Origin of the sequence: Ilumatobacter sp., from assembly GCF_046290335.1 — a bacterium.
Classification (GTDB): Bacteria; Actinomycetota; Acidimicrobiia; order Acidimicrobiales; family Ilumatobacteraceae; genus Ilumatobacter_A.
Genome location: NZ_JBKAGH010000001.1, coordinates 863,672 through 1,094,357 on the forward strand (window position 1 = coordinate 863,672; position 230,686 = coordinate 1,094,357).

A 230,686-nucleotide genomic window follows, 5' to 3' on the forward strand; every position below is an offset into this window, starting at 1 on the left:
GCTCTGCCTCGAAGCCGGACGTACCGCTCCCGGCGGATGACGGGACAGCGACCCGGTCAGTTGCCGAGTTCGCCGACGCGGAAGTGGTGGCGGCAGAGCAGCTCGTAGCGCACGTTGTCACCGAACAACGGCTGGTCGTGATCGGAGGTGTCGCCGACGACGACGGTCTCACCGATGTAGACCACCACGCCGTTGACCACGCGAGCGTTGTGGGTGGCTCTCGCCCCGCACCAACAGCGCGCCTCGACTTGCAGCGGTATGTGCTCATCGGCGAGTTCGAGCAGCCGTTGCGTTCCCGTGAACAGCTGACCACGGAAGTCGGTGAGGAGGCCGAACGCGAACACGTCGACTTCCAGGTCATCGACCACACGAGCGAGTTGGTCGCACTGCTCGGGCGTGTAGAACTGCGCCTCATCACACACGATGTAGTGGATCGGCCATTTCGACGCGGCGAGCGCGTAGAGGTCGAGGTCGGGCGTGACCTCGACCGCTGGCGCCGCGACGCCGAGCCGACTGGTGACCTGTCGACCTTCGCGATCGAGTGTCGTGAGGAGCAGCCCGAACAACTGGCGATTGGCGAGGTTGTGATGGATCTGCAGCGCGAGCGTGCTCTTGCCCGAACCCATCGTGCCGAAGTTGAACCGCAGGACTGCCATGCCGAGTCCGAACCTACTCGGCCGCGCCGTCGTCGCTCACAACTCCCGCGCCGCCATCGTCCTCGACGACCGCCGGCCCGTCGATCCGAGTGATCCGATCGGGCTCGCTGTCGCCGTCCGAACAGCTGGCAGCGACGGCGGCGGTCGCAAGCGCCGCCAACGAGACGAGGAACACACGGTGACGCACGAGAGCGAATCTACGTCGCCACCCGACTCGGATCGCGCCAGCCGCCACCGTGGACGACGCAGTGGGCGACAGAGTGGGTCTGACCCACTCTGTCGTTTTCCGGTTCCGGATGACTGGTTTGGGGGTGGTGGTTGGCTACGGTGAGACCAACGAGCCCCGGCAACGGAGCCGGGGCAGCTGGCGGCATCGGGGGATGGCGCCCGCCACACACATTCCCTGGGGGATTCATCAATGACCGACATGATCGAACGGTCGGAGGCGGCCGACGACCACGTGCTCGATCACCTCGTCGTGAGGTTCGCCGGCGACTCCGGCGACGGCATGCAGTTGACCGGTGATCGCTTCACTTCGGTCAGTGCATCGTTCGGCAACGACCTGTCGACGTTTCCCGACTTTCCCGCCGAGATCCGTGCCCCTGCCGGCACGGTCAACGGCGTGTCGGCGTTCCAGGTCAAGATCGCCGACCACGACATCACCACACCCGGTGACGAACCCAACGTGTTGGTCGCGATGAACCCGGCCGCGCTCAAGGCCGATCTGCATCGACTCCAACCCGGCGGAACCCTCATCATCAACGAGGACGCATTCGGCGATCGCGACCTCGTCAAGGCCGGCTACATCGACGAGGCCGGCGAGGCGGTCAACCCGCTCGACGACGACTCGCTCAGCACGTACCGCGTGATCCTCGTACCGATGACCAGCCTCACCCGCACGGTGTGCGAGCCACTCGGGGTCAAGCCACGAGACGCCGAGCGATCGAAGAACTTCTTTGCGCTCGGGCTCGTGTCGTGGATGTACACCCGCCCGACCGAGCCGACCGAAGCCTGGATCGAGGAGAAGTTCGCCAAGAACGAACAGGTCGTCGCCGCCAACAAGGCGGCGTTCCAGGCCGGCTTCAACTTCGGCGAAACGACCGAGGCCGTCGGCCACCGCTACGAAGTGCGGCCCGCTCAGCTCCCACCCGGCGAGTACACCAGCATCACCGGCAACACCGCCCTCGCGTGGGGCCTCGTCGCCGCCGGTCAACTCTCCAAGTTGCCACTCACGCTCGGCTCGTACCCGATCACCCCGGCGAGCGACATCTTGCACGAACTCTCGAAGCACAAGCACTTCGGCATCCGGACCGTGCAGGCCGAAGACGAGATCGCCGCCGTCGGAGTCGCGCTCGGCGCGGCATTCGCCGGACACCTGGGCGTCACGACGACGAGCGGTCCGGGTGTCGCGTTGAAGAGCGAGACGATCTCGCTCGGCGTCGCGATCGAACTGCCGATGCTGATCATCGACATCCAGCGAGGCGGCCCCTCGACGGGCTTGCCGACCAAGACCGAAGCGTCCGACCTGAACCTCGCGCTCCATGGTCGACACGGTGAAGCCCCGCTCCCGATCGTCGCGTCGTACAGCCCGGCACAGTGCTTCCACGCAGCGATCGAAGCGGCGCGTATCGCCCTCAAATACCGCACGCCGGTGATCTTGCTCTCCGACGGCTACCTCGCCAATGGCTCCGAGCCGTGGAACCTGCCCGACGTCGATTCCCTCCCTGACATCTCGGTGCCGTTCGCAACGGAGCCGAACCATGTCGACAACGAGGGCAACCCCGAGTTCTGGCCGTACCTGCGTGACGAGAACCTCGCTCGACCGTGGGCGATTCCCGGCACGCCCGGGCTCATGCACCGCGTCGGCGGACTCGAGAAGAAGGACGGCACCGGCAACATCGACTACACCCCGGAGAACCACGAACGGATGACGCACCTTCGTGCCGCGAAGGTTGCCGCGGTTGCGAACGACATCCCACCGATCGAGGTCGAGGGCGATACCGATGCCGACGTCCTCGTCCTCGGATGGGGTTCGACCTGGGCCGCGATCGACGCAGCGGTCCAGCGAACCCGACGGACAGGAGTGAAGGTGGCCAAAGCCCATCTGACGCACCTCAACCCGCTGCCGTCCGATCTCGGCGACCTGTTGCGCCGATACCGACGGGTGATCATGCCCGAGCTGAACAGCGGCCAGCTCGCGCATCACCTGCGAGGACTCTTCCTCGTCGACATCATCTCGTTGTCGAAGGTGCAGGGCCTCCCGTTCAAGTCCCGCGAGATCGAAGTCGCGATCGCGGACGCGGTCGCCTCCATCACCACCGAGAATTCCAGCCAGCCCAGCCACGCAGCTACCCAAGCCACCACCCACGAGAACGGAGCCACGTCATGAGCACCGCACAGGTCGCCGTCACCTCGAAGAAGGACTGGTCGAGCGACCAGGAGGTCCGCTGGTGCCCCGGCTGCGGCGACTACGGCATTCTCCTCGCCGTCCAGCAACTCATGCCCGAGCTCGGCGTCGCGCCCGAGAACACGGTGTTCGTGTCGGGCATCGGCTGCTCGAGCCGGTTCCCGTACTACATGAACACGTACGGGATGCACTCGATCCACGGTCGAGCACCAGCCATCGCGACCGGTGTCGCCACCGCTCGCCCCGACCTCGACGTGTGGGTCATCACCGGCGACGGCGACGGCCTGTCCATCGGCGGCAATCACCTGATCCACGCGCTGCGCCGAAACGTCAACCTCAACATCTTGCTGTTCAACAACCGCATCTACGGGTTGACGAAAGGGCAGTATTCGCCGACATCGGAAGTGGGCAAAGTCACCAAGTCGACACCGATGGGCTCGATCGACCCACCGTTCAACCCGCTGTCGGTCGCGCTCGGTGCCGAAGCCTCTTTCGTCGCCCGCACCCACGACCTCGACCGCAAGCACATGCAGGAGATCTTTCGCGCCGCGCACCAGCACAACGGTGCGTCGTTCGTCGAGATCTACCAGAACTGCAACGTGTTCAACGACGGCCAGTTCGACGGAGTCACCAAGAAGCAGAGCCGTGACGAGATGATGATCGATCTCGTGCACGGCGAGCCGATCCTGTTCGGCGCCGAGCGCCAACGCGGCGTGATGCAGGGCAGCGATGGCTTCCTTCGTCTCGTCGAGGTGGCCGACGTCGGGCTCGACGCGATCCTGGTGCACGACGAGACCAACGTCGACCCCTCGCTCGCCTTCGCGCTCGCCCGGCTCAACTCCGACGACCACTCCCCCACGCCGTTCGGGGTGTTCCGCAACATCGAGCGCCCGGAGTATTCCGCCGCAGTGAGTGAACAGGTGATGCAGGCGAGCGAGCGAAAGGGCCCCGGCGATCTCGCCGACCTGCTCCGCTCGAACGGCACCTGGACGGTCTGAAGACTCCTCAGCCTGGCCCAGTCGAGTCGACTGATGGAGTCGTCTGATGGAGTCGACTGATGGAGTCGTCTGATGGAGTCGACCGATGGACTCGACCGACCGCGCCGTCGGGCTGCGCCGTCAGACGAGGCGTCGGCCGGTGCGGCGATCGAACACGAAGTAGGCACCGATCGCCAGGCTGACCTGTCGGCCGACCGCCAGCGATGCGACGCCTCGTCGACCGGAACCGGCATACACCGAGGCACCACCGACATTGCACAGGATCGGCTCGGACGATCCGGGCACGATCCGGGTGATCGTCGCGGGCAGCACGCCGCGCTCGTCGACCACGAGCGCTCCGGGTCGACACCCGACGACGACACGAGCGCCCACGTGGCTCGACAGCGAGGGCGACCATGCACGAATCGCGCGAGTCCCGCCAGGGCCGAGCCAGAACCCGTCGGTGTCGGCAGCCACCGTGCAGTCGAACGTCCAGAGCGGCCCCACCGCCGCAGCTACATCGAGTGAGGTCGGATCATCCGCCACGGCCGCTGGTGGCCCTGACTGCACGACCGTGTGCGGGCCCACGGAGCCGAGCCCCGCTCGTTCGTCGTCGACGACGGCCGGACCGAGCACGATCACGTGCGACGCCAGCGCCGCCACGTCCTGCGGGTCGTTGGTGGCCATCAGCGTCGTGACCCCGTACCCCTCCTGCAACAGCTTGATCTCGGCCCGTAGCTGCTGTCGAAGATGAGCGTCGAGCGGCGCGAACGGCTCGTCGAGCAGCAGGACGCGAGGGGCTCGGACCATCGTTCGCGCGATCTGCACCAGTTGCTGCTCGCCGCGCGACAACTCGTCGGGGTGACGCAGCACCAGGTGTTCGAGATGCATCGCCCGCGTTTCCGCGTCGACACGTTGGCGGATGGACTCAACCGTCTCACGCCGCAGCTCGAGCGGGAACGACACGTTGCGACGCACGTTGCGGTTCGAGAACAACGCCGGGGATTGGAAGACCATGCCGATGTCGCGCATCCCAGGAGCCGTCTCGGTCACGTCGACCGATCCGAACCACACCCGACCCTGCGATGGCTCGAGGAGGCCGGCCACGACTCGCAGCACCGTCGACTTGCCGCTCCCCGACGGGCCGATCACCGCGCCGAACGCTCCGTCGGGGAGCGTCGTCGTGATGTCGTGCAGGATCGGTGATCGATCGAGCTGCACGCTGACACCCTCCAACTGCACCGACACCATGCGCCAAGTCTCTCACCGACTCGCTGGCCACGCGCCCGCGCCGAGTACCCAACCTTCCTCGGCGACGACCACCTCCGCTACGTTCGCAGGCGCGCTCGCGACCGCGTCCCCAACGATCTCGGGGACGAGGAGATCCGCCAACCTGCCGTCGAGATTCGCCTCCCACAGCAGGTTCCCCAGTGCGATCACCTGCGCCTCGTCACGAACACGGGTCGCGCCAAGCGCCGGACGCTCCCACTCGATCATCGACGGCCAGATCTCGGCGACGACCACGGCGTCGTTGACCGCCGTTGCATGAGGCAACGCGAAGCCGGTCGTGAACGGCCACACGTCCCACTCGATCTCGGGATCGAGTCGACGACGCAGTCGTTCGAGCGCGGCAATGCCGAGCAGGCTCTGGCCGCCGACGGCTCCGGCGCCGAGCAACTGCCATGAAGAGAAGGGCCGCGAGCCGGTGCTGCGCAACAATGCTTCGACGTGACGCCACTCGCCAAGCGGTGACGCCGCGACCTTCGTCGACGTCAGATTCGGCGTCGGGCGAGTACGAGGGCACCCCCAGAAGGGACCCGCTCGTCGGCCAGGATCGAGCTCCATCATCCGACGATTGAGTTCCCCGGCGACGGCGAATCGGTTGTTCGCGTTGCGCTCGTCATCCACGACGAGTTCGCAGAGCAAGCGCCACATCGACTCCCACGGCACGCCGCCGAGGCCGAGCGCACGGGCGGTGCCCGACGGATAGCCGAGCGAGAAGTCGACTGCGAGCAGCGTGCGCCGCCGGTGTGGGGCACCGACGATCGCCGCGTGGATCGAGTCGAGACCGGCCGACCTCGTTGCGACATTCGACGCGTTCGCAGGCGACACCGCATCGAAGACGGCGATCCAGATCGAATCGCGCCCGAGCTTCGGTGCGGCGTTGGCACTCCAGTCGACGACGATCAGTCGATCGAACAGGGCCTGCGCATTCGAGATCGAGATCGACACCGCCCGGAAAGTACCGTCGTCGCATGGACGTCCGCACACTCATGCGGCGCTCGGCAAGCTTCCACGCCGACTTGCCCGCCGTCATCGAATCCGATCGTCGCCTCACCTACGGCGAGGCCTGGTCACGCGGGCTGCGGATGGCCAATGCACTGCTCGAACTCGGGTTGCAGCCCGGCGATCGGATCGGTGTGCTCGAAGACAACACGCTCGAGTCGGTCGACTTCTTCTGTGCCGCGACCGCTGCCAACCTGGTCCGTGTGCCGTTGTACCCGCGCAACGCTCCCAGTGCGCATCGACACATGCTGGCGCACACCGGCTGCCGGGCCGTCGTCGTCAGCGAGAGCCACGCCGACGCGCTCGCTGGGGCCACCGAGGAGGTCCCCTCGCTGGAGCACGTGATCGTGCGCGACGACCACTACGAAGACTGGCTCGCCCGACAGCCCGACAGTGACCCTGACGTCCCCGTTCGCGAAGACGACTGGTTCATCATCCGCCACACCGGAGGCACGACCGGTGCGGCGAAGGGCGTCGGCTACACCCACAAGACGTGGCTCGACGCCGGCCGCGACTGGTTCTACGCCTTCCCGCCGGTCCAAGTCGGCGATGTCTGCCAACACGCAGGGCCGATCTCGCACGGATCCGGCTACTTCTTCACCCCGATCTGGTTGTCGGGTGGCGTGAACCTGCTACTCCCGACGTTCGACCCACCCAAGGTCGTCGAGGCGATGGAACGAGAGCGAGTCGCGTACGGATTCCTGGTCCCGGCGATGCTCAATGCGCTCGCTCGAGAACCGAGTGCGATCGGGCGCGACTGGTCGGCGCTCAAGGTCCTCCAGATCGGCGGAGCCCCGATCACCGACGAGACCGCCCGCCTCGGTCGTGAGGTGTTCGGCAACGTGCTCTATCAGGGATACGGCCAGACCGAGGCCGTCCCGATCACGATGATGGGGCCCGACGAATGGTTCAGCACCGTCGCCGGATCCGATCCGCTTCGTTCCGCTGGTCGGCCGCTCCCGTTCGGCGATCTCGAGATCCGTGACCCAGAAACGGCCGCGACGCTCCCGATCGGCGACGAGGGCGAGATCGCGATTCGTTGCGACGGTCAGATGATCGAGTTCTGGGACGATCCGGCCGCCACCGCCGAGCGCATGGTCGACGGCTGGGTCCTCACCGGCGATATCGGCCGACTCGACCACAACGGCTACCTGTACGTCCTCGACCGCAAGGACGACATGATCATCTCGGGCGGGTTCAACATCTGGCCAGCTGAGTTGGAGAACGTCCTCACCGAGCATCCGGCGGTGATCGAAGCTGCGGTCTTCGGTGTACCGAGCGACCGGTGGGGCGAGAGTCCCTTCGCCGTCGTGTGCGTGGGAGCCGACGCCGTCGTCAGCGAACAGGAGCTGATCGACCTGTGCGCCGAACGGCTCGGCGGATACAAGAAGCCGACCGGAGTCGAGATCGGCCACGACGAGCTGCCGAAGTCGCCGGTCGGCAAGCTCGCACGCAAGGTGCTGCGCGAGCCGCACTGGGCGGGACACGAGCGTCGCGTCGCTGGCAACTGAGCGGACGTCGCCGAAACGGCATGTGCACGTCGCCCCGTTCCAGTCGGCGCGGTCAGCCCTCGTTGAGCAGCTCGATCACTGCGTCGCCGAACTTGTCGAGCTTGGCCGGGCCGACACCTGCGATGCGGGCGAGTTGCTGCTTGGTCGTCGGCGCCGTGCGAGCGATCGCCGCCAAGGTCTTGTTGTCGAACACGACATAAGCGGGCTTGCCCTCCGCAAGGGTCGCTCGGAGCACACGTAAGCGCTCGAAGCGAGCGGCGGCCTCCGAGTCGAGATCGGCAGTCGGATCCTTCGACGAGGCGGGCTTCGATGCGGTCGGTCTGGATGCCGACGCAGCCGGCTCGGGGCGATTCGACGAGACGATCCGTCGCAGTGACGGCTCGGTCGTGAGTTCGTCGACGAACGGACTCGGATTCGGGCCGGTCACGATCGTCGCGTGCTCGCTCGCCCGCGTGATCGCCACATGGAACAACCGTCGCTCCTCTTCGACATCGTCGGCAAGGCGATGCGGGTACTGCTCGGCATCGACGTGGTGAACGACGACGTGGCGCCACTCCTGCCCCTTGACCCGATGCACGGTGGCGAGCACCACGCCGTCGGCCGAGCGCGTCGCAGCGAGCTTCGAGCGCAACCACGACTCGAAGGTCGACGCGTCGTCGTGGAGCGCAGCGAGATGCTTCACCGCGGTCAGGTCGTCGCCTTGCGCCGATCGGTTCATACCGCGACGACTGGCATCGAGCCCCGAGACCGATCCGGCCAGACCGACTTCATCGACGAGTTGGAGCACGATGTCGGACGTCGGGGCGCCCCGCTTGACCGACTGCTGCAGCGTCTGGATGTCGGCGGCGAATTCGGTCAACCGATCTGCGTCGCGCTCGTTGTTCAGGCGACCGGCGAGAGCGTAGAGATCGACGACGCTCCCCTGCTCGGCTATCCACTCCGTGATCCTCGGATGAAACGAACGAGACGGACGCCGCAGCGCCTCGTTGACATCGTCCGGCAGGAAACGGCCACGTTCGGCGGCCGTCGCCAGTCGAAGCCATGCGAGTACGGCACGCACCGAGGTGCGGTCGGCGAACTCGAGCCCCACACCGCCCGACACCGGGATGCCTTCGCTCACCAGTGCCACCTGGACTGGCGCGAGCACGGCGTTGACCCGCGCCAGCACGGCAATGTCCGACGGCGCCGCTCCTCGAGCCAGCGCGCCTCGCACCGCGTCGGCGCAGGCCGCCACCGGATCGACACTGTCGGCGATCGTCCAACCACCGGGGTCGGCAGATGCCGCTCGAATGGTCTTCGGCACTCGCCGCTGGTTGTGGCGAAGCAGCCGATCGGCGACCTCGACGACGCCTCCAGGGCACCGGTAGTTGACCTCGAGCGGGTGATCTCCGGCCCCGGGGAACAGTGTCTCGAAGTCGATCAACCACCCGGGATCGGCCCCGTTGTATCCGTAGATCGTCTGGTCGTCGTCACCGACGCCGAACACGGCGCCGCCCGGGGCCGACAGCAGACGGATGAGGAGCAGGTGTGCGGGCGTGAGGTCTTGGAACTCGTCGACCAGCATCATCCGACACGCTCGCTGCGCCGTGCGACGAGCAACGGGATCGGAGAGCAAGACGAGCAGCGCTCGGTAGATCTGGTCGTCGAAGTCGACCGCGCCTCGGCGTTCGAGCGCGTCGCGATACCGAGGCCAGAAGTCGGCGAAACCGTCGACGTCGCCTCCATAGCGAGCTTCGGCGTCGGCGGGGTCGACCAGCCCGAGCCGAACCAGGCTGAGTGCTTCGATCCACGGGGCGATCGGATCGCTGTTGCGTCGACGAGGGAACGACACGAGGTCACCGATGATTCGCCGGACGTCGGGCTCGTTGATCGTCCTCCAGGACGTCGGCTGCGGGGCGAACGGCGGCGAGCCGTTGACGATCGCCAGCCCGATCGCGTTGAGGGTACGGACGTGCAGGCCCGCGAGATCGGGCGTGCGTTCTTGCATCTCGACCTGCGCTCGCTTGTTGAACGCCACGAGACTCACCGCGCTCGGCGGCATCCGCCAGTTGATCAGCAGGTGCCGAGCGCGTTCGGTGAGCACACGGGTCTTGCCCGAGCCAGCTGGTGCGATGATGCGTGCGGCGCCGCCGCCATGCGTGACCGCGTCGAGCTGGTCGGGCGCCAGGTCAGCCCTGACCTCGTTGGTGACCGGTGGCACGAACGAGCCGTGCTCGATGGCCGTCGCGTGCAGCACTGCGACATCGTCGATCGTCGCCATGAAGCGAACGGGCCCGCCGTCGATCCACACCGGCGTACCGTCGGGCAACACCACATCGCCGGCTCGGTTCGCGTCACCCTCGACCGCTTGGAGACCAGCCGCGATCGCTCGGTCGAGGGCCAGCCACTGTGGTCGCTCGGAACGAACATCGATCGAGTTCGACCAGACCAGGTGGTACAACTCGTCGCCGCCGAATGCGAACGATGCCCCGACCTGGAACGGCGACGCGGTGGTCATCAGCCTCGGTGCTCGATCGAGATCGATGGCGAGTTCGATCACCAAGCGTCGCCGCTCCACGCCGGCGAGACGCAGCGCGGCGAGCAACAGGTTCAGTGCCTCACCGGTGACCGACGCGTCGACGCGGACGCGTTCACATCGCGTCCACGGCGCTGGCGCCTCCTGGTCGGGAGCGACGACGGCATGTCGCCCCAACGCGTCCGGCCCGGCCACGGCAAGCGCGACGCCCCGCTCGACGTCGGGTTCGGCTTCCGGCGCCCGAGACGTGCCGCCAGGTCGACCGTGACGAGACGCGCCTCCAGGCTGCGTGCGGCGCGACGTGTCCGGATCCGGTGACGACGAGCCAGTCGATCGTCGAGGCGCCGAACGACGGGATGCCCCCGGATCGAACTCGCCCGGACCGAACGGGTCCGGATCGTCGGATGTGTACTCGCTGGGCAACGGCACACTGCCGGTCGGGTCGAGCGCCACCTCGCCGTGGTCGACCCAGCAGCGACGCACCTCGGCGGGCTGGTCGTGCTCACCCCCGCAATACGCACACGCAATCGCCATGGCGCAGACCTTACCGACTCCCACCCGATGACCGCACACATGTTCGATCCACGATCGGTGCCCGCGCGTGAAGGCGCTGACCGACGGTCTCGCCTACCAGGCGATCTCGGGGAACCCGTACGTCACGCACAGGCCGACCCCGTTCACCAGCAGCAACGCTGCCACGATGCCGCCGACGACGAGCGAGCGACCGCGGCGCGTGCGACCGAAGGCGTCGGCGCGCAGCGTGCTCGGCATGTACCACTCGGGCAGCAGCGCGGCGCCCGGATCCCCCAGCCGCAGGGGTATCGCGTCGGGATCGAGCGGCGCGTCCGGATCGGCCGCCATCGCCAGCTCGGCGAGTTCGTCATCCGTCATCCCCCCGGGCATCATCACGGACATCACATCGGTAGCCGCGTCGTTCGACGCCTCGTTCGTGACATCGCCCGCCGACGGGGGGCGCTCCGCGCTCATGTCGAGAGTGTAGTTGCGAGGCGTCACTCGCCGGCCGCGGTGTGTGCATCACAGGTACAGGGATACGTCCCCAAGCGTCGCGAGGAGCCCCGAGGCTCTTCACGACGCCGTCTTGCCGTGTGCTCCACCGCGGCCGGCAACGAATGCCACGGTAGACGTGAACGCCTGTGCAACGGAAGGGGACAACCATGTGAATTCGCATCAATTCGGTCGGACAACCCTGTGGACGAACTGTGGGAGTGACACATCTCGACGCGGTCGAATCAGCACCCTGAGCGCGGTGGTCGGCCCCGTTCGCTCTGCTGCGGAAGCGGGCGATGCAGCCCGCCGAATCAGGCCGGCGCAAGCTCGACCGGAATACCGTTGAGCACGGCGGTGCCCGAGAGCGGATCGAGCGCGGCGTGGTCGGCGAGCACGTTCGAATTGACCCCCGCATGCTCGGCCGCGACCCGCAGCTTCGACCCGGGTAGGTCGTGTCCCCAGCCATGCGGCAAGCTCACGACACCCGGACGGATCGAATCGGTGACCTCGACGGGCGCTGTCACCCGCCCGACCCGAGACGTGATCGACACCGCCCCGCCATCGGTCAGACCGAGCGAGCTGGCGTCGTCCGGATGGACCTGCAGCGTGCAGCGTGGCTTACCCTTCACCAACACGTTGATGTTGTGCATCCACGAGTTGTTGCTGCGCAAGTGGCGGCGTCCGACCAGCAGGTAGCCGCTCTCGGCGAGCGTCGGGATCGCCCCTGCCAAGCGAGCGAGGTCGTCGAGGAAGGCCGGCGGTGCGAGCTCGACCTTGCCGGACGGGGTGCGCAGGATCTCGGGAATCCGCGGGACGAGCGCTCCGAAGTCACGGCCGTGCGGGTGCGCGAGCAGATCGTCGAGGGACGTGCCGTCCGGATCGGCGCCGAAGCCGTCACCGAACGGACCGGTACGCAGCATGAAGTCGAGCATCCGTTCCGGTCCACGGCGCCCCGAGGCAGACAGTTCGACCAGCAACTCGTCGGCATCACGCCCGAACACCGGCGAGTACTCGTCGTTGACGGCGCTGCGAACGATCCCGGCGATCGACATGTCGTCGACCACCGACGGATCGGCATCGAGCCCGGCACCCTGGGCGATCATCGTGAACTTGGAGATGACCTCCCACTCGTCGGGCTGGCCCTCGTCGAGCGGCAGCACCGGCTCGGAGTAGTTCGCCACGTTGCGGACACCGAACTGCAACAGCAGCAGGTCATAGTGACTCCGCTGGAGTTGCGAGGGCGACGGCAGGATCACGTCGGCATGCCGGGTCGTCTCGTTGAGGTACAGATCGATCGACACCATGAAGTCGAGCTGATCGAACGCCTCGGCGAGTTGTTCGCTGTTGGGCGTCGACAGGATCGGGTTGCCAGCGAGGGTGACGAGGGCGCGGATCTGACCCTCGCCTGGCGTCATGATCTCCTCCGCGATCGCGCCGACCGGATACTCCCCCATCACTTCGGGATACCCGCTCACACGTGTGTGTCCGCGGCCGATCTTGAAGCCCTTGCCACTTCCGCGCTTCCCGCGCGTCGTCGCACCGCCCGCCACCGGCGTCGCGAACATCGCGCCTCCGGGTCGATCGAGATTGCCCGACAGCGTGTTGACGACGTCGATCAGCCACGACGCGGTCGAGCCGAACTCGGTGGTCGTCGTCCCGATGCGCCCGTAGACCGTGGCGGAGGGCGCGGCAGCGAGTTCGTGCGCCATCGTCCGGATCGTGTCGGCGGCGACGCCACACGCATCGGCGACGGCCTCAGGCGTGAACGGGGCGAGCGCTGGGCCGAGATCGTCGATACCCACGACGTGCTCGCCGACGTGTGGCCCCACGTCGGCGAGTCCGTCGACGAGCAACACGTTGGCGATCGCGGCGAGCAGCAGCGCATCAGCGCCGGGCCGGATGCTCACCCATTGGTCGGCCTGCTCGGCCGTTCGTGACCGGCGCGGGTCGACCACGACCACCTTGCCACCGCGAGCCTGGATCGCTTCGATCCGACCGGGGAAGTCGGGGGCCGTGCACACCGAGCCGTTCGACGCGTACGGATTGGCGCCGAGGATGACGAGGTGGTCGGTGCGGTCGAGATCCGGGACCGCAATGGCAACCGGCGAACCGAACACGTGACCCGACGCCACGTGACGCGGCATCTGATCGACCGTCGACGCACTGAACCGCAGTCGCGTGCCGAGCCCGACGAGCAACGACCGCGAGAACGTCATCGCCGACAGGCTGTGCGCCGTCGGGTTGCCGACATAGACCGCCGTCGACTCGCGCCCGTGGGTCTCGATCACGCGCCCGAGGCCCCGCTCGATCTCGGCCCACGCTTCGTCCCAGGAGACCTCGACGTGGACGCCATCCCGCTTGACGAGCGGCGCACGCAGCCGATCTGGGTCGTCGTGCAACTGCTTGAGCGTCGAGCCTTTCGGGCACAGGAACCCGCGGGAGAACACGTCGTCCATGTCGCCGCGGATGCGCTGCACCTCCTCGGATCCGTCGTCGTTGCGTCGCACGGTGATCTCGAGACCGCAGCCGGCCTCGCACAGCGGACAGGTTCGAAAGGCGGTGCGTGTCGTCATCATCCGATGCTCGCAGATCCGGGGGCCATCCCGCGAGCCGGCACGCTGCCATCGGGCCGTGGAGGACGACGGTGTCGCGCCATCCACCACCGTCGCCCCCTACCGACCGCCATCGAGCCGCGGGTTCGAAAACGGCCTGACCGTGGCATCATCGACCCATGCTGCGCAGTCTGCTCCTTCCGCCTCCCTCCCCGGCTCAGCACGACGGTCACACATCCTCACACGACGACGGCCGTGTCGCGGCCCAGCCGATGCCCGACATGACAGTCGAGCAGGCATACACGGCTCCGCTCGGGAGACACGACGACCGGCCCTGGGTCGAGCTCTGCATGGTGTCGTCGCTCGACGGATCGACCTCGCTCGAGGGAACGTCGGCAGGTCTGTCGAGCCCGACCGACACCGCCGTGTTGGGACGGCTCCGAGCGCTCGCCGATGTGGTTCTCGTCGGGGCGGGCACGGTTCGAGACGAGGGCTACGGCGTGCCGAAGAAGCGCGGGCAACGTCTGGGCGTGGTGACGGCGTCCGGCTCGGTCGACACCACCAGCGAATTGTTCGCCAGCGGTGCAGGTTTCGTCATCACACACGAGCAGGCGTCATTCGATGAACACGGCGTCGACGTCATTCGCGCCGGTCGGGACGAGGTCGACTTGGCGGGCGCCCTTCGCCGCATCTCCGACGTCTGCGGTGCGGTGTCGATCGTCCACGCAGAGGGTGGCCCGACGCTCAACGGGGCGTTGGCGGCCGCCGATCTCATCGACGAGTTGAACCTCACGACGTCGCCATCGATCGTCGGCGGCGACGCCGCCCGCCTCACCGCCGGCGTCGACCCGCTCACACGGCGTTTCGAACTCCGACAACTCGCCATCGACGACCAGTCGTTCATGTTCTCCCGCTGGCTCCGCGTCAGAACCTGACGAGGAATCGGTCACGCTCAAGACCCGGCCGACACGGCCATGACATCGACTCGATGTCACATCGCCATGACCTACGCCGAGACCGCGTTCGTCCGGCGGTCGCGCCGTCGTCAGCGGCGGCTCAGGGCGCGGCTGGCGACGCTTGTTCGGCGCGCGAGGTCTTCTCGAGGAGCTCGATCTCGCGATGGAAGTCGCCGGCACCGTTGAAGTTCTTGTAGACGCTGGCGAAGCGTAGGTAGGCGACGTCATCGACCGACCGGAGTTCGTCGAGCACGAGTAGCCCCACGTCGGAACTCGTCACCTCGCTGCCTCGAAGTCGCGAGGCGTCTTCGACACGGGTCGCCATCGCCTCCAGGTCGGCATCGCTCACGTCTCGACCTTTGGTCGCAGCGCCGAGTCCGGCAACGACTTTGTCTCGCTCGAATCGTTCGACGCAACCGGTCGACTTGATCACCATCAACGGCACGTGGTCGACGCGCTCGAAGGTGGTGAAGCGATGGGAGCACCCGCTACACCGTCGGCGGCGACGGATCGCACCGCCTTCCTCGGCCAGACGCGAGTCGACGACCTTGGTGTCGTCGGCTTGGCAAGACGGGCAACGCATCCGGTCAGCGTATCCACGGCTCCTGTCAGCGGACGGGGCAACTCTTGCCCCGGATCAGACTCGCCGACGACGGCTCACGGCAGCAGGACGGACTGGCCAGCTTGTACCGACGCGCCTCCATTGAGACGGATGAGCGCACGAACGTACGTGTCGTGTTCGATGTCGCCGCGGTAGGCGTGGGCGATCGACCAGAGCGTGTCGCCAGCGCGAGCTACGTGTGACACCGGAGCCTCTTCGGCCGAGATGAACGCTGGCGACGCCTCGGCTGCCGAGGCAGGTTCGGCACCGAGGCTCGCCAGCAGACTGTTGGCCGACATCACGATGATCACGGCTGCCAACGCGAGCAGCAGCAACGCACCGACACGTCGAACGAAATAGTTGGGCCGACGCTCCGGACTGCCCGAGCGGACGCTCGGGGCGCAACGGCGTGCCTCGCGAGCACGACGCGACCCGTCGCGACGATCGCACGGGCTCGCCGAGGCTGCGCTTCGCCGATAGACCCCGATCGACGGCTCCAGGGGTGACCACGTCGACCGTGCGCTCTGACACGACGCTGCACGCATGCTCGCCCCGGCGGCGTGGGCGACCGAGCCCGGAGCGGTGATCAAGGTGCGTGCGGTGGTGGTCATGGTGTCTCCCCAACAGAGCGTCCAGTGAAGTTCGTACACGGGCTCGAGCCGTGTTCGTTCGATATTGCTTCGGTGTTCGTTGTTGCTTTGGTGTTCGTTCGGTGTTCGTTCGGTGTTCGTTCGGTGTTCGAGAGATGCCACTCTGCGCAACACCTGTTCGATCGCCGAGCGATCAGTGAATCACCTCGCGGCCGAACCGTCAACCCCTTTCCGTGACATTTTCGAACAGGCGTTTGTCGTACGGATGTTTGACTCATTCGCGGCACATCCCTAGGATGTTCGTATGGCTCCCAAGATCAGCAAGCGCCAGCTCGACATCCTGACGTTCATCGAACAGCAGATGCGAGATCGCGGCTTCCCCCCGTCGGTGCGCGAGATCGGCGAAGCCGTCGGCCTCACGTCACCCTCCACGGTGCACAGCCACCTCAACACGCTCCAGCGCCTCGGGTACCTGCGGCGTGACCCCACCAAGCCCCGCGCGATCGAAGTGCGCTACGACCCGAACAGTGGTGTGGCGATGGAGCGTCGACCGGTTCGCCACGTCCCGCTCGTGGGTGACGTCGCAGCTGGCACCGACGTGCTCGCCGAGGAGAACGTCGAAGAGCTCCTCCCCGTCCCGGTCGACTTCACCGGCGAAGGCGAACTCTTCATGCTGCGCGTCCGCGGCGATTCGATGATCGAGATCGGCATCCTCGACCGCGACTACGTCGTGGCAACCCAGGTCGATCACCCGAACAACGGTGACATCGTCGTGGCCGGCATTCCCGGTGGCGAGGCGACGGTCAAGACCTACCAGCGTTCCGGCGCCGAGGTCACGCTGACGCCCGCCAACTCGACGATGGAGCCGATGAAGTTCCACGCTGACGAAGTGCAGATCTACGGCAAGGTCGTCACCGTCATGCGTCGCTACTGACCGTTCGTCGAGCACGGCGGACCTGCCCGACAGCGGAACGTCTGAGCCAGTCGCCCGAGCCAGCCGTCCGAGGCTGGCGCTGCGGCTCAGTCGTCGCGAGCCGTGTCCCAGCGGCGCTCCGACAGCGTCGGCGGGGCCTCGTCGGCCGACTGCGGCGCCCACGACGTGTCGTCTGAACCAACCGAGTCCGCCGTGTCCGTCACCGCACTGCTCGTGTCGGCCTGCTCGGTGTCAGCCTGACCGATGTCCGCTGGCTCGGTGTCAGCCGGCTCCTTTCCGGCGACGTCGACGTCAGCCGGGGTGGGCGGGAGATCGATGGTCGCCGGCTGCGCCGCAGCAGCGCCCGCAGCGCGGTCGGGCATGGCGCTGGGCTGTCCCTGAGGTGGGGCGAAGGGCGATGCGGGCGGCGGCGCCTGCTGGCCCCACGGTCCGCCTGGCGACGGTGGCGCGGCGTTGGCGCCCGCCGAGTCGGTCGGCGTCCACGCCGGAGGCGTCGAGCCCCCACCGGCGGCGGCGTCGGGGCTCCAGCCGCTCGGGCCGTACTGCGGCGCGGTCGGGTTCGAGCCGTAGGGCGGCGGCGACTGCGGGCTCGCCGGACCCTGGTGCGGTCCGGGCGCCGGCGCTCCGCCGAAGGGAACGGGCGGTCCCGGGGGGCCGGGCTGTACGTAGGGCGGCTGCGTCGGGGCACGATAGGGCGGCTGACCTGGATGCTGCACCCAGGTCGGAGACGTCGGTTGTGCGGCCGTCCACGGCCCGACGGCGACCGGTTCGCGACGACCACCCTTGATGATCAACACCAGCCCGACGGCGAGCCCGACCAACGCGGTCATGATGGCGAGGATGCGAAGGAGCGTCACGCCACGGTTCGGGTCGCGTCCCACGACGACGGCGAAGGTGCCCGACTCCGAACTCTCGGCGCGCAACACGTGATCGGCTGCTTCGGCGACCTCGACCGACAGGATCGATCGACCCGCGAACCCGGCGCTGGAATAGGTGACGTCGTCGCGACGGCTCTCGAACTCGAGCGGCTCGCCGTCGGGGTCGATCAGCGTGATCTCGACCGGTGGACGCTCACTGGAGATGGCGAACTCGCCAGTGGCGTCACAGTCGCCGCGTACGTCGTCGAGCCGGCCGGTCGTCTCGACGAAGATCAGGTACTCGCCGGGCTGGGCGAAGTCGAGCGTCGTGTCACAGCCGATCGGGGCACGAGCGAGGTTCTCGATCGCCGCGTCACGCCGAGCACCGGCGACGAACCACAAGATGCCGGCCGCCAGCAGACCCACCACCAAGACGATCACACCCAGCGGGCGGGTGTTTCGTGGTGTTCGCAGCTGGTCGGACATCGTGGCTCCGCGGGTTCGAATCGTCAACGGGCGCTGAGGCGCTCGGCGACAACGGCGATCTTCTCGTCAGGTTGTACCACGGCCACACGGACGAAACCGCTCCCATCAGGTCCGTAGAACTCGCCGGGGCTGACGAGTGCGCCACCGTCGAGCGCGAGCTGCGTGGCGAACTCCCAGCCGTCTGCGACCGGAATCCACAGATAGAAGCCTCCCTCCGGGCGCGTCACCGGCTGTCCGGACCATGCCTCGATCACGTCGGCGAGCAACTCCAGTCGCCCGCGGTAACGGTTGCGTTGCGTCTCGACGTGATCGTCGTCGTCGAGGGCGGCGACGGCTGCTGCCTGTGCAGGGCCCGGCACCATCATCCCGGCGTGCTTGCGGATCTCGCGCAGGTAGTCGACGAGTTCTGCGTCGCCGGCGTAGAAGCCCACGCGCACCCCGGCGAGATTGGATCGCTTGGAGAGTGAATGCACCGCGACGACGCCGTCGGTTCCGTGCTCGAGGATCGTTCGTCCCCGACCGTTCCACGTGAACTCGATGTAGCACTCGTCGGAGAAGACGGGCACGCCGGCGGCACGACCCCACTGGGCGGCCGCACCCAGGTCGTCGAGCTGCCCAGTCGGGTTGCCCGGACTGTTGACCCACAGGAGAAGCGCACGGCGAGCATCGTCGGGGTCGATCGACGCCAGGTCGAGACGGCCGTCGGGCCCGAACGGCACCGGCACCGCACGCGCCCCGGCGAGCGTCGCCCCCATCTCGTAGCTCGGATACGAGATCGACGGGTACAGCACCGTGTCGCGGTCAGGTCGACGGAGCCGGAGGAAATGGGGCAGCGACGCGACCATCTCCTTCGAGCCGATGGTCGCGCCGATCTGTGCTGTCGGGACGTCGACGTTCCACCGCCGCAGCATCCAGGCTCGAGCAGCCGCGAGCAAGGGTGGCGTGCCGACGCTGGGCGGATACGACCGCTCGGTGCCGCTCGTCGACAACGCGGCGATCACCGCGGGCGGCGGCGGATCGAAGGGGGTGCCGATCGAGAGGTCGACGACTTCGTCGTGCCGCTCGAGGATCAGCGCACTCAGGTCCTTGAGCCGATCGTAGGGATACGGCGGTGGCACGAAGCCGCCGGTCACCGCACCACTGGTCACCGCACCACTGTTCACCGCATCACTGGTCACGGCATCACCTGCTCGGAGTCGATCGCTGTGCGCACCACGGAGTCGTCGTCGACCACGAACTCCCCCAGGCGGCCGGCCGAGGCGTCGGACAGGCGGGCGCGGATGGTCCACTCGCTGGCACCGTCGGTCGTAGAGACCACCTCGCCTTCGCGGTGGATCGAGGCCAGGACGTCGCCGCGGTCGTACGGGACGACGAGTTCATAGACGGTGCTCATCGCCCGCAGCCGATCGCTGAGCGTGCGCAGGAACTCGTCGGTGCCCTCGCCGGTGACCGCGCTGACGGCGACCGAACCCGGATGATCGTGCACCAACTGCTTGGCGGCGTCGACGGCGAGATCGGCCTTGTTGAACACGAGGAGCTCGGGAACCTCTGCCGCCGCGATCTCACGCAACACCGTGTGCACCGCAGCGATCTGACCCTCCGGATCCGACGCGCTCGCATCGACGACGTGCACCAGGTAGTCGGCGAGCGCAGCCACCTCGAGGGTGCCCTTGAACGACTCGACCAGACCGTGCGGGAGGCGTCGGATGAAGCCGACGGTGTCGGTGAGGAGCACGGGCTCGCCGCCGGGCAGCGCGAGACGGCGCGTGGTCGGGTCGAGCGTGGCGAACAGCCGGTCTTCGGTGAGCACGCCCGACTGGGTGAGTCGGTTGAGCAGGGTCGACTTCCCGGCGTTGGTGTACCCGACGATCGCGACCGAGGCCAGACCGCTGCGCCGACGGCCCTGTCGCTGCAAGGCGCGCGTCTCGGCGAGGTCGGCGAGCTCGCGTTCGAGCTTGTTGATGCGTCGCATGATGCGACGTCGGTCGACTTCGATCTTGGTCTCGCCGCCACCGAAGCGAGCGCCGACGCCGCCTCGCTGCTGGGAGAGTTTGGCCTTGGCACCACGGCGCAAACGAGGTAGCCGATAGCGAAGCAGCGCGAGTTCGACCTGCGCTTTTCCTTCCATCGTGTGCGCGTTCTGGCCGAAGATGTCGAGGATCACCGCGGTCCGGTCGATGGCGGTACGCCCGAGCAGCTTCTCCAGGTTGAACTGCTGCGCCGGGCTCAGCTCGTTGTCGAACACGACCGTGTCGGCATCGAGGGCCAGGCACAGTTCCTTGAGCTCCTCCGCCTTGCCCTTGCCGATGTACCACGTGTGGTCGGGGGAATCTCGGCGCTGGATCATCCGGGCCACCTCGTCGGCGCCCGCCGTGTCGACGAGCAGCGAGAGTTCGTCGAGGCTCGCTTCGACGTCGTCGTCGGTGTCGCCTTGCATCGCGACGCTCACGAGCACGATCTTCTCCCGGATCGTGCGGTCGATCAGCGTGTTGGCCAGGGCCTCGCTGTAGGGCGTGTTGTCGGGGGAATTCACGGTCGTTCGACCTCGATCGTCGCGATGTAGGTGGCCGGCCCGGTCAGGATGGCGAGGCTCGGGTCGTCGTCGTCGAAGCGCACCGTGGCGCTCCCACCGTCCATGTGCACCAGCACGTCGGGCTCCGCCGACGCGACCAAGCCCCACGCTCGGGCCGCGAACGCCGACGCGCAGGCACCGGTCCCGCAGGCCTCGGTGATCCCGGCGCCCCGCTCGTGCACCCGCATGGTGATCGCGTGCGGTTCCGGGCCCGGCTCGATGATCTCGAGGTTGACCTGCGGCACCCGGCTGCCGAGCTCGGCCAGGTCGACCGCGGCCACCTCGTCGACACCGACCACGGAATGCGGATTTCCGAGGCTCAGGTGCGCGACCGGACGATCGGGGTGACACTCGAGACGAGCCCACCCGTCGGGCTGGCGGAGTTCGGTGACCGGCCCCATGGCCACGGTCGCCATGAGCGTGTCGCCAGACGACGAGCCGAGCGTGACTCGCCGCTCCCCCGCGTCGGTCAGCACGAGTTGAGGCTCGAGGTCGCCACGGCGCATCGCGAGCGCCTGCGAGAAGCAACGGATCCCGTTGCCGCTCATCTCGGCCCGCGACCCGTCGGCGTTGAACAGCGTCATGCGCGCGGCATAGCCGTCGGCCGACTCGGCGACCAGCAGGCCGTCGGCTCCGATGCCGCGCCGGCGATCGCACAACTCGCGGGCGAGCTGCGCCAGGTCGTCGACGAGCGGGTGGAAGACCACGAGGAAGTCGTTGCCGAGTCCGTGATGCTTCGTGAGGGTGAGCGTGGTCATGCGAGAGCGGTGGTGAGGGCGGTGGTCACGGCCGGTGCGGCCTCGGCAACCGGATCGTGCTCGACATCGATCCAGCGTACGCGTGGATCACGGCGGAACCAGCGCTCCTGGCGGACGGCGAATTGGCGAGTGCGGGTGATGATGGTCTCGATGGCTTCATCCTGCCCGATCTCACCCTCGAGATAGCTGACGATTTCCTTGTAGCCGAGCCCCTGGGCGGCGGTCGACGACAGACCCACGTCGTGGAGGGCCCGCACCTCCTCGACCAGACCGGACTCGATCATCGAGTGGACTCGCTCGGCGATGCGTCGACCCAATACCTCGCGCGGTCGCCTCAGGGCGATCTGCACGACCGGGGAGTCGGGATAGACGTCGACGCCGGGGCCGAACGAGCTGAACCGTCGTCCGCTGCCGAGGGTGACCTCGAGTGCTCGCACGACGCGGCGCCGGTTCTCTGGCTCCATCTTCTCCGCGGCTTCAGGGTCGAGCTCGACCAGGCGTCGGTGGAGTGCCGCGGTGTCGTCGGTGCGCTCGAGTTCGGCCCGTACGTCCGGAAAGCGACGCGGCAGGTCGAACTCGTCGATGACGACTCGGTGATACAGCCCGGTACCTCCCACGAGCAGCGCTCGCTGACCGCGGGCGTGGATCTCGGAGAGCGCACGCTGAACAGCGTGCTTGAAGTCGGCAACCGTGAACTCCTCGGTCGCATCGACCAGGTCGATGCAGTGGTGCCGAATGCGTTGGCGCTCCTCGGCCGTCGGCTTGGCCGTACCGATGTCCATCCCTCGATAGACCTGCATGCTGTCGACGGAGATCAGCTCTACGTCGCCGAGTTGCTCAGCCGCAGCCATGGCCACCGCCGACTTACCAGATGCAGTCGCACCAATGATCGCGACGCGAGGCGGCCCGTGGAATGCGGCCGAGGGCACGGGCGCTTCGGGTGCACCGATCAGAGACGCTCGCCCTCCGCGATCCGCTGATGGTGATGGATCACCTCGGCGACGATGAAGCGCAGGAACTTCTCGGTGAAGACCGGGTCGAGCCCGGACGCTTCGGCAAGCGCACGCAAGCGGGTCAGTTGGATCTCCTCCCGACCCGGGTCAGCCGGAGCGAGCTGGGCTTGCTTCTTGTACCGACCAACCGCCTTGGTGATCTTGAACCGCTCGGCGAGCAGGTGCACCAACGCGGCGTCGATGTTGTCGATACTCGCCCGATACTCGGCGAGCCGCTCGTCATGTTGCACTTCAGCCATTGGCGTCGACAGTACCCGGTCGCCTGCTCACAGCGAGGCGACGGGGATCCGAACTCGATGGGTCGGCTCCGACAGTTGCTCGATGAACTCACCGAAGAGGTGGTGTGGCGCCGCCCGGGTGACCTCGACGGTCGCGTAGCTGCCGACCCGCATCGGCGTCGGCGACGAGAAGTGCACGAGCTTGTTCTGGCGCGTGCGACCCGATATCACGGTCGGGTCTTTTTTCGAGGGGCCCTCGACGAGCACCTCTTCGGTGCGTCCGACACGATCCTCGTGCTTGCGCATCGCCGAGCGTTCGACGACGACTCGGAGCTTCTCGAATCGCTCCGCCACGACGGCGGGGTCGACGAAGTGCGCCTCCATGGCCGCGGCCTCGGTACCTTCGCGCGGCGAGAAGATGAATGTGTACGCATAGTCGTATTCGGCGGCGGCGGCCACCTCGAGCGTGCGATCGAAGTCGTCGTCGGTCTCCCCCGGGAAACCGACGATGATGTCGGTCGACACGGCGAGATCTGTGACGATCCGGCGAGCCTCGGCGAGCTTGTCGAGATAGCGCGACGCGGTGTAACCACGGTGCATGAGTGCGAGCACTCGATCGCTGCCGGCCTGCAGCGGGTAGTGCAGGTGCTCGCACACCGCCGGTGTCTCGGCCATCGCCGCGAACGTCTCGGGCCGCATGTCCTTCGGGTGCGGGCTCGTGAAGCGGACCCGACGGATGCCCTCGACACCGCCGACGTCGCGGAGCAGATCGGCGAACAACGGCCGAAGTCGCGCGGTGGCGTCGCCAGCCTGGCGTGAGGCGAGCTGCAGATCTCGGCCATAGCTGTTGACGTTCTGACCCAGCAGCGTGACCTCGGTGACGCCGTCGGCGGCGAGTTCGCGAACCTCGGCGACGATGTCGTCGTACGGACGGCTCATCTCGTCGCCGCGCACGGCCGGGACGATGCAGAACGCGCAGTTGTTGTCACAGCCGATCTGGATCGTGACCCACGAGTTGTACGAAGTCTCCCGCCGTGCCGGCAATGCCGAGGGGAACATGGCGTGGTCGTCGACGACGGCCGCCTCGAGGATCTCGGTGAGCGGGCCGTCGACGCTGCTCGATTCGGCAAGGAGTTCCGCGGCTCGATGCACGTTGTGCGTGCCCATCACCACGTCGACGTGGCCAGCACGCTGGGCGACGAGATCCTGGTCCTTCTGCGCCAGGCAGCCCGACACGACGATCTGTCGTCCGTCCTTCTTGGACTTCCAGGTCTTGAGGTGCCCGAGGTTGCCGTACAGCTTGTTGTCGGCGTTCTCGCGAATGCAGCAGGTGTTGAGCACCACCACATCGGCGTCGGATTCGGACTCGGCCCGTACGAGGCCGTCGGCCTCGAGGAGGCCGGAAATCCGCTCCGAGTCGTGCTCGTTCATCTGGCAGCCGTACGTGCGCACGATGTAGCGCCGTGGCTCGGCGAGCGCCTCCTGGTCCGACATAGCGGCCCAGGCTAGCGACGGACGAGCTCGCCTCGGCGAGTGCGTCCGTCCGCTGGCACCGCACCGAACAAATCCGGGGTGTGGATAGCCTTCCGGCCGTGATCGCCATCTTCCTCAACGAGAATCAGACACTGGTCCGGATCCTGTACTTGATCCATATCGTCACGGTCGTGGGCGCCTTCGGGCCGCTCTTTCTGTATCCGAGGATGCAACGCGCCGGCGAGACGACGGCCATGGCCGCACTCCACATGAAGCTGGCCTTCCCCTCGATGGTGATCCTGTGGGTCGCCGGGATGGGCATGGCGGGCATCAACAAGTTCAACCTCGCCGAGACCTACTGGATCACCGCGACGATCGTGCTCTGGGCCATCGCGCTGGCCGTGAGCTGGTTTCTGATCCGCCCGGCCGTGAGCGACGCTTCGGCCGAGGCCAGGAAGAAGATGTCGATGGGTATCGGCATCACCCACCTGATCTTCGTCGTCAGCCTCTGGCTGATGATCTTCAAGCCCTTCGTCGACGGCACCTACGTCCTCAACGACTGACGCACTCGTTTGCGTCCGCAGGTCGGACGTCTGAACGCTCCGAATTCACACACGGGCCCGGCTCGGCTCGCGCGAGCCGGGCCGTGTGTTCACAGCGAAACGGTGATCACTCGATCTCGATGGGGACCTCATCTGCGTCGGTGAACGTCTCCGTGGCCTCGTCGGCCGCGTTCGGGTCGTCTTTCAGGCCGGAGGCGATCAGCACCTTGTCGCTGATCTCCATCATCACCTGCGGATTGGTCCGCAGGTACTCCTTGGCCTTCTCGCGGCCTTGACCGAGCTGTTCGCCTTCGTAGGTGAACCAGGCGCCCGACTTCTTCACGATGGCGAGGTCGACCGACAGGTCGATGAGCGAGCCTTCACGGCTGATGCCCTTGCCGTACATGATGTCGAACTCGGCTTGACGGAATGGCGGTGACACCTTGTTCTTGACGACCTTGACGCGAGTGCGGTTGCCCACGACCTCGGTGCCGTCTTTCAACGACTCGATGCGGCGAATGTCGAGCCGAACCGACGAGTAGAACTTCAGCGCTCGCCCACCCGGCGTGGTCTCGGGCGAACCGAACATGACGCCGATCTTCTCGCGCAGCTGGTTGATGAAGATCGCGATCGTGTTGGTCTTGCTCAGGTTGCCGGTGAGCTTGCGCAGCGCCTGGCTCATCAGACGTGCCTGCAGGCCGACGTGCGTGTCGCCCATCTCGCCTTCGATCTCGGCTCGCGGCGTGAGCGCCGCCACCGAGTCGATGACCAGGACGTCGATCGCCCCGGACCGAGTCAGCATGTCGGCGATCTCGAGCGCCTGCTCCCCTGTGTCGGGCTGGGAGATCAGCAACTGGTCGACGTCGACGCCGATCGCCGCGGCGTACACCGGGTCCATCGCGTGTTCGGCGTCGATGTACGCGCACACGCCACCGTTGCGCTGCGCTTCGGCGACGACGTGCATCGCGAGCGTCGACTTGCCCGACGACTCCGGGCCGTAGATCTCGGTGATGCGACCGCGGGGCAGTCCGCCGACACCGAGGGCGAGGTCGAGTGCCAACGCTCCAGTCGGGACGACCTCGATCGCCATGTTGGTGCGATCGCCCATCTTCATGACCGCGCCGGAGCCGAACTGCTTGTCGATCTGCTGCAACGCGATGTCGAGCGCCTTGTCACGATCGTTGCCTGGGTTACCTGCCATGTGTTTCTGCTTTCGTTCCGATGTTCGGCGGGATGCGGGCTCCGAGGAGCCGAGTTGGTTGAGCGGTTTCAGTATGACGATGCCCTGTCACAGAGTTGGGAACACAGCACTCGTTCGACGAGTTGCACCTGTGTCATTCGCACTCTAGGTGACGAACGACTGTTCGGGCAAGCATTGCAGAACCGAACGATGACAGAACAGCCAGCTGCCCGGCGCGGCTCCGACGGTGAACGTCGGAGAACCCGACGCCTTCTCGACGCCGGGCGGTGTCGTCAGTGTCGTGAGCGTCGTCAGCGTCGTCAGCGTCGTCAGTGTCGTCAGTGTCGTCAGTGTCGTCAGCGTCGTCACCCGTGCCGCTCGTGATCTGCGCCGGGTGCGACCACATCGGGAGTCGCTCCGGTGCCGTCGCTGACGCCGGACAGCCGGAGACCGTTGCCCAGGTTGCCATCGTGGCAGTCGAGTTCGCCGGCGATGCAGCCGTCGACGATCATCTGCATGACCTCGGGATGCCAGCCGTTCATCCAGTCGGCGTGAGCCGATGCCCCTCCAGGGTTGTTCTCGTCCACGACGTACCGGTCCGACGAGAGCTGCCAACCGACCGAGGAGCGGGTGGAGGGATCCCACACGTCCGGCTTGACCCCGAACGCCATGTGATAGGAGACCCGGACGACCGCAACGGGGTGGGTGTCGGGGCAGCTGCTGATCCGGCCCTCCGTCACCGGGTAGGCCATGTGGGAGGCATGGTCGGCGGAGTCGAGATGTTCACCGTCCCAGCAACTGGGGAAGAACAGGTCGAGGCGCACCCGGTCGGGTGCCGTGCAGTCCGGGGTGGTCGCGGAGAACCGCGGGTTGGAGGCATCGTCGGACTGCCAGCTCTGACAGTGCCATCGAACGACGCCGGTGTCCTGTGGGTCGTCGGGGGTCGCCGACGCGTCGCCGGCGACCATCACCAGGCCCTCGGGAATCGGCTGGACGCTGGACACGTCGGTGATGCCGGCGGAGTAGTAGAAGACCTCGTGCGCCTCGTCGTCCCCGCCGACCACGGCCGGGACGACGTCCCAGCTCTCACCTGTACCGGTCGGAGTGAGGAGGGCCGGCATCCAGTATGACGACAGGTTGAGCGCGCCGCCCTGACAGGTCGATCCGTCGGCTTCGACCAGTGATGCAGGCGTGGTGGTGTGATCTACATCGGGGTTGCCGTAGAAGCGGTGCAGATGGGCCGCTCCCTGCTCGCCAGGAAAGACCACCGGATCATCGTAGGAAGTGTGCGACAAGTCGCAGTTGATCCGCAGGATCCCGTTCCACGAGTTCGGCGCCACGGACGACGGTTGCATCTGTGTGGCGATCAGGCCGGGATGGCCATCGAGAGATGACCACTCGTGATCCGGGCCAGTCGCCACCTCGTTCGCCTCGAGCGGGTCCGCCGTCGCATGGGGCGGGTCCGCCGTCGCCTCGAGCGGGTCCGCCGTCGCATGGGGCGGGTCCGCCGTCGCATGGGGCGGGTCCGCCGTGAGCGTCTCGTCGGCGGGCGAGGTTCGGCTGTCCTCGGGCCCAGATGCTGGTGTCGAGTCCGCCGAGGTGGAGCAGCCGACGAGCAGGGCCGCGACAACAGCAGTGGCAACGACGCTCGTCATCCGGATCCTCGGCACGGGAACTCCCGCCGAACGCGCCGACGAGAGCACGCTCCGCGCGCCGGGCGCAGAGCGAGGCCCGCAAGATGACGCTCTCCCCATGCTCGTCGACGAACTGTTCGTGGTCATGACGGTTGCCTCTCGTCCATGACGGCCACGGAAGGCGACCGACAGGGACGATCGTGCACAGTGTCGGTGAGAACACTCCGTGAAGCGGTTGAGAGCCTGGTGAGATCTCGGGCGGCGTGACGAACCGGCCAGACCAGGCGAGTCGGCGCCTCGCTATGACGGGTCGGAGTCGGCGGACTCCGCCGCATCGGTGATCTCGATGTGATCGAGGTCGAAGTGCTCGGGTTCGACCGGGCGCATCATCAGGTCGATCGCCTGCCACATCGTGTACGACACCGGATACAGGATCATCGGCAGGATCAGGCCGCCGGCGATGAACACGATCATCATCGGCACCACTTCGATCTCCGGCCAGGTGATCGCCACGACCACGCCCATCGCCAGCACCAGCGGGCCCATCACGATGATGGCGGCGATGGCGGCCGCACCGAGTTCGAACCCCACGTCGTCGCGTCGCCACCGAAGGCCGCACGTCCGGCACGATTCGGCCTTTCCGAACCACGACGTGAAGAACGCACCTCGTCCACCACACCACGGGCAGCGCCGCCCGGCGCCGCGAACCAGCATCTTCGGCAGACTCGATCGCTCCACAGTCGCAGGCTAGGCACGAAATTTGGCAGACTCTCGCGGTGCGGCGATCTCTCGGTGGACTTCTGTTGTTGATTGCCGCAGGGCTCTTCGCGGTGTCGATCGGCGCGTTCTGGCTCGAGCGGGTGGCGTTCTCCCCGTCGGCCGACACCGACTCGACCTTCGAGATCCTGCGCGACGAGGACATCCGCAAACAGATCGCGACCCTCGTGGCCACGATCGACGGGCCGGTCCTCGGCATGTCACCGGTGCTGCTCAGCGAGACGATCGAAGGGCTCACGGAGCGGCGGGCGATGGCGACCGAGATGCGCCGCTTCGTGGCCGAAGCCCACGGCCGGGTGATCGGTGATCACGACGACCAGGTCGTGATCACGGCCGCCGAACAAGTCCAGATCGTGCGCAACGAGGGCGTTGCGTTGATGGACCCGATCGTGTTGCCGGTCGAGGAGGTCGGGTCGCTCTCGCTGTTGTCGACGATCACACGATGGCTCTGGCTGATCGGTGGTCCGCTCGCGATCGTGCTGACGTTGTTCGGTCTCGCGATTCGACCCGAGCGCGGCGAGTTCTCGCTCGCGTTCAGTCTCGGCTGCGCGGCAACCGGGCTCATGCTCCTCGTCATGGGCTACGTGGTCCCGGTGGCGCTGCTGCCGGCGCTGTCCGACGACGTGTGGGTCGGGGTGTTCCCGCGCCTCGCCGCAAACGACTTGACCTTCACCTTCGTCGGCGCGGTGATGTTCGTCGCCATCGGCGCGCTCGCGATGTTCGGCACCTCCGGGCTTCGACAACGGCGTCAACGCTCGACCCCGCTCGCGTCGGCCAGGTACCGCGAACAGCAACGCTGGAGCGGCCGCTGACCCATGTGGCCGGGGCCCCTACGGCTGGCCCATGTGGCTGGCCCCTACGGCTGGCCCGTGCGGCGTGGTGAGCAGTACTCGCAGGCGTCGAACGCTGTTGGCAGTCGTGACACGCTCCGAGCGCGGACACGTCGCAATGGCCCCAGGCGAACGAAAAATGACGCAGGGCCTGCTCGAACGAGCAGGCCCTGCGTGGTGCTTCCCCTGGGACTCGAACCCAGAACCAATGGATTAAGAGTCCACTGCTCTGCCAATTGAGCTAGAGAAGCGAGGCGGCTCGGCAGGGTATCGCCGGATTGCTCCGCCGACTCCCTGCCGAGTCTCGCATCTTGGGGTGGCCAAGGGGACTTGAACCCCCAACCGCCAGGATCACAACCTGGTGCTCTACCTATTGAGCTATGACCACCATGTGCCCTCCGGTCAGCAGCCGCGTCTCGGAGAGGGCGCACATTCTGCCAGGACCATCGCCGATCCACACCCACGTTTCGCACCACGTGTCCGCGGTGGGCGAATCTCACCCGTCGACGCCACCCCGCCGCCACCCGCCGCGATCCGTCGCGACCCGGCGCCAACACGGCCTCGCGGCGTCGAGCACGGGCTCTCACTCCCTCGGTGGGCGCCGTGTGACGGGTCGCCGGTCAGTTCGGCGACCACAGGATCTCGTCGGGCGGACCGTCGGGCACGCCCTGCTCCTCGAGGTCGATCTCGAAGAAGGCATCGACCCCGGGCCGAAGTCGTTCGACGTCGAAGGTGACCGCGGCGATCACCTCACCGCTCCCGCCGTTCTCCGACGATGCCTGCTCGCTGGGTTCGCGCCAGAGCAGCACCATCGCCACGTCGGTGAGTTCCGCCGGTGCGGTCGAGCGGATGCGACCTCGGATCACGTCGTCGATCCGCTCGACGGCACGGGTGCTGAGCACCGCGTCGAGAGCGAGATCGCTCGACGGAACGCCGACGGTGATGTCGAACTCGAGGCGAACGGGGGCCGGTGAAGGATCGACGAGCTGGCCCGCCACCGTCGAGTGCAACACGGCGTTGACACCGTCGAGCTGGTGCTCGGCACGGTGCGTCACCTGACCGTCCGCCGACAACAGCCGCACCGTGACGTCGACACCGCTGCGGGTCGGACCGTCGTCGGGGACCACGACGGTGAGGCCCCAGTCGAAGATCCCGTCACCGCGGTCGAGCAACCAGACCTCGTCGACGGCGACGAGACGCTCCGGTGGCACCGTCGGGTCCGGAGCCGCCAGCGATGTCGGCGGTGTCGGCGAGGAGACCTCGCTCCCCGTGTCGGCTTCTGCGTCAGCACCCGTGTTCGCGCCAGCGTTCGCTCCGGGGGCGGCGGACGGCGGCGGATCCGACGCGACCGACGACGAGTCGCCATCGCCTCGCAGCAGGAGGACGGCGCCGGCCACCGCACCGGCGACGAACGCTGCGACGAGCACCACGATCGCCGACCTGCGCAGGAAGCGGCGACGACGATCACGCCGAGCGAGGCGATGCGCAGCTTCGCGACGACGCTGTTCGGCCCACGGGTCGAAGGTCGACGCGGGCTCGCCGGACGGCCTCGGCAGCTCCGTCACCGGGACCCTCCGAGCGACGCTGCGACCGACACCGGGCGCGCGGGCACCGAGCGTGGGGACGCCGTCGGCGAGACGAGGGTGTGCGGCGCAAGTGACGGAAGTGACGGAGTGGACACGGCAATGGGGAACGAGACGAACGCGGCGAGGCCGAGACGACGAGTGCGGCCAGCATCGATCGAGACGCTCCGGCCTCGGCCGACCCTGTCAGCGACGCCGATCCTGCCAGATCGGCACCTCACGACGGTGTCGTCGAGGGCCCGACGGTGCGCAGTCACCCCATCCGAGCGGCCCAATCCTGCGGCTTGAGTCCGAGGGTCACCATTCGCTCGGCGGCGAACACAGGCGGCTCTGGCATCTCGCCGTCGCGGATCCGTGCGACGACATCGGAGTCCTCCGCCCACACGTGGCACGTGTTGAGGTTCATCTTCCACAGCTCCGAGCGGTCTTGGGCGGCCGAGCCCTCGGCATCCCCGGCAGCGGGTTCACTCGATGGCTCGCCCGCTCGGGATGCTCGCAGCCGATTGGCGGTCGACGCCCGCATCGACCACACGCACTGCATCGCGACGGGCGCCATCGCCTGCAGCAGCGCCGTGGTGTGCGTACAGCCCCGCGGACCGCCGAAGAGTTCGCGGACTCGGTGGGTGAACCCCCGCGCAATCGACAAGCCGACGAGCGAGTCGTAGTGATCGACGATGCGGGTGCACTCGGCATTCGGGTGCACCTCGATGCCGACGCGCGCGGCGATGATCTCCATCGTCGGATACCGGACCTCGATGTCGATCTGCATGTGGTGGACGGTCAGCGGATCGGGATCGTTCTCGAAATAGAGACCCGGCGGCTTCTGGTCGCGCACGGCTCCGCGGATCAACACGACGTCGTCGCCTGCTCGAAATGCTCTGATCCGGTATTCGCGATCGTGCAGAACCTCGAGCGGCTCACCCGACTCGTCGACCGGGTCGGTCGGGAGGATGCCGTCGTGGGCGAAGAGATCGGCGCTGGTCGCCTCGTGCATGCTCATCGCCGTCACGGTAGCCAACCGCCCGGCGAGCGCCCCAGGCGCAGCGCCCGCTGCTCCAGGTCGCCCGTCAGATCGCGACGGGCATGTCGTCGGAGAACAACGGCGTGATGCCCTCCGCGAACACGTCGGCGCGCATCTCGTCGTCGCTCGGCGCGTCGAGTGACCCGGACGCCGCGTCGACGATCATCGGCAGCAGTCGAGCGTCACTCGTCGAGTTGAGGAACAGCTGCGGATTCGACAGGACGTAACGAACCGCCCGGTCGATCGGCTCGGGATCGGTCAACGGGTCGTACCAGCTGAACCGGTTGGTGTCGCCGTCGGCCCAGCGCCCTCGCGCGATCGATTTGATCGTCTGCACGGCGACGTTGCGCTCGGCGCACACGCCGAGCAGACGTTCGACATCGGCGCGGTAGCCGGGGTTGTCGAGCAGGATGAAGTTGACCGGGAGCAGCACCGAGTCGAAGTCGAAGCGCTCGAGGCTGCGCAGGTGCATCCCGGCGACGGGCAGGCCGTGGCCGGTCACGCCGATGTGCGACACCAACCCGTCGTCTCTCGCCGCCGCCAACGCCTCCACGGCACCGCCCGGCCCGAACGCCGTCTCCCACTCCCCGTCGTCGACGAGGTTGTGCAACTGGATCAGGTCGACGTGCTCGACGCCCATGCGCTCCAACGAGCGCTCCAGCTCGGCGCGGGCATCGGAGCCTCGCCGCTCACCGGTCTTGGTGGCGAGGAACACCGAGTCGCGATGCGTGACGAGCCACGGAGCGAGCCGGTCCTCTGACGCGCCGTACGACGCGGCGGTGTCGATGTGGTTGATCCCCCACCGAGCCACGTCGGCCAGGGTCGCGTCCGCGCGTTCCTGACTCATGCCACCGAGCGCAGCAGCGCCGAAGATGACGCGCGTCGAGTGGTGACCGGTACGACCGAACGGAGCAAGCGGGAGCATGCGCCCGACCGTAGCGCTCGACTCCCACCGCCGGCGGCTCGACCCAGACCGCCTCGTGTCAGCGGTTCGTGTCAGCAGTCTGGGTCAGCCGTCTGTCGTGTAGCCGACGACGTCGACCGTGAGATCGGTGTCGGCCGACGAGTAGACGCAGATCCAGCCGTCGGGATCGCTCAACGCCACGAACACGGCATTGGACACGACCGACCCGGCTGCGTAGTTGACGCTGGCGGTGTTCGGGAGCTCCCCGCACGGGTACACGGTCACGAACCCGGAGGCCGATGGGCGGATCGCCGCGACGTTCAGCATCACCCCTCGGGCCTCGGCGGGCACCGAGCTGCGCCCAGCGATGCTGACGAAGTTGAAGCTGCCGTCGACCCCGGTCCGGCGACCGAACTGGTCGCGGCCGTCGACCGTCTCCTGGCCGGGCCGGGTCTCGATGAAGCGTTCGGGGTTGATCGAGACGAGCGAGCCCACCTCCGGAGCGAACGCCGACACGTCGACCACCAGATCGGTCTCGGCGCTCGCGAAGATACAGACCTTGCCGTTCTCGCCGATCCGTGCCAGCGCGAGGTTGTTGACCACGCCACCGGCCGGAGCGTTCAGGTTCGCCGCCGTCGGCTGGGCGGAGCCGCAGGGGAACACCGTGATGAACAGACCCGACGACGGTCGGATCGCCGTGATGTTGACCATGACCGCCGTCGCGCCGTCGTCGACGCTTCCGCGACCGGCGACCGGCAACTCGGTCACCCCAGCGGGAATCCGACCGCCACCGAACTCGGCACCGTCGACCGTCCCCGTCGCGGCGTCGGCGCGAGTCTCGAGGAACCGTTCGGGCACGATCGACTCGATCGATGCATCCGCCGGCACGAAGCCGTTCACGTCGATGATGAGCTCGACGGTCGTCGACACGAACAGACATGCCCGCCCGTCGCCGGAGAGCGCCACGAACCCACCCGCGGACGCAGCGGCGCCGGCCGCGAAGTTGAGGTTCGACGTGGTCGGTCGCTCGGAGTCGCATGGGTAGGCGGTCACGAAGCCGTTGCGGGTCGCGCCCGCCGCAGCGACGTTGAGCATCGCGGCGGTGGCATCGGCCGGCACCCCGGCGCGTCCGCCGACCTGGAGCACGAGTTCGGTGCCACCGGCCACGGCACCGATCTTCTCGAACGCCCCGTCGACGGTCACGGCGGTCTCGGAGCGGCGGGTGTCGGCGATCCGCGCCGGAGCCAGGGGCAGCACCGCCGGCGGCACAGCCACGAGCTCCGCGGCGATGGCGTTGCTGTTGCCGACCCGGTTCGCCCCCGTCGCCAGGAAGCGGGCTCCGTCGCCATGCGTGAGGTCGCTGAGGTCGGGCACGTCGGCCGCGACCGTGTACGTCGACACCGTCTCGCCGCGGAGGTCGAGCTGGATCACCCGTCCTGTCCCCCTGGTCGAGCCGACGAACACACCGTCACCGACCGCCTCGAGGTCGTCGACGGCGTCGGTGAACCGGATCGCCGCCGGGACGTCGATGGAACCGTCGGCGTCGAGGATCATCGTCTGCGATCGCTGCGAGCCACGGGCGATCGCCATCCACTTGCCGCTCGTCGGGTCGACCGCGACATGGACGTAGGTCGGGAAGCTGAACGGTTCGGCGTTGCGCACGTCGATGCTCTGCGACGCCTCGACGTCGAAGTCGGCATCGACGAGGGTGAAGGTGCCACCGTCGGTGTCGAGGCGCCCGACGAGGTAGTCGCCGGTCGAGGGATGACGTTCGATGGCCGTCCAGCTGTTGTTCCCGTTCTCGAACCTGCCGGGCAGGTCGGTGCGTGGCCCCACGGCGAGCGTGGGCGAGATGCGGGCCATCGTGGTCTTGTGCCGGTTCGAGAGGTCCTCGCAGGGGTCGGCGGTCGCGAAGAACATGCCGACCGCGTAGGCGAGCACGTAGTCGCCGGTGGCGGTGTCGACGACGACGTCGTGGTGATTCGCCGTACACCGGAAGTCGGCGGAGTTGATCTGCGAGAGTTGCGTGGGCCCGCCGATCGGTGCGCCTCCAGGGCTCATCCGCTGCCCGAAGATCCGATTCGCCTTCACGTACGTCACCAGGAACTCGTCGACGAGCGGGTTGTAGTCGATGTCGAGCCGGGTCGTGATCGGGCTGCCGAGGCTGTCGGGCGACGCGTCGGTGTGGATCACCACCGGTTCGGTCACCACGGCTCCGTCGCCGTCGACCACCCCCACGTACAGTCGTCGGACGCCTGACGCCGAATGCGTGACCACCATGTAGCGGTCACGCGTGGGGTCGTACGCCGACGCGATGTCGGTCGGGTTGGCGACGTCGGGTAGCGGATTGAACGCGTCGCCCGTCGTGCCGGGGGCGGGCTGAACCGCCGCGTCGGTCGGCGCACTCGTCAAACCGCCGACGGTGACAGCGAGGACGGAGGCGAGCAGGAGGGCACGGAGTCCGGATCGTTGACGTCGCAGCATCGACTCACCACAACACACGATCGGTAACACATCGGTAACAGAACCGCTCGGCTCCCCGGTCACCGCGAACCGGCCGTGGACGTCGTGGGCGAGTTCGGCGCTTCGGTACCCTGGGCCGCACCATGGCGCACGAATTCATCTACCAGGCCTACAAGCTCAAGCGGGTCTACCCGCCGGACAAGACGGTCCTCGAGAACATCTCGCTGTCGTTCTACCCCGGCGCCAAGATCGGCGTGCTCGGCTCCAACGGTGCCGGCAAGTCGTCGCTGCTCAAGATCATGGCGGGGCTCGACGACGGGTTCCAGGGCGAGGCGCGCCTGACCCCCGGGTTCACCGTCGGCTACCTGGCCCAGGAGCCGCAGCTCGATCCGGACAAGGACGTCAAGGGCAACGTCATGGACGGCGTGGCCGAAGTGCAGTCGATCATCGACGAATACAACGAGGTCATGGCGAAGTGGGCCGACCCCGACGCCGACTACGACAAGATCGGCAAGCAGCAAGCCGCCCTCGAAGACAAGATCGCCGCGACCGATGCGTGGTCGCTCGAACGCAACGTCGAGATCGCGATGGACGCGCTGCGCTGCCCGCCCGACGACGCCGACGTGTCGGTGCTGTCCGGCGGTGAGCGACGCCGGGTCGCGCTGTGCCGGCTGCTGCTGTCACGCCCCGACCTGTTGCTCCTCGACGAGCCGACCAACCACCTCGACGCCGAATCCGTCGACTGGCTCGAACGCTTCCTCGGTGACTACTCGGGCACGGTCGTCGCCATCACCCACGATCGTTACTTCCTCGACAACGTCGCCAAGTGGATCCTCGAACTCGAACGCGGCAAGGGGTTGCCCTTCGAAGGGAATTACTCATCCTGGCTCGAGCAGAAGCAGGACCGTCTCGAGCGCGAGGAGCGCGGCAACGAGGCGCGGAAACGGACGCTCGCCCGCGAGCTCGAATGGGTGCGGATGGGAGCCAAAGCCCGACAGGCCAAGGGCAAAGCGCGGCTCAACGCATACGAGAAGCTGCACGCCGAAGCCAAGGCCGCCGAGCAGCAGGTGTCGGAGCTGCAGATCACGATCCCGGCGGGCCGCCGATTGGGCGACCAGGTGATCGAGGTCGAGAACCTCCGGAAGGGCTTCGGCGACAAGCTGCTGATCGACGATCTCTCGTTCACGCTGCCCCCAGCTGGCATCGTGGGCATCATCGGCCCCAACGGCGCCGGCAAGTCGACGCTGTTCAAGATGCTCGCAGGCCGAGAGCAACCGGATTCGGGCTCGATCAAGATCGGCGAGACGGTCGATCTCAGCTACGTCGACCAGGATCGCGATGACCTCGACCCCGACGCGACCGTGTACGACGAGATCACCGGCGGCGGCGAAGTACTCGAAGTCGGTGGCCGCGAGATCCACGGACGCGCCTACGTGTCGAGCTTCAACTTCAAGGGCACCGATCACGGCAAGCGAGTCGGCGACCTGTCGGGCGGCGAACGCAACCGCGTCCACCTCGCCAAGTTGCTGAAGTCGGGCGGCAACGTGCTGCTGCTCGACGAGCCGACCAACGACCTCGACGTCGACACGCTTCGCGCGCTCGAGGCCGGCCTCGAATCATTCCCGGGTTGCGCCGTGGTGATCTCCCACGACCGCTGGTTCCTGGATCGGATCGCGACCCACGTGCTCGCCTTCGAAGGCGACAGTCAGGTGCGCTGGTTCGAAGGCAATTTCAGCGAGTACGAGGAACGCCGCAAGCAGGAACTCGGTTCCGCCGCCGACACGCCACACCGGATCAAGTACAAGAAGCTCGCCTGAACGGTCGGCTCACCTCACCGAGGGCCGGTCGTCAGGCCGAGGCACCGTCGTCAGACGTCTCGACCAGCATCGAGCCGATCACTGCTCGTACGCAATGCCGTGAGCGACTCGACCGTGAGCCGATTCTGCTTGTTGCGGTACAGGACCTGATCGGCGGTGGCGAGCACCGAGTCGATGCCACCGTCGAGTCGACTGCAGACTCGGCCGACGGTCACCTCGACATCGATGCCGTCGAGGTCGAAGTGCATGCGGTCGGGGACCCCGACGGATGCCAACGGAACGACGTACGTGAACTCGTCGCCGCCGATGCGTCCGACCACGCCTGCGTCGCCGATCGTCGATCGAAGCCAACGCGCCACGAGCACGAGCGCGTCATCGCCACGAGCATGCCCGAACCGGTCGTTGAGGGACTTGAAGCGGTCGAGATCGAGCATTCCGACTTCGAAGGTGGTGCCTTGCGGAGTCGACTCGACCAGCTCGGCAACCCCATCGAAGAACCCTCGACGGTTCGCGATGCCGGTGAGGACGTCGGTCGACGCCCAACTCCGGAGGATCGTTCGGGTGCGATCGAGATGTTCGACCAATCGAGCGGTGAAGTGCAGCGCCAGTGGCGCAACCAGCAATGGGATCAGGCCGCTCCACAGCAGAGCCTGCTGCCAGAACTCGGGCTGGGAGAAGCCGTCGGTGAGCAACAGCACCGCAATCATGAGCGTTTCGGACCCGAGGACGACCATCGCGGTGCACCAGACGACGTAGCCCATGACACCTCGCTTGCGAACCAAGCTGAGCATCGACTGCTCCAGACGCGAGAGTTCACCGACATCGGCGGGCGTCACCAGCGTGGCCGCGTTCCCGGTCCCGGATCGAGGCGCACGGGTCGCAGGCAGCGCTCCACGTTCTCGTCCGGACATGAAAGTTCTTTCGGCAGCATCGGCTCGACAGCTGAACATCCTTGACGGAATCGAGAGGGTTCGTCGCCAGGTGTTCGTCGTCGCCGATCGAGGACGGACGGAGAGAAACGGCTTGCGTCGTCCATTCGTTGACGGCGCCCCACGTCGTCGCGCCCAGCGCGACCTGATCGGTGAGACTCGACGGCGACATGAGCCCGAGTGGGCGCCGAAGGTCTCGCACGGAGACGGGATCTTCGTCGCGCGGTCGGCCTGAACATGCCTGGACAGCTGCAAGACCGGCTGGATGGACAGCGGCATGATCGGCTGCATGATCGGCTGCATGATCGGCTGCATGATGGGCTGCATGATGGCGTGACGGTGCTGCCATGATGAGGCGATGGCAGCAGACGGGGCGTCGACCGAAACCGACGCGCAGCTCGCCACCCGCCTCGCTGTCGAGACCGGCCAGATCCTGGTCCGCTTGCGGGCGCAGCTGTTCACCGAACGCACGAGCACCTGGGACGTGAAAGACGCCGGCGATGCCGCTGCGCAGGCGTTTCTTGCCCGCGAACTCGCCCAGCACCGTCCGAGCGACGCGGTGCTGTCCGAGGAAGGCAACGAGGACCGACGTCGCTTCGACGACGATCGTGTGTGGATCATCGATCCGCTCGACGGCACCCGAGAGTTCAGCGAACCCGGTCGCATGGACTGGGCGGTGCACGTCGCACTCTGGGATCGTGACCGCTTCGGAGCTGGTGCCGTCAGCCTTCCGGCGATCAACGCGGTGTTCTGCACCGATCCGGCTCCGCCGATTCCGCCGTCGGAGCGCGATCGGCCTCGCCTCGTGACCTCACGAAACCGTGCCCCGTACTCGGCGGTGTTGGTCGCCGAGGGGCTCGACTGCGATGCCGTTCGCCTCGGTTCGGCCGGCGCCAAAGCGATGTCGGTCGTGATGGGTGAGGCTGACATCTACGTCCATGACGGCGGCATGTACCAGTGGGACTCCGCGGCGCCCGCGGCCGTCGCGCTCGCTGCGGGATTCCACGTCTCTCGACTCGACGGTTCGCCGATCGTCTACAACGAGCGCGACCCGTGGCTCCCCGACTTCATCGTGTGTCGCCCCGAATTCGCCGAGCCGGTGCTCAAGGCGATCTGGGGCTGAACGGGACTCGATCGTGACATCGATGCCGCCAGCCCCGACGGATCTCCGAGCGGTCCGCTTCGAGGTCGACGACCGGGTCGCCACCGTGTGGCTCGATCGACCGCACCGGAGCAACGCGTGGACCGGAACGATGCACGCCGAGTACCGCGCCGTCATGGCACACCTCGAGCACCGGGACGACGTCCGGGCGGTAGTCGTCACCGGGACCGGGGCTGCGTTCTGTGTCGGCGGAGACAGCACCGCGCTCGAGGCCCACGTCGAGCGCGGCAGCTACGACACCGGACTGCCACCCGATCCGGCCCGACCCGGCGGCGGCGACCGCCTCGACGCCGACTTCGCCTGGCAGCTCGGCTACCGACTGCCGATCATCGCTGCCGTGAACGGAGCGTGCGCCGGCGTCGGCCTCGCCTTGGCGTTGTTCTGCGATCTTCGTTTCGCGGCCGGACCTGCGAAACTGACGACGGCTGCGCCAAAGCTCGGTCTTCCGGCCGAGTACGGCATGTCGTGGATCCTGCCCCGTCTCGTCGGAGCGACGCGAGCGGCCGACCTGCTGCTCTCCGGTCGCATCGTGACGGCGGCGGAGACCGCGGACTGGGGGCTGTGGAACGAGGTGACCCCGAACGGAGTGAGCGCCATCGCAGCGGCGACCGCGTGGGCTCGGAACCTGGCGGCGACCACCGGCCCCGCTGCCGTCGCGACGACGAAGCAGCAGCTCGCCGCCGATCTGCTCCGCCACGACCCCGCCGCATCGGTCGACGACTCGCTCCATCTGATGAACGAGGCGATGGGCACCGAGGAGTACCGCGAGGGCATCGCGGCCTTCGTCGAGCGCCGCCCGCCTCGATTCTGACACGCCGTCGACGCTGACGGCCCCCGATCGCTGCCGGCCCTGATTCCCGAAACACCGATTCCCGGAGCGAGCGGGTCAGGTCGCCGTGATCGCCCCGGTCGACGGGTTGCGAACACAGTCGACCCGCGTGTCGCCGCCGCCCGCGGCGACCGCGGCAGCCAGGCACTGGGCGAGCACCCCGTGGCCGGCCGCGTTGGGATGCCACGACTCCTGACACGTCTGGAACCACTCGGTGCACACGCCTTGGATCCGGGCGATGTCGAGCTTGTCGGTGCCGTTCAGGCTCGTCAGGTGCACGCCCGTCGGCACTCCGCCCGAAGTGTCCATCAGACGAACCGGCGTCGCCAGCACCCCGGTCGGGCTGTTCGAACGTTCACAGAGCCGCGCCCCGTCGAAGGCCCGTTGGACGTTCAGGTAGACGAGGTTCGTCGCGGGGAACTCCGCCGACAGCGAGGTGTGGACGCCCTGCACCAGGTTGCCGAGGCCCTGCGAGAACTGGTGCGCCGGCCCGAGGCTCGCCCGATGCGCCGGACACCCGGCCGCATACCGCTCGCGCACGAGGTCACGGAACTTGTCACGCGTGTCGCTACGTCGGCTCTCGGTGTGGAACCGCGAGTCGAAGTCGAACGGCAGCGGGTTGGTGTAGTCCTGCAGGACGATCGTGTGCTCGCCGTCGGCGTCGACCTGCTCGAGCGTCTGAACGACCTGGCGCACGGCGGCGAGCGTCTCGGCTTGCGCGGCGCTCATCTGAGCCGGGGTCGCGAGGTCGTCAGCGCTGCACGGATCCTGCGGGCTGGACGAGCCCGTGATCCAGTTGATGATCGGCACCCAGAACTCCCACCAGCCGATGTACCCGTCGGCGACGAACCGGCCGGCGCAGTCGGCGGCGACCGAGCCGAAGGTGAAACTGGAGTTGTTCGAGCCGAGGCCGATCAGCACCACGTCGATGTCGTGGGTCTGCGACACCGCCACGAGTTGATCGAGTTGTGCCTGCACCGTGCGGCCGCTCGCACGGTCGATGGAGTCGTTCGCGATGTCGTGCGGTTGGCCTCCCGAGCAGGCGAGATTGAATCGAGCGCTGATCCCGGGCAGGTTGGCCTGCTGGATCGAGGCGTTGGCCGACCGGTGGCAGAAGAACGCGTTCGAATTGCTCGCCGACCAGCCCGGGAAACCCTGCGCGACGCCGTTCACGTCGACGACCGGTTGGTACGCACCTGCGCCTTCGCCGGAGATGAAACTGTCCCCCATCGCCACCGCCGCGGTGGGAAGGGCGACCGGAGCGGCGACGGGCGCCGCGATGCGCACCGACTCCTGCTCGACCGGCGCGGTGCGCGCCGACGCTCCCGGCGCCGGCACCACCGCCGTCGCAGCGAGCAGTGCGGCGATCCAGCCGATCGACCGGCGTCGCCGCCGGCGCGTTCGCGCGGTGCGGTTGACCACTACGTCGTTCATTCGATCCCCCGATCGGTACGTCGCCCGGCCAGATTCTCCACCGTCTCCGGCGTGCGTGTCAATGAACGAGCTGGACTCGCACGGCGTGAACGATCATCAGCGCTCACGTCGCGAGCATCAGTACCCAGACCGCTCCACTGGCGACTCCACTGGCGACTCCACCGGCGACTCCACCGACACGGCGATGGCCGAGCGTCGCGGACCGGGGCCGAGAGCGGCTCGGTCGACGACCGCACTCGCCGGAGCGTGTCGCCGTCAGCCGCCTGCGACCGCGAGGTAGTGGTCGAACGCCGGCCGGGTCGTTCCGTCACCACGGACGAGACCCGACGTCAGGAGCCAGCTGCGGAATCGCTCGACGAAGTCGCCTCCGACCTCGGATTCCAAGAGTTCGGTCACGGCGCCGTAGTCCAGTTCGAACGTCTCCTCGGACCAGTCGAGAAACTCGAACACGAACGCCGCACGGATCTGCTCGATCGACGAGATGTGCTCCAGTGCCACCTCGAACCAGGCAAGCTGGTCCTCGTCGGAGGAGCCGTTGAGCGCGCCGGCCGGACAGCCGAACTCGTGGAACACGATCGGTCGGCCGTCAGCGATCTCGACGTATCGATCGATTTGTTCGGTCGCCTGCGCCAGCGGTCGAATGACCAGCCCTTCGTCGAGGCAGTAGTGATTGACGCTCAATGCGTCGACTGCCGTGCGCATTCGATCGATCGCTGGGTCGTCGATGAACGGATCACCACCAGCGAACGTGAACGTCACCGGCACGTCGGGCGCCAACTCGTCCATCGCTGCGGTCACTCGTTCGACAAGCGTGGCGAAGTCGCCACGATCCAGTTCCTCGTCGTCGGCGAACGGTGGTTCGTTGGCGATCGACACCAACCAGACGTCGTGAGCGCGCAGCGTCGGGAGCGCTGCCTCGAGCATGGCAACGTAGGCATCTCCCGCGGCCACGGGTTCGAATTCGCCGAGCCAGGCCGGAAACTCCGTGCCCGACACGTCGACGGCGGCGATGGTGACCATCGGCGCAAGGCCGGCGTCGACGATGTCGCCGAGCGCCTCGTCGAGCTCATCGAATCGATAGCTGCCCTTCTCGGGCTCGACGTCGATCCAGTCGACGAGGACTCGACCCACGCTCGACGCCGCCTCCGCTTCGCTCCAACGTGGTCCGATCGCCGCCAGCGAGTCCGGTGCGGGCGGGCTGAACCACGTCAACCCGAGGTGCGTCGTCGCATCAGGCGTCAGCACACGCGACGACGGCAACGCTTCCGCGGGCGCAGTCGACGCACTGGTCGACGCATTGGTCGACGGCAGCGTCGAGGCAGCGAGTTCGGCATCGCCGTCACTCGAACACGCTCCAGACAGCAGCGCGGTCGCTGCGACGGCGGCAGCGATTCGAGGAACGATCGACGCGGAGGCGACAAGGCGGTGTTTCGTGGTCATACCGGTCCTGTCGTGCCGACGATCTCGATCGGTTCAGTCGCCGAGCGCACCTCGACGCGGCGGCGCGCACTGCGTCCCCAGACGGTCACCGGAAACGGGGTACACGCCCGCGCCGTGGTGCCGATCCCGATGGGTGCCGCTGGCCTGCGAGCAGCGTTGCGCCGGTTCGAGGGGCGCGTTCGTTCAGAGGATCGTCACGGTGCCGGCGGCGCCGTCGACACGCACGATCGCGCCATCGGGAATGCGCTTCGTGCAATCGGTCACGCTCACGACGCAGGGAATACCCATCTCACGGCTCACGATCACCGCATGGGAGTTCATCGCTCCGACGCCGACGACGACGCCCCCGGCGGCGATGAACAACGGCGTCCACGATGGGTCGGTGTTCGGCGCGACGAGGATGTCACCGGGCTCCAGCGCGGACGGATCGGACGGATCGTTGATCACCCTGGCACGCCCTTCGACGACGCCGACGCACCCGGCTGCACCGGTGAGCACTCCCCCCGACGATGCCACGTCGGCCGACACCGAACTCTTGGCGTGCAGGTCGACGAGGTCGGGAATGCCCTTGTCGGACTCCACGAAGTAGGGCGGCTCGAGCGTCCAGAGTTGTTGCCAGGCCACCTTGCGGGTCGCGATCGTCTCGAGCATCGAGTCCGGGTCCGCCACGAACTGATCGAGTTCGGCGTCGAGCAACATGAACACGTCACGCGGTTCGTCGAGGTGACGACGGCCGAGTTCGCGCATCGCCACGCGCTGTTCGTTGATCACCCGGACGCAATTCGTCTTCGAGCGCTCCCGCCACGAGTTGAAGCGCAGCGCGGACGCTTGCGCGGCGATGATCGTCCCGGTCGCCTCGGCATCGCCCTTCACGCGCTCGAGCGCTTCCTTCGTGGCTTCCTCGCGATCGACGACGACGCGGGCGTAGCGAGCAGCGGGTGATTGCTCTGCGGGAGCCTGGCGCATCGAATCGATCAGCGCATGAGCGAGTTGCGGCTTGGTCTCCCACGAGTCGCTGTAGGGATCCCACTCGTTGGGTCCACGACATCCGTAGTTCTCGAGGAACTCCGTGAAGCGCTCCTCGTACTCGGCGCTCCCACGCTCGAGTCGTGACAGCGCCCACATCGCGTGGCTCGGGCCTGCCGAATCGACGTCACCGGCACCGGCGATCAACCGCAGCATCAGATCGGGCACGATCTGACCGAGGATGGTCGGACCGATCGCCGTGTTGGACGACGTGATCACGTGGTCGTTGAAGTTCACCCGGACGAGACCGGCCAACGACCGTGCGTACTCGACGAGTTCGGTATCGGAGAGCGACGACAGATCCGGGCGATCGGCGCGCAGTTGCAACGCCTGATCGCGGTGCGCATCGAGTTCGGGATACGACGATGTGCTCAGCACCCAACCCACCTTCTGCACCACACGCTCCCCCGCCGCCTCGTTGACGTCGTCAGGGTGCGCCACGTAGGGGGGCGTGTCGGGACGATTTCCGAAGAATGCTGCATCGACGCCGTCGGCGCCCGCACCGCTGCGCTCACCGAACACTCGCACGACGGACGCGTTGACGTAGAAGAACCCGTTGAAGAACCCGCAGGTCGGGTTGATGCCCTCGCTGGTCAACTCCGACATCTCGAACGCGCCGTTGTCGACGTTGCCATCACGCCACCCTTCGATGACGCCGGGCACCCACGACAGGGTCGCGCCCAGTGGGCTGATCGGATCGGGAAGGACGTCGCTCGCGTTCGAACGCGTGTACACCGGAAAGCGCGTGCTCGCCGGCGTGTCGGTGATCCAACCCGTCATGGTGTTCCCCTTGCTGTGTGGTGAGGCGCGATCGCACATCGACCCGCCAGCGCTCAGGATAGAACGCTGGCACGAGCAGCACGAGGCGTGGCGATGACGATCCGGGTCGCGCAGGCTTCCGGATCGTGCGGGGTCAGGACAACGCGGCGATCACGTCGGCGGGTGCCTGCACCAGTTCGATGAGCACCCCTTCGCCGCTACGCGGGGATGCCTCGTTGCCCTTGGGATGCAAGAAGCACACATCGTGGCCGGCAGCGCCCTTGCGTATGCCGCCCGGCGTGAAGCGCATGCCCTGTTCGGTGAGCCAGTCGACTGCTGTCGCGAGGTCGTCGATCCAGAGCCCGATGTGGTTCAACGTCGGCGAATGCACTTTCGGTGCGACCTCAGGGTCGATGGGTTCCATCAGGTCGATCTCCACCGCGTGCGGACCGTGGCCGAGTCGCAAGATGTCCTCGTCGACGTTCTCGGACTCGGCGCGGTAGTCGCCGACCTTGTCGACCCCGAGCAGACCGGTCCACAAGTCGGTCAGCGCCGATTTGTCGAGGCCGCCGATCGCCACCTGTTGGATTCCGAGCACCTTGAACGGTCGATCACTCATCGCGAGATGATCGCGCACGGACCCTCACCGCTCACAGACCGGCGGGCGGAGTCACCCGGCTCAGTGCACGGTGACGGTGCCCGCGTTGCCGTCGACGGTGATCGTCGCTCCGTCGGGAATCGACTGCGTCGCTCCCGTCACGCTCACGACGCAGGGAATGCCGAGCTCACGGCTCACGATGATCGCGTGGCTGACCTGTGCCCCGACGTCGACGACCACACCAGCCGCTGGCACGAACAGCGGGGTCCACGCCGGATCGGTGTGCGGCGCGACGAGGATGTCGCCCGGTTCGAGCGCCAACGGGTCCGACGCATCGAGAATCACCCGTGCCGTTCCGGTGACCACCCCGGGGCATCCGGGAATGCCGGTGAGCACCGACCCCGCCGTGCTGGTCGCGACGCGAGCCGAACCCCGCGTCGGCCACGTCGAGACCGACGGCAACGCTCCGTGGATGATGAACGGTGGTTCGAGCGCGAAGAGCTGCCGGTACTCCGACTCGCGCTGGCCGAGTCGTCCACGGAAATCGTCGGGAGCATTGACGAACGCGTCGAGTTCGTCGTCGAGCAGCATGTGGAACTCACCGACCGGGTAGTCGTGGCGCGCCGCCAGCTCGCGAAACGCCATGCGGACCTCGTGGATCACCTTGATGATGTTGGTCTTGGCCCGCTCTCGGCCTGCGAGATAGGCGTGCGCCGAAGCGAGTCCGGCCTGGAACTGTCCCAGCGTCTCCGGGTCACCCGCCAACGCTGCGGTGATCTGCTCGGTGATCGCCTCGCGTTCGGCAGCGCCCGCGGCCGCTCGCAGCGACGGGTCGCCGTCGTCGCGCTGCTTGCGCATCACCTCGATCAGGTCGAGCGCGAGCCTCGGCTTGGTCTCCCAGACGTCGCTGATCAAGTCCCATTCGTTCGGACCACGGCTGCCGTAGCGGTCGAGGAAGTCGTCGAAACCGGAGGCGAACTCGGTCGACGTGGGATCGAGTCGCGACAGCGCCCACATCGCGTGGCTGGGCAGGGCGGAATCCACGTCGCCGACCGACGTGATCAGCTTCAACGCGAGCGTCGGGTCGCCGATCGCCTCGGCGACGGCGGTGAGGATGCCGGGCCCGATCGAGGCTCCCGCGGTCACGGTCAGGTGGCGTTCGAAGAGCCGACGGACGAGCGGCAACATGGCTCTCGCCCGCTCGATGAGTTCGTGATCCTCGAGCCGGTCGAGTGCGGGCCGATCAGCACGGACAGCATCGGCTTCGGCCTGATCGTCGAGCAGCACCGACAGGTCACCGGTGAGCACATGACCCATCCAGGCACCGATTCGTTCACTGTTCGCCGGGCTTTCGTGCCACGGTTCGGGTACGTAGGCCGGCACATCAGGGTGATCACCGAAGTACGTGAGATCGATCATCTCCACAGTGAGGCCCGGCCCTCGAACCCCGAACAGCCTCGAGAGCGCCGCGTTGATGTACAGATAGCCGCCGAAGAACCCGATCACCTCGTCGGCGCGCACCTCGTCGGGTTCGCAGGTCCCGACCGAGAAGTACGAGTCTCTCCATCCCTGCATGACGCCCTGGGTCCACACGGTCGTCGCGCCGAGCGGACTCGCTGGGTCGGGCAACACTTCGCCCGCGTTCGCCCGCGTGTAGAACGGGTGACGCTCTGAGAACTCGAGATCGGTGATCCAACGATCGATCTGCATGCTTGGCCCCTTGTCCACCTCGCGCACACGCACGAGCTACGCCGAGCGTCGCCTCCCCTGGCGACACGGTGTGGAAACCGTAGTCGATCGGTGGCGCGAGGGCATGGCGAGGTCCGCGTGCGTCGAGCGACGTGCGAACGGCTGTTCAGCGTGGCGATGAGACTCAGCGGCGGACGCGAGCCGGCTGCAACGCAGCGTGCACCTGCGTCTGGTGCGCCCGCTTCCACACGAGACCACCGAGCGCGCTCGTGAGGACGAGCAGTTGCGCGGCGGTGAAGATGATGACGGACATGCTCGGTCATCGGCCGGTCCCACCGACGACTTGATTCAGGTTTTCGTCACGACGACTGTCAGCGACGAAGTTCACAGGGCTCCGTCGCCGCACCCGGTCCACGATGGGACATCATGGTGGCGGTATGACCACCACGCAGGCCGAAGCCGACAGCGACACGTCTGGTGGCCCGTCGCCGGATCGATCTTGGGCGGCCTTCACCGAGCGCGGGCCGTGGGTGGTCGAGCGCGACGAGGTTCGTTGGACCAACCTGGCCACGACGCTGCGCCGTCAAGCCCAGGGCGAGGTACCGGTACTGACCAAGCCGACTCGCCTGCCGCCCGGCGTGCACGTGATCACCGTGGCCACGCGACTCGCACGAGCGATCGTGCCATGGATGGTCCGCAAGAAGCGCCGCAAGCACGCCGACTCGGCGGCGAGTCGGGCCGACGTGTCGTTGCGGCTCCGTCGTGCCGCCGAAGACCTCGGACCGACCTACATCAAGCTCGGCCAGATCATTTCGTCCGGCGAGGGCCTGTTCCCGCCCGAACTGGTCGAGGAGTTCAAGAAGTGCCGTGATCAGGTTCCGGCCGAGCCGTTCTCGGTCGTCAAACAGACGATCGAGGAAGACCTCGGAGCTCGCTTGGAGGACGTGTTCGAGTCGTTCGAGGAGACCGCGATCGCCGCGGCCTCGATTGCCCAGGTGCACGCAGCACGACTGCGAACGGGCGAGCACGTCGTGGTCAAGGTGCAGCGTCCTGCCGTGTCGCAACTGGTGCGCAAGGACCTGCGCGTCATGGCCTGGCTCGCACCGCATCTCGTCGGGCGAATTCCCGTCGCCGCGCTGGCGAACCCGCCGGCGCTCGTCGAGTTGTTCGCCGAGACGATCGTCGAGGAACTCGACTTCCGTATGGAGGCCGCGAACATGCTCGATGTCGCGACGATGCTCCACGACCTGGAACAGGACCGCTACGTCGTACCACGGCCTCACCCATCGCTCGTCACCCGCCGGGTGCTCGTGATGGAGCGCGTGTACGGCTTCAACTTCGACGACGTCGCCGGGATGAAGGACGCCGGCATCGACACCGTCGACGTCGTCCGCACCGCGATGATCGCGTTCATGGAAGGCGCGATCGTCGAGGGCATCTTCCACGGTGACCTTCATGGTGGCAATCTGCTGGTGCTCGACGACGGTCGCACCGCGCTGCTCGACTACGGCATCGTCGGTCGGCTCTCGGGATCTCGCCGCAACGCGTTCCTGCGCTTGATGCTCGGAGCGACCACCAACGACGTCAAGGGCCAGATGGCAGCGTTCCGCGATCTGGGCGCGCTTCCCGCCGACACCGATCTCGACGCCGTCATCGCCGATCTCCGACTCGACCAGGAACCGATCGATCCGACGTCGCTCACCGGGGAGGAAATGGTCGCCGAGGTGCAGCGCGTCGTCAAGGCGCTTCTCGGATACGGGGCCAAGTTGCCGAAGGAGCTGATGCTGTACGTGAAGAACCTCGTGTTCCTCGACGGCGCAATCGCCCGGCTCGCACCCGACCTCGACCTGATCGGTGAGGTGTCGAACATCTCGATGCTGTTCGCAATGAAGCACGGCGAACGACTCGGTCGCGAACTCGGCGTCAACCCCGACGAGGTCGAGTTCGACATGGACGGGGTCAAGGCCAGCATGGGGCTCGATTCCAGCGTCAACTCGCTCACCTACCGCGAGTTGCAGGAACGGCGTGCGCTCATCCAAAAACGCATGCAGGATCACGTCGAGGCCGAGGGCGGCCGGCTGGGCCGCCGGTGATGCCGCCAGTCGCGCCACCCTGCGCTGGGTCTCGCGCCGCGAGCCCCATGCCAGCGACCGACCGGCGGTAGCGTCTCGAATCGTGCGCTTGGTGATCGCTCGCTGTTCCGTCGACTATGCCGGGCGTCTCGACGCGCACCTTCCCGAAGCCAACCGACTGATCATGGTCAAGGCCGACGGGTGCGTCGCGATCCACGCCGACGGCGGCGCCTACAAGCCGCTGAACTGGATGAACGCCCCGAACACGCTCGTCGAGATCGACGACGGCGACGGCCATCGATGGGTCATCTCCAACCCGAAGAAAGAAACGCTCACGATCAGGTTGCACGAGGTGCTGACCGACGTCTCCGAGGAACTCGGCGACGACCCCGGCCTGCAGAAAGACGGCGTGGAAGCACACCTGCAGGAACTGCTCGCTGCGAGCCCGCAGTCGATCGAGGCCGGACTCCGCCTCGTGAGGCGGGAGTATCCGACGGCGATCGGTCCGGTCGACCTGTTGTGTCGCGACGAGGACGACCGCGTCGTGGCCGTGGAAGTCAAGCGACGCGGTGAGATCGACGGTGTCGAGCAGCTTGCCCGCTATATCGAACGCCTCCATCTGGACTCGTCGCTCGGCGAGGTCCGAGGCGTGTATGTCGCCCAGTCGATCAAGCCGCAAGCCAAGGTGCTCGCCGAGTCGCGAGGCTTCCGCTGGGTCGAGGTCGACTACGACGAGCTCCGGGGCCTGCAGTCCGACGAACTCAAGCTCTTCTGACCCAACACCTGGGGTCAGACCCCAGCGGATCAACACCTGGGGTCAGACCCCAGGTGTTGGACGCTCGGGCTCAGCAGGACCGGCCGGGGAATGCGGGCCGAGGTACGACCTGGTACGTCGCGTCGCCCTCGGCGAAGAAGGTGAGCTCGGTCGAGGTCTCGAACAGGTCGCCGACCGCGACCCGATCGATCTCCACGCACTCGTTCACGTCGGAGAGCGAGACGCCCGTGTCTGCGGGCCACTCGACGACCGTCGGTTCGACCTCGTAGCCATCGAGGTCGTCGATGGGAAAGACGATCATCTCGTAGGCGTCGGGCTGATAGATCTCCTGCTCCCCCAGGTTGGCCTCGCCGACGACACCCGGAAGGTCGCGCAGGGTCTCGATGAAGCTGGCGAACCTCGCTCGATCGTCGTCCATCTCGCCATCGACCCCCAGCCCGCTGGTCACATCGAGCGCGTACGCCTCGTGCAAGTAGGTGGTGCCGTCGACCGTCACCCGAAGCGTGGCGGTGCCCGCGTCGGCGATGTTGGCGTCGGTCTCATACGACTCCTCGGCGAGCATCCCCGCCTCGCGAGCCGCATCGATGAGACGATCGAGGCCCTCCGGCGTGATCGACTGCACGCTCATGGGCGGAACCAACGGACCGGGGTAGACCGCAGCCGTGGCGGCTGGGGTGAGAACCCGACCGTCGGAGAGCACGAGCAGTTCCGGCTGCATCCGAAACGCCACCTCGCGCATCACGAAACCGCCGTAGTAGCCGAACTCGAGCACAGCGGTCACCTCATCCGCCTCGTCACCGTTGTCGTCGTCACCGTTGTCGTCGTCACCGTTGTCGTCGTCACCGGCAGGAGTGGAGCCGTCGCCCGGGACGGTCGGCGCCGTCACCGGAGGCAACGACGCATCGGAACCGCTGGACGAGTCGTCGGACCCGCACGAGGCCAACAGCGCGAGCGCCGGCATCACGGCGATGAGCGACAGCAGCGAACGACGACGGGACTGCGAGAGGCCGGTGACCGGTGACAGAGAGAAGCGTGACAGAGAGAAGCGTGACATAGAGATGAGACGACCTGAGCATGTCCGGAGTTCCCGAAGCACAAACCTTTCCGGCAAAATCTCACACGACCGCACTGCGCACTAACGTCAGCGTCCATGAGCCAAGAAGTACGCGGCGTGGTTGCGCTGTCCAAGGGAGCCCCGGTGTCGATCGAGACGATCATCATCCCCGATCCGGGTCCCGGCGAAGCGGTGGTCGTGATCCAAGCGTGCGGTGTCTGCCACACCGACCTCCACTACCGAGAGGGCGGCATCAACGACGAGTTCCCGTTCCTGCTGGGCCACGAGGCGGCCGGTCTGGTCGAGTCGGTCGGAGAAGGCGTCACGAACGTCGCCCCCGGTGACTACGTCATCTTGAATTGGCGAGCCGTGTGCGGGAACTGCCGCGCCTGCAAGCGTGGCCAACCCCAGTACTGCTTCGACACGCACAATGCTGGCCAGAAGATGACGCTGGCCGATGGCACCGAGCTCTCGCCAGCTCTCGGCATCGGTGCGTTCTGCGACAAGACGCTCGTTCACTCCGGGCAGTGCACCAAGGTCGACCCGAAGGCACCAGCGACGGCCGCAGGGCTCCTCGGCTGCGGCGTGATGGCCGGTATCGGGGCCGCCATCAACACCGGCCAAGTCACCCGCGGCCAGTCGGTCGCCGTGTTCGGCTGCGGCGGCGTCGGCGACGCAGCCATCGTCGGGGCCAAGCTCGCCGGAGCCTCGACGATCATCGCCGTCGACATCGACGACCGCAAGCTCGACTGGGCGAAGGGCTTCGGGGCAACACACGTGTGCAACTCCAGGAACACCGACCCAGTGGCATTCATCCAGACGGTCACCGACGGCAACGGCGCCGACGTGTGTATCGAGGCCATCGGACACCCCGAGGTCTACAAGCAGTGCTTCGAAGCACGCGACCTCGCCGGCACCGTCGTCCTCGTCGGCGTGCCGAATCCCGAGATGACCATCGAGCTCCCGTTCATCGAGGTGTTCGGTCGGGGCGGTGCCCTCAAATCGTCGTGGTACGGCGATTGCCTCCCCGAACGCGACTTCCCGATGCTGATCGATCTGTATCTGCAGGGCCGCCTCGATCTCGACGGTTTCGTGTCGGAAGAGATCGGTCTCGACGACGTCGAGACCGCGTTCCACAAGATGGAGAACGGCGAAGTCCTTCGCAGCGTGGTGGTGTTGTGACGATCGAACTCGTCACCACCGACGGCATCTTCGCGCTCGACGGTGGCGAGTGGGAGGTGACCAACAACATCTGGATCGTCGGCGACGACCGGGAGGTCCTGATCTTCGACGCGGCGCACGATCATCGTCCGATCGTCGATGCGGTCAACGGACGCCGTGTCGCCGGCATCGTGCTCACGCATGGCCACAACGACCACATCAACGCAGCCGTCGCCCTTCGCGACGCCGTCGACGCTCCCATTCTGCTCCACGACGCCGATCGGATGCTGTGGGACGTCGTGTACCCCGCCGACACGCCCGATCGATCGATCGAACCCGGCACCACCTTGTCAGCCGGCGGGCATCAGCTCGGGGTGCTCCACACTCCTGGCCACTCGCCGGGGTGCTGCTGCTTCCACGACGTGGCCAGCGGTGCGGTGATCAGCGGTGACACGCTGTTCTGCGGCGGGCCCGGGGCGACGGGACGCAGCTACTCCGACGAGCCGACCATCCTGGCCTCGATCCGAGACGTGCTGCTGGCCCTGCCAGACCACACGGTCGTACACACCGGCCACGGCGACACGACCACGATCGGCGCCGAACGACCCGGCGTTCTCCTCCGCGCCGCCGAACTCGGCCTCGCCTGACCCGCACCGGTTCGGTGTCGGGCTCCACCTCGACGCGCCCGTTGATGCGTACGCTCTCGCCATGCCGGTTCGGGTGATCGAGGGGTGTGTCCAGCACTACGCGTGGGGGGATCGCGAGTTCTTGCCGCGTCTGCTCGGGCTACCGGGGCGCGGCGAGCCGTGGGCGGAACTCTGGCTCGGCACGCATCCCAACGGACCCGCGACGCTGGCCGACGACGGCAGCCCGCTGGCTGACCTCACTGGGCCCCTCCCCTATCTGCTCAAGATCCTGTCCGCCGCCGAACCGCTGTCGCTGCAAGCCCACCCGACGCCAGCGCAAGCGGCAGCCGGATTCGAACGCGGCGTGTTCGGCGACCCGTTCGCGAAACCCGAGTTGCTCGTTGCGTTGACACCCTTCGACGCGCTCTGCGGGTTCCGACCCGCCGACACGACGATCGAGATCCTCGACGACATCGGCGCCGACGACCTGGCCCGACGAATGCGATCAGACGGTCTCCCTGCGGTCTTCCACGGCCTGTATCGGGGCGAGATCGACCCGCAGGACACGATCGGCGCGTGCGCAGGATCGGGTCGCACCGAAGCCGCCCTCGTCCGCCAACTGAACGAGCGATATCCCGGTGAGCCGAGCGTGGTCGCGACGCTGCTCCTCAATCTCGTCCACCTCGAACCCGGCCAGGCGATACACCTCACGGCCGGCAACCTGCACGCGTACCTACGCGGGTCCGGTATCGAGCTGATGGGAGCCAGCGACAACGTCGTCCGGGGCGGCCTGACGGTGAAGGAGGTCGACGTCGATCTGTTGCTCGACATCGTCGACACGACACCGCTCGACCGACCGGTGATGGAACAGAGAGCCGGCCGCTACGACCTGCCAGAGGCTGGCGTCGCGCTGCTCGCGCTCGCTCCCGGCGACAGCCACCGGGCGGTGGGTCACGAACTCGCGATCACCGGCGACGGGACCACCCTCTATCTGTCGCCGGGCACGCCGATCTTCGCCGCCGACACCACGTACGTCGTCACGCCGATCTGACCAGTCACCCCGGCTTCGAGGGCGTATCGGTTTGTGTCTGACACAAACCGTTACGCCCTGCGGGTGACGTCAGGCCTTCTTGCGGATCTCGACGATCTTCTCGTTTGCTGCGTTGGCGTCGTCACCCTGGTCGACGAGGAGTTTGGCACGGTCCTTTTCGGCCTCGCGGCGGGCCTTGTCGAGATCGGCGCGCTCGAGCGCAGCGTCGATGCCGTGCTCGTTGATGAACTCGGCCCACTCGACGAGTTGTTCGACCATCTCGTCTTCCGGCACGACCGCCACGTTCTGCCCCTTGATGAACAGGTGTCCTCGCTTGTTCCCGGCGGCGATGCCGATGTCGGCGTCGCGCGCCTCACCGGGGCCGTTGACGACGCAGCCCATGACGGCGACCTGCAGCGGGATCTTCCGGTCGCCGAACGCGGCCATCGCATCGTTGGCGACCTTGATGACATCGACCTCGGCGCGCCCACACGACGGACATGCGATCAAGTCGATGTTCTTGCGTTCCCGCAGCCCCAGCGCTTCGAGCAGTTGCCGACCGGCCTTGGCTTCCTCGACCGGATCAGCGGTCAAGGAGTAGCGGATCGTGTCGCCGATGCCCTCCATCAGCAGCGTGGCGATCCCCGCCGTGGCCTTGATCAGCCCCGCCGGGGGCGGACCCGCCTCGGTGACGCCGAGATGCAACGGATGATCGGTCACCTCCGACAAGGCCCGATACGACTCGACCATCAGCGGCACCGACGACGCCTTCACCGAGATCTTGATCAAGTCGAAGCCGACCTCGTCGAAGTAGCGCATCTCGGTCTGCGCCGACTCGACCATCGCTTCCGGGGTCGCTCCCCCGTACTTGTCGTACAGCTTCGGGTCGAGCGAGCCCGCATTGACGCCGATGCGGATCGGCAGGTTGCGATCCTTCGCTTCCCGAGCCACCGCCTTGATGTGCTCCGGCTTGCGGATGTTGCCCGGGTTGAGTCGCAGGCCATCGACACCGGCCTCCATGGCCGCCATCGCCATCTTGTACTGGTGATGGATGTCGGCGATGATCGGCACCGGCGAGCGCGGCACGATCTGAGCGAGCCCTTCGGCCGCCTCGATCTCGTTGCAGGTGCACCGCACGATGTCGGCCCCGGCGGCCGCGAGCGCGTAGATCTGCTGCAACGTGCCCTCGACGTCCGCGGTCTTGGTGATCGTCATGGACTGGACGGTGATCGGCGCGTCACCACCAACGGCAACATCCCCCACGGTGATCTGGCGGGTCGGCCGACGCTCAGCAGCGGAAATGACTTCCATGAGGCTCAGTCAATCACCAATCACCGAGCATCGCCGTGTGCAGCCGGCGCGGTGCGACGAGCAGAACGGCGCGGTGCTCAGAGCGGGTCGGTGATGTCGAGATACAGGGCGGCCGTGAACAGCCCCAAGAGGAGCACCATCACTCCCATGGCGAACGGCATCAAGCGTTCGACGTCCGCGAAGTAGCGCTGTCTGCCGCCTCGCATCGCTTCACGTACCCGCTCGTACACCGCGATGGCCGCGTGGCCACCGTCGAGCGGAAGCAACGGGAACATGTTGAACACGCCGACGAAGACGTTGAGGACCGCCAGCAACCACAAGACCCCGTAGATGCCCTCGATGTCACCGATGTCGTCGGCGACGCCGGTGACGCCGACGACGCTGGTCGGACGTGTCTGGAGATCCTCGTTGGTGCCTGCCAGGTGCGTGAAGATGTTGACCGGGTTCAGCGCGCGAACCACGCCCTGCACCGATTCCCACGACACCGGAACGATGTCGGTCACGGCGTTGTAGGCCGCAGCCGGGACTCCGTGCTGGGTGTAGATCCGCTCCTGACCGGACACGACTCCGAGGAGGGCGCGGCCCTCCGGCGTGGCACCGAGTCCGATGTCGAACGTCAGCGGTTCGCCGTCGCGCACCACGACGACTTCGACGAACTCCTGGGGCTCGAACGTGCCGATCACGTCGAACACGTCGCGGGTCTGGGCGACGTCGACACCGCCGACCGTGATGAACTCGTCACCGACACGAAGTCCCGCCTCCTGCGCCGGACCATTGACCGAGAGCGCGGCGATCGACACGCCGGGCTCGAAGGTATCCGTCCGCTCGCCCTGCCCGAGGTAGACCACGAACAACAGCAGCACCGCGATGATCATGTGCATGATCGAGCCGGCCGAGATCACCAGCAAACGGCGGGGGAAGCTCTTCTGCCGGTAGGTGCGGTCTTCGTCGCCAGGCTCGACGTCGTCCATCCGGTTCATGCCGACGATGCGGACGAACGCTCCGGCCGGAATCGCCCGAACTCCGTACTCGGTCTCGCCACGTCGGAAGCTCCACAGTCGCGGCCCGAAGAACAAGAAGAACTGCGTTGCCTTCATCCCGGTCCATTTCGCGGTGACGAAGTGTCCGACCTCGTGCAGGAAGATCGAGATCACGAGTCCGACCACGAACACGAACCACCAGATGTTGATCGTGGCAAGCCAGACGAACAGGGCAGCGATTCCCGCCATCGCGAGCGCACCCCGCCAGCCTCCGGCGAGTTCGTCGTCGCCGTTCTCGTTGACAGCACCGCCGGCCATCAGCTCGCTCTTCATCTTGTCGGAGCGCGACAAGCCCAACGGAGCAGGAAGCGGCGAACCGGGCGGCAGCGGTGGCGGGGAGCCGGGTTCGTTGCGGGGGGAGGTGAGTTGGTCGGTCATGTCGTTGTCAGGATCTCCGTCGCATACCGTCGCGCACTGCGATCGGCTTCGATGACTTCATCGACAGATTTTGGAATTTCTCCATCATGCATCTGCATGACCGCAACGCACACGTCAGGGATGGCATTCCACGGAACCCTTCCCGCGAGAAATCCGTCGACGGCGATCTCGTTCGCCGCGCTCAGCCAGGCCGGTGCCGAACCCCCGACACGACCCGCTTCGTACGCCAGATCGAGGCATCGGAACGTGGCACGGTCGGGCGGCTCGAAATCGAGTCGTGACAACGTGGTCCAGTCGATCGCCCCGAACGGCGTCGCCAGGCGGTGCGGATAGCCGAGCGCGTAGCCGATCGGGAGCTTCATGTCGGGCATCGAGAGCTGCGCCATCGTCGTGCCATCGGTGAACTCGACCATGGAGTGCACGATCGACTGGGGGTGCACCACCACGTCGATCTGGTCGTACGGCGTGCCGAACAGTTCGTGCGCTTCGATCACCTCGAGGCCCTTGTTCATCAGCGTGCTGGAGTCCACGGTGATCTTCGGACCCATCGCCCACGTCGGATGGGCCAACGCCGACTCGACGGTGACCTCGGACAACTCTGCGGCACTACGACCACGAAACGGGCCACCGCTCGCGGTCAACAGCAGCCGAGCGACTTCACGGCCCGCATCGAACGACGCTCGCAAGCACATGTGGAGCGCACAGTGCTCGCTGTCGACGGGCACCAACTCGGCACCAGGCGTCGCCCGCAGCGGCTGCACCACCGGGCCGGCGGCGATCAAGCTCTCCTTGTTCGCCAACGCGAGCCGCTTACCGGATCGGAGCGTCTCGACCGTGACGGCGAGACCGGCGAAGCCGACGACGCCGTTGACCACGACGTCGCTGCCGGCGACGAGGTCGGCCAGATCGGCCACGACCTCGGTCGGCGAGGAGCCGAGGGCTGCGGCCACCTTCGACCGTGCGGTCTCGTCGGCGACAGCGACGATCGGCGGTCTGAATTCATCGACCTGCGCGAGCAGCGTCTCGACCGACGCCGACGCGCCGAGCCCGACGATCTCGTAGCTGCCGGGGCGACGCTCGTTCTCGGCACGCACGACATCGAGCGTCTGCGTACCGATCGACCCGGTGCATCCTGCGATGGCAACTCGCTGCGTCATCCGCTCGCTCATCGGCCGCTCGCTCGACGCTCGTTCATCGGCGCAACCGCCGATCTTGCTGAGTCGGAATCCATGCGCGAGATCCCTGCGCGAGCCGTCGGGCTGGTCGTCACGACACGCCGTGTCAGGCCGGAGCGAACGGCTCGACGACGCGGAAGAGGTAGTACACCGCCGGCAGCGTGAACAAGAACCCGTCGAAGCGGTCGAGCACTCCCCCGTGACCGCGGATGATGGTGCCGAAGTCCTTGACGTCGAGGTTGCGCTTGAACATCGACTCGGTGAGATCCCCGAGCGGAGCGAAGATCGAGATCACGATGCCGAGCATCAGCAGGTGGCTCATCTCACTCCACGTGCTGCTGAGATCCTGCAGCCCGACGATGACCATCACGATGAGGGTGAGCACGGTGCCGCCGAGGAAGCCCTCGACCGACTTGGCCGGGCTGATCCATCCCCGCAGCGGGGTGCGCCCGAACGCACTCCCGACGAAGTACGCGCCGACGTCGTTGGCGACGACACCCACCGCGAGCAGGACCAGCGTGTCGGTGCCCCAGTCGGTACCGCCACCGAATCCGTTCGACCAATCGAGCAACATGCCTGCGTACGAGCCCATCATGCCGATCCACACCACGCCGAGCATGGTGATCGCCATGTTCGGCATCGGACCGGAATCGATCGATGTCGCACCGATGAAGCCGACGGAGCCGGCCATGAACGCGAACACGATCACGAGCGGCAAGCCGAGTTCGGCGAGCCAGTAGCCGGCGAGCGGCGCGGCGACGATCGCGACCACGCCGGGCGCAACCGCAGGTCGATATCCCTTCTCGGCGACGCGTCCGAAGTACTCGATGCCGGCCAGGCCGAGCGCGACCACCACGAAGATCAGCGAGCCGAGTGGGCCCACGAACATCGTGAGGCCGAGGAACACCGCTGCGAGCAGCAAGCCGCTGACGATGGCGACCGGAAGGTTGCGCTGATCGGATCCACCCGGAGCGCCGTTCGACGGCGGTCGCTGCTGGTTGCCGCCACGACGCGCCGGTTCGGGCCGACGCGGCATGCCGGACGGGTCGGTTCCGATCGTGATCCGAGCCGGTTCGCGAGGCGCGGCGGGAGCGTCGCCGACCCGAGTGGTGGAGACCGCAGCCGTCGCGGCCGCGGCCGCGGCCGCCGAGGCAGCAGATGCTGCGGCCACATCAGGCGTCACCTGCTCCTCGCTCGGGTCGTCCTCCCAGCTCAGCTCGCCGGTCGGATCGACGGGGAACTCGGCGACCGGCTTCGAAACGGTTCCCGACGGAGCGTCGACGCTGTCGCCCTCCTTCCACACGGGCGATTCCGACGTGAACGTCGACCAGACGTCGAGCTCATCGTCATGGCCGGTCTCGCGAGATGCCGATTCGATACGCGGCATGTCGCCTGTCGGCGGCTCGGTCCAGTGCGGCAACGGCCCGGTGCCGTCGTCGTCGAGGCTCAGCCCTGGCCCCGACGGGTCACCCGACACTCGCTCGTTGTCGCCCGATGCGGTGTTGGCGGGAGTGTCGGACACACCGCCAGAATCGTCACCGAACAGCGGGCCGCCGAACTCCTCGTCGTTGAATTCGTCCATCCGAGATTCGAATGGGCCGGGTCGACGGCCGTCGGGGGCGTCGTCGTGTCTCCAGATGTCGTCGCTCATAGTGCTTCTCCGCTTTCAGGTCTGAACGCTCGGTCAGACTTCCAGGAGTTCCTGTTCTTTGCGGCTCAGGGCCTGATCGATGTGATCGACGTGCTCGCTGGTCACCTTGTCCAGCTCTTTTTCAGCGCGTTCGAGGTCGTCGGCGGAAATCTCGCCGTCCTTCTCGAACGCTTCGAGCGTCTTGCGGGCATCGCGGCGAAGGTTGCGAATGGCGATCTTTCCGTCTTCGGCCATGTTCCGAGCGACCTTCACGTACTCCTTGCGGCGCTCCTCGGTGAGCTGCGGCAGCGACAGGCGAATCGAGATGCCGTCGTTGTTCGGATTGGCGCCGAGATCGCTGTCACGGATGGCCTTTTCGATCGACTCCAACGCACCCCGGTCGTGCGGCTTGATCAGCAACTGACGCGCCTCGGGCACCGAGATCGATGCGAGCTGCTGCAACGGCACCGGGGCACCGTAGTAATCGACCGTGATCCGCTCGACGAGCGCAGGGGACGCCCGGCCGGTGCGCACCGTGGAGAACTGCACCTGCGTGTGCTCGACGGCCTTGTCCATCTTCTCCATGGCCTCGAGCAGTGTGTCTTCGATCACGGTTCGCAGGCTAGCGGGTCAGGTCTGATCGACCCGGCACACCGTGTGTCCCGTCCCGATCGCCGCCAGGGCGCCACGCCATGCCTCGACCGCGACCGGCGTCGTTCGAGGCGGTCAACGCACCAGCGTGCCCTCGTTGCCACCTTGCACGATGCTCCGCAGAGAGCCAGGTTTCGACATGTCGAACACCACGATCGGAATGTCGTTGTCTCGGCAGAACGCGATGGCTGTCGCGTCCATCACCTTGAGATCCTTGGTCATCACTTCCATGTAGCTGACCTCGTCGTACTTCGTCGCTGCGGCATCCGTGCGGGGGTCGGCGCTGTAGACACCGTCGACGCCCGAATGGGTGCCCTTGATGAGGACTTCCGCCTCGATCTCCGCTGCTCGCAACGCGGCCGCCGTGTCGGTGGTGAAGAACGGATTGCCGGTGCCGGCGGCGAAGATGACGACGCGACCCTTCTCGAGGTGCCGGACCGCTCGACGGCGGATGTACGCCTCGGCGATTCGCGGCATCTCGATCGCCGACTGTACGCGGGTCTCCTGGCCCTGTCGTTCGAGCGCGTCCTGGAGTGCCAACGCGTTCATGACGGTGCCGAGCATGCCGATGTGGTCGGACTGCGTGGCGTCCATGCCCGTCAGTGAGCCCGTGCGGCCGCGCCAGAAATTGCCACCGCCGACCACGACTGCGACGTCGACACCGAGGTTCTGGCGAAGGTCGATGATCTCCTCGGCGGTCGCCTTCAATGTCGCACCGTCGAGTCCCGATCCGGATGCTCCCGCCAACGCCTCGCCGGATGGCTTGAAGACGATCCGCTTGTAGGCGGGGCGCGGTGTATCGGTCATGTACTCCTCCGAGTCTGAAGTTCGAGCCGGGAAACGGCCGTGGTGACCGTACACGACGACCCTCGACGCGCGTCAATGGCGACTCGCGCTGGTTCGTGTGGGCACGGGAGGCCCCGCACCGAACGCGTGATCAGCCGATCTCGACCTGCGCGAACGACACGATCGTCGCGCCGCCGATGAACTGCGCCACCGACTGCTTGTCGTCCTTCGCGTAGGGCTGGTCGAGCAGCGCGACGTCCTTGAAGAACCCCTCGATGCGGCCGTCGACGATCTTGGCGATCGCCTGCTCCGGCTTGCCCTCGTTACGGGTGATGGTCTCCAGCGTCTCGCGCTCGGCGGCCACCACATCAGCGGGAACGTCGTCACGGCTCAGGTACTTGGGGCGAGCGAAGGCGATGTGCACGGCGATGTCGTGCGCCAGTTCGGGCGAACCGCCGGCGACCTCGACGAGCACGCCGTTGACGCCGCGCCCACCCTGCATGTGCTGGTAGTGGCCGAGTTCGTTGCCCTCGGCTGCCTCGATGCGCTCCACGCGGCCGAGGCCGATGTTCTCCTTGAGCGTCACCTTGAGCTCTTCGAGTTCGGGGGTGCGCTCGGCAACGGCGTCGACGCTCTTGCTGGCCACGAGCGCTGCGAGTGCGTCGCCTTCGGCCTTGAACTGATCGGATCCGGCGACGAAGTCGGTCTCGCTCTTCAGTTCGACGATCGAACCGACGCTACCGTCGACGACCATCGACACGATGCCCTGGGACGCCTCGCGATCCTCACGCTTGGCGCTGGCGGCGAGGCCCTTCTCACGGAGCCACTTCTTGGCGGCTTCCATGTCGCCGTCGTTCTCCTGGAGTGCCTTCTTGCAATCCATCATCCCAGCGCCGGAGGACTCGCGGAGCGCCTTGACGTCTTGTGCGGTGAATGACATCGAACTTCAGCTTTCGGTTTCGGCGGGGGTGTCGGACGAATCGGCGGCAGCTTCGACCGCCGGGCCGGCGGCTTCGGCCGGGGCAGCTTCGACGGCAGTCGCGGCCTCGACGGCAGCATCTTGCGTCGCAGCATCTTCGGTCACCGGTGAGGCTTCGACCGGCGCGTCCTTGGCGGCGGCCAGTCGCGCATCGCGATCGGCCTGCGCCTGAGCAGCAGCATCACGCGCCGCGCGCTGCGCAGCTTCGAACGCGGCGACCTCTTCGGGGGTCTTTTCGACCACCGGCGCCGGGGCCGGGTTGCGCTTCTGTGCGATGTAGCGACCTTCGGCCACCGCGTCGGCGATCACGCGAGAGAACAGGCTGTTCGCGCGGATGGCATCGTCGTTGCCCGGGATCGGGTAGGTGACGACCTCGGGGTTCACGTTGGTGTCGACCACGGCCACGACCGGGATGCCGAGCTTCTGGGCTTCGGTGACGGCGATGTGCTCTTTGTTGGTGTCGAGCACGAAGATCGCGTCGGGAGCCTTCTTCAGGCTGCGCAGACCACCGAGGTTGCGCTGCAACTTGGTCAGGTCACGATCCAGGAGAAGCGCTTCTTTCTTGATCATGACGTCGAACTCGCCAGATGCCTTCATGCGCTCGTACTCGAGCATCTTCGAGACGCGCTTGGAGATGGTCTCGAAGTTGGTGAGCATGCCACCGAGCCAACGCTCGTTGACGTAGGGCATGCCGCACTTCTCGGCGTAGCTCTTCACCGGATCCTGCGCCTGCTTCTTCGTGCCGACGAACAAGATGGTGCCGCCGCCGGCGACCAGGTCACGCACGAAGGCGTAGGCGGTGTCGACTCGAGTCAGCGTCTGCTGCAGGTCGATGATGTAGATGCCGTTGCGCTCGCCGAAGATGAAGCGCTTCATCTTCGGGTTCCAACGGCGGGTCTGGTGTCCGAAGTGGGCACCGGCGTCGAGCATTTGACGCATCGAGATGACGGCCATGAGTGATTCTCCAGTGTGCGGTTGCTCCCGACGACAGGCGCCTCGTTCGAAGCGACCGCGAATGGTCGGCGGGACAGGGTGATGATGACGACGAACCGGTCGATTCGCCAATCGTCCAGGCTATCGGCGCCGCTGGCCGCGCACTACCGCTGCTGCCCAGACGCTCCGGCACCGTCGTCGTCGGCACCGTCGTCACCGGCACCGTACGGTCGTCGACCTCGTCGGCCTCGGTGCCGTTGCGTCGGTCGGCACCAGGCGAGGCTCGCCGACGAGCCGACCGAGGAACGGCGCCGGGTCGACGTAGTGCTCCCCGACCCGCACACCGAAGAACACGAGGCCACTCGCCGAACCGATTCGTACCCCGGCGACCACGCGATCCCCCGCCGACAGCGATGACGAGTCGAGTCGACCATAGGTGGTTCGCCAACCGCCACCGACGTCGACGACCACGTACCTCGTGCCCGCCACCAAGCCAGCGAACGTGACCGATCCCGACGCGACGGAACGTACGACCGTCGCGTCGCGCACCCGGTACTCGATGCCCCGATTGCCCGCGCAGAACGGACACGGCGGTGATCGAAACGGATCGGCGACCTTGCCGACGACCGGCGGGAGCCAACACCGCGACGCGCTCACCACGTCGGCCGGGACGGCGAGCAGCAGCGCCGCCGCGAGCAGCACGCCGCCAAGCCATCGAACGGGTCGCGCTCGGGAACGGGCGGACGGGCAAACGGATGTCGGCTGCGTCGTCAACGTCGACCTCCACGAGACTCCACGCCCCAGCAAGAGCGAGGCGTTCTTCGGTGGGAGGGCACCACGGTGCCGATGGAGGCCGGCGGCTGCGGTCGGCGGCGCGACTCGCAGCGAGGTGCGGCGTACGGCGCCGCGTCGTGGGCCCGGCTCAGCCGACGCCGGCAGCGGCCAGCCGCGAACGCAGGTGCAGCACCGACTTGGTGTGGATCTGCGACACGCGGCTCTCCGTCACTCCGAGCACCTGGCCGATCTCGGCGAGCGTGAGGCCCTCGTCGTAGTACAGCGACAGCACGAGTTTCTCCCGCTCGGGCAACCGCTTGATCTCCGTGCGCATCAACATGCTGAGCTCGCGGTCCTCCACCACAGCGGACGGTGAATGATGAGCGGCATCGTCGGCCGATGCCGGCTCGGCTCCGGCGGCGATCGCTCGGTCGAGCGGACCGATCGTCGTGCTGGCGATCGACGACAACCACTTCGCGAGTTCTTTCTCGGTGATGCGAAGTTGTTCGGCGAGTTCTTCGTCGCTCGGCGCGCGACCCAACTTGTGTTCGAGTTCGGAGAACGCCCGCTCGACATCGCGCGCCCGACTGCGCACCGAGCGCGGCACCCAATCGAGTTGGCGCAGTCCGTCGTAGATGGCGCCACGAATACGCGGCACCGCGAACGTCTCGAACTTGACCCCGCGGTCGGGTTCGAAGCGATCGATCGCGTCCATCAAGCCGAACACGCCCGAGCCGATGAGGTCGCCGACATCGACGCTCGACGGCAACCCCGCACCGACACGACCGGCTACGAACTTGACGAGTGGCGAGTAATGCACGATCAAGTGATCTCGCGCCGCGGTGTTCTTGCGCTTCAACCACCGATTCCACTGCATCTGCAGGTCGGCGTCTTCGGGAACGATGCTCATGCTCTGGGGTGTGCCTCGCGATAGGCGGCCGAAAGGCGCTCTCGACTGACGTGAGTGTAACGCTGGGTGGTCGCCACATCGGAGTGGCCAAGCAGTTCCTGCACGGCACGCAGATCGGCTCCCCCATCGAGGAGGTGGGTGGCGAAGCTGTGGCGCAAAGCGTGGGGGTGAGTCGGTACCGTCGAGCGTCGGTCGACGATGCGACGAACGTCACGCGGCGTGAGGGCACGCCCGCGTTCGTTGGCGAACAACACGTCACCGCTGTCGGGAGCGACTGCGTCGTGACGAACCGCCAGCCAAGCGCGCAACGCAGCAACGGCCGGTTCGCTGAGCGGGACTCGACGCTCTTTGGAGCCCTTCCCCCACACTGTCGCTGCGCGATGATCGAGCGCCACGGCCGAAACGGTGAGACCGCACAATTCACCGACACGCAACCCGGATCCGTAGAGCACCTCGAGCACGGCGTCGTCGCGTCGACGACGCCACACCGGTTCATCGTCGACATCGGGGGCCCCGAACATCGCCGCCAACTCGCGTCCGTCGAGCACTCGAGGCAGCCGCCCCTCCCCAGCCGACACCGAGACGCCAGCCGTCGGGTCGGAGGTGGCGTATCCGTTGCTGACCAGCCAGCGGCTGTAGCGGCGAATCGACGCGGTCTTGCGGGCGATGGTCCGCCGTGCGAACCCACGGGTCGTCAAGAAGGCGAGATACCGCCGGATCGTGGGTCGTGTCAGCGACGCCGGATCGAGGATCTCGCTGCGGTCGCACCACTCGGCGAACGATCGGAGATCGGACGTGTAACTGGTCACCGTGTTCTCCGACAACGACGTGAGCGCGTCGGCGAACTGGTCGATCCGCCACAGGTCCATGAGAGCGATGGTAGGAGCACGACCGCAGCGATGGGGGGATGGAGCCCATCGTCGTGCTCGAATTCACGCGAGGACCCGATCGGCGGCGGGATCCGTGGCTGGATCGGTGGCTGGATCGGTGGCTGGATCGGCGGCTGGATCGGTGGCTGGATCGGCGGCTCTGGCGGTGATTCAACACAGATCGCCCCATTCGTCGAGTGCTTCGAACCATCCTCCGGTTTCGCACACCCATCCGCTTCGTTCGAGCCGCGCAAGGGCGAGCGCGGCCTCGGCCAGTGACCAGTCGCCGCGCAGCGCGACCGACTCCACGGTTTGCGGGGTCCGCCGACATGCAGCGAGCGCCTCGGCCTCCACGCCTCGTGGCAGCGGTCGAGCGTCGTAGCGCCGTCGCCCCGCTCGCCGGCCGTCCAGCCCGAGGGCCACGAGCACGACCGTCGGATCGGTGGCGATGGCAGCTCCGTCTCCGATCAGCTGATTGGTGCCGATCGATGACCTCGACGACACGTCGCCCGGCACGGCGTACACGTCGACTCCGCGCTCTGCCGCCAACTGCGCGGTGATGAGGCTGCCACCGCGCTCTCGGCTCTCCACGACGACCACGACTTCCGACAGCGCCGCCAGAATCCGATTTCGCTGAGGAAACCGAAAGGCATCGGGCGGGGTACCGGGCGGCCATTCCGACACGACGGCGCCGCGATCTGCGACCTCGCGCCAGAGTTGCTCGTGTCGCTTCGGGTACGGCTGGTCGTGCCCGTTCGCAACGATCGCGACCGTCGAGCCGTCATCGGCGAGGAGCGCTCCGCGGTGCGCGGAACCGTCGATGCCCTTGGCCAGCCCCGAGACGACGGCGACTCCTGCCGCAGCGAGATCGTGCCCGAATCGGGCCGCGGTCTGCAAGCCGCGCTGGGTCGGGTTGCGCGTGCCGACGATCCCGACGCGGCGCCGATCGAGCGCGCACAGGTCACCCTGCACGAACAAGACCGCGGGACGCTGCGGATCACCGGCGAGCGCCGCGGGGAACGAGGGATCATCCGGCAGCACGACGCTGACGCCGAGTTCGCGACACTGCTGCGCCACGTCGTCCGGCTGGTGGCGCGACGCCGAGGTACTCCAGCGTTGTCGTAGCTCTGGGGCCCGCTCGAACATGGCGGCGATCGCACCCGTCGGTGCAGCGTCGCCGACGGCGAGCGCGTACGCGTCGGCGGCGGATCGACCGCGCAGCAGCGAGTTGAGCCGAGCCGTGGTCATGTGGTCGAGGCCAGCCAACGCAGCAACGTACGCCCACGGTTCGGTCATGCCACCGACCTCCGCTCCCGGTCGGAGCGCAGCGACATCCGCATCCCCAACGCCAACGCCAACGTCGCCTCGCCGATCACCCCGCCAGCCGCCTCCCCGGTGTAGGCGGACGGGTCGGCGGACGGATCGGTGGGAAGGTGAGCGGAGAGGTCGGCGATCGTCCGGGCGACGCGGCGCACTCGGTGATACCCGCGACCACTCAGGCGGTCGGACTCGACTTCGTCGCGGAGCAGCTGTCGAGCGGCGTCGTCGAGCGGTGCCATCTCGTCGAGCAACCGTGGTGGGAGCTGCGCGTTGAGACAGCCCTGCCGATCGATCGATCGCCGCCGAGCGGCGGCGACGCGCTCGGCGATCGCCGCGGTGGACTCCCCCACCTCGGTCGACAACAGGTCGTCGACGGCGGGACGCGTGACTCGCACCCGCAGATCGAACCGGTCGAGCAGCGCACCGGAGACACGCTGCAGGTACTTGGCGGTTCGAGCCTCCCCGCACTCGCACGAGCCGGGCGCGCCGCCTCCGCACGGGCACGGATTCATCGCGGCAACGAGTTGGAAATGTGCGGGCATCACCGCGCTCACCGCCGCTCGCGCCACGTGCACCGATCCGTCTTCGAGCGGTTGCCGCAGCGTCTCGATGACGCTCGGTGCGAACTCCGGCAGTTCGTCGAGGAACAAGACCCCACCCGTCGCGATGCTGATCTCACCGGGACGCAGACTGTGCGAGCCGCCCCCGATGATCGAGATCTGCGAACTGGTGTGGTGGGGCGCCCGGAACGGAGGGCGCGTGACGAGACCCGACGGCGGGAGGGCGACACCGGCCGCCGAGTGCACCATCGTCGTCTCCAAAGCCTGGTCGATCTCGAGATCGGGCAGCAGGCCCGGCAGACGCGACGCGAGCATCGTCTTGCCAGCCCCCGGCGGGCCGACGAAGAGCAGATGATGCCCACCAGCTGCGGCCAACTCGAGCGCTCGGCGCGCCATCGGCTGTCCGCGAACCTCCGACATGTCAGGCTCCGACGCTGCCAAGACGACGGCTGGCGGCGGATCGTGGTCGGGCCACGGAGCGTCGTGTTCGAGGGTGGCGCGGAGTTCCGCGAGGTGCGCGACCGGACGCACTCGGCCTCGTGCGGCGACCTCGGCCTCGGGAGCGCTGGCGACCGGCACGACCAGATCGAGGTCGCCGAGCACACCGGCCATCGGTGCCACACCGGCGATGGCGCGCAACGACCCGTCGAGACCGAGCTCGCCGAGGAAAGCGAGCCCGCGCAGCGATTCGGACGGAATGTGACCGTCGGCGACGAGCACGCCGACGGCGATCGCGAGATCGAGTCCGGAGCCCGACTTTCGCTGCTGCGACGGCGCGAGGTTGACGATGACCTTGCTCTCGGGAAACTGCACTCCGGCGGCGACCACCGCGGCGCGCACTCGATCACGGGCCTCGCGCACCGTCGCGTCGGGCAGGCCGACGATGTGGAATCCGGGGAGGCCGTCACCGACGTACACCTCGACGGTGACCGCATGCCCTTCGGCGCCGAAGAGCACGGCAGAGGAAATGGAAGCGAACACGTGCTCCTCCTGTCGTTTGCCGTCACCGTCGACGTCGACGGTGACCGGCTGCTGTGCGGCCAGGCCGCTCGGAACGAGGAGGGGTGGATCGCGCACCCGACGACACGGCCGCACCACGACGGCAACGCCACGCTAGGGCCGATCCACCCGACCGCGGACACTCGCGCGGACGCCCACCGTCGTCTGTCGTCGACCCCTTGCTGCGGACGGCGTGCGCGGTATCTTGACGCGATGCCGGGCGACGACACAGCCACTTCCCTTCATCGCTCCGCGGATCCGATCACCGGCCCCGAACTCGACCCGATCGCCAGCGCCGACATCGAGCCTCGCTCGTCGGTCGACTACGCGTTCCGCAGCCTCCACCAGAGCCTGATCCAGCTCAGCGGCATGGCGGATCAGAAGGCCAACATCGTTCTCGGTGCCTCGCTCATCATGATCACCATCATCGTCGGCATCGCGTCGAGCAGCGGTATCACGGCGAGCCTGGGTGTGCTCGGTGCGTTCGCCGTCGCCTCGTCGGTCTGCGCGCTCCTCGCGGTGATGCCCTCGACCGGCGCCAACCCTCATCGCCGACTCAACCCCTTCTACTTCGGCGACATCGCCTACCTCGACGAAGACGAGTATCGACATCTCGCCGAGGTGGCGATGCGCGACGACGGCGCGCTCTACAGCGAGATGCTGCGCGACATCGGCCAACAAGCTCGCGTGCTCCAGCACTCCAAATTCCGCTACCTCCGCTGGTCGTACGGGTTGTTCATCGTCGGCCTGCTCGCCACCAGTGTCGCCGTCGCCGTCGAGTGGATCGTCGACTGACACCGCACTCGTCTCGTCGGCTGCGATGATCGGGGTCATGATCCGACCGATCACGATCCGCCGGGCGCGCACCGCATCCGCGGCCGTTGCCGCGGTTGGGCTCCTGGCAGCATGTGGCGGCGACAGCGGTGGCAGCGCCGAGCGATTCTGCGGAGAGATCGACGTCAATCGCGCCGCCCTGACGAGTCCGGATCTGCGCTTCACCGACGACGTCGAGGAGTTGCTCGTGTTGTACCGGTCGATCGGCGAACTCGCCCCGCTAGCGATCGAAGAGGAATGGAGTCAGCTGATCGTCAACTACGAAACGGCGAGCACGGTGGTTCCCGGCGATCCGGCGTCGATGCAACTGGTCGTCGTGACGGCGCTCGAGTCCGAGGCCGCCGCCGCTCGCGTCGGCGAGTGGCTCATGCAGAACTGCGGAGTCGACCTCGGTCCACTCGCAACGCTCGTCGACCACAGCTCCTGATCGCAGCGACGCTCCCGCAGGGCGAGAGACGACAACGATCGGCAGCGCCCAGGTGCCTACGTCAGACGATCTCGCCGCGACGCAGAATGACCGAGTCGCACAAGCCGTACTCCTTGGCCTCCTCGGCGGTGAACCAACGGTCACGCTCGGAGTCGGCCTGGATCTGCTCGTACTCCTTGCCGGAGTGGAACGCGATCAGCTCGGCCATACGCCGCTTGGTGTAGCGGAGCTGCTCGGCCTGGATGGCGATATCCGACGCTTGACCGCGCAGCCCGGCGAGCGGCTGATGCATCATCACGCGAGCGTTGGGCAACACGTAGCGCTTGCCGGCGGCGCCAGCGGTGAGCAGGAACTGACCCATCGACGCAGCGAGGCCGAGACACACCGTCGCGACGTCGCAGCCGACGAACTGCATCGTGTCGTAGATCGCCATGCCCGCCGTGACCGAGCCACCCGGGCTGTTGATGTACAGCCAGATGTCGGCGTTGGGATCTTCGCCCTCGAGATAGAGGAGTTGCGCACAGATCTGGTTGGCGATGTCGTCGTTCACGTCGGAGCCGAGCATCACGACGCGGTTCTTCAGCAAGCGGTCGAACACCGCAGACCTCGGGTCGAAACCGGCTTCGAGAGCTTGAGGGAAGGTCGAGTCGCCTGACATGTCCGTCATGCTATCGGTACCGCCTCTGACCACGGTCGTGACGAGCGCCGTCCCCAATGCGGCGGCGAGCGGCTACGGTTCGCAACGATGTCCGTGACTGCGATCTTCCTGCCTGACCGCATTTCCGCTGCGCCGGGCGAAACAGCGGCGCTGACGCTGCAGCTTCGCAATCCCACCGATGGCGAACGGGTCGTCAAGTTGCGTGCCGGGGGTGGGCTCGCCGAGCAGACGGTGTTGCAGACCGAGACCATCTACCTCGACCCCAACGAACAGTTCGAGGTCCCGGTGATCGTCGATGCCAACAGCAACCTCCCGGCCGGGCTGCACAGCTGTGTGATCGAGATCGACGACGGCGGGCAGACGTCGAACGCTGCGGCAACCGTCGAGATCATCGAGACCGCCGCGTACGCAGCGCGACTCGAGCCGCCGACATCGCGCTCGGCGGCAGCGGGACGCCACAAGATCGCCATCGAGAACGGCGGCAACGTGACGCTGATGGTCGAACTCGACGTCACGACGTCCGACGACGTCGCAGCCGAACTCGCCGCGCCTGCCGTGACGATCGAACCCGGCAAGACCGCGAAGGTCGAACTCCGGATCGCGCCGCGGGTCAAGTACTGGAACGGCACCGATCAGGAGCATCCGTTCACGATCGGCGTGAGCGGCAGCAACGGCGAGTCCGCCGTGCTCGACGGCGCATACGTGCAGGGGCCGCGGGTGCGCCCCTGGTTCCTGCCCGCGCTCGCGGGCATGGCAGGATCGTTCCTGCTGTTCGTGTTGGCCTGGTTCCTCGTGCTGCAGCCCCGCATCGAGACGATCGCCGACGATCGGGCCGCGGCCCTCGACGAGGCTCAGTCCACCGAGTTGCAGACCCAGGTCGACGCCATCGAAGCAGCTGCCGCCGAAGCTGCCGAACTCCCGTTGGGCGAGCCCGTCGACCTCCGCCTCGAGGTCACCTCCGGTGCCGCCGCATCGCAGACCACCTCGTTCGTCTTCGACGAGCAGGGCAACAACCGGGTGCTGTCGATCACCGACATCATCTTCCAGAACCCGACCGGCGCGATCGGTACCGTCGAATTGCTGCGAGACGACCAGATCCTCCAGCAGTCGAACATGGCGAACTTCCGCGACCTCGACTTCCACCTGGTGGCCCCGTTCCGAGTCAACAGTCGCAGTGAGATCTCGCTGCGCGTCGCGTGCGAAACCCCCGGCCCGGGCACCGACCAGTGTGTCGTCGCGGCGACCATTCTCGGCTTCGTCGACGACAACTGACGCGCCGGTTCGTTCGACAGCGAGGCCGTTCGCGGCGCAGGTTCGGGGGACCCGGCTCGCGGCCCAGTTTCGGGGATCAGGGCCCGAGGTTGGCGCCGAGGCTGCCGATCAAGCCGGGGGACGACCGGCCCGTGCGGGTGACCAGCAACTCCCCCGTCACGTCGGCGAAGGTCTCGGGTTGCCCCGCCACCGTGATCGTCATCGGACCGTTCGGCGAGTTCGGCATGATGACGACCGGCACGTTGAACACACCACTGTCGTTCACGACGACCTCACGAGAGTCGGTGGGCCCGAAACGCAGTTCGACGGTCGAGCCAGCGGGGAACCCGGCGCCTTGTATCGTGACGACCTGGCCGGACGCGGCGACGCCTGGAATCGCCGAAACGGTGGGCGGCGGCGCTCCGAAGCCAGTGACGGTGGCACGGACCGGCTCGCCGGAACCGAACGTGGCGACGAGTTCAGCGGCCAGCGAGCCCTCCGTCGTGGGCGCGAACTCGACGTCGACACCGCAGCGCCCGCCGACCGTGATGGTTCCGCACGTGGTCGACGTGACGCTGAAGCCGGCGCTGACGGGTTCGAACGCGGCCGCGGTCAGCACGACCGACGAGCCGCCCTCGTTCACGATCTCGAAGCTCGCGGTCCGACGGCCAGCGTCGACGATCGTCGGAGCGAACTCGAACGATCCCGGGGACAACACGGGAGGCAGAACGATGCTCGGCAACGTCGTGGTCGTGGTCGGTCGGGTCGCGGGCGGCGTGGTGGGTCGTGTCGTGGGACGCGTGGTGTTGACCGGAGGCCGAGTGGTGACGGTCGTGTTGGACGGCGTCGTGTTCGGCGGTGTCGTCGACGGGGGCACCGTGCTCGAGGTCGTCGACGGCGCGCCGATACCGGACACCTCGAAGCTCCACGATGATCCCTCGAGCGCCGTGACCGTGACCGATCCGAAGACGTCCTCGAGTTCGCTCACGGGCAGGCTCACCTGCACCTCGCACGTCGAGCGCGGCCGGATCTCGCCGAGACACGACGTGGCCGACACCAGGAACGGCGACTCGGCGACGGCCGCGCCCTCGGCGAAGACGAAGCTCGACGGCCCCTGATTGAGGAACGTCGCCGTCGCCGTCAGGATCTCGCCGACGTCGCCGACCCCGAGGTCGTACGACTCGGCGGAGAATTCTCCCGTCGCTGGCAGCGTCCGCACCGAGACGACCCGTTCGGTGACCTCGCCGAGCGCATCGAGTGCGTCGAACGCGACGACGGCACCATTGCGACTCACGACCGGCCCGGATGCAGCCGCCGTGGTGGCTGGCACACCGTTGGCGGCTGCCGACAGATCGATGATGTCGACGGTCGAGAAGGGATCGGTTCCGTCTCCGACCCATGACACCATCGCCATCGTCGGAGGCGCCTGCGGTTCGATCACGTTGAAGACGACGTGGTTGCCTCCGCCTGCCAGATCGGGCCTCGTCCCTCGAGCATCGATCGAGATGTTGACGGCGGGCGACTCCCCCGTACCGGAGGTCTGCAGCACCACGCCGACGTAGCCAGCATCGGAACCGGCCGAGGCGTGGAAGGCGATCAGCGAGCCATCGTCGGAGATCGACGGCCAACTCGACGCCGACGCCACTCGGCGTACCGTTGCGTCCGCGGCGGTCACGTCGCTGGACCAGAGGTGGACCGACGCCGGGGTCGCTCCGTCGGTGGCGACGGTCTCGAACACGATCCGGCGCCCGTCGGACGACATGTCGACACGGTCGCCGGCCGTCTGTCCAGCGACCGGTGGTATCGCGGCGCCGAATCGAGCGTCGCGGAGGTAGCCGGTGCCCACCCGACGGGCGCGAACGACCGCATCCCCGACGCTATAGGCGACGAAGGTGCCGTCGGCGGAGATGGCAGCCGCAGGCAGTGCAGCGGTGCGCCCCGCGAAGTTCTCGCTGGCCTCGAACGCTGCGGGCGCCTCGGCGCACCGGTCGTACGCCCAGAGCTGTGAGGTTCCGACCGTCGGTTCCGCCTGCTGGAGCAATCCGGCCGGATCGAGCTGGTCGGCTGCACCGTCGGCCGGTGACTCGACGTCGGCGGCCTCGTCGTCTGCCGCGTCGGCGTCTGCGTCCGGAGCTGGGTCGGCGCCCGGCGCGGGGTCCTCGTCAGCCGCGGGGTCGGCGCCCGGCGCGGGGTCCTCGTCAGCCGCGGGGTCGGCGCCCGGCGCGGGGTCCTCGTCAGCCGCGGGGTCGGCGACGAACGTGGAATACGTGACAATGCAGCCGTTGGCGCTGATCGCCGGATTCGCTGCGTTGTCGATCACGACATCCGACGCGGCGCCGGTGACGCGGTCGTGGATCCGAACCGACGTCGACGCAACACCGGCGTCGGACTGTGCGGATTCGAAGACGATCACGTTGCCGTCGGCCGAGAGCCGTTGCTCGCCATTCACTCCGGGCGCGGCGATGGGGAGCACCGACGAAACGGCTTCTTGGGCTCCACCGGGCGCGCCGAACACGCCGACTGCCGCGATGGCAGCGACGGTCACGACTCCGGCTACGGCGGCTCGGGTCGTCCGGGAGTTCAGGCGCACGTACGTACGAAGAATGGTACTCGCTCACCGAGGGTGACGTCCGACGCCCAACACCCTTTCGCCCACCGCGTCGAGATCTTGACGCGGCCTTGACGAAGCGTTCCCGCCAGCCATGCCTCGCCTGCGTCGATCTGGCATCAATCTGGTGTCAGACACCAACTGGCACCAACTGGAGACCAACTGGACACCAACTCGACGCCCGGTGGGCGCATGGTTGACGACGGGCTACCGGAGACGTGTTGAACTACGGGGTGATCACGATGTTCGCTCGGAACTCCGACGGAGAGGCGACACGCGCACCGCACCCGACACCGCGTCACCTACCGCATTTCAGGCACCAGACATCAGGAGAACGAGATGGGCTCGACCCGACCCGCCACCCGCACCTTGATCGCTGCGACCGTCGCCGTCGCCGCACTGACGATCGGCACCGTCATCACCACACGCGCCACCAGCACCAGCGAACCCACATCCGCCTTCGTCCCGATCGTCCCCTGCCGACTCGCCGACACCCGACCCGGCGACAACCAAGTCGGCACCAACACCACCTTCGGACCCGCACAAACCGCCACCTTCCCCACCACCGGCGACAACGGGCGATGCAACGACATCCCCACCACCGCCACAGCGGTCTCGCTCAACATCACCGCGCTCGGAGCCACCGCCAACAGCTTCCTCACCATCTGGCCCAACGGCACCCAACCCGTCGCCGCCAGCCTCAACCCCGCACCCGGCCAACCACCCACCCCCAACGCCGTCACCGTCGCCCTCTCCCCCAACGGCACCTTCAACATCTACAACAACGCCGGCAACGTCAACCTCGTCATCGACGTCAACGGCTACTACCTCCCCACCACCACCACACCCGGCCCCCAAGGCCCACCCGGACCCCAAGGACCCACCGGCGCCAACGGACAAGACGGAACACCCGGACAAGACGGAACACCCGGACAAGACGGAGCCGACGGGGACGAGTTGTTCGAACGCACGATCGTGGTCAACTCGAATGGCTCGCCCACCGAGAACGGCGATGCCCTGCTCGCCGCCGTCGCCGCATCGGCCGACGCCACCTCGACCGATCCGCGGACCGTCTTGCTCGAGCCAGGAACCTACGCCCTCGGTTCGGACGAACTGCTGCTCCCGGACGACGTCTCCGTACGAGGGAGCGGCCGCACCAACACCACGATCACCTCATCGGGCCTGAACACGCTCCATCCCGGCGCCCGCAGCACCATCGCCGACGTCCACGTCGACAACACCGCCACCAGTGGAGGGGCCGTACGGTCGATCCGAGTCGTCGACGCGCCGGACGTCGAGTTGTCATCGATTCGAGTCACCGCCAGCTGGGTCAACGCGGAGGGCATCATGGTTCAGAACTCGTCCGACTCGATCCGAATCGTCGACGCCGTCATCGAGGTGCCCGACGCCGGTCTCCGGATCGCGTCGCCGGGTGCGATCATCCGCGACAGCGAGGTCGTGTCCACCGGGAACGTCGCCGTGCAGCTCGACTCCGGCTCGGGCGGGACGGTGGTGACACACAGCCATCTCGCAAACAGCGGAGCCGACGACCACGGCGTCGTCGGGTTCACAGGCACGGGCTCGATCGACATCCGACACAGCACGATCACCTCCACGAATGGCGCGACGCTCGACCCTGCCTCGGACGGCGCCGGTCGGACGTTCCGGATGTACCACTCACACGTCGACGTGGAGCTGTCGTTCCCGACGCTGTCCAACGCCAGCGCCCACTGCGCCATCCTCACGTCCCCCGCCGGGGCCCACAACGTCTGCGTCTGAACGCGCCACCGCACCGCACTGGACAGCACTGGACAGCACTGGACAGCGCGGGCGTCTCGCCGTCGTTCAGCGATCAGTGGTCAGCGGGTGATGCCGCTCATGACGACCGCAACCTGGTCATCGGGCCCGATCGCGTCGCTGCGGGCGCCGCCGATCTCGACCAACCCCGCGAGACCGGCCGTGCCGGTGGCGCTGGCGTCGAAACCGGCATCGTGGGCGAGCCGGTGAGCCGCGGCGATGCTGTCCTCTGACGCCACGATCACGTCGCCGCCCGATCGCCGCACGACGTCGACGACACCGAGCCAGTCGTAGGTCTCGTCGTCGAGGATGCCGTCGGCGAGTGACGACGGATCCGGCCACGGCACCATCAACTCGTCCCAGCGTCGACCGGGCTCGGTATCACCGATCGATCCGTCGACGGCTCGGTCGAGTGGTGCACATCCCGCTGCCTGCACCGCGTGCAACGGCACGCGGTGGCCGGCGCCGAGGAGGCCGGCGCCGAGCGATGCAGCGAACGCGCCGCCGCCGACCTGCACGAACACGTGGTCGAGATGACCCGGCCCATCGGGTGACTCGATCTGTTCGGCGAGTTCCCAGCCGATCGTGCGACCGCCGTCGAGGCACAACGCGTTCTCCGGACCCTGCACCGTGAACGGAACCGACCCGGCTTCGACCGCCTCGCGGAATCGAAGCATGGCGGGATCGCCTGGCGGATCGTCGGCGCGCCGTTCGCAGCGGTGCACGTGGGCACCCAACTCGTCGAGCCGTCGTCCGAAGCCGTCGCTCATCCAGACCGGCACGAAGACGTCGATCGGCCAGTCGGCGGCCGCGGCCAGTGTGGCTGCTGCCAACGCGGCGTTGCCGCACGATGCGATGGCCAGCCGCGGTCGTCCCGACCACAACCGGGCCATCTCGCCGGTGACCTCGAGCGCTCGCAGGTGCAGCAGGATCGACATCAGGTGGCGCGCCTTCTGGCTGCCTCCGACACCGCCGGTCTCGTCTTTGATCCAGACGCCGCCGTCGCCGAAGCCCAGTTCGTCGGACAGATGCGTCGACCGAGCGAACGGCGTCGTCACGAACCCGACGCCGTCGACGTCGCGGATCGCCTCGTCGAGTTCGACGACGAGCGCGTTGCGAGCAGCGGTCGTCAGCCCGCGAGCCGCGGCTGCGGCAGCCCACGCGAGACGATGGTCGTGACGCACGAACGGATGAGGGTGATCGACTGGCGAGGCGGGCGAGCCGAACCCCGCCGGCGCGGTGATCGCGTGCAGGACGTGGTGCCGGTCGGTGATCGTCGAACGCGGGCATCGCCACGGCGTCGGCTTCGTGAGGTCGACGTGCACACCGCACACCTCGCATCGCCAACCGACCACCTCGTGCATGACCCCTGCCATCGCGCTAGCCAACCCAGCCGACAGGCGTATCGGTTTGTGTCAGACACAAACCGATACGGGTCGTCGATGGCGTGGTCACGGCAGGGCGTCAGCTTCCTGCGGCGACCTGTTCGTTGAACTCGTCGATCATCGAGTCCCACACACCGACGTAGCGGCGCAGACCGCGCCAGAAGTCCTGATTCCGACGAGCCTCGAACAACTCGAACGGTGTGCCCTGCTGTTCGACCCACGTGTAGTAGCCGAGGTTGAAGATCCGACGCCGGTCGGCTTCGGTCATCTCGATCATGTGGTCGGTGTCGACGCTGGCGAGATGCTCGCCGAACGCTTCGGCGGCGTCGGCCGGCGTGAAGTCGCCGCCGAAGCGGGTGCTCAGCAACTTGGCGCGCTCGCTCGGGTAGAGCGCTGCGCCGTCGGTGGCGACGGTGATCAGCGCGTCGTCCGGGCCGAGGTCGAGCAACTTCGCCGTCTTGATCGCGGCGAGCACGTTGCAGATCGCCGAGAAGCCGAAGTGCTCGAGCTGTGCGACGACCGACTCCGGAACTCCCTTGCGGGCGAGATGGGCGCGACCGGCTTCGGAGTTGAACACCAGGTCGAGTTCGTCGGTCGCCTTGTCGGAGATCGCCACCACGACATCGGTGTTGGTGACGTTGTGAATCAGCGGGATGTGCTTGTCGCCGATGCCCTGGATGTTGTGCTCGCCGTAGCCGTTCTCCAGCATCGTCGGACACTCCAGCGCCTCGACGGCGACCGTCTTGGAGCCGTACTCCTCCTTGAGTCGGTCGCCGGCTGCGATGGTGCCCGCCGAGCCCGTCGCACTCGTGAACGCAGCGAGCCGCAGGTCGCGTCCGTCGGCGGCGTGCACATCGGCGCGCACCTGCTCGAAGACGTGCCCGAGCGCCCGGCCCGTGACCGTGTAGTGCCCGAGATGATTACCGAACTCGGAGAACTGGTTGAGGATGAAGTTGCCCGGATCCCTCGCCAACTCGTTACAGGCGTCGTAGATCTCCTTCACATTCGACTCGGTGCCGAAGGTCTTGATCACGTCGTCGGCCGGATTCGCGCACCATTCGTCGAGCCAGTCGAAGCGTTCCTGGCTCATGCCTTCAGGAAGGATCGCGACGCCACGACTCGCCATGATCTTGCTGATCGCGATGCCGCCTCGGGCATAGTTGCCCGTCGATGGCCACACGGCCCGGTGCACGGTCGGATCGAACTGTCCGGTCACGATCCGAGGCGCCAGACACGAGTACGCAGCAAGCACCTTGTGGGCCGTGATCATCGGGAAGCGGTCGCCGCACACGACGATGATCGGCGAGGCGACACCGGTCAACTCAGGTGGGAGGACGACGTGGTCGGGTACCTGCACCCGATTGCCGCTCAGGTCGTTGTACCAGTGCACCCGCCACAGGTTGCGGGCGTCCGGGCCCTGCGGATCCGCGTCGCCGACCCTGGCGTGATGGTCGAACGTGGTCGGGTCGGCCAACTGGGCGAAACGGGGCAGGGTGATGCCCTGCTCCCGGAACCGTTGCACGCTGTTGGCGATCGCCGCTGCGTCGACCACCCGATCCGCCAAACCGAACTGGTTCTCCAACGCCTCCCTGGAGGCGGCGGTCGCGCTGACGGTCGAAACGTGGGCGGAGTCATCGATCACGGTCACCTTGACATTCTGTCAAAGGATCCGAACGATCGCTCGCTGTGACCCGATGTGATGTCGGCCGTCTCGACGCCGGCACGGTGGCGCACGCGACACTGGCACCCATGTCCGACGCGTCCCCATTCTCCTCCGACCTCCTCGCTGGCCGAAGCGCTCTGGTCACGGGCGGAGGCACCGGGATCGGCAAGGCAATCGCGACCGGGTTGACGCTCGCTGGCGCCGACGTGGTGATCGCCGCTCGACGGATCGAGGTCTTGCAGGCAACCGCCGCCGAGATCGAGTCGGCGACGGGCCGATCCGTCGCCGTGGATCTGGTCGACATCCGCAGCGTCGACAGCGTGAACGAACTCGCCGAACGCCACGCCGCAGTCAGCGTGCTGGTCAACAACGCGGGCGGACAGTTTCCACAGAAGGCCCGTGACTTCTCCCCCAACGGCTGGCGCTCGGTGATCGACCTCAACCTCAACGGGACGTGGACGATGGTGCAGGCGTTCGGCAATCGCATGCTCGACGCCGACGGTGGATCGATCTGCAACATCGTCGCGACCGTCGGCCGAGGCATCCCGGGCATCGCCCACTCCGCCTCGGCGCGCGCTGGCGTCGTCGAATTGAGCAAGACACTGGCCTATGAGTGGGGCCCGAAGATACGGATCAATTGCGTAGCGCCCGGCCAGTTCCGGACCGACGCCTACGAACACACCTACGAGGACGGCGTCGGTGACGGCTACGTCGAACAGCCGCTCCCCCACGTCGGCCATGTCTCCGACATCGCCAACGCGGCCGTGTTCCTCGTCTCACCTGCGGCTCGGTTCATCACCGGCGAAACACTCTACGTCGATGGCGGCTTGACGGTGCAGGGTCCGATGTCGGCCCTCCCGCCCGGCGGCTACCCCGAACGAGACGAACCCTCACCCCATCGTTGATCGTCAGAAGGGGCGGTCGCCGGGGGGTTCGGTGCTGGGTCCGACGTGGGCGTCGAGCCAGTCACAGACGGGTCGGGCGCCGTCCCAGCAGTCTCGGATGCGACGCTCGGCCTGCTTGGTGTGCAGCCACGCCGGAACCCCGAAGCTCTTGGAGAGCATGAGGCCCTTCCGCCGGATCAGACCGATGCGGGGGTGCGCCTTGTCGTAGCCCCGCGGCGCCGTCTTCAGTTCGTCGATGGCGCCGACCTCGTACTTCGCAGCGACGGCGTCGGCGACCAGGCGCTCGAGTTCGGTCCCGGTCGCGTCGGCGACGACCGCATCACGGAATCGCCGAAGCTGGTCCTTGCCCATCGCGTAGTAGCCAGCCGCGACCATCAACCCCTCCGCCGACAGTTGCAGGTAGAAGCCGCTTCCGCCCTCCAGTTCGCCATACGCCCCCTGGTGGGTCTTGTACGGCGGCTTGTTCTTCGAGAACCGCAGATCGTTGTGGGGACGGAACATGTGGAACGGCCCGTACTCCCCCAGCGCCTCGGTCAGCTCGGTCATGGGCGTCTTGACCGCGTCGAGGTAGTCACCGCGGTGTTCGTGCCAGAACGACTTGGCATTGTCAGCACCCAGTCGCTCGTAGAACTGGATCGCTTCCGGCGGAAAACCCCTGAACGCCATGAGCCCGCAAACTACTCCCTCCACTACTGTCCCCGACCATGGCTGATCTTTTCCTCGGCGGTGCCATCGATCCCGCGAGCCACGAACGTACGACCGACGACGCGGCGAGTCACGTCTCGGTGGCGACCGACAAGCTGACCACGCACGGCGTGATCGTCGGCATGACCGGCTCCGGCAAGACGGGTCTCGGGGTGATCGTGATCGAGGAGGCGCTCGCTGCAGGGCTCCCGGTGATCGCGATCGACCCGAAGGGCGACCTCACCAACCTCTGCCTCACGTTCCCCGACCTCGCAGCCAGCGATTTCCGACCGTGGATCGATGAAGCGCAGGCGAAAAACGCGGACAAGACCCCCGACCAGTTCGCCGCCGATCAGGCCGCGTTGTGGACGAAGGGGCTCGCCGGATGGGGCCTGTCGGGCGACGACATCGGGGCCCTGCGGTCGACCACCGACTTCACGATCTACACACCGGGCTCACAATCGGGGGTCCCCGTCAACATCGTCGGTTCGCTCCAGGTGCCGGCCGACATGACCGACGCTGAGGTCGTCAGCGACGAGATCGAGGGCTACGTCTCGGGTTTGCTCGGACTGGTGGGCATCGAGGCCGACCCGCTGTCGAGCCGCGAGCACATCCTGCTCTCCAACTTGATCCATCACTCGTGGACCGAGGGTCGCGAACTCGACCTGATGACGCTCGTGGGGATGGTCGGGACCCCACCGATCCGCAAACTGGGCGTGTTCGAACTCGACCAGTTCTTCCCGCCCGCCGACCGCATGAAGCTGGCGATGCAGCTCAACGGACTGCTCGCGTCGCCATCGTTCGCGTCGTGGGCGGCCGGCCCGCCGATCGACATCGACGCGATGCTGTTCCGCCCGGACGGGTCGGCGCGCTGCGCCATCATCACCACGGCGCACCTGTCCGACGACGAGCGACAGTTCGTCACGTCGCTCGTGCTGTCGAAACTCGTCACCTGGATGCGACGCCAGTCGGGCACGACCGACCTGCGGGCGATGCTCTACATGGACGAAGTGGCCGGTTACCTCCCGCCCACCGCCAACCCGCCGACGAAGAAGCCGATCATGCTGCTGATGAAGCAAGCACGAGCCTTCGGCGTCGGCGTGGTGCTCTCCACCCAGAACCCGGTCGACATCGACTACAAGGCCATCTCCAATGCTGGCACGTGGATGATCGGCCGTCTCCAGACCGAACGTGACAAAGCGCGCCTCCTCGACGGGATGTCGGCCGCGGCGGGTGGCGTCGACATCGCTGCCGTCAGCGACTCGATCGCGGGGCTCGGCAAGCGCGAGTTCCTGCTTCGACGGGCTGGCAAGGACGAACCGGAGATCTTCACGACCCGCTGGGCGATGTCATACCTGCGCGGCCCGATGACGCGGGACCAGATCGAACTGCTGATGTCGACCGAGCGCGTGGAAGCCGAGACGCAAGCGGCGCCGACCGCGAGCAGCGGTGTTCCGGCGCAACCGACACCGGTACCCGGCGCGGTGACCCCCGTTCCCGAACTCGCTGCCGACGAGAGCGCCGTGATGCCCCAGATCGCCGACGGTGTCGCCGTCCGATACGTCGACGTCGCGGCCCCGTGGCTCTCTGAAGTCGGCGGTGATGCTCGCGGTCAGCGCCTCGAGATCGCGGCGGTCGCCCGCGTCGCTCTGCGCTACGACGAGACCAAGGCCGACCTCGTCCACGATGAGGAATTCGAATGCGTCATCCATCCACTGAGCGACCACATCGACCTCGAGCGGACACTCCAGGTCGACTACGACGATCGTGATCTGCGCACCGACGCGCCGAGCGGGGTCGCCTTCGTGCTTCCTGATGCCAAGACCGCGAACAAGACGTTCTGGTCCGGCCTCGAACGCGACCTGCGCGATCACCTCGTGCGCACGTTGTCCATCGAGGTCCCGAGCAACGCGTCGCTGAAGACCTACGGACGCCCCGGCGAGTCGTCCGACGAGTTCGAGACACGCTGCTTGAGAATCGCCAACGAGCGCGCCGACAAAGAGATCGCGGCCTTGCGCGACAAGTACGAATCGAAGGCGAAGCGACTACGCGACCAGATCGAGACCGCCGAGGATCGCCTCGATGTGCTCGAAGAACAGTCGAAGAGCACTCGGAACTCCGAGCTGTTGTCGACCGCCGGCTCGGTGCTCGGCGGCCTGCTCGGTGGCCGAAAGTCGGGGGGCAGTCTCCTCGGTGGCCTGCTCGGCAAAGCCGGCACCGCAGCGAGGCGGCGAGGGTCGACCAACGCGGCCGGCGAACGGGTCGAAGCGCAGGAGAACAAGGTCGCTCGTCTCGTCGAGGAACTCGACGAGCTCGAGGTCGAACTCGCCGAGGAGGTCACGGAGATCGACGCCCGGTGGATGGCGACGGCGAAAGAGATCGAGACCTTGACCGTCGGCCTGGAGAAGTCCGACGTACAGATCGCTCAGCTCGCCGCAGCGTGGTTCCCGACGGCCTGAACACCGCCACCGCGGACACTGCGACGTGGGTCAGCGGTGGTCACGGGCGTCGACGCCGACACGAACCGCTCCAGCGTCGAACAATGGCACACCGAAGATCAACTCCTCGGCGACATCGACGGGAACGGGACGTGCGAGCAGAAAGCCCTGACCACGCGTGACGCCAGCCCCGATCGCGAACGCCAACTGATCCGACGTCTCGATTCCTTCGGCCACGATCTCGAGCGCCAACGCCCGACCGAGCGTCACCACCGATTCGACGATCGTCGAATCGAAGTGGTTCGCCGTCGCCGTCGCAATGAAGCTGCGGTCGATCTTGACCACGTCGACGGGCAGCTTCTGCAGATAGGTCATCGAGGAGTAGCCGGTACCGAAATCGTCGATGGCGACGGTCACCCCGCGACCACGCACTGCGGCGAGTACCGAGCTCGCGCGTTCCACGTCGTCGAGCAGGTGCGACTCGGTGAGCTCGATCTCCAGCATGCGCGGGTCCGCACCCGTCGATGACAACGCGTGATCGAGGTCGGCCAGCAGATCTCCCTCGATGAGATGGTGGCCGGAGATGTTGACCGCCAAACGCATGCGGAGGCCGCGGCCCTCCCGACGCCATCGGGCCAGCAGGCTGCACGTCGCACGCAGGACCCAGCGCTCCAAGTCAAAGATCAGGCCCGAGCGTTCGGCGATGGGGATGAACTCGCCCGGTTGCACCAGACCGACACCCGGGCGCTCCCAGCGGACGAGTACTTCGGCCCCGGTCGGCAGCCCCGTCGACATGTCGGCGATCGGTTGGAGGTGGATCCTCAGTTCGTCGTGCTGGATCGCCTGCCGTAGCGCGAGTTCGAGTTCTGCCTGATGCTCGATCGATCGCTGCATCGTCGCGTCGAACATCTCGACTCGGCGACGCCCGCGATGCTTCGCTTGATACACGGCGGCATCGGCTCGCTCCACCGCTCCCATCGCGCTGCCACCCGGCTCGAGGACGGTGGCGCCGATACTGGCCGACACCGAAAAGAGCCTGTCGCCGACCGAATAGGGCTGCTCGATCTCGTCGATGAGCCGCGACCCGAACGCAGCCAGCGTCTCGGAGCCGCTCACGTGGTCGACGACCACGAGGAACTCGTCGCCGCCCAGCCGAGCCACGAAGTCGACATCACGAATGGCGCCGCTCAAGCGACGTGCGATCTCGCGCAAGACGATGTCGCCGACGGCGTGACCGTGCATGTCGTTGACGCTCTTGAAGCCGTCGATGTCGACGAACATCACGCCGGTGACGTTCGAGTGTTCGTCCTGCGACGCTGCGTGTTGTGCCTGTTCGAGGTACTCGACGACGGCGAAACGGTTCGGGAGGCCGGTGAGCATGTCGATGCGAGCTTCCTCGGCCAGACGAGCTTCGCTGGCGCGCAGACGCTCGGTGAGCGCGGTGACGCGCTCCATCGACGTGCGCATCGAGGCGCCGACGTGGCCCGGGAGTTCGCGGAGATCCGCCTGATCGACGCGGTCGCTTCGAGCGAGCTCGTGCATGTGTTCCTGGACCAGCGACAACGTGCTGGCCATCTCGTTCATGGCCGAGGTCACCTTGCGCACGTCGCTCGGACCTGCAAGCGAGAGCTGTTGCGACGAGAGTTCGCCTCTGCTGATGCGCTCCGCATGGGTGCGCAGACGATTGAGCGGAGAAGCGAACGATCTGATCATGACGAAACCGAAGACCAGCGACGCCAGTGCGAGCGCGGCGATCGTGAGCATCGTGGTGTGGTTGCGCGATTCCGCTTCATCGGCGTAGCGATCGACCGATGCCGTGATCTCACTCGCCCGATCGATCGAGTATGCGGAGACCACGTCGAGGTATTCCGCTCGATTCACGAGCGCATCGGCGAGTCGGCTGACGACGGTCGGATCGAGTGCCAACGACGGATTCACCTCGTACATCCACGGTTCGATCGGCACCATCGCGTCGTAGTACGAACGCACGACACCGATACCGGCCGGATCGTCGTCCGAAGCCTCGTGCAGGGCGGCGAGGTGGAGGACCGACACACCGATGACGGTCGATTCGTCGATCGTGCCCGGCGAGAACGCCAAGCTGGCCAACGCGTCGGCTTCGTTGCGGGCGCTGATCACCACATCGACGAGTCGGTTGAGTTCGTCGGCGAGTCCCGACGCCGTACTCGAATCGGTCGCCGCGAGTTCCAGCGGCTCCGCCGACCACATCAGCAGGTCGTCCACGAGCTGCGAGGCCGCATCGAAGCGACGTTCGACGGAGGCCCTGGTGGCCTGCATCTCGCTCACTGCGGACCGCTCGTCGAACACGCCCTGACGAACGTTCTCCAGATCGGAGTCACCGAGCCACGCCGAACCAGCGGGCAGCAGCGCAGCGAGCGACTCGAAGGAGTTCTCGAGACGCTCGGCGTTGGCCAGCGAGATCGCCCCGAAGTCGACGCCCGTCAGCACCGTGACGAGCGAGCGTTCGAGGCCGAGTTCATCGATGCTGACGAGTCCGATCGACACGATCCGCTCGACCTCGAGCGGGACCAGCAGCGTCGCAGCGGCGGCGTGGACCGCTGCAGCATCGGCGACGGCGGCGGCGGCTGCTGCTTGATCGTCATTGCGGTCGATCTCGCGCAGCGTGAGCGCTCCGAGCCCGATCAACGGTATGACGAGGAGCGCGAGGACATACACCGCCAAGGGAAGTCCGCCGATTCTTTGCGCCGCACGCATCAGGACGTCATCGACCGAAATGACCCCCACCTTGAACATGCGGGCGGCAAACTCGCGAGCGTGCCGACGGTGGGACTCGAACCCACACTGCCGGCCACCTAAAGACCGTGCCTCTGCCAATTGGGCTACGCCGGCCACTCGCTCGACATCAATCTAGAGCCCCGAGCTGTCGACCCGGCATCGAAGTGTTCCCCGTAGCCTGCCTCGGGTGACAGCGCCAGGCCGGTGGGAGCGAGTCGGTGCCCTCGGCACCTGGTTGGCCGTCGCCGCCGTGGGTCTCGTGATGCTGAGCCAGGCGGTCGGCTGGGACGGGGCAACGCCGGTCGCTGCGGCCCACGCGCTCACGCCGTACCTCGTCGTCGTCGTCGTCGTCGGTGCGGGCCTCTCGCTGTGGCGGAAGTGGCACGAGCTCGGCGTCGTGAGCAGCCTCGTGGGAGTCGCGATGCTGCTCCTCGCCGCCCCGATCGTGTTCCCGCCCGCGCAGGCGCGTGCCGATCCCGATGCCGCCAGCTTGCGAGTCGGTGCCGTCAACCTGCTCTATCGCAACGACCGAACCCTGGACGTCGCCGATGACCTCGCCACGCGCGATCTCGACGTGATCGTGTTCAGCGAGTACACCGCCGAGCATCAGGCGGTCCTCCTGTCCCACGAGCTGGCGACGATGCTCCCCCACCGCGAGGACCGCGACGGGCTGTTCGCCGGCGGCGTCGCCGTCTGGTCCCGCTTTCCCGTCCGTCCCGATGTTCCGCCCGACACCATCAACTACTCCGTCGACCTGACCGTCGACGGACCCGACGGCCCGGTTCGGGTCTTCGCCGTCCACCCACCGACCCCGGTGTTCGACTTCGACGACTGGCGACGCGACCTCGATCTGATCGGGGAGGTCGCCGATCGTCCGGGGCCACCGACGCTGGTGATCGGCGACTTCAACGCGTCGTATTGGCACCCGGTGTTCCGGCGACTCCTGCATCGAGGGCTCACCGACGCTCACATGGCACTGGGAGCCGGCTGGTCGACGTCGTGGCCGACCGATCGATGGTTCCCGCCGTTCGTGCGACTCGACCATGCGCTCACCGGCAACGGGCTCGTCTCGACCGACATCGAGGACTTTCAGGTGCCCGGCAGCGACCATGCCGGGCTGGTCGTCACCGTGTCGCCAACTCGCTGAGCAACGCCCGGAACGCGCGGCCCCGATGGGAGATCGCGTGCTTGTCGTCGGCACTCATCTCGGCGAACGTGCGTCCTCCGGCTTCGACCGGAGCGAAGATCGCGTCGTATCCGAAGCCGGCGTCGCCGCGCTCCTCGGTGGTGATCGACCCTCGACAGACGCCTTCCACGGCGACCTCGGACCCGTCCGGCCACATCACGATGGCGACCGTCTTGAACGCCGCACCGCGGTCGTCGACCCCGTCGAGTTCGGCCAGCATCTTGCGGCGGTTGTCCGCGTAGGAGCACCCCTCACCGGCATAGCGGGCTGTGTAGACCCCGGGAGCACCGTCGAAGGCATCGACTTCGAGGCCGGTGTCGTCGGCGACGGCAGGGAGGCCGGTCGCCGCGACGATCGCCGCAGCCTTCAGCCTCGCGTTGCCGAGCAGGGTGTCGGCGTCCTCGATCACGTCGGGAACCTCGCCAGGTCGTGGCAGCAACTCCACGGCATCGACGAGCAATGCCTGGATCTCGGCGACCTTGTCGGGATTGGCCGACGCGCAGACGACGGTCAGCCGCTCGATGCCGCCCGACATCAGCGGCGGGCGGGACGCGCCGTCGGCGGCTCGGCGATCAAGGAGGCCTGCATGTCGGCGATCGTGGCGAGACCACCCTCCGCGAGCCCGAGCAGCGAATCGAGCTGCGAACGGCTGAACGACGTCCCCTCCGCAGTGCCCTGCACCTCGACGAAGCTCGGCTCGCCATCGGGGCGGCCCGCGTCACCGATGGCCTGCAGCATGACGACGTTCATGTCGACGTCGGCGGTCGAATCCTCCACGTACGGGAGATCGAGCACGGGCACCCCGTCGACGATGCCGACGCTGATCGCCGTGCAGAACGAGTGCAACGGGTTCTTCGCCAACTGACCGGCGACGACGAGTCGCTGCAGCGCGTCGTGCAGCGCAACGAAGCCACCGCAGATGCTGGCCGTGCGAGTGCCGCCGTCGGCTTGCAGGACGTCGCAGTCCACCGTGACCTGGCGCTCGCCGAGCACTCGCATGTCGCACGCTGCGCGAAGCGAACGTCCGATGAGGCGCTGGATCTCGACGGTGCGCCCGCTCTGCTTACCCTTGGCCGCCTCACGGCCGATCCGCTCCGGCGACGCCCCCGGCAACATCGAGTACTCGGCGGTGACCCATCCCTTGCCCGAGTTGCGCATCCAGCGAGGAACGTCCTCGTCGATGCTGGCCGTGCACAACACACGGGTTTGGCCGAAGCTGACGAGGACGGATCCGTCGGCCATCTCGGTGAAGTCGCGATCGAAGCGGACGGGTCGGAGTTCGTCGGCTGCGCGGCCGTCTGGTCGGGTCATTGGGGTCTCCTGGTCAGGGCGCGGCCGGCGGCCACGGTTCGGTCTGGTCGAGCTCTGGTCCGAGCAGTCTGCCTCCGAGGTCGCGGAACACCTCGATGTCGCCGCTCGATGCGAACCGGTGGCGGCCGCGAGGAACCGACGATGCGCCAGCGACGGCGCGAAGCAGCCCGGACTCGTCGAGACGATCACGTACTGCGAACGCGGTCTCGTCGGCCGAACTGACCAGCGTCACGTTCGGGCCCATCACGTCGCCGATCGTGCGGGCGAGAAACGGATAGTGCGTGCAGCCGAGCAACAGCGAGTCGACGTCGGCGTCGACGATCGGGGCGAGCAGGCGCTCGGCCAGCACCATGACCTCGTCGCCGGTGGTCTGGCCACGCTCGACGAACTCCACGAAACCGGGGCACGCCGCGCTCGCCAGCGAGACCGGCACGCCCATCTCCGCAACCGCTCGAATGTAGGCGCCCGACGAGACGGTGCCGACGGTGCCGATCACGCCGACGCGACCCGTCGTGGTGGTGGCGACCAGCGCCCGCGCGCCTGGCCGGATCACGTCGACCACGGGCACCGGCAACTCGGCGCGAAGTTCGTCGAGACCGGCTGCGGTCGCTGTGTTGCAAGCGACGACGACCGCTTTCGCGTCGTAGTCGTCGACGAGGCTCCAGGCCAGTTCTCGGGCATAGTCGCGCACGTCGTCCAACGGCTTGGAGCCGTAGGGGTAGCGGCCGGTGTCGCCGATGTACACGAGGTCCTCGGCGGGCAGTAGGTCGATCAACGCTCGGGCGACGGTGAGTCCGCCGAACCCTGAGTCGAACATTCCGATCGGCCGCTCCATCGATGCCGGAGCGTACTGCCGCCCGCAAGCCGACCTGGTCAGGCTCGTCACACCGGCTGTGCCGACGGGCTCGTCACACCGATCGACCTCCGGCCTGATCGATCTCGACCCGGTTCTACGCCAGGTGCTGGCGCAGAACCGGGTCGAGATCGAAAATCGGTGGCACAGAACCGGGTCGAAATCTCGAAAGGGCGAGGTATTCGTCGGCGACGTAGATCATGCGTGCGCCAACGGGAGGCTCACCGGTGTCGACCGCTTTGGCACGACCCCGACCAGGACATCAGAAGTAGATGATGCCTTCGGCGTTGGCTTCGGCGACATCGAGGTCGTCGGTGTAGGCACCGGTCGACAGGTACTTCCAGCCGCCGTCGCACACGATGAACACGATCGTCCCATGGTCGATCTGGCTGGCCACTTTCGCGGCGCCGGCGAGCGCGGCGCCCGCCGAGATGCCGGCGAAGATTCCGCACTCGTGGACGAGGCGCCGGGTCCACTCGATGGATTCGCGAGGTCGCACGACGCGCTTGCGGTCGAGGATGTCGTAGCCGTTCCAGTTCTCGAACACCGGCGGGATGTAGCCCTCGCCGATGTTTCGCAGGCCCTCGACGCGCTCGCCGAGCGGCGGCTCCACGGCGATGATCTGGATGCTCGGGTCGTGTTCCTTGAGGTACGTGCCGGTTCCCATGAGCGTTCCGCTGGTGCCGAGTCCGGCGACGAAGTGCGTGATCTCGGGGACGTCACGGACGATCTCCGGCCCGGTGCCCTCGTAGTGTGCACGAGGGTTGGAGTCGTTCGCGTACTGGTACGGGAAGAACCACTCGGGATGCTGTGCAGCGAGTTCCTTGGCCCGAGCGACCGCTCCGTTCGAGCCTTCCTCGCCAGGAGTGAGGATGATCTCGGCGCCGAAGATCTCGAGCATCTGGCGACGTTCGATCGACACCGAGGTCGGCATCATGATCTTGATCGGATAGCCCTTGATCCGTGCGATCGCCGCCAGGGCGATGCCGGTGTTGCCCGACGACGGCTCGAGGATGGTCTGGCCCGGCAAGAGGCGGCCGTCGGCTTCGGCCGTCTCGATCATGTTCTTGGCGATGCGGTCCTTCACCGAGCCGAACGGGTTCTGCATCTCCATCTTCGCCAGGATGCGAACGTTGGGGTTGGGCGACAGGTTGGAGACGTCGACGATCGGCGTGTTGCCGATCATGTCGAGCACGCTGGCGTGCTGGAGCCCGAGCGGGTTGGGTGCGGTCATCGTCATGGGGGTCATCTCCTCGTCCAACGTGCCGTCCTTGCCGATCATTCCGACAATTCCGATCCGAGTCGTCAGGAATCGTACCCGGGAAGCGTCCCGACCGCCTCGTCGAGCACCGTGATGGTTCGAAACGCCGTACTTTCGGGGCGCCGAGACGCTCCCGCGCTCGCTTCCCCCGGCGCTGTGGCGCGATCCGGAACCCGGCTCGAGGTCAGACGACGACGAGTGGCTCGGCGACGATCTCGCCGTCGACGATCCGGTAGCTGCGGACTTCCGGCGCTTCCCGCTTGAGGCTGACGATCACGTAGTGCCAGTCGGCCGACACGGCGGCGGCGACGTCGGTGGGGCTCGGGTACGGCTCGGAATGGGTGTGGGAGTGGACGACCCCGTTGATCTCGAAGTCGAGATCGTCGGCAGCCTGTTCCGCTCGCATGTGATCCCGAGGGTTCACCGTGTAGACCCGAGCCGATCGGTCGTCGTTGTGGCAGGGATAGAACTCGATCGCTCGATTCCCCGGCCGGCCATCGGAAGCAGGGCCGGCCAGCAGCCCGCACATCTCGAGGGGGTATTCGTCGAGGGCATGGCCGACGAGTCGGGCGTACGCGTTGCGGGCGATCTCCAGCACGTCGAGGAGCGTAGGCACCGGATCGAGATGCATCCACACCTCGCGCTGATTGACGTGACCGACTCGAGGGTCGATTCAAGTGCCACCGCAGTTCAACCGATCCGACGACATGGAGTCCACGCCGTTGCACTTCGGGCCCACCGTGTCGAACTCCTTCGCGCCGCCGACGACTCCCCCGCTGCCGCCGCCAGCGCCTTCCAGCGGCACAGCGCCGCCGTCGTTGCCGTCGTTGCCGTCGTTACCGTCGTTGCCGTCACCTGCAGCGACGTCACTGCTGACGCTGCCACCGGTGCACGCCCCCGAGGTGCAGCCCGATCCGGGGCCGACGACGAATCTGCCGCTCGGCGCGGCGTCCGACGTCCCCGAGTGGAAGCGGCGCCGTCAGCGCCCGATCCGCATCGCTGCTCGCGCGCTCATCCGGCTGGCACTGTTCGCGGCGACGATCTGGGCTGCCTGGTTCGGCTGGAACTGGGTGATCGGCGACACCTTCGATGCCGACCCTGCCACCGCCCCGAACGCCTACGAAGCCCTCGACGTCCGCTTCACCGTGCGCGATCCCGGATCGGGTGAACTGATCGAGGTCCACGCCGACCTCGCGAGCCGACAGGCGCTCGCCACCTCGGGCGACGTGTCGCTGGCGCGCCGAGACGATGGCCTCTTCGCCCGCACCGGCAGCACAGACTGGCGAACCCTCGCACCCGGCGAGGAGGCCACACTCGAGCCCCTTCTCGCTGCGATCGACTCCGCCGGAATCGCCACGATCGCTGATGTCGTGACCCCGGATCGATGGCCGGCGATCGACGTGATCGAACACTCCTCGACGGCCGTTGCGAGCGGCACGTTCATCGCACGACGGTCGTTCGATCCGACGACGTTGGGCGAGCGGCCCGACAGCGACGAGCGGTTCCCGATTCCCCGCCTCGTCGTCGACGCACCGGCCGGCCAGGCGCCCGCCACTGCGATCACGGTCGATGCGCCAGTCGACTCGGTCGGTGCTCGGTTCGTCGGCCCGCTCGGCCTCGACCCGTCGAACCACATCGGCGGGAACGTCCGTCTCGAACTCGTGGTGGACGGCGTTGGCGTGGTCCACGCCGTCGAGATCGTCGATCCGGACGGTCGGACCCGAACCCCGGTGTACCGACTCGTCGATGCCGCGATCGATCGACCGCAGCCGTTCGTCGACACCGGGCTCGACCTCGTGGAGCGTTTGGTTCCGCCGACCGGACAGGTCGATCTCGAGATGGCCAGCCGAGAAGCGATCGGGCCGATTCGGTTCCAACGCATCGTCGATCACACCGGCGTCACGATGCGCTGGGGCGACCCCAACCGCCGCAACTTCGATGCCGTGGCGACATGGGTGGACAACGGGTCGTCGATCACGATGGGCATCGTCGTGGCCGGGTTCCGCCAAGGCGGTCGCGACGACCTGCTCGCTCACGAACTCGGCCACGTTGCAGCGTTCGGGATCGGCATCTTCGACGGGTCACACGAATGCCTCGCCGACATCGTGGCGAGTCACTGGCTCGGCCGCAAGGTCAGCATGGGCGCCTACGACTATCAGCGCTGCGAGTCGCACGGTGATGCCCGGCGCGTGCTCGACGCGTACGAGTGAGCGGACCGACCCGACAAGGTGTCACGTCTCCGGCCCCGAGCCCGTGTCGTGGCGCCCGGGCGCGGGCCACACCACCGATAGCGTGCGCTCAGCGCGTGTGAACACGGCACGAGATGAGCCGAAGGAGGTGCCATGGCGAAGAAGGGCAAGAAGACCAAGAAGAGCAAAGGCGCGGACGACGGCCTCACGCTGATCGCGAGCTACAAGCGTGCCTACCGCGACTACGAGATCCTCGACACCTACGAGGCAGGCATGGTCCTGACCGGCAGCGAGGTGAAAAGCCTGCGTGAGGGCAACGCGCAGATCGCCGAGGGGTACGCCCGGGTCCGCAAGGGCGAGATGTGGATCGACGGTGTGCACATCCCGCCGTACACGAACGCAATCGGCTTCGGCGCGCACGATCCCGACCGGGAACGCAAGCTGCTGCTCAACCGCGCCGAGATCGACAAGCTCGACATGCGCACCGCCCAGGGCGGGCTCACGATCGTCCCCCTTCGGCTCTATTGGAAGGGTGGCCGGGCGAAGATGGAACTCGGGCTCGCCAAGGGGCGCAGCAAGAGCGACAAACGCCAGAACCTCGCCGAACGGGACGCCGATCGCGAGATGACCACCGCGCTCAACCTCCGCAACAAGTACGGCCACCTCGACTGAGCGCCCGACCGCCGCTCCGGCCGGGCGCTCGACGCAGGCTCAGGCCGGCGTGGCGTCGCAGGTGACGTTTCGTTGACCCAGTCCTTCCCACTCCACGCGCGTCGGGATCGTCCCCGACACCGTCGACTCGTCGACCGACAGCGTCGTTTCGCCGAGCAACGCGCGGCAGCGTTCGCCACGCACGACCCGCAGTTCGTCCTCGCCGGGGTACGGACCGTCGTCGGCTTCGAACGAGCCGATGGCCATCAACGCGTCCGGCGTGTCGCACGAGACCACGGTGCCGAACTCGAACGTACCTGCCGCGAAGACGAAGCAGGTGCCTGGCTCGAGGCTGGCCAGGATCACGTCGTCCGATCGCGCTGCGTCGAGCCCGACGTCGGCGATCGACGCGATCAGGCCCTCGACTGCCGACACCGTCGCATAGCAGTCGATCGGATCGACGAGCTCGTCGCCGAGTCCGAGGTCGACCGAGAACGCCGTCCCGAGGCCGGGCTCGCTCGGACTCGCGCCAGCGAACTCCGCGACGACCGGGGCGCAGAGCCGCGTGAGGAAGATGTCTGCTTCGATCGGATCCGTGGGCAGCGTTCCCGGTGGCGGTTCGACGGCACCGGCGAACTCTGCGTTGTGCGGCTCGCCGCAGGAGCGCTCCTCGAACCCACCGTCTGCGATCGTGGCGCACAACGTGGCATCCGCTGCCTCGTCGCCGGCGAGCACGAGGGCGACACAGTACGCGGACCGCTCACCGTTCACTTGCCAGGTGGGCTCGAGCGGCGTGATGACGGCCAGGTCGTCACTCAGTGGTTGGACGACGAGGTCGGCAGCAGCGACGTCGCACAGTGGGAACGCTTCGTCGGCGAGTCCGTCGGTCCCCGGGAACTGACGGTCGGCGAGTTCGACGACGCCCACGAGCTGTTCGGCGGTGACGTCGCCGGTGGCCTCGCTGCACGCGATCACCTCGATGACCTCGAAGGAGTCGGCCTCGGGGTCGCCGTACCGGAAGCAGGTGCCGGGATCGACATCGAACAAGAGCACCCGGTCTCCCAGGACAGCTTGCAGACCGACCCCTTGCATCGATCCGATCAACGTCTCCTCGGCTTGGACCAGCGCCCAACACTCGATCTCGCCGGCGTAGGCCTCACCAGGTTCAGCGCTCGACACGTAGCCGACTCCGACGCCACCGTCGGGCCCCGACCGCCCGGTGAGCTGCTCGGCCGATTCGAGACAGGTCCGATGGAGTTCCAGGTCGGGGAACACGTTGGGCGGTTCGCCTTCGGTCGGGGCGGGAGGCTCGGGCGCCGTCCCACTGGGGGCGGTCACGAGGCCGGCGAACTCGGCGTCGTGCGGCTCGGCACAGTCGATGTCGAGGAACGAACCGTCGTCCTGCGTGATCGCGCAGCGAGGAGCTGCCTCCTGTGGGACCTCCGTGACGTCCGTTTCGCTGGGCTCCAGACCGGTGCCATCCGGCTCGCTGGGCGTGTCATCCACCGTGTCGGCGGGTGGCTCGGGCGATGCGGACTCGCTGGCGTCACCGCCCGACGAAGCGCCACACGCGACCGCAAGGGCCGAGAAGGCGACGAGGAAACTGGCACGGCGGATCAACCCGAATCTGTTCATCTGCTGAGCCTGGCCCTCCGCTGTTGCCCACTCGTGAACGACGCGCCGGCGACAGCGGTAGACTCAACCTCTACATATCGAAGACATGGGGCTGACTGGTTTCGACGTCAGTAACGCTGTTCGAGTTTGCGACCCGAGTTCCTCAGACTCGCTAAACGGGGGAACACAAAGAATTGCCGATGAGCAGTTCGCTCTCGCCGCCTGATCTCAGGTGAGCGAAGAGTCATCGTGAGCAGAAATGTCGCACGGGGCCAATCCATCACAGCCCGGCAACAGAAGTGAGGGATGACGGTGGGAAAGACCACTGACGGCGTGAAAGACCGCTGACTTGCAGGAAAGACTGTGCGTGGTCCGCCTCGAGCGGACAGCCGACCCGTCGGTGTCTCAGCGTCAGAGGCAATGCCGGGAATGGTCGTAGCAAGCACGTTCACCGGCTGATGGACGGGGGTTCGATTCCCCCCAGCTCCACACCTGGGAACCGCGGCGACGCGAGTCTCCCCTTCTGGAGATCCGGCCTTCCCGCGCCGGACCGACCGGTCGGCCGGGCCAGCGAGGTCCGTCCGGGACCTGGTCGCGGATGGCCATGGCGCCGCACCGATGGACCATCTCCGCCGCCTCCACGACTGTCCCGAGTTTCAGCCGTGCGTGATGCTGCGCGCACGGCACGCGACGACGGCGGACACCACGAATGAAGCGGCTCAGCGGCTGGCGCGGAACCGGACGGTGCCGAAATCGATCTCGGGCACCTCGCTGGTCACCGCGGTCGCAGTGGTCATGACGTTGATGAACACGGGCGACCCTTGCGATCGGTCGCACACGATCCGGTCGTCGAAAAGGTCCGCGACCTCGCAGAAACCGGTGTCGATGCTCACGCCGTCTTCGACGAGCGCGAGGTCGGCCGACTCGGACGCAGCGGTGGCGAGGTCGTACCGGCGGGTACGCAGGGTCGGGTCGAAGTCATCGCCGACGAAAGCGGGCTCGAGCACCCAGACCGACTCACCGACATCCAAGAGACTCAGGTTGGTATCGGACGGCAGCTCCACGTCGTGGCGCGGTGTCCCGTCGAGGTCGAGGATCTCCAGGAAGTTCCTGGTGGTCTCGGAGGCGAGTACCGAGATGGCATCGTCACCGAACCGAGCCTGGCGAACGCCCGACTCGAACGCATCGACGTCGAGGATCGTGGTGCGCTCGCCCGAATCGATGTCGAGCAGCACGAGCTCCTCGGTCGAGTCGGAGCCGGGCCTCAGCGGTCGAGAACCAGCCAGGATCACGGCATTGCCCTCGACGTGTCCGACGTCGAACACGGTGACCGCGCGCCCGGATTCCCCGTAGAGATCGACGCCCTCGTCGTCGATGATGGCGAATCCGGCTGCTGGCGTCCCGATGTCGTCGGGTTCGGCCGGCTGATACACGATCGTGCCGTCGACCAACAGCGCGAGACCACGCGCCGACGTGTCGTCGAAGGCAAGGGCGGACCACGAATTCGTGCCGTCGTCGATCAACACTCCACGGCTGGTGGCCGCCACTGCGTCAGCGTCCACGATGGTGAGCGCACCCTCGTCGTCAGGTGCGACCGAGGACGATGGTGCGATCGTCGTGGCGGGCCTGGTCGTCGTGGACGGTGCGGTCGTGGTGGGGTTGGTCGTGGTGGGGTTGGTCGAGCTGGTCGTGCTGCTGGGACTCGTCGTGCTGGTCGAACTCGTCGTTGCGGTGCTCGTCGATGTTGCAGCGCTCGTCGTGGGGGCACCGATCGTGTTCGTGGACACAGTGGAATTCGGCGCTGCGCTCTCGCTGGGTCGTGACCCGCCGGGGTTCGTCACCGGGCCGACGGCGGTCGTGGGGGATGATGACGCGCCGATGACGCTGCCATCTTCGGTGTCGACCGAGTTGTCGGAGCCACAGCCGGCCACCACCACCGCCACCGCCACCACCAGCTGCAGCAGGGCTGCCACAGCGAGCGATACCGACGTCCGACGACCCCGATCCAGATGCAGCTGCCCCTGCGTCCACAGCGCATCCGCCACCGTCATGGCGGGTTCCGTCTCCCCTTCCCGCGTTCGTCGTGGTTGCCGATCGTCGATACCCGCGGTCGTTCCCGGAGCGAGTGGCACCGGAACGTGGTCGACCCGCTGCTCGACGCTGGCGACCCAGCATCGTGTTGATTCTCCATGTCGATGCGTTGCTAATCGAATATGTGTTCGCTCGCATGACTGCATGTCCGACGAGTTGATCAGCGGATTGGTGAATGCCACCGATGCCGAGCTCGACGAGTTCATTCACGCCCAGGAGTCGGCACGCCGCTCGACCGAGACCGGTCTCGCGGCCGCCATCGCGGTGGCCGACGCTCGGGCACTCGGAGAAGGCAACGGGCATCGCTCGACCAAGACGTACCTGAAGGCGACGCTGAACTGGTCCGACGGCGAATGCGCTCGCTTTCGAGGCGCCGCTCGAACGATCGACGCGCACCCGGAGATCGGGGCTGCCTGGCTCGAGGCCCGTCTTCGCAGGCGCCGCCCGCGATGCGGCGCGATTGTTGACCGTGTCATGCGATCATCCCGGCTGCGACATGCCCGTCGCATCGTGCCAAGTCGATCACTCGACCGAGTGGCATCAGGGCGGGACGACCGACCGAGACAACGCGGCAATCCAGTGCCGAGCCCACAACACCGACAAACATCGGCACCGACGACGAACCGAGCGAGCGACCAACGGGCGGATCTCCACGTTCAGCCCCAACGGCACCATCATGCTCCCGGTGGGCTGCCGTCCACCCCGTTTCGATCATCCCGACGATCCCGACGATCCCGACGATCTCGACTCGCTTCCGGACGCAGAGCACTTCCTCGTGGAGGCCGCCCGCTACCGCGTCGCGGTGCTTGCGAACCGGTGAACGGTCACGAGCCCCGGTCGCCATTCCCTGCATGCGAACGCGCCCAGCCCTCCCGGCGGCCCCCTCAGGCTCGACGCAACGGCTCGACGCAACATCAGGGGTTGCCAACATCATCACCGTTCGATGATACTGACAGCATGGCAACCACGACCGATCACATCGACCTGGCTGTTGCCGCCCGGCTGTTTCACGGGCTCGGCGATCCGACAAGGCTCCGGATCCTGTTGGCATTGCTCGATGGCGAGCGACGGGTCACCGATCTCGTCGCTGCGGTCGGAACGTCCCAACCGAACGTCTCGAACCATCTGGCGTGTCTGCGCGACTGCGGGCTCGTGGTCGACCGGCCCGCCGAGCGACGGCAAGTGTTCTATTCGATCGCCCGACCAGAGTTGCACGATCTCCTGCGAGCGTCGGATCGGCTGCTGGCCGAAGCCGGCCACGAGGTCCGTCTCTGCTCCAACCCGTTGATGGACGCCACCTGCGAGAGCGATGGCGATGGTTGACGCGTGCTGCGGCGCGCCGCCGCTCGACCCGTCAGGCGACAGCGAATCGGCCGGATCCGCGAGCCGCTGGCGCGTGCAGGCGGCCACCGCATCTGCCGCAGCGTGGCTGGCAGGCTTCGCCCTCGGGTTGACCGATGCCGACGCGGCGGCGCGGGTCCTGTTCATCGCGGCGATCCTCTGTGGAGGCGCCACGTTCGTACCGGGCGCTGTCCGCAACCTCCGACACCGCCGGTTGGGTGTTGCGTTGCTGATGTCGATCGCCCTGGTCGGAGCGGTCGTGCTGGGTCAGTGGGCTGAGGCAGCCTCGCTCGCCTTCTTGTTCTCGGTCTCCGAGGCGTTGGAGGAGTGGGCCGTCACCAGGTCGCGTCACGGTCTCCGGGCAGTGTTGTCGCTGGTCCCCGACACGACACGCGTGCGGCAGGGCACCGACGTGGTGGAGGTTCCGTCGTCCGACGTCGTCATCGGAGACCAGATGGTCGTGTGGGCCGGCGAGCGCATCACGACCGACGGCGTCGTCGTCGAGGGCTACTCCGATGTCGACGTCTCGGCCGTGACCGGGGAATCGATGCACGTCGACGTCGGCGTCGGCAGCACGGTGGTGGCCGGAACGATCAACGGTGGCGGGGTGCTCGAGATCGAAGCGACCGCACCAGCGAGCGACAGCACGCTCGCTCGAGTCGTGCGTGCCGTCGAGGAGGCGCAGGATCGCAAAGGCCGTGCACAACGCCTCGCCGACCGGATCGCTCGACCGATGGTGCCCGGCATTCTCGTGGTCGCCGCGTCGATCGCGGTCATCGGTTCGCTCTTCGGCGACCCGGGCGTGTGGCTCGAACGTGCGCTCGTCGTCTTGGTCGCAGCGTCTCCATGCGCGTTCGCGATCTCGGTGCCGGTCACCGTATTCGCATCGATCGGCTCGGCCACACAAGCCGGTCTGGTCATCAAGGGTGGCGCTGCGCTCGAGGCCCTCGGCACGATCCGGGCGGTCGCACTCGACAAGACCGGCACGCTCACGCGCAACCGGCCGACCGTGGTCGAGGTGGTCACCGCTGCAGGCACCACCGACGACCGTGCGCTCGCACTCGCCGCGGCGGTGGAATCGTCGAGCGATCATCCCCTTGCACGCGCGATCGTCGACGCTGCACCCCGATCCGCCTCGGCCACGGAGGTACGCACCGTGGCTGGCCACGGCATCACCGGCATCGTCGACGGATCCGCCGTTCGAGTCGGCAAGCCCGGCTACGTCGATCCGGGCGACCTCGCAGCCGACGTCAGCCGCCTGCAGGGGAATGGCTCGACAGTGATCGTCGTCGAAATCGACGGCGCCGCAGTGGCAGCGATCGCCGTGCGCGACGAACTGCGTCCCGAGGCAGCCGACGTCGTCGACCAACTCCGACGACGCGGGCTCCGCGTCGCGATGCTGACCGGAGACAACGCCGCCACCGCCAGCACCCTCGCCGCCCAGGTCGGCATCGACGACGTACGCGCTGAACTCCTGCCCGCCGACAAGTCGGCGGCGGTCGCGCAACTCGCCGCATTCGGCCCCGTGGCGATGGTCGGCGACGGCATCAACGACGCACCTGCGCTCGCCAGTGCTCGGGTCGGCATCGCGATGGGCGCCGCCGGGAGTGATGTCGCGATCGAAGCGGCCGACATCGCGATCATGGGCGACCGGCTCACCCATCTCCCCGACGCGATCGACCACGCGGTACGCACCCGACGGATCATGCTCCAGAACCTGATCGTGTCGGGCCTCATCATCGCCGTGTTGATTCCCGTCGCAGGGCTCGGATGGCTCGGACTCGGAGCGGTCGTCGCCACGCACGAGTTGGCCGAGATCGTCGTCATCGGCAACGGCCTGCGAGCCCGCCGACGGCTCCACCGCCCCGACGCGCCCGCCGCGACACCGAGCCGCCACGTCGTCAACGCCTGACATCGAAGCACTCACGCACTCCAACCAAACCATCGCCGGTCGACGCCCTACGATGCGACGCATCGCCAGTCGTCTCCTTCTTCGTTTCGCGCTCGTTGCCGCGTCGATCGCCTGGGCGACGTTCGTGTTCACCAACACCATCGGGGACCCGGGTCGAGGCGAACGAGTGGCACGGGCCGTCCTCGATGATCCCGACGCACGAGCCGAGATCATCGCCCCGATCTCCGATGCCGTCGTCTCGACGACGGGCCTTCGAACCGACCAGCTTCCCGGTGGGCCAGCGACGGTCGACGCCGTCGTCGATCAGGTGCTGCGTGATCCCGCCGGCGCCCAGGCGTTCATCGATCCCTTTGCTGGCTCGTGGGCGCGCCTGCTCGGTGAGGATGACCCGCGTCCGGCCGAGTTCGACCTCGCGTCGATCCTCGACGACCTGGACGAACTGCTCGCTCCGCTCGGTGCGAGCACGGCAACTGCCAATGGCGCTGGGTCCGAGGCTGGGTCCGAGGCTGAGGCTGAGATCGTGGTGCCCTCGGTGCCACTCCCCCGGGCGCAACTCGATTGGATGCGCGGTGTGCGTCGCACGGTGTCGGCCTCGACCGTGCCGATGGCGCTCCTCGCCGTCGGACTCGCAGCCGGGGCGTTCGCGATCGGCGATCGTCGCCGGGTGACACGGCGGGTCGCCATCTGGGCGATCACCGCCGGCGCGTTGTGGGCGGTGATCCCGCCACTCCTCGTGTGGGCTGCGAGGTCCTGGGCACCGGGGGCGGACGCGGTGGTGGCTGTCACCATCGACGAAGCGACCAGCGGACTGCGAGCGACCGCACTGGCCCTGGTGGTTGCTGGCGGCGCGGCGGTCGCCGCGTCGTGGCTGGTGCCGTCGCGCCGGCGAGCCGCGGAACCTTCGGCGGCTGCGCGTACCGCCGAGCCTCGAGCGCAGGGCGCGACTCCGCCCGCACCGCGACCCCCCGAGCAGACCGCAGTTCTGCCGACTCAACAGCCCCCTGCCCAGCCACCTCCCCCTCACACGCCGCACCAAGCGGCACACCAAACACCACACCAAGCACCACACGGGGCAACTCCCTCGTCGACGGCCCCTGAGCCGCCGACCGATCCCGACAGCGACGCGCTGTGGGACTTCTACTCATCTCGATGACCAAGGTGCGACCCAGGAAGACGACACGGCGCTGTTCGATTCTTGGACACAGTACAAAATCAGTGCTATCCTGATCCCCGATGACCACCAATCCTGTGGAGACGCTCCGTGAACACGGCCTGCAAGTCACCGCACAGCGGCTTGCCGTGTTGCGTTCGGTCATCGCACATCCTCACGGCACTGCCAACGACATCGCCGACGACGTGCGTCACGAGATCGGCGCCATTTCTCGCCAATCGGTCTACGACACCCTCACCTTGCTCACCGAGCGCAACATCTTGCGTCGAATCCAGCCCGCTGGATCCTCGGCACGCTTCGAGGACCGTGTCGGCGACAACCACCATCACCTGATGTGTCGCACCTGCGACCGCCTCGTCGACGTCGATTGCGCTGTCGGAGAGATGCCGTGCCTCGTGCCGGTCGAGTCCGGCGACTTCATCGTCGACGAAGCCGAAGTGACGTACTGGGGAACCTGTCCGCAGTGCCGAGCGACATCGGAGTGAACACTGCACCACTGGTTGGCACCCCGACCGCTCGCCAGCCATCATCCATCGAACCCACGATCTGCCAACCCACGATCTGCCAACCCACGATCTGCCAACCCACGATCTGCCAACCCACGATCTGCCAACACAGCCACAACAACAAGGAGTACCGATGACCGACCAGAAAGCAAAAACCGCGGAGTGGGGGTCCCTCACCTCGTCGGAGTTCCAGTCCAACGAGAAGTGGTGGCCCAACGCCCTCAACCTTCGGATTCTCCACCAGAACCACCCGGACTCCACCCCGTTCGACGGTGGCTACGACTACCGCACGGCCATCCAGGGCGTCGACATCGACGCGCTCACGCAGGACGTCGACGCCTTGATGACCGACTCCAAGGAGTGGTGGCCGGCCGACTGGGGTCACTACGGCGGATTCTTCATCCGCATGAGCTGGCACGCCGCCGGCACCTACCGGGTGAATGACGGCCGTGGAGGCGGCGGCACCGGCGCACAGCGCTACGCCCCGCTCAACTCGTGGCCCGACAACGGCAACCTCGACAAGGCGCGTCGCCTACTTCTGCCGATCAAGCAGAAGTACGGCAAGCAGATCTCCTGGGCCGACCTGTTCGTCTTCGCCGGCAACCGTGCGCTCGAGACGATGGGCTTCACCACCGCTGGCTTCGCGTTCGGCCGCGCCGACATTTGGGCGCCCGAAGACGACATCTACTGGGGCCCGGAGAACGAATGGCTCGGCGCCGACACCGAGCGCTACACCGGCTCGTTCGAAGACGGCAACCGGACCCTCGACAACCCCCTGGCCGCCGTGCAGATGGGTCTCATCTACGTCAACCCGGAAGGCCCGAACGGCGTTGCCGATGCACTGAAGTCCGCGCAAGACATCCGCGAAACCTTCGGCCGTATGGCCATGAACGACGAAGAGACCGTTGCGCTCACCGTCGGCGGCCACACGTTCGGCAAGATGCACGGCGCCACGACGCCTGACAAGCACGGCCCCGAGCCCGAAGCTGCGAGCCTCGCGGACCAGGGCTTCGGTTGGGCGAACTCCCACGAGACCGGCTTCGGCGAGTACACCCTCACCTCCGGCCTCGAAGGCGCCTGGACCCCGACGCCGACGAAGTGGGACAACAAGTACCTCGAGACCATCTTCTCCCACGAGTGGGAACTGGTGCACTCCCCCGCCGGCGCACAGCAGTGGCAGCCCAAAGAGGTCAAGGACGGCTTCATGGTGCCGCCGGTTCAGCCAGGCGCACCCGAAACCAAGCCGACGATGTCGACCGCCGACATGGCGATGATCACCGATCCGGCCTACCTCGAGATCTCGAAGCGTTTCTACGAGAACCCCGACCAGCTCGCCGATGCCTTCGCCAAGGCATGGTTCAAGCTGCTCCATCGCGACATGGGACCCGCGAACCGCTACCTCGGCCCCCAGGTCCCCAGCGAGGAGTTCCTGTGGCAGGACAACGTTCCGGCTCACGAGGGCGCGCTGATCGGTGACGCCGAGATCGCCGAGCTGAAGTCCACGATCCTGGGCTCCGGCCTCGGCGCGGACGAACTCGTCAAGACCGCTTGGGCATCGGCGTCGACCTACCGTCGCACCGATTTCCGCGGCGGCGCGAACGGCGCCCGAATTCGCCTCTCGCCGATGAGCGACTGGGACGTCAACGTGCAGTCCGGCGTCGGCTCGGTCATCTCGAAGCTCGAGGGGATCCAGTCCGACTTCAACGCCAAGGGCGGCGCGCAGGTGTCGCTCGCCGACCTCATCGTGCTCGGCGGCACCGCAGCGGTCGAGGCCGCCGCGAAGGCTGCCGGCCACGACGTCTCGGTGCCGTTCACGCCGGGCCGCACCGATGCGACGCAGGAGAATACCGACGTCGACTCGTTCCAGTGGCTCGAGCCGAAGGCTGACGGCTTCCGCAACTACGTGCAGAAGCTCGGGGCCATCCCCACGGAGCACCTGCTGGTCGACAAGGCGTTCATGCTGAACCTCACCGCTCCGCAGATGACGGCGCTGGTCGGTGGCCTGCGGGTTCTCGGCGCCAACGTCGGCAACGAGGGGTACGGCGAGCTCACCGACCGCAAGGGTCAGCTCACCAACGACTTCTTCGTCAACCTCCTCGACATGGGCACCAAGTGGGCCCCCGTTGGCGAGGCCGAAGACGTCTACGAGGGCCGTGACCGCTCGTCGGGTGACCTGAAGTGGACGGCGACGCGAGTCGACCTGATCTTCGGCGCCAACAGCCAACTGCGAGCCCTCGCCGAGGAGTTCGCAGCCGACGGTGGCGAAGCCGACTTGGTTCGTCACTTCGTCGCCGGCTGGGTCAAGGTCATGAACAACGACCGCTTCGACCTCGACTGACGTCCAACAAGCGCCTCCACGTCGTTCACGACGTTCAAAGCGATTCCGTCGCCCGGTGGGGCGCCGCACACCAGCGGCGCCCCACCGGCGCGTTCGGGCACGCACGCGACCAGGACGCCCACCAAGACGATGGGTACGCTGCAACATCATGCGGACCACCACACTCGGCGTCGTGATCGTCGCTGCGCTGACCGTCGTGTCCTGCGGCAGCGACAGCGACGGAGCCAACACGGCACCTCCGACGGCCTCGTCGACGACACTCCCGACTGCGACGAACACCACGAACACCACGAACACCACGAACACCACGAACACCACGAACAGCACGAACAGCACGACCAGCACGACGTTGCCTGATCGGCCTGTCGCCATCGACGCAGTGGTCGCGCCGGAAGCGAGCACGGTTGCCGAACTGCTCGCCCTCGACCGCCCGCTCGTCATCGCCCACGCCGGCGGCGACTTCGAGGCGCCGCACTCCACGATGTACGCCTTCACCCAGACCGCACTCGCTGGCACCGATGTCCTCGAGATGGACGTGATGCTGACCGCTGACGACGTTCTCGTCGTCCACCACGACGAGACGATCGATCGCACCACCGAGACGACCGGGACCGTTCGAGACCTCCCCTACGACGAGCTCGCCGCACTGGACAACGCCTATTGGTTCGTGGCCGGCGCCTGGTCCGATCAATCACAACCGGCCGAGGCCTACGAACTGCGCGGGATCCGCACCGGCGACCGCCCCGCCCCGTCCGGATTCAGCGCTGACGACTTCCGGATCGAGACGTTCCGTTCGGTCGCCAACGCGTTCCCCGATCACGTGCTCGACGTCGAGATCAAGGTCCAGCGCGACGCTCGAGGCGAGCCCGACCTCGCACGTGCCGAGCAGACCGCACGTGTACTCGCCGACGAGATCGACGAACTGGGCCGCACCGACTCCACGATCGTCGTGTCGTTCGACGCAGCGACGATCGCCACCTTCCGCGAGTTCGCGCCCGACGTCGCGACGAGCCCCGCGCTCGACACCCTCGTCGCGTGGTACGTCGGCGAACCGGTCGAGTTCGCTCCCAACGACCTCGTGTTCCAGGTTCCGCCCTTCTACGAAGGTGTCGAAGTCCTCACGCCCGACGTCATCGCACGCGCCCAGAGCGAAGGCTTCGAGGTCTGGGTCTGGATGGACGACACCTCGATCCAGGAAAACGCCGACTTCTACCGCGATCTCATCGCCCGCGGCGCCGACGGCCTGCTCGTGTCCCGCCCCACCGTGGCCATCGACGTGCTCGAGGAGGTGAGCCGATGAACGGCCACGCGATTCCCGATCTACTTCGCGAGTTCGATCGCGCCGTCGCCTACTCCGATTCGCTGTGGCACGACCTCACCCTCGACGAAGTGCGCTGGCGACCGTCCTCCGACTTCAGCCCGATCGGCTGGCATCTCGGCCACCAAGCCGCCGTGGCGCACTATCTCGTGCGCAACCTCGTCGCTGCCGAACCGTCGCTCGATCCCGACCTCGACGCGCTGATGGACAGCATCACGCCCGAGCCGGGCCGAGGAGCGCTCCCGACGTTGGAGCGGCTCCGCGACTACCGCCATGCGTCCGCCGAACGGGTGCGGATCCGCGTCGAGCAGATCCGCTCGGGTGACGTCGGCGCCCCGGCGCAGTTGGCCCACATCGCTGTCGGAATGATCACGGCGATCATCAACCACGAGTACCAACACGGTCAGTGGATCGGCGAGGTCCGAGCACACCACCTCGGCAAAGCGCTTCCCGATCGCCCCACCTCCGATGTCCTCATCGAGATCGACGGTTACCTCGTCGTGAGCTGAGTCCCAGCGGGATCCGTGACTCCGGAGACCTGCGATCAGGACCTCCGGCCCTTCCCGCCCGTTGCTCCCGCTGCCACGATGGGGATCGAAGGGGCGTTCGATCCCGCCGAAGCGCCCCTCGCGACACTGGCAGTCACCGAGAAGGAGAGCGACATCATGGTCCAACGTCTGATCGTCCCTGCGGACGGCTCCCCGGAGTCGTGCCGCGCCATCGACGTCGCTGCGTCGATGGCTCGCGCCATCGGCGTGGAGATCGATGTCGTCACCGTCGTCTACTCCCCGCATGACGTCTCGTTCGCGCGCGGCGACCTCGACGCCTGCCTCCGCAGCTGCGACATCGCGGGCGTCGACATCAACCTCGACATCCGGCTGTCTCGCGGATCGGTCGCCGACGAGATCGAGGCCGCGCTCGTCCGGCACCCGGGCTCGGCCGTGGTCATGTCGTCGCTCGGCCGCGGTCGGAGCGCGGCGATCGTCGGGAGCGTCACCGAGGAAGTGCTGACGCGGACCTCCGGGCCGGTCATGCTGGTCGGCCCGAAGGTCACCCCTCCGACGTTCGACGGCCCGGTCGTCGTCTCGGTCGACGGTTCGAACGATTCGGAGATCGCGCTGCCCCTCGCTGCGTCGTGGTCCGCGCTGTTGGGCGCGACGCCCTGGGTCGTCCACGTGGTCGGCGAACGCGACCTCGGCACCACCGACGGTGACGTCATCGACTCGGCCTATCCCGCTCGACTCGCACGCGACATAGCAGATCGGTCAGGTCGCGACGCGGCCTTCGAAGAACTGCACGATGCACATCCGGCAGCGGCGCTCGCGTCGTTCGCCGAGCGCATGCACGCGTCGCTGATCGTCGCCTCGTCGCACGGGCGGACGGGTCTGTCACGCTTGGCGTTGGGAAGCGTGACCTCGGGTATGGTCCGCGAGGCCACCTGCCCCGTCCTCGTGACACGCGTACCGCAGCAGACCGACTCCTGAAAGCAATGGTCCGACCATGACCACATCAACCGGAACATCAACCGGAACATCGACCGGAACATCGACCGGGAACCCGGCGACGCCCACCCGCGACTGGATCGTCGGTGTCGACGGCTCGGACGGATCTCGCCATGCTGCGCTGTGGGCGACTGCGCACGCTCGTGATCGCGCCGAGCGGCTGCGGTTCGTCAGCGCCTGGCACATCCCGTCCGCGCCGGCGCTCCCACCGATCGGGCCAATGCACAAGTACTGGAACATCGAGGCCTACGAAGCGGACGCTCGCTCGGCCGTTGAGCAGCTCGCCGGCGACCTCCGCTCGAGTTCGTCCGTCCCGATCGAAACGAGTCTCGTGAAGGGCCCGGTCGCCGACGTACTGATCGGCGCTGCACGGCACGGCTCGCTCCTGGTGGTGGGCAGCCGGGGTCTCGGCGGGTTCTCGCGCTTGGTGCTCGGCTCGACGAGCACACAGTGCGCCACGCACGCTCCCGTGCCGGTCGCGGTGATTCCAGACGTGGCGCCGCCCGACTCCACCGACCACATCGTGGTCGCCTTCGACGGTTCACAGAACTCGATCGACGCGCTGGCGTGGACCCTCGACTACGCGGCGCCCGGCACCGACATCGAATGCGTCGGCGTGTGGGACATCGCCCCCGTCGCCATCGGAATCAACCAGTACTACATCCCCGAGTCCAACGAAGCAGCGCAGGACGAGTTCGAAGGTCTCGTCGATCGTTGCCTCGACGATCTCGGCGTCGAACGCTCCGCAATCCGCCGTTCGTTCGTCGAGGGACGCACTCGCCAGGAGTTGGCGACCGCCGCACGAGACGCCGACATGCTCGTGATGGGAGCTCGCGGCCACGGTGCCGTGGCATCCCATCTTCTCGGGTCGGTGTCGACCTGGTTGCTCCACCACGTCGAACGCCCGATGGTGGTCGTCCCCCATCGCTCCGCCACCAGCTGAAACAGTCAAGTTCGTCCGTCGTTGTGCCGATGCCACATCGTGGCAGCGGAGGACGACCAGAGCGCGCTGAATGGCCGCGAGTCCAACGACGCCGAACGTCGCGTCAGGCTCGAACTAGCGGCCAACTCCGTCGAACAGGTCGACCGCTCACTGATCCCGCAATTGTTCGCGATCGTCATGATCGTGATGCTGTTCCGATCGCGCCTCGACACCGACCTGATCTGGTGGTGGGCGGCAGCCGCCGTGCTCAACGTCATCCGAGCGTTCGCGGTCAACGTGATCGACAAGCGGCGACTGGCGAACGGGCGGCCACCGGCGATGTCACCGTTCGTCAACGTGGCCAACAGCGTGTTCTTCGGAGCGATGTGGGGATCACTGATCTCGATCGCCGAGATCGACGGCGACGCCACCGACCAGGCGATGGCGATCGTGATCAACCTGGCCGCCCTGAGCATGACCGCAGTCGTCTCTGCCGGCTCGCGCAGCACATATTTCTCGGTGCTCGTAGGAAGCCTCGCAGCGCTCGTCGTCGGCTGGTCGATCAGCGAGGATCTCGAACCGGTCTTCGTCGGCTTGTGCGTCATGTACTTCTTCGTCGCCGGCTACCTCCACGACACCGTGCACCGGATGCTGCGCAGCAACACAGCAGGGATGTTCCGCAACGAGGAACTCGCCAACCAACTCGCCGAAGCGCTCGCCAATCGCGACCCGCTCACCGGTCTCCTCAACCGCTCAGGCCTCGCCGCGTGGACTGCCGACACGCTCCGCCACACCTCCGGGCAAAGGATCGCTGTCGCCGTCGGCAACGTCGACCGACTGAGCTCGGTCAACGAACTGTTCGGTGCTCGCCATGGCGACCGACTCCTCGCCGACCTCGGGGCACGCCTCGACACGTCGTCGGGAACGCACACCGCAGTGGCCCGCGTCGCCGGCGACGAGTTCGCGGTCGTACAGATCATCGTGGACCATGTCGATGGTGAGCGGACGCGAGCGGTGCTCGAACGAGCGACCGCCGAGTCGTTCGAGATCGACGGAGACCTCGTCGACGTCTCGATCACGACAGCGACCGCTCTCGGCGCGCACGACGACCTCGACAACCTCATCACGTCGGCGTCGGCACTGGTTCGCGACGAGCGATCCAAGCGAGGTCCGTCACTCCTCAGCTCGGGCGGCCCACTCCACGAACGACGAGCGCTGATCGACGAACTCCGCGCCGGCCTGGTCGACGGCTCGGTCACCCCGTGGTTCCAACCGATCGTCTCGTGCCACGACGGCCGCATCGTCGGGTGGGAAGCGCTCGCCCGCTGGAAGCACCCAGAACGCGGTCTCATCCCGCCACTGTCTTTTCTCGGGCTGGTCGAACTGGGTCAGCTCAGCGAGGCGTTCACCGACCGGATGCTCGACGAGAGCATCCGATTCGCTGCCACGCTGACCTCGCTCGGCCGACGCGACGCGGCACTGGTCCACGTGAACCTGTCGGCGCCACAGGCGCGCCGTGCCGACCTCGACCGCACGATCTCCACGATGCTCGATGCCTGGAGCGTCGATCCTTCGACGTTGACCATCGAGATGACCGAACAGGACATCCCCAACGTCGACCTCGGTCTCGTCACCAACTTGAAGGCAGTCGAACGGCTCGGTGTCGGGCTCGCCATCGACGACTTCGGAACCGGATACTCCAGCCTCAGCCACCTTCTCGACATCAGAGCCACCGAACTGAAGGTCGACAAACGGTTCGTCGATGGCCTACCGAACGATCGGACCAGCACCGAATTGGTGCGCGGCGTCCTCGGCCTGGCAAAAGGTATGGGCATGATCACCGTTGCCGAGGGTGTCGAAACCGCCGCCCAAGCCGCCTTTCTGCGTGACAATGGCTGCGATCTGTTCCAGGGCTACCTCGTGTCGCCAGCGCTGTGCGAGCACGACGCCATCGACCTCCTGACCGCTCACACCGGCGCGTCGGTGCCAACGATCGCATCGGCGCTCATCGACACCACCAACGCCTCGTGACCTCGGTCGACATCGACCCAACGCCACACGGTGCCGGGCGGCAACGCGACACTCGCGCGCTCCGGCAAGGGCACCGGACCGTGCCCGTGCACCTCGAGCGTCGCTGCACCGCGGACACCGACGCACAGCACGAACTCCTCGTCGTGGCGCATCCAGCCTGACGACGCGGGCGACGCTGCGTCACCTGACACCACGACCGCCCCGGCGAGCCCATCGGTGGCCGAACCGACACCGGTCTCGCGGGCTCGCAGTCCGCTGACGATCCAGGCGGTCGTCGACGCGTCGCGCGCCACGTGTCGAACGAATCGCTGACCCCCGAAATCCCGATCGGGTCGCAGGAGGGCCGTCGGAAGCGCGAGATCGTGGTCGGCGATCGTGTCGTGCTCGGCGGGGCACCCGACTTCGATCACTTCGAGGCCAGCAGAGCTGCGCAACACTCGGTGTCGAATCTCCGGAGGCTGCACGACGCAGTCGCCTGCTTCCATCCGAAACGGCGAACCCTGGTCTTCGTAGACCACATCCACCCATCCGGCGGCGACGAAGATCATCTGGAAGCGGATCCGGTGGAAGTGCACCCAATCCGCGACGTCGCCACCATCGGTGATCGCGATGTGGCTGGCGATGAATCGACCTCCCCAGCGATCGGGCAGCAGATCGCGGTACTCCATACCGGCACGGCCCACGCCGAACCCGCCGTCGGCTGCACCGACGACCGAGAGCGTCGGCTGAGACTCGGGGAGATCGAGTTCGGCAATGGGTCCGTTCGATCCGGACGTCGACCGCAACGTCAGCGTGGAGCCATTCGGGGTACGCAGAGTCCAGCCGCCCTCGCTCGGCTCATCCATCGGCCCCTCGATCTCGAGGTGGACCGGCACGTCGCGTTCGGATCGCACGAGGACGACACGCACCCCGTGACCGTCGAGCACGATGCGACGCGGGTCGTCGGCGGGCGTGATCACGTGGACGCGGAACCCGCCGTCGGCAACGAAGGCGTCGAGATTGGCGCCCAGGTCGACGCACTCGACGACGATCATCGCCGTCGTCTCCGTCGTGCTCGCTGCGCGAACCGTCTCCATCTTCGAAGTCTTGCACCCGGCGTTGCGTCACTCCGGATCGTCGCCGCCCGGTGTCGTTCCCTATCGTGCCTGCATGGCACGTATTCCAGTGGACGACGGCGTGATCACGTCGGTCGACGACCCACGACTCATCGGAAGTCGTTGCGACGACTGCGGCAACCACATGTTCCCCACGCAGAGCAGCTGCCCCAAGTGCGCCGGGACCTCGACCACCCCCGTCGAACTGGAAACGCACGGCACGCTGTGGACCTGGACCGTGCAGGGCTACCCGCCCAAGGCTCCGCCGTATCTCGGCAACGCGGACCCCAAGACCTTCGAGGCGTTCGGCGTCGGCTACGTCGAACTCCCCGGCCAGGTCAAGGTCGAGACACGTCTCACCGAGGCCGACCCCGAGAAGCTGAAGATCGGCATGGAGATGGAGCTCACGCTCGTCCCGCTGTACACGAACGACGATGGCGATGACGTGGTCACGTTCGCCTTCGCCCCCATCAATCAGAACGGAGACCAGTCATGAGCCAAGACGTCGCGATCGTCGGCATCGGCATGCACCCCTTCGGACGCACCGAAGGCGTGTCCGGCATGGAGCAGGGCGCGTTCGCCGTCCGCCAGGCGTGCGCAGACGCCGGTGTCGACTGGAAAGACATCGAGTTCGCGTTCGGCGGCTCCGCTGCAGCGGGGGCACCCGACACGATGGTGTCGCAACTCGGCCTGACCGGCGTGCAGTTCATCAACGTGGCCAACGGCTGCGCGACCGGTGGTTCCGCCCTCTTCTCGGCGGTCAACACGATCAAGGCCGGTGTCGCCGAACTCGGCATCGCGATCGGCTTCGACAAGCACGAACGCGGCGCATTCCGCGTCAACACCAAGGGCGCGGGTCTCTCCGACTGGTACGGCGCGTCGGGCATGGCGCTCACCACCCAGTTCTTCGGGATGAAGATCAACCGCTACATGCACGAGCACGGCATCAGCCACGACTCGCTCGCCCGAGTGTCGGCGAAGGCGTTCCGCAACGGCGCGAAGAACCCGATGGCCTGGCGCCGACAAGAGCTCAGCGAAGCGCAGATCCTCGAATCGGCGATGCTCTCCTACCCGCTGACGCAGTACATGTTCTGCTCCCCCGGCGAAGGCGGCGTCGCGATGATCCTCGCGCCCGCCGAATCGGCCCACAAGTACACCGACAAGCCGGTCTTCTTGAAGTCGGCCGTCGTTCGTTCACGCCGCTTCGGTTCGTTCGAAGTGATGGCGCCGCACATCGCGCTCGAGCACAACTCCGGGCCGACGGTCGATGCCTCCACGGCGGCGTTCGAGATGGCCGGGATGGGTCCCGACGACATCGACATCGCCCAGCTCCAAGACACCGAGGCCGGCGCCGAGATCATGCACATGGCCGAGAACGGCTTCTGCGAGCACGGTGAGCAAGAACGGATGCTGGCGATGGGCGAGACCGAGATCGGTGGACGACTCCCCGTCAACACCGACGGCGGCTGCCTCGCCAACGGCGAACCGATCGGTGCCTCCGGCCTGCGCCAGGTGTACGAGAACGTCCTCCAGCTGCGCGGCGAAGCCGGCAATCGTCAGGTGCCCAACGACCCCAAGACCGCCTACACCCACGTGTACGGCGCACCGGGAATCTCCGGGGTCACGATCCTTTCGCGCTGAGCCGCACCGCTAGCCTCGGCGGCGTGCATCGCTACGTCGTCGCGTTCGCGCTGGTGCTCGCGTCGTGCGGCACCAGCGACCAGACGATCGACGCCGGCTTCGGCGCGGCGAGCCCCAGCCCCACCTCCGAGGTGCCGTCCACGATCGTGTTCTCGCCGGTCGAGACCGACGTGCCCGTCACCTCACCGTCGACCTCGACGACCACCAGCACCGTGACCGCGACCAGCACGACGACCACGAGCACCACCACGTCGAGCGTGCCGGTTGCCGTCCAGCCGATCCCTGCATCGGCCGACGACCTGCCACCGCTGGCCGATCCGTGGCTGAGTCGGACAAACGAAGCGTTCGAATCGTTGGCTCGAAACAACGTCGGCGCTTCGGTCTCGGTGAGTCGCGGCGGCACCTTGATCTTCGGTCGCGCCTCGGGCACCACGGTCGGGGGGTGCTCCGGCAACGTCCGACACCCCGATGGTGGTGGCCAGCGTCAGCAAGCTCGTCGTGGCCATGGCGATCGCTCGCCTCGATCAGCGGGGAGCGATCGACGTCGACGGTCCCGTTCCGTGGGCCGAGATCGGCATCCTCGCGAATCCAGGATGGGCCGACGTGACCCTGCGCGAACTCCTCCATCACACGTCCGGCTTCCCGGAAGCTCGGAGTTCGTGGTTCACCCCCGGCGCCGATTGCCGGGGACACGCGCAATCGCTGGTCGCCAACGGGCCGCTCGCGAGCCGTGGCGAACGCACGTACTCGAACGGCAACTACTGCCTACTCGGACTGGTCGTCGAAGCGACGACGGGTGAAGCGCTCGACGTCGCCGCGCAACGACTGGTCTTCGACCCCGTCGGTGTCGACGGTGTCCACCTCAGCGGTGACGCGCTCCTCGCCGACGACATGCCCCACCCGCATGGCGCCGGCGTCGCGCGACTGTCACGGCTCGGCGGTGCGGGGACGCTCGTCGTGTCGACGGACGACCTCGCCATCGCAGTGGGCCGATTGTTGCCAGCGGACCTCGATGTCGTCCGCTTCCCTGCGGTCTTCACCGATCAGTACGGGTTCGGGCACACCGGCACGATCGACGGAGCCAAATCGTGTGTCTGGGTGATCGAAGCAGGACGGACCGTCGTCTCGGCGACGATCGCCGGCAACGCACTCGGTACCGGCGGCGCAGTGTGCGACGCCGTGCTCCCCGCTGTGGCCCGTGACCTGGGGACCTCCGGCGACGGACGCCCGACTCGCGAACCCTGACGCTCGATCCGGTGCGTCCCGTCGTCAGAGATCCCAGCGTTGCTTGGCAGCAGTGATCGTCGGTACGCCGATCTCGCCCGACGACGTCGACTCAGGTCGGTAGTCGCCGCCGACCAGTGCACTCAACGTCGCCCCGGTCGACATGCTCAGCGCATCGAAGTCATAGCCGCCTTCGAGCGCCACGACGGTGCGACGGGCGGGCACGAGTTGCTGCAGACGCTGAGCCAGGTCGGCGTAATCCGCCGACGTGAGCTCGAGGCCAGCCAATGGATCATTGCGATGCGCATCGAAACCGGCCGAGATGATCAACCACGTCGGCGCGAATCGCTCGATGACCGGAGCGATCACCTCGTCGACCGCCCGACGGAACACATCGCCGCGGGTACCGGCAGGAAACGGCAGATTCAGATTCGAATACGGAGCAGCCTCCGATCCGGTCTCGTAGGCATGACCCGTCCCGGGATACATCGGCGACTCGTGCGTCGACACATAGAGCACTCGCGGGTCGTCGTAGAACAGGTCTTGCGTTCCGTTGCCGTGGTGGACATCCCAATCGACGATCGCGACCCGCTCTCCTTGGTCGGCCAACGCTGCCGCCGCAACGGCGACGTTGTTGACGAGACAGAAGCCCATCGCCCGTTCGGCGACCGCGTGGTGACCGGGAGGCCGACTCGCAGCAAACGCCACGTCGCACTCGTCGTTGCGTAGCGCATCAACCGCGTCGAGCACCGCTCCAGCGGCGCGCTGTGCGGTCACCCACGAGCCCGGCGCTGCAAACGTGTCGGGGTCGAGTTGGCCGCCTCCGGTCGTGCAGAAGGTCTCGAGTCGGGCGATGTAGTCGGGGTTGTGGACCCGGACCATCTCGTCGACCGTGGCGAGTCGAGGCTCGACGAATCGAACCGCATCGTCGAGGCCTGCTGCCGGAATTCCGGCGAGCGATGCGTCGAGCCGACCTCGGCGCTCGGGGTGCCCCGGGGGCGTCGCGTGCTCATCCAGATCGGCTGCGGCAAAGACGGCGATCGGACGTTCCACGACTCCACGTTACTTTCGACCTCCCGGAGTGCCATGCTTGAGGCCGTGCCGACCGACGATGCGAACGCCGACGTGAACGCCGGACAAGCCGTCGATACTGCTGTGACATCGCGCTGGGCGACGTCGGTCGTGCTGGGCGACGGGGAGTCCGCATACATCCGTCCGCTCGTTCCTGCCGACCAGGATGCACTCCTCGCCTTCCATCACCGCCAGTCTCGCGAGAGCGTCTACCGTCGCTTCTTCTCGCCGAAGTCCACGCTCACTCCCGCTGAACTCGAACGCTTCACGACCGTCGACATGGTCGACCGCGTCGCACTTGCCGTGGAGGTCCACGACGAGTTCGTCGGTTGGGCCAGCTACGAACGTTGGCCCGGCCGCAACGAGGCCGAGGCCGCATTCATGGTCGACGACCAGCACCATGGCCGTGGGATCGCGACGCTGCTGCTGGAGCACCTCGCTGCCATCGCGGAGTCGAACGGCATCGAGCGTTTCACCGCCGAAGTCCTCGCCGACAATCGGGGCATGCTCGCCGTGTTCGGCAAGGCAGGTTGGCCGCTCGGTCGGCGGTTCGAATCGGGTGTGGTCGACCTCGACTGGGAACTCGCGACGACCGAGCAGTTCCTCGACAGCGTCGAACGTCGCGAACAGCGCGCCGACTCCCGAGCGGTCGCTCGCATCCTTCTGCCGCGTGCGGTCGCGGTGATCGGTGCATCCGACAAGCCCGACTCCGTCGGCCGCGTGCTGTGGCAACACGTGTGCAACAGCGTCTCGGTGCCGGTGTATCCGGTCAACCCCCGCATCGACGACCTCGACGGAAAGCGCTGCTTCGGATCCGTGGCCGAACTGCCCGACGAGACCTCGCTCGCCATCATCGCCGTCCCCGCCGCGGCGCTCGAGTCGACGATCGACGCATGTATCGCCAAACGGATGCGTGGTGCCGTGGTCGTCACCTCGCTCGTTGGCTCGGGCGTCGACATCGAGGTGCTCGTCGCGAGAGCGCGTCGAAACGGACTCCGTCTCATCGGCCCGTCGAGCATGGGCATCGCGTCGCTCCACGAGGGCTCGGTCATCCAGGCAGCGCTGGTCGACGTCCGACTGCCGGCCGGAGGCGTGGCGATCTCGATGCAGTCCGGCACGCTCGGCGCCTCCCTGCTCCGTCGAGCACGCGACCTCGACCTCGGCGTGTCGTGGTTCGTGTCACTCGGCGACAAGTCCGACGTGTCCGCCAACGACCTGTTGCAGTTCTGGGAGGACGACGAGAACACGCGCGTCATCGCGCTGTACACCGAGACCTTCGGCAACCCGCGCAAGTTCGCGCGCATCGCGCGACGGGTGAGCCGTACCCGACCGATCGTCGCCGTGCGCACCGGATCCGCCGCCACGGGCACGATGGGCAGCGCGCTCTATCAACAAGCCGGTCTGATCGAAGTCCCGTCGGTCAGCGAACTGCTCGACACGTGCCGACTGTTGAGCACGCAGCCCATCATGCGAGGGCCCCGAGTCGCCATCGTGAGCAACTCCCCCAGCCCGACCACGCTGGCCGCAGCAGCGCTCGAGTCAGCGGGCCTGACGCCGCTGCGAGTGCCCTCGCAACTCGACTGGACGTCGCAACCCGACGCGTTCGAAACCGCGATCGCAGCAGCGCTGGGCGATTCGGGCATCGACGGCGTGCTGGCGATCTACGCGCCGCCGGTCCCCGCCGACGAGCGGCTGATGGCGGACGCGATCAATCGGGCCGGAGCGGGCGCGAGCAAGCCGCTGGTGGCGGTGATGATCGGATCCGGCGACGGCCCGATCCGGAAGGGTTCGGGCGTTCCGGGCTATGCCTTCCCGGAGCAGGCGGCGGTCGCGCTCGGCCGGTCGTTCGCCTACGGCAAGTGGCTCGCCACCGAGTCGGTGGCCGCTCCCGCACCGACTCGACCGGTCGACCCGGCTCGCGCCAAAGCGATCGTCGGAGACGCGCTGGGCGCCGGGACGACCGAACTCGACGTCGAGGCCGCGGCGACGTTGCTGTCCACCTACGGCATCACCATGGCAGCATCGCGCACGGCCACGCCCGACACCGCTGCGACCATCGCCGACGAGGTCGGCTACCCGGTCGCCGTGAAGTCGACGCATCGACGCCCCGGACGCTCGGTTCGCTCCGGCGTCGCCCTCGACCTCAACCATCGCGACGACGTGGTGGAAGCGGTGGAGGTGATGGTCGAGTCTCTCGGCTCGGACGCCGACCACTTGATCGTTCAGGAGATGACCGAGCCGGGGATCACCGTTCGGATCCGATGCCAGCACGACGAACGTCTCGGCACGATCGTGTCGGTCGGCTACGGCGGCATCGACGCCGAGATCATCGGCGATCACGCCGACCGTCTCGCGCCGCTCTCCCCGTCGGCGGCGGCGGCGATGCTGACCGACACCCGCGTCGGTGCTGCCCTCGTCGAGGCCGAGTTCGATCCGTCGCCGCTCGTCGACACGCTCGTTCAGGCGTCGCAACTGTGCGCCGATCACGTCGACATCGACCTGCTGGACCTCAACCCGGTCATCGTCTCGGCGAAGGGTGCCGTCATTGCCGACGCGGTCGTCCGCCTCGTCGATCGACCCGATCACGACGGCCCGATCCGCCGGCTGGGCTGAGTTCTCGCGACGGGCGGGGATCCGCCTCCACCATCGACGGAGGTGATGAACTGGGGTCGTCATGTTCCTGCGAATCATCGTCCCGACGGTCCTCGTGCTCGCTGTCATGGCGTCGTTCTACGCGTGGTACCGACGCAAGCTCTCCGATCTCGACCCGTCCGACGAGGTGCGCTCACTTCCCGGCGCGCGGCTGACCGCAGAGCGGTTGCGTGTGCTGTCGAGTCCGCCGTGGCGGGTGGTGTACGAGATCGGCCCGAAGCACTTCGGCGACGTCGATCATGTGGTGATCGGACCAGGCGGGCCGATCGCCATCGAGACGAGCATGGTCGATCGACCGGTGCTCGATCCTGCAGCCGACCGCTCCGATGCGCACGTCGTGGCCGCTGCGGCCATCGCCCGCGGCGGGGTCGACGACGTCACGCGCTCGGTGGGCGTGCCGTGCAGCCTGCTCGCGCGCGTCTACTGGGGCACGCCGCAACCCGATCGTCCGGCCGCGGTGCAGCTCGCACCGGGTTTGGTCGCGGTCGAAGGGCAACGACTCAACGACTGGCTCGTCTCGATGCCGCCCGGCCAACTCACGCCGGCCCAGGTCGATCAGGTCTGGCAGGCGATCATCACGGGCATCGGACGCCCCGACCCGCTCACATAGCACCACCGTTCAACAGCTGGGGTCAGACCCCACGTGTTGAACAGCTGGGGTCAGACCCCACGTGTTGAACAGCTGGGGTCAGACCCCACGTGTTGAACAGCTGGGGTCAGACCCCACGTGTTGAACAGCTGGGGTCAGACCCCACGTGTTGAGGGTAGGTTCTGACGATGGCGTCCGCTGAGGAGTTCGAAGGACCGACCACCGAGTTGTTGCAGACCCTGATCCGCAACGAGTGCGTCAACGACGGCACCCCCGACTCGGGGTTCGAGACACGATCGTCCGACACGCTCGTGCAGTACCTCGAGGGTTCGGGCGTCGACGTGCAGACCTTCACCCCCCATCCCGGTCGCGACTCGATGGTCGCCCGCATCGAAGGATCGGATCCCGGTGCCCCGTCACTGTGTCTGATGGGCCATACCGACGTCGTCCCCGTCACCCCCTCCGGCTGGGAACGCGATCCGTTCGGCGGCGAGTTGGTGGACGGCGAAGTCTGGGGTCGCGGCGCGATCGACATGCTCAACCTCACGTCGTCCATGGCCGTCGCGTTCCGACGCCTCGCCGACGAGGGTTTCACCCCCAAGGGCGACCTCATCTTCTTCGGGGTCGGCGACGAGGAGGCTGGCGGCGTGCACGGAGCCGAATGGATGGCCGAGCATCACTGGGATGTCATCGATGCCGACTACGTGCTCACTGAACTCGGCGGGTGGTCGACCGAGTCCGCCGATGGGGTGCGCCATGTCACCGTCAACGTCAACGAGAAGGGACTGTCGTGGCGGAGGTTGCGTGTACGCGGGACACCGGGCCACGGATCGATGCCGTTCGGTGCCGACAACGCGCTCGTCAAGTCCGCCGAGATCGTGCGGCGACTCACCGAGTACCGGCCGAGCCCACTGATCGACGAGATCTGGCGCGCACAGGTCGCGACGATGAACGTGCCCGACGACATCCGAGCCGGGCTGCTCGACCCGGCCCGCATCTGGGACACCATCGCCACCCTGCCGACCCCGGTCGCTCGGACCTGCCACGCGCACACCCACACCACCTTTTCGCCGAACGTGGTGCACGGCGGCGCCAAGACGAACATCATCCCCGATGTCGTCGACCTGCATGTCGACATTCGCACGGTGCCTGGCACCACACAGGACGACGTGATGGGTCACCTTCGCGACGCGCTCGGTGACCTGTTCGGTCACGTCGAGGTCGACGTGCTCCAGAACAGCAACCCGACGAGCTCGCCCTTCGGTGCCGGCACGCCTCTGTGGGATGCGATGGAGCGCCACACTCAGACCGCGTACCCGAACGCGCAGCTCGTCCCTGGGCTCGTCGTCGGTGGCACCGACGCACGCTTCTACCGTGAGCGGGGCCGCACCGCATACGGCGCGGGGCTGTACTCACGCAACGTCGACTTCGCGACGTTCGGGTCGCGCTTCCACGGCCACAACGAACGCATCGACGTCGAGTCACTCGGGTTGTCGGCGAACTTCTGGTATCACATCGCCCGCGACCTGCTCACCTGAACAGGTCGCGCTCGGAATCGCGCAGCACGGGCGCCATCGACGCATCGTCGTCGCGTTCCCACTCGAAGCCGCGGACGACTGCCACCGGGACGCGGCTCGTGTTTCCCTTGACGAGTTCACCGGCGCCGGCGAGTTCGTCGGCCGTGCAGATCTCCTGCACGTGGAACTCGTGACCGTGCGGATCCTTCTGGCCGATGTAGCTGAGCAGCGGGTTGATCCCGGCTACACCGATCGCGATGTCGGTCTGGCCCTCGCGCCACGGACGACCGAACGTGTCAGACATGATCACGGCCACGTCGACGCCGAGGTCGGCGAACACCACCCGCTGCTGACGGCACGAGGCGTCGGGATCCTTCGGCAGCGTGAGGATGCGCCCCGCCGCCCCACTCGACGATTGATCGACGCCGCTGTTGGCACAGCAGAACCCGTGATGCGTCTCGGTGATCAAGACGGGGCCGATCTGGCGGATGACTCGCTTCGACTCGCGCAGCACGACCTCGACGACGCGTGGATCCTTGTCCCACTTCGCGGCCCAGGTCGCAGCGAACGGCGACGGTTCCACGTCGACCAGTTCGACCGTGCAGCCCTCGGCTTTCGACACGATCTTCGACGTGACGATCACGATGTCGCCGTCGAGCAGCGGATCGCCCTGCTCCGCTGCAGCGGCGTGGATCATCGTGGCGAGATCGTCGCCGGGGGTGACCTCGGGAAGACCCGTGACACCGAAGATCGAGAGCGATGGCATTCCTGCAACGTAGTGGGCGACGGTGCCCCTGACGCCAGACTGGAGCCATGACGACAGGCAAGACCACCGCCAACGCCACCAGCACCACGAGCGGGACCACGAGCGGGACGGTGTCCGAGATCTTCGACCCGGAGCTGTGGAACGAGGTTCCCGGTTTCGACTTCACCGACATCACGTATCACCGTGCGGTCGATGCCGGGGTCGTGCGCATCGCATTCGATCGCCCCGAGGTCCGCAACGCCTTTCGCCCTCACACGGTCGACGAGTTGTACCGAGCGCTCGACCACGCCCGCATGTCGACCGACGTCGGCTGTGTGCTGCTCACCGGCAACGGTCCGTCGGAGAAGGATGGCGGCTGGGCGTTCTGCTCCGGAGGTGATCAGCGCATCCGCGGCAAGGACGGCTACAAGTACGCAGACGGCACCACGGCCGACTCGATCGAGCCCGGCAAGGCGGGGCGCCTCCACATCCTCGAAGTGCAACGGCTGATCCGGTTCATGCCCAAGGTCGTCATCTGCCTGGTCAACGGTTGGGCGGCCGGCGGTGGCCATTCGCTGCACGTCGTGTGTGACCTGACGTTGGCGAGCAAGGAGCACGCTCGCTTCAAGCAGACCGACTCCGATGTGGCCAGCTTCGACGGCGGGTTCGGTTCGGCGTACCTGGCTCGCCAGGTGGGTCAGAAGTTCGCTCGCGAGATCTTCTTTCTCGGCGAGACCTACTCGGCCGACGAGATGTTCCAGATGGGCGCGGTCAATCGTTCGGTGCCGCACGCCGACCTCGAACGCACGGGGCTCGAGTGGGGCCGTGCGATCTGCTCCAAGAGCCCGACGGCGCAACGGATGTTGAAGTTCTCGTTCAACCTGATCGACGACGGCCTCGTCGGCCAGCAGGTCTTCGCCGGCGAAGCGACCCGTCTCGCCTATGGCACCGACGAGGCAGCCGAGGGCCGCGACAGCTTCCTGCAAAAGCGTGACCCCGACTGGTCCGACGTCCCGTACCACTTCTGATCGTACGAGCATCACCGTGACGCCGATCAGCATCGACGATCCGGACGACCCTCGCTTCCGGCAGTTCCGGCTGAACGAGCGTGGACTCGCCAGCCGCGCCGACAAGCGCAACGACGCCGGCGCCGGGCTGTTCCTCGCCGAAGGCGACCTGGTCGTCGAGCGGGCACTCGACGCTGGGTGTGTGCCGGTCGCCGCGCTCGTCGATCCCGATCGCATCCCCGACGTGTCCGCTGGCCTCGAATGTCCGGTCTACTGCGGCGGCGACCAGGTTCGACGCATCGTGTCGGGCCTCGGCATGCCGCAGGCGATCATCGCGCTGTTCGAACGGCCCCCACGGCCGACGGTTACCGAGTTGGCCGCAACAGCGAGACGCATCGTCGTCCTCGAGGCCGTCGACAATCCCGCCAACGTCGGCGCGATCATCCGAAACGCCGCCGGACTGGGCTGGGATGCACTCATCCTCGACCACACCTGCGCCGATCCTCTCGCTCGGCGGTCGTTGCGCGTGGCCATGGGCACGGCATTCGCGCTCCCCCATGCCCGTACCACCGATCTCCCCGGCGCCCTCGCCGACCTCGGTGACGTGACCTTGTATGCGATGACACCGGACCCCGGCGCGCCCGATCTCGCCGACATCCAGGCGACAGAGCGCGCCGCCGTGCTGATCGGATCCGAGCGAGCCGGCTTGAGCGATGCGCTCATGTCAATGGCGACGCCAGTGCGCATTCCGATGGCAGCGGGCGTCGACTCGCTCAACGCCGCCGCGGCGTCCGCCATCGCCTGCTGGGCCCTCCGCTGAACCACCACCCCACAGCGATGAGAACCGGCGCGAGGGGGTGGCTCAGGTTCTCATCGCTTGGGGAGTGATCCTCGAGGCGATGAGAACCGGCGCGCGGGGGTGGCTCAGGTTCTCATCGCTTGGGGAGTGATCGGTGCGGGTGGGTGGGTGATTCCCAGATAGAACGGCGGCCATGTCGAGCGTGCTCCTCCTGTCGTGTCCCGACCAACCGGGCGTGGTGGCTGCCACAGCGCAGTTCATCGCTGATCACGGTGGCACCATCATCCACGCCGAACAACACGTCGACGGTGTGGTGGGCTCCGCAGGGGCGGTGTTCTTCCAACGTCTCGTGTTCGATCTCTTCGGGGACACCGCGCATGGCGACCTCCTCGACGCCTTCGCGCCGACCGCAGCAGCGTTCGACATGGCGGTCGAACTCCACGACGACACCACGCCGATTCCGACCGCGATCATGGCGTCGAAACAGCCGCATTGCCTCTACGACCTCCTCGGACGTTGGAAGTCGGGGGAACTGCCGATGGATCTGCGCGTGGTCATCTCGAACCATCCGGATCACGCCGGCCTCGTCGACCACATGGGGGTGCCGTTCGTGCACCTGCCGGTCACACCGGAGACCAAGCCCGATCAGGAGGCGCAGGTCCTCGCTGCGCTCGCCGAGCACGGCGTCGAACTCGTCGTGATGGCCCGCTACATGCAGATCCTCTCCGACCATTTCATCTCGCACTACCCGATGCGGATCATCAACATCCACCACTCGTTCCTCCCCGCGTTCATCGGCGCCAACCCCTACCGGCAGGCACACGAGCGGGGTGTCAAGCTGATCGGGGCGACCGCGCACTACGCCACCGCCGATCTCGACGAGGGGCCGATCATCGCGCAAGACACCGACCACGTGAGCCACCGTGAGAACGTCTCGCAACTCACCGCACGAGGACGCGACCTCGAAACCGTGGTGCTGGCTCGAGCGGTGCGCGCACATCTCGAACACCGTGTGGCCGTCCACGGCCACAAGACGATCGTCTACAACTGACGCTCTGAACTGGGTCACCGCCACCGGTGACGGTCGGCCGGACGCCGAAGCCGAAGGGCCCTACTCGTGTTCGACCTTGCGGGCCCGGCGACCGCGAGGTCCGGCACCGCTCGGCTCCCAACTGAATCGGGTGAGTGCGACCATGAGCCCAGCGGCTCCCCAAGCCGACACGAACGCAAGGCTCCCCCAATCGAACGCAGGAGCGTCGACGAACGGTGTGAAGCAATCCTGGAACGCGTTGACGAACGGCTTGAGCGGGAAGATCTCACCCAGGATCTCGGTCCAACGTGGGGAGTCCTCGGTGACGATGAAGACGTCCGACACGAACGCGAGCGGCAAGATCGTGGCGTTGGCGACGGCTGACGCCGACGACGCCGACTTGATCAGTGCGGCGATCGCCATACCGAGGGCAGCGAACGCTACGACGCCGACGACGAAGGTCACCACGGCCGCTGGCATCTTGGCAGCGTCGATGTCAAGGTCATAGATCAGCACACCCATCGTGAGCATGATCCCCACGCCGACGGCTGCGATGACGACGGCCGAGCAAATGAACCCGGCGATGTAGATCCACGTCGGCAGCGGCGTTCCCCGCCAGCGCTTCAACACGCCTTCGTCGCGGCGGATCGGCACCATGTTGGCGAGGTTCGAGTAGGTCGCCGACACGGCCGTGTACGCGGCGAGTCCGCCCGTGTAGAACTGCGACGCTTTCCACGTGCCCTCGTCGGTCTCGATCGTCGCGTCACCGAACAACGCGTTGAACAGCACCAGCATCACCAGCGGGAGGATCAGCGTGAAGAACAGCGCAGCCGGAACCCGGACGAAGTAGCGAAGTTGGTAGATGGTCTGCGTCAGGACGAGGCGAGGCGCTGACGGAAACGGCGGCTCGGCGCTCACGACTCGACCTGCATCGACGCATCGGCATCGTCTGAGTCGGCATCGTCTCCGGCGAGTTGCAGGTACACGTCCTCCAGGCTCGCCCGTTTCACCGTGAGCGAATCGAGTTCGACGTCAGCGTCGAGCGCCCATCGAGTCAGTTGGTGGACCGCGTGCGTCGGACGGTCGATCGTCGCTTCGACGAGTCGACCGGCGAGACGCAGGTTCGTCCCGAGGATGCCGGCGAACTCGGTCGCCGCATCGGACACCTCGACGGTGTCGGGCAACATGAAACTGACGATCGTGCCGCTCACGCGGTTGATGAGTTCGGACGGGGTGCCTTCGGCGATCAGACGACCGCGAGACAGCACACCGACCCGATCGGCCAGGTGTTCGGCCTCGTCGAGATAGTGCGTCGTCAACAGCACCGTCGTGCCGCCGGCGCCCAAGCTCTCGACGAGATCCCACGACCGGCGTCGGGCCGCCGGGTCGAAACCGGTCGTCGGCTCGTCGAGGAACAGCAGCTCGGGAGTACCGACGATGCCGAGCGCGAGGTCGACGCGGCGACGTTGACCACCCGAGAGCGAACCGATCCGAGCGTCGACCTTCTCCTCCAGTCCGACGAGTCCGATCACCTCGTCGAGTGATCGACGACGTCGGTACGCGCCGCCGTAGAGTTCGATCGCCTCGCGGACCGTGAACTCGTTCTCGACGCCCGACGACTGCAGGACGATGCCGATGCGGTCACGAAACGCTCTGCTTCCCTCATGCGGGTCGGCGCCGAGCACCCGGACCTCGCCCGATGTCGCCGAACGGTGGCCTTCGAGGATCTCGACGGTGGTCGACTTGCCAGCACCATTGGCGCCGAGCAGCGCATAGACCTCGCCTTCGCGGACCTCGAACGACACGCCGTCGACGGCGTGCGTGTCGCCGTAGCGCTTGTGCAGATCGCGAACCTCGATCACTGCCATGCCGTCGAAGCTACCGGCCGGTGGGACGAGACGAACTGATCGGTAGGCCCGTGTCGTTGCGCAAGTGTTCGGCCGCCGGGACGAAGTAGGCCATCAGGTCGTCGGCGACGCCCTCCGGGACCGACTCGTCGCACACGGCCTCGACGGCCGCTGCCATGTGCACGAGCCACCGGTCGCGTTCGAGAGGTCCGACGTGAAACGGCAGGTGCCGCATCCGCAGTCTCGGGTGCCCGCGCTCGTCCATGTACGTCGTCGGCCCACCCCAGTACTGCGCCAGGAACAGCGTCAACCGGTGTCGGGCTCCGGTGAGGTCGGGTTGCTCCGGGTACAGCGGAAGGAGCACCTCATCGGTGGCGACGCCGACGTAGAACTCGTCGACCAGTCGCTCGAAGAACGGCATGCCGCCGACTCGGGAAAACAGCGTGGGCGCCGTGGCATCTGATGTCACGGCGCCCACGCTACTGGTTGGGGGAATTCAGTTCATCGGGCGACTTCGGGCTGGCGACGGGCGCACATCCCGTCGCGCTGGCGACCTCGCCAGCCCGAGAAATCGCTCAGGCGATGCCGAGCACGGCCGCCGCGTCGAAGCGGCGGAACGGAGCCAGTTCGTCCAGGCTCAGCACGCAGGGTGTCGACTCGTCACAGCGGTCGAGGATCACGAACTCGTCGTTGACGAGCAGCACGAGGGCAGTCACGTCGTTGCTTCCGTCGATGCTCCCGTCGCCGTCGATCTCGATGACGTCGCCGGCACGAAGCAGCAGTGCTGCCGTAGCGGTCGGGCGTTCCATCAACATGTTGCTCATCGTTCGTCGCTTCCTGGTGAATCCGATCCTCGCTCCGTGCGAGGTACAGAGAATTCATCGGACGCGATTCAAGAACCTTGAGAACTTTTCCGTCGAACTCGGTCGCGGTCAGGCGAATTCGGGATCGGCCCAATCGGGGAAGATGTCGGGCAACTCGTCGCTCACGCGGTTGGAGTACTGCGCCGGACGCTTCTCGAGGAAGCTCTCGACGCCTTCCTTGGAATCGGCACTCGCTCCACGGGCGAGGATGCCGCGCGAGTCGACCCGGTGCGCCTCCATCGGATGGCTGGCACCGAGCATCCTCCACAACATCTGGCGGGTGAGCGCCACCGAGACGGGAGCGGCGTTCTCGGCGATGTCGGCGGCGATCGCACGCGCGGCGGGCAGCAGTTCGTCGGGCGCATGCGTGGAGCGGACGAGACCTCCGTGCAGTGCCTCCGCTGCCGGGAACACGCGGCCGGAGTAGCACCATTCGGCCGCCTGGCTGATGCCGACGATGCGCGGGAGGAACCACGACGAACACGCTTCGGGCACGATTCCACGGCGACCGAACACGAAGCCGAACTTCGCTTCCTCGCTGGCGATGCGGATGTCCATCGGCAACGTCATCGTGACACCGACACCGACGGCTGCACCGTTGATCGCGCCGATCACCGGCTTCTTGGAGTCGAAGATGCGCAACGTCAACATGCCACCACCGTCACGGGGCACCCCGACCTTGGTCTGCACGTCGCTGCCGCCCTTCGCGAAGGTGGCGCCGCCAGCACCGAGATCGGCGCCGGCGCAGAATCCACGACCGGCGCCGGTGACGATCACCGCCCGCACGTCGTCGTCCGCATCGAGTCGATCGAACGCATCGATCATCTCGTTCATCATCGTCCCGGTGAAGGCGTTGAGACGCTCGGGGCGGTTCAGGGTGATGGTGGCGACGTGGTCGGACACGTCGTAGATGATCTCGGAGTACTCCATCTCCCAGACCGTACGAGATCGGGCCGACGCATCACACGTCGAGAAAGCGCGACGCGGCGATGCCGGAGCCGATGGCTCCGGCGAGCGCGCCGATCGCAAGCATGATCAACATGACGGTCTTGTCGTAGCCGTCGGTGATCACGAGCGCGGCGAAGCCACTGTTTTCCGGGAATGCTTCGACACCACTCGTCCACTGCGAGTTCCACACGGCGAGTCCCGCGCTCGCCAGGGCACCACCGATCACCCCGTGGAGGAGCCCTTCGAGCATGAACGGGACACGGATGAACCAGTCGGTCGCGCCGACGAGCTTCATCACCTCGATCTCGCGACGTCGGGCGAAAATCGCTGTTCGGATGGTGTTCCAGATGAGGAGCACCGCAGCGAGCAGCAAGAAGCCCGACAACAGGAGCAGGCGGAACCCGAAGAAGCTCTGGAGCTGACTGATCAACGCGATCTGATCTTCGGCGAACGCGACCTCACGAACACCTGGACCCTCTTCGAACGCTGCTGCGACGAGACGGAGCAGTTCGACGTCGGTGCCGTCGGTTGGCACCGCCTTGTACTGCGTGGGCGTGTTGGTCTCGTTGAGCAGTTCGAGGATGCCCGGCTCGCCAGCGAGGACACGCTGGGCCTCGGCCAACGAGCACGCCGAGTCACAGTAGGTCCACGACTCGATGAACTCGGCGTTGCCGTCGAGGCTGCTCTCGATGAACGCTCGCTGGTCGTCGGTGACGCCCGGCTGCATGAAGACGATCATCTCCACACCGCCTTCCCACCGCTGGAGGAGGTTGTCGAAGCCGGCCTGACTGAGCAGTGTGAGACCGACGCCGAGCAGCGAGATCGCTGCGGTGATGATCGAGGCGATCGTCAGGGTCGCGTTACGGCGGAAGCTGTCGAAGGTCTCGCGAAAGATGTATCGAAGGCGGGAAAGCATGAGATCGGCGGCCTTTCTCGATTACTCGTAGACGCCGCGCGCCTGGTCGCGCACGATGATGCCGCGATCGAGTTGGATGACGCGCTTGCGCATCGTGTTGACGATGCGTTGGTCGTGCGTCGCCATGACGACGGTGGTCCCCGTCTTGTTGATGCGATCGAGCAGGCGCATGATGCCTTCGCCCGTCGCCGGGTCGAGGTTGCCGGTCGGTTCGTCTGCGAGGAGGATCAACGGCCGGTTGACGAACGCACGGGCGATCGATACGCGCTGCTGCTCGCCACCGGAGAGCTGGTTCGGGAGTCGCTCCTCCTTGCCGGCGAGGCCGACGAGATCGAGCACGGCCGGGACCTGCTGTTTGATGACGTGCTTGGGACGGCCGATCACCTCTTGCGCGAACGCGACGTTCTCGAACACGTTCTTCTCGAGCAGCAGCTTGTAGTCCTGGAAGATGTTGCCGATGTTGCGGCGCAGCATCGGGATGCGCCCGCTCGGCAGGTCGACGATGTTGCGCCCGGCGACCCACACCGCGCCGCGTTCGGGTCGCTCCTGGCGGTTGAGCATGCGCAACAGCGTGCTCTTGCCGGACCCCGACGGGCCGACGAGGAAGACGAACTCACCCTTCGCGACGTCGAAGCTGGCATCTTTCAGCGCGACGACTTCCGAGGAGTAGCTCTTGGTGACGTTCTCGAGTCGAATCATGGTGAGTAGGGCCCGGTTGGAGGGCTGGAATACGGTACCGCTGCACGCGGGCCGAACGGTGGCACCCCGCAACGTGACGTCGGACGTGACGTCGGGGCAGACGAGCGGGGTGACGTCAGGCCGGGTTCGCGGCCGAACTCGTCGTCGAGTCGCCCTGCGCTCGCTTGAGTTGCAGGTAGCCCTCGATCAACATGTCGATGTCGCCGTCGAACACGGCGCTCACGTTCGAGGTCTCGATCTCGGTGCGGAGATCCTTCACCATCTGGTAGGGCTGCATCACGTAGCTGCGAATCTGGCTGCCCCAGCCGACCTGGGCTTGCTTGCCGGCGATCGCGTCGAGTTCGGCTTGGCGGTCTTCCTCGGCCTTCGCCGCGATCATCGCGCTCAGCCGCGCCATGGCGCGCTCACGGTTCTGGAGCTGGCTGCGCTCTTCCTGGCTGCTCGCCACCAGGCCCGTGGGATGGTGGATGAGGCGCACCGCCGACGAGGTCTTGTTGATGTGCTGGCCGCCCGCCCCGGACGCGCGGAACACCTGCATCTCGAGGTCGGATTCGTCGATCTCGACATCGACGTCTTCGAGCAGCGGCCACACCTGCACCGCCGCGAAGGAGGTCTGGCGCCGGCCCTGGTTGTCGAACGGGCTGATCCGTACGAGCCGGTGGGTACCTCGCTCGGCGCTCATCAACCCGTACGCGTAGCGGCCCGAGATCGTGACCTCGGCCGACATGATCCCGGCTTCTTGGCCTTCGGACACGCCGTTGAGCTCGATCGTGAAGCCGCGCCGCTCACACCACTTCTCGTACATCCGCAGCAGCATCTCCGAGAAGTCCTGCGCATCGACACCACCGTCTTTGGCATTGATCTGCACGATGCAGTCGGCTTCGTCGTGTTCACCAGTGAACAGGCTCCGCAGTTCGAGGCCGCTGAGCTTGTCGGCCACCGACGCGATCTGCGACTCGATCTCCGGTTCCTGCGACTCGTCGTCTTCCTCACGGGCGAGTTCGTGGAGCACCTCGACGTCGCCGAGTTGCGCCGTCAGACGATCGAACGTGTCCAGGTCGTCCTTCAGGTTGGCGTACTCGGAATTGAGACGCTTCGCTCGGTTCTGATCGTCCCAGAGCGCCGGATCGGCGATCTCGGCTTCGAGAACGGCGAATCGTTCGCGGTTGTCGTCGATCGACAGGTAGCTGCGTGCTTCGTCCAGTCGCCGTTGCGCGGCTCGGATGTCTTGCGTGAAATCTCGCATGGGCCGCCGCTCAGCTCTCGCCGTGGCAGTTCTTGAACTTCTTCCCGCTCCCGCACGGGCACGGCGCGTTACGCGGGGTCTTGGAGAAATCGTCCTTGACGATCGTCTGCTGCTTGGCCGGTGTCGCTGCGACCGGGGCCGCCTCGGGTGGAAGCTCGCCCGACGCAACCGACGCCCGAGCCGCCGCGGCGAACCCGCTCGACTCGACGTCGTCGGAAGAGCTGGTCTGCAGATTGGACACGACCGGGCCCTCGTCGGCGTCGATCACGCCATTGTTGTTCGCGTCGGCCGGGTCGGCGATCGCCGCCTGGCCGTCGCGGGCGTTGGGCTGCCCTGCGGCGTTCTGCACCACCTGGACGTGCATGACGTACTTGACGAAGTCCTGGGCGATGCCGGTCATCATGGCGCCGAACATCTCGAAGCCTTCGCGCTGCCACTCCACGAGCGGGTCCTTCTGACCCATCGCTCGCAGGTTGATGCCACCCTGGAGATAGTCCATCTCCTCGAGGTGTTCACGCCAGCGCTGGTCGATGATGCGCAGCATCACCTGACGCTCGACCTGGCGCAACACCTCGGGTCCGAGTTCTTCTTCGCGTCGCTCGTAGTGGGCCGTCGCGTTGGCCATGACGAGGTCGTAGATCTCGTCGGTGTCGGCCGCGCCGCGCAACTGCTCCTCCTCGACCGAGTTCGGCCAGTAGAGCTTGAGTTCCTTCGCCAGGCCTTCGATGTCCCACTCGTCGTCGGCCACGCTCGCGCAGTGCGTGCTGATCAACGCATCGACGGCGTCGGCGAGGTATTCCATGCCAGCCGAGCGGAGATCTTCGCCGTCGAGGATCTGATCGCGGCGCTTGTAGATCACCTTGCGCTGCTCGTTCATCACCTCGTCGTACTTGAGGACGTTCTTGCGGATCTCGGCGTTCTTCGTCTCGACGGTGGTCTGCGCTCGCTCGATCGCCTTGGTGACCATCTTGGCTTCGATCGCCTCGTCGTCGGGCAGCGCTCGGCCCATGACGTAGTTGAGCGCGCCGGTCGCGAACAGGCGCATCAGATCGTCTTCGAGGCTGAGGAAGAAGCGAGACTCGCCCGGATCGCCCTGGCGGCCGGAACGACCACGCAACTGGTTGTCGATGCGGCGGCTGTCGTGACGCTCGGAACCGACCACGTAGAGGCCGCCGAGCTCGCGGACCTTGTCCCCTTCGGCCCGGCACACCGCGCCGTGTTCGGCGAGCTTCTCGTCGTAGAGCGCCTGGGCCTTCTTACGTTCGACCTGGAAGTCTTCGGGCATCTGCTCGACCGGAACGGGCAGTTCGAAGTCGTGCGCGAGGAGGCCCTCGTCGAATCCGGCCTTCAAGACGTCGCGGCGAGCGAGGCCCTCCGGATTGCCACCCAGCAGGATGTCGACACCTCGACCCGCCATGTTGGTCGCGACGGTGACGGCGCCGAGGCGACCAGCCTGCGACACGATCTCGGCTTCACGACTGTGCTGCTTCGCGTTGAGCACCTCGCACGGGATCGCCCGATCGGCCAGCAGCCGCCCGAGCAACTCGGAGCGACCGACGCTGGCCGTACCGACCAACACCGGCTGCCCGCGCTCGTGACGCTCCTCGATGTCGTCGATGATGGCGTTGAACTTCGCCGACTCGGACTTGAAGATCAGGTCGGCTTCATCTTGTCGAACCACCGGCTGATTGGTCGGGATCGGCACGACGCCGAGCCCGTAGGTGTTCATCAGCTCGGCGGCCTCCGTGGCCGCCGTACCCGTCATGCCGGCCAGCTTGTCGTACAAGCGGTAGTAGTTCTGGAGCGTGATCGTCGCGAGGGTCTGGTTCTCCTCTTTGATCTTCACGCCTTCCTTGGCCTCGACGGCCTGGTGGATACCTTCCGACCAACGACGGCCTTCGAGGATGCGGCCGGTGAACTCGTCGACGATCTTCACCTCGCCGCCCTGGACGATGTAGTCCTTGTCGCGCTTGTACAACTCCTTGGCCTTGAGGGCCACGGTGAACTGATGCACGAGGTTGGCCTGCACGTTGTCGTACAGATTCTCGACGCCGAGCGCCGCCTCGACCTTCTCGATGCCCTGCTCGGTCGGGACGACGACTCGCTTGTCTTCTTCGAACTCGTAATCGACGTCGCGCTTGAGCGAGCGGGCGATCGACGCGAACCGGTAGTAGAGCTTCGCCGCGTCGGCGACGCGGCCCGAGATGATGAGCGGCGTGCGGGCCTCGTCGATCAGGATGGAGTCGACCTCGTCGACGATGCAGAAGTAGTGGCCACGCTGTTGCACTTTGGCTTCTTTGGTCTGCGCCATGTTGTCGCGCAGGTAGTCGAAGCCGAGCTCGTTGTTGGTGCCGTAGGTGACGTCGGCCGCGTATGCCCGACGCTTGTCGGCCGGCTTGTCGCCCTTGCCCGGGAGGATGAGTCCGACGTCCATCCCGAGGAATCGGTAGATGCGCCCCATCAGCTCGGACTGGTACTGCGCGAGATAATCGTTGACCGTGACGAGGTGGACGCCACGCTGCGCCAGTGCGTTGAGGTACACCGGAGCGGTCGACGTCAACGTCTTGCCTTCGCCGGTCTTCATCTCGGCAACCCAGCCGAAGTGGAGGGCGGCGCCGCCCATCAGCTGCACGTCGAAGTGACGCTGCCCGAGCACGCGTACGGCAGCTTCGCGGGTGACGGCGAACGACTCGATCAGCAAGTCGTCGAGGTCTTCACCGTTGTCGAGACGCTGGCGGAACTCGGCGGTCTTGCCCCGTAGCACGTCGTCGGACAGCGCCTGCATCTCCGCCTCGAGCGCATTGACGTCGGGGACGATCGCCTGTAGCGCCTTCAGCTTCTTGCCTTCACCGGCCCGGAGGATGCGATCGAGAATGCCCATGCGACGGATCAGCCTACCGCCGCTCCTTCCTCATCTCGGGGCGGCGACCGCTGGCACGTCAGGCTGCCCGCATCGGCCGCCGGAACGGCACGACGTCGGCCGAGCGACGCTCCGGCGTGGCAGCGACCGCGATCATGACCGCATCGGCTCCACGAGCTCGCAGGGCGCGCCGCGCTGACTCGAGGGTCGCCCCGGTGGTGACGACGTCGTCGACGACCAGCGCCCGCAGGCCGCCGATCGACGGTCGAGCGACGAAGTCGGGGCCAGCGAGACGCTCAGCGCGCCGTTTGCCTGTTTGCGCGCCGGTCTCGTCAGGTCGTCGCTCGAGGAGGCGCCGGCACGGCAGCCCGAGTTGGCGGGCGACGGTGCGAGCGATCAACTCGCCCTGGTCGAACCCGCGTTCGCGCCGGCGTCGCGACGACGTCGGGGCCCACGTCACCACGTCGAGATCGGCGTGGAGCCCGAGTTCGACGAGCCGGTTGACGACGAGCCCTGCCAGATGACGGCCCACGACCCGGCGGTTCCGATACTTCAGCCCGAGCACGATCGACCGCACCCGCCCGGTGAACGCCAGGACCGCGACGACGTCGTTCGCCGAGGCACGTGGCGCCTGGCCGAGCAACGCGAATCGACAGGTCGTACAGATGGCCGCACCGGGCCGATCACACCCGGCACATCGTGTCTCGAAGATCATGGTGCCCATCATGACGATGCCCTGTGACAAGGTTGCCAGACGGCGCGTTCCCGGCTACCGGGCAAGCTGGCAGTGGCGGCACCCGGCACGTCGAACCACCGGCCAACAGCTCGGCGCGCTCGACGCCTATCGTGCCCAGGTGCTCGACGCGACCCTGGCCAGACGATTCGCCCCGAGCGACCGTGCGGTCGAACGGATCGTTCGGTGCGTGATCGGTCTCTTCCTCTTCGGGCTCGGGATCACGCTGCTCATCCGGGCCGATCTCGGTGCTGCGCCGTGGGACGTGTTCCACACGGGCGTGAGCGAACTCACCGGCATCGGCGTCGGCCCGATCATCGTGATCACCGGCGTGCTGTTGCTGCTGCTGTGGATCCCCTTGCGCGAGCTTCCCGGCCTCGGCACCGTGCTCAACGCGTTGCTGATCGGGGTCTTCGTCGACCTCACGATGCCGATCGTCGGCAGCACCGAGCTGCTCGTCGCCCGGTTCGCGATGATGATCGGCGGCGTCGTGCTGATCGGCATCGGATCGGGCTTCTACATCGGCGCCGGGCTCGGTCCGGGACCGCGCGACGGGCTGATGACCGGGTTGTCCAAGCGAACGATCGCCGGCCGCCGGATCTCGATCCGCCTGGCCCGTACATCGGTCGAGTTGACCGTGCTCGTCGTAGGCGTACTGATGGGCGGCGCGATCGGTGTCGGGACCGCAGCGTTCACGTTCGGGATCGGTCCGCTCGTGCAGATCTTCCTCCCCCGCCTCCAGATCCGGCCGGGTTCGCCCGTCACCACGACGCCACTCCCCCCGTCGGCGACCCCACGCTCCTGACCGCCGACGCCGAACCGGTCAGGACCGGAGGGCGGGCAGGAGCGCGGCGACGCTGAAAACGGGACGTGTTCCGGTCAGTACCGGTAGTGGTCGGGCTTGAACGGACCGCTCGGCGCGACGCCGATGTACTCGGCCTGCTCGTCGGTGAGCTTGGTCAGCTTCACACCGAGCGAATCGAGGTGGAGCCGGGCGACCTTCTCGTCGAGGTGTTTGGGCAACACGTACACGCCCAGCGGGTAGTTCGACGTGTTCTGGTACAGCTCGATCTGGGCGAGCACCTGGTTGGTGAACGAGCACGACATCACGAAGCTCGGATGCCCGGTCGCGCAACCGAGGTTCACCAGTCGACCTTCGGCCAGGATGATGATCTGCTTGCCGTCGTCGAACTTCCAGACGTCGGTGCCGGGCTTCAACTCGTCGCGGGTGGCCCCGGAGCGAGCGAGGCCCGCCATGTCGATCTCGTTGTCGAAGTGGCCGATGTTGCAGACGATCGCGTTGTGCTTCATCTGCTTCATGTCGTCGATCGTGATCAGGTCCATGTTGCCCGAGGCCGTGACGAAGATGTCGATGTCGCCGATCACGTCGTCGAGCGGCAGCACCTGCAGACCTTCCATCGCTGCTTGCAGCGCGTTGATCGGGTCGATCTCGCTGACGATCACGCGGGCACCCTGGCCCTGCAGCGACTGCGCGCAGCCCTTGCCGACGTCGCCGTAGCCGAGCACGAGCGCGGTCTTGCCGCCGATCATCACGTCGGTCGCCCGGGAGATCGAGTCGACGAGCGAGTGACGGCAGCCGTACAGGTTGTCGAACTTCGACTTGGTCACCGAGTCGTTGACGTTGATGGCCGGGAAGATCAGTTCGCCGTCGCGCATCATGTTGTACAGACGGTGTACGCCGGTCGTGGTCTCTTCGGTGACACCCTTGATGTGCGATGCCATCCGGGTCCACTTGCCGGGATCGGACTTCAGCGTGCGCTGGAGCAGGCCGAGCACGATCGCGAGTTCGGGATTGCTGGCCTCGGTCGGATCGGGCACCGCGCCGGCCTTTTCGTACTCGACGCCCTTGTGCAGGAGCATCGTGGCGTCGCCGCCGTCGTCGAGGATCATGTTGGGGCCGTCGTAGGTCGTACCATCGGGCGCGTCGGGCCAGGTCATCATCTGCTCGGTGCACCACCAGTACTCCTCGAGCGTCTCACCCTTCCAGGCGAACACGGGAACTCCGGCGGGGGCTTCGACGGTGCCGTTCGGGCCGACGACGACCGCTGCGGCCGCGTGATCCTGGGTGGAGAAGATGTTGCAACTCGCCCAGCGCACCTCGGCGCCGAGGGTGGTGAGCGTCTCGATGAGCACGGCGGTCTGCACGGTCATGTGCAGTGAGCCGGAGATACGTGCGCCCTGGAGGGGCTTCGTCTCGCCGTACTCCTTGCGCAGCGCCATCAGGCCGGGCATCTCGTGCTCGGCGAGCAGCATCTCCTTGCGGCCGAACGGGGCCATCGACAGGTCGGCGACGCGCCAGTCCTTGCGCGCTGCAAAAGTGGAATCGGGCATGTGGAACCTCCGGTGGTTCGCGTTGAAACGGTTGCGAACCGGGCCGGGACCATCAGGCCCGAGTCAACACAGCCCAGTGCCGCCAGCCTAGCCAGCGAGCGCGATGAACCGGGCCGGCTCGAAGGTGGAGGGCCGACGGGATCGGTGAGGGTCGCTCAGTCGGCGAGGATGACCGCGTACACGTCGAGCGTGTAGTGGATGCGGCCGTTGGAGTTGAACGCCGACACCATGTTGTCGTCGCCGTCGCCGTTGCTGCCGTAGCTGACGAGCGACATGTTGGTGACGACCTGCGACTCGCCGACGTTGAGGTTGGCGTTGCCGGGTGCTGCGATCTGACCGTGATCCGGGGTGGACGAGCGGTCGCGAGGATCGGTCGGGTTGAGCGTCATGAAGCTCTGGACCGGCTGCGTCGGGAAGTTGCGCTCGAGCTGGAAGGCCGCCAGGTTGCCGAGCAGGCCGGCCTGGGCGCCGACCGGTGCACCGTCGAGGGTGACCGATCCGGCGAAGTCCTGGAAGCTCCAGTCCTCCCATGAGGAGAAGCCGAGCTTGGTGCTGTTGAAGTCGGGCGAGCGGGTGTCGAAAGAACGGAACGGGGCTTCGAGCGGCACGATGCGGCCTTCGAGCGACGCGTCGTCGGTCGTCGTCTGGAGGTAGCCGACGACGTCGAGCGTGACGTCGATCTGGCCCTGGCGGTTGAACAGCCAGATGCTGCCGTCGTCGTTGACCGGCACCATCACGTGGTTCGACTTGATCGCGCCCGCCGAGAAGTTGCCGTTGGCGGTGTCGGCATCGTCGGCGCTGGCCGGGACCGGGTCGGGGCTCACGGCGAGGTACGTGCCGGTCGTCGGGCGGATGCCCGCCATGTTCAACACGACACCGGTGACCGACGGATCGTCCGGCACGCCGCCGATGCCGCGGATCGCGACTTCGACCGACTCCTTGGCACCCAGCGCGCCCTCGCGGCCGTCGGTTGCCGGGGGCTGACCGGCGCGAGTGTCGAAGATGCGCTGCGGCTCCTGCGGAACGATGCGAGCGCCGTCGGCCTCGTCGGGCGTCTCGACGCCGTCACCGTCGTAGTTGGAGGTGGCGACCCAACCGAACACGTCCATCACGACGTGGGCGGATCCACCGGCCGGGGCGACTAGCTCGACGGTGAGTGCGCCTTGCGCACCGACGCCAACGATGGCGAAGTTCGGCACGGTCTGGCCAGCGGTGAAGTTCAAGAGCGTGGTGGGTTCGTCGGTAGCAGCCGGCTCGAAATCGGAGGGCCGCAGCGACAGGTACCCGGTGCCGGGCGCCCCGACGAGCGTGACGTTGACGGCGACGGCGAGCACATCTGTCTCCGGCACGCCGCCGACGCCGAGGACGGGAACGTCGAACGTGGAGTTCATCGGCTTCGGGCCGAGCGGCGCGACGTCGATCGCTGCGTCGCGCGAGTCGAAGATCCGGTCGGGTGTGACCGGGAAGAACTCGCCTCCGGCGCCCACGTTTTCGAGTGCGGAGACCGTCGGCACCGAGGGCGCCAGGGACGGCACCACGCCAACAGCTGCTGCTCCCAGCAAGAGCGCCGCAGTCCGCCGAGTCCATCGTTTCGAGATCATCACTACCAATCGTAACCTATTTGTCACATGCCGCAAGGTCGTCGGCAGATTATCTGCCGATCGCTCACAGCTCGTGTCCCTGAGTATTTGTCGCTCTGTCCAGTCGGAATCGGCACATCACGGTCGGAGCTTGAGTCGAAATCGCCGAGTTCGACCAGAGTCCGGACCGCCGCCAGCTGTCAGTCGTCACTCGCCGCGTCGAAGGTGGGCTCGATCCCCTGCTCGGCGATGATCGACATCAGCCGCTCGTGCTCTGCGGCATCGACCGTGGCCGCCTCGGCGATCAACATCACGGGGATGCCGTCACGCACGTCGTAGGCCCGGGTCAGCCTCGGGTTGTACAGCACCGATTCCTGTGCGATGAAGTAGAGCGGCCCCTTGTCATCGGGACACGCCAGGATCGAGAGCAGGTCAGCGGAAAGGGTCATGAGAAGTCCTGTCGGTTACGGAAAGATCGTCGTCACGGCGCCGCATCACGTTCACGGTCGTCTCAGGCGGTGATCAGCGTGAGGAGTTCGGCGACGCGATCGTCACACGCATCGCGGTCGGATGCTTCGAGGTTGAGTCGCAACAGCGGTTCGGTGTTGGACGGCCTCAGGTTGAACCACCACGAGCCGCAATCCACGGTGAGTCCGTCGAGGTCGTCTTGGGGGAACTCGGCGAAGTGTGCGCTGATCGAGTCGATGACCGCATCGGCATCGGCGACCTGAGTGTTGATCTCGCCGCTCGACGCGTAGCGCTCGAACGGTTTGCGCAGCACCGACAGCGGCGTGGCCGAGCGACCGACCTCGGCCATCACCATCAACGACGCGATCAGGCCGCTGTCGGCGTTGAAGTTGCGGGCGAAGTAGTAGTGCGCCGAGTGTTCCCCGCCGAACAACGCGCCCGTCTCGGCCATCACCTGCTTGATGTAGGAATGCCCGACGCGAGTACGGATCGGCGTACCGCCGTGCTCCTCGACGACTTCGGGCACCGACCGCGAACAGATCAGGTTGTGGAGGATGGTCGCTCCGGGGTGGTTGCGCAGGGTCGCCGCGGCCAGGATCGCTGTGGTCGTGGATCCGCTCAGGCCCTCACCGTTCTCGTCGACGACGAAGACACGATCGGCGTCGCCGTCGAAGGCCAACCCGAGGTCGTAGCCACCGGTGAGGACCCGCGCCCGAAGGTCACGCTGATTGGCGGGCTGCAGCGGATCGGCCGGATGGTTGGGGAACGTGCCGTCGAGTTCGGGGAACAGCACCTCGTAATCCACGTGCTCGAGCCGATCGAGCACGGCGGGCACGACGAGCCCGCCCATGCCGTTGGCCGTGTCGGCCACGACACGCATCGGCCCGATGTCGGCGACGTCGACGAAGCTGAGCACGTGTTCGACGAAGTCGTCGAGCAGCGAGCGCTCGCTGCGAGTGCCGGGAACCTCGGAGCGGGCAGGTTCGGCGCCGTCGAGCACCGACTGCGCGACGCGCTTGACGTCGCCCAATCCGGTGTCGGCGCCGACCGGGCGGGCCCCGGAACGGCACAGCTTGATCCCGTTGTAGCCGGCGGGGTTGTGCGAGGCCGTGAACATCGCCCCCGGCACGTCGAGGACGCCCGAGGCGTAATACATGAGGTCGGTCGACGCGAGCCCGATGTCGATGACGTCGACACCGTGTTCGAGCAGCCCTCTGGTGAATCCGTCGACGAGCGTCGGACCCGAGGGGCGCATGTCGCGAGCGACCACGACGACGTCGTCACCCTGGTCGGTGACGAACGAGGCGAATCCGACACCGAGCGCGTACGCGACCTCGACGTTGAGTTCGTCGTGGACGGTACCGCGGATGTCGTAGGCCTTGACGATCTGATCGAGCGCTGACATGACTGCGACACCATAGCGGGGGCCCGTGATGCGTCTGCGCGCGTTTCGTGATCGTCTCGTGACGACCAGCCCGCGTTCCAGCCCGCGATGCAGGCCGGTCGGGGATCGATCAGCGAGCCGGATCGTCGGTCGACGCTGGCGCGGACACGGTGTCCTCGGTCGGATCGAGGACCCCGAGATCCAACGCGAGTTCGCCGGTCGGAGCGTCCTCGCTCGCAACGTCATCGGCAACGTCGCCTGCAAGGTCATCGGCAACGTCGGCTGCATCACCAACGGCGTCATCATCCGCAACGGCGCCCGCATGCGCTGCGTGGTGTTGGCCGAACGACGGACGCTCTGCTGCATGGGCAACGTCTCCACGGCGACGCCAGAGCACGCACAAACCGAGACCGAGCAGGGTCAGGCCGTAGAAGAACCAGTCGAGCGCTCCTTTGGAGTCGTAGCTCATCTCGACGGTCGTCTGCGTCGGGATCACCACCATGTGGTTGGCTCCCGCTCGATACGGCCCGTCCGCTCCCGACACGTTCCAGTTGGGGAAGTAGCTGATCTTGACGATCACCGGTACCCCGATCTGGTCGACGTCGAAGCTGAGGCTTTGCTGGCGGATCTCGACGTTCGACACGGTCATCGCCGGCAGCGGTGTCGGTGTGAGGGGCGTGGCCGGCTCGACGTAGTCGACGCGGCGACGCTGATCGTCGAACGGTTCGACTCGCTCGGATTCCACCAGTGCTGCGGTCACCCGCTGCCACTCGTCGGGTCCGTCGTCGACAGGCACGGCCGGCCAGTCGTCACGGCGCTGGAACCAACTCGTGCCCAATTCGAGGTTGCGCTCACGATTGTCGCTCGGCTTGTAGCGCCCGTCGCTTGCGTGCGTCACCACGACCGGTTCGACGGTGAGCGGCTCGACGATGTTGGAGTTCACCACTTCGTAGATCTCCCACGTGCCCGACGTGGTGACGAACTCGAGTCCGTCGGCGGTCGCCGCTTCGGCCTTGGCCGCGTCGGTACGGACCATCAGGTACCGCACGCCGAGATCGCGCATGTGGCGCACCCCGAGCTCGGCATCGTTGTTGGTGTAACGCAGCTGACGCACGGGGTTCGACGAACTCTCGGAGATGGCCGCTGCGGTGATGAAGTGATAGTTGGTGGACGCGGTCGCCTCGAAGAACAACCCCTCCATCGACCCGATGCAGCCTTGCGTCCAATGCGGCAACAGCATCAACGCCATCGTCGTGCCGTACTCGCTGTTGGCGCTGTTGTTCTCCCAGATCGCACGCCCGCAGCCGCGTTCGTCACCGATCTCGCCCATCGTGGTGACGACGTCGTGATAGGCCGGATAGGCGGGCCGTCCTTCGTAACCGGTCCAGTTGTATCTCGTCCAGCCATCGGCCACCGCACGTCCTGCGGTCGGGGTCTTGCGCAGCGGACCCCAGGCATAGACGGTGGTGTCGCCGTCGGCGGTGGCTTCGACTCGCGTCCCGTCGAACGGCAACACCTCGTACATCCAGCCGAACACGAGCAGGATCGACACACCGACCGCCGTGAAGGCTCCCGCGCTCTCGTAGGCGCCGAGCGTCCGCGTCGCGAGCCGGTTGCGAACCGCGTTGACGATCCACGTGAGCAACTCGAGCGCACCGATCACCATCAGCAGGTAGCGAGCGAGGTAGAAGAACGGCAACAGACGCGGGTTCCAGAGCAACCCGATCACCGGCAGGCTCTCGCGGGTGAACCACACGAGGATGGCGAAGACGATCGCGATCAGACCGAGCGCAGTGCCGGTGAGGTGGCGGCGCACGATCATCGAGCCGAAGCCGACGACCGCGAGCGTGGTGATCAGAATGTCGAGCCCCGGGGTGAGCGGAAAGTACATGTCCCAGAACGAGTCGTTCACGCCACTCGGGCGGAAGCCGTACTTCATGTCGGTCATGAATTCGTGGCCGAACAGGAACGGTCCGACCCACCACGCAGACAGCAGGATCAGCGTGACGCCGGTGGTCAGGGCGTAGACGAATCTCGTCTTGTCGATCCAGACCAGCGAGATGACCAGCGCCGCGACCGCGACGAAGATGAGCACGATGCCGTGGGACACAGCGGCGAGCGAGAGCACCACGGCGGCCCACACGCGGTACTTGCCGGTTCGCAACCCGTTGGCGAGCAGGCCGAGTCCGAGCACCGCGAGCGTCAACGAGATGGAGAACGAGTACTCACCCGCCATCGTCGACTTGACGTTGCCGCCGTAGATCTCGAAGCTCTCGTCGAGCAAGAAGCACATGCCGCCGAAGGCGAACAGCTCGGGGATCGGGTGCCGGAACGCAGCGAGTCGTCCGAACGCCCAGCAGGCGAACGGGAACGTGATCAGCCCCGACATCGCGACGATCTTGAACGCGACCCCGTACGCCACGAACGGCACCGCGTCGAGCATCACGATCGCGATCGCAGGGATCACCATGTAGAACCGGTACAGCGGCAGCCCTCCATACCAGTCCATCGTCCAACCGTTGAGCTGGAAGTTGGGCAGGTAATGGTCACGCAGGAACGCGGGCGCCCAGACGTGCGCTCCCATGTCGCCGCCGGTCGGTGTCGTGTCGTCGAAGATCAGGTCGCGCGACGGCGACAGCGGGTTGAAGTGGACGACCATCATCATGACGACGGTGGTGGTGACGAGCGCCGTGGAGGTGACGATCACCCGGGCGACGCGTTCGTTGGTCCACGGTCGATTCCACCAGTCGACCGGTCGACGAACGATCCGTCGTCCGATGCGTCCAGTGATCGATCCAGCAGAGACACCCGACGCGGTTTCGGACCATTCAGCGTCTTGCTCGCCGTCGGCGAACTCGTCGTCGGCACCGAACGACGTCTCGGGCACATCCGGGTCGATCATCGTGTCGACTGCAACCCCGGACGGATGCTCGTGGTCGGTCCCGATGGCTGGCGATTCGTCGGGCGGCATCGGGTCTCCCGAGCGGTCGTCTCGCACGTCGTCAGTCATCGGCTCGACCCATCACAGACCGACATTGTGACAAATGGCCGACCCGGTCGGGCGTCATGCTGCGCTGTCACGCGCTGCACTCTTGCCGATCGTGGAGCATCCAGCACTGCGACACCCGACAGCACACCGGCCAGCACACCCGTCAGAGCACCGAGATGACGCCCGTCGCGTTGAACGCGAAATGTGCCAGGATCGCCATCCCGAGGCGCCCGGTTCGCCAGGCGACGACCCCGAGGACCAGCCCGAATGCGAACAAGCCGGGCAGCTCGACCGGGCGGAAATGGATGCCGGCGAACACGAACGCCACGCCGACGACGACCGCGATCTGCACGGCGAACGTCGGCGCCGCACGCAGCAGCGGTCGCTGCAACATGCCCCGGAAGAACAATTCCTCCACGATCGGTGCCCCGACCACGACGAGCGCGACCAGCACCACGATGAGGCCACCGTCGGAGCGTTCGACCAGCGAACGGGCGGTGTCTTCCAGGCGTTGCGCGGAGAACGTGTCAGGCCAGATCGCCCGCAGCGGGACGTACACGACCCACACGAGACCCACTTGCGCGGCGATGCCGATCGGGAGGCCGAGCAGATCGATCGGCGAGAACCTCACGCCGAAGTCGGCGACGAACGAACCGGAACCGATCCGCTTCGACGACCACCACATCCCGACGAGGTAGGTCGACCACAGCACGATCAGCGAGGCGGCGAGGACGCCGATCGGTGCGTCGAGCGTGTCGCCGAACGAACCCGCAACCGGGTCGTCCCCACCGCGGGGCGAGAACAACACCGTGACCACCAACGAGCCCGCCAGCACCCCGACCATCCACGTACCGACCCACCAGGATCCCCAGGTCGACGCATCGTGGTCGGTGCTCGGCGGTGATGTCGCGCGCGCCACGGCGACGACGCTACCGGCCGCTGTCAGCAGCGCTCGCCGGACGCAGCGTCAGACCGCGATGAGCGCACCGCGACGCACGCCGCGGCGATCGTCGAGATGCCACCCCTGAGGCACCGACAGCCGCTCGGCGTGCCGCTCACACATGTCGTACATGTGCGGCTCACGCTCCGGATAGAGATGATCGATCCAGACGTGTGATTGGCCGTAGTGGTAGCTGAGGGTCACGGCCGCGGCGTCGGAGCACCCGGTGCGCGAGCACTGGCGTTCGGCGAGGATCGGCCGTCGCATCTGCGTCGAGATGTCGGGCGCCGGCCATGAACTGGTCCCGTCGATCAAGATGCCGCCCGGCCCGGACGCATCAGCGGACAGATCCCCGAGTCGCTCGATCTCGGTCGTGTCGTCGTCGCTCGCATCCGTGCTCGAACTGCGGATACCGGCAGCCGCGAGCTCGCTCGCGATGCGGTCGAAGACGCTCGTCGACGTGTTGGTCGACGTGCGGCGATGGTCATGTGTGGACGGCCCAACTCGCATCGGGAAAACGGTAAACGAACACACGCGCGTGCGGGTGGATGGTCGACGGACCGCGCGTATTCCCGAGTTGGACGTGTCATGTCCCACATCGGATTTCGCTCGAGTTCGGCGCGCAACGCCCTGCTCGGCAAGGCGGCGTCCCGTATCATGTCGCCATGAGTAATCTGCCGCCTCCTCCACCGCCGCCCCCGCCGGGAGGGGGCCGCGGCCGAGGTTCTCGCGGGTCGGGCAAGTTCGATCGCCCCACTCCGCGCAACGATTCGGTCCACAAGGGCGACCATGCGTCCGGCGGTGACGGCGGCGGCAGCGGCGAGACGAAGTCCGGATTCCCGAAGTGGGGTTTCTGGATCATCGCCATCGTGGCGCTCTCCGCGCTCCTGATTCCGAGCCTGTGGCCCAGCAACGATGGCGAAACCCTGACCTACACCGAGTTCATCGGGCAGGTCCAAGAGGGCAACATCGACACCGCCAACGTCAACACCGGTTCCGGCAAGATCACCGGCCAGTTCACGTCGGGCGGCGACTACAACACCAACGGCGGCGGAGAGCGCGGCCTGTCAGAGGCCGACGAAGAACTCCTGCGCCAGCGCGGCGTCGACCTCGAGTTCACCCCGCCCAGCAACAACTGGTTGCTCGGTCTGCTCGGCTTCATGTTGCCCGTGTTCTTGATCATCGCCTTCCTCGTGTGGATGCAACGTCGAGCCGCCGGCCAGATGGGTGGCGTGATGTCGATCGGCAAGAGCAAGGCCAAGGCCTACACGACCGACAAGCCGTCCACGACCTTCGGCGACATCGCCGGCTACGAAGGCGTCAAGCAGGAGATCACCGAGGTCGTCGACTTCTTGCGGATGCCCGAGCGGTTCCGGGAGATCGGCGCCCGCGTCCCCAAGGGCATCCTGCTCGTCGGCCCTCCCGGCACCGGCAAGACACTGTTCGCCCGTGCGGTCGCCGGTGAGGCGGGCGTCGGATTCCTCGCCGTGACCGGCTCCGACTTCATGGAGATGTTCGTCGGCGTCGGCGCCAGTCGTGTCCGTGACCTGTTCCAGCAAGCCCGCCGCATGGGCCGGGCGATCATCTTCATCGACGAGATCGACTCGATCGGCCGCAAGCGCGGTGCCGGTCTGGGCGGCGGCCACGACGAGCGCGAGCAGACACTCAACCAGATGCTCGCCGAGATGGACGGCTTCGAGACCTCCGAGGGCATCGTCATCATGGCGGCGACCAACCGCCCCGACATCCTCGACCCGGCGCTACTTCGGCCGGGCCGTTTCGACCGTCAGATCGTCGTCCCGCTCCCCGAGTCCGACGAGCGCAAGGCGATCCTCGAAGTGCACAGCCGTGACAAGCGCATGGGCGCCGACGTCGACATGGAGACGATGGCCAAAGCGACCGTCGGTATGGCTGGCGCCGATCTCGCGAACCTCGTCAACGAAGCGGCGCTGGTCGCCGTGCGCCGCGGCTCCAAGGAGATCGAGCGCATCGATTTCGAGAACGCTCGCGACCGTGTCGTGCTCGGCGCGCAGCGCGAGTCGGTGATCATGTCGGCCGAAGAGAAGCGGGCGACGGCGTACCACGAGGGCGGTCACGCGCTGCTCGCCACGGTGCTGCCGTCTGGCGACCCGCTGCACAAGGTCACCATCTTGCCGCGCGGGATGGCGCTCGGCGTGACGTGGTCGCTCCCCCAGGAACGACACACGTACTCCAAGGAGTACTTCCTCGACACGATCTGCAAGGCCATGGGCGGGCGCGTCGCGGAGAAGGTCGTGTTCGGCCACCTCAACTCCGGGGCGGCCAACGACCTCGAGCAGGCGACCGGGATCGCTCGCCGGATGGTCCGCGAGTGGGGTATGTCCGACCGCGTCGGCCCGCAGGCGTGGAGCAGCCAGCAGGCGACGTTCCTCGGCGACGACCTGATGAGCTCCGGACGCGAATACTCCGACGACACGGCCAAGCTGCTCGACGAGGAGATCGCCAAGATCCTCACCGATCAAGAGCAGCGAGCCCACGATGTGCTCACCCGCCATCGCCGCGGCCTCGAATTGATCGCCGAGGCGCTCCTCGAACACGAGACGATCGACGGACCCTCCGTCGCCCGACTGATCCAGCAGGGCATGATCGAATCCGGCGAGAGCGCCGACAGCCTCGAAGACATCATCGTCCGCTGACGCGCTGCGCCGCGATGACGCGGCAAGGTGACGACGCGGCTCAGGCCGTTGCGGGGCCGGAATCGGTCGATGTGCTCCCCGACTCACGGGCGCCGGCGACGGCGGCCCAGAGATCGGCGGCGCTCATCGGTCCGAGAAAGCTGGCTCGGGTGACGCCTTCGTGATCGACGACGACGAGGGTCGGCACCGCGTCGATCTGGTAGCGCTCGTGGAGCGCCCGGTCGGCGGCGAAGTCGATCGTCGCCACCGCGACCTCGCTGGACTCGAGGACCGCTGCCTTCGACCGGACTTCGGCGCACTTGTCACAGGTGTCAGAACTGAACACGACGACCAGCCACGGCGCGTCCGGGCGGATGAAGTCGGCGCGGTCGAGTTGCTGAGGCACGTTGAAGCGACGCTGGGTCGGCGCGTCGGGCGTGCGGCGACGACGGACGATCTCGGCCACAACGACCGCCACGATCACGATCACGGCGGCGATCACGAGACGCTCCACGGCCACGATGCTACCGAGCGACGTCTCGGCATCGATGGGGCGGCCCGAGGCCAGCGATCCTGGCGGCGCTCGTCTCAGCCTTCGGAGGGCAGCAGGAACGATCCCGATCGACCCGGCAGGTCGTTGCCCCGCGGCAGCGATCGCTCGACGAAGACACGGCTGGTCGAGGTGACGATCAGTTCCTGTCCGAGCACGTCGGGATCGACCAGGTCGATGGTCAGGATCGAACCGGGGGCCAGTGGAATGTTCTCCAGGCTCGGCACGACGGACGGACCGGCGGGCCCGACGGCTTCGATCGTGACCGTTGCTTCCGACTGGTCGATGTTGTAGACCACGAGCGCGTCCTCGGTCGGCTCGGTGGGCCCGATGCCCATGTGCCAGGTTCGGGCGACGAAGCCGTCAGGGCGAGGTGGCGCTCCGAGCACGACCGACGTGGCGACACCGTCGCCAGCCGGACGGGTGAGTACACGTTCGACGACGATCGACGGCTGCGCCAGCGTCGAGAACACCGTCGCATGGCGGCCCAGTGGGATCTCGCCGACCTGGGTGGCGAACTCGACGAACGCGTCGTCGCCTTCGTCCTGCGCGGTGTCCTCGCCGTTCTCCTGCTCGTCGACGGGGGTGAACGCGTCGCCACCAGCGTCGCCCGGCACCGGACGCTCGGCGTACGGGTCGAACACGACGACGCGTCGCGGGCCGACGACGATGGGGTCGAGGTCCTCCACGCCGGCGTCGAGTGGGAGTCCGCCGAAGAACACCGTCACCTCGACGTCGTCGCTCGTCGGGTTGTAGATCGAGTAGGTCTCAGAGATGCCGCCGCCGCGTTCGCCGTCGGCGAACCACCATTGGTCACGCAACTCCGGAGCCGCCAACGACACGTCGTAGCCGGATCGACCACCGCCGAGGTAGTGCTGGGCTCGCGCCACCACGAGCCGACCGGCGGTCGCCTCGACCGCGACAGCGATGACCGGCTCGTCACGGGCCCCGAGCTCGGCGATCGGGATCGTCCGCACGGTGCGTGGGAGCACGGTGAACCCCTGGAACTGGCCCGGTTGCGACTCGCGCTCTTCGGTGGCGAAGCGCAGCCGTGCGACGACCGGCTCGTCGAAGGGATTGGTGAGCACGAGCGTGTTGATGCTGCCGTCGACCGTGAACCCGTCGGCGAGATACCAGGTGGTCGACGTCTCGTCGGAACACGCGTCGACCGAGTTGCCGGCCGGATGCTCGGCGATCTGTTCGACGAAACCTCCGCCGCCTTCGATCTCGACCACGACGCTCGCGAACGCGGTGGGTTCGGGGATCGTCGCGTCGACGTCGATACGCGTCTGTGACCACGCAGCGACGCTGAACTCGCGATCGGCGACCGCTCCGTCGTCGGTGAGGATCAGGTAGCGACCGATCAACTGCCCTTCGTCACGGTTGGAGACGACGACGCTGCCACCGACGCCGCCTTCGCCCGTCGCCGGCACGCCCGGACAGAACCAGCTCCCCGTCAGTGCCCCCGACGCACCGACCGACGGCATCCACGTTCCGCCGCTCGACGAGAAGAACGCCGGTGCGGCCGGCGTGGTGTCACGACCGACGATGATCAACCCGATCAAGCTGAGCACGATCACGATCGCTGCAGGCGCACTCCGTCGGCTCATCGTTCCACCTCCGGCTCGTCGGCGAGCCGTTCATCGGCCACGCCGCTCAGCGGCGCCACATCGAGGTCGACCCCGCCTGCCTGATCCGCCTCCGGCAGATCCGCACCGATGCGGGCGACCTGTCCCGTGAGGTCCAGACCCGGATCGAACGCTGCACTGGGCTCGGCCGACTCAGCAGCGTCGTCGAGCGAGATCAGTGTCTCGTCCTCGATCGCCGTGAGTCGTCGACGCGACGACGGCACGGTCACACGCGCCGCCCCCACGAGCACGATCAACCACAGCACGACCTGGACGGCGACCCACAGCGAACGCGTCGACGACGAGTCGTACTCGAGCGTCGCGTCGCCACCCGATGGCACGTCGAATGCCGTCGTGATGCCGAATGCTCGCCGACCGTCGAGGTCGACGCCGTCGACCGACAGCGTCCAGTTGCCGTCGAACGGCACGGCGAGGTGGACCACGCCAGCCGGAATCTCCTGCGTCCGGGGTGTGGTGTGATCGACGCCGACGAACGCCGGCTCCGCCTCGGTGAGATCGGCTCGAACGAGCGCTTCGTCGCCGGCCGCCGTGCTCGCCTCGGCCGTCGCACCGGTGAGCAGCGACGCTGTCGGGATCCATGCGGTGTTCTGGTAGATGTCGACGGTCGGCAGATCGGGGAACGAGACGATGTCGAGCTGCTCATCGAGGGCGGTCTGGAGCCCTGCCGGCGGCTCCAAGGGGCTCGCCGGGGTCGAGATCACCCCGTCGAACAGCGGAATGATCACGAATCGGATCCCGAGAGGTGCGAGTAGGCGACCGGCACGTTGTGTGGATCCGGATGCGATGCGATCGAGCGCTTCGGCGATCACCTCGTCACCGCGCGTCGACGACGCGAACCATCGGTCGCGGACATCCATTCCATCGTCGTCGATGACCGAGAACGACATCCCGTCGCGGTATACGACGCCGGGGGTCGGAAGGATTCGAGCGTCGCCGAGCACCAGCACGTGGTAGTCGCCAGCTTGATCGGCATCGGGCAATCGGAGGTCGACGAGCGCCGCGAGCGTCGTCGTCGGAGCGTTCCAACCACCGTCACCGGTGGCATAGATACCCGGAACGAGCCCGACCACCACCGCGGCGCTTGCGAGGAGACCCAATGGTTGGCGCCAGCCGAACGTCCCACCTCGGACGTCGAGATCGAACGCAGCGAGCGCCGCTGCCGCCGAGACGGCGAGGCCGACACCGATGGGAGCGAGCAGCACGCCGGCCTCCGGCATCGCGAGCGGCAGGCCGCCTCGATCGCCGAGCACGGCCAGGGCACCGAAGCCGACGACCAGCACACCCGCCCGGATCGCCCAGGTGAGGCGCCAGGCCCTCGCGAGCACGATCGCTGCGACGACCGGCAGATACAGGACCAACCACAGCGAGACGAAATCGGTCGGGCCGACCTCGAACGACGCGACCGAGAGCAGGCCCCGGCCCGGGTCGCCGACGGGTGACGGCCCCACGAGTTCAGCCCAACTCCACGATGTGATCCACGGCAGGTTGAGCAGCGCCGCGATGACGACCCCGGCAGCAGTCGCCTCGAGGTAGCGCAATGCGGTGCGCCAGGGGGCCATGGCGAGCAGCGTGGCGATGGCGAGGAGCACGCCGATGACGAGCGCCACGATCAGCATCAACGGTACGAACGCCGTGGCCAAGCCGACCACGAGCCCGACCTGCAACGTCTTGCGGATCCGGTCGGCGAGATCGAGTTCGACGATGCCATCGACGAGATCGGTCTCGGCCAGTCGCGGGTCGGCCGTGCCGACACCAACGGCACTCCGCAGCGTGTGCACGATCCACGGCGCAGCGGCGTACGACACGAGCGTCGAGAGCGAACCGATGGCCATCGCCCCACTGACCAGCGGACTCGCCGCGTAGACGAGCAACGCCCCGAGGCGGGCCCGCGATGACGGGAACACACCGGCGAGCTTCCACAGGCCGATGAGCCCGACCACGACCAGACCGATCACGAACACCGTCTGGAGGAGACCCATCCGGAACAACGTGACGGTTGACAGGACCGACAGCGTCGCCCAACCGGTCGGGTTGGCACTCGACGAACCGAGACCGTTCGGGTTCCAACCGCTCGCGTAGCTGCTGAACAGTTCGCGCGGGCTGTCGACGAAGGGCAGGAACTCGCCGACCGACGGCACCGCGCCGGTCACGAACGCACGACTGCCGAACAGCAACGCGGCGAGCACGCCGATCCAGACGAACACCGGCGCTGTGGTGCTCTCCCGCCAGCGCCGAACGCTGCTCTCGGCGCCGACGAAGGTGGACATGTCGCGGTTGCGAAAGAACGACGTGAGACGCGCGCTCCCCCGCTCTTGCAAGCCCAGGACCTCGCGTTCGGGGACGCGACGGGTTGCGGCGACCTCGCGCCGTCGACGGACGATGCCCGCCGAACGCGGGATCAGGCCGACCAGGGCCCGCGTCGACGCGACGCCCGAACGGAATCGACCGGTGAACAGCCCGACCACGAGTTCCGACAGGGTGAGCAGGATCAACTCGACGAGGCGGCCGGGCAGCCGCGCACGGCCCGTCATCGTCATGACCGTGCGCATCCGGTGGCGCGCTTGTGCGCTGAGATGGGCGATGTCGGGTCGACGCTCCACGAGACGGCCACGGTGTCGCACGCGAGCCACCGGAGCGACCACGACGCGGGCGCCGCTGTGATGGACTCGCCAGCAGAACTCGACGTCGTCACCCCAGAAGTCGATCGCCGGGTCGAATCCGCCGATCTCGCGGAACAGGTCGGCGCGCACGAGGAGGCACGCCGATGAGAGCACGAACACGTCGCGAACCCCGTCGTGTTGTTCCTGGTCGATCTCACCCGGCTCGATCACCTGATGCAGTTCGCCGAAGCGATCGAGACCGAGCCCGACGGCCTGCAGCACGCCCGGTTCGTCCCATTCGACGAACTTCGGGCCCACCACACCGGCGTTCGAACGATACAACTCCTCGACGAGCAGCCGCACGGCGTCGGGCTCCGGCGCGATGTCGTCGTGACAGAAGAGGAAGAATCCGTTCTGCCCTTCGACGAGACGACCGACTTCGTTGGCGGCAGCGCCGAAGCCGGGGTTGGCACCGAGCGAACGAACGAACGCCTTGGGAATCCGCAGCTTGATGACGGTTTCGAGGTGCGCCTCGAAGGCCACCTTGCCCGACTCGTCGCCGCCGCTACTCAACGCGGCAGCGTGCGCCTGGGCAACGGCAGACGGCTCGGCCAGCAAGAACAGGAATCGCAGGTTCGGATAGTCCTGCGCCGCGAGGGCGTCGAGCGTCTGCTCGAACCAGTCCCCCGGCTCGTGGACGACCACGACTGCCACGACGGGCGGGGCATGCAGCGTCTCCGGTTCCACGATCGACCGAGGTTAGTGGTGCCGACGCCCCCGAACTGGTCACTCGTCGAGCGGTAGACTGTGTCATGTGGCCCTCCCCCCATCGGTCGATCTGACCAACTTCGATCTCGCACCCGCAGCACGAGCCGCTCGCGGCATCGCGTCGACGGTCACGGGCGCTGCCACGGGTGCCGCGAAAGAGGCGACCTACACCGCGGTCGGTCTGGGCGTCCTCACCTACCAGCGACTCCAGGTGCGGCGTCGCGAACTCGAACGAGCTCGTCGTCGCGGCTGACCGCGCCGATCACTCCACATCACCGACGCCAGGGATAGCCTCGCGAGTTCCGTGTCGACCTCATCGTCTCACCCCCACGCCGATCCGGGCGCCAACCCGAGCGCACGGCGGTTGCCGGTCCCGGAGGGCACCATCCCGGTCGGCGTCGCACTGCTCATCGCCGGCGTCGCGACCTATGCGTTCTTCGTCGTCGGCAAGAGCGCCGTCGGCGGTGACGAGGAGTTCGAACCGATCGTCTCGTTGTGGTTCGCCACGTTCGCACTGGCACCCGGATTCTTCCTCCCGCTCGAACAGGAACTCGGGCGGGCGCTCGCTCATCGCCGAGCGCTCGGCCAGGGCACCGCACCCGTCGTGCAGAAGGTGGTGCGCCTCGCATTCATCCTCGTCGCCGTCATCGTCATCGCGATTCTGGCCGCCAGCCCGCTGATCGCGTCGTCGTACTTCGGCGGCGACTGGATCATGGTCGTGGCGCTCGTGTCCACGTTCGTCGCCTACGCACCCGCCCACCTCGCCCGCGGCGTCTGCTCGGGCAGTGGACGCTTCCGGGACTACGCGATCATCATGGGGTCAGACGGTGTGGTGCGCATCGTGCTGTGCATCCTGCTCGCGCTCGTCGGCATCCAGGCCGCCGGCGCCTACGGCATGGCCGTCGCCGTCTCACCACTGTTCGCGGTGGCCTACGTGTGGCGGCGGGGTGCGTTACGGACCGATCCGGGCCCGCCCGCCGAATGGAGTGAGGTCACCCCCAACCTCGGCTGGTTGCTCCTCGGGTCGGTGTTCGCAGCATCACTGCTCAACGCCGGACCCATCACCGCGAGCCTCCTCGCTGCCGACAACGAGCGGGCATTCGTCACACAGTTCTCCTACGGCGTGCTCCTCGCTCGCGTCCCGCTGTTCCTGTTCCAGGCCGTTCAGGCGGCGTTGCTGCCGGGGCTGAGTCGCCTGGCTGCGCAAGGTCAACTCAGCGAGTTCCGCAGCGGTCTCAAGCGCTTGTTGATGGTGGTCGTGGCGGTTGGCGTCATCGGCACCGCCGGCGCGTTCGTGCTGGGGCCATGGGCGATCGAGGTCGTCTACGACGCCAACCTCTCCGGCCGTACGCTGGCCGTGCTCGCGCTGGGCAGCGCCTGCTACATGATGGCGTTGGCGTTCGCCCAAGCGGTCATCGCGCTCAAGGGCCATGCGCTCGTCGCCCTGGGATGGGGCATCGGCGTCGTCACCTTCATCGTCGTCACCTGGCTCTCCAGCGACGAGCTGTTCCGACGCATCGAACTCGGCCTGCTGGCATCGTCGTTCGCGGCGCTCTGCAGCTTCGCCGTGGCACTGCGGTCACGCCTCGCATCCGGCGCGACCCCAGATCACCAGTCGGTCATGGAAGCGATCACCGACATGCCCTTCGAGACCTGAGCTCGAACCGGATCGCGGTTCAGCGGCCGGCTTTGGCCGCTTCGATGGCGAGATCGTTGTCGACCATCATCTTGACCAGCGACGGGAAGTCGACCTCGGGCTCCCACCCGAGCTGTTCTTTGGCCTTGCTCGCATCGCCGATCAGCAGGTCGACCTCAGCCGGCCGGTAGAACTTCGGATCCTGGCGGACGTATTGGCGCCAGTCGGCGATACCGACCTCGGCAAAGGCGAGATCGACGAACTCCTCGATCGAATGGGTTTCGCCCGTGGCAAGGACGTAATCGTCGGGATCGTCCTGTTGCAGCATCATCCACATGCCCTTGACGTAGTCGCCGGCATAGCCCCAGTCACGCTTGGAGTCGAGGTTGCCCATCACCAATTCGTGCTGCAAGCCGAGCTTGATGCGTGCCGCAGCGTTGGAGACCTTGCGCGTGACGAACTCGATCCCACGCCGCGGACCTTCGTGATTGAACAGAATCCCCGACGACGCATGGAGGCCATAGGACTCGCGGTAGTTGACGACGATGTCGTGGCCGAACACCTTGGCGCAGCCGTAGGGCGAACGCGGGTGGAACGGTGTGAGCTCGTTCTGCGGGGTCTCGCGGACCTGGCCGAACATCTCCGACGACGAGGCCTGGTAGAAGCGGATCGGGTTGTTCTGGGTGCCGCCGACCATGCGAATCGCCTCGAGCATGCGCAAGACACCGAGCCCGGTGATGTTCGCGGTCAACTCGGCCTGCGAGAACGACAGCGCGACGAAGCTGATCGCACCGAGGTTGTACACCTCGTCAGGTTGCGCGAGCTGCAACGCCGCGACAAGCGACGGGAGGTCGGCGAGGTCGCCCGACACCAGTTCGATGAACGGCATCTCCTCTTGCAGCCGCGTGGCGCGCGGATTGTTCTGCCCCTTGATCATCCCGTAGACGTCGTATCCCTTGCCGTGCAGGAATTCGGCGAGGTGTTGACCATCCTGGCCGGTGATCCCGGTGATGAAAGCGCGTGGCATAGGCGGCGGAGTCTAGGAGCGTTGCGACCAGAGCTGCCATCTCCCTACCATCTCCACGGTGCTGAGCGTGGCGATCGACGTCGGCCCGCTTCACGGGCCGCGAACCGGAGTCGGCAACGCCGTCGCCTGGTCGATCGACGAACTGCGCCGACTTGGCGCCGCCTGGGGCGACGAGCACGAGCATGGCGACGCCGAGGCACAACCGTTCAAGGTCCAATTGTTGCCGTACCTGACGTCGATGCGCTCACGGGTCAGCCCGCCGACGCGCCGGCTCCCACTGCCCGCCGCTGCGGCGCACCGTCTCTGGCAACGCGCCGATCGGCCACACCTCGATCGATGGCTCGGGCGACCCGACCTCGTCCACGGCACCAACTACGTGGTGCCACCGACTCGCTGCCCTCGCCTCGTGAGCGTGTACGACTGCTGGTTCCTGGAGCATCCTGGCGACGCGTCACCCGATGTCGCTCGGGCCGGTGAGATCCTTCGACGTTCGATCGGCAGCGGCGCGCACGTGGTCACCTCATCGCAGGCTACGGCAGACCGACTACGCGAGTTCGTCCCGACCGATCGCCTCGACGTGATCCATCTCGGTCCGCCGCCCGTCGACGCGACTCCGTCCGACGCGGCGATGCCGAGCGCGACGCCCCCTCGGTTCGGCCACCTCGACGGGGCGTCGTTCGTGGTGTCCATCGGCACGGTCGAGCGCCGCAAGAACGTGCCGAGTCTGGTGCGTGCGTTCGGCCGACTCGCCGCCGAGCACGCCCAGGCGCGTCTCGTGGTCGCCGGACGGCCCGGCGACGACCAGGCCGAGGTCGATCGCGCCCTCGCCGACCTCGACCCCGCCACCCGGGCACGAGTCGACACGTTCGGTCAGATCTCCTCCGAGGAGAAGCGGTGGCTGCTCGCACACGCAACAGCGCTGGCGTACCCCTCGCTCGACGAGGGATTCGGGTTCCCGATCCTCGAAGCCCAGCAGGCCGGTGTTCCGGTCGTCGCGAGTTCGGCTGGCTCGATCCCCGAAGTCGCCGGTACCGGCGCACTGCTCAGCGCGCCGCTCGACACCGAGGCGCTCGCCGCCAATCTCCACTGGGTCTTGACGAGCGATCACCAGCGCCAGATCCTGATCGACAAGGGCACTCGCAACCTGGATCGATTCTCGTGGACGACGACCGCACGGTCATACTTCGACCTCTATGCCCGACTCTCCGCACCGTGACGCTGTGACCCGTGACGCTGTGAACCGTGACGCTGTGAACCGTGACGCCGGACGCGTGGCCGTCGTGTGCGGTGGGGTCGGTGCCGCACGCTTTCTGACCGGTCTGGTCCAGGTCGTCGACGCCGACCGGATCGACGCGATCGTCAACACCGGCGACGACACCGTGCTCCACGGCCTGTCGATCTCGCCCGACCTCGACACGATCACCTACACCCTCGCCGGGGCGATCGACCCCGAACGTGGTTGGGGCCTCGTCGACGAGACGTGGATCACGATCGGCGCACTCGAGCGATACGAGTCAGTCCGGCCTGCTGGCTCCCAGGCCGCAGCTCGCTGGTTCGGACTCGGCGACCAGGATCTCGCGACCCACTTCTATCGCACGGCGCGTCTCGCGGAAGGCGCAACGCTGACCGAAGTGACCGTCGAGATCGGCCGAGCCTGGGAACTGCCCGTGCGACTCGTGCCGATGACCGACGACCGTTGCTCGACCACCGTCACCCTCGCGGACACCGGCGAGGACGTGTCGTTCCAGGACTACTTCGTCCGCCTGCGCCACTCGGTTCCCGTCGCCGCGGTCCGCTTCGACGGCGACGCTCAGTTGAGCGCTGCGGCGTCCGAGGCGTTGGACGGCGCCGAGACGATCGTGATCGCACCGTCGAACCCCCTGGTGTCGATCGGACCGATCCGCTCGCTCCCCGGCACCGACGAGATGCTCGCCCGACGCCGCGACGACGTGGTCGCTGTGTCGCCCATCGTTGGTGGCGCGGCGCTCAAGGGTCCAGCCGACCGCATGCTCGACGAACTCGGACACGAGGCTTCGGTCGTCGGCGTGGCCCGGATCTACGCTCCGATCGCCGGTGCGCTCGTCATCGACCCCGTCGACGCGCACCTCGCCGAGGCCGTCGAACGAGAAGGCCTGCGCTGCGTCGTCGCACCCTCGATCATGTCGAGTCCTCGGATCGCACGGGACCTCGCAGCCGCCACCCTCGCCGCCGCTCACTGACGCCGATGTGACCTGACGGCCCGTCAGCGTGGCCGGATCAGTCCGGTGCGAGCACGCGTCGCAGACCGGTCGAAACGTCGGTCCAGGGTGACCATCCGAGGTGGATTCGCGCCCGCACCGGCGAGACGGCGAAGCGCGGCAGGTCGTCGATCCGAGGTGGGCCGCTGATCGGGTCGAGGCCGGCGCCGCCGCGCAGCGCGGTCCAGAGGTCGCGGATCGTGGTCTGCACCCCCGTTCCGACGTTGATGACCAGACCACTCCCCCGGTCGCCGGCGCGCACCAGCGCATCGACGACGTCGTCGATGTAGACGAAGTCTCGGGTTTGGCGGCCGTCGCCGTCGAGTGTCGGTGCGGTGTCGGTGAGCAGCGCCTCGTGAAGTGCGGCGACCACACCGCCGGATGGCGCCTGCCGTGGCCCGTAGACGCTCGAGAACGCAAGCGCCGTGAACTCGATGGCGTGGCGCTCTCGATAGGTGGTCAACAGGTCGACCACGGCTCGCGCCGCGACGCCGCGAACCCCGCGGGGCACCAGTTCGGATTCCTTCATCGGCAACGCCGACGCTGCGGGCTGCCCGTACAGCGACGACGCCGGCACCCCCGCGACCACCTTGCTCACGCCATGTCGCCGAGCGCTCTCCAGCGTCGCGAGCGCCGACGAGAACGCCTGCGCCTGTGCCTGAGCCGACCGATCGTGACGATCGAAGAGCGCGAGGTGGTAGACCACCTCGGGACGACGCATCCCGAACAGCGAGTCCGCTTCACTCGACGATGCGTCGAGGTGGTGAATCTTCAGCGGGCCACGAGTGGCTCGCGCATCAGCCAGGTTCGCCAGCGAACCTGGCGAGAGTGTGTCGATGACGTCGACCACGTGTCCTTCGGCGAGCAGTCGATCGACGAGGTGCGAACCGATGAAGCCGGCTCCCCCGATGACGACGACGTTCATGCGAGCACGCTATTGCGCGCTGGACGCCCGCGGGCGGGTTGCATCACCCGGCAGCGACAGCGGGCGAGGAATACTGACCGCTCAATCGAGGTCCGGCAGCGTCGAATACGCGAGATGATCATCGGCTGCGACGACTCCGTCGGCACCGATGATCGACTCGATCACCGTCGCATCGGCTCCGACACGACCCATGACGAGCGACGACTCGACTTGCGCTCGTTCCTCGATCACCGCGCCGGGAAGGATGACCGAGTCGACGACCGTCGTGCCGGCAGCGATCCGCGCGCCCGCTCCGACGAGCGTGTTGCTCACGGTCGCCTGAGGGTCGACGATCGCGCCAGGAGCGAACGCTTCCGCAGACTCGTGGGCACGCTTGCCGCTCAGTAGGTCGAGGTTCGCCGCTCGGTAGAAATCGGGCACACCCGCATCGATCCAGTAATCGTCGGTCGAGTAGCCGAACAACCGTCCGGCATCGGCGACGAGCGGGAACACGTCACGCTCGATCGACACGCGCTGCTCAGCCGGGATCCGGTCGAGGACCGACGCCTCGAAGACGTAGGTCCCCGCGTTGATCAGATTGCTCGGCTCGGTGCCGCGAGCTGGCTTCTCCACGAACTGACGAACCGAGCCGTCGTCGGCGAGATCGACGACGCCGAACGCCGACGGGTCGTCGACGCCGATCAAGTGCAGCGTGGCCTCCGCTCCGTGACGACGATGCGCTGCCACCAGGCCGGCGACATCGAGATCGGTCATCACATCACCGTTGGCCACCACGAACGTGTCGTCGATGCCAGCGTGGAGCGCGGCGAACCGGATCGCCCCGCCGGTGTCGAGCGGCTCCGGCTCGACGGCGTAGTGGAGCACGACATCACCGCACCGCCCGTCCGGGAAGGCCTCCATGAACGGCTCGGGTTTGAAACCCAACGCCAACACGACGTCGGTGACACCACCACGAGCGAGTCGGCCGATGAGCCGAGCGATCATCGGCTCGTGGCCGACCGGCAGCATCGGTTTCGGAATCGTGTTGGTCAGCGGCCGAAGACGCGTCCCGAATCCGCCGACGAGGACGACGGCGTGCATCAGGGTTCGGTCGTCGAGGTGTCGCCGTCAGCCGGCGCATCTTCGACCGGGGCATCTTCGGACGGCACGCCCGTGTCGATGGTGATGTCGCCGTCGTCGTCGATCTCGACCCCGGAGAACAGTTCGTCCGGCGGCAACTGTGCGACGTCGTTCAACGCTCGCTCCTCGAACTCGGGAGCCCACGGCGGCATCACGACGTCTTCGTCGTTGGGAACGAAGGCGATGACGACGACCATCGCGTCCTGGTCGAGACGGATGTTGTCGTAGTCGGCGATGAACGTCTGGCCTTCGCCGGTGTCGGAGAAGTTCTCCCACACGACCGCCTTGAGTTCGCCCGTCTCCGTCCCGGTCACGTTGCCGTCGTCGTCACGGATCTCGCACTCGGTCTCGCCATTCTCGAAGACGCCAGTCTCGTTCTGGTACGGGAGGAAGGCGCGCTGATCGGCGGGGAACTCGAGCTTGTCGCGGGTGATCTCGACGTCGTACACGTCGAGGAACACGCCGAGCCGCGCCCGGCTACCGATCGCGAGCGACGAGAACGGATGCCAGTGAATGAGGCCGTCGTCATGGCTGTGGATACCGCTGCGGGCGTACTCGATGTTGGTCGGTCGACCGTTGGCGTCGAGCGCTTCACCGTCACCGTTGAGCTGGAACCAGGTGTCGCAGAGGTAGAACCCGTAGACGTGGTGCCAGTGATCGTCGATCTGCGGCGCCGAGGCATCGGCCGTGGGACGGCTCTCACGGGCGTAGGCGACGAGTGCCAGCCCAGACACCAGGACGATCGCAACGATCATCGGGAACAGCGTGCCGCCCTGGAAGCGGACCTTCTGCCCCTTGCCCTTCTGCGCGAGGCGAGCAGCCTTCTTGGTGGATGACGATGAGGGAGCCACGAGTCGCCAGGCTAGCGGTGTGTCCGCCGCTTCCGGGGTCGCGCCCCGTGACCTGCGCCGGGACCGGCATCGAGGTCAGCTCGGTGCGGAACGACCCGCGAGCATGGAGATCAGTGCTCGATACGCCGACCCGACCGCCGCCGGCGAAGCGTTGTCGACGACCCACGATCGCCCACCCGCACCGAGTCGCGCTGCTCGCTCGGGATCGTCGAGCAACGTGCGCAGCGCCGCGATGAACTCGTCCGGATCGTCAGGCGGCACCGAGATGCCACCCCCCGATTCGGCCAGCATGCGAGGAACGGCGGTGTCGGGGTCGATGGAGGCGACCACGGGACGCCCGGCGGCCATGATCGAGTACGTCTTCGACGGCACCGAGACGGCGCCGAGACCCGCCTTGAGTGGAACGACGTGGATGTCGCCGGTGGCCAAGAGCTCGCTCAGGCGATGCGCTTCGATGTACCCGGCGAAATGCAAGTTCGGGAGGTGACCCGACCGTTCCTCCAACGTCGAGCGAGCAGCACCGTCGCCGTTGATCAGGAACTCGACGTCGGGGAGGGCCTCGGCGGCAGCCACGACGAGGTCGAGTGACTGCGAGAACCCCACGTTGCCGCCGTAGAGCACCACGGGCCCGTCGCCGAGCCCGAGTTCGGTCCGATACGGGGTACGACGATCGCCCGGCCTGATCACCTCGGTATCGACGAAGTTCGAGATGACGTGCACGCGATCAGCCGACGACGCCGGCATCTTCGCTCGCACGTTGACCGCAAGGTCCTCCGACAGCACCGTCACGGCATCGGCCAGCCGGTAACTGACGCGTTCCAACCACCGAGCCACTGCGATGATCCTCGAGTTCGTGATCGCCCCGGTCTCCACCGCAGCATCCGGGAACACGTCCTGGATGTTGAAGATCAGTGCCGAGCGCCGGGACCACGCGACGACGCGTCCGGTGATGCCGAGCGTGAGCGGCGGCGACATCGCGATCACGGCGTCGACGCGCCGAAACCACCCGCCGCAGCGCAGACCCTGGAGCCCGGCCAACGCCGAATAGCCGACGAACCCGAGCGCTCGCCGCAACAGGTTGCGCTTGTCGGTGCCCGGAAACGGATGCACTCTGGTGATCGAGCCCCAGGTGGTGGCCTCGCGACGCACCCAGCGCCCGCCCCACCCCGCCTCGATCGCATGGCGGCGATACCACGGCAGCGCCGTCACCACGTCGACACGAACCCCGAGCGACACCAGTTCGTCGACGATGCGCGTCATCACCGTCCCCGTCGGCGCGGTGTCGGGCGCGAAGTGGGGGCACAACACCACGACGCGCACGCGAGAGTCACGCATCTCGCTCACCGTCCGCCATCGCCGGCAGCCAGCCGATACGCCGCGGCGAGACCTGCTCCGGATGCGGCCGACGTGAACGACCGGGCGCGTCGATGCCCGCGGACCCGCATGTCGGCGCCGTGCTCGGCCACGTGGTCGAGCGCACCAGCCCACGCCTCAGGATCACGCGGGAGCACGAGTCCCGCATCGCCGACCACTTCGGCCAGCGCGGCTTGATCCGCGCAGATCACCGGCGTGCCGAGCGCCATCGCCTCCACGACCGGCGCACCGAACCCTTCGTATTCGCTCGGAAAGACCAGCGCATCGGCCATTGCGATGAGGCCGTCGCGGTGCGTATCGGGCACGCGTCCGGGCCGAACCACACGCTGGCGCAGACCCAAGCGTTCGATCGCTGCCTCGACCGCATCTTCGGCCGCACCCGCCCCGCCCAGGAGCACGAGGCGAAGGTCGGGATCGTCCCAATACGCGGCCAGCACCTCGAGCAGGAACTCGTGACCCTTGTGCGGATGCGTGATCGCCGGGAAAACGATCACGCGACCGCTGCCGAGCCCGTAGTCACGACGCAGCTCGAATGACGACGGCGCATGCGCACCCAGCGTCGGCTCGACACCGTGCGGTACGACCAGGATGCGATCGGGGTCGACCTCGAAGCGATCTGCGACGGTCGCCTTCACGTAGCCCGACGGCACCGTGATCACCGACGCCCGAGCCGCCGAGCGCGGCATCACGGCTCGCAGGTACCGCAGCTTCGTGGGGCTGATGTATTCCGGGTAGGTCTCGTACTGCAGGTCGTGGATCGTCAGCACTACCGGACCGCCACCCCGTCGAGGCACCGTGCCGCCGCCGTGGTGCACGACGTCGGCCGAGCGAGTGCGGCGCGCCAGCCACGAGTGCTCGGTCCAGACGCGCCGCACGCGATCGTCGCCCGTGATCGATGCGGTCACCATCGGAAACAGCGTCGACAACTCCGGGTGCGCATCGACGAACGCCGGGAGGCAGTAGATCGTCGGAACGAACTCCGCAGGCTGACCGGCGAGCCCCAGCAACTGTCGGACCAGGTACTGCTCGGAACCGCCGACGTCGCCCGGCACGCACCACAACAGGTTGACAGCGACCTGGAGCGCGGAGAGTCGACCGGACTCGGCGACGGCGGTTCCCGGCGTCGGAGCTGGTAACCCGACCCGGTCGATCGCGACGTTCTCACTCGCTGTGGGCTCACTCATCGTCGCACCTCACGGTAGACCGCGATCGTCTGTTGCGCCGTCGAGTTCCACGACAACTCCTGCGCCCGCCGACGGCCGGCGTCGCGCAGTTCGTCGAGCCGACGGAGCGCCTCGTCGATCCCGCGGGCGATGTCGTCGGTGTCGAGCGGGTCGACGAGCACCGCCGCGCCGCCAGCCACCTCCTCGGTCGAGGTGCCCCGGCTCGTCACCACGGCTGCGCCCTGCGCCATCGCCTCGAGCACCGGCAGCCCGAATCCTTCGCGTTCACTCGGATACGCGAACACCGTCGCCGCTGCGTACAGCCCGCGGAGCAACTCGTCGGGCACGAAGCCGAGCAAGCGGACGTCGGCACTCGTCGGCACCGACACCTCCCCCCAACCGGTCGGGCCGGCGACGATCAGCGGCACCCGTTCGCCGTGCGAGTCGACGGCGATGCGGCGCATCGCGTCGACGAGTCGTGCGAGGTTCTTGCGCGGTTCGAGCGTGCCGACGAACAGCACGAAACGATCCGGCAGGTCGTACTCCCGGCGTGCGGCGTCGATCTCGGCGTCGGTCGCCGACGTCGGATCCACACCGAGCGGGACGAGCCGCAGCGCTGCTGGGTCGAGTCCCGCCGCCTCGCAGTCGTCGACGGTCGACTGGCTGCTGCAGATCACCCGATCGGCACGTCGGGCGATCGCCGCCAGGCTGCGCTCCATCACACGCACGCCGTGCCGTGTGAAGCGATCGGGCGTGTGGCGGAACGCGAGGTCGTGCACGGTCACCACGAGCGGTGCAGCGGTCGCGCACGGCACGAGCCCGGTCGCGTGAGCGACGTCGATCTGACCGGTCACCGATTCGACCTTGGGCCAGTTCAGGCGCGTCCAGGTCTCGTACAGCCATGGCCGAGCGAGCGGGAGCATGGCGACCTTGCCCGGCGGCACGTACGGTCGCCGCGGCGGAAGTTGGTGTTTTCCGGCGACGAAGCGAAGGTCGACGTCGGCGGGCCGTTCCAGCAGACACGACGCCACGGCGAGCGCGGCCACGGCGGTCCCGCCCGGTTGATCGTGCCAACACTGCTCGACCGTGTACCCCACCCGAATCGGCCCTTCCACGGCGTCAGTCTCGCAGCTGCCCCCTCGATTCGGCGGCCGACAACGATTCGGCGCACCACGTGTCAGGTGATGACGGTGGCGGCGCGAGCCGCGTCGGCATACTGGCGAGCGAGGGAGTCGACCGTCTCGTGCGCGTTGAGTCCACTCGGGTTGGGCACGAGCCAGAGTCGAGCGCCTTCGAAACCGTCGAGGTGCTCGCCCATCACGGCTCGCGGCTCGCGAAACGCCGTGCGGAAGGCGGTGATCCCGGCCACCGCGACGACGCGTGGGCGGTGTCGGCGAACGAAGGTCCGCAAGACCTGGCCGCCCTCTCGCAGCTCGTCGGCCGTCAGTTCCGACGCTCTCGCCGTCGCCCGATGCGCGACGTTGGTGATGCCGACGCCACGTTCGATCAGATGCGCCCGATCGTCGGGATCCATCCCCCGCCCCCGATCGATCTCGCGCTCGATGATCCCGGCGGCCAGCAGCGCGGGATAGAAGCGATTGCCCGGGTAGGCGAAGTGGGTCTGCGTCGCCGCGGTCCACAGGCCGGGGTTGATGCCGACGAAGAGCAGCTTCAGCCCCGGTCCGACGAGGTCGGGCACCGTCGCACCGACGAACGATTCGAGTTCCGCACGGGTGAAGCCCACGTCATCAGTCAATCGGACGGGTGGTTCCGACACGGCCGTGTGCGAACGACCCGGTCAGGAGTCGGTGGGAGCCGGCAACTCGATGATCGTGACGGTTCCGGCGCCGCCGTCGACTTCGATGATCGCACCGTCGGGAATCCTGCGGGTGGCGTTGAGCACCGACACCGCGCAGGGGATGCCCAGCTCACGGCTGACGATGACGGCGTGACTCATCACCGCGCCGACGTCGACCACGACTGCGTCGGCGGGAACGAACAGCGGCGTCCAGCTCGGGTCGGTCAGCGGTGCGACGAGCACGTCGCCGGGTTCGAGACCTCGCGGATCACCCGGGTCGGTCACGATCCGCGCTCGGCCCCGGGCGATGCCGGCACAACCAGGAAGCCCGGTGATCGTGTCACCGACCGACACCCGTTCGAGCACATCGGTGCGCAACTCCCACTCCTCCAATGGCGGAAGCTCGCCTTCGAAGTAGAACGGCGGAATCCGCTCGGCCAGCTCCGCGTGCACCCGACGCCGCTCGGCGATCACCTCGGCGAACGACGACGGATCCGCGGCGTACGCATCCACCTCCGGCTCGATGAGGTACCACAGGTCACCTCGGGTTCCGCCCGAGCGAGCCACGAGTCGGCGGTCGAGTTCCTGAGCACTGAGACGGGCGCCGTGAATCGCCCTCACCACGGTGGTCTTGGCCCGCTCGCGTCCCTGCATGTGCAGGCGAGCCGACCGCAGCACACGCATGAACAAGCGGCGCGCTGGCCAGCGCAGGCGAGCGAGTGCATCGGCTTCGAGTTCGGCCGCTTCGGCCGCCAGGCGAGCTCGCTGTGTGTCTGGCGCATGTGACTCGTCGGTGAGACGCATCCGATCGATCAACGTGAGCGCGAGTTCCGGATCGGTCTCCCACGTGTCGAAGGCGGTGTCCCACTCGTTGGGGCCGCGAGCGCCGAACCGCTCGATGAACGCTCGGAACTCCTCGACGAACTCGGCAGCGTCGGCGTCGTGCGCCGCCGCCACCTGGATGCGCTCCCAGATGCCCGGGATACCCCGGTCGAACTCGGCGGACAACGACGCGGACGAGCGGATCCGACGGCCGAGGCTCCACATCGCGCTCGACGGGGCAGCCGAGTCGATGTCGCCGATGCCCGACATGAGCCGCACGGCGATGGTCGCGTCGCCGAGTTGCTTGTCGCAGATCGACGTCAGCAGCGACATCAACGCGCCCGCGCCGAACGACACGACGAGATGCATCTCGAACCACTCGGCGAACTGCTCGAGCAGGTCGTCGAACGTCGCGTCGCGCAGGTCGGCATCACTCGCTTCGCTGACGTCGGGCAGACCGGCGAGGTACGCCTCGACCTCGCGCTGCGCCTGTTCGAGACGGGGTAGCGACCCTGCTCCGCTGATCTTCCACACGTAACGCATCCCGGCCAGCGAGGCTCGGATGTTGCGTTCGCCCGGGAGCGGCACGTGAGGCGGTGGGTCGCCGGCGCCGAGGTACGACGCATCGGCATCGGTTGCCGAGCCGCCCGGCACCCGGGCTGCGCCGAGGCGTTGGATGCTGAGATTGAGGTAGGCGTAACCGCCGAACACGCCGCTACCGATCGCCGTCGAGAGGGGGATGCCCTCGATCTCGGACGGTCGGATCAGGCCGCTGGTGAGGATCGCTCGCCGCATGGCTCGCTCGCCGGCTTCCTGTGCGATCGAGAAGCTGAGCGGTCGGTAGACCTCGGGGTACACCTCTCCGGCATTGCCTCGCGTGTAGATCGGGAAGCGCTCACTCGCGTCCGTCCCGACCCATTCCCCGTCACCGATTCGCTTCCACGGCCCCATGAACGGAACGTAGCCGCTCGGTGAACGCCGTCGTGAACGCTCGCAATGCGCTCGATCGGCGCCGAGGTTCAGTCGGCGTCGAGCCGAGCGACGAGGTCGGCGAGTGGCGCTCGGTAGTGACGCAATGGTTCCATCCCGAGCGCGACCCACCGATCGTTCGCCAGGACGCTGTTGGCGGGACGTGGGGCCGGACGCGGCGGATCGAGGTCCACGGTCGAGATCGGCCGGACCAGGTCGCGATCGAACCCGGAGGCCTCGAGGATGTCGGCGACGAACTCGTACCAGCTCACGGCGCCGGCGTTGGTCAGGTGCACCACACCGCCCGGCTGCCGCTCGGCGAGTGCCCTCAGTGCCGGAGCGAGGTCGGCCGTGAACGACGGGTGGCCCCGTTGGTCGTCGACGAACGCGAGTCGATTGCCGGCGGGAGCGAGCCGCCGAACCAGCTTGACCATGTTGTTGCCGTGTTCCCCGCACACCCACGACGTCCGCACGATCGTCGCTGCGTCACCGAGCGCGTCGCGGGCAGCGTGCTCGCCGGCCAGCTTCGATTTGCCGTACACGGATGCCGGGTTGGTCTCGTCGTCTTCCCGATACGGACGATCAGAGTTGCCGTCGAACACGTAGTCCGTGCTCACGTGGACCAGATGCGCACCCTGCGCGGCGCAGGCGAGAGCGAGGTGTCGCACTCCGTCGGCGTTGACGGCGAACGCCGTCTCGACCTCGGTCTCGCAGGCGTCGACGGCGGTGAAGGCGGCACAGTTGATCACCGCATCGGGCGCGTGTGCTGCGACGACCTCGCCCACCTGCGCTGCGTCGGTCAGATCGAGTCCACCGCGATCCAGCGCGACGACCTCGTCCCCGGCCACCTCGGTCGCTGCGACCACGTCGACGCCGAGTTGCCCCGCCGCTCCGGCGACCAGCACCTTCATGAGTTCCTCCTCATCCAGCCCTGCCTCACGACCAGGCGTCTGCGTAGGCGGTCATGCGAGGCCCGCTTTCGCTTTCAGCGGCTCCCACCACGCACGGTTCGAGCGGTACCAGTCGACGGTGGCGGCGAGGTTGTCGTCGAAGCTGCGCGACAGCGACCAGCCGAGCTCGGTGACCTTGCCGATGTCGACGGAGTAGCGACGGTCGTGACCCTTGCGATCCTCGACGGGCTGGATGTAGCTCTCGTCGCGACCGCAGAGATCCAGCAGCCGATGGGTCAACTCGACGTTGGTGAGCTCGTTGCCCGCGCCGATGTTGTAGACCTCGCCGGGCGTGCCTCGGTCGAGGACGAGCTGCGCAGCGATGTTGTGGTCCTCGACGTGGATCCAGTCGCGGATGTTCAGACCGTCGCCGTACAACGGCACCTTCTTGCCGTCGAGCAGGTTGGTCGTGAAGAGCGGGATCATCTTCTCGGGAAACTGATACGGGCCGTAATTGTTCGAGCACCGAGTGACCAGCACCGGGAGCCCGTACGTCACGTGGTAACTGAGCGCGATCAGGTCGCTCCCGGCCTTCGCGGCCGAATACGGCGAGCGCGGCTCGAGGACGTCGGTCTCCTTCGACGAGCCGACCTCGACCGAGCCGTACACCTCGTCGGTCGAGATGTGCACGAACCGCTCGACGCCGACCTGATTGGCGACATCGCACAGCACGTTGGTGCCGACGCAGTTGGTCTGGACGAACGTCGAGCCGTCGGCGATCGACCGATCGACGTGGGTCTCGGCCGCGAAGTGGACCACGGCGTCGTGGCCGTCCATCGCTCGGGCGACGGCGTCGGCGTCACGGATATCGGCGTGGACGAACTCGGCTCGCCGATCGTCGAGCACATCGCGGATCGACGCGAGATTGCCGGCGTAGGTCAACGCGTCGTAGATCGTCACCTCATGGTCGGTGGTGTCGAGCACATGGCGGACGTAGTTGGAGCCGATGAATCCGGCCGCGCCGGTGACGAACAGTTTCATGAAGCCGACTCGCCAGAATCGGTGGACCGACCGGGCGCTGCCAGTTCGAACAGATCGGGCTGATCGGACAGGAGCGGGGCTTCGAGATCCTTGTCGGACAACACGACCCCACCGGCAACATCAGGCCACGCGATGCCGATCGCCGGATCATCCCACCGCACCGCACGCTCACAGTCCGGGGCGTACGGCGCCGAGACCTTGTAGGCGACGTGTGTGTCGGGCTCGAGCGTGCAGAAGCCGTGCCCGAAGCCGACGGGCACGTACAGCTGGTTGCCCGCCTCGGCGCTCAACGTGACCACGACGTGGCGGCCGAACGTCGACGAACCCCGACGGAGGTCGACGGCAACATCCGCGATCGAGCCGCGCAGCACACGGACGAGCTTCGCCTGCGCGTGCGGAGCCAACTGATAGTGCAGGCCGCGAATCGTGCCAGGGCTGGCGGAGAACGACTCGTTGTCTTGGATGAAGGCGACGTCGATCCCGGCATCGGCGAACACGTGCGCCTTGAACACCTCGCTGAACCACCCGCGATGGTCGCCGAAGCGGCGCGGCCGGATCTCGACCACATCAGCGATCTCGGTCGGCGTCAGCTCCACCTATCGGCTCCTTCCAGTCGCGACAGCAGGTACTGGCCGTAGCTGTTGTTTGCCATCGATTCGCCAGCTGCCCGCATGACGTCGTCGTCGATCCACCCGTGTTCCCACGCGATCTCCTCGAGACACGCGATCTGGCGGTTCTGGCGATGCTGGATGACTCTGACGAACTCGGACGCTTCGACCATCGAGTCGAACGTACCGGTGTCGAGCCAGGCATGGCCCCGCTTGAGTTGTTCGACGCGCAGGTCGCCCCGCTGGAGGTAGGCATCGATCACGGACGTGATCTCGAGTTCGCCGCGAGCGGACGGCACGACCGCCTCGGCGGCCTCGACGACCTCATGATCGAAGAAGTACAGCCCGGTGACCGCCCAGTTACTCCTCGGGCTCGCCGGCTTCTCCTCGATCGACACCGCTCGGCCATCGCTGTCGAGTTCGACGATGCCGTACCGCTGCGGCTCGTGCACGTGATAGCCGAAGATCGTCGCGCCCGAGGTGCTCGCAGCAGCTCGAGCGACCATGTCGGAGAGTCCGGCACCGTAGAACAGGTTGTCGCCGAGTACGAGCGAGGCACCGTCGCCGTCGAGGAAGTCGGCACCGATGAGGAACGCTTGCGCGAGGCCCTCGGGTCTCGGTTGCACGGCGTACTCCAACCGCATGCCCCACGCCGAGCCGTCGCCGAGCAGCCGCTCGAACGCGGCGGCGTCGGCCGGTGTCGTGATGATCAGCACCTCTCGGATGCCAGCGAGCATGAGCACCGACAGCGGGTAGTAGATCATCGGCTTGTCGTACACCGGCAGGAGTTGCTTGGACGTTCCGAGCGTCACCGGGTGCAGACGAGAGCCGGTTCCGCCGGCGAGCACGATTCCCTTCACGCCGCGCAGGATAGGTGCTCGACGGCCGCGCTCCGACGATGCAGCGCCACGACCGCTGCTCAGCCGTCGGTGTCGGCGGCGACGGGCGGGAGCGGGCCGACGCCACGGAAGTAGTCGAGGATGGCCCGAGACTCCTCGTTGTCGATGAGCAGGAGCACCGAGTTCCCGTTGATCGTGGCACCCTCGACCGGGAGCTGATACGTCGTCAGCCCCTGTCCGAAGGCCTTGCGCAGCGTCCCGGCCGCGCCGAGCGGATCGAGGTTGGGGTCGAGACGCAGCGTGTCGGTGGTCGCGCCGATGAGGTCGGACGCCAGGAACGGATCGGACTGCAGCCGCTCGATCGTCTGGTTGACCGTGGTCGAGATGAACTGCTGCTGCCTCGTGATCCGGCCGAGGTCCGCGGTCGGGTCCTTGCGCCACTGGCCGTCACGGAACTCCTCGTAGTTGCGGCTGCGAGCGTAGGCGAGCGCTTGATCTCCGTCGAGCAGATTGCAGCCCGGCGGTTGGTTCAAGCCGCTGTTGACGTCACGCGTCTGGAAGTCGAAGCAGATGGTGGTGCCACCGATCTGCTCCACGAGCGCCTTGAACCCGAAGAAGTCGACGTCGACGACGTGGTTGATGGGAATCCCGAACTCGCGCGACACCGTCGCGGCGAGCACATCTGCGCCCCGGTTGTACGCCGAGTTGATGCGCTGGGGCTGGCCGGTATCGGCGATCGTGACCCAGAGGTCGCGCGGCAGGCTCAGGATCGCCGCGCCGTTGCCATCTTCCTCCTGTCGCAAGATCATCACGGTGTCGCTCCGACGCCCCTGAACGACCGACTGATCGCCGATCGCCCCGAAGTCACCCGACGTCGGATCCGCGCCCTCCCGCGAGTCGGATCCGATGATCAGGTAGTTGACCGCCGGCCCGTCGACGGCGACGAGCACGTCACCGAGTTCGGCGCGCCGATCCGGGTCGTCGAACTCGGTCAGCCGACTCACGTCACCGACCTGGCGATCGGCCGCCGTGATCACTCCGGTGGCACCCGCGACCGCGGTCGCCACGGCGAAGACGAGCCCGAGCCACGCCGACGAGCGTCGACGGCGTCGCGGCGGGCTGCCCTGATCGATCGGCTGCTGCACGTCGCGAACCTAGACCGTGCTGTTCGCCAGCGGGCGGCATCGCGCCCGCTTCGGCCGTCGACGAACACCGTGATCGAAGGGCCGTGATCGAAGGGCCGTTTCAGGATCGTCGCAGGTGGACGACGTCACCCACATCGAGCACGTGACGCATGCCCTCGTCGTCGTCGACCAGCAACCGACCGAGTTCGTCGACGTCGACCGCCGACCCGAGCAGCACTCGATCACCCGGGAGCTCGACCCGCACACGCTGGCCGAGCGTGACCAGTCGATCGCGGTACGACGCTGCGATCGATTCGGGCGACTCCGCGAGTAACGCGTCGATCTCGCCGAGCATCGCCGCCAAGAGATCGAGCGGCGAGACGGGGTGCTCGCCGGACGACGCCAGGTCGTGGACGAGCGCGGCGCCGTCGGGCGCCCACCCCACGTTGACGCCGATCCCGACCACGACCGCCCCGCTCGTCGGCTCGCGCTGAGCCAACACGCCGGCCAGTTTTCGATCGCCGACGACCAGGTCGTTGGGCCACTTCAGCCCCACCGCCGGATCGATGGCCCGAGCAGCGGAGATCCCCACGACGTGCGTCAACACCGTGGGGTTGGCGGGAACCTGCGTGAACAGCAGCGAGACGAGCAGATTCGCGCCGGGCGGTGCGACCCAGGTCCGATCGAGTCGTCCTCGTCCAGCGCTCTGATGGTCGGCGACGAGCACCGTGCGATGCGTCGCTCGCCCCGCCTCGACCTCGCGCAGCAGATCGGCGTTGGTACTCCCGGTCGACTCCACGTGGCGAACCGTCCATCCCGGCGGCCAGTGTCTCGGCAATGAGCGGTCGCCGACGCCCGAAACGGCCCCGTCAGGATCGGGAATGACGAAATCTCGAGTCACGCCACCTACATTTGCACTCGTGCTCAAGAAGATCCTGATCGCCAACCGAGGCGAAATCGCCGTCCGAGTCATCCGCGCCGCCCGGGAGATGGGAATCCAGACGGTCGCCGTCTATTCCGAACTCGACCGCGACTCGATGCATGTCCGCCTCGCCGACGAGGCGTATGCCCTCGGAGGCCAGACCGCTGCCGAGAGCTACATCGACTCCGACAAGTTGCTCGACGCGATCCGCACCAGCGGTGCCGACGCTGTGCATCCCGGCTACGGATTCTTCAGTGAGAACGCCGATTTCGCTCGCGCCGTCGCAGCGATGGGCGTCGAGTTCATCGGCCCACCACCCGAAGCGATGGATGAGATGTCGGACAAGGTCTCGAGCCGTCAGGCCGCGATGCGCGGCGGCGCTCCGATCGTTCCCGGCACCACCGAGTTCGCACAGAGCGCCGACGAGATCCGCGACTTCGGCAACGAGAACGGCTGGCCTGCGGTGATCAAGGCGGCGTTCGGCGGTGGTGGCCGCGGCATGAAGGTCGTCCACGGGCCCGACCAGGTCGACGACGCCTGGGCGTCGGCGCAGCGCGAGGCCAAGAGCTTCTTCGGCCGTGACGAGGTCTACGTCGAGCGCTACCTCACGTGGCCTCGCCACGTCGAGATCCAACTCGTCGGCGACAAGCACGGCAACTGCGTCTGGGTGTCGAGCCGTGACTGTTCCGCTCAGCGCCGTCATCAGAAACTGATCGAGGAAGCTCCCGCTCCCTCCCTGCCCGACGGCGTCGAGGAAGCGATGGGCGAAGCCGCCGTGAAGGCGGCGCAAGCCGTCGGCTACTACGGCGCCGGCACCGTCGAATTCATCTACCAGGACGGCGAATTCTTCTTCCTCGAGATGAACACGCGCTTGCAGGTCGAGCATCCCGTCAGCGAGATGATCACCGACATCGACCTCGTCGAATGGCAGATCCGTGTGGCTGCGGGCGAAACGTTGCCGATGACGCAGGAACAAGTCGATGCGAGCCGCCGCGGCCACTCGATCGAGATCCGCATCAACGCAGAGGACCCGACCGACGGTAAGTTCCTGCCGGCGCCCGGCCCGATCACCAAGCTCGTCCCGCCGGACGGGTTCGGGGTCCGCTTCGACACCGGCTATCAATCCGGCGACTCGATCAGCCAGTTCTACGACAACCTGGTCGGCAAGCTGGTCGTGTGGGGGCGCACGCGTGAGGTCGCCATCGCTCGTACGATACGTGCACTCGAAGAACTCGTGGTCGAAGGCGTCGCCACGACGATTCCCGCCGACCTGGCGATCCTGCGTCACCCGGACTTCGCGGCGATGGAGCACTCGACGAAGTGGGTCGAAGAACGCCTTGACCTGTCCGGCATCTCGGTCGGTGGCACCACTCCGCCGCCCCAGGACGAAGGTGCGCCCGAACTCGTTCGCCGCAACACCACGGTCGAGGTCAACGGCAAGCGTTTCGACGTGTCGATGTGGGTCCCGGATCAGCCCGTCGTCGCTGTCGGCGGCGCCGCAGCACCGGCGAAGAAGCGCGAGAAGCGAGCTGCTGGTGGCGGCGGCGCCGGTGGTGGTTCCGGCACCATCGAGGCTCCGATGCAGGGAACGATCGTCAAGGTGCTCGTCGAGGTCGGAGCGACGGTCGAGCCGGGCGCCGGACTGGTCGTACTCGAGGCGATGAAGATGGAGAACCAGATCAACGCCGACACCGCTGGCACGGTCAAGGAGATCAAGGTCGCCGCCGGCGATACGGTCGGCGGCGGCGACGTGCTCGTCATCATCGAGCCCGCCAGCTGATCCCGGCCAACTGATCCCCGCCAGCTGATCGCGGGCGGCGCTGGTCACCAAGGGACGAGGCTGCCCGTGGCGGCTGCATCGTCGATCTCGCGGCGACGCCGGATCTCGGCGAGCATGTCGGCGAGATCCCGCTCGTCTCGAAGGCCCCCGTCAGCTGGCATCGTCGGCGGCAGCAGCGCCCTGACGGCCGTCGCCGTGCCGAACCGTTCGCGAACCGCTTGACGGCTACGGCCGACGAGCCGCCCGATCTTCGCCCAGTCCTTGCCCGCACGTCGGGCGCCGAGCACGGACCGGCGCTGGAGCCAGGGAAGGTAGACGTCGAGCAACAATCGCTGACACGCAAGGGCTCGCCCGTGATCCTCCCCCAGGGCACCATCGACCAGCCAGCGGACCTCGCGTTCCACGCTCATGGCTCCCATGCAGCCAGACCGGTGTGACAACGACGGGAGACACCGTGCGCTGTGGGATCGTCCGGCGCGACCGATACCGGTGTCGCTACACGGGGCCGGTGGAGTGCCATCGGTGGCCGTGACAAGGTGGCGTGTCACGTCCAGCCACCTTGTCACGGCACCGGCGGTAGGGTCCCGAGCCCTCCCGTTGTCGAGCCCACACGGCGAGGCCCGGCTCGATCTTCGGGATCCCTATTCGGCGGCTTCGGCGAGCGCTTCACTCAGCGCCGGATGCACGAGGATGGACTCGACGAGGTCGGTGACCGTCAGGCCGGCGGTCACGGCGACGGCGATCACCGAGATCAACTCCGCAGCGTGCCGGCCGACGATCGAACCGCCCAGGATCACGCCGGTCGCCGGGTCGGAGATGATCTTGACGAACCCGCGCGTATCGTTGTTGATCATCGCCTTGGCGGTCGCCGAGAACGGCACCTTCGTGACGCGGATCTTGCGACCCGACGCGAACGCCTCCGCTTCGGCGAGGCCCACGTCGGCGATCTCGGGTTCGGTGAAGATCGCCGACGCCGCCTTGTCGTAGTCGAGATGGCGATGGCTGCGCGTGTGCAGCCCCATCACGTGCTCGGCGACCTTGCGACCCTGGATCGACGCGACCGACGACAGCGGCAGCTTGCCGCTGATGTCACCGGCGGCGTAGATGTGCCCCACGTTGGTGACGCAGTGATGGTTGATGTCGACGTAGCCCCAGTCGTTGACGTGCACACCAGCCGACTCGAGTCCGAGTTCGTCGGTGTTGGGGATCGAACCGATCGCCAGCACGGCATGCGATGACGTGACACTTCGCCCGTCGTCGCAACGCACGATCACGCGATCACCGTCCGGGTCGGGCGTGCCATCGGCGTCGATCCGCTCGATCGCCTCGGCGCGCGCTCCCATCAACAGCTTGACCCCGCGCTGCATGAACTCACTCTCGAGCACCGACGCGACCTCCGGATCCTTGCCCGGAAGCACCTGCTGACGACTCACGACGAGAGTGACCTTCGATCCGAAGGAGGAGAACATGTGCACGAACTCCACACCCGTGACGCCCGAGCCGACGACGGTCACGCTCTCGGGGAAGATGCGCGGCGGGTAGCAGTCACGAGTCGTCAAGATGCGCTCGCCATCGGGGTGACACCAGTCGGGAATACGTGGTCGCGACCCGGTCGAGACGAGCGCTGAATCGAACTCGATCACTTCGACGCCGCTCGCCGTCTCCACTTCGACCGTGTGTGGCCCGGTGAAGCGGCCGCTGCCGCGCACGAGTCGAACGTTTTGGCTCTCGAGGAGCTCGGTCGTGTTGCCCGACATCTTGCCCTTGATCTGATCGATCCGTGCCGTGAGGGCAGTCGTGTCGATCGTCGGTTCCTCCTGCTCGAGGCCCATGCCTTCGGATCGACGCATGAAGCTCATCGCGCCGCCGGTTGCGATCATCGACTTCGAGGGGATGCAGTCCCACAGATGTGCGGCGCCACCGATGACGTCACGTTCGACGACGGTCACCTCTGCGCCGAGCCGAGCTGCGTAGGTTGCGGCGACGTTGCCGGCCGGGCCACCGCCGATGATCACGAATCGTTCTGCCACCTCGTCAGACTAGGAGCCCGAGCAGCCCGTGCGTCAGTGAAGGTGTGCGTCGAAGCCGGAGTCGGAGAACAGCGTCGCACGCTCCGTCGCTTCGACGGGCAGTTCGGCACCCGGGTCGATCGACCGGTTGGCGACCAGGTTCGGGCAGAAGCGGGACGGATACGGCAGTTGGTCGCGGGACTCGCCGACCCATTCGAAGTGCATGCCGTCGGGCGTCAAGAAGTTGCCGCCCCAGGCGAACCCGTGCTTGCGGAAGATCCGAACGGTGCGACAATCGATGTCGGGAGGGGCGCATCCCTGGCACGAGCCGATCGTGTTGGTGTCGATCGCCATCGCCCAGGTGTGCCGGGAGAGAAACCCGATCGAACTGTTCTGCGCGAGACGATTGAAGCGGGGGTTGTAGCAGCCGCCTGCACGGTTCGCGTCGACGGTGTTGATGGTCCAGGCGAGTCCGGCAGCTGCCACGTCAGCGAGCGCCGCCCGCAGCGCCGGTTCGATGGCGCGGTGGCACCGTGCCACGATCGGCACGTCGCCGTTCAAGAGCGTGCGCCCCGACGGCAGGTTCTCGTTCGTCCACGCCGAGTCGATCGACACCGAGCCGTCGGCGTTCACGCGGTAGGCGAACTCGCCCATCAACGCCTTGGCGGCGCCCATTCCCAGCGTCGAGTCGGGATCGGCCGGCTCCCAGCTCCGGCGGATCCGCACCGACGTCGAGACGAGCTGGTTGTCGACCAGTGCCTGGTCGAGGGCGACGCGATCACCGAAGTTCCAGATCATGACGCTGCTCGCGCGAGACAGCCCGATGCGCGCCGCTCCGGCGGGGGTCAGCAACAATTCGGTGCCACCGGTGACCGAGTCGGGCACCACCGACCCGATCGTGAAGTCGACCGGTCCGCCCCATGACGCCTGCAGCGTGATCGTGTCGCCGGCGATCGCGCCGCGGAGCGCAGCGGTCTGTGCTCCCATCACGACGTGCTGCTCGCCGAGCGTCGCAGCGACGCCGTCGCCCATGAACGCTCGGATCGCCGACGGCTCCAGAACGGTGGTCCCCATCGGATAGGCGAAGCCCGAGGGCGCCTGCTGCACGAACGTCCCTCGACGGGTGACGGCGGTCATGCCGATCGAGGCCGCGTGACGAACCGTCGAATCAGCCCCGACCGACGCAGCGGCCGCGAGCGCCCGCGCCTCGACGTCAGGGCTCAGCGCGCCGCTGTTGTACACGCTGACGACGTCCGCTCGCTCCGCCACGATGCGTTGCGCCTGTTCGGTGACCTGTGCCCCACCCGACCCGTTCACGCCAGCAGCTGCCGGCACGGCGACGAGCACGCTCAACGCCGCAGCGATCACCGCGACCCGACGCGAGCGCGGCTGTCGTCCAGCGTCGGACGTGTCGAGTGGTGGCGTGAACACTCGACGCATATTACGAAGTCGTGACACAGTCTCGATGTCATGTCGAGAAAAGTTTCGTTGCCGCTCGTCGAGGGTCGATTCCATGTTTCTCCGCGCCGCGAAGCTGGCTACGGTCCCTGTTCCGTGAGCCAGTCACCCGATTCCGCCCCTGCCGACGCACCTGTCGACCCACATGCCGACGTACCGTCGACTGATCCGTCGGCTGCGAGCGGCAGCGGTCTCGAGGCCGAGAAGCAACGGCGCAGCGCACAGATCGCTGCGCTACGCGAGTCCGGTACCAACCCGTATCCGTACCGATTCGACCGCACGCACACCCTCGCCGAGATCCGTTCTCAGTGGGGCGAACTCGAAGCGGGCGTCGAAACCGACGACGCCGTGTCGATCGCCGGTCGGATCATGCTCAAGCGCGACTCGGGCAAGCTCGTCTTCGCGACCGTCCGCGATCGCACCGGCGACGTGCAACTCTTCATCTCGAAGGCGGTCGTCGGCGAGGACGCGTTCGCCGCGATCAAGTCGCTCGACCTCGGCGATTGGATCGGCGCTGACGGCACCGTGATGACGACCCGCAAAGGCGAGCTGTCGGTCAAGCCCGAACGCGTCGAGCTCTTGTCGAAGGCGATCCGACCGATGCCCGACAAATGGCACGGTCTGACCGACACCGATACCCGGTTCCGACAGCGCTACGCCGACCTGATCGTCAACGACGACGCGCGCCGCAACTTCGAGATCCGACACGAGACCGTGGCGAGCTTTCGCCGCACGCTGGCAGCACACGGTTTCATCGAGGTCGAGACACCGGTGCTGCACCCCGAGGTCGGCGGCGCCCACGCTCGACCGTTCACCACGCACCACAACACCCTCGACATGCAGCTCTACTTGCGCATCGCCGTCGAGCTGTACCTGAAGCGGTTGATCGTGGGCGGCATGGAGCGGGTGTATGAGATCGCGCGGACGTTCCGCAACGAGGGCATCTCGACTCGGCACAACCCCGAGTTCACGATGATGGAGCTCTACCAGGCGTTCGGCGACTGGAACGACGTCATGGACATCACCGAGGAGCTGATCACGACAGCGGCCCGCGACGCGCTCGGCACCACGATCGTCGACGTACGCGGCGAGCCGGTCGACCTCGCCGATCCGTGGCCGCGCAAGCGGATGATCGACTACGCGTCCGAAGGAACGGGGGTCGAGTTGCACCCGTCGATGCCGGTCGACGACGCTCGCCGTGTCGCCGCCGATCACGGCGTCCACGTCGAGACGCGCTGGGGATCCGGCAAGATCATCGAGGAGCTGTTCGAGGCAACGGCCGAGCAGTCGATCGTGCGGCCGACGTTCGTGACCGGGCACCCGGTCGAGATCTCGCCTCTCGCACGCGTCGACCGCAACGACCCGTTCCTGACGGAGCGCTTCGAGTTGTTCGTCGACGGCCGAGAACTCGCCAACGGCTACTCGGAGTTGAACGACCCCGCCGAGCAGCGCGCTCGTTTCGAGGAAGAGCAGGCGGCCAAGGACGCGGGTGACGACGAGGCTGGCACCGTCGACGAGGACTACCTGCGGGCACTCGAGTACGGGATGCCGCCGACCGGCGGACTCGGTATCGGCATCGATCGGCTGGCGATGCTGCTCGCCGGGGTCGACTCGATCAAGGAAGTCATCCTCTTCCCGACACTTCGGCCCGAAGCGTTCTGACACTCCAGCGACGCCGCCGACCCCGAACTCGAACACCAACTCGACTTCCACCTCTCAGCACTCTCGAAGGAGAATCACCGATGACACGCATGGCATGGGGCGCAGGCCTCGCAACCGTCGACGAGAACGGCGCGACACTCGACACCTGGTACCGCTGGCTCGGTTGGGGCGAGTTCGGTGGTGACGACTGCCCACTCGACGAGATCGAAGACCGTCTGACCCGCCGCGATGCCGTCGACGAGGTCCGCAAGGTCACGATCCGTCCCGTCCGCATCTCCGTCGACGTCGACGAAGCGCCCGCCTCCCCCGAAGACGCCTACCTGCGCCTCCATCTGCTGTCGCACCGGCTGGCCGCGCCGCGCTCGATCAACATGAACGGCACGTTCGCGGCGCTGAACAACGTGGCGTGGACCAACCTCGGTCCCGTGTCCATCGCGTCGCTCGACGACGTGCGCCTCGCCGTCAAGCAATCCGGGGGCGTCCTCCTCGTGCAGGGCCTCGACAAGTTCCCTCGTATGACCGACTACGTCATCCCGAGCGGGGTTCGCATCGCGGACGCGGACCGAGTGCGTCTCGGCGCTCACCTCGCCGAGGGCACCACCGTGATGCACGAAGGCTTCTGCAACTTCAACGCCGGCACGCTCGGGTCCTCGATGGTCGAAGGGCGCATCTCTGCCGGAGTCGTGGTCGGGAACGGATCCGATGTCGGCGGCGGCGCGTCGATCATGGGCACGCTGTCGGGCGGCAACGACGAGGTCATCTCGATCGGTGAGCGATGCCTGCTGGGCGCGAACTCCGGCATCGGGATCAGCCTCGGTGATGACTGCGTCGTCGAGGCCGGCCTCTACGTCACCGGCGCAACGCCGGTGATGACCCCCGACGGCGTCCGCAAAGGACGCGAGTTGTCCGGCATCGGCGGCGTGATGTTCATCCGCGACGGCCAGACCGGGCAGGTCATCGCCCGGCCTCGTTCGCGCAGTTGGGGCGAACTCAACGCCGAACTGCACTCGGGCCAGTAGCGCCCGTCTGGGCCGTCCCGGCCTCGCTCGCCCGTGGCGGAAACCTCCTGAGGTCGAGCGTGCGGGGGTACTCCCGTGGCATGGCAGCGAGCATCTCGTCGAGGGCCGCGAGGTCGACGCGACCCGGAGTGTGGCCGTGGTCGAAGAACCGGCTCGCACGGCGCGCTTCGGCTTCGGCGGCGTTGACCGGGAACGTGTCGTACGAGCGACCACCCGGATGCACGATCTCGTAGGTGCCGCCGCCGATGACCCGTCGACTCCACCGGTCGACCACGTCGAACACGAGCGGACCATGCACGTCGATCGTCGGGTGCAACGCCGACCACGGCGCCCACGCCTTGAACCGCACTCCTGCCACGCTCGTGCCGCTCGTCATCGTGCGCTGCATCGGGATCGGCACGCCGTTGCAGGTCAGCACGTGTCGCTCGTCGTTGAGTCCGGCCGCCAACACCTGCACCCGTTCCACCGAGGAGTCGACGTAGCGCGACGTGCCCGAGCCGCTCACCTCCTCGCCGAGCACATGCCACGGTTCGATCGCTCGGCGGATCTCGACGCGTACGTCGTCGACGACCAACTCCCCGATCAAGGGGAACCGGAACTCGAGGAACGGATCCAGCCACGACGCGTCGAACTCGATGCCGTGGTCGACCAGGTCGGCGACGACGTCGTGGATGTCGGCGCGCACGTACCAGGGCAGCATGTACCGATCGGTCAGGTCGGTCCCCCACCGCACGAGTCGACCTCGATACGGCGCGTCCCAGAACCGAGCAACGAGCGAACGCACGAGCAACGCTTGCACCATCGCCATCTGGGGATGTGGCGGCATCTCGAAGGCGCGCAGTTCGAGGATCCCGAGCCGCCCGCGATCGGAGTCGGGACTGAAGAGCTTGTCGATGCAGAACTCCGACCGATGGGTGTTGCCGGTCAGGTCGACGAGCAGATGTCGCAGCAACCGATCGACGATCCACGGTGGCGCGTCGTCGCCGGCACGTTCGAGCTCGGCGAAGGCGATCTCGAGCTCGTAGACCGTGTCGGCGCGTCCTTCGTCGACACGCGGCGCCTGGCTGGTCGGCCCGATGAACTGCCCAGAGAACAGGTACGACAGCGACGGGTGATGCTGCCAGTAGGTGATCATGCTGCGCAGGAGGTCGGGACGGCGCAGCAGCGGGCTCTCGTCGGGCGTCGCGCCGCCGAGGGTGACGTGGTTGCCCCCGCCGGTCCCCGTGTGGGTGCCATCGAGCGCGAACTTCTCGGTGCCGAGGCGGGCCTGACGCGCTTCGTCGTAGAGCGCGTCGACGACGTCGCGCAATTCCGGCCACGACGACGTCGGTTGCACGTTGACCTCGATCACGCCAGGATCGGGCGTGACCACGAGCGTCGAGAGTCGAGGATCGCGCGGGAGCGGATACCCCTCGATCACGATCGGCACGTCGATCGACCCTGCGACGTCCTCGACGGCTGCCAGGAGCTCGACCGCACGCTCGGCCTGCTCGACCGGCGGGAGGAACACGCAGAGGTGACCGTCGCGGATCTCGACGGTGACCGCCGTCGGCGCCGCCTCGTGGACGGGCACGGTTGCGGCTGGCGACGGCATCGAGCCGGAGGGCGGCAATGCCCCTCGTCGTTCGAACGGTGATCGTTCGAACGAGTCGGGATGCGGCGACCACGTCAGCGATGCGAGTGGCAAGCGCAACCCCACCGGCGAGTCGCCACCGATCAGATAGAGGCGACCGCGACGCAGCGTCCACGTCGTGGTCGCCCACCCGACGTTGTCGGCCGACGGATGCAACGGCAGTACGAACCCGGCCGGCTCGCCGATCGATCCGGCGAGACGTTCGACGAGGCGGCGACGGACGTCGGCGCTGGCGATCGCCGCTGCCTCCGTTTCGTCGACGTCGAGTTCGGGTGCGTCGCCCTCGGGGAGCCGGGACTCGGCCCACGACGTGTCGACCGGGTCCTCGTAGGCAGCGACGACCGCATCGACGCCGAGGCCGAAGCGCCGGGCCATCTCGTGGGCGAACCGCTCGGCGTGGTCGAGGTCGGCAGAACCCGGCGCCGACGGGTCGGCCAGCAGCGACGAGTCACGCCACATCGGCTCGCCGTCGCTGCGCCAGACGATCGCGAGTTGCCATCGCGGCAGTGGTTCGCCCGGATACCACTTGCCCTGACCGTGTTGGATCAATCCACCAGGAGCGAAGCGCTCACGCAAGCGCCACGTCAACGTCTCCGCCAGGGCGCGCTTGGCCGAACTGTCGGCGGTGATGTTCCACTCCGGACCTTCCATGTCGTCGATCGACACGAACGTCGGCTCACCACCCATCGTCAGCCGAACATCGCCAGCGTCGAGCGCTGTGTCGACCTGTTCTCCGAGCGCGTCGATCCGCGCCCACTGCTCGGGGGTGTACGGCAGCGTCACGCGTGGGTCTTCACGGAACCGGTGCACCGTGTTGGTGAACGAGAACTCGACCTCGCTCGGGCCGGTCGACCCCGCGATCGGCGCCGCCGACGACGGATGCGGCGTGCACGCCAACGGAATGTGCCCTTCGCCGGCGAAGAGTCCCGAGGTCGGATCGAGACCGATCCACCCGGCACCGGGAACGTATACCTCGGCCCACGCATGCAGATCGGTGAAGTCGGCCTCGGGCCCGTCGGGGCCGTCGAGCGACGGCTGGTCGCTCGTCAACTGGACGAGATACCCCGACACGAACCGGGCCGCCAGTCCGAGATGACGCAGCGCCTCGACGAGGAGCCAGCCGGTGTCTCGACACGAGCCGATCCCGCGATCGAGTGTTTCGTCCGGCGTCTGGACTCCGGGCTCCATCCGGACGGAGTATGCGACGTCGCTGTAGAGACGTCGGTTGACGTCGACCAGGAAATCCGCGATGCCCACATCCGACACCGTCGTGTCGATCGTCGACAACCACTCCCGCAGGAGCGGCCCGGCGGGCCCCGCCGGGCGGAGATAGGGCTCGAGGTCGGTACGGGTCTGGTCGGTGTAGTCGAACGGATACTGCTTGGCCGACTCCTCGACGAAGAAGTCGAACGGGTTGATCACGCCCAGGTCGGCGACGAGGTCGACGGTGATGTCGAGCGACGTGGCAGGTTCCGGGAAGACCAGGCGGGCCATGAAGTTGCCGAACGGATCCTGCTGCCAGTTGATGAAGTGGTCCGCCGGTTCCACTTTCAGGCTGTAGGCCAGGATCGGGGTCCGGCTGTGTGGAGCGGGACGCAGCCGCACGATGTGCGGATGGATGTCGACCGGTCGGTCGAATCGATAGCTGGTGCGGTGTTCGATCCCGATGTGGATGCCCAAGGGGTGTGGTTCCTCTCCGTTGCTTCGTTCGTGATCGTTCGATCAGATCGGCGCGTCGACGCGCGCTACGTCGACCCCGACCTGCATGGTCTGTTGCGCACTCGGCCCGAGCACCACGCCGCGCACCGGCGCGACGTCGGCGTAGTCCCGACCCCAGCCGACGGTGACATGTCGAGTCGGCGGGACCTGATCATTGGTCGGGTCGAGATCGAACCAACCGACGTCGGGGATCCAGACCGAACACCACGCGTGCGACGCGTCGGCCCCGATCGACTTGGCCTCGCCCGGCGGCGGCTCGGTCTCGATGTAGCCGCTGACGTACGACGCCGGGATGCCGACGTGGCGCAACACCGCCGTCGCCACGTGAGCGAAGTCCTGGCACACGCCCCGCTCTTGCTCGAGCACGTCGTCGATGGGCGTCGCCCAGTCCGTCGCCGTCGGGTCGAACGCGAACGTCGCGAAGATGTCGGTCGACAGCGCGCTGACCGCGTCGACGACGGGACGGCCCGGGGTGAAGATCCGTTGAGCCATCGCTGCCAGCAACTCGGGACGCCGGACCGGCGTCGACGCCGGCGTGGCCGCCCGATACGGACCGATGCGAACCGCCTCGGAGCCGCGCAACGCTCGCGCGAACTCGGCGACCTGCTCCCACGTGTACTGCGACGTCGGCAATTCGATCTGGTCGACGTCGACCACGCTCCTCGCCACGATGTCGAACGCATCGTGACGGTGGTGGATGCCGAGTTGCACGATGCGATTGCCGAACACGTCCTTGCTCTCGTCGTACTCGTCGGGCGCCGGTGTCGCTGTCACCGTCGACTCGATCACGCGCTGGTGCGGCCGGTCACGAGGCAGCAGACAGGCGACCGAGTAGGCGTCGGTCACCGGCTGTCCGTACCGGTACGAGGTGCGGTGCGACACGCTGTAGCGGGTCACGCCACCGCTCCCGGATCGACGACGCGGGTGCGGACGAGCGTCGGGCGAGGCGGCGCGACCAGTCGGGTCGAGGTCAGTTCGCTGGCGAGGTCGTGCAGCCGACCGACCGCATCGTCGAGCTTGCTCGCATCGGCTCCGACGGCGAACGAGCCGACCGTTGCGCCGACTCGCTCGATGCGATCGATGCCCGCCGACCAACCGATCGCCTCGGCGTTGCGCACCAGGCCGGCGATCGACGCGGCGAACGATCGTGGGTTGCGCTCGTCGTGGAGCAGCAGCCCGAGCACCGCGCCGAGCTCCACGTCGCTGCGATGCCGTCGACGGTACGCCACCAGGCTGTCGTTCGACGCCAGCACCGCTTCCAGACCTCGGCGTCGCTCCGATTCCGGGAGGGCGACGTCATCGTCGATGCGAACCGCCATCGCCGAACTCGTCAAGGCGACGGTCGCCCGCTCGTAGCGCTTGGCGAAGTCACCGAAGTACCACGCCGGACCGCGCACGACGCTCTCGCTCCAGAGCCCGGCAAACGCAGAGAGTTGGAAGAGGAGCGCATCGATCGCGTCGATGTCGTCCGGCGCTGCGGTGAGTCGCTCGCGTGTCATCACCATCTCGCCGAGCACCCGACCCGTCGTGGTCGACAGGAACTCGCGCACGCTCGCGGATTCCGCGAGCAGCGAGCCGATGTGGAACTCGAGCGACGCAGCCGCCGACACGACGGCGAGGTGCCGCGCGTGCGCGAGTTCCATCGGCTCGTCGGTCGATTCGACCGCCTCGACCGCATCGTTCGATCCGGTCAGGGCCGCGAGGAGCCGCATCGCCGGCGTCGGAGACCCGGTCCAGGCGGCCAGCGGCGCAGCGGCGGCGATGACGCGCATCGACCGAGCGACGACTTCGGCGCGCTCCGACGCGCGACCCAGCCAGTACAGCGAGTCGGCGGCGCGGGTCGGCACCGAGGTGATGAAGTCGACCTGCGGCGCCGAACGAGCCGGACGATGCACCGGGACCGACCTGGCCTCGCCCATGATCCAGACGTCCTTCGCCCGGCACGGCGTCGGAACGTTCGGATCGTCGAACGGCTCGATGATGCGGCCACTCGCCGCCGGGACCACCGAGATGCCATCGTCGGTGGCGACGGCATGAAACCGCAGGACGATCGGCTTGTCGACGATGACGCCGTCGATGAGACAGGGCACCCGCTCAGCGGGCTGGCCGAGGAGGTCGTCGATCGCCGTCGACCCCGGCGCCGTGTGTGGCGAGGTCAGCGTCAACCACGGTGCTTCACCGGTGAGCATCTCACCGGCGTGGTCCCACAGATGGACCAGATCCGGCGAGTCGATCACGCCCGTGCCGTGCGCGTTGGAGATCGCCAAGCTGCCCGAGTCGGCGGCCAGCAGCAGCGCCGGCACCCCTGCCGAGCCGTACGTGTTCGCTTCGAGCGGATCGAGTTGGCGATCACCGATGCGCCGATGCAACACGTCGATGTGGTCGAGCCCGCCCAGTGTCTGCAGCCACAGCGACCGCTCTCGCACGACGAGATCCGGACCCTCCACGATGTTGAACCCCAACTGGGTCGCCATGTACGAATGCTCGACGTAGGCGGGGTGGTCGATCCCGCTGGTGAGCATCACCACACGCGGGCCGTCGATCGAGGTCGAATCGATGAGCGATCGACGGACGAGTCCGAGCGCACCGTCGACCGGGCGCGGGGGCGTCGATCCGACATCGACGACCTGGGTCATCACGCCGCGGTCGAGCAGGCAGTAGCCGAGGCCGACCGGCGCATCGGTGTGGTCGGCAATCGCATGCCACGCGCCGTCGACTGTGCGAACGAGATCGATGGAATACCGCGACAGCCAACGGTGCTGATGTCGCCGCTCTGTCGCCCCAACCGCCGCCAAGCGATACCCGGCGCTCGACCAGAGCACCGCCGGATCGATCACGCCCTCGGCGACGAGGCCTCGATCACCGTACAGATCGTCGAGCAACGCCTCGTGCATGCGCATGCGACGCGTGATCGCCTCTTCGATCCAGCCGAAGTCGGCCGATTCGATCACGTACGGCATCGGGTCGAGGCGCCACGGTCGACTCGCCAATCCCACCGATCGGCCATCGGAGCGAACCGGTAGATCGTGGACGATGTGGCCCGCGCCTTCGGCCATCAACAGCCGGTCGATGATCCGTTGCCGGTGGATCAGTTCGCCGAGGTCGTCGGTCTGTGTCGTCTCCATCAACCACCATCGATGCTGAGGAAGCGACGGGTGACCGCCTCGTTGACTCGGATGAGTAGCGACTGTACCCAGTCCATCGCCTGATCGAGATCGGAACCGTCAGCGGTCGTCGCCATCGTCGACATGAGCGCCGTTCGGGCCTCGTCGACGGAGTGGCGAACGGCATCGGAGCGCGACAGCTTGTCGAGGCACCGATCGATCTCGTCGAGGCAGAACCGCACCGATCGAGGAAACGAGTCGTCGAAGAGGAGGAACTGCACGACCGAGGAAGCTTCGATCGGCCCGCGGCTGGCCCGCTGGTACATCTGGAGTGCCGACAGCGACCGCAAGACACCCATCCACTGCACTTCGTCGTACTGCAACTGGTCGTGCCCGTGGGCCATGAGCGCTGCGGCGCGCACGCCGACGACGCGGGTGGTCATGTCGGCGCGTTCGAGATATCGACCCATCCGCCACATCTCCCACGCAGCGTCACGCGTCATCGACGAGGTGAGGATGCCGTCGAGGCGCCGGCTGTCGGCGGCGACTCGCGAGAGCACTCGGGCACGGAAACGTCGGTCCTCGGCACGATTCGCCTCGGCGGCCACGAACAGCGACAGATCGTTGACGGTGTGCCACGCTTCCCGCGGAAGGACTTCGCGGGTGGTTCGGAGGTTCGACCTCGCCGATGCGACACACGCAGCAACACTTCCCGGTTGCTCGGGGTCGCAAACGAGCGCGCGTACCACGTCGCGTTCGGTCGCCGCTGCGTGCGACGGGTCGCGGTCGCCGCACACCACGAGCAGCGGCGCCCAGCGTCGAGCCGTCGCTGCCTCGTCCTCACTCGGCATGTCGTCGAACAGTTCGCCGAACTCCTGCACGAGGCGAGACGTGTCCTCGGCGCGTTCGAGGTAGCGAGCCGCCCAGAAGATCCGATCGGCGTTTCGTGACAACAGCGCCATGTCAGACCCCTCCCCCACCGGTGTGCGATTGCGATTGCGTCTGCGATGGCGATGGCGATGGCGATGGCAGTGGCGATTCGGTGCTGGGAGCCGTGCCGTTGTTCGGGTGGTGATCGACCACCCAGGTGTCCTTGCTGCCGCCGCCCTGCGACGAGTTGACGATCAGCGAACCTTCCTTCAGCGCGACTCTGGTCAGACCGCCCGCCGTCACGTAGCTGCCCTCGCCGGTCAGGATGAACGGTCGAAGATCGACGTGACGGGGTTGCAGTTCACCGTCGATCAGCGTGGGCACGGTGGAGAGATTGATGATCGGCTGCGCGACCCAGTTGCGCGGGTCCGCCAGGATCGACTCGGCGCACGCTCGGAGTTCCTCCTCCGACGCCCGATTCCCGATCGTGATGCCGTAGCCACCGCTCTCGTTGGCCGGCTTCATCACCAACTCGTCGAGGTGTTCGAGCACGAACTCACGTTCGTCGTCGTACATACAACGGTAGGTCGGAACGTTGGCGATCTTGGGTTCCTCACCCAGGTAATAGCGGATGATGTCGGGCATCCAGGCGTACACACACTTGTCGTCGGCGACGCCCGCTCCCGGGGCATTCGCGATCCCCACGTTGCCCGCCTTCCACGCACGCATCAGGCCGCTCACCCCGAGCAACGAGTCCGCGCGGAACGCCTCCGGATCGAGGAACAGATCGTCGATGCGCCGGTAGATCACATCGACGCGTTCGCGGCCGTCGATCGTGTGCATGTACACGCAGTCGTCGTCACCCACGACCAGGTCGCCGCCCTCGACCAGTTCGGCGCCCATGCGCTGCGCGAGGAACGAATGCTCGAAGTACGCCGAGTTGAAGATGCCCGGTGTGAGCACGGCGATCGTCGGGTCGGTGATCCCGTCGGGAGCGAGCGACGACAACAGCTTGTTCAACTCGTCGGTGTAGCTGTCGACCGGTCGGATCTGGTTGTGGCCGAACAGCTCTGGGAACGCTCGCTTCGTCACGGCTCGATTCTCGAGCACGTAGCTGACGCCGGAGGGAACGCGAAGGTTGTCCTCGAGCACGTAGAACGTTCCGTCGTCGTCACGAACCAAGTCGGATCCGGAGATGTGGGCCCACACGCCGAACTTGGGGCGGGCCCCGACGCACTCAGGGCGGAAGTTCACCGAGTCGGCCAACAACTCGGCGGGGAACACGCCGTCGTCGATGATGCGCTGATCGTTGTAGAGGTCGTCGATGAACATGTTGACGGCGCGCAACCGTTGTGCGAGACCGGCCTCGACCGCGGTCCATTCGTCACCGGGGATGATCCGAGGTACCACGTCGAACGGCCATGCTCGGTCGATGTTGGCACCGTCGGAGTAGACGGTGAAGGTGATGCCCATCGTCAAGATGTCGAGCTCGGTGGCCTGCTGACGCGCGGCGAGCTCGTCGGGACCGAGCCGGTCGAGCAACGACCACAGGGCAGCCGCCGCGTCTCTCGGTGATCCGTTCTCGTCCAGCAATTCGTCCACGCAGTGGAAGGTACCGCAATCCGCGGCGGCTCGGCCGGAGGCGGTACCGTCGTTCACATGGTCGACACGAACGAGTTCGGCGACGCGGTCGACCTCGTCGTCGACGGTCGCGCCGTCACCATCACGAGTCCGAACAAGGCGATCTTCCCGTCGGTCGGCCCCGAGTCGACGCCGCGGACCAAGCTCGACCTCGCCCGGTACTACCTGGAGGTGGGCGCTGCGATCATGCGCACGTTGCGCGACCGGCCGGTACTGCTCGAGCGCTACCCGAACGGCGTGCGCGGCACGTCGTTCTTCCAGAAACGTATCCCCGACTCGGCGCCCGACTGGCTGACCACCACGACCGTCTCGACGATCAACGGCACGTCGTCGAGAGCGCTCGTCATCAGCGATCTGGCTCACGTCTTGTGGGCCGCGAACCAAGGGGCGCTGGGCTTGCACGTCTGGCCGTTCCGAGCGTCGAACCCCGACGACGCCGACGAGTTACGTATCGATCTCGACCCGTCGCCTGGTGTCACCTTCGACATGACCCGCGAGGCCGCCGGGTACACCAACGAACTGCTCGCCGAACTCGGCATGATCGGATTTCCCAAGACGACCGGCTCGAAGGGCATCCACATCTACGTTCGCGTCGAGCCCGGCTGGGACTCCTTCGCCGTACGCGGGGCGGTCGTCGCACTGGGTCGCATCCTCGCGACCCGGCACCGCGACCTGATCACCGACGCGTGGTGGAAAGAGCAGCGGGGCAGACGCGTGTTCGTCGACTTCAACCAGAACGCCCCGCACAAGAACATGTTCGGGGCGTGGGGTGTGCGACCGCGCGTCGGCGCACAGGTGTCGACGCCGTTCCGGTGGGACGAACTCGACACGATCGACCCCGAGGTATGCACCATCGACACGGTGCCGTCACGAGTCGATCGACTCGGGGACCCCTGGGAACTCATGGACGACGCTGCGTGTTCGATCGGCCCCCTCGTCGAACGATTCGCACGCGACCTCGCCGACGGCATCCCCGACCCACCATGGCCCCCGCAGTATCCGAAGATGCCCAACGAAGCTCCGCGGGTCCAACCGTCTCGGGCCCGACCCGTCGAAGGTTGACCCGTTGTGCGCATGTCGCTCCAGCGTGACAGGCTGAGAGCATGACCGACGCCTTCGGTGCGATGGAGGACGGCGACGCCCGCTACGAGTGGTTCGCGCATCTCGTCCGCCGTCGCCGAACCTCGATGTTCGTCGACCCCGATCGAGAGGTCGACGCGGCCACCGTCCAGGAACTCTGCGGGCTGGCTACGTGGGCTCCGAACCACAAGAGAACATGGCCGTGGGCATTCGCCTACTTCACCGGCCCTGGTCGCGCCCGGCTCGGCGAGACGATGGCAGCCGACATGGTCGACGCCGACTTCGGCGACGACACCAAACGGGAGAAGACTCGACGCAAGTACTTGCGGACGCCGGGCATCCTCGTCGTCGGTTGCGAACCGCACGACAACCCGATGCTCCACCAGGAGAATCGCGACGCCGTCGCTGCAGGAATCCAGAATCTCCTCCTCGGAGCCACCGCGCTGGGGCTCGCGAGTTTCTGGTCGACCCCCGCACTCACGAGCCCGCCTCGCGTCCTCGATCTGTGCGGCTTCGCACGACACGACCGCATCGTCGGCATCATCTATCTCGGGTGGGAAGACCGCCTCTGTGAGGCACCCGAGCGCCCGCCGCTGCCGATCACTCTCGTCACCGGCTGAACGCGCGTTTCGCCCGACCGCTACGGACCCGCGATGATGTCCGCGTGCCTGCCGCGCCTGATGCCACCCAGACGATCGTCACCCTCGACCTCGAGGGCGTGCTGATTCCCGAGATCTGGGTCGCCGTCGCCGAACGCACCGGCATCGAGGGACTGACCAGAACCACGCGCGACGAACCCGACTACGACGTGCTGATGCACTACCGGCTCGAACTGCTTGCCGAGCACGGGCTCACGATGTCGCTGATCGAGGACGTGATCGCCGAGCTGCGGCCGGTCGACGGAGCCGCGGAGTTCCTCGACGAGTTGAGGTCGCTCACCCAGGTCGTCATTCTGTCCGACACCTTCGAGCAGTTCGCTCGTCCGTTCATGCGCCAACTCGGTTGGCCGGCGATCTTTTGTCACCGACTCGTCGTCGACGAAGATCGCATCGTCGACTATCGCCTGCGCCAACCCGACCAGAAACGCCAGTCGGTCCGAGCGTTCCATGGCCTGAACTACCGCGTCCTCGCCGCCGGAGACTCCTACAACGACACCACCATGCTCGGCGAAGCCGACCGCGGGTTCCTGTTCCGTTCACCTGACAACGTGATCGCCGAATTCCCGCAGTTCCCCGCCCTCACCGAGTTCGACGACCTGCTCGCCGCGTTCGTCGCTGAGCTCTGACGCCGGCGGCCGCGCCGACGAAACCGCCTGCACCGAGCCAGTTCGACGGCGCATGGCGTCGACGGCGCGACGGCCCGCCGACTCGATCGCCAACGCGAGACCGACCAACGCGATCGCGACCGCGCCGTCGAGCCACCAGTGGTGCCCGGTCGCTGCGACCACGAAGATCGTGATCGGAAAGTGCGCAGCGAACAACCACTTCCAGCGAGAGGTCGACGCAGCAACGATCCCGAAACCGATGACCGCCGCCCACGCGACATGGATCGACGGCATCGCGACGAACTGGCCCGACACTCCGGTGCCGACCGGTCCGTAGACGTCCATGTCGTGCAGGATCGTCACGTCGACGTAGCCGAGATCGGGCAGGAAACGAGGAGGCGCGACGCGCCAGAAGCGGATGAACAGACATCCCGCCGTCGTGATGGCCAAGACGTTGCGCCATCGCGAGTAGCGATCACGATGACGCCAGAACATCCACACGAGAAACACGAGGATGCCCGGCACATGCATCCCGACGTAGTAAACCGACGAGGCCCAGCCGAGCCAATCGACGTCGACGGCCCAACGGTTGAGGGTCAACTCCGACGGCAACCAGATCGCCTCCTGGACCTCGACGATCGACCGGGCGCGCTCGATCGCACCGTCAGCCTGGACGAGCGGCAGCTTTCGCGCCGTTCGCCAGAGCCCGTACAGCCCGGTGAGGATCGCGAGTTCGCGCAGCGAGACCACAGCGACCGCCGTCGTGCGTGACGGCCGAACCCGACGCAGCGCGAACATCACCACGAGACACACCGCTGTCGCGATCCAGGCGTGCTGCCACGTCGGCCATCGCATCGCTGCGATCACGCGTCGGGCCTACGGGGTGTACACACCGAAGACCTCGCGCAGCGCGTCGCTGATCTCGCCGAGCGTGCAGTCCGCGCGGAGCGCGTCCTTGATCGAGTAGAGGAGGTTGTCGGTGCCTTCTGCGGTGGCCTTGACCGCCGCCAGCGCCGACTCGACGGCGGCCGTGTCACGATTCGCCTTGTACCGCTTGAGCCGGGCCACCTGGTTCGGTTCGAGTTCGGGGTCGATCGGGAACACGACGGGCTCGGCTTCCTCGTCGGCGACGAACTTGTTCACGCCGACGATCACCCGGTCGACGTCATCGACCGACTTCGTGTACTGATAGGCCGACTCCATGATCTCGTCCATCTGGTAGCCCGCCTCGATCGCCGCAACCGCGCCGCCTTGCTCGTCGATGGCCTCGATGTACTCCCACGCCAGACGTTCGACCTCGTCGGTCAACGACTCGACGAGGTACGAACCGGCCATCGGGTCGGGCGTGTCGACCACACCCGACTCGTAACCGATCACCTGCTGCGTGCGCAGCGCCATGCGAGCTGCGTCCTCGGTCGGCAGGCTGAGGGCTTCGTCGTAGCCGTTGGTGTGCAGCGACTGCGTTCCACCCATCACGGCTGCGAGCGCCTGCAAGGTGACCCGCATGATGTTGTTCATCGGCTGCTGGGCCGTCAGTGTCGAGCCGCCGGTCTGCGTGTGGAAGCGCAGCATCTTCGACTTCGGATCCTTCGCGTCGAAGCGCTCGGTCATGATCGTGTGCCACATGCGGCGACCCGCCCGGAACTTCGCGATCTCCTCGAAGAAGTTGTTGTGGCCGTTCCAGAAGAAACTGAGCCGCGGCGCGAACTCGTCGACGTCGAGTCCGGCATCGATCGCCGCCTGGACGTAGGCGATCGCGTTGGCGAGCGTGAAGGCGATTTCCTGCACTGCGGTCGAGCCGGCTTCGCGGATGTGATAGCCCGAGATCGAGATCGTGTTCCAGTTGGGGATGTGCTGGGAGCAGTACCCGAAGATGTCGGTGATGATCCGCATCGACGGCCGCGGTGGATACACGTAGGTCCCTCGGGCGATGTACTCCTTGAGCAGGTCGTTCTGGATCGTGCCGCCGATCTGTTCGCTCGACACACCGTTCTCCTCGGCGACCAACTCGTACATCAGGAGCAAGATCGCCGCCGTCGAGTTGATCGTCATCGACGTGGTGACCTTGTCGAGCGGCAGGTCGGCGAGCAGTAGCCGCATGTCCTCCATCGAGTCGATCGCCACGCCGACCTTGCCGACCTCACCTTCGGAGCGGCCGTGATCGGAGTCGTAACCCATCTGCGTCGGAAGGTCGAACGCGCAGCTCAAACCGGTCTGGCCGGCGTCGAGCAGGAACTTGAAGCGCTGGTTGGTCGCCTCGGCATTGCCGAACCCGGAGTACTGGCGCATCGTCCACAGCCGCCCCGTGTACATCGACGAATACACGCCACGCGTGTAGGGCGCCGAGCCCGGAGCGCCGAGCTTGTCGGCCGGATCCCACCCGTCGAGGTCGGCGGCGTCGTAGAGCTTCTTGATCTCGATGCCGGAGTCGGTGCGGGGAAGGTTCGGGGCGTCGGCCATGTCGCCGATCGTACGCAACAGGTGCCGCCGCGCCCCAGCCCCGAGGCGATCTACGTCAGCGCGCGGCGACGATGGCGATCTCCATCCGCCACTGAGGTTGCGCCAACTCTGGCACCGTGACCAGGGTCGATGCGGCCCGATGGTCGCCGACGAATGCGTCTCGTGCAGCCATGACCGGCCCCAACGGCTCGCCTGCGACCACGTAGGTGGTGATCGACACGATGTCGGTCGCACCCATGTCGGCCTCGGCCAGCAAGGCGGCGATGTTGCGCCACACGACGGCGGCCTGTTCGCCGATGTCGTCGGGGGTCGACCCGTCAGGCGCCGTCGGGACGACGCCCGACGTGTGCAGCCAGCGCGTCGCCGACTCGCTCAGCACGGCATGGGCGTAGTTCGCCGCGGGCGCCGCCATGGACGACGGCGTGAGCGAACGGTTGACGGGCTGTTGCATCAGATCTCCGGAATCACGTCGAACATCGACACCGAGGCGGTGTTGCCGCCGTAGTCGCGCAGCACGAGTTCGGCGTAGAGCCCGGTGCCCGGGTCCAGCGGCTCGAGGTCGTACTGCAGATCGGGCAGGTTGGCGAACAGCCCCTGCTCGCTCAGCGTCAACCATTCCGACGTGCCGTCGGGATACTCGTTGAGCACGATCGGGAAGATCAGGCCGTTCGGGTCGGCGGTCAACTCGCCGACGGTTCCCTCCGGGCTGACCGTGTAGTAGATCTCGCTCAAGATGTTGAAGTCCAGGTCGAGCACGAGGCTCAACAAGATGTCCTGCGGCAACTCGTCGGTGCCGATCGCCTCCGGATCGACGTACCAGAGCGGCACGTCGATCGTCACGATCTCGGAGTCGAAGTCGACGTTCAGGTCGAGATAGGCATAGTCGGTGTCTTCGCCGTCGGAGATCGTCAGGACCGTCAGGTCGTAGATCGCACCCACCAGGCCACTGCCATCGGTGGAGACCTCCGCCGGTTCTTCGCCGATGTAGATGATCGAATCATCCGACTCGTCGAGCACGCCGTAGACGATTTCGGCTTCGACGATGTTGCCGGCCGCCGCCGAATCGAAGAAGCCGAACAGGTTCAGACCGTCCGCATCGAAGAAGTACTCCCCTTCGCCTTCGGCGCGACCTTCGGTCTGTACGAACGCCGGTTGCTCGGCCTCGGGGATCGCCTGGCCCGCGGTGTAGAAGCTGGTCAGGAGATCCGGCCACACCTCGACGCCTTGCAGGTTGAGATAGCCCTGGCGAAAGACGTCGGCGAACGGCGGGAAATAGACGCTCAGACCCGTCGCTCCTGACGTTGCCGGGCCCGAGATCGACGAGACCACCATCTGGTCGATGATCGCCGCCACCTCGGCGGCGGGCGCCGCGAGCGACTCGTCGGATTCACCGAGCAGCGTCGCGACCTGTCCGAGGTCGACGTGGAACGAGTCGATCGACGGGTCGGGGTTCGCTGCGTACTTGAGTGCTCCCGCCTGCGCTCGGGCGAGCAACGGGGCCGCGGCGCTCGGCTCGGCCATCAGCGGCTCGGCCAGACCAGCGAGCGCCGAGGTCAGGTCGTCCATGGCTGCGAGGTCGACGAGCGACAACGTGATGTCCTCCGAGGTACCTTGAGCTTCGGCCTGCGCGGCGAACCCATCGATGATCGACTGTCCCAGTTCGGTCGGCGTCGCCTGCGGGTCGTCGAGCAACAGACCCAGCGACTCGTAGTTCCAGCCGTGACCCGGTTCGAGCTCCGACGATGCCAGCATCAGGTCACCGTGCTTGGCCATGACCGAGGCGACCTCGTACGACGCCATCAAGCAGGCGTCGAATCCGAGCAGGTCGACCTTGTCGAGTCCGACCGCGTCGAGGCCCTGTTGGAGCCCGGCGTCGATGTCGGCCAGGTCGAGGATGTCGTTGCCGTCGGTCTCGTCAGGACCCATGCCCGGCCACCCGGCACCGTGGTTCCAGAGGATGACGCTGTAGTTCTTCGCCGGATAGCTCGTGATGCCGGCCTCGATGAAGCCGGCGAGCGTGGCAGGGTCACCAACGTTGAGTTCCCCTACTTCACCGAGATCGGTGAAACCGGCCGGTTCGACTCGATAGAACCTCGTCTCGTCGAAGTCGCCGAGCGGGTCGTCGTCGAGCGTGTAGGCAGGGTGCCGATCGACGAGCGTCACGATGTTGACCTGGTCGGTCGAGCCGACCTGGCTCATCTCGACGAGGTCCTCGACGGCGAACGGCTCGAGATCGTTGTCACCCATCACGTAGACGAGCACGGTCCACTCCGATGTCGGCTCGGACGCGGCGACTGCAACCTCCGTGTCGTCGGTCTCCGCGCCGTCCGTGTCCGCGTCGTCCGTACTCTCCGGCTCCGGCTCCGGCTCCGGCTCCGGTTCGGGCTCGGGCTGGTCGTCGACCGCGACGACCGAATCGATCGCTCGGGCATCGTCGGCGTCATCACCTCCACCGCACGCTGCCGCGACGAGCGCGCCAGCCACCAGCGTGGAAACCATCGAACGAGCCTTCATCTTCCGCCTCCCGAGCATCGCCGAGACGATAGACCATCGCCATCGCGTCCTCCTCGCCCATCGAACGCATCGGTCCGGTACCACGCCCCAACGGACACGGCGGGACCGCGAGACGATGGTGCCGGCGGAACGGCGGGACCGCGCGATGATGGTGCCGGCGGGATGGTGGATGATGGTGACGGCGTCGGGCAGGCTGTGCGGTGATGCACGAACACACCGCTCAGGGCCCGGTGAGCCGCTGGCTGTCGACCGCCCAGCCCGAGGCCCTGTTCGTGCTGTCGGCCGTCGCGCAATACGCGGGCGCCGCAATCGCCGTGCTGTTGTTCGATCAGGTCGAACCGCAGACGGTCGGCTGGTTCCGCATCATCGGCGCAGCGATCGCGCTGCTGGCCGTGTCGACGTCGTGGTGGCGGGGATGGACTCGCCAGCAACTCGTCGGCGTCGCGCTGTTCGGGGTGGCGACATCGCTGATGAACATCTTCTTCTACCTCGCGATCAATCGAATCGACCTCGGCAAGAGCGTCACCATCGAGTTCATCGGTCCGATCGCCGTCGCCGCGGCGATGACGAGGACGCGACGCAACGCGGTGGCCCTCCTGTTCGCCATCTTCGGCGTCGCGATCCTCGGTGGCGTCGAAGTCGACGAGAACGCGATCGGGCTCGTGTACATCCTCATCGCCTCCGCGCTGTGGGCGGCCTACATCGTGATCGGGTCGAAAGTGGCGCGCGTCGACCGCGGCGTCGCCGGGCTCGGGCTCGGGCTGGCGATCGGCGCGGTGGTCACGATTCCGTTCGGTGCTCCTTGGAGCGGCCCGGTCTGGGTCTCGCCGACGCTACTCGCGTTGTGCCTCGTCGTCGGTGTGTTCTCGAACGCGATCGGGTACGGCATCGACCAGTTCACGATGCGCCGGATCCCGATCCGGCGGTTCTCGCTCCTCCTCGCGTTGCTGCCGGTCACCGCGTCGTTCATCGGCTGGATCGCGCTCGACCAGGCGCCGTCGCCGATCGACCTCGTCGGTATCGCGCTCGTCCTCGTCGCGGTGAGCGTCCAGGAACGCGATGAGATCGAGCGCGTCGAGGCCACGGTGCTCACCGACCCGGCCTGACGCAGGGGCCGGGCGAGCCGCGCCCGGCGCCAGCTCGCATGTCGCGGTCCGTTACCATTCGAGCATGGCCAACACCTTCGAAGAGACGATGTCAGCGCTCGAACAGCAGGCCACTGCCGTCGAGGACGACTTCGAGGCCGAGCGCCTCAAGCGCAAGCAGCGCCTCGCCGCCGGTTTGCGGATCATGGGTCGGCTCCATCTCGCCGAAGGCGTCGCCGGGCACGTCACCGTGCGCGACCCCGAGTTCCCCGACCGGTTCTGGGTGAACCCGTTCGGCCACAACTTCAAGTTGATGACGGTGAGCGATCTCATCTGCGTCGACCACCACGGCGAGGTCGTCGTCGGCGATCGCCCGGTCAACGCCGCAGCGTTCGCCATCCACAGCCGCCTCCATGCGGCGCGCCCCGACGTGATGGCCGCCGCGCACTCGCACTCGATGTACGGCAAGACCTTCTCCACCCTCGGCAAGCCGCTCAAGATGATCAGCCAGGATGCGACGATGTTCTACAACGACGTCGCGCTGTGCAACGAAGGATCGGGAGCCGTCGTGCTCGACACTGCGGTCGGCGACAAGATGGCCGAAGCCCTCGGCGACAAGAAGGCCCTGATCCACCAGAACCACGGCCTGATCACGACGGGCGGATCGGTCGATGCTGCCGTGTGGTGGTTCGTCGCTCTCGAGCGCACCTGTCAGAGCCAGCTGCTCGCCGAGTCGGCCGGCGATCCGATCGAGATTCCCGACCATCTGTGCGTCGATGGCTACAAGGCTCAGGGGCACGACCTCGCCGGCTGGTTCCAGTTCCAGCCGTTCTGGGACGAGCTGGTTGCTCGCGAGCCCGAGTTCCTCGACTGACCGTGTGACCCGCCGGCCGTGGTGACCCGCTGACCGAGTCAGCCGGCGATGGTCGTCCGGTGGAGCAGTCGGTCGAAGCCGTCGTAGCCGCCCGTGGCGCGGTGCAACACCGATCGGTTGTCCCACATCACGAGCATGTCGCTGCTCCATTCGTGGGTGTAGACGAACTCGTCACGGGTCTGCCACGCGTACAACTCGACGAGCAGGTCGCGCGCCTCGTCGTCGTCCATGCCCTCGATGCCGATCATGTAGCCGATGCAGCCGAAGATGCCGAGCCGGCCGGTTTCGGGGTGCGCTCGCACGATCGGATGGAGCTGCGTCGCCATTGCCTCGTCGGACGGGCGGATCGCCATGCTGCGATCGCTGCGCTGATCTGCCTCCCCGTACATCCCGCTCGGCGCGTAGCCGCCGCGCGCCGAGTGCACCGCCATCTTCCCGTCGAGTCGGGCTCGCAGGTCGGCGGGCATCTCGTCGAGCGCGCCGTGCTGATCGGCGAACAGCGTGTCGCCGCCGATCGGCGGGATCGTCACGCCGAACAGGCAGGTACCCGACGGTGGAGTCGCCTGGAACGACCAGTCGCTGTGCCAGTTCTCCGCGAACAACGGCGACGTCTCACCGGCCCGCCGCTCGACGGCGATGATGTGCGCCCGTCCCTCGATCGGCGCGATGAACGGGTCATCGCCGAAGCCACCGAACGCGACCGTGAACCGTTCGAGGTCGTCGTCGCTCATCGCCTGGTCGGGGAACGCCACGACGTGGTGCTCGAGCCAGGCGCTGCGGATCGCAGCGACGACATCGGCGGTCAGCGGTGCCGTCAGATCGACGCCGCGGATCGTCGCTCCGCACGCCTGCCCTGACGGGGTGATGTCGATCAGCGAGTTCCCCATGCCCCCGACGCTAACCCAGCGAGCCGTGCCGAGATCTCAGTGAGCGTCGCCGAGATCTCAGTGAGCGTCGCTCAGGCCCGGAGCGCAGAGCCCGTCGAGTTCCTTGATGACGATGCGGTCGCGGTTCGCGTACGTCACCTCGTTGTCCGGGTTGGGCTTGAGGTTGAACACCCTGAACTCCATGTCGCTGGTGTCGACCGTGAGGATGCGACCGATCAGCGGGTCGCCGAGACCGAGGATCACCTTGATGGTCTCGAGCGCCTGGATCGACCCGATGATGCCCGGCAGGACACCGAGCACACCCGCTTCGGCGCACGACGGCGCGAGTTCGGCCGGGGGCGGCTCGGGCACCATGTCGCGGTACGTCGGCCCCTCGGTCGGGTGGAACACGCTGACCATCCCCTCGAAGCGGAAGATCGAGCCGTGCACGACCGGGATGCCGAGCTTGACGCTGGCGTCGTTGAGCAGATACCGGCTGGGGAAGTTGTCGGCGCCGTCGACGATCACGTCGTAGCCGGCGATGATGTCCATGATGTTGGAGGCGTCGAGGCGCGTGTCGTAGGTGACGACGTCGACGTCGGGGTTGAGGCCGACCAGCGTCTTCTTCGCCGAGTCGACCTTGCGGTCGCCGATGCGGTCGACGTTGTGCAGGATCTGGCGTTGCAGGTTGGACGAGTCGACGTCGTCCATGTCGACGATGCCGATCGTGCCGACGCCAGCTGCGGCGAGATAGAGAGCGGCGGGCGAACCCAATCCGCCCGCACCGAGCATCAGCACCTTGGCTTCGAGCAGCTTGATCTGTCCGGCGACCCCGACCTCGGGGAGCAGCAGGTGGCGCTTGTAGCGGTTGTTCTGCTCCGGGGTGAGCGACGCCGGCTGCTTCCACGCCCGGCCTTCGTCCTTCCAACGCCCGAAGCCACCGTCCATCGACATCGCGTTGGCGTAGCCGAGTTCTTGCATCGTCTGCACCGCGAACGCCGACCGCACGCCACCGGCGCAGTACACGACGACCGGCGCGGACTTGTCGATGAGCTTGCCTTCGACCTGCGCCTCGAGGTGACCGCGCGGAATGTGTACCGCCCCGGGGATCGCACCCTCCTCGTACTCGTCGGGCTCGCGAACGTCGAGAATCAGCGCGCCACCGGCGATCTCGGACGAGGCGGTCTCGGTGTCGATCTCGGTGATCGAGGACTTTGCGGCGGAAAGCAGGTCGCGGAACGTAGCCATGAGAAAAGCCTAACGCCGAAAGGTGATCGAACAGGTCGGGAATTTGCTGCTGCGTCTCGTCGTTCGCGTCGTCGCTCGTCGTCTCGTTCGATTCGTGCCATGGCCGGGCACGAATCGAACGTCGACGAGGACGCGAGCGCGGACGTTCAGATCACTGGGTCCGGAAGGTACCGACGTCTTCGTAGATGCCGTCGTCTTCTCGGTCGAAGCCGTAGTCGCCGACGAGATCTCCGCCATCGAGGCGGACGTTCACGAATCGGTACTTTCCGCGATCCGGTGCTGCGGGATCAGTGGTCTGATTGTTGTTCATCAGCACGTTCAGCACTCGGGCTCCGCAGAGGATCTGCCCGTTGGACCATGTGTAAGGGGGGTCCGTACCGTCGTGGGTGACCGACGATTGGCTGGTGACGTTGCCATCGCTGACAGCGAAGTTGATGTTGATCTTGCTGTCGGGCGACGGAGACCGGCCCGGCACCGCGCCGGTGAAGACGAACGTCCGAGTCGTGTCGGGCAGGTCGTCGGAACTGATGCACGTCGGGCCGGATTGTGCCGAGGCCAACGGTGGCACCGCCGGGTCGGGCAGGGGCGACACGTTCGTCCCTTGCGGGTACATCTGGAAGATCCCCGTGTCGCTGTTGCCTCCATCGGTGCGGCGGAAGTTGCCCGAGATCAGTGTGGCATCGCTGTTGCACTCGAGGTTGAAGAATTCCCACATGCTGACGGAACCGATGGGTTCATAGCCCGGCGCTGAGCCGAACTTGCCGTCTTCCACCATGATGGTGTCGGTCGGCGACTGGCAGACGTTGCCACTGCGGGCATAAGACACGTTGCCTCCGTCACTGGCGTTGCCGTTGTCGCCAGGGGTTGCCTCCGTGACGACGTTGTTGCTGATGGCGAAGCGGACCTGATCGTAGATGTTCGAGGCGCTGGACGTGACGCCGGGCTGGTTGCCCTGCCAATCGATCGCCCACGTGCGCAGCGAGACGTTGATCGGCGAAGGGGGCGTCGTCGAACTCGGCGGCGATGTCGGCGGGACGCTGACCCCTTCCGTTGCGCAGTAGCGCACCAGGTCGAGGATCACGTCGGTGGTGTTGCCGGCCGCCGCACCGTAGTAGATGTCGACGTTGCCCGTGGACGACAGTCCGACGGCCCCGAAGTTGTTCGAGCCGCGGCTCTCGGCCGGGACGTTCTCACTCGAGGTCTCGGGCACGCCGGTCGCATCGCCGGGTCGCAGCGAGACGAACCCGCCCGCCGAGTTCTTCAGCACGGTGACGTTGAACTCGACCGACGTCGCCCCGAACGGGATGACCGTCTGCTGGCCGAGCGCTCCGACGGTGATCGGACCAGACACCTGCAGTTTGACGGATTGGTTCGCCTGGAGCGGGCCGGCGAGCCCGACGTTGGGGCCGGCAGGCTGGTCGACCACGTCGCGCGTGTCGAGAATTCGCACCGGTTTCGGCAGCGAGATGATCGAGCAGCCTTGCGCGCTCGGCGCTGCATCGACGCTCCATGCGGTTGCAACGAGCACGCCTGCGAGGAGCGCCATCGCGACCCCCGTCGTGAACCACGCGAAAGCGCGGAGTCGTAGTTCCATCATCGGTATGGGTTCCTCCCGGTTTGTCGACGAACCGAAGTGTTCGCCAGCGGCCGCCCCTCCACACCGCAGCCGTCACGAGGAGCGCAGCCCGATCCGCCCGACCAGGCTCGCCCGCAGCATCTGGCGACGATGTGAAGAGACGGCCGTAGTCAACACCACACCGATGAGTCACCGATGAGTCGGTGATGAGTCAGCGATGAGTCAGCCGTCAGCCTGAGCCACAACAGAGCCGTGAGACGGCCCGGTGAACGGGCACCTGCACGTCTGCCGACGCCAGCCGGTCGCTCGACGGTCAGGCGACGATGGCGGGGAGGATGTCACCGATGCTGCCGAGCAACACCTGGTCCGCGTAGCGATCCATGTTCGTCTCGTCACCGTTCACGATGAGCACGTGCGCACCTCCCGCCTTGGCCCGCGGCACGCAGTTCGCCACCGGGTAGACCGACAGCGTGGATCCCACGGCGAGCAGCAGGTCGCACTCGTCGCTGACCGTCATCGCCCGCTCGATCACCTCGGGAATCAACGCCTGACCGAAGCTGATCGTGTCGGACTTCAGGATCCCCGAACACTCCAGACACGACGGGTCCGTGTCACCGGCTCGAACCCGATTCAACGCCTGCTCCATCGGCCGACGGTCGTCGCAGTCCCAGCAGCGGGTGAACCACACCGTGCCGTGGACTTCGATCACGTTCGACGGGTCATGTCCGGCTTTCTGGTGCAGGCCGTCGATGTTCTGGGTCACGAGTGCGTGCAGACGACCGCGACGCTCGAGTTCGACGATCGCAGCGTGACCGACGTTGGGTTCGGCAGTCCAGGCGGGCGTGGTCAGCCGGTTCTGCCACGCCGCATGGCGGACCTCCGGGTCGCTCAGGTAGTACGTGATGTTCGACGCCTTCTCCGCGGCCGGGTTCTTCGTCCACAGTCCGTTCGGCCCGCGAAAGTCGGGGATGCCCGAGTCGGTCGAGATCCCGGCGCCCGTGAGCACGACGATCCTCGAAGCCGCAGCGATGGCCTCCCTCGCCTGCCGCAATTCGTCGGACACTCCCCCACTCGTCGGCGATGTCGCCGGGTCTCGCTCGCTCCTGTCGGCTTCGGTCATGCGTCGAGGATGGCGCAACCGGCACCGATTCGGCCACTTCGACCACCGAACCGTTTCACCGACGACGCCCGCCGCTTCACCTCGACGCGCCGCTCGCGCCAGACTGACGGCGTGCAACTCCGTCGAGCCGCCCCCGCCGCCAGCACAGCCCCCAGCATGATCGCGAGCGACGCCGCCAGGGCAACGAGCATCGTGACGGGAGTCGTCGCCTCCGTCCTCGCCGGGACCGTGACCGTGATCCTGACCCTGATCCTGATCCTGACCCTGACGAACATCCCGACGGTGGATGCGGCGAGCGGTCTGACCGGTTCGGTTCGGGCTGGTACGGCCGCTGCCCGCGACGTCGCCTACCCGACCGACACGGCCTGTGATCTCGACACGGTTCGCTCTTTGGCGAGCCGACATCCCGACGTTCGCCAGTTCATCGTGTTCTCCACCGACGGGTTCGCCGACACGTTCGGCACGGGGTTCGTCGCGGCCCGACGCTCGAGCGGCGATTGGGTGTGTCAGACCTCACCGGCGCTCGCTCGCTTCGGTCGTTCCGGCACCCGACCGCTGATCGAACGACGCAGCGGCGACGGTTCGACGCCCGCCGGCGTGTTTCCGCTCGGAGCGATCACCGCGTGGGACGGCCAACGCCTCAACATGTTCGGGAACGATCCGAATCCGGGTGTCCGCAGCAACGTCGCCTACCGCGATGTGCGACCCGAAGACTGTTGGGGTGCGACCCCCAACGCGCCGGACTACAACCATCTGGTCGAGCGGCCGGGCTGCGCCGGCCCCGACGACGAATGGCTGCCACGCTTCGGCGGCGTCTACTCCCACGCTGCGATCATCGGCGCCAATCTGGATCCGATCACCGAGGCGACATCGGGTGATGCGCCGGGCGAGACGCCGTTCGCGGCGGCGATCTTCCTGCACCGGCACAGCTACGGACTCGGCCGTACGAGCGGACCGAGTCGGCCGACCAGCGGGTGCGTCTCGCTCGATGCCACGGCGCTCGTCGACGCGATCATCGCGATCGATCCGGCGCTCGATCCGCACTTTGCGATCGGCCCCGCCGAGTACCTGCGCACGTCGGCCTGACGGGCACCGGCCGGTGCCCGCGCCGGTAGCGTGGGACGCCGTGTCCGACCAGGTGATGCAGCAAGCTCGACGCCGACGGACGTTCGCGATCATCTCCCACCCCGACGCGGGCAAGACCACACTCACCGAGAAGTTCCTCCTGTACGCGGGAGCGATCCAGTCGGGCGGTTCGGTCAAGGCTCGCGACGACCGCCGGTCGGCGACATCGGACTGGATGGACATGGAGCAGAAGCGCGGCATCTCGATCAGCTCGACTGCGCTGAACTTCCCGTACCGCGAACGAGAACTCAATCTGCTCGACACTCCGGGCCACCGCGACTTCTCGGAAGACACCTATCGCGTGCTGTCGGCCGTCGACGCCGTCGTGATGGTGCTCGACGCGGCGAAGGGCATCGAACCGCAGACGCTCAAGTTGTTCGAGGTGTGCCGCAGTCGAGAACTCCCGGTGATCACGTTCCTCAACAAGCTCGACCGGCCCGGACTGGAGCCGCTCGAACTCCTCGATCAGATCGAGGACCAGATCGGTTTGCGACCGACACCTGCGACGTGGCCGGTCGGATCACACGGCGACCTGCGCGGTGTGCTCGATCGCCGCACCGACATCTTCACCCGATTCACGCGCACGGCGCGAGGTTCACAGATCGCACCCGAGGAGGACGTGCCTGCCGAGCAGGCGACGATCGAGGAAGGCGCTGCGTGGGAGAAGTGCGCCGAGGAAGCCGAACTCCTCGACGCGATGGGAGCCGACGTCGACCTCGAGTCGTTCCTCGCCGGCCAGTCGACGCCGGTGTTCGCCGGTTCGGCACTCACCAACTTCGGCGTGCGCCACCTCCTCGATGCGATCGTCGATCTCGCACCTGCGCCGATGCCGCGCGACGACATCGACGGCGAACCCCGCCCGCTGGACGCGCCGTGCTCGGCGTTCGTGTTCAAGGTGCAGGCCAACATGGATCGCAACCATCGCGACCGCATCGCATTCGCCCGGATCTGCTCCGGGCGGTTCGAGCGCGGCATGGTGATGACGTGCGAGCGAACCGGCAAGCCGTTCGCCACCAAGTATGCCTCGACGGTCTTCGGCGCTGAGCGCACCACGGTCGACGAGGCGTTCCCCGGCGACGTCGTCGGGCTCGTCAACGCGACCGGCCTGAACATCGGCGACACCCTGTTCGACGAAGTGGGCCCGTCGGTGCGGTTCCCCAAGCTGCCGCAGTTCGCGCCCGAGGTGTTCGCCTCGGCGCGGCCGCAGGACTCCGGCAAGGTCAAGCAGTTCCGCAAGGGGCTCGACCAGCTCGGCGAGGAAGGCGTCGTGCAGGTGCTGCGCGACCCCGAGTGGGGCGAGGCTTCGCCGGTCCTCGCCGCGGTCGGTCAGCTCCAATTCGACGTGTTCGCGAATCGCCTCGACGTCGAGTTCAACGCGCCGATCGAGCTGCTCAGCTCGCCGTACCAGGCGATCCGTCTCACCGACGCGACGTCGGTCGACGCACTCCGAGAGAAGCAGGGCGTGCGCATCTTGCAACGCACCGACGGCGCGCTGGTCGCACTGTTCGAGAACAAATACGCGTTGCAGCGCATCGAGCAGAACGAACCCGAACTGACGCTCGATCCGATCTTCGCCGGCTGACCGACCGCTGACCCGCAGCGCGGTGTGACACACCGCGCCTGTCGGGTCAGCGGTCGCGGACGAGTTCGACGAAGGTCGTGCCCACGTCGAGCGGAATCCATTCACCGCTGGCGGCGTCAGCGAAGGTGAACGGGTCGTACGCCGTTCGACGCGCCCAGATTCCCTCGATCGCCACCCCGTTGCGATGGATCACCGCCCGACCGCGACCGATCGTGATCGGATTCGGCGAACGAGCGTCGACCGGCGAAGGAGCGTGGAACGAGTACAGCTCGACCACGTTCGTCATCGAGATCTGTGTTCCGGACATCGCGAGGTGGGCGTTGCCGTTCTGGGAGCGGCGGTACAGACCGGCCGCTTCGTCCCAGACCCAGCCGGCTCGCACGCCGTCCATGGCGATCTCGAACGAGGTGTCAGGCGTCGTCACGAAGTGGTCGGGTGGTGTCCAGTCGTCGACGATCGGCCACATCGACCTGGCGGGGCCGGGCTCGAACGCCCGGCCGACGGCGCATTGCGGGTCGAAAAGGAGGTTGTGCGGCGCGCTCCGACTGGAGTTGCGGTCGTAGCAGGGGTTCTTCTGTGCCGTGAAGTCGACCAGCACCCGTGACGACGCTGCGGACTCGATCCACCGTGTCACGCCACGGTTGCCGCCCGACCAGGCGAGCACCGGCCGGTTCATCGCAGCGAGCAGGTCGAGGTCACCCGTTCGCGCTGATCGCACCGGGCCGATGCGGTCGGGCAGGCGCGTGTGGAACAGCGCGACGAACCTGGTGACGCCTTCGACGTTTTCCTCGATGATCACGTCGGCGACATCGAGTCCCCACTGCGGTCGAGCACGCGCGTAGTTGTCGACCTTGACCGCGAGGATCGGCCGGGCAGCGAGCGCGGCATCGGCCGGGGTGCCCGTCAAGCCGGCGATGCCCTCGAGCGGCGGCAGCGTTTCGTAGGGAGGCCACACCGGCACGCCCGCTTCGAGCAGCGTCGTCACCGGCGCCGCCGTCGTGGTCGAGGTGCTCGTGGTCGTGGTCGTGGTCGTCGTCGTGGTGCTGATCGTCGTGGTCGTCGCCGGTGGCGTCGTGGTCGTCGCCGGCGACGTGGTGGTGGTCGAGGTCGTGGTGGCCGGCAAGGTCCCCACTGCGCCGATCGCCTCGTCGCCTCCGGCGTCGCCGAACAGGCGCAGCCCGCCGAACACCGCACCGCCGACCACGACGGCCGCTGCTGCTGCCGCGAGCGCGCGCCGGAGCAGATAGTTCGGTCGGTCGAGCCGCACGGTCGCTGCCGTCGGCGCGGGTTCAGCCGACGGGGCCGGCCAGGGCGATTCGGACTCCACGGCAGCGACGCTACTTGTCGCTTTCCGTGTCGGCCCGGCGCGCACCCACTGATCCGTCGCCCGACTGCTTCCGTATCCACGCCCCCGAAAGGCCACGCCATGACCGATACCGCCCGCCATGAACGCCCGATCGGCCACCGGTCACCGGCGGACCGCCCGCCAGGCCGCGAGCGCGAACCATCCCGCGAGCCGGGCCCAGCCGCCGCACACGCACCACCGGCCGGGGCCGAGGCCGGCCCGGTGTCCGCTGGTACGGTCGTGATGATCCGGCCGTGGCTCGATCCCCTCGTCGACGAACTCGGCCACGATCCCCGCTCCATCTACGTCGAGCAGTTCTGGCTCGGCGTTCTCGGCCCGACTGCGACCTGGCTCCTGCGACGGCTCGTGAGCGAACTCGAACAGCGACCAGACGGCTACCGCGTCGACCTCGCCGATCTCGCACGGTCGATGGGGCTCTCCTACACGCCCGGCCGATCATCACCCTTCGCGAAGGCCCTCCAACGCTGCACGATGTTCGGGCTCGCACATCAGACCTCTGACGGACTTGCCGTACGTCGACGCGTCCCGGAGATCGCGCAACGTCACCTGCGCCGCCTTCCATCGTCGGTACAACTCCAGCACGCCGAGTGGGTCGCCCACGAGGTCAGCGTCGACGATTTCAGTCGGGCGCACGAACTCGCCGTCGTGATGGCCAAGGCGGGCGACGAGACCGCGTTGATCGAGCATCGTCTCGTCGCGCTCGGTGTCGCCGCCGCCGTCGCCTCCGAGGTCGCCGACAACGTTCGTCAGTTGCGTTGACGTTCGACGAGTTCGACGCGTGCCGGCTCGTCAGTTCGACGCAGAGAAGTTGCAGGCGAGGTCGATCAACAGACGCGTGCCGAAGCCGGTCGCGCCCTTCGAGTAGATGCCCTGATCGCCGTCGACCTTCATCGGACCCGCGATGTCGAGATGCGCGTAGGGGACGTCGCCCGTGAACTCCGACAGGAAGATCGTCGCCGTGATCGTCCCGGCGTAGGGCCCGCCGATGTTGCGCATGTCGGCGACCACCGAGTCGAGCAGCTTGCGGTACCGCTTCGACTCCAGCGGGAGCTGCCACGTCGGCTCGTCGACCGTTTCCGACGACGCCTTGACCCGATCGACCAGCCCTTGGTCGGTACCGAGCAAACCGGCGATGTCGGTGCCGAGCGCGCCCAGCACCGCGCCCGTCAGCGTGGCGATGTCGACGATCCCGTCGGGCTCCTCCTCGACCGCGAGCGACAGCCCATCAGCGAGGATCAGTCGGCCCTCGGCGTCGGTGTTGTGGATCTCCACCGTCTTGCCGTTGCGCATCGTGAGGACATCGCCGAGCTTGAGCGCCGATCCTGACGGCATGTTGTCGGTGCACATCAAGAACGCGGTCACCTTCGAACGACATCCCAGCGCCTTGAGCACCGACATCGTCGCGAGCACGGCGGCTGCGCCCGACATGTCCATTTTCATGACCTGATGGAACGCGTCACTCGGCTTCAGGCTGATGCCACCCGAGTCGTACATGACGCCCTTGCCGACCAGCGCGAGGTGCCCGGCCGGGTTCTTGGGGGTGTAGGTGAGCTTGACCATCCGCGGCGGCTCGGTGGATCCACGATTGACACCCAGGATCCCTCCGCACCCGAGTTGGGCGAGGTCATCGGCGTTGAACACCTCCACGTCGAGCCCCGCTCCACTCGCGATCTCGACCGCGCGGTCGGCAATGTCACGAGCGTTGAGGTAGGTCGGCGGCATGTTCGCGAGTTCACGCGCCAGCGCTGCTGCGCCGGCGATCGTCGCGCCCGCCGCGGCGCCCTTGTCGGCGTCCTTGGCGCGTTTCGCCGAGGTGACCAGCGTGAGCGACTCGAGCTTGGAGCCCGAGCTCTCGTCGTTCTTCAAGCCGACGTAGCGATACGACGCGAGCAGTATCCCCTCGGCGACGGCGCGTGACGCGGTCGCTGCGTCGACGCCGTCGACATCGGCCAGGTTCGTCGCGAGGTGCGCGTGCTTCGAAGCGCAGCGGACGAATGCGGCACCCGCGTCGCGCAGCACCTTCGCGTCGATGCCCTCCGCGTCTCCGACGCCGATCGCCACCGCGACGCCGTCGTTCGACGGGATCACCAACGTCTGACCGGCCTTGCCGTCGAAACCGTTGGCCGTCAAGGCCGCCCGATTGACACCGAGTTGACGCGGCACCGCCCCCTTCGTCCCGACCGCGTAGCCGACAGCGGTCGCCGCCTTCGGCACGGAGCGGGCGGTGGCAACCGCGACGGACTGGACATGGGCGCTGGCATCGATCATCTCGCCATTGTGCCAAGCGGCGCGCTGCCTCCCCCACTTCTTCGACCGCCGGTGGAGACGCAGGATCGGTCGATCGGGTTTCGTTGACGTGAACGGTGTGGGTCGAACATGACGCTCGTCACGCCACTTTTCTGGTTCGTGTTAGGTTCGAGCTTCGTTCGTCCGGAGTCCATCGGGCGTTCACCGACGCGAATCACCAACGCGAATTCACCAAGGAGAAAGCTCATGCTCAACCAGCGGAACCATTCGACTCGGAGGCGGGTGATCGGCGCAGTGATGGCGCTCGGCCTGGTCGCCGGCGCATGCTCCAGCAGCAGTGATGAGGAATCTGACGATTCCGTCGCCAGCGAGGAACCAGCCGACGACACCACCGAGGAACCAGCCGACGACACCACCGACGACACCACCGACGACACGGCTGCCGACGACACCACCGACGACACGACCGCGACGGATGACACCACCGACGACGTCGAGGTCGTGCAGTCCGACGGTGGCCGTCTGCAGGCCGTGCTCGACGCGGGCGTACTGCGCTGCGGCGGCAACGAGACGCTGCCCGGCTTCGGCATCGTCGACAGCGACGGCAACTACTCCGGCTTCGACATCGATTACTGCCGAGTCGTCGCTGCGGCGGTTCTCGGTGACGCGGAAGCGGTCGAGATCGTCCCGCTCAATGCCGACGCACGATTCCCCTCGCTGCAGTCCGGCGATGTCGACGTGCTCATCCGCAACACGACGTGGACGGGTAGCCGTGACGGCGAGCAGGGAGCCAACTTCTTGTTCACCACGTTCTACGACGGCCAGGGCATGATGGTGCCCGCCTCGTCCGGCTTCACCACGCTCGAAGAACTCGCCGACGCGAGCATCTGCGTGCTGTCGGGCACGACCACCGAGCTGAACCTCACCACGATCTTCAACGCTCGAGGCATCCCGTTCACCCCGGTCGTGTTCGCCGACAACACCCAACTGCAGCCGGCGTACGAGTCAGGCCAGTGCGAGGCATGGACCTCCGACGCCTCGCAGCTCGCGGCGTTCAAGTCCTCGATCGAGGGCGAAGGCGGCGAGGAGCAGTTCATCATGGCCGAGGTCATCTCGAAAGAGCCGCTCGGCCCGGTGGTCGTCGACGGCGACACCGAGTGGGCGCAGGCCGTCAACTGGGCCGTGATGGCGACCGTCCAGGCCTGGGAGTTCGGCCTCGACTCGTCGAACATCGCCAGCTACGACGGTGACGACCCGAGCATCCTCGCCTTCACCGGTCAGGCAGAGAACCCCGCCGCCGGACTCGGTCTGCCCGACGATTTCGCGGTGCAGGTCATCAGCCAGGTCGGCAACTACGAGGAGATCTACAACGAGCACATCGTGCCGATCGGCCTGTCCCTCGAGGGCTCGCCGAACGACCTGTGGACCAATGGTGGGCTCATGTACGTGCCCCCGTTCCGTTGATCTGATCAGCTGATCTCCGGCCGAGCGACAGGGTGGGTCTGACCCGCCCTGTCGCTCCGCCCAACTGCTCTGGGGAGTCACCGCGTGGCGGAAACCGAATCCTTGTCGCCCCCGGCGACGCCCTCATCTCCCGCGTCGACACCGACGCGTCCGCCGTTCTGGCGCAACATCAAGATCTTGCGAATCGTGGCGCAGGTCGTCACGCTGGGCATCGTCGTCGGCATCGTCTACGTGCTGCAGAGCAATCTGCTGAACAACCTCAACCGGTTGGGCATCAGCACCGACTTCGACTTCATCTATTCGAGCCCCGGCTTCACGGTTCGAGACTCCGGTTTCGACGCACAAGCCCCCGACGCAACGGTCTGGCGGATGATCCTCGTCGGGGTCCGCAACACCGCGGCAGCCTCCGTGGTCGGGATCACGCTCGCCATCGTGCTGGGCACGCTCGTCGGCATCGGCCGGCTGTCGACCAACTGGGTCCTGCGCAAGCTCGCGGCGCTGTACGTCGAGACGTTCCGCAACATCCCGCCGCTGGTCATCATCATCTTCGTCGGCACGGCGCTGTTCACGGCCGGCCCACTCCCGCTGTTCACGCCCGCCAACCCACCCGGCGAGCTGAAGATCCCGGGAACCGACAGCAACTTCCTCATCTACTCGAACACCCGGCTGGGCATCCCGTCGTTCATGAACGACGAGCGCTCCGGGATCTTCTGGCTCGTGATGCTCGTCGCCGCGGCGATCGCTGCGCTCGTCTGGCGCTGGCGCACCAAGGTCAACGAGCAGACCGGCCAGGACCATCACCGCGTGTTGTACTCGCTCGGCACGCTGCTCGGCATCGGGCTCATCGCGTTCCTCGCGCTCGGCGGCCCGGTGCAGTTCTCGTTCCCCGCCGTGTCGGAGTCAGGTCGCATCATCGAAGGCGGTCTCGCGACCAACGACGGCTATCTCGCGCTGACCTTGGCGCTGGTCCTGTACACGGCCAGCCACATCGCCGAGATCATTCGCGGGTCGATCCTCGCCGTGGCCAAGGGGCAGAACGAGGCGGCCAATGCCCTCGCCCTGTCGAGCTTCCAGCGCTACCGCTTCATCGTGCTGCCGCAGGCCGCGCGCATCGCGCTGCCGTCGATCATCAACCAGTTCCTCAACTTCACCAAGAACACCTCGCTGGCCACGGCGGTCGCCTACCCCGAGATCACGGCGTTGACGCAATCGCTGATCGGCAACGACCAGCCGGCGCCACAGATGATCCTGATCCTGATGCTGCTCTATCTGTCGTTCTCACTGGCGATCTCGTTCGTGTTGAACATCGTCAATCGACGTTTCCAGCTCGAAGGGAGGACCTGACATGACGAACGAAGTGGGCTACACCGTGTCGGCAGCGGACGGCGGCGGCTCCATCATGCACGGACTCGCCGAGAGCAACGCACCGCGCCACAGTGACCAGACCCCGCAGGAATGGGTCAGGTCGAACCTCTTCAACACCTGGTACAACAGCATCATCACCGTGGTCTTCGGCGCGCTGGCGCTGGTGCTCGGGTTCCTGTTCTTGCGCTTCGTGTTCGTGAACGCTCGGTGGGAGCCGGTCAGCGACAATCTCGAACTGTTCATGGTGGGCCGGTTCCCTCGCGAGGATCGAACCCGGATGATCGTGCAGTTGCTGATGCTGTCGGGCACGATCGGACTGTTCGTCGGATGGCTGCGTCAGCGCGCTCAGGCCGAAGCGGAACTGTCCGGCACCGACCTGCAGCTCGCCGGTGGTCGCGACCTCATCGGTTCGTACTGGGCCTTCGTCGTCTTCATCGTCGTCGCGCTCGGCATCGGAGCCGGGTTCGGCTCATGGCGGCCGTGGCTGCTGCTGGCCGGATGCCTCTTCACCGCCGGCGCCTCGTTCGCCGTCACGTTGCGGCCGCGTCGCGGCGGCACGGGCATCGCGCTCGCGCTGACACCGTTGACGCCTCTGCTCGTCGCTGCCGGGGTGTTGTCGACGATCAGCGATCTCGACAACGCCAGTGCGTACCTCATCGCCGGAGGCGCCGTCGCGCTGCTCGCGGCCGTGCAGTACCTCCACCGAGCGTCGTTCACACTGTCGGCCGCTGCGCTCGCTGGCGTGCTCTCGTTCCAGGTGCTGTCGGGGACCGAACAGCTCGCCTGGGTCTTCGTCACCGTCGCATTGCTTCCGGCCGCGTTCGACCTCGTCGGCCGCCGCGACGACGGCGACGCCTCCGCCACCAGCGGCGTGATCGGAGCCGTCATGTTCGGGGCCGGTGTCGTCCTCTACGTCGCGCTGGCCGGTCTGACGTCGATCCGCGCAGGTGTGTTGGCGGCGGGCCTCGTGGTCGCCGTGTTCGCACTCGTCGCAGCGTTGTCCGGGCGCCCCGGCAACGGCCGCCGACTCGGTACCGTCGCCGGACTCGGCCTCGTGACGTGGCAGCTCGGTCGCTGGGTCGACCTCGACGGCATCGACTGGAAGGACTGGGGTGGGCTCCACCTCAATCTCGTCGTCGCCGCGGCATCCATCTCGCTCGCGTTCCCGATCGGTCTGCTGCTCGCGCTCGGCCGGCGGTCGTCGCTGCCGGTGATGCGATGGCTCTGCACGGCCTACATCGAGCTGATTCGTGGCGTCCCGCTGATCTCGCTGCTCTTGATGGCCCAACTCTTCGTCGGGTTCTTCTTGTCGTCGGGCAGCAACAACCTGACCCTCACGACCAAATCGCTGTTCGTCATCACGATGTTCTCGTCGGCGTACATCGCAGAGATCGTGCGCGGTGGGCTGCAGGCGGTGCCACGCGGCCAGGTCGAGGCCGGCCAGGCGATGGGTCTCTCGCCGAGCAAGATCACCCGGCTCATCGTGTTGCCCCAAGCGCTGCGGGCCGTCATCCCGTCGATGGTCGGCCAGTTCATCTCGCTGTTCAAGGACACGTCGCTGCTCACCATCATCGGTGTGCTCGAGTTCCTCGGCGTTCGCGAGATCGTGCATTCCCAACCCGACTTCCGAGGCTTCGGCTTGGTCGAGACGCTGGTGTTCGTGGCGTTCGGCTTCTGGGCGATCTCGTTCACCATGTCCCGCGAGAGTCAGCGGCTCGAACGCCGCCTCGACGTCAGCAACTGAGAAAGGTCCCGATCACATGACTGAGCACGTGACTGGTCACGAGGTCTTCGCCGACGCCACCCAGATGATGGGTGCGTCGAGCGAGGAGATGATCGCCGTCACCGGCGTCGACAAGTTCTTCGGCGACTTCCAGGCGCTCAAGAACATCAACATGAAGGTCGGCAAGCAAGAGGTGGTCGTGGTCATCGGCCCGTCCGGATCGGGCAAGTCGACCCTCATCCGCTGCATCAACCGGTTGGAGAAGCACGACCGCGGCCAGATCGTGGTCGACGGTGTCGAACTCGGCGACGACATCCGCAACATCCAGGAGATCCGTCGAGAGACCGGCATGGTGTTCCAGAGCTTCAACCTGTTCCCACATCTGACCGTGCTCGAGAACATCACGCTGGCGCCTCGTCAGGTCCGCAAGGTCCCCAAGGCCGACGCCGAAGCGACGGCGATGGAATTGCTGGAGCGGGTGAAGATCCCCGATCAGGCTCGCAAGTATCCCGGTCAGCTCTCTGGTGGCCAGCAGCAACGGGTGGCGATCGCGAGGTCGCTCGCGATGCGGCCGAAGGTCATGTTGTTCGACGAGCCGACCTCAGCGCTCGACCCGGAGATGATCAAGGAGGTTCTCGACACGATGAAGGACCTCGCTGGCGACGGCATGACGATGATCTGTGTCACCCATGAGATGGGGTTCGCCAGGGAGGTCGCTGATCGCGTCGTGTTCATGGCCGACGGTCAAGTCGTCGAGGTGGGCACGCCCGAGCACTTCTTCGACAACCCTCAAGAAGACCGCACGAAACTCTTCCTCTCCCAGATCCTCTGACGTTCCGCCAACACCGCACAACACGTGGGGTCTGACCCCACGTGTTGAACGTCTGGGGTCTGACCCCACGTGTTGAACGTCTGGGGTCTGACCCCAGCGGTCAGGCGGCGGCGAGGTGGTCGGCGAGTTCGTTGACGGCTTGTTCGTACTTCTTGGTCATGCCCTTCTTCGTGCCGACGCCCATCGCATCGCCGACGTGGATGCGAACGTCGGTCCCGGCGTCGGACGCTGCGAAGGTGGCCGTCGCCTTGACCGGGAAGAACTTCGTCGGCGCGATCCAACCGCCGATCAGACGGATCATCACCTGCGAACCGAACTTCGCGGTGAGGCCGTCATCTGCTGACGCGATCTTGCCCTTGCGGGTCGTGATGGCCCGTCGGATGCGTTCTTCGGCCTGCTCGCGAGAGCCAGCGATCGTGAAGTCACGGGTGGTCGTGATGGTGTTGCTTGCCATGTCGTCCATCGTCGCTGGGCATCGTCAACCACCCGTGAACCGATTGCACCCCGTGGTCGTCTCACACCGTTGGCTGGCTCGACTCCCACGCAGCAGACAACGCGGCGTAGCGGCCACCGAGCGCGACGAGTTCGCCGTGGCTTCCCAGTTCCGCCAGTTCACCGTTGTCGATCACCGCGATGCGATCGGCACGTCGGATCGTCGACAAGCGGTGCGCCACGACGATCGTGGTGCGTCCGTCCATCAATCGATCCAGCGCCCGCTCGACGATGACCTCCGTGCCCGGGTCGAGGTTGCTCGTCGCTTCGTCGAGGACGAGCACCGCGGGGTCGACGAGCGCAGCCCGCGCGAGCGAGACCAGTTGTCGCTCGCCCGCCGAGAGCCGCGAGCCTCGCTCGCGCACCTCGGTGTCGATGCCGTGCTCGAAGTCCCCGAAACGATCAAGTGCTCCGATGACATCGAGCGCCTCGCGGAGTTCCGCATCGGTCGCCGACGGCCGGGCGATCCGGACGTTGTCGGCGATCGACCCGCCGAACAAGAATCCTTCCTGCGGCACGACGACGACCCGCTGGCGAAGTGACGCCAAGGTCGCGTCGCGCAGATCGACACCACCCAGACGGATCGATCCCTCGGTCGGGTCGTAGAGCCGCGCCATCAGCTTGGCCACGGTCGACTTACCCGCCCCCGTCGGCCCGACGAGCGCCAGGCGTTCGCCGTCACCGACCGTGATCGACACGTCTCGCAACACGCGGGCGTCGGTGCCCGGATAGGCGAACGAGACGTGCTCGACCGTCAGTTCGCCGCGCCGATCGAGTTCGCGCTCGCCGTCTCGGATGTCGGGCTCGGTGTCGAGGATCGTGAACAGCTTGTTGAGCGCTGCGGCCGACGACTGCACCGTGTTGTAGAGCTGCGACAGCTGCTGCACGGGTTCGAACAGTGCCGCCAGCAGGAGCACGAAGGCGACGATGGTGCCGACCGTGACGTCGCCGCGACTCTCCAGCCACCCACCGATCCCGATCGCGAGCGCCGTCGCGAACACGCCCATCGTCTCGACGAGCCCGAAGTACCAGGTCGACACGCGAATGCTGTGCACGTGGGAGCGGTACAGCGAGCGGTTCGACTCGACGAACTGTCGGGTCTGCTCGCCTTCCTGGGCGTACGCCTGGATGACACGCACCCCGGAAATGCCTTCCTGCAACTCCGACAGGTTCTCGCCGACCCGTTCGCGCACGACCAGATAGGCAGCGTTGGAGTCGCGTTGGAACTTGCGCGAGGCGACGATGATCACCGGGAACACGAGCAACGCGACGATCGTCAACTGCCACGACAGGCTCAACATCAGGATCAGCGCGATCACGATCAGGAACACTGCGGCGATGAACTGCAAGAGCCCCCACTGCACGAGTTCTGCCATCGACTCGATGTCGGCCGTCATGCGCGAGATCAGCACCCCCGACTGATATCGGTCGAAGAACGCGAGCGACTGCTTCTGGATGTGGTCGAACGCCCGGATCCTCAACGCTCGGAGAAACCCTTCGCCCGCCCGGTTGACGAAGATGTACTGCTGGCGCGCTGCGAGGTACGCCATCGCCACGACGACAACGTAGGCGATGACCGCGTTGCGCAACACGTCGCGATCGCCCGGCTCGATACCACGGTCGATGCCGTGGCGGACGATGACGGGACCCAGCAAGATGCCGAGCGTCGACACGACGACGAAACCGAGCGCGGCGAACACCGTCTTCTTGAACGGGGCGCCCATGCGCAGCGCCCGGCGCAGCACGCGTCGAGTCGCCTCGGCATCGAGTTTGTCGTCATCGGTGACGCCGCCCATGCGAAACATCAGGCACCACCTCCCGGAACGCTGGCCGCGCCGTCGGTGACCGTCTCGTCTGGCACGTCCGGCTCGTCGGTCGACTCCTCGACGACTTCCTCCATCGCGGCGAGCACCTCGCGGTAGCGCGGCTCGGAGACGAGGAGTTCCTCGTGCCTGCCGCGGGCGACCGCGCAGCCCCGGTCGAGCAACACCACCGAGTCGGCCAATGCGATCGTCCCCGGACGATGCGCGATGACCAGCGTGCTGCGCCCCGCCATCACCGTCGCCATGGCCGATCGGATCTCGTGCTCCTTCGACGGGTCGACCGCCGAGGTCGCGTCGTCGAGAACCAGTACACGCGGGTCGGCCAGGATCGCACGAGCGATCGCGATGCGCTGTCGCTGGCCGCCCGAGAGCGAGAAGCCGCGCTCACCGAGCAACGTGTCGTACCCGTCCGGGAGACCCATCACGAAGTCGTGTGCTCCGGCGAGTCGAGCCGCCCGTTCGATGTCGTCATCGGCGGCATCGGGGTAGGCGAACGCGATGTTGGCCCGGACGGTGTCGTGGAACAGCAGCGTGTCTTCGAAGACGATGCCGACGGCGCGGCGCACATCGTGCACGGGGAGTTCTCGTACGTCGATACCGTCGATCGACACCGAGCCTGCGTCGACGTCGTAGAAGCGAACGAGCAGTCGGGCGATCGTCGACTTCCCCGACCCGGTGGCCCCGACGATCGCCACCGACTCCCCGGCAGCGAGGTCGAGATCGAACCCGTCGAGCACCGTGATGGCCGCGTCGCCGTCCGGATCGGCGATCCCAGCCGCATCGGCGGTTCGCTGTGCGGCGGTGCGGTACGCGAACCGCACCCCGTCGAATCGCACCGCACCGAGCGCACCGTCGGTCGGCAATGCCTTCGGCCGCTCCGGATCGATCACCTCCGGCGCCACGTCGAGGATCTCGTTGACGCGCTCGAGCGCGGCCGCCGCCCGCTGAGCGAACGCGATGGTCATACCGATCATTCGCAGCGGTTGAACGAGCAGCGCGACGAACACGTTGAACAACACGAGTTGACCGATCGTCAGCTCGCCATCGATGACCTGCAGACCGCCGAACCACAGCACGGCGACCAGTCCGAGTTGAGGCAGCAGTTCGATCGCTGGCAAGAACTTGGCTCGGATCCGGGCGGCGTGGATCGACACGCGCTGGATGTCGTCGGCTGCGGTGCGCAACTTGTCCGACTGCACCTGTTCAGCGCCGAAGCCCTTGATCACGCGGACGCCGCCGACCGACTCCTCGACGACGGTCGCCAGCTCCGCCTGCTCGGCCTGCACCGCGAGCACGGCCGGATGGATGGCACGTGAGAATCGGCTGCCGGCATACTGGATCAGCGGCAGGGTGGCGAGCGCGACGAGCGCCAGCATCCAGTCGGTGACCAGCAGGATCACGACGACGGCGGTGATCATGGCCAGGTTCGACAGGGTGATCGGAATCATCACGACGAACATCTGGATCGAGTTGAGGTCGCTGGACGAACGGCTCATCAACTGACCGGTCTGCGCACGATCGTGGTAGCCGATGTGCAGCGACATGATGTGCCCGAAGAGCTGCTCGCGCAGTCGCGTCTCGGTCCAGCGTGCCTCGCGGAAGGCATAGAACCGGCGGAGCGCGGTGAAGAAACCCGCCACGACGCCCGCGACACCGATCAAGCCCGCCCACAGCCAGAGCAGTTCCCCTTCGCCGATGCCACGATCGATGCCGTAGCGAACGAGGATCGGCGACGCGACCTTGCCGACCGTCCACGCGAGCCCGATGACGGTCCCGATCGTCAGATTGCGACGCTGTGCGCGCAACGTCGACGCAAGCAGACCCCACCGGGTGCTGGAGGGTTGGTGGTCAGAGCTCAACCGAGCAACTCGGCGACTCTCTCCTTCGGTCGGCCGATGATCGCCGTGTCGGCGGTGACCACGAGCGGGCGCTGCAGGAGTTGTTTGTGCTTGACCAAGATGTCGACGATCTGGTCGTCGGTGGCCACGTCGTCGTCGGTCAGTTCGAGCTTCTTGAACTTGCTGTCACGGCGCACGAGATCAGTCGCCGGATCCTCCAGCTTCGCGATGATCTCGCGAAGCTCGTCCGCCGTCGGCGGCTCCTTGATGTACAGCACGATGTTGGCCTCGACTCCGAGTTCTTCAGCAATGCGCACGGCATTGACCGACGAGTTTCAATGTTGGTTGTGGTAGATCGTCACGTCCGACATGAGACCCACGCTACGCCTGCAGCGTCGCGATCGACGGATCGATACGCGAGACCGCGGATCGCCTCGCTGCGATCGACACACGCGTGCGCGACGATCTGCTCGCTGGAGCGTCAGCTGGCGGTGTCGGGGTCGACTTCGTCCATCCGACCTGTCGACACGTCGTACACGAAACCACGAATGTGTTCCTTGTGCAGGACGAACGGCGTCAGCCGCAGGCGCTTGATCGATTGGGCCACATCGAGATACGGATCGGCGAACGACTCGACCGCCCACCACGGCTTGATCCCGATCTCGGCTTCGATCTCGGCTTTGAAGGTGTCTTCGGTCACCAACTGCAGTCCGCAATCGGTGTGGTGGACGAGCACGATCTCACGTGTCCCGAGGTAGCGCTGCGACAAGCACAGCGAACGGATCACGTCGTCGGTGATCACCCCACCGGCGTTGCGGATGATGTGCGCCTCGCCATGGCCGAGACCCAACAGCGGAAAGATGTCCATCCGCGAGTCCATGCAGGTGACGACGGCCAGGTTGCGAGACGGCCGGACCTGCAGGTCGTGATCGGCGAACTCGGCGGCAAAGCGCTGGTTGCCAGCGATCAACTGGTCGGCGGAGGGAACGAACGGCCGGTCATCGTGGCGGGCATGGTCGGTCACACACCGATTGTCGCAGCGTCGAGGCACCATTTGCACATCGGCCGCGTCGCACGGCGGACGACAGATCGCTGTGACAGGGCATCGCTATCGTGCGCACGACCGACTCCTCCCTCGATCACTTCGACGTTCAGGGAGCACCATGCCCGTTCCACCGACCCCTCATCGACTCCACCGACCCGCCGCAGCTCGTCGCCTGCCTCCTCGTCTACCTCGTCGCCTGCCCCGCGCCGGCATCGACCCGATCAACACGGCCGAGCTCGCAGGCGGCCTGCTCGATGCCGTCGCCGCCGACCCGCCGCGCCACGAGACCATCGCCGTGCTCCTCGACGACGCGGACCGAGGCATCTGCGTGCTGTCGGTCGACGGCACGACCGACCAGGAGGCGGTGCTCGAGGTCGCCGAGTTGCTCATCGAGGCGTCGTTGCGTCTCGGCGACGTCGCCGCCGTGATCCTCGCATCTGTCCGACCGGGCGGTTCCGATCACGTCGACGACCTCGAACGCTGGACGGAGCTGTCCGCTCGCTTCGACGACGGCGGCCTCGAATTGATCGAGTGGTTCGTCATCGGACGATCCACCTCATGCCCGCGAGCGCTGCTCGGGGCCCCGCCTCGCTGGCGGAGTTGAACCGAGGGTCGGGGCTCAGCCGGAAGCGATACGGGCGCGGCGCTCGTTCGGACTGAGCCGCAGCCCAGCGGCTCGAAGTCGACGAACGAGCTCGCGGCTTTCCACTTCGATCGCCCCCGCCTCGATCATCGCGGCGCGGTATTCCTCGGGGATGTCGTAGTGATCACCCTGAAAGCCGCGGCGCGGGATCCCGACGTCGTCGGCGAACTCCAGCAACTCGTCATAGGAGACATCGCTGACCATGTGGCACCATTTCCGGCCCTGGAACCACCAGCGAGCATCGTCGATCAAGATCGCCACCACACCGATCATGCCAGCTCGACGCACCGACGACGCATCGACGACGACGCCCCGACCACGAGCCGGCACCGAACTGGCCTCGACATCGCGTGCGACGCGAATCGGCCGGGCCGACCCCGCGTGCCACACTCGAGTTGGTGAGCGATGACATTCTGGAACTGAGCGTGGCGTGGCAGCGTCACGTGGCGCCGACCACGGAACTGCTCGATCGACTCCTTGCTCGGCACCGGGAGAAGCACCGCCGCTATCACACGGTCCGACATGTGGCGTGGGTGATACGACACATCGATGCGCTGGCCGCTGACGGCTGCGACCTCGTCGACCACGGAGCCGTCGTCGCCGCTGCGTGCTATCACGACGCCGTGTACGAACCGGCGTCACCGGCCAACGAGCGCGCCAGTGCCCGCCTCGCGGCTCGTGATCTCCGCACGCTCGGTTGGGTCGACGCACGCATCGAGCGTGTCGTGCAGATGATCGAGGGAACCAAGGATCATCACCAACCGGCCGACACCGACACCGCGGTGCTCTTCGACGCGGACCTGGCGATCCTCGGCGCCGACCCGGCCGCCTACGGCGACTACAGCACCCAGGTTCGCGCCGAGTACCGCCATGTCGACGACATCGACTGGGCCACCGGGCGCGCTGCGGTGCTGCAGTCGTTGCTCGACCGACCGTCGATCTTCGCGACCGAGCAGGGCCGGGCCCGCTGGGACGAACGCGCACGCGGCAACCTCACAGCGGAACTGGCCGAACTCGCAGCTCGCTGAGTCAGCTCACCACGCTCGACGTACGCCGGTCGACCACGCCGTCGAAAGGAGCCACTCGCTCGATCACCACGTACGCCACGCAGGCCGACGCGGCGACGACACCCATCAGCGCCATCGCGACGCGGAGCCCGACCGCCTCGGCCAGCAAGCCCAACGGGCCCGCCGCAATGCCGAACCCGGCGAAACTCAACATCAGCAACGACTGGACACGGCCCTGATGCGCGTCGTCGCTCATCGACAACGCGATCGTGTTCGACAGCGACTGGTAACCGGCCGCAGCGGCGCCGACACCGGCGACCGCGACCACGGCGAGCGCGAACACCGGCGCCAACGCCAGCGCCAGGACGGCCCCTCCGAAACACACGCCCGACACGATCATCAGCCGTCGAGCATTCGGCCCGTCGGCGTGACGAGCCAACCAGAACGACACCACGACCGCTCCGATCGCGCTCCCCGACATCAGCAATCCCACGTAACCGTTCGAGAGGCCGAAGACGTCCTTGACCAGCGCCGGGATGAAGGCGACGTAGTTGAAGCCGAACATGATGACGAAGAACGAACTGACCACGAGTCGCCGCAGCGGAGCATGCTCTCGGACGTAACGGACGCCATCGGCGATCTCGGCGAACGGCCCGGACGTGGAGACTTCACCGATCACCTCTCCGTGCGGGCAACGCAGCAAGAAGACGAGCGCGAGCACCGAGAAGGTGCCGCTGACCAGGTACGCCCCGCCGATCCCGAAGAACGCGATGCCAGCGAGCATCCCGGCGAACGCCGGAGCGAAGACTCTCGTACCGTTCAGACTCAGCATCGACAGCGTGATCGCGTTGCCGATCTGATCACGGCCCACCAGCTTGGCGGCAAACGCCATGCGAGCCGGGCCGTAGAACCCGAACGCGAATCCCTGTGCGACGGCAGCGATCACGAGCATCCAGAGCTGTGCCACGTCGGTGACGACGACGATCCCCATCCCGATCGCTCCGCACACCAACACGGACTGGCTGACGACGAGCACACGACGGTTCGGAAGCCGGTCGGCAGCGACGCCGCCCAGCGGGGTGGCGATGAGCATCGACACACCGAAGCTGAAGTACACCAACCCGAGTGCCCCTTCGCTCTCGGTGAGGTCCCAGGCGAGGACACCACGGAGGAGAAACTGCATCTGGACCGACAAGAACGAAAAGAGTCCAGCCCACCACAGCTGGCGGTACGCAGGTATGCGCAGTGACGTGAACGCACTCGATCGAGCACGGCGCGCCTCGCCCGTCGCTGATGCTTTCCCCCGCAACATTCCTTCCACTCTGCCCGACCTACATCCATTGCGGCGGTTCGGGGCACTGTGTCGTGCGTCTCATCGATGCCATCCTCCGGCCGTCATCGCGCAGGATCCAACCGCGACCGACGCCGTCTTCTCGCCGCGGGACGCGTCAACTCGCCGCGCTGGCATGCGGCAACGCTCAGTCGCGCCGAGGGCGGCGAGGCCGCCTCACGGGCACCGGAATCAGCGCAGGCTCGGGATCGCGCTGGCTTCCGATCACGCCGATCGCTCCCGCTACGGCGGCACCGACGGCGACGATGATGGTGATCAACACGTCTTCACGGTACCGCAGCGCTGGCGACGATGCCCGACGCTGACCGAGTTCATCGATCGTTTCGCCTTCTCGAGCGCACCGACGGCTGGCAGACTGGGCCGATGACGGACCTCGAAACGATGCCGGTGGTCGACCTCGACAGCGACACCGAGCAGACGACCGAGACCGGCGAACCCACGTCGGCACATATCGTGAAGGCCGGGCCCGGCGAGAACGGCGCCGCATTGGTGCTCGAGGCGCGGATCATGGGCACGCCGATCGAAGCACTGTGCGGATTCGTCTGGGTTCCGTCGAAGGATCCCAAGCAACTCCCGATCTGCGAACAGTGCAAGTCGATCTACGAGATGTACAAACGCTTCAGCGACAACGTGAACCGCGACACCCCGATCGACTGAGCACCGCACGTCACGACGCAGCACGTCACAGGTCGAGGCGGAGCGGCGGGGTCCGGAAGCTCTCGTTGCCGGCGGCGTCGAGCGCCTGGATCTGATACCAGTTGCCGCCGACTTGGGCAGCGACGTCGGCCGTCAGCGTGGCACCGTCGACTCGGTCGACCTCCACGCCGTTGCGCAGCACGACGTACTCCGTCACTCCCACGGCATCGACGGATGCGGCCCACGTGAGGGTCGCGAACGAGGTCGCTGGGTCGATCGCTCCAGCGAGGTCCTGTGGCGTCGTCGGCGGCGTCGTGTCGGGGCCGGCGACGTCGAGGCGAAGCGGAGGCGTTCGGAAACTCTCGTTGCCAGCGGCGTCGAGCGCTTGCACCTGGAACCAGCTCGGACCGACGGGCGGAGAGTTGACGACGAACGTCGGATCGACGGTACGGCCGATCTCGGTACCGTTTCGCAACACCACGTACTCGGTGACCGCCACATTGTCCGTCGAGGGGGTCCAGGTCAGCGTGACGTCGCCGACATCGTCGAACGCCCCGGCGAGATCCGTCGGCGTCGTCGGACGCGTCGTATCGACCGCTGGGTCCGGGTCGACGGTGATGCGGATCGGGGGCGTCTTGAAGCTCTCGTTGCCAGCTGCGTCGCGAGCCCGCACCTGCATCCAGTTGTCGCCGACCGGTGGATCGACGAACAGCGCCGCGGGCTCGGTCACCGTGTCGATGACGACGTTGTTGCGGTACACCAGGTAGTCGACCACGGCCACGTCGTCGACCGACGCCGTCCAGGTGAGCTCGATGTCGCCGTCGGGGTTCACCGAGCCGGCGAGGTCGGATGGAGTGGACGGCGGCGCGGTATCGACGTCGGGCCGGTCGATGGTGACCTGCACCGGCGGCGTACGGAAGCTGGCGTTGCCCGCAGCATCGAGGGCCTGCACCTGGAACCAGCTGTCGCCATCGGGAGCGTCGACGACGAGCACCGTCGGGTCGCCCACGCGATCGATCTCGACACCGTTGCGCAGCACGACGTACTCCGTCACCGCCACGTTGTCGACCGAGGCCGTCCACGTCAAGGTGACGTCGTTGTCGTCCACCGACGCCGAGAGATCCTGCGGCGTCGTCGGACGGGACGTATCGGGGCCGACAGCTGCGCCGAACACCCTGGTGGTCGCCGAACGGTTGCCCGCATCGTCCATCGCCCGCACGAAGTAGCGATCATCGGTGGTCCCGTCGGGGTCGCGGAACGTGAGCGTCGAGATGAACGACGCGAAGATCGAGTCGTTCTTCAGGATCTCGTAGCGCACGAGGCCAGGGCGATCGTCGCCCGGAGATGCCGTCCACGCCATGTCGACGCCGTCGCCGACGAGTTCGGCGACCGGTGCAGAGGGCGGTTCGGGCGGGGTCTGGTCGGCTGCACAGAGCTTGAGGAAGCCCCGGGCGAAGCGGGGCACGCTACCGTCGAAGCTGCCTCGCGTGAAGTCGCCACCCGACCAGAGACAACCGGTGGAGTCGGCAAACAGCTCCCACGAACCTTCGCCGCCGTTCGAACCGAGCTGGGGCACCCAATCGAGTTGCTCGTGCACCATCGGGTCGAACGCCGCCATGAATCGGATCGGCTTGCGTCCGGTCTGTCCTTGCAGACCCGGCCAGGTGATCGCATCGCGATACAACCAGGTCGGTCCGCCTCGGAGGGACGCGTGGCTGCCGGTGTAGACGATGCCGTTCAACTCGGCGACGGCTTGACCGTCGCCGAAGGGCTCGCTGACCCAGCTCCGGATGAGTTGGTAGTCGGAGGTGCGATACGCCTGGCGGTTGTGCTCGGAACCGACCTGCCAGACCTCGTCACCGCGCGACAGGATCGCCTGTTGGTACGAACGGGGATTCGTGCGGACGAACGGCTGGAGGTTCGGAACCAGACTGCCGTTGTCGGCCGAGACGACGCCCAGACCGGGGTTGAACACGCCGTTCACGAGTTGGAAGTTCCCGACGATGTACACGCGGTCGCCGTCGGCGTCGACGTCGAAGACGACGCCTCCGACATTGGGCAGGAAGGCGCCGTCGACTCGACCGTCGCTGAGACGGAGGCGTGCGATCTGCCCGGTGCTGCGTTCGATTCCGTCGGAGCCGGTCAATCGAGTGAAGTTGCCGCCGAGGTAGAGGAAACCGTTGTCGATGTCCATGGCCCGCACCAACGCCCGTCGCGTCGATCCGGTCAGACGGATCCCGACCCGCTCGGCGTCGACGGCACCCGTTGCCGGATCGATGAACGCGATCGCCGCGGTGTCGGCGGCGCCGTTCACGTTCGTGAACTGGCCAGCAACGGCGAGGCGTCCGTCGGCCAGCAGCTTGAGATCCCACACCGCTCCGTCGAGATCGGGACGGAACGTGTCGATCCACGCGCCACTGTTGCGGTCAAACGCAGCGAGGAACGGCTGGTCGTGGGTGGCTCCTGCCGCCGTGACGACCTCGAGGAACTTGCCGCCCACGTACATGACGTCGCCGACCTCGGCGAACGCGAACACCTGCACCTGCTCGTTCGGGAACGAGTCGATGAGCGGCGAGACGAGTCCGGTGACACCGGCCTCCAGGATCTCGGTGCGCTCGGAGACCTGTGGCGGCGCTGCGATGACGATCGGGCCGAGACCGTCGTCGGGAATCACTGGATCGGCTTGCGCGGCAACGCTGTCGACCGACAACCCAACCAGCGGCACCCCGACCGCGACCACCGCGAATCCCGCGACGAAGCGCCGCACCCTCGAAGACCGCCCGTTGTCCATGAGTCGAGTATCGGCGCTCACGCCACCGAGTTGACGGTCGTTGACACGATGTTGACGTGCCGCGCGCACCCACCGTGCTGCGTTCGCGCTCAGAGCGGTCGAATCATCACCAAGCGTCAGCCTGGCGCGGTGTGCCGCGACTGCTGGCAAATCGACGCACGAGATCGTTCGACCGGCGATGATCGAAGGTCGACCGCTCTCGGCCCTATCCTCGACGCATGGCGTGGTCCTCGACGGTGCAACGAGTGATCGGAGGCCTCGCGCTCGGCTTGGTCGTGCTCGCAGGCTGTTCGAGTGACGACGCCGACACCGCACCGAACGCCGGAACCGACGCCAACACCGGGGCCGACGAGCCTGACACGGTCTCCGCCGACTCGACCTTCACGCCGCTCGACGACGACGGCACCGGCAGCCAAGACTCAGACGCTGACGGTTTCGATCCGGCCGTGGTCGACGACGGACTGGTCCCCGAGGTCGTCGACAGCATCGCCCTCGACGACGACGTGATCATCGCCACCGACGACGGAGCGATTCCGACGACCACGATCGCACCACCTCGGCCCGAACTGGAGACGCCGACGACGGTCGCTTCGACGACGGTGCCCTCGGTTCCGCTACCCGAGGCTGCTGCGATCCGACGCGTGGTCTCCCTCGACCCGACACACACCGAGACGCTCGCCGAACTCGGCGCGGCAGACCTGCTCGTCGGCGTCGACTCCGAATCGGCGATACCGGACGGAGCCACCGGCGTCGTCAGAGACTTCCTCGACGCCGAGGATCTCGACCTGAACGATCTGAGGTCGCTCGGCATCGACCTCGTCATCGTCGGCAACCTCGACACGAGCGTCACGATGGAGGACCTGGCTGCCGCCGGATTCGCTGTGTTCGACGGTGCCACACCGACGACTCGTGCCGGCGTCGAGCAACAGATTCTCGACCTCGCTCGCGCGATCGGGCGTGAAGCGGACGGCGAGCGGTTGGTCGCCTCGATGCGCGCCGAGGTCGACGCGGTGCTCGCTGCCCTTGCGCCCTCCAGCGGGCTCACCTACTTCCACGAGATCGATCCCGGGCTCGCCACCTACTCCCCCGGCACGCTGATCGATTCGCTGTACGGCGAACTGGGCCTCGAATCGGTCGTACCCCCGTCGGACGAGACGACGCAGTTCCTACCGACCTCGGATCTCATCGCCGGCGACCCCGACGTGATCGTGCTCGCCGACATCGATTGCTGCGCTGCGTCAGCAGCCGAGGCCGCAGGGCGTCCCGGATGGGACGCCATCTCCGCGGTCCGCAACGGGGCGATCGCCGAGGTACCCGACGAGCTGGCCAGGCGCTGGGGCACCAACATCGTGGAACTGATGCAGTTGGTCGCCGGCGCAGTCGCCGCCGCCTCCTGAACAACCGCCTCCTGAACAACCGCGTCCTGAACAACGGCGTCCGTCTGACACGATGCAGCCAGCCCTGCTTCGCGACACTGGCGGCCATGATCGTTGTAGCCGGAGACATCTTCATTCCCGCCGACAAGCGCGCCGCGTGCATCGAGGCCAGCGCCGCGTTGCAGCAGGCGACCCGCGACGAGGAGCCGGGCTGCCTGGCGTACGTGTTCAGCGCCGACCCGTGCCGTGACGACGTGATCGTCGTGTACGAACTGTGGGATGACGCCGCCACGCTGGAGGCGCACTTCCTGCATCCGAACTACACCAACATGCGCGCCAAGCTGGGCCAGATGGGCATCACGGGCGCGGACGTGAAGAAGTACCGCACCGACGCGGTCGGCCCGGTCTACAACGCCAACGGCATCGCCACCGCCGAGTTCTGAGCCACACGCCTCATCGCCACGGCCCGAGCACGCGGTACCGTCCTCGCCCGTGAGTTCGTTGCGCATTCGCCAAGCCGTGCGGGCGATTCTGCTCACCCCGGACGCGTCGGTGCTGCTGGTGCGCTTCGAGTTCCCGATCGGCACCGTGTGGGCGCTCCCAGGCGGCGGGCTCGACCCTGGCGAAGACCACGAGACGGCGCTGCACCGCGAGCTCGCCGAGGAAGTCGGGCTCTCCGAGATGACGCTCGGCCCGCACGTCTGGGACCGAGAACACATCATCCCGTTCGTCGACGGCCAGTGGGACGGCCAACGCGACCGCTTCTACCTCGTCCCGATCGAACGCCGCATCGAACCGGCCCCGCTGCTCAGTTGGGAGCAACTCCGCGAGGAGCGACTCCACGAACTCCGGTGGTGGTCACTCGCCGACATCGAAACCGCCGCTCACGCTGGGACGCGCTTCGCTCCGCAGCGCCTCGGCCCGCTGCTGACCGACCTCGTCACCGACGGCCCGCCAGCGTCCCCCATCCTCACCGGCACCTGACACCCAGCGATGAGAACCCGTGCGGACCCCTCACGCCGGTTCTCATCGCTGGGTCAGGCTTGGGCGTCGTGGTGGCTTGTACGGATGATGGCGGACTGCTGGGCGATGCCGAGCAATCGGCCATCCTCCGACCAGATCCGCACCGTGCTGTGGCCGACGGAGCGGTGGAATCCGTCGGGCGTCATCTCGAGCAACACCCACTCGCTCGGACGTGGGTCGACGACGCGGATGGTGTTGTCGAGGCTGGTGCCGCCGGGCGCGATGCCCAGGGTGGCGCACACGACGAGCGGTCCCATGTCGGCGATGAATCCTTGCGTCGCCGCGCTCCCGGTCGGGTGCGCCGTCAAGCGCGCCCAGATCCCGATCGGCGGCGTCTGCGGTCGACCGATCGCGTCGCCGGCGACGACGCCGCGAGCCATGCGCCGTTCGAGGTGGTCGAAGAACGAGCCGTCGTGGGCGACGTCGAACGGCATCGCGAACTCGGGGCAATCCGCCGGCGGCGGCACCGTGGGCATGTCGGCGAACGACGCTTCGTCACCTGCGGGCCGCACGTTGTGCGCACACAGTGACGTGAACACGAGCCGGCCGTCGACGCTCCCGCTCACCTGAGTCTGCGTCGTCACGCGTCCTTCCACGGCGACGTGGACCTCGATGTCGACGACGTCACCGGGCCCGGGTGATCCGAGGAACTGCGTCGTGATCCACTGCAGCGGGCGATCTGACACTCGCTCGGAGGCCTCAGCGCTGGCGGCGATTCCCGAGCCGCCGTAGAGGAACCCGAATGGCGTGCTCAGCTGGCGGGTGACGGGGAGCCGGAACGAGGTCGCGTTGCCGGTCGGCTGGAGATCGAGCAGGTCGAAGCGCTCCAGCCCTGTCACGGTCGACGTGACGGTCGACGTCACGGTCGACGTCACGGTGGGCGTCGGGCTCGACACGTTGGGATCGGACATCGCCACAGCGTGGCGCGCCCACTTCGTTCGAACCCAATCTGACGAATCGCACGCAGTCAGGTGTCGGCGGCCACTGGCTTCTGCGCGCTGGTGGCGAACTGCTCGCGATGCCGACGGCGACGGTGAGTGGCCGTCGCCGCGATCAGCAGAGAGACCTGCAGCCGGCGGTAGATGGAACTCGAGTGGCCGAACATGGCCCGAGATGATGTGACGCTCGGCAAGGGTAGATACGTCGGTGATCCACCCGCCCGTTCTCGCTGTCGGTGACGATGGTGCAGCGGGCTTGATCGGAAGATCACATGAAGCCCATCACGTTCCCGAAGCTGACGCTTCCTGACCCGGGTTCACGGATCGGTCCGGCGGCTGACCATCCTGGTGAGGTGGGCGGTGACGTCCATACCGGCCTGATTCGCGACCTCGAGGCCGAGGTTGTCGTACCGGGCTGCGGGATGTCGATGGTGAAGCACTCGCGCCGCGGGAGATGGCACACGTCGTCGTCGCACGACTGCCATCGCACGGTGCCCGCCACGCGCTGCACGAACGGCCCGTCCAGCCGGGCCAGCGACCGGCGTGAGCAGCACACGGATCTGGACGTCGCCTTCGAAGATCTGGAGCGTCTCGCCGGTGCCGGCGAGGGTGTGCGGTTTCGTCGGGTGAGGTACCGCCGGCTCGACGACGAGCGCGACGTCGGGTTCCATCTCGACCGAGGTCGCGATCATGCCGCCCGGGACGGGGTCATCGTGGAGGTGTTGGCCGTCGGGGACGGCGAAGCGCACGATGAGATCGTGCACCACCAAGGATCTCAGCAGGTCACCATCGAAGGTGACGTCGAACGCCACCTGGCCGGGCGGAGCGTCGAGTATCCGGAGGTGGATCTCCTCGCCGAACGCCGCGTGTTGATGATCCCGAACCGCTCGATGATCTCACTGTCGGGGTCCGACAGCAGCGGAAACGTGACCTCATGGGCGCGTGCGTCGTCGGCCAGCGCATCGACCTCGTCGTAGCTGAGCGCGTCGAGCGCGATGGCGGCGTCGGCGAAGGCTTGGGCATGCTGTTGCAGCTCGACCAACTGCGCGCGGCAGGGCGGTCACCACACCGCCGAGCGGTAGAACACGAACACCGACGCCCGATCCGCACGGTGCGCGTGGACGTCGATCACCTGACCGGAATGGGTGACAGCGACAACGTCGGGGAATCGGGCGCCCACCGCCGGCCCAGTCGGGAATTCGCCGACCGGATCCTGGCGGGGCCCGTGCCCGAGCTGAGCCCGCCCAACTCGTCCTCCCACAGCCCCGACTCGTGACAGCGAGCAAACGGCTCGCTGTCCGGCTCATCGGTGTGGTGTTCCGCGGTGTTCTCGCCTTCCATCATCGGAGTGCAGGGAGTACTTCGGGGGCGAGGCGGGCCATGCCGGAGAAGTGGGCGAAGGTTGCTGTGCTGCCTCGTGCGATCTCGCGTGCGAAGCCGACGTCGGGATGCGCCACTGCGTTGATGTACGCGCCGACCGAGATGCTCGACGGATCGAGCCCTGCCGCCTCTCGCTCCTTGCGAACCAACTCGATTGAGTCACGCAGCCGGACGGGATCGGCACCGACGGCGAAGGTCACCCGATCGGCGAGCCGTGCTGCGATCGCAGTGACCTTCGGTCCGGTTGCTGCGATGTCGATGGGGACCGGAGGCAGGTCACTGTTGGAGACCCACATGTTGCGGCTGGTTGCATCACCGAGGTCAACCTCCTCACCGTGCAAGAAGCCTCGAAGGCGCCGGAGGTAGGTCTCGAAGTCCGCAACCGAGGCCGGCTTGCGCCCCAGGTAGCCGAGCGAGGAATCACCTCGTCCGATGCCGAGCACCGCCCGGCCGCACTACCCTGCTTTCGACGATGGCCGAACGGGCTCCATACCGCAAGCGCGACGAGGTGCAAGGACATCCTCGAGGCCGCCGAAGACCTGCTCGCCACGCAGCCCCTCCGAGGTCTCGCTCCGACAGATCGCACGCCACGGCGGATTCAAGCACTCGCTCATCACTCGCCACTTCGACTCGAAGGACGAGCTCGTGGCCGAAGTCATGCAACGAACGATGAACGCCGACGCCGTGCTCGACACCGACGACCCGGTCGACGGCTACAAGAAAGGCCTCGAACACGTTGCGTCGCACCCGGCGAGCTTCCAGACGATGGCCCGAGCACTCATGGACGGCGACCGATCTGCATCCGGCGATGGCCCCTTCACCGCGTTCAAGGTCCACCGGGACCGACTCGAACGCGATCGAGCCGACGACTCCGGCGCCATCGGCCTCGACGTACTCCCCGCCGCCCTCATGGCCCTCACCACAGGATGGGCATGCACCGAGGACCGATGGCTCCGCACTGCGGCCTCCACCGACGCTGACCGTGCTCGCGTCCGACAAGCAACTGTCCGTGTTGATCGGACGTCTCGTCGACAACCATCAACGCTGACGGTTCGCCCGACACCGGGCTGCCGACAACACCCGACGCAGCACGCGCTGGTGTTCAACTGGGACATGACGCACCGTTGCCTGATTGGGAGCGCCCGGAAATGTCGGATCGGACTCAACGGCCTCGCACCTCAGCGCTGGCGCAATCACACACCTCCAGGCCGGCGGGGCCGCCCGACAATCGCGGCGTTCGAGCGCGGTCGAACCCGCTCGTAGCGGCACTTCT

Annotated in this window: 200 protein-coding genes, 3 tRNA genes, 1 other RNA gene and 2 pseudogenes (1 of these 206 only partly in view); 75 read left to right on the top strand and 131 right to left on the bottom strand. The window is 67.0% G+C overall.

Annotated features, from left to right (window positions below; translation table 11 throughout):
* Positions 1 to 40 carry the final stretch of a hypothetical protein gene (locus ACE37B_RS03955; protein ID WP_409921977.1) on the top strand. 446 nt of this gene lie to the left of the window's left edge, so 40 of the gene's 486 nt are visible here — the last part of the coding sequence; the start codon falls outside the window, past its left edge; its stop codon occupies positions 38 to 40.
* Positions 41 to 56: 16 nt separating this feature from the next.
* Here the strand turns inward: ACE37B_RS03955 and ACE37B_RS03960 are convergent, their stop codons facing one another.
* Positions 57 to 656 (bottom strand): thymidine kinase, encoded by a 600-nt coding sequence (locus ACE37B_RS03960; RefSeq protein ID WP_409921978.1) that lies wholly within the window; start codon positions 654 to 656, stop codon positions 57 to 59.
* Between the two features lie 13 nt (positions 657 to 669).
* Positions 670 to 843, bottom strand: a complete 174-nt coding sequence (locus ACE37B_RS03965; protein ID WP_409921979.1) for a hypothetical protein — start codon at positions 841 to 843, stop codon at positions 670 to 672.
* A 231-nt stretch (positions 844 to 1,074) separates the two neighbouring features.
* Between ACE37B_RS03965 and ACE37B_RS03970 the strand changes: the two genes are divergently transcribed.
* Both ACE37B_RS03970 and ACE37B_RS03975 read left to right on the top strand, forming a co-directional pair.
* The gene (locus tag ACE37B_RS03970) at positions 1,075 to 3,045 is read left to right on the top strand and encodes a 2-oxoacid:acceptor oxidoreductase subunit alpha (RefSeq protein WP_409921980.1); all 1,971 of its coding nucleotides are present in this window, start codon (positions 1,075 to 1,077) and stop codon (positions 3,043 to 3,045) included.
* On the top strand, positions 3,042 to 4,061 hold the full coding sequence (locus ACE37B_RS03975) for a 2-oxoacid:ferredoxin oxidoreductase subunit beta (protein WP_409921981.1): 1,020 nt from the start codon (positions 3,042 to 3,044) through the stop codon (positions 4,059 to 4,061). Before ACE37B_RS03970 ends, ACE37B_RS03975 begins: the two co-directional genes overlap by 4 nt.
* A 120-nt stretch (positions 4,062 to 4,181) precedes the next feature.
* Here ACE37B_RS03975 and ACE37B_RS03980 read toward each other — a convergent pair whose 3' ends face one another.
* Positions 4,182 to 5,291 carry an ABC transporter ATP-binding protein gene (locus ACE37B_RS03980; RefSeq protein ID WP_409921982.1) on the bottom strand — a complete coding sequence of 370 codons (1,110 nt, stop codon included), beginning with the start codon at positions 5,289 to 5,291 and terminating at the stop codon, positions 4,182 to 4,184.
* Between the two features lie 12 nt (positions 5,292 to 5,303).
* Positions 5,304 to 6,272, bottom strand: a complete 969-nt coding sequence (locus ACE37B_RS03985) for a hypothetical protein (protein ID WP_409921983.1) — start codon at positions 6,270 to 6,272, stop codon at positions 5,304 to 5,306.
* A gap of 23 nt (positions 6,273 to 6,295) precedes the next feature.
* Between ACE37B_RS03985 and ACE37B_RS03990 the strand changes: the two genes are divergently transcribed.
* Positions 6,296 to 7,837, top strand: coding sequence for a class I adenylate-forming enzyme family protein (locus ACE37B_RS03990; RefSeq protein WP_409921984.1), 1,542 nt, complete (start codon positions 6,296 to 6,298; stop codon positions 7,835 to 7,837).
* Between the two features lie 52 nt (positions 7,838 to 7,889).
* On the opposite strand, the gene ACE37B_RS03995 is transcribed toward ACE37B_RS03990, so the two are convergent.
* From ACE37B_RS03995 to ACE37B_RS04005, 3 genes are all read right to left on the bottom strand, one after another.
* The gene (locus ACE37B_RS03995) at positions 7,890 to 10,886 is read right to left on the bottom strand and encodes an ATP-dependent helicase (protein WP_409921985.1); all 2,997 of its coding nucleotides are present in this window, start codon (positions 10,884 to 10,886) and stop codon (positions 7,890 to 7,892) included.
* 93 nt (positions 10,887 to 10,979) lie between these two features.
* Positions 10,980 to 11,339 (bottom strand): hypothetical protein, encoded by a 360-nt coding sequence (locus ACE37B_RS04000; RefSeq protein ID WP_409921986.1) that lies wholly within the window; start codon positions 11,337 to 11,339, stop codon positions 10,980 to 10,982.
* 332 nt (positions 11,340 to 11,671) lie between these two features.
* Positions 11,672 to 13,933 carry a molybdopterin oxidoreductase family protein gene (locus ACE37B_RS04005; RefSeq protein WP_409921987.1) on the bottom strand — a complete coding sequence of 754 codons (2,262 nt, stop codon included), beginning with the start codon at positions 13,931 to 13,933 and terminating at the stop codon, positions 11,672 to 11,674.
* 260 nt (positions 13,934 to 14,193) lie between these two features.
* On the opposite strand from ACE37B_RS04005, the gene ACE37B_RS04010 reads away from it, so the two are divergent.
* Positions 14,194 to 14,847, top strand: coding sequence for a dihydrofolate reductase family protein (locus tag ACE37B_RS04010; protein ID WP_409921988.1), 654 nt, complete (start codon positions 14,194 to 14,196; stop codon positions 14,845 to 14,847).
* A 121-nt stretch (positions 14,848 to 14,968) separates the two neighbouring features.
* Here the strand turns inward: ACE37B_RS04010 and nrdR are convergent, their stop codons facing one another.
* Together nrdR and ACE37B_RS04020 are read right to left on the bottom strand one after the other, a co-directional pair.
* Positions 14,969 to 15,451: a transcriptional regulator NrdR gene (nrdR, locus tag ACE37B_RS04015; RefSeq protein WP_409921989.1), complete on the bottom strand. Its 483-nt coding sequence runs from the start codon at positions 15,449 to 15,451 to the stop codon at positions 14,969 to 14,971.
* 74 nt (positions 15,452 to 15,525) lie between these two features.
* Complete coding sequence (locus ACE37B_RS04020) at positions 15,526 to 16,080, bottom strand: LysM peptidoglycan-binding domain-containing protein (RefSeq protein WP_409921990.1); 555 nt, start codon at positions 16,078 to 16,080, stop codon at positions 15,526 to 15,528.
* A 283-nt stretch (positions 16,081 to 16,363) separates the two neighbouring features.
* Here ACE37B_RS04020 and lexA point away from each other — a divergent pair, with 283 nt between their 5' ends.
* A complete protein-coding gene (lexA, locus tag ACE37B_RS04025) occupies positions 16,364 to 16,993 on the top strand; it encodes a transcriptional repressor LexA (protein ID WP_409921991.1) in 630 nt (209 codons plus the stop codon).
* 86 nt (positions 16,994 to 17,079) lie between these two features.
* Here the strand turns inward: lexA and ACE37B_RS04030 are convergent, their stop codons facing one another.
* From ACE37B_RS04030 to miaB, 7 genes are read right to left on the bottom strand one after another with little or no spacing between them, the layout of a single operon-like run.
* A complete protein-coding gene (locus ACE37B_RS04030) occupies positions 17,080 to 18,336 on the bottom strand; it encodes a hypothetical protein (protein ID WP_409921992.1) in 1,257 nt (418 codons plus the stop codon).
* A gap of 23 nt (positions 18,337 to 18,359) precedes the next feature.
* Positions 18,360 to 19,514 carry an aminotransferase class I/II-fold pyridoxal phosphate-dependent enzyme gene (locus ACE37B_RS04035; RefSeq protein WP_409921993.1) on the bottom strand — a complete coding sequence of 385 codons (1,155 nt, stop codon included), beginning with the start codon at positions 19,512 to 19,514 and terminating at the stop codon, positions 18,360 to 18,362.
* Complete coding sequence (gene hflX, locus ACE37B_RS04040; protein WP_409921994.1) at positions 19,511 to 20,869, bottom strand: GTPase HflX; 1,359 nt, start codon at positions 20,867 to 20,869, stop codon at positions 19,511 to 19,513. Before hflX ends, ACE37B_RS04035 begins: the two co-directional genes overlap by 4 nt.
* On the bottom strand, positions 20,866 to 21,666 hold the full coding sequence (dapF, locus tag ACE37B_RS04045; protein WP_409921995.1) for a diaminopimelate epimerase: 801 nt from the start codon (positions 21,664 to 21,666) through the stop codon (positions 20,866 to 20,868). Before dapF ends, hflX begins: the two co-directional genes overlap by 4 nt.
* The gene (gene miaA / locus ACE37B_RS04050) at positions 21,663 to 22,595 is read right to left on the bottom strand and encodes a tRNA (adenosine(37)-N6)-dimethylallyltransferase MiaA (RefSeq protein WP_409921996.1); all 933 of its coding nucleotides are present in this window, start codon (positions 22,593 to 22,595) and stop codon (positions 21,663 to 21,665) included. Before miaA ends, dapF begins: the two co-directional genes overlap by 4 nt.
* Positions 22,596 to 22,615: 20 nt before the next feature.
* Positions 22,616 to 22,918 (bottom strand): chorismate mutase, encoded by a 303-nt coding sequence (locus tag ACE37B_RS04055; protein ID WP_409921997.1) that lies wholly within the window; start codon positions 22,916 to 22,918, stop codon positions 22,616 to 22,618.
* A 27-nt stretch (positions 22,919 to 22,945) separates the two neighbouring features.
* On the bottom strand, positions 22,946 to 24,391 hold the full coding sequence (miaB, locus tag ACE37B_RS04060) for a tRNA (N6-isopentenyl adenosine(37)-C2)-methylthiotransferase MiaB (protein ID WP_409921998.1): 1,446 nt from the start codon (positions 24,389 to 24,391) through the stop codon (positions 22,946 to 22,948).
* A gap of 98 nt (positions 24,392 to 24,489) precedes the next feature.
* Between miaB and ACE37B_RS04065 the strand changes: the two genes are divergently transcribed.
* On the top strand, positions 24,490 to 24,933 hold the full coding sequence (locus ACE37B_RS04065) for a hypothetical protein (protein ID WP_409921999.1): 444 nt from the start codon (positions 24,490 to 24,492) through the stop codon (positions 24,931 to 24,933).
* 106 nt (positions 24,934 to 25,039) lie between these two features.
* On the opposite strand, the gene recA is transcribed toward ACE37B_RS04065, so the two are convergent.
* The 4 genes from recA to ACE37B_RS04085 all read right to left on the bottom strand — a co-directional run bounded on the left by recA (position 25,040) and on the right by ACE37B_RS04085 (position 28,464).
* On the bottom strand, positions 25,040 to 26,113 hold the full coding sequence (gene recA / locus ACE37B_RS04070) for a recombinase RecA (protein WP_409922000.1): 1,074 nt from the start codon (positions 26,111 to 26,113) through the stop codon (positions 25,040 to 25,042).
* Between the two features lie 144 nt (positions 26,114 to 26,257).
* On the bottom strand, positions 26,258 to 26,461 hold the full coding sequence (locus ACE37B_RS04075; protein ID WP_409922001.1) for a hypothetical protein: 204 nt from the start codon (positions 26,459 to 26,461) through the stop codon (positions 26,258 to 26,260).
* Positions 26,458 to 27,747: a DUF1996 domain-containing protein gene (locus tag ACE37B_RS04080; RefSeq protein WP_409922002.1), complete on the bottom strand. Its 1,290-nt coding sequence runs from the start codon at positions 27,745 to 27,747 to the stop codon at positions 26,458 to 26,460. Before ACE37B_RS04080 ends, ACE37B_RS04075 begins: the two co-directional genes overlap by 4 nt.
* Before the next feature lie 279 nt (positions 27,748 to 28,026).
* Positions 28,027 to 28,464: a DUF983 domain-containing protein gene (locus tag ACE37B_RS04085; RefSeq protein ID WP_409922003.1), complete on the bottom strand. Its 438-nt coding sequence runs from the start codon at positions 28,462 to 28,464 to the stop codon at positions 28,027 to 28,029.
* 38 nt (positions 28,465 to 28,502) lie between these two features.
* On the opposite strand from ACE37B_RS04085, the gene ACE37B_RS04090 reads away from it, so the two are divergent.
* Positions 28,503 to 29,315 carry a hypothetical protein gene (locus ACE37B_RS04090; protein WP_409922004.1) on the top strand — a complete coding sequence of 271 codons (813 nt, stop codon included), beginning with the start codon at positions 28,503 to 28,505 and terminating at the stop codon, positions 29,313 to 29,315.
* Between the two features lie 193 nt (positions 29,316 to 29,508).
* On the opposite strand, the gene ACE37B_RS04095 is transcribed toward ACE37B_RS04090, so the two are convergent.
* From ACE37B_RS04095 to ACE37B_RS04120, 6 genes are all read right to left on the bottom strand, one after another.
* Positions 29,509 to 29,584: transfer RNA gene (locus ACE37B_RS04095), tRNA-Lys, on the bottom strand.
* A gap of 61 nt (positions 29,585 to 29,645) precedes the next feature.
* Positions 29,646 to 29,721: transfer RNA gene (locus tag ACE37B_RS04100), tRNA-His, on the bottom strand.
* A 232-nt stretch (positions 29,722 to 29,953) separates the two neighbouring features.
* On the bottom strand, positions 29,954 to 30,898 hold the full coding sequence (locus ACE37B_RS04105) for a hypothetical protein (RefSeq protein WP_409922005.1): 945 nt from the start codon (positions 30,896 to 30,898) through the stop codon (positions 29,954 to 29,956).
* Positions 30,899 to 31,169: 271 nt separating this feature from the next.
* The gene (locus ACE37B_RS04110; RefSeq protein ID WP_409922006.1) at positions 31,170 to 31,916 is read right to left on the bottom strand and encodes a DUF2889 domain-containing protein; all 747 of its coding nucleotides are present in this window, start codon (positions 31,914 to 31,916) and stop codon (positions 31,170 to 31,172) included.
* A 67-nt stretch (positions 31,917 to 31,983) separates the two neighbouring features.
* Positions 31,984 to 32,862: an aldo/keto reductase gene (locus ACE37B_RS04115; protein ID WP_409922007.1), complete on the bottom strand. Its 879-nt coding sequence runs from the start codon at positions 32,860 to 32,862 to the stop codon at positions 31,984 to 31,986.
* 84 nt (positions 32,863 to 32,946) lie between these two features.
* Positions 32,947 to 35,325 carry a hypothetical protein gene (locus tag ACE37B_RS04120; protein WP_409922008.1) on the bottom strand — a complete coding sequence of 793 codons (2,379 nt, stop codon included), beginning with the start codon at positions 35,323 to 35,325 and terminating at the stop codon, positions 32,947 to 32,949.
* Positions 35,326 to 35,447: 122 nt separating this feature from the next.
* On the opposite strand from ACE37B_RS04120, the gene ettA reads away from it, so the two are divergent.
* Positions 35,448 to 37,121, top strand: a complete 1,674-nt coding sequence (gene ettA, locus ACE37B_RS04125) for an energy-dependent translational throttle protein EttA (RefSeq protein ID WP_409922009.1) — start codon at positions 35,448 to 35,450, stop codon at positions 37,119 to 37,121.
* Between the two features lie 50 nt (positions 37,122 to 37,171).
* Here ettA and ACE37B_RS04130 read toward each other — a convergent pair whose 3' ends face one another.
* On the bottom strand, positions 37,172 to 38,032 hold the full coding sequence (locus ACE37B_RS04130) for a GGDEF domain-containing protein (protein ID WP_409922010.1): 861 nt from the start codon (positions 38,030 to 38,032) through the stop codon (positions 37,172 to 37,174).
* Between the two features lie 376 nt (positions 38,033 to 38,408).
* Between ACE37B_RS04130 and ACE37B_RS04135 the strand changes: the two genes are divergently transcribed.
* Both ACE37B_RS04135 and ACE37B_RS04140 read left to right on the top strand, forming a co-directional pair.
* Complete coding sequence (locus ACE37B_RS04135; RefSeq protein ID WP_409922011.1) at positions 38,409 to 39,173, top strand: inositol monophosphatase family protein; 765 nt, start codon at positions 38,409 to 38,411, stop codon at positions 39,171 to 39,173.
* Between the two features lie 22 nt (positions 39,174 to 39,195).
* On the top strand, positions 39,196 to 40,023 hold the full coding sequence (locus ACE37B_RS04140; protein ID WP_409922012.1) for an enoyl-CoA hydratase-related protein: 828 nt from the start codon (positions 39,196 to 39,198) through the stop codon (positions 40,021 to 40,023).
* A 75-nt stretch (positions 40,024 to 40,098) separates the two neighbouring features.
* On the opposite strand, the gene ACE37B_RS04145 is transcribed toward ACE37B_RS04140, so the two are convergent.
* From ACE37B_RS04145 to ACE37B_RS04170, 6 genes are all read right to left on the bottom strand, one after another.
* A complete protein-coding gene (locus ACE37B_RS04145; RefSeq protein ID WP_409922887.1) occupies positions 40,099 to 41,379 on the bottom strand; it encodes a hypothetical protein in 1,281 nt (426 codons plus the stop codon).
* Between the two features lie 351 nt (positions 41,380 to 41,730).
* Positions 41,731 to 42,915: a hypothetical protein gene (locus ACE37B_RS04150; RefSeq protein ID WP_409922013.1), complete on the bottom strand. Its 1,185-nt coding sequence runs from the start codon at positions 42,913 to 42,915 to the stop codon at positions 41,731 to 41,733.
* A gap of 183 nt (positions 42,916 to 43,098) precedes the next feature.
* Entirely contained in the window at positions 43,099 to 44,721 is a 1,623-nt protein-coding gene (locus tag ACE37B_RS04155; RefSeq protein ID WP_409922014.1) for a PEP-utilizing enzyme, read from the bottom strand.
* A 133-nt stretch (positions 44,722 to 44,854) separates the two neighbouring features.
* Positions 44,855 to 45,319, bottom strand: coding sequence for a VOC family protein (locus ACE37B_RS04160; protein ID WP_409922015.1), 465 nt, complete (start codon positions 45,317 to 45,319; stop codon positions 44,855 to 44,857).
* Between the two features lie 60 nt (positions 45,320 to 45,379).
* Positions 45,380 to 47,008, bottom strand: a complete 1,629-nt coding sequence (locus ACE37B_RS04165) for a PEP-utilizing enzyme (protein WP_409922016.1) — start codon at positions 47,006 to 47,008, stop codon at positions 45,380 to 45,382.
* Positions 47,009 to 47,171: 163 nt separating this feature from the next.
* On the bottom strand, positions 47,172 to 47,300 hold the full coding sequence (locus ACE37B_RS04170; protein WP_409922017.1) for a hypothetical protein: 129 nt from the start codon (positions 47,298 to 47,300) through the stop codon (positions 47,172 to 47,174).
* Positions 47,301 to 47,424: 124 nt separating this feature from the next.
* Here ACE37B_RS04170 and ACE37B_RS04175 point away from each other — a divergent pair, with 124 nt between their 5' ends.
* Together ACE37B_RS04175 and nucS are read left to right on the top strand one after the other, a co-directional pair.
* The gene (locus tag ACE37B_RS04175) at positions 47,425 to 49,080 is read left to right on the top strand and encodes an ABC1 kinase family protein (protein WP_409922018.1); all 1,656 of its coding nucleotides are present in this window, start codon (positions 47,425 to 47,427) and stop codon (positions 49,078 to 49,080) included.
* Positions 49,081 to 49,162: 82 nt separating this feature from the next.
* Complete coding sequence (gene nucS / locus ACE37B_RS04180) at positions 49,163 to 49,834, top strand: endonuclease NucS (protein WP_409922019.1); 672 nt, start codon at positions 49,163 to 49,165, stop codon at positions 49,832 to 49,834.
* Between the two features lie 70 nt (positions 49,835 to 49,904).
* Here the strand turns inward: nucS and ACE37B_RS04185 are convergent, their stop codons facing one another.
* Entirely contained in the window at positions 49,905 to 50,888 is a 984-nt protein-coding gene (locus tag ACE37B_RS04185; RefSeq protein WP_409922020.1) for a hypothetical protein, read from the bottom strand.
* Positions 50,889 to 50,984: 96 nt separating this feature from the next.
* Between ACE37B_RS04185 and ACE37B_RS04190 the strand changes: the two genes are divergently transcribed.
* From ACE37B_RS04190 to manA, 3 genes are all read left to right on the top strand, one after another.
* On the top strand, positions 50,985 to 52,070 hold the full coding sequence (locus ACE37B_RS04190; protein ID WP_409922021.1) for an S-(hydroxymethyl)mycothiol dehydrogenase: 1,086 nt from the start codon (positions 50,985 to 50,987) through the stop codon (positions 52,068 to 52,070).
* Complete coding sequence (locus ACE37B_RS04195; RefSeq protein WP_409922022.1) at positions 52,067 to 52,696, top strand: MBL fold metallo-hydrolase; 630 nt, start codon at positions 52,067 to 52,069, stop codon at positions 52,694 to 52,696. Before ACE37B_RS04190 ends, ACE37B_RS04195 begins: the two co-directional genes overlap by 4 nt.
* A gap of 61 nt (positions 52,697 to 52,757) precedes the next feature.
* A complete protein-coding gene (gene manA / locus ACE37B_RS04200) occupies positions 52,758 to 53,726 on the top strand; it encodes a mannose-6-phosphate isomerase, class I (protein WP_409922023.1) in 969 nt (322 codons plus the stop codon).
* Between the two features lie 69 nt (positions 53,727 to 53,795).
* Here the strand turns inward: manA and ispG are convergent, their stop codons facing one another.
* From ispG to ACE37B_RS04265, 13 genes are all read right to left on the bottom strand, one after another.
* Positions 53,796 to 55,016, bottom strand: a complete 1,221-nt coding sequence (gene ispG / locus ACE37B_RS04205; RefSeq protein ID WP_409922024.1) for a flavodoxin-dependent (E)-4-hydroxy-3-methylbut-2-enyl-diphosphate synthase — start codon at positions 55,014 to 55,016, stop codon at positions 53,796 to 53,798.
* A 77-nt stretch (positions 55,017 to 55,093) separates the two neighbouring features.
* Positions 55,094 to 56,434 (bottom strand): M50 family metallopeptidase, encoded by a 1,341-nt coding sequence (locus tag ACE37B_RS04210; RefSeq protein WP_409922025.1) that lies wholly within the window; start codon positions 56,432 to 56,434, stop codon positions 55,094 to 55,096.
* The gene (gene dxr / locus ACE37B_RS04215; RefSeq protein WP_409922026.1) at positions 56,431 to 57,603 is read right to left on the bottom strand and encodes a 1-deoxy-D-xylulose-5-phosphate reductoisomerase; all 1,173 of its coding nucleotides are present in this window, start codon (positions 57,601 to 57,603) and stop codon (positions 56,431 to 56,433) included. The genes ACE37B_RS04210 and dxr overlap by 4 nt, the downstream gene beginning before the upstream one ends.
* A 112-nt stretch (positions 57,604 to 57,715) precedes the next feature.
* Positions 57,716 to 59,191, bottom strand: coding sequence for a phosphatidate cytidylyltransferase (locus ACE37B_RS04220; protein WP_409922027.1), 1,476 nt, complete (start codon positions 59,189 to 59,191; stop codon positions 57,716 to 57,718).
* A 102-nt stretch (positions 59,192 to 59,293) separates the two neighbouring features.
* A complete protein-coding gene (gene frr, locus ACE37B_RS04225) occupies positions 59,294 to 59,851 on the bottom strand; it encodes a ribosome recycling factor (protein ID WP_409922028.1) in 558 nt (185 codons plus the stop codon).
* Between the two features lie 114 nt (positions 59,852 to 59,965).
* Positions 59,966 to 60,697 carry a UMP kinase gene (pyrH, locus tag ACE37B_RS04230; protein ID WP_409922029.1) on the bottom strand — a complete coding sequence of 244 codons (732 nt, stop codon included), beginning with the start codon at positions 60,695 to 60,697 and terminating at the stop codon, positions 59,966 to 59,968.
* Positions 60,698 to 60,827: 130 nt separating this feature from the next.
* Positions 60,828 to 61,616 carry a translation elongation factor Ts gene (gene tsf, locus ACE37B_RS04235; RefSeq protein WP_409922030.1) on the bottom strand — a complete coding sequence of 263 codons (789 nt, stop codon included), beginning with the start codon at positions 61,614 to 61,616 and terminating at the stop codon, positions 60,828 to 60,830.
* 6 nt (positions 61,617 to 61,622) lie between these two features.
* A complete protein-coding gene (gene rpsB / locus ACE37B_RS04240; RefSeq protein WP_409922031.1) occupies positions 61,623 to 62,609 on the bottom strand; it encodes a 30S ribosomal protein S2 in 987 nt (328 codons plus the stop codon).
* A gap of 192 nt (positions 62,610 to 62,801) precedes the next feature.
* Positions 62,802 to 63,290 (bottom strand): murein hydrolase activator EnvC family protein, encoded by a 489-nt coding sequence (locus tag ACE37B_RS04245; protein ID WP_409922032.1) that lies wholly within the window; start codon positions 63,288 to 63,290, stop codon positions 62,802 to 62,804.
* 220 nt (positions 63,291 to 63,510) lie between these two features.
* Positions 63,511 to 64,272 carry a FliA/WhiG family RNA polymerase sigma factor gene (locus tag ACE37B_RS04250; protein WP_409922033.1) on the bottom strand — a complete coding sequence of 254 codons (762 nt, stop codon included), beginning with the start codon at positions 64,270 to 64,272 and terminating at the stop codon, positions 63,511 to 63,513.
* Positions 64,269 to 65,141, bottom strand: coding sequence for a tyrosine-type recombinase/integrase (locus ACE37B_RS04255; RefSeq protein ID WP_409922034.1), 873 nt, complete (start codon positions 65,139 to 65,141; stop codon positions 64,269 to 64,271). The genes ACE37B_RS04250 and ACE37B_RS04255 overlap by 4 nt, the downstream gene beginning before the upstream one ends.
* Before the next feature lie 171 nt (positions 65,142 to 65,312).
* Positions 65,313 to 66,437, bottom strand: coding sequence for a DNA-processing protein DprA (gene dprA, locus ACE37B_RS04260; RefSeq protein WP_409922035.1), 1,125 nt, complete (start codon positions 66,435 to 66,437; stop codon positions 65,313 to 65,315).
* Complete coding sequence (locus tag ACE37B_RS04265) at positions 66,434 to 68,098, bottom strand: YifB family Mg chelatase-like AAA ATPase (RefSeq protein WP_409922036.1); 1,665 nt, start codon at positions 68,096 to 68,098, stop codon at positions 66,434 to 66,436. The genes dprA and ACE37B_RS04265 overlap by 4 nt, the downstream gene beginning before the upstream one ends.
* 135 nt (positions 68,099 to 68,233) lie before the next feature.
* Between ACE37B_RS04265 and ACE37B_RS04270 the strand changes: the two genes are divergently transcribed.
* Positions 68,234 to 68,815, top strand: coding sequence for a Pycsar system effector family protein (locus ACE37B_RS04270; RefSeq protein WP_409922037.1), 582 nt, complete (start codon positions 68,234 to 68,236; stop codon positions 68,813 to 68,815).
* A gap of 37 nt (positions 68,816 to 68,852) precedes the next feature.
* Positions 68,853 to 69,281, top strand: coding sequence for a hypothetical protein (locus ACE37B_RS04275; protein ID WP_409922038.1), 429 nt, complete (start codon positions 68,853 to 68,855; stop codon positions 69,279 to 69,281).
* Between the two features lie 61 nt (positions 69,282 to 69,342).
* Here ACE37B_RS04275 and ACE37B_RS04280 read toward each other — a convergent pair whose 3' ends face one another.
* The gene (locus ACE37B_RS04280) at positions 69,343 to 69,939 is read right to left on the bottom strand and encodes an ATP-dependent Clp protease proteolytic subunit (RefSeq protein ID WP_409922039.1); all 597 of its coding nucleotides are present in this window, start codon (positions 69,937 to 69,939) and stop codon (positions 69,343 to 69,345) included.
* Positions 69,940 to 70,026: 87 nt separating this feature from the next.
* On the opposite strand from ACE37B_RS04280, the gene ACE37B_RS04285 reads away from it, so the two are divergent.
* Positions 70,027 to 71,211, top strand: a complete 1,185-nt coding sequence (locus ACE37B_RS04285; RefSeq protein WP_409922040.1) for a hypothetical protein — start codon at positions 70,027 to 70,029, stop codon at positions 71,209 to 71,211.
* Positions 71,212 to 71,287: 76 nt separating this feature from the next.
* Here ACE37B_RS04285 and ACE37B_RS04290 read toward each other — a convergent pair whose 3' ends face one another.
* A complete protein-coding gene (locus ACE37B_RS04290; RefSeq protein ID WP_409922041.1) occupies positions 71,288 to 73,735 on the bottom strand; it encodes a hypothetical protein in 2,448 nt (815 codons plus the stop codon).
* A gap of 402 nt (positions 73,736 to 74,137) precedes the next feature.
* On the opposite strand from ACE37B_RS04290, the gene ACE37B_RS04295 reads away from it, so the two are divergent.
* Complete coding sequence (locus ACE37B_RS04295; RefSeq protein WP_409922042.1) at positions 74,138 to 75,577, top strand: hypothetical protein; 1,440 nt, start codon at positions 74,138 to 74,140, stop codon at positions 75,575 to 75,577.
* A gap of 80 nt (positions 75,578 to 75,657) precedes the next feature.
* Here the strand turns inward: ACE37B_RS04295 and ACE37B_RS04300 are convergent, their stop codons facing one another.
* Both ACE37B_RS04300 and ACE37B_RS04305 read right to left on the bottom strand, forming a co-directional pair.
* On the bottom strand, positions 75,658 to 76,971 hold the full coding sequence (locus ACE37B_RS04300; RefSeq protein ID WP_409922043.1) for a PLP-dependent lyase/thiolase: 1,314 nt from the start codon (positions 76,969 to 76,971) through the stop codon (positions 75,658 to 75,660).
* Between the two features lie 88 nt (positions 76,972 to 77,059).
* On the bottom strand, positions 77,060 to 78,628 hold the full coding sequence (locus ACE37B_RS04305; protein ID WP_409922044.1) for a pyridoxal-phosphate dependent enzyme: 1,569 nt from the start codon (positions 78,626 to 78,628) through the stop codon (positions 77,060 to 77,062).
* Positions 78,629 to 78,729: 101 nt separating this feature from the next.
* Here ACE37B_RS04305 and ACE37B_RS04310 point away from each other — a divergent pair, with 101 nt between their 5' ends.
* A complete protein-coding gene (locus ACE37B_RS04310; protein ID WP_409922045.1) occupies positions 78,730 to 79,548 on the top strand; it encodes an SDR family oxidoreductase in 819 nt (272 codons plus the stop codon).
* A gap of 3 nt (positions 79,549 to 79,551) precedes the next feature.
* On the opposite strand, the gene ACE37B_RS04315 is transcribed toward ACE37B_RS04310, so the two are convergent.
* The gene (locus ACE37B_RS04315; protein ID WP_409922046.1) at positions 79,552 to 80,214 is read right to left on the bottom strand and encodes a DUF2461 domain-containing protein; all 663 of its coding nucleotides are present in this window, start codon (positions 80,212 to 80,214) and stop codon (positions 79,552 to 79,554) included.
* Positions 80,215 to 80,252: 38 nt separating this feature from the next.
* On the opposite strand from ACE37B_RS04315, the gene ACE37B_RS04320 reads away from it, so the two are divergent.
* Positions 80,253 to 82,691: an ATP-binding protein gene (locus tag ACE37B_RS04320; RefSeq protein ID WP_409922047.1), complete on the top strand. Its 2,439-nt coding sequence runs from the start codon at positions 80,253 to 80,255 to the stop codon at positions 82,689 to 82,691.
* 30 nt (positions 82,692 to 82,721) lie between these two features.
* On the opposite strand, the gene ACE37B_RS04325 is transcribed toward ACE37B_RS04320, so the two are convergent.
* Complete coding sequence (locus ACE37B_RS04325; protein WP_409922048.1) at positions 82,722 to 85,445, bottom strand: putative bifunctional diguanylate cyclase/phosphodiesterase; 2,724 nt, start codon at positions 85,443 to 85,445, stop codon at positions 82,722 to 82,724.
* A gap of 22 nt (positions 85,446 to 85,467) precedes the next feature.
* Positions 85,468 to 85,541 (bottom strand) — tRNA-Leu (locus tag ACE37B_RS04330).
* A gap of 73 nt (positions 85,542 to 85,614) precedes the next feature.
* Between ACE37B_RS04330 and ACE37B_RS04335 the strand changes: the two genes are divergently transcribed.
* Positions 85,615 to 86,574, top strand: a complete 960-nt coding sequence (locus ACE37B_RS04335; RefSeq protein WP_409922049.1) for an endonuclease/exonuclease/phosphatase family protein — start codon at positions 85,615 to 85,617, stop codon at positions 86,572 to 86,574.
* On the opposite strand, the gene rdgB is transcribed toward ACE37B_RS04335, so the two are convergent.
* The 5 genes from rdgB to ACE37B_RS04360 all read right to left on the bottom strand — a co-directional run bounded on the left by rdgB (position 86,552) and on the right by ACE37B_RS04360 (position 90,636).
* The gene (gene rdgB / locus ACE37B_RS04340) at positions 86,552 to 87,148 is read right to left on the bottom strand and encodes an RdgB/HAM1 family non-canonical purine NTP pyrophosphatase (RefSeq protein WP_409922050.1); all 597 of its coding nucleotides are present in this window, start codon (positions 87,146 to 87,148) and stop codon (positions 86,552 to 86,554) included. The genes ACE37B_RS04335 and rdgB overlap by 23 nt on opposite strands.
* Positions 87,148 to 87,924, bottom strand: a complete 777-nt coding sequence (gene rph / locus ACE37B_RS04345) for a ribonuclease PH (protein ID WP_409922051.1) — start codon at positions 87,922 to 87,924, stop codon at positions 87,148 to 87,150. Before rph ends, rdgB begins: the two co-directional genes overlap by 1 nt.
* A gap of 13 nt (positions 87,925 to 87,937) precedes the next feature.
* A complete protein-coding gene (murI, locus tag ACE37B_RS04350) occupies positions 87,938 to 88,759 on the bottom strand; it encodes a glutamate racemase (RefSeq protein ID WP_409922052.1) in 822 nt (273 codons plus the stop codon).
* Between the two features lie 280 nt (positions 88,760 to 89,039).
* A complete protein-coding gene (locus ACE37B_RS04355) occupies positions 89,040 to 90,011 on the bottom strand; it encodes a PLP-dependent cysteine synthase family protein (RefSeq protein WP_409922888.1) in 972 nt (323 codons plus the stop codon).
* 211 nt (positions 90,012 to 90,222) lie between these two features.
* Positions 90,223 to 90,636: a Mov34/MPN/PAD-1 family protein gene (locus ACE37B_RS04360; protein ID WP_409922053.1), complete on the bottom strand. Its 414-nt coding sequence runs from the start codon at positions 90,634 to 90,636 to the stop codon at positions 90,223 to 90,225.
* A 79-nt stretch (positions 90,637 to 90,715) separates the two neighbouring features.
* Here ACE37B_RS04360 and ACE37B_RS04365 point away from each other — a divergent pair, with 79 nt between their 5' ends.
* Positions 90,716 to 92,248, top strand: coding sequence for a hypothetical protein (locus tag ACE37B_RS04365; protein WP_409922054.1), 1,533 nt, complete (start codon positions 90,716 to 90,718; stop codon positions 92,246 to 92,248).
* A gap of 132 nt (positions 92,249 to 92,380) precedes the next feature.
* Complete coding sequence (gene smpB / locus ACE37B_RS04370; protein ID WP_409922055.1) at positions 92,381 to 92,899, top strand: SsrA-binding protein SmpB; 519 nt, start codon at positions 92,381 to 92,383, stop codon at positions 92,897 to 92,899.
* Between the two features lie 39 nt (positions 92,900 to 92,938).
* On the opposite strand, the gene ACE37B_RS04375 is transcribed toward smpB, so the two are convergent.
* Complete coding sequence (locus ACE37B_RS04375) at positions 92,939 to 94,513, bottom strand: hypothetical protein (RefSeq protein WP_409922056.1); 1,575 nt, start codon at positions 94,511 to 94,513, stop codon at positions 92,939 to 92,941.
* Between the two features lie 87 nt (positions 94,514 to 94,600).
* On the opposite strand from ACE37B_RS04375, the gene ssrA reads away from it, so the two are divergent.
* Positions 94,601 to 94,984: a transfer-messenger RNA gene (ssrA, locus tag ACE37B_RS04380) on the top strand.
* Between the two features lie 227 nt (positions 94,985 to 95,211).
* Here ssrA and ACE37B_RS04385 read toward each other — a convergent pair.
* Positions 95,212 to 96,543, bottom strand: coding sequence for a hypothetical protein (locus ACE37B_RS04385; RefSeq protein ID WP_409922057.1), 1,332 nt, complete (start codon positions 96,541 to 96,543; stop codon positions 95,212 to 95,214).
* 536 nt (positions 96,544 to 97,079) lie between these two features.
* On the opposite strand from ACE37B_RS04385, the gene ACE37B_RS04390 reads away from it, so the two are divergent.
* The 11 genes from ACE37B_RS04390 to ACE37B_RS04440 all read left to right on the top strand — a co-directional run bounded on the left by ACE37B_RS04390 (position 97,080) and on the right by ACE37B_RS04440 (position 109,624).
* Positions 97,080 to 97,403 (top strand): HNH endonuclease, encoded by a 324-nt coding sequence (locus ACE37B_RS04390; RefSeq protein WP_409922058.1) that lies wholly within the window; start codon positions 97,080 to 97,082, stop codon positions 97,401 to 97,403.
* Positions 97,404 to 97,540: 137 nt separating this feature from the next.
* Complete coding sequence (locus ACE37B_RS04395) at positions 97,541 to 97,906, top strand: ArsR/SmtB family transcription factor (protein WP_409922059.1); 366 nt, start codon at positions 97,541 to 97,543, stop codon at positions 97,904 to 97,906.
* Complete coding sequence (locus tag ACE37B_RS04400) at positions 97,899 to 99,836, top strand: heavy metal translocating P-type ATPase (protein ID WP_409922060.1); 1,938 nt, start codon at positions 97,899 to 97,901, stop codon at positions 99,834 to 99,836. Before ACE37B_RS04395 ends, ACE37B_RS04400 begins: the two co-directional genes overlap by 8 nt.
* 52 nt (positions 99,837 to 99,888) lie before the next feature.
* Positions 99,889 to 100,989: a hypothetical protein gene (locus ACE37B_RS04405; protein ID WP_409922061.1), complete on the top strand. Its 1,101-nt coding sequence runs from the start codon at positions 99,889 to 99,891 to the stop codon at positions 100,987 to 100,989.
* Positions 100,990 to 101,069: 80 nt separating this feature from the next.
* The gene (locus tag ACE37B_RS04410) at positions 101,070 to 101,492 is read left to right on the top strand and encodes a Fur family transcriptional regulator (protein WP_409922062.1); all 423 of its coding nucleotides are present in this window, start codon (positions 101,070 to 101,072) and stop codon (positions 101,490 to 101,492) included.
* A 154-nt stretch (positions 101,493 to 101,646) separates the two neighbouring features.
* Positions 101,647 to 103,851 (top strand): catalase/peroxidase HPI, encoded by a 2,205-nt coding sequence (gene katG, locus ACE37B_RS04415; RefSeq protein WP_409922063.1) that lies wholly within the window; start codon positions 101,647 to 101,649, stop codon positions 103,849 to 103,851.
* A 148-nt stretch (positions 103,852 to 103,999) separates the two neighbouring features.
* Positions 104,000 to 105,151, top strand: a complete 1,152-nt coding sequence (locus tag ACE37B_RS04420; RefSeq protein ID WP_409922064.1) for a glycerophosphodiester phosphodiesterase family protein — start codon at positions 104,000 to 104,002, stop codon at positions 105,149 to 105,151.
* The gene (locus ACE37B_RS04425; RefSeq protein ID WP_409922065.1) at positions 105,148 to 105,678 is read left to right on the top strand and encodes a DinB family protein; all 531 of its coding nucleotides are present in this window, start codon (positions 105,148 to 105,150) and stop codon (positions 105,676 to 105,678) included. The genes ACE37B_RS04420 and ACE37B_RS04425 overlap by 4 nt, the downstream gene beginning before the upstream one ends.
* 78 nt (positions 105,679 to 105,756) lie before the next feature.
* Positions 105,757 to 106,653 (top strand): universal stress protein, encoded by an 897-nt coding sequence (locus ACE37B_RS04430; RefSeq protein ID WP_409922066.1) that lies wholly within the window; start codon positions 105,757 to 105,759, stop codon positions 106,651 to 106,653.
* 16 nt (positions 106,654 to 106,669) lie between these two features.
* Positions 106,670 to 107,614, top strand: a complete 945-nt coding sequence (locus ACE37B_RS04435; protein ID WP_409922067.1) for a universal stress protein — start codon at positions 106,670 to 106,672, stop codon at positions 107,612 to 107,614.
* 39 nt (positions 107,615 to 107,653) lie between these two features.
* Positions 107,654 to 109,624: a putative bifunctional diguanylate cyclase/phosphodiesterase gene (locus tag ACE37B_RS04440; RefSeq protein ID WP_409922068.1), complete on the top strand. Its 1,971-nt coding sequence runs from the start codon at positions 107,654 to 107,656 to the stop codon at positions 109,622 to 109,624.
* Here ACE37B_RS04440 and ACE37B_RS04445 read toward each other — a convergent pair.
* Positions 109,561 to 110,700, bottom strand: coding sequence for a cupin (locus ACE37B_RS04445; protein ID WP_409922069.1), 1,140 nt, complete (start codon positions 110,698 to 110,700; stop codon positions 109,561 to 109,563). The genes ACE37B_RS04440 and ACE37B_RS04445 overlap by 64 nt on opposite strands.
* Positions 110,701 to 110,773: 73 nt before the next feature.
* On the opposite strand from ACE37B_RS04445, the gene ACE37B_RS04450 reads away from it, so the two are divergent.
* Entirely contained in the window at positions 110,774 to 111,214 is a 441-nt protein-coding gene (locus tag ACE37B_RS04450; RefSeq protein ID WP_409922070.1) for a Zn-ribbon domain-containing OB-fold protein, read from the top strand.
* The gene (locus tag ACE37B_RS04455) at positions 111,211 to 112,359 is read left to right on the top strand and encodes a thiolase family protein (protein WP_409922071.1); all 1,149 of its coding nucleotides are present in this window, start codon (positions 111,211 to 111,213) and stop codon (positions 112,357 to 112,359) included. Before ACE37B_RS04450 ends, ACE37B_RS04455 begins: the two co-directional genes overlap by 4 nt.
* 31 nt (positions 112,360 to 112,390) lie before the next feature.
* Here the strand turns inward: ACE37B_RS04455 and ACE37B_RS04460 are convergent, their stop codons facing one another.
* Positions 112,391 to 112,813, bottom strand: a complete 423-nt coding sequence (locus tag ACE37B_RS04460; protein ID WP_409922072.1) for a hypothetical protein — start codon at positions 112,811 to 112,813, stop codon at positions 112,391 to 112,393.
* Positions 112,814 to 112,833: 20 nt separating this feature from the next.
* Between ACE37B_RS04460 and ACE37B_RS04465 the strand changes: the two genes are divergently transcribed.
* Positions 112,834 to 113,604, top strand: a complete 771-nt coding sequence (locus ACE37B_RS04465; protein ID WP_409922073.1) for a serine hydrolase domain-containing protein — start codon at positions 112,834 to 112,836, stop codon at positions 113,602 to 113,604.
* A 24-nt stretch (positions 113,605 to 113,628) separates the two neighbouring features.
* On the opposite strand, the gene ACE37B_RS04470 is transcribed toward ACE37B_RS04465, so the two are convergent.
* Positions 113,629 to 114,636: a histone deacetylase gene (locus ACE37B_RS04470; protein ID WP_409922074.1), complete on the bottom strand. Its 1,008-nt coding sequence runs from the start codon at positions 114,634 to 114,636 to the stop codon at positions 113,629 to 113,631.
* 45 nt (positions 114,637 to 114,681) lie between these two features.
* Between ACE37B_RS04470 and ACE37B_RS04475 the strand changes: the two genes are divergently transcribed.
* The 3 genes from ACE37B_RS04475 to ACE37B_RS04485 all read left to right on the top strand — a co-directional run bounded on the left by ACE37B_RS04475 (position 114,682) and on the right by ACE37B_RS04485 (position 119,433).
* Positions 114,682 to 117,267, top strand: coding sequence for a GNAT family N-acetyltransferase (locus ACE37B_RS04475; RefSeq protein WP_409922075.1), 2,586 nt, complete (start codon positions 114,682 to 114,684; stop codon positions 117,265 to 117,267).
* 61 nt (positions 117,268 to 117,328) lie between these two features.
* Positions 117,329 to 117,916 (top strand): hypothetical protein, encoded by a 588-nt coding sequence (locus ACE37B_RS04480; RefSeq protein ID WP_409922076.1) that lies wholly within the window; start codon positions 117,329 to 117,331, stop codon positions 117,914 to 117,916.
* A gap of 167 nt (positions 117,917 to 118,083) precedes the next feature.
* Positions 118,084 to 119,433, top strand: coding sequence for a M20/M25/M40 family metallo-hydrolase (locus ACE37B_RS04485; protein ID WP_409922077.1), 1,350 nt, complete (start codon positions 118,084 to 118,086; stop codon positions 119,431 to 119,433).
* Here ACE37B_RS04485 and cofE read toward each other — a convergent pair.
* On the bottom strand, positions 119,426 to 120,178 hold the full coding sequence (cofE, locus tag ACE37B_RS04490) for a coenzyme F420-0:L-glutamate ligase (protein ID WP_409922078.1): 753 nt from the start codon (positions 120,176 to 120,178) through the stop codon (positions 119,426 to 119,428). The two genes, ACE37B_RS04485 and cofE, sit on opposite strands and share 8 nt — an antisense overlap.
* A 47-nt stretch (positions 120,179 to 120,225) precedes the next feature.
* Here cofE and ACE37B_RS04495 point away from each other — a divergent pair, with 47 nt between their 5' ends.
* The 3 genes from ACE37B_RS04495 to purU all read left to right on the top strand — a co-directional run bounded on the left by ACE37B_RS04495 (position 120,226) and on the right by purU (position 123,014).
* Complete coding sequence (locus ACE37B_RS04495) at positions 120,226 to 121,185, top strand: 1,4-dihydroxy-2-naphthoyl-CoA synthase (protein WP_409922079.1); 960 nt, start codon at positions 120,226 to 120,228, stop codon at positions 121,183 to 121,185.
* A gap of 16 nt (positions 121,186 to 121,201) precedes the next feature.
* On the top strand, positions 121,202 to 121,984 hold the full coding sequence (locus ACE37B_RS04500; protein WP_409922080.1) for a TrmH family RNA methyltransferase: 783 nt from the start codon (positions 121,202 to 121,204) through the stop codon (positions 121,982 to 121,984).
* Positions 121,985 to 122,156: 172 nt separating this feature from the next.
* Entirely contained in the window at positions 122,157 to 123,014 is an 858-nt protein-coding gene (gene purU, locus ACE37B_RS04505; RefSeq protein ID WP_409922081.1) for a formyltetrahydrofolate deformylase, read from the top strand.
* 60 nt (positions 123,015 to 123,074) lie between these two features.
* On the opposite strand, the gene ACE37B_RS04510 is transcribed toward purU, so the two are convergent.
* The 10 genes from ACE37B_RS04510 to ACE37B_RS04555 all read right to left on the bottom strand — a co-directional run bounded on the left by ACE37B_RS04510 (position 123,075) and on the right by ACE37B_RS04555 (position 133,087).
* Positions 123,075 to 123,911 (bottom strand): ABC transporter permease, encoded by an 837-nt coding sequence (locus ACE37B_RS04510; RefSeq protein WP_409922082.1) that lies wholly within the window; start codon positions 123,909 to 123,911, stop codon positions 123,075 to 123,077.
* Positions 123,908 to 124,861 carry an ABC transporter ATP-binding protein gene (locus ACE37B_RS04515; RefSeq protein ID WP_409922083.1) on the bottom strand — a complete coding sequence of 318 codons (954 nt, stop codon included), beginning with the start codon at positions 124,859 to 124,861 and terminating at the stop codon, positions 123,908 to 123,910. Before ACE37B_RS04515 ends, ACE37B_RS04510 begins: the two co-directional genes overlap by 4 nt.
* 10 nt (positions 124,862 to 124,871) lie before the next feature.
* On the bottom strand, positions 124,872 to 125,318 hold the full coding sequence (locus tag ACE37B_RS04520; protein ID WP_409922084.1) for a globin: 447 nt from the start codon (positions 125,316 to 125,318) through the stop codon (positions 124,872 to 124,874).
* Between the two features lie 97 nt (positions 125,319 to 125,415).
* Complete coding sequence (locus tag ACE37B_RS04525; protein WP_409922085.1) at positions 125,416 to 125,664, bottom strand: hypothetical protein; 249 nt, start codon at positions 125,662 to 125,664, stop codon at positions 125,416 to 125,418.
* Positions 125,665 to 125,772: 108 nt separating this feature from the next.
* Positions 125,773 to 126,633: a crotonase/enoyl-CoA hydratase family protein gene (locus ACE37B_RS04530; protein WP_409922086.1), complete on the bottom strand. Its 861-nt coding sequence runs from the start codon at positions 126,631 to 126,633 to the stop codon at positions 125,773 to 125,775.
* Between the two features lie 31 nt (positions 126,634 to 126,664).
* Entirely contained in the window at positions 126,665 to 127,567 is a 903-nt protein-coding gene (locus ACE37B_RS04535; RefSeq protein WP_409922087.1) for a cell division protein FtsX, read from the bottom strand.
* Between the two features lie 21 nt (positions 127,568 to 127,588).
* Positions 127,589 to 128,266, bottom strand: a complete 678-nt coding sequence (ftsE, locus tag ACE37B_RS04540; protein ID WP_409922088.1) for a cell division ATP-binding protein FtsE — start codon at positions 128,264 to 128,266, stop codon at positions 127,589 to 127,591.
* Between the two features lie 115 nt (positions 128,267 to 128,381).
* Positions 128,382 to 129,512, bottom strand: a complete 1,131-nt coding sequence (prfB, locus tag ACE37B_RS04545) for a peptide chain release factor 2 (RefSeq protein WP_409922089.1) — start codon at positions 129,510 to 129,512, stop codon at positions 128,382 to 128,384.
* A gap of 10 nt (positions 129,513 to 129,522) precedes the next feature.
* The gene (gene secA, locus ACE37B_RS04550; RefSeq protein ID WP_409922090.1) at positions 129,523 to 132,393 is read right to left on the bottom strand and encodes a preprotein translocase subunit SecA; all 2,871 of its coding nucleotides are present in this window, start codon (positions 132,391 to 132,393) and stop codon (positions 129,523 to 129,525) included.
* Between the two features lie 58 nt (positions 132,394 to 132,451).
* Entirely contained in the window at positions 132,452 to 133,087 is a 636-nt protein-coding gene (locus tag ACE37B_RS04555; RefSeq protein WP_409922091.1) for a ComF family protein, read from the bottom strand.
* A gap of 10 nt (positions 133,088 to 133,097) precedes the next feature.
* On the opposite strand from ACE37B_RS04555, the gene ACE37B_RS04560 reads away from it, so the two are divergent.
* Positions 133,098 to 133,910, top strand: coding sequence for a YczE/YyaS/YitT family protein (locus ACE37B_RS04560; protein ID WP_409922092.1), 813 nt, complete (start codon positions 133,098 to 133,100; stop codon positions 133,908 to 133,910).
* A gap of 74 nt (positions 133,911 to 133,984) precedes the next feature.
* Here ACE37B_RS04560 and ahcY read toward each other — a convergent pair whose 3' ends face one another.
* From ahcY to ACE37B_RS04595, 7 genes are all read right to left on the bottom strand, one after another.
* Positions 133,985 to 135,457, bottom strand: a complete 1,473-nt coding sequence (ahcY, locus tag ACE37B_RS04565; protein ID WP_409922093.1) for an adenosylhomocysteinase — start codon at positions 135,455 to 135,457, stop codon at positions 133,985 to 133,987.
* A gap of 155 nt (positions 135,458 to 135,612) precedes the next feature.
* Positions 135,613 to 137,058: a hypothetical protein gene (locus ACE37B_RS04570; RefSeq protein WP_409922094.1), complete on the bottom strand. Its 1,446-nt coding sequence runs from the start codon at positions 137,056 to 137,058 to the stop codon at positions 135,613 to 135,615.
* 179 nt (positions 137,059 to 137,237) lie between these two features.
* Entirely contained in the window at positions 137,238 to 137,486 is a 249-nt protein-coding gene (locus ACE37B_RS04575) for a Trm112 family protein (RefSeq protein WP_409922095.1), read from the bottom strand.
* Positions 137,487 to 137,548: 62 nt separating this feature from the next.
* Complete coding sequence (gene manB / locus ACE37B_RS04580) at positions 137,549 to 138,910, bottom strand: phosphomannomutase/phosphoglucomutase (protein ID WP_409922096.1); 1,362 nt, start codon at positions 138,908 to 138,910, stop codon at positions 137,549 to 137,551.
* A 109-nt stretch (positions 138,911 to 139,019) separates the two neighbouring features.
* Positions 139,020 to 141,899: a hypothetical protein gene (locus ACE37B_RS04585; RefSeq protein ID WP_409922097.1), complete on the bottom strand. Its 2,880-nt coding sequence runs from the start codon at positions 141,897 to 141,899 to the stop codon at positions 139,020 to 139,022.
* A 142-nt stretch (positions 141,900 to 142,041) separates the two neighbouring features.
* On the bottom strand, positions 142,042 to 142,797 hold the full coding sequence (locus tag ACE37B_RS04590) for a CPBP family intramembrane glutamic endopeptidase (RefSeq protein ID WP_409922098.1): 756 nt from the start codon (positions 142,795 to 142,797) through the stop codon (positions 142,042 to 142,044).
* 48 nt (positions 142,798 to 142,845) lie between these two features.
* Complete coding sequence (locus tag ACE37B_RS04595; protein ID WP_409922099.1) at positions 142,846 to 143,328, bottom strand: DUF3499 family protein; 483 nt, start codon at positions 143,326 to 143,328, stop codon at positions 142,846 to 142,848.
* A gap of 155 nt (positions 143,329 to 143,483) precedes the next feature.
* On the opposite strand from ACE37B_RS04595, the gene ftsH reads away from it, so the two are divergent.
* On the top strand, positions 143,484 to 145,493 hold the full coding sequence (gene ftsH, locus ACE37B_RS04600; protein ID WP_409922100.1) for an ATP-dependent zinc metalloprotease FtsH: 2,010 nt from the start codon (positions 143,484 to 143,486) through the stop codon (positions 145,491 to 145,493).
* Positions 145,494 to 145,533: 40 nt separating this feature from the next.
* Here ftsH and ACE37B_RS04605 read toward each other — a convergent pair whose 3' ends face one another.
* The 3 genes from ACE37B_RS04605 to ACE37B_RS04615 form a co-directional block, all read right to left on the bottom strand.
* Positions 145,534 to 145,986 carry a thioredoxin domain-containing protein gene (locus tag ACE37B_RS04605; RefSeq protein ID WP_409922101.1) on the bottom strand — a complete coding sequence of 151 codons (453 nt, stop codon included), beginning with the start codon at positions 145,984 to 145,986 and terminating at the stop codon, positions 145,534 to 145,536.
* Positions 145,987 to 146,060: 74 nt separating this feature from the next.
* Positions 146,061 to 147,632, bottom strand: a complete 1,572-nt coding sequence (locus ACE37B_RS04610) for a hypothetical protein (protein ID WP_409922102.1) — start codon at positions 147,630 to 147,632, stop codon at positions 146,061 to 146,063.
* Positions 147,629 to 151,018: a glycosyltransferase gene (locus ACE37B_RS04615; RefSeq protein WP_409922103.1), complete on the bottom strand. Its 3,390-nt coding sequence runs from the start codon at positions 151,016 to 151,018 to the stop codon at positions 147,629 to 147,631. Before ACE37B_RS04615 ends, ACE37B_RS04610 begins: the two co-directional genes overlap by 4 nt.
* A gap of 67 nt (positions 151,019 to 151,085) precedes the next feature.
* On the opposite strand from ACE37B_RS04615, the gene ACE37B_RS04620 reads away from it, so the two are divergent.
* Positions 151,086 to 151,292 (top strand): hypothetical protein, encoded by a 207-nt coding sequence (locus ACE37B_RS04620; RefSeq protein WP_409922104.1) that lies wholly within the window; start codon positions 151,086 to 151,088, stop codon positions 151,290 to 151,292.
* A gap of 51 nt (positions 151,293 to 151,343) precedes the next feature.
* Complete coding sequence (locus ACE37B_RS04625) at positions 151,344 to 152,696, top strand: lipopolysaccharide biosynthesis protein (RefSeq protein ID WP_409922105.1); 1,353 nt, start codon at positions 151,344 to 151,346, stop codon at positions 152,694 to 152,696.
* A 19-nt stretch (positions 152,697 to 152,715) separates the two neighbouring features.
* Here ACE37B_RS04625 and gmd read toward each other — a convergent pair whose 3' ends face one another.
* Positions 152,716 to 153,702: a GDP-mannose 4,6-dehydratase gene (gene gmd, locus ACE37B_RS04630; RefSeq protein WP_409922106.1), complete on the bottom strand. Its 987-nt coding sequence runs from the start codon at positions 153,700 to 153,702 to the stop codon at positions 152,716 to 152,718.
* A 58-nt stretch (positions 153,703 to 153,760) separates the two neighbouring features.
* On the opposite strand from gmd, the gene ACE37B_RS04635 reads away from it, so the two are divergent.
* Together ACE37B_RS04635 and cofD are read left to right on the top strand one after the other, a co-directional pair.
* Complete coding sequence (locus ACE37B_RS04635; RefSeq protein ID WP_409922107.1) at positions 153,761 to 154,918, top strand: glycosyltransferase family 4 protein; 1,158 nt, start codon at positions 153,761 to 153,763, stop codon at positions 154,916 to 154,918.
* A 34-nt stretch (positions 154,919 to 154,952) separates the two neighbouring features.
* Positions 154,953 to 155,921 (top strand): 2-phospho-L-lactate transferase, encoded by a 969-nt coding sequence (cofD, locus tag ACE37B_RS04640; RefSeq protein ID WP_409922108.1) that lies wholly within the window; start codon positions 154,953 to 154,955, stop codon positions 155,919 to 155,921.
* Positions 155,922 to 155,958: 37 nt separating this feature from the next.
* On the opposite strand, the gene ACE37B_RS04645 is transcribed toward cofD, so the two are convergent.
* The 14 genes from ACE37B_RS04645 to ACE37B_RS04710 form a co-directional block, all read right to left on the bottom strand.
* Positions 155,959 to 156,864 (bottom strand): NAD-dependent epimerase/dehydratase family protein, encoded by a 906-nt coding sequence (locus ACE37B_RS04645; protein WP_409922109.1) that lies wholly within the window; start codon positions 156,862 to 156,864, stop codon positions 155,959 to 155,961.
* Between the two features lie 81 nt (positions 156,865 to 156,945).
* Positions 156,946 to 157,944: a sugar phosphate nucleotidyltransferase gene (locus ACE37B_RS04650; RefSeq protein WP_409922110.1), complete on the bottom strand. Its 999-nt coding sequence runs from the start codon at positions 157,942 to 157,944 to the stop codon at positions 156,946 to 156,948.
* The gene (locus tag ACE37B_RS04655) at positions 157,944 to 158,834 is read right to left on the bottom strand and encodes a hypothetical protein (protein ID WP_409922111.1); all 891 of its coding nucleotides are present in this window, start codon (positions 158,832 to 158,834) and stop codon (positions 157,944 to 157,946) included. The genes ACE37B_RS04650 and ACE37B_RS04655 overlap by 1 nt, the downstream gene beginning before the upstream one ends.
* Before the next feature lie 75 nt (positions 158,835 to 158,909).
* Entirely contained in the window at positions 158,910 to 160,169 is a 1,260-nt protein-coding gene (locus tag ACE37B_RS04660) for a glycosyltransferase family 4 protein (RefSeq protein ID WP_409922112.1), read from the bottom strand.
* A 5-nt stretch (positions 160,170 to 160,174) separates the two neighbouring features.
* Positions 160,175 to 161,392 (bottom strand): glycosyltransferase family 4 protein, encoded by a 1,218-nt coding sequence (locus ACE37B_RS04665; protein WP_409922113.1) that lies wholly within the window; start codon positions 161,390 to 161,392, stop codon positions 160,175 to 160,177.
* Positions 161,389 to 162,486 (bottom strand): glycosyltransferase family 4 protein, encoded by a 1,098-nt coding sequence (locus ACE37B_RS04670; protein WP_409922114.1) that lies wholly within the window; start codon positions 162,484 to 162,486, stop codon positions 161,389 to 161,391. The genes ACE37B_RS04665 and ACE37B_RS04670 overlap by 4 nt, the downstream gene beginning before the upstream one ends.
* Before the next feature lie 62 nt (positions 162,487 to 162,548).
* Positions 162,549 to 163,115: a mismatch-specific DNA-glycosylase gene (locus ACE37B_RS04675; protein ID WP_409922115.1), complete on the bottom strand. Its 567-nt coding sequence runs from the start codon at positions 163,113 to 163,115 to the stop codon at positions 162,549 to 162,551.
* Between the two features lie 54 nt (positions 163,116 to 163,169).
* Complete coding sequence (locus tag ACE37B_RS04680; RefSeq protein ID WP_409922116.1) at positions 163,170 to 164,942, bottom strand: PEP-utilizing enzyme; 1,773 nt, start codon at positions 164,940 to 164,942, stop codon at positions 163,170 to 163,172.
* Between the two features lie 68 nt (positions 164,943 to 165,010).
* Entirely contained in the window at positions 165,011 to 165,871 is an 861-nt protein-coding gene (gene rfbD / locus ACE37B_RS04685) for a dTDP-4-dehydrorhamnose reductase (RefSeq protein ID WP_409922117.1), read from the bottom strand.
* 51 nt (positions 165,872 to 165,922) lie between these two features.
* Positions 165,923 to 166,891: a dTDP-glucose 4,6-dehydratase gene (gene rfbB / locus ACE37B_RS04690; protein ID WP_409922118.1), complete on the bottom strand. Its 969-nt coding sequence runs from the start codon at positions 166,889 to 166,891 to the stop codon at positions 165,923 to 165,925.
* A complete protein-coding gene (gene rfbC, locus ACE37B_RS04695; protein ID WP_409922119.1) occupies positions 166,888 to 167,487 on the bottom strand; it encodes a dTDP-4-dehydrorhamnose 3,5-epimerase in 600 nt (199 codons plus the stop codon). The genes rfbB and rfbC overlap by 4 nt, the downstream gene beginning before the upstream one ends.
* Positions 167,478 to 168,359 (bottom strand): glucose-1-phosphate thymidylyltransferase RfbA, encoded by an 882-nt coding sequence (gene rfbA, locus ACE37B_RS04700; protein ID WP_409922120.1) that lies wholly within the window; start codon positions 168,357 to 168,359, stop codon positions 167,478 to 167,480. Before rfbA ends, rfbC begins: the two co-directional genes overlap by 10 nt.
* A gap of 59 nt (positions 168,360 to 168,418) precedes the next feature.
* Entirely contained in the window at positions 168,419 to 169,483 is a 1,065-nt protein-coding gene (locus ACE37B_RS04705) for an LCP family protein (protein WP_409922121.1), read from the bottom strand.
* A gap of 100 nt (positions 169,484 to 169,583) precedes the next feature.
* Positions 169,584 to 170,261, bottom strand: coding sequence for a biotin--[acetyl-CoA-carboxylase] ligase (locus tag ACE37B_RS04710; protein WP_409922122.1), 678 nt, complete (start codon positions 170,259 to 170,261; stop codon positions 169,584 to 169,586).
* A gap of 121 nt (positions 170,262 to 170,382) precedes the next feature.
* Here ACE37B_RS04710 and ACE37B_RS04715 point away from each other — a divergent pair, with 121 nt between their 5' ends.
* Complete coding sequence (locus ACE37B_RS04715; RefSeq protein WP_409922123.1) at positions 170,383 to 172,164, top strand: acetyl/propionyl/methylcrotonyl-CoA carboxylase subunit alpha; 1,782 nt, start codon at positions 170,383 to 170,385, stop codon at positions 172,162 to 172,164.
* 44 nt (positions 172,165 to 172,208) lie between these two features.
* Here the strand turns inward: ACE37B_RS04715 and ACE37B_RS04720 are convergent, their stop codons facing one another.
* The 3 genes from ACE37B_RS04720 to ACE37B_RS04730 form a co-directional block, all read right to left on the bottom strand.
* Entirely contained in the window at positions 172,209 to 172,574 is a 366-nt protein-coding gene (locus tag ACE37B_RS04720; protein WP_409922124.1) for a hypothetical protein, read from the bottom strand.
* A gap of 231 nt (positions 172,575 to 172,805) precedes the next feature.
* Complete coding sequence (locus tag ACE37B_RS04725; protein ID WP_409922125.1) at positions 172,806 to 174,194, bottom strand: dihydrolipoyl dehydrogenase family protein; 1,389 nt, start codon at positions 174,192 to 174,194, stop codon at positions 172,806 to 172,808.
* A 33-nt stretch (positions 174,195 to 174,227) separates the two neighbouring features.
* Positions 174,228 to 175,604, bottom strand: a complete 1,377-nt coding sequence (locus ACE37B_RS04730; protein WP_409922126.1) for a M15 family metallopeptidase — start codon at positions 175,602 to 175,604, stop codon at positions 174,228 to 174,230.
* A gap of 123 nt (positions 175,605 to 175,727) precedes the next feature.
* Here ACE37B_RS04730 and lysS point away from each other — a divergent pair, with 123 nt between their 5' ends.
* On the top strand, positions 175,728 to 177,293 hold the full coding sequence (gene lysS / locus ACE37B_RS04735; protein ID WP_409922127.1) for a lysine--tRNA ligase: 1,566 nt from the start codon (positions 175,728 to 175,730) through the stop codon (positions 177,291 to 177,293).
* A gap of 80 nt (positions 177,294 to 177,373) precedes the next feature.
* On the top strand, positions 177,374 to 178,312 hold the full coding sequence (locus tag ACE37B_RS04740) for a tetrahydrodipicolinate N-succinyltransferase N-terminal domain-containing protein (protein WP_409922128.1): 939 nt from the start codon (positions 177,374 to 177,376) through the stop codon (positions 178,310 to 178,312).
* On the opposite strand, the gene ACE37B_RS04745 is transcribed toward ACE37B_RS04740, so the two are convergent.
* From ACE37B_RS04745 to ACE37B_RS04765, 5 genes are read right to left on the bottom strand one after another with little or no spacing between them, the layout of a single operon-like run.
* Positions 178,284 to 181,625: a DUF2126 domain-containing protein gene (locus tag ACE37B_RS04745; protein WP_409922129.1), complete on the bottom strand. Its 3,342-nt coding sequence runs from the start codon at positions 181,623 to 181,625 to the stop codon at positions 178,284 to 178,286. The genes ACE37B_RS04740 and ACE37B_RS04745 overlap by 29 nt on opposite strands.
* A 42-nt stretch (positions 181,626 to 181,667) precedes the next feature.
* Complete coding sequence (locus tag ACE37B_RS04750) at positions 181,668 to 182,561, bottom strand: transglutaminase domain-containing protein (RefSeq protein WP_409922130.1); 894 nt, start codon at positions 182,559 to 182,561, stop codon at positions 181,668 to 181,670.
* The gene (locus tag ACE37B_RS04755; RefSeq protein WP_409922131.1) at positions 182,558 to 184,789 is read right to left on the bottom strand and encodes a circularly permuted type 2 ATP-grasp protein; all 2,232 of its coding nucleotides are present in this window, start codon (positions 184,787 to 184,789) and stop codon (positions 182,558 to 182,560) included. Before ACE37B_RS04755 ends, ACE37B_RS04750 begins: the two co-directional genes overlap by 4 nt.
* Positions 184,789 to 185,730: an alpha-E domain-containing protein gene (locus ACE37B_RS04760; RefSeq protein WP_409922132.1), complete on the bottom strand. Its 942-nt coding sequence runs from the start codon at positions 185,728 to 185,730 to the stop codon at positions 184,789 to 184,791. The genes ACE37B_RS04755 and ACE37B_RS04760 overlap by 1 nt, the downstream gene beginning before the upstream one ends.
* A 1-nt stretch (position 185,731) precedes the next feature.
* Positions 185,732 to 187,240 (bottom strand): circularly permuted type 2 ATP-grasp protein, encoded by a 1,509-nt coding sequence (locus ACE37B_RS04765; RefSeq protein ID WP_409922133.1) that lies wholly within the window; start codon positions 187,238 to 187,240, stop codon positions 185,732 to 185,734.
* A gap of 57 nt (positions 187,241 to 187,297) precedes the next feature.
* On the opposite strand from ACE37B_RS04765, the gene ACE37B_RS04770 reads away from it, so the two are divergent.
* Genes ACE37B_RS04770 through thrH form a run of 3 tightly spaced genes read left to right on the top strand, consistent with a single transcriptional unit; the run spans position 187,298 to position 189,644 of the window.
* Positions 187,298 to 188,341, top strand: coding sequence for a DNA polymerase domain-containing protein (locus ACE37B_RS04770; RefSeq protein ID WP_409922134.1), 1,044 nt, complete (start codon positions 187,298 to 187,300; stop codon positions 188,339 to 188,341).
* 41 nt (positions 188,342 to 188,382) lie between these two features.
* Entirely contained in the window at positions 188,383 to 188,979 is a 597-nt protein-coding gene (locus tag ACE37B_RS04775; RefSeq protein ID WP_409922135.1) for a nitroreductase, read from the top strand.
* Between the two features lie 44 nt (positions 188,980 to 189,023).
* On the top strand, positions 189,024 to 189,644 hold the full coding sequence (thrH, locus tag ACE37B_RS04780; RefSeq protein WP_409922136.1) for a bifunctional phosphoserine phosphatase/homoserine phosphotransferase ThrH: 621 nt from the start codon (positions 189,024 to 189,026) through the stop codon (positions 189,642 to 189,644).
* On the opposite strand, the gene ACE37B_RS04785 is transcribed toward thrH, so the two are convergent.
* Genes ACE37B_RS04785 through ACE37B_RS04800 form a run of 4 tightly spaced genes read right to left on the bottom strand, consistent with a single transcriptional unit; the run spans position 189,555 to position 194,582 of the window.
* Complete coding sequence (locus tag ACE37B_RS04785) at positions 189,555 to 190,490, bottom strand: phosphatase PAP2 family protein (protein WP_409922137.1); 936 nt, start codon at positions 190,488 to 190,490, stop codon at positions 189,555 to 189,557. The genes thrH and ACE37B_RS04785 overlap by 90 nt on opposite strands.
* A 9-nt stretch (positions 190,491 to 190,499) precedes the next feature.
* Positions 190,500 to 192,083 (bottom strand): methylmalonyl-CoA mutase, encoded by a 1,584-nt coding sequence (locus tag ACE37B_RS04790; RefSeq protein ID WP_409922138.1) that lies wholly within the window; start codon positions 192,081 to 192,083, stop codon positions 190,500 to 190,502.
* Positions 192,084 to 192,138: 55 nt separating this feature from the next.
* Positions 192,139 to 192,534 (bottom strand): RidA family protein, encoded by a 396-nt coding sequence (locus tag ACE37B_RS04795; RefSeq protein WP_409922139.1) that lies wholly within the window; start codon positions 192,532 to 192,534, stop codon positions 192,139 to 192,141.
* Positions 192,534 to 194,582: a clostripain-related cysteine peptidase gene (locus tag ACE37B_RS04800; RefSeq protein ID WP_409922140.1), complete on the bottom strand. Its 2,049-nt coding sequence runs from the start codon at positions 194,580 to 194,582 to the stop codon at positions 192,534 to 192,536. Before ACE37B_RS04800 ends, ACE37B_RS04795 begins: the two co-directional genes overlap by 1 nt.
* 218 nt (positions 194,583 to 194,800) lie before the next feature.
* On the opposite strand from ACE37B_RS04800, the gene ACE37B_RS04805 reads away from it, so the two are divergent.
* Positions 194,801 to 195,703, top strand: a complete 903-nt coding sequence (locus ACE37B_RS04805) for an EamA family transporter (RefSeq protein ID WP_409922141.1) — start codon at positions 194,801 to 194,803, stop codon at positions 195,701 to 195,703.
* A gap of 64 nt (positions 195,704 to 195,767) precedes the next feature.
* Entirely contained in the window at positions 195,768 to 196,556 is a 789-nt protein-coding gene (locus tag ACE37B_RS04810) for a class II aldolase/adducin family protein (RefSeq protein WP_409922142.1), read from the top strand.
* A gap of 38 nt (positions 196,557 to 196,594) precedes the next feature.
* Here the strand turns inward: ACE37B_RS04810 and ACE37B_RS04815 are convergent, their stop codons facing one another.
* From ACE37B_RS04815 to ACE37B_RS04830, 4 genes are all read right to left on the bottom strand, one after another.
* Positions 196,595 to 197,443 carry a TauD/TfdA dioxygenase family protein gene (locus ACE37B_RS04815; RefSeq protein WP_409922143.1) on the bottom strand — a complete coding sequence of 283 codons (849 nt, stop codon included), beginning with the start codon at positions 197,441 to 197,443 and terminating at the stop codon, positions 196,595 to 196,597.
* 57 nt (positions 197,444 to 197,500) lie between these two features.
* A complete protein-coding gene (gene moeB, locus ACE37B_RS04820) occupies positions 197,501 to 198,670 on the bottom strand; it encodes a molybdopterin-synthase adenylyltransferase MoeB (RefSeq protein ID WP_409922144.1) in 1,170 nt (389 codons plus the stop codon).
* A gap of 151 nt (positions 198,671 to 198,821) precedes the next feature.
* The gene (locus ACE37B_RS04825) at positions 198,822 to 200,267 is read right to left on the bottom strand and encodes a hypothetical protein (protein WP_409922145.1); all 1,446 of its coding nucleotides are present in this window, start codon (positions 200,265 to 200,267) and stop codon (positions 198,822 to 198,824) included.
* A gap of 292 nt (positions 200,268 to 200,559) precedes the next feature.
* The gene (locus ACE37B_RS04830; protein ID WP_409922146.1) at positions 200,560 to 201,366 is read right to left on the bottom strand and encodes an SIR2 family NAD-dependent protein deacylase; all 807 of its coding nucleotides are present in this window, start codon (positions 201,364 to 201,366) and stop codon (positions 200,560 to 200,562) included.
* Positions 201,367 to 201,522: 156 nt separating this feature from the next.
* On the opposite strand from ACE37B_RS04830, the gene ACE37B_RS04835 reads away from it, so the two are divergent.
* Both ACE37B_RS04835 and ACE37B_RS04840 read left to right on the top strand, forming a co-directional pair.
* Positions 201,523 to 202,452 (top strand): hypothetical protein, encoded by a 930-nt coding sequence (locus tag ACE37B_RS04835; RefSeq protein ID WP_409922147.1) that lies wholly within the window; start codon positions 201,523 to 201,525, stop codon positions 202,450 to 202,452.
* Positions 202,453 to 202,507: 55 nt separating this feature from the next.
* Positions 202,508 to 204,073, top strand: a complete 1,566-nt coding sequence (locus tag ACE37B_RS04840) for a peptide chain release factor 3 (RefSeq protein WP_409922889.1) — start codon at positions 202,508 to 202,510, stop codon at positions 204,071 to 204,073.
* 46 nt (positions 204,074 to 204,119) lie between these two features.
* Here ACE37B_RS04840 and ACE37B_RS04845 read toward each other — a convergent pair whose 3' ends face one another.
* Positions 204,120 to 205,400 carry a DUF3048 domain-containing protein gene (locus ACE37B_RS04845; protein WP_409922148.1) on the bottom strand — a complete coding sequence of 427 codons (1,281 nt, stop codon included), beginning with the start codon at positions 205,398 to 205,400 and terminating at the stop codon, positions 204,120 to 204,122.
* 240 nt (positions 205,401 to 205,640) lie between these two features.
* On the opposite strand from ACE37B_RS04845, the gene ACE37B_RS04850 reads away from it, so the two are divergent.
* Positions 205,641 to 206,198: a hypothetical protein gene (locus tag ACE37B_RS04850; RefSeq protein ID WP_409922149.1), complete on the top strand. Its 558-nt coding sequence runs from the start codon at positions 205,641 to 205,643 to the stop codon at positions 206,196 to 206,198.
* Positions 206,199 to 206,228: 30 nt separating this feature from the next.
* On the opposite strand, the gene ACE37B_RS04855 is transcribed toward ACE37B_RS04850, so the two are convergent.
* Positions 206,229 to 207,707, bottom strand: a complete 1,479-nt coding sequence (locus ACE37B_RS04855; RefSeq protein WP_409922150.1) for a leucyl aminopeptidase — start codon at positions 207,705 to 207,707, stop codon at positions 206,229 to 206,231.
* Positions 207,708 to 207,932: 225 nt separating this feature from the next.
* On the opposite strand from ACE37B_RS04855, the gene ACE37B_RS04860 reads away from it, so the two are divergent.
* The 4 genes from ACE37B_RS04860 (at position 207,933) to ACE37B_RS04875 (ending at position 213,070) form a co-directional block, all read left to right on the top strand.
* Positions 207,933 to 209,150, top strand: coding sequence for an amino acid ABC transporter substrate-binding protein (locus ACE37B_RS04860; RefSeq protein WP_409922151.1), 1,218 nt, complete (start codon positions 207,933 to 207,935; stop codon positions 209,148 to 209,150).
* 84 nt (positions 209,151 to 209,234) lie between these two features.
* Positions 209,235 to 210,494 carry an ABC transporter permease subunit gene (locus ACE37B_RS04865; protein ID WP_409922152.1) on the top strand — a complete coding sequence of 420 codons (1,260 nt, stop codon included), beginning with the start codon at positions 209,235 to 209,237 and terminating at the stop codon, positions 210,492 to 210,494.
* A gap of 1 nt (position 210,495) precedes the next feature.
* Positions 210,496 to 212,259 carry an amino acid ABC transporter permease gene (locus tag ACE37B_RS04870; RefSeq protein WP_409922153.1) on the top strand — a complete coding sequence of 588 codons (1,764 nt, stop codon included), beginning with the start codon at positions 210,496 to 210,498 and terminating at the stop codon, positions 212,257 to 212,259.
* A gap of 16 nt (positions 212,260 to 212,275) precedes the next feature.
* A complete protein-coding gene (locus ACE37B_RS04875) occupies positions 212,276 to 213,070 on the top strand; it encodes an amino acid ABC transporter ATP-binding protein (RefSeq protein ID WP_409922154.1) in 795 nt (264 codons plus the stop codon).
* Positions 213,071 to 213,170: 100 nt separating this feature from the next.
* Here the strand turns inward: ACE37B_RS04875 and ACE37B_RS04880 are convergent, their stop codons facing one another.
* From ACE37B_RS04880 to ACE37B_RS04900, 5 genes are all read right to left on the bottom strand, one after another.
* The gene (locus tag ACE37B_RS04880; RefSeq protein WP_409922155.1) at positions 213,171 to 213,524 is read right to left on the bottom strand and encodes a hypothetical protein; all 354 of its coding nucleotides are present in this window, start codon (positions 213,522 to 213,524) and stop codon (positions 213,171 to 213,173) included.
* Between the two features lie 61 nt (positions 213,525 to 213,585).
* Positions 213,586 to 215,367, bottom strand: coding sequence for an ABC transporter ATP-binding protein (locus ACE37B_RS04885; protein ID WP_409922156.1), 1,782 nt, complete (start codon positions 215,365 to 215,367; stop codon positions 213,586 to 213,588).
* A complete protein-coding gene (locus tag ACE37B_RS04890; protein WP_409922157.1) occupies positions 215,367 to 217,244 on the bottom strand; it encodes an ABC transporter ATP-binding protein in 1,878 nt (625 codons plus the stop codon). The genes ACE37B_RS04885 and ACE37B_RS04890 overlap by 1 nt, the downstream gene beginning before the upstream one ends.
* Positions 217,241 to 217,540 carry an ArsC/Spx/MgsR family protein gene (locus ACE37B_RS04895; protein ID WP_409922158.1) on the bottom strand — a complete coding sequence of 100 codons (300 nt, stop codon included), beginning with the start codon at positions 217,538 to 217,540 and terminating at the stop codon, positions 217,241 to 217,243. The genes ACE37B_RS04890 and ACE37B_RS04895 overlap by 4 nt, the downstream gene beginning before the upstream one ends.
* 164 nt (positions 217,541 to 217,704) lie before the next feature.
* The gene (locus ACE37B_RS04900) at positions 217,705 to 218,247 is read right to left on the bottom strand and encodes a beta-class carbonic anhydrase (protein WP_409922159.1); all 543 of its coding nucleotides are present in this window, start codon (positions 218,245 to 218,247) and stop codon (positions 217,705 to 217,707) included.
* A gap of 139 nt (positions 218,248 to 218,386) precedes the next feature.
* Here ACE37B_RS04900 and ACE37B_RS04905 point away from each other — a divergent pair, with 139 nt between their 5' ends.
* Complete coding sequence (locus ACE37B_RS04905; protein ID WP_409922160.1) at positions 218,387 to 218,872, top strand: hypothetical protein; 486 nt, start codon at positions 218,387 to 218,389, stop codon at positions 218,870 to 218,872.
* A 15-nt stretch (positions 218,873 to 218,887) separates the two neighbouring features.
* Here ACE37B_RS04905 and ACE37B_RS04910 read toward each other — a convergent pair whose 3' ends face one another.
* The gene (locus ACE37B_RS04910; RefSeq protein WP_409922161.1) at positions 218,888 to 219,172 is read right to left on the bottom strand and encodes a DUF4031 domain-containing protein; all 285 of its coding nucleotides are present in this window, start codon (positions 219,170 to 219,172) and stop codon (positions 218,888 to 218,890) included.
* A 137-nt stretch (positions 219,173 to 219,309) separates the two neighbouring features.
* Between ACE37B_RS04910 and ACE37B_RS04915 the strand changes: the two genes are divergently transcribed.
* The gene (locus tag ACE37B_RS04915) at positions 219,310 to 219,939 is read left to right on the top strand and encodes a metal-dependent phosphohydrolase (protein WP_409922162.1); all 630 of its coding nucleotides are present in this window, start codon (positions 219,310 to 219,312) and stop codon (positions 219,937 to 219,939) included.
* A gap of 1 nt (position 219,940) precedes the next feature.
* On the opposite strand, the gene ACE37B_RS04920 is transcribed toward ACE37B_RS04915, so the two are convergent.
* Both ACE37B_RS04920 and ACE37B_RS04925 read right to left on the bottom strand, forming a co-directional pair.
* Positions 219,941 to 221,230 carry an MFS transporter gene (locus ACE37B_RS04920; RefSeq protein WP_409922163.1) on the bottom strand — a complete coding sequence of 430 codons (1,290 nt, stop codon included), beginning with the start codon at positions 221,228 to 221,230 and terminating at the stop codon, positions 219,941 to 219,943.
* 166 nt (positions 221,231 to 221,396) lie between these two features.
* Positions 221,397 to 221,531 (bottom strand): hypothetical protein, encoded by a 135-nt coding sequence (locus tag ACE37B_RS04925; RefSeq protein WP_409922164.1) that lies wholly within the window; start codon positions 221,529 to 221,531, stop codon positions 221,397 to 221,399.
* Positions 221,532 to 221,632: 101 nt separating this feature from the next.
* On the opposite strand from ACE37B_RS04925, the gene ACE37B_RS04930 reads away from it, so the two are divergent.
* Positions 221,633 to 221,926, top strand: a complete 294-nt coding sequence (locus tag ACE37B_RS04930; RefSeq protein WP_409922165.1) for a DUF3039 domain-containing protein — start codon at positions 221,633 to 221,635, stop codon at positions 221,924 to 221,926.
* Positions 221,927 to 221,951: 25 nt separating this feature from the next.
* Here ACE37B_RS04930 and ACE37B_RS04935 read toward each other — a convergent pair whose 3' ends face one another.
* Positions 221,952 to 224,696 carry a fibronectin type III domain-containing protein gene (locus ACE37B_RS04935; protein WP_409922166.1) on the bottom strand — a complete coding sequence of 915 codons (2,745 nt, stop codon included), beginning with the start codon at positions 224,694 to 224,696 and terminating at the stop codon, positions 221,952 to 221,954.
* Positions 224,697 to 224,914: 218 nt separating this feature from the next.
* On the opposite strand from ACE37B_RS04935, the gene ACE37B_RS04940 reads away from it, so the two are divergent.
* The 3 genes from ACE37B_RS04940 (at position 224,915) to ACE37B_RS04950 (ending at position 227,056) form a co-directional block, all read left to right on the top strand.
* Complete coding sequence (locus ACE37B_RS04940) at positions 224,915 to 226,093, top strand: ABC transporter substrate-binding protein (protein WP_409922167.1); 1,179 nt, start codon at positions 224,915 to 224,917, stop codon at positions 226,091 to 226,093.
* 86 nt (positions 226,094 to 226,179) lie between these two features.
* Positions 226,180 to 226,515 carry a putative quinol monooxygenase gene (locus tag ACE37B_RS04945; RefSeq protein WP_409922168.1) on the top strand — a complete coding sequence of 112 codons (336 nt, stop codon included), beginning with the start codon at positions 226,180 to 226,182 and terminating at the stop codon, positions 226,513 to 226,515.
* Positions 226,516 to 226,564: 49 nt separating this feature from the next.
* Positions 226,565 to 227,056, top strand: coding sequence for an NUDIX domain-containing protein (locus ACE37B_RS04950; RefSeq protein ID WP_409922169.1), 492 nt, complete (start codon positions 226,565 to 226,567; stop codon positions 227,054 to 227,056).
* Positions 227,057 to 227,109: 53 nt separating this feature from the next.
* Here the strand turns inward: ACE37B_RS04950 and ACE37B_RS04955 are convergent, their stop codons facing one another.
* From ACE37B_RS04955 to ACE37B_RS04970, 4 genes and pseudogenes are all read right to left on the bottom strand, one after another.
* The gene (locus ACE37B_RS04955) at positions 227,110 to 228,006 is read right to left on the bottom strand and encodes an acyl-CoA thioesterase (protein WP_409922170.1); all 897 of its coding nucleotides are present in this window, start codon (positions 228,004 to 228,006) and stop codon (positions 227,110 to 227,112) included.
* Between the two features lie 344 nt (positions 228,007 to 228,350).
* Positions 228,351 to 228,797, bottom strand: a complete 447-nt coding sequence (locus ACE37B_RS04960; RefSeq protein WP_409922171.1) for a hypothetical protein — start codon at positions 228,795 to 228,797, stop codon at positions 228,351 to 228,353.
* An 11-nt stretch (positions 228,798 to 228,808) separates the two neighbouring features.
* Positions 228,809 to 229,081: pseudogene (locus ACE37B_RS04965) on the bottom strand (peroxiredoxin family protein); the annotation flags it as partial.
* Between the two features lie 292 nt (positions 229,082 to 229,373).
* Positions 229,374 to 229,856 carry an LLM class flavin-dependent oxidoreductase gene (locus tag ACE37B_RS04970; RefSeq protein ID WP_409922172.1) on the bottom strand — a complete coding sequence of 161 codons (483 nt, stop codon included), beginning with the start codon at positions 229,854 to 229,856 and terminating at the stop codon, positions 229,374 to 229,376.
* On the opposite strand from ACE37B_RS04970, the pseudogene ACE37B_RS04975 reads away from it, so the two are divergent.
* Together ACE37B_RS04975 and ACE37B_RS04980 are read left to right on the top strand one after the other, a co-directional pair.
* Positions 229,846 to 230,058: pseudogene (locus ACE37B_RS04975) on the top strand (TetR family transcriptional regulator); the annotation flags it as partial. The gene ACE37B_RS04970 and the pseudogene ACE37B_RS04975 overlap by 11 nt on opposite strands.
* Positions 230,059 to 230,676, top strand: coding sequence for a hypothetical protein (locus ACE37B_RS04980; RefSeq protein ID WP_409922912.1), 618 nt, complete (start codon positions 230,059 to 230,061; stop codon positions 230,674 to 230,676).
* The last annotated feature ends 10 nt before the right edge of the window (positions 230,677 to 230,686 follow it).

Excerpts from the sequence above, each read along its gene's own strand:
- ACE37B_RS03960 (WP_409921978.1), bottom strand. The coding sequence starts at position 656 with ATGGCAGTCCTGCGGTTCAACTTCGGCACGATGGGTTCGGGCAAGAGC.
- ACE37B_RS03970 (WP_409921980.1), top strand. The coding sequence starts at position 1,075 with ATGACCGACATGATCGAACGGTCGGAGGCGGCCGACGACCACGTGCTC.
- ACE37B_RS03975 (WP_409921981.1), top strand. The coding sequence starts at position 3,042 with ATGAGCACCGCACAGGTCGCCGTCACCTCGAAGAAGGACTGGTCGAGC.
- ACE37B_RS03980 (WP_409921982.1), bottom strand. The coding sequence starts at position 5,291 with ATGGTGTCGGTGCAGTTGGAGGGTGTCAGCGTGCAGCTCGATCGATCA.
- ACE37B_RS03990 (WP_409921984.1), top strand. The coding sequence starts at position 6,296 with ATGGACGTCCGCACACTCATGCGGCGCTCGGCAAGCTTCCACGCCGAC.
- ACE37B_RS03995 (WP_409921985.1), bottom strand. The coding sequence starts at position 10,886 with ATGGCGATTGCGTGTGCGTATTGCGGGGGTGAGCACGACCAGCCCGCC.
- ACE37B_RS04000 (WP_409921986.1), bottom strand. The coding sequence starts at position 11,339 with ATGAGCGCGGAGCGCCCCCCGTCGGCGGGCGATGTCACGAACGAGGCG.
- ACE37B_RS04005 (WP_409921987.1), bottom strand. The coding sequence starts at position 13,933 with ATGACGACACGCACCGCCTTTCGAACCTGTCCGCTGTGCGAGGCCGGC.
- ACE37B_RS04010 (WP_409921988.1), top strand. The coding sequence starts at position 14,194 with ATGACAGTCGAGCAGGCATACACGGCTCCGCTCGGGAGACACGACGAC.
- nrdR (WP_409921989.1), bottom strand. The coding sequence starts at position 15,451 with ATGCGTTGCCCGTCTTGCCAAGCCGACGACACCAAGGTCGTCGACTCG.
- ACE37B_RS04020 (WP_409921990.1), bottom strand. The coding sequence starts at position 16,080 with ATGACCACCACCGCACGCACCTTGATCACCGCTCCGGGCTCGGTCGCC.
- lexA (WP_409921991.1), top strand. The coding sequence starts at position 16,364 with ATGGCTCCCAAGATCAGCAAGCGCCAGCTCGACATCCTGACGTTCATC.
- ACE37B_RS04030 (WP_409921992.1), bottom strand. The coding sequence starts at position 18,336 with ATGTCCGACCAGCTGCGAACACCACGAAACACCCGCCCGCTGGGTGTG.
- dapF (WP_409921995.1), bottom strand. The coding sequence starts at position 21,666 with ATGACCACGCTCACCCTCACGAAGCATCACGGACTCGGCAACGACTTC.
- ACE37B_RS04055 (WP_409921997.1), bottom strand. The coding sequence starts at position 22,918 with ATGGCTGAAGTGCAACATGACGAGCGGCTCGCCGAGTATCGGGCGAGT.
- miaB (WP_409921998.1), bottom strand. The coding sequence starts at position 24,391 with ATGTCGGACCAGGAGGCGCTCGCCGAGCCACGGCGCTACATCGTGCGC.
- recA (WP_409922000.1), bottom strand. The coding sequence starts at position 26,113 with ATGGCAGGTAACCCAGGCAACGATCGTGACAAGGCGCTCGACATCGCG.
- ACE37B_RS04080 (WP_409922002.1), bottom strand. The coding sequence starts at position 27,747 with ATGACGAGCGTCGTTGCCACTGCTGTTGTCGCGGCCCTGCTCGTCGGC.
- ACE37B_RS04110 (WP_409922006.1), bottom strand. The coding sequence starts at position 31,916 with ATGAGCATGCACGAGGCGACCAGCGCCGATCTCTTCGCCCACGACGGC.
- ACE37B_RS04115 (WP_409922007.1), bottom strand. The coding sequence starts at position 32,862 with ATGCTCCCGCTTGCTCCGTTCGGTCGTACCGGTCACCACTCGACGCGC.
- ACE37B_RS04120 (WP_409922008.1), bottom strand. The coding sequence starts at position 35,325 with ATGCTGCGACGTCAACGATCCGGACTCCGTGCCCTCCTGCTCGCCTCC.
- ettA (WP_409922009.1), top strand. The coding sequence starts at position 35,448 with ATGGCGCACGAATTCATCTACCAGGCCTACAAGCTCAAGCGGGTCTAC.
- ACE37B_RS04130 (WP_409922010.1), bottom strand. The coding sequence starts at position 38,032 with ATGTCCGGACGAGAACGTGGAGCGCTGCCTGCGACCCGTGCGCCTCGA.
- ACE37B_RS04135 (WP_409922011.1), top strand. The coding sequence starts at position 38,409 with ATGGCAGCAGACGGGGCGTCGACCGAAACCGACGCGCAGCTCGCCACC.
- ACE37B_RS04140 (WP_409922012.1), top strand. The coding sequence starts at position 39,196 with ATGCCGCCAGCCCCGACGGATCTCCGAGCGGTCCGCTTCGAGGTCGAC.
- ACE37B_RS04150 (WP_409922013.1), bottom strand. The coding sequence starts at position 42,915 with ATGACCACGAAACACCGCCTTGTCGCCTCCGCGTCGATCGTTCCTCGA.
- ACE37B_RS04155 (WP_409922014.1), bottom strand. The coding sequence starts at position 44,721 with ATGACGGGTTGGATCACCGACACGCCGGCGAGCACGCGCTTTCCGGTG.
- ACE37B_RS04160 (WP_409922015.1), bottom strand. The coding sequence starts at position 45,319 with ATGAGTGATCGACCGTTCAAGGTGCTCGGAATCCAACAGGTGGCGATC.
- ACE37B_RS04165 (WP_409922016.1), bottom strand. The coding sequence starts at position 47,008 with ATGCAGATCGATCGTTGGATCACCGATCTCGAGTTCTCAGAGCGTCAC.
- ACE37B_RS04170 (WP_409922017.1), bottom strand. The coding sequence starts at position 47,300 with ATGTCCGTCATCATCTTCACCGCCGCGCAACTGCTCGTCCTCACGAGC.
- ACE37B_RS04175 (WP_409922018.1), top strand. The coding sequence starts at position 47,425 with ATGACCACCACGCAGGCCGAAGCCGACAGCGACACGTCTGGTGGCCCG.
- ACE37B_RS04185 (WP_409922020.1), bottom strand. The coding sequence starts at position 50,888 with ATGTCACGCTTCTCTCTGTCACGCTTCTCTCTGTCACCGGTCACCGGC.
- ACE37B_RS04190 (WP_409922021.1), top strand. The coding sequence starts at position 50,985 with ATGAGCCAAGAAGTACGCGGCGTGGTTGCGCTGTCCAAGGGAGCCCCG.
- manA (WP_409922023.1), top strand. The coding sequence starts at position 52,758 with ATGCCGGTTCGGGTGATCGAGGGGTGTGTCCAGCACTACGCGTGGGGG.
- ispG (WP_409922024.1), bottom strand. The coding sequence starts at position 55,016 with ATGGAAGTCATTTCCGCTGCTGAGCGTCGGCCGACCCGCCAGATCACC.
- ACE37B_RS04210 (WP_409922025.1), bottom strand. The coding sequence starts at position 56,434 with ATGACCGACCAACTCACCTCCCCCCGCAACGAACCCGGCTCCCCGCCA.
- dxr (WP_409922026.1), bottom strand. The coding sequence starts at position 57,603 with ATGAGCGAGCGGATGACGCAGCGAGTTGCCATCGCAGGATGCACCGGG.
- ACE37B_RS04220 (WP_409922027.1), bottom strand. The coding sequence starts at position 59,191 with ATGGACGAATTCAACGACGAGGAGTTCGGCGGCCCGCTGTTCGGTGAC.
- pyrH (WP_409922029.1), bottom strand. The coding sequence starts at position 60,697 with ATGACCGATACACCGCGCCCCGCCTACAAGCGGATCGTCTTCAAGCCA.
- tsf (WP_409922030.1), bottom strand. The coding sequence starts at position 61,616 with ATGTCATTCACCGCACAAGACGTCAAGGCGCTCCGCGAGTCCTCCGGC.
- rpsB (WP_409922031.1), bottom strand. The coding sequence starts at position 62,609 with ATGGCCGTCATCTCGATGCGTCAAATGCTCGACGCCGGTGCCCACTTC.
- ACE37B_RS04250 (WP_409922033.1), bottom strand. The coding sequence starts at position 64,272 with ATGAGCATCGTTCCCGAAGACGCCGACCTGCAGATGCAGTGGAATCGG.
- ACE37B_RS04255 (WP_409922034.1), bottom strand. The coding sequence starts at position 65,141 with ATGGACCTGTGGCGGATCGACCAGTTCGCCGACGCGCTCACGTCGTTG.
- dprA (WP_409922035.1), bottom strand. The coding sequence starts at position 66,437 with ATGACCGAACCGTGGGCGTACGTTGCTGCGTTGGCTGGCCTCGACCAC.
- ACE37B_RS04270 (WP_409922037.1), top strand. The coding sequence starts at position 68,234 with ATGCCGGGCGACGACACAGCCACTTCCCTTCATCGCTCCGCGGATCCG.
- ACE37B_RS04275 (WP_409922038.1), top strand. The coding sequence starts at position 68,853 with ATGATCCGACCGATCACGATCCGCCGGGCGCGCACCGCATCCGCGGCC.
- ACE37B_RS04280 (WP_409922039.1), bottom strand. The coding sequence starts at position 69,939 with ATGTCAGGCGACTCGACCTTCCCTCAAGCTCTCGAAGCCGGTTTCGAC.
- ACE37B_RS04285 (WP_409922040.1), top strand. The coding sequence starts at position 70,027 with ATGTCCGTGACTGCGATCTTCCTGCCTGACCGCATTTCCGCTGCGCCG.
- ACE37B_RS04295 (WP_409922042.1), top strand. The coding sequence starts at position 74,138 with ATGGGCTCGACCCGACCCGCCACCCGCACCTTGATCGCTGCGACCGTC.
- ACE37B_RS04300 (WP_409922043.1), bottom strand. The coding sequence starts at position 76,971 with ATGGCAGGGGTCATGCACGAGGTGGTCGGTTGGCGATGCGAGGTGTGC.
- ACE37B_RS04310 (WP_409922045.1), top strand. The coding sequence starts at position 78,730 with ATGTCCGACGCGTCCCCATTCTCCTCCGACCTCCTCGCTGGCCGAAGC.
- ACE37B_RS04315 (WP_409922046.1), bottom strand. The coding sequence starts at position 80,214 with ATGGCGTTCAGGGGTTTTCCGCCGGAAGCGATCCAGTTCTACGAGCGA.
- ACE37B_RS04320 (WP_409922047.1), top strand. The coding sequence starts at position 80,253 with ATGGCTGATCTTTTCCTCGGCGGTGCCATCGATCCCGCGAGCCACGAA.
- ACE37B_RS04325 (WP_409922048.1), bottom strand. The coding sequence starts at position 85,445 with ATGTTCAAGGTGGGGGTCATTTCGGTCGATGACGTCCTGATGCGTGCG.
- rdgB (WP_409922050.1), bottom strand. The coding sequence starts at position 87,148 with ATGTCGGGCGGCATCGAGCGGCTGACCGTCGTCTGCGCGTCGGCCAAT.
- rph (WP_409922051.1), bottom strand. The coding sequence starts at position 87,924 with ATGACCCGACCAGACGGCCGCGCAGCCGACGAACTCCGACCCGTCCGC.
- murI (WP_409922052.1), bottom strand. The coding sequence starts at position 88,759 with ATGGAGCGGCCGATCGGAATGTTCGACTCAGGGTTCGGCGGACTCACC.
- ACE37B_RS04355 (WP_409922888.1), bottom strand. The coding sequence starts at position 90,011 with ATGACCGCACCCAACCCGCTCGGGCTCCAGCACGCCAGCGTGCTCGAC.
- smpB (WP_409922055.1), top strand. The coding sequence starts at position 92,381 with ATGGCGAAGAAGGGCAAGAAGACCAAGAAGAGCAAAGGCGCGGACGAC.
- ACE37B_RS04375 (WP_409922056.1), bottom strand. The coding sequence starts at position 94,513 with ATGAACAGATTCGGGTTGATCCGCCGTGCCAGTTTCCTCGTCGCCTTC.
- ACE37B_RS04385 (WP_409922057.1), bottom strand. The coding sequence starts at position 96,543 with ATGACGGTGGCGGATGCGCTGTGGACGCAGGGGCAGCTGCATCTGGAT.
- ACE37B_RS04390 (WP_409922058.1), top strand. The coding sequence starts at position 97,080 with ATGCCCGTCGCATCGTGCCAAGTCGATCACTCGACCGAGTGGCATCAG.
- ACE37B_RS04395 (WP_409922059.1), top strand. The coding sequence starts at position 97,541 with ATGGCAACCACGACCGATCACATCGACCTGGCTGTTGCCGCCCGGCTG.
- ACE37B_RS04400 (WP_409922060.1), top strand. The coding sequence starts at position 97,899 with ATGGTTGACGCGTGCTGCGGCGCGCCGCCGCTCGACCCGTCAGGCGAC.
- ACE37B_RS04405 (WP_409922061.1), top strand. The coding sequence starts at position 99,889 with ATGCGACGCATCGCCAGTCGTCTCCTTCTTCGTTTCGCGCTCGTTGCC.
- ACE37B_RS04410 (WP_409922062.1), top strand. The coding sequence starts at position 101,070 with ATGACCACCAATCCTGTGGAGACGCTCCGTGAACACGGCCTGCAAGTC.
- katG (WP_409922063.1), top strand. The coding sequence starts at position 101,647 with ATGACCGACCAGAAAGCAAAAACCGCGGAGTGGGGGTCCCTCACCTCG.
- ACE37B_RS04420 (WP_409922064.1), top strand. The coding sequence starts at position 104,000 with ATGCGGACCACCACACTCGGCGTCGTGATCGTCGCTGCGCTGACCGTC.
- ACE37B_RS04425 (WP_409922065.1), top strand. The coding sequence starts at position 105,148 with ATGAACGGCCACGCGATTCCCGATCTACTTCGCGAGTTCGATCGCGCC.
- ACE37B_RS04430 (WP_409922066.1), top strand. The coding sequence starts at position 105,757 with ATGGGGATCGAAGGGGCGTTCGATCCCGCCGAAGCGCCCCTCGCGACA.
- ACE37B_RS04435 (WP_409922067.1), top strand. The coding sequence starts at position 106,670 with ATGACCACATCAACCGGAACATCAACCGGAACATCGACCGGAACATCG.
- ACE37B_RS04445 (WP_409922069.1), bottom strand. The coding sequence starts at position 110,700 with ATGGAGACGGTTCGCGCAGCGAGCACGACGGAGACGACGGCGATGATC.
- ACE37B_RS04450 (WP_409922070.1), top strand. The coding sequence starts at position 110,774 with ATGGCACGTATTCCAGTGGACGACGGCGTGATCACGTCGGTCGACGAC.
- ACE37B_RS04455 (WP_409922071.1), top strand. The coding sequence starts at position 111,211 with ATGAGCCAAGACGTCGCGATCGTCGGCATCGGCATGCACCCCTTCGGA.
- ACE37B_RS04480 (WP_409922076.1), top strand. The coding sequence starts at position 117,329 with ATGTTCCTGCGAATCATCGTCCCGACGGTCCTCGTGCTCGCTGTCATG.
- ACE37B_RS04485 (WP_409922077.1), top strand. The coding sequence starts at position 118,084 with ATGGCGTCCGCTGAGGAGTTCGAAGGACCGACCACCGAGTTGTTGCAG.
- cofE (WP_409922078.1), bottom strand. The coding sequence starts at position 120,178 with ATGCCATCGCTCTCGATCTTCGGTGTCACGGGTCTTCCCGAGGTCACC.
- ACE37B_RS04495 (WP_409922079.1), top strand. The coding sequence starts at position 120,226 with ATGACGACAGGCAAGACCACCGCCAACGCCACCAGCACCACGAGCGGG.
- purU (WP_409922081.1), top strand. The coding sequence starts at position 122,157 with ATGTCGAGCGTGCTCCTCCTGTCGTGTCCCGACCAACCGGGCGTGGTG.
- ACE37B_RS04515 (WP_409922083.1), bottom strand. The coding sequence starts at position 124,861 with ATGGCAGTGATCGAGGTTCGCGATCTGCACAAGCGCTACGGCGACACG.
- ACE37B_RS04525 (WP_409922085.1), bottom strand. The coding sequence starts at position 125,664 with ATGAGCAACATGTTGATGGAACGCCCGACCGCTACGGCAGCACTGCTG.
- ACE37B_RS04530 (WP_409922086.1), bottom strand. The coding sequence starts at position 126,633 with ATGGAGTACTCCGAGATCATCTACGACGTGTCCGACCACGTCGCCACC.
- ACE37B_RS04535 (WP_409922087.1), bottom strand. The coding sequence starts at position 127,567 with ATGCTTTCCCGCCTTCGATACATCTTTCGCGAGACCTTCGACAGCTTC.
- ftsE (WP_409922088.1), bottom strand. The coding sequence starts at position 128,266 with ATGATTCGACTCGAGAACGTCACCAAGAGCTACTCCTCGGAAGTCGTC.
- prfB (WP_409922089.1), bottom strand. The coding sequence starts at position 129,512 with ATGCGAGATTTCACGCAAGACATCCGAGCCGCGCAACGGCGACTGGAC.
- secA (WP_409922090.1), bottom strand. The coding sequence starts at position 132,393 with ATGGGCATTCTCGATCGCATCCTCCGGGCCGGTGAAGGCAAGAAGCTG.
- ACE37B_RS04555 (WP_409922091.1), bottom strand. The coding sequence starts at position 133,087 with ATGATCTTCGAGACACGATGTGCCGGGTGTGATCGGCCCGGTGCGGCC.
- ACE37B_RS04560 (WP_409922092.1), top strand. The coding sequence starts at position 133,098 with ATGACGATGCCCTGTGACAAGGTTGCCAGACGGCGCGTTCCCGGCTAC.
- ahcY (WP_409922093.1), bottom strand. The coding sequence starts at position 135,457 with ATGCCCGATTCCACTTTTGCAGCGCGCAAGGACTGGCGCGTCGCCGAC.
- ACE37B_RS04570 (WP_409922094.1), bottom strand. The coding sequence starts at position 137,058 with ATGATCTCGAAACGATGGACTCGGCGGACTGCGGCGCTCTTGCTGGGA.
- ACE37B_RS04575 (WP_409922095.1), bottom strand. The coding sequence starts at position 137,486 with ATGACCCTTTCCGCTGACCTGCTCTCGATCCTGGCGTGTCCCGATGAC.
- manB (WP_409922096.1), bottom strand. The coding sequence starts at position 138,910 with ATGTCAGCGCTCGATCAGATCGTCAAGGCCTACGACATCCGCGGTACC.
- ACE37B_RS04585 (WP_409922097.1), bottom strand. The coding sequence starts at position 141,899 with ATGACTGACGACGTGCGAGACGACCGCTCGGGAGACCCGATGCCGCCC.
- ACE37B_RS04595 (WP_409922099.1), bottom strand. The coding sequence starts at position 143,328 with ATGCGAGTTGGGCCGTCCACACATGACCATCGCCGCACGTCGACCAAC.
- ftsH (WP_409922100.1), top strand. The coding sequence starts at position 143,484 with ATGAGTAATCTGCCGCCTCCTCCACCGCCGCCCCCGCCGGGAGGGGGC.
- ACE37B_RS04610 (WP_409922102.1), bottom strand. The coding sequence starts at position 147,632 with ATGAGCCGACGGAGTGCGCCTGCAGCGATCGTGATCGTGCTCAGCTTG.
- gmd (WP_409922106.1), bottom strand. The coding sequence starts at position 153,702 with ATGCCACGCGCTTTCATCACCGGGATCACCGGCCAGGATGGTCAACAC.
- ACE37B_RS04645 (WP_409922109.1), bottom strand. The coding sequence starts at position 156,864 with ATGAACGTCGTCGTCATCGGGGGAGCCGGCTTCATCGGTTCGCACCTC.
- ACE37B_RS04650 (WP_409922110.1), bottom strand. The coding sequence starts at position 157,944 with ATGCACGCCGTCGTCCTCGTCGGCGGATTCGGGACGCGTCTTCGGCCG.
- ACE37B_RS04660 (WP_409922112.1), bottom strand. The coding sequence starts at position 160,169 with ATGCGTGACTCTCGCGTGCGCGTCGTGGTGTTGTGCCCCCACTTCGCG.
- ACE37B_RS04665 (WP_409922113.1), bottom strand. The coding sequence starts at position 161,392 with ATGAGTGAGCCCACAGCGAGTGAGAACGTCGCGATCGACCGGGTCGGG.
- ACE37B_RS04680 (WP_409922116.1), bottom strand. The coding sequence starts at position 164,942 with ATGGGGCCGTGGAAGCGAATCGGTGACGGGGAATGGGTCGGGACGGAC.
- rfbD (WP_409922117.1), bottom strand. The coding sequence starts at position 165,871 with ATGAAGGTGCTGGTCGCCGGAGCGGCGGGGCAACTCGGCGTCGACGTG.
- rfbB (WP_409922118.1), bottom strand. The coding sequence starts at position 166,891 with ATGAAACTGTTCGTCACCGGCGCGGCCGGATTCATCGGCTCCAACTAC.
- ACE37B_RS04720 (WP_409922124.1), bottom strand. The coding sequence starts at position 172,574 with ATGAGCGTGGAACGCGAGGTCCGCTGGCTGGTCGATGGTGCCCTGGGG.
- ACE37B_RS04740 (WP_409922128.1), top strand. The coding sequence starts at position 177,374 with ATGACACGCATGGCATGGGGCGCAGGCCTCGCAACCGTCGACGAGAAC.
- ACE37B_RS04755 (WP_409922131.1), bottom strand. The coding sequence starts at position 184,789 with ATGGAGACGACACAGACCGACGACCTCGGCGAACTGATCCACCGGCAA.
- ACE37B_RS04760 (WP_409922132.1), bottom strand. The coding sequence starts at position 185,730 with ATGGCGCTGTTGTCACGAAACGCCGATCGGATCTTCTGGGCGGCTCGC.
- ACE37B_RS04770 (WP_409922134.1), top strand. The coding sequence starts at position 187,298 with ATGGTCGACACGAACGAGTTCGGCGACGCGGTCGACCTCGTCGTCGAC.
- ACE37B_RS04775 (WP_409922135.1), top strand. The coding sequence starts at position 188,383 with ATGACCGACGCCTTCGGTGCGATGGAGGACGGCGACGCCCGCTACGAG.
- ACE37B_RS04790 (WP_409922138.1), bottom strand. The coding sequence starts at position 192,083 with ATGGCCGACGCCCCGAACCTTCCCCGCACCGACTCCGGCATCGAGATC.
- ACE37B_RS04795 (WP_409922139.1), bottom strand. The coding sequence starts at position 192,534 with ATGCAACAGCCCGTCAACCGTTCGCTCACGCCGTCGTCCATGGCGGCG.
- ACE37B_RS04800 (WP_409922140.1), bottom strand. The coding sequence starts at position 194,582 with ATGGTTTCCACGCTGGTGGCTGGCGCGCTCGTCGCGGCAGCGTGCGGT.
- ACE37B_RS04805 (WP_409922141.1), top strand. The coding sequence starts at position 194,801 with ATGCACGAACACACCGCTCAGGGCCCGGTGAGCCGCTGGCTGTCGACC.
- ACE37B_RS04810 (WP_409922142.1), top strand. The coding sequence starts at position 195,768 with ATGGCCAACACCTTCGAAGAGACGATGTCAGCGCTCGAACAGCAGGCC.
- ACE37B_RS04815 (WP_409922143.1), bottom strand. The coding sequence starts at position 197,443 with ATGGGGAACTCGCTGATCGACATCACCCCGTCAGGGCAGGCGTGCGGA.
- moeB (WP_409922144.1), bottom strand. The coding sequence starts at position 198,670 with ATGGCTACGTTCCGCGACCTGCTTTCCGCCGCAAAGTCCTCGATCACC.
- ACE37B_RS04825 (WP_409922145.1), bottom strand. The coding sequence starts at position 200,267 with ATGATGGAACTACGACTCCGCGCTTTCGCGTGGTTCACGACGGGGGTC.
- ACE37B_RS04830 (WP_409922146.1), bottom strand. The coding sequence starts at position 201,366 with ATGACCGAAGCCGACAGGAGCGAGCGAGACCCGGCGACATCGCCGACG.
- ACE37B_RS04835 (WP_409922147.1), top strand. The coding sequence starts at position 201,523 with ATGATCGCGAGCGACGCCGCCAGGGCAACGAGCATCGTGACGGGAGTC.
- ACE37B_RS04840 (WP_409922889.1), top strand. The coding sequence starts at position 202,508 with ATGCAGCAAGCTCGACGCCGACGGACGTTCGCGATCATCTCCCACCCC.
- ACE37B_RS04855 (WP_409922150.1), bottom strand. The coding sequence starts at position 207,707 with ATGATCGATGCCAGCGCCCATGTCCAGTCCGTCGCGGTTGCCACCGCC.
- ACE37B_RS04860 (WP_409922151.1), top strand. The coding sequence starts at position 207,933 with ATGCTCAACCAGCGGAACCATTCGACTCGGAGGCGGGTGATCGGCGCA.
- ACE37B_RS04870 (WP_409922153.1), top strand. The coding sequence starts at position 210,496 with ATGACGAACGAAGTGGGCTACACCGTGTCGGCAGCGGACGGCGGCGGC.
- ACE37B_RS04875 (WP_409922154.1), top strand. The coding sequence starts at position 212,276 with ATGACTGAGCACGTGACTGGTCACGAGGTCTTCGCCGACGCCACCCAG.
- ACE37B_RS04880 (WP_409922155.1), bottom strand. The coding sequence starts at position 213,524 with ATGGCAAGCAACACCATCACGACCACCCGTGACTTCACGATCGCTGGC.
- ACE37B_RS04885 (WP_409922156.1), bottom strand. The coding sequence starts at position 215,367 with ATGTTTCGCATGGGCGGCGTCACCGATGACGACAAACTCGATGCCGAG.
- ACE37B_RS04905 (WP_409922160.1), top strand. The coding sequence starts at position 218,387 with ATGCCCGTTCCACCGACCCCTCATCGACTCCACCGACCCGCCGCAGCT.
- ACE37B_RS04920 (WP_409922163.1), bottom strand. The coding sequence starts at position 221,230 with ATGTTGCGGGGGAAAGCATCAGCGACGGGCGAGGCGCGCCGTGCTCGA.
- ACE37B_RS04930 (WP_409922165.1), top strand. The coding sequence starts at position 221,633 with ATGACGGACCTCGAAACGATGCCGGTGGTCGACCTCGACAGCGACACC.
- ACE37B_RS04935 (WP_409922166.1), bottom strand. The coding sequence starts at position 224,696 with ATGGACAACGGGCGGTCTTCGAGGGTGCGGCGCTTCGTCGCGGGATTC.
- ACE37B_RS04940 (WP_409922167.1), top strand. The coding sequence starts at position 224,915 with ATGGCGTGGTCCTCGACGGTGCAACGAGTGATCGGAGGCCTCGCGCTC.
- ACE37B_RS04945 (WP_409922168.1), top strand. The coding sequence starts at position 226,180 with ATGATCGTTGTAGCCGGAGACATCTTCATTCCCGCCGACAAGCGCGCC.
- ACE37B_RS04955 (WP_409922170.1), bottom strand. The coding sequence starts at position 228,006 with ATGTCCGATCCCAACGTGTCGAGCCCGACGCCCACCGTGACGTCGACC.